Annotated in this window: 222 protein-coding genes, 1 tRNA gene and 1 pseudogene (2 of these 224 only partly in view); 92 read left to right on the top strand and 132 right to left on the bottom strand. The window is 72.2% G+C overall.

Annotated elements, in window-relative coordinates:
- A protein-coding gene (locus EDF18_RS01535) for a DUF3099 domain-containing protein (protein WP_123545784.1) crosses the window boundary here: on the bottom strand, window positions 1–286 show its 5' portion. Its footprint begins 56 nt before the window's first position; 286 of the gene's 342 nt are visible here — the first part of the coding sequence; the start codon lies at window positions 284–286; the stop codon falls past the left edge of the window.
- A 126-nt stretch (window positions 287–412) separates the two neighbouring features.
- Between EDF18_RS01535 and fabG the strand changes: the two genes are divergently transcribed.
- A complete protein-coding gene (gene fabG, locus EDF18_RS01530) occupies window positions 413–1,123 on the top strand; it encodes a 3-oxoacyl-ACP reductase FabG (RefSeq protein ID WP_123545782.1) in 711 nt (236 codons plus the stop codon).
- Between the two features lie 69 nt (window positions 1,124–1,192).
- On the opposite strand, the gene serB is transcribed toward fabG, so the two are convergent.
- Together serB and EDF18_RS01520 are read right to left on the bottom strand one after the other, a co-directional pair.
- Entirely contained in the window at window positions 1,193–1,831 is a 639-nt protein-coding gene (gene serB, locus EDF18_RS01525) for a phosphoserine phosphatase SerB (protein ID WP_123545780.1), read from the bottom strand.
- Between the two features lie 100 nt (window positions 1,832–1,931).
- Entirely contained in the window at window positions 1,932–3,173 is a 1,242-nt protein-coding gene (locus tag EDF18_RS01520) for a glucose-1-phosphate adenylyltransferase (RefSeq protein WP_123545778.1), read from the bottom strand.
- A gap of 47 nt (window positions 3,174–3,220) precedes the next feature.
- On the opposite strand from EDF18_RS01520, the gene glgA reads away from it, so the two are divergent.
- The 3 genes from glgA to EDF18_RS01505 all read left to right on the top strand — a co-directional run bounded on the left by glgA (window position 3,221) and on the right by EDF18_RS01505 (window position 5,589).
- Window positions 3,221–4,405 carry a glycogen synthase gene (glgA, locus tag EDF18_RS01515; protein WP_123547215.1) on the top strand — a complete coding sequence of 395 codons (1,185 nt, stop codon included), beginning with the start codon at window positions 3,221–3,223 and terminating at the stop codon, window positions 4,403–4,405.
- A gap of 10 nt (window positions 4,406–4,415) precedes the next feature.
- Entirely contained in the window at window positions 4,416–5,201 is a 786-nt protein-coding gene (locus tag EDF18_RS01510; RefSeq protein WP_123545776.1) for an ABC transporter ATP-binding protein, read from the top strand.
- A gap of 139 nt (window positions 5,202–5,340) precedes the next feature.
- Window positions 5,341–5,589: a type B 50S ribosomal protein L31 gene (locus EDF18_RS01505; RefSeq protein ID WP_043594989.1), complete on the top strand. Its 249-nt coding sequence runs from the start codon at window positions 5,341–5,343 to the stop codon at window positions 5,587–5,589.
- 161 nt (window positions 5,590–5,750) lie between these two features.
- On the opposite strand, the gene EDF18_RS01500 is transcribed toward EDF18_RS01505, so the two are convergent.
- On the bottom strand, window positions 5,751–6,461 hold the full coding sequence (locus EDF18_RS01500; protein ID WP_233569040.1) for a 3'-5' exonuclease: 711 nt from the start codon (window positions 6,459–6,461) through the stop codon (window positions 5,751–5,753).
- Between the two features lie 81 nt (window positions 6,462–6,542).
- The gene (gene treS / locus EDF18_RS01495; RefSeq protein ID WP_123545772.1) at window positions 6,543–8,282 is read right to left on the bottom strand and encodes a maltose alpha-D-glucosyltransferase; all 1,740 of its coding nucleotides are present in this window, start codon (window positions 8,280–8,282) and stop codon (window positions 6,543–6,545) included.
- 71 nt (window positions 8,283–8,353) lie between these two features.
- On the opposite strand from treS, the gene EDF18_RS01490 reads away from it, so the two are divergent.
- Window positions 8,354–9,259 carry an alpha/beta fold hydrolase gene (locus EDF18_RS01490; RefSeq protein WP_233568937.1) on the top strand — a complete coding sequence of 302 codons (906 nt, stop codon included), beginning with the start codon at window positions 8,354–8,356 and terminating at the stop codon, window positions 9,257–9,259.
- Window positions 9,256–10,365: a glycosyltransferase family 1 protein gene (locus EDF18_RS01485; protein ID WP_123545770.1), complete on the top strand. Its 1,110-nt coding sequence runs from the start codon at window positions 9,256–9,258 to the stop codon at window positions 10,363–10,365. Before EDF18_RS01490 ends, EDF18_RS01485 begins: the two co-directional genes overlap by 4 nt.
- Here EDF18_RS01485 and EDF18_RS01480 read toward each other — a convergent pair.
- Window positions 10,362–11,021, bottom strand: coding sequence for a histidine phosphatase family protein (locus EDF18_RS01480; RefSeq protein ID WP_123545768.1), 660 nt, complete (start codon window positions 11,019–11,021; stop codon window positions 10,362–10,364). The genes EDF18_RS01485 and EDF18_RS01480 overlap by 4 nt on opposite strands.
- Window positions 11,018–11,947, bottom strand: a complete 930-nt coding sequence (locus EDF18_RS01475; protein WP_123545766.1) for an NAD-dependent protein deacetylase — start codon at window positions 11,945–11,947, stop codon at window positions 11,018–11,020. Before EDF18_RS01475 ends, EDF18_RS01480 begins: the two co-directional genes overlap by 4 nt.
- A 171-nt stretch (window positions 11,948–12,118) precedes the next feature.
- Here EDF18_RS01475 and EDF18_RS01470 point away from each other — a divergent pair, with 171 nt between their 5' ends.
- Together EDF18_RS01470 and EDF18_RS01465 are read left to right on the top strand one after the other, a co-directional pair.
- Window positions 12,119–12,970, top strand: coding sequence for an RNA methyltransferase (locus EDF18_RS01470; RefSeq protein ID WP_123545764.1), 852 nt, complete (start codon window positions 12,119–12,121; stop codon window positions 12,968–12,970).
- The gene (locus tag EDF18_RS01465; protein ID WP_158614595.1) at window positions 12,967–14,196 is read left to right on the top strand and encodes a D-alanyl-D-alanine carboxypeptidase family protein; all 1,230 of its coding nucleotides are present in this window, start codon (window positions 12,967–12,969) and stop codon (window positions 14,194–14,196) included. Before EDF18_RS01470 ends, EDF18_RS01465 begins: the two co-directional genes overlap by 4 nt.
- A 46-nt stretch (window positions 14,197–14,242) precedes the next feature.
- On the opposite strand, the gene EDF18_RS01460 is transcribed toward EDF18_RS01465, so the two are convergent.
- A complete protein-coding gene (locus EDF18_RS01460; protein ID WP_123545760.1) occupies window positions 14,243–15,040 on the bottom strand; it encodes an SGNH/GDSL hydrolase family protein in 798 nt (265 codons plus the stop codon).
- Between the two features lie 45 nt (window positions 15,041–15,085).
- Between EDF18_RS01460 and EDF18_RS01455 the strand changes: the two genes are divergently transcribed.
- The 5 genes from EDF18_RS01455 (at window position 15,086) to EDF18_RS01435 (ending at window position 20,800) form a co-directional block, all read left to right on the top strand.
- Window positions 15,086–16,276, top strand: coding sequence for an acyl-CoA dehydrogenase family protein (locus EDF18_RS01455; protein ID WP_123545758.1), 1,191 nt, complete (start codon window positions 15,086–15,088; stop codon window positions 16,274–16,276).
- Window positions 16,277–16,342: 66 nt separating this feature from the next.
- Complete coding sequence (gene dinB / locus EDF18_RS01450) at window positions 16,343–17,653, top strand: DNA polymerase IV (protein WP_123545756.1); 1,311 nt, start codon at window positions 16,343–16,345, stop codon at window positions 17,651–17,653.
- A 95-nt stretch (window positions 17,654–17,748) separates the two neighbouring features.
- Window positions 17,749–19,542 (top strand): DEAD/DEAH box helicase, encoded by a 1,794-nt coding sequence (locus tag EDF18_RS01445; RefSeq protein ID WP_123547213.1) that lies wholly within the window; start codon window positions 17,749–17,751, stop codon window positions 19,540–19,542.
- Between the two features lie 23 nt (window positions 19,543–19,565).
- Window positions 19,566–20,450, top strand: a complete 885-nt coding sequence (locus tag EDF18_RS16440) for an MSMEG_6728 family protein (RefSeq protein ID WP_199732299.1) — start codon at window positions 19,566–19,568, stop codon at window positions 20,448–20,450.
- A gap of 95 nt (window positions 20,451–20,545) precedes the next feature.
- A complete protein-coding gene (locus tag EDF18_RS01435) occupies window positions 20,546–20,800 on the top strand; it encodes a hypothetical protein (RefSeq protein ID WP_123545754.1) in 255 nt (84 codons plus the stop codon).
- On the opposite strand, the gene EDF18_RS01430 is transcribed toward EDF18_RS01435, so the two are convergent.
- The 15 genes from EDF18_RS01430 to EDF18_RS01360 all read right to left on the bottom strand — a co-directional run bounded on the left by EDF18_RS01430 (window position 20,749) and on the right by EDF18_RS01360 (window position 41,011).
- A complete protein-coding gene (locus EDF18_RS01430; RefSeq protein WP_123545752.1) occupies window positions 20,749–21,264 on the bottom strand; it encodes a hypothetical protein in 516 nt (171 codons plus the stop codon). The genes EDF18_RS01435 and EDF18_RS01430 overlap by 52 nt on opposite strands.
- A gap of 130 nt (window positions 21,265–21,394) precedes the next feature.
- On the bottom strand, window positions 21,395–21,907 hold the full coding sequence (locus EDF18_RS01425) for an adenylyltransferase/cytidyltransferase family protein (RefSeq protein ID WP_233568936.1): 513 nt from the start codon (window positions 21,905–21,907) through the stop codon (window positions 21,395–21,397).
- Window positions 21,904–23,202 carry a hypothetical protein gene (locus tag EDF18_RS01420; RefSeq protein WP_123545750.1) on the bottom strand — a complete coding sequence of 433 codons (1,299 nt, stop codon included), beginning with the start codon at window positions 23,200–23,202 and terminating at the stop codon, window positions 21,904–21,906. Before EDF18_RS01420 ends, EDF18_RS01425 begins: the two co-directional genes overlap by 4 nt.
- A complete protein-coding gene (locus EDF18_RS01415; RefSeq protein WP_123545748.1) occupies window positions 23,199–25,034 on the bottom strand; it encodes a Wzz/FepE/Etk N-terminal domain-containing protein in 1,836 nt (611 codons plus the stop codon). Before EDF18_RS01415 ends, EDF18_RS01420 begins: the two co-directional genes overlap by 4 nt.
- Complete coding sequence (locus EDF18_RS01410) at window positions 25,031–25,840, bottom strand: CDP-alcohol phosphatidyltransferase family protein (RefSeq protein ID WP_233568935.1); 810 nt, start codon at window positions 25,838–25,840, stop codon at window positions 25,031–25,033. Before EDF18_RS01410 ends, EDF18_RS01415 begins: the two co-directional genes overlap by 4 nt.
- On the bottom strand, window positions 25,837–27,126 hold the full coding sequence (locus EDF18_RS01405) for a glycosyltransferase family 4 protein (RefSeq protein ID WP_123545746.1): 1,290 nt from the start codon (window positions 27,124–27,126) through the stop codon (window positions 25,837–25,839). Before EDF18_RS01405 ends, EDF18_RS01410 begins: the two co-directional genes overlap by 4 nt.
- A 3-nt stretch (window positions 27,127–27,129) precedes the next feature.
- Window positions 27,130–31,176: a LamG-like jellyroll fold domain-containing protein gene (locus EDF18_RS01400; protein ID WP_123545744.1), complete on the bottom strand. Its 4,047-nt coding sequence runs from the start codon at window positions 31,174–31,176 to the stop codon at window positions 27,130–27,132.
- On the bottom strand, window positions 31,173–32,603 hold the full coding sequence (locus EDF18_RS01395) for a hypothetical protein (protein ID WP_123545742.1): 1,431 nt from the start codon (window positions 32,601–32,603) through the stop codon (window positions 31,173–31,175). Before EDF18_RS01395 ends, EDF18_RS01400 begins: the two co-directional genes overlap by 4 nt.
- Complete coding sequence (locus EDF18_RS01390) at window positions 32,600–33,205, bottom strand: hypothetical protein (protein WP_123545740.1); 606 nt, start codon at window positions 33,203–33,205, stop codon at window positions 32,600–32,602. Before EDF18_RS01390 ends, EDF18_RS01395 begins: the two co-directional genes overlap by 4 nt.
- Window positions 33,205–34,884, bottom strand: coding sequence for a sugar transferase (locus tag EDF18_RS01385; RefSeq protein WP_199732297.1), 1,680 nt, complete (start codon window positions 34,882–34,884; stop codon window positions 33,205–33,207). Before EDF18_RS01385 ends, EDF18_RS01390 begins: the two co-directional genes overlap by 1 nt.
- Before the next feature lie 677 nt (window positions 34,885–35,561).
- On the bottom strand, window positions 35,562–36,587 hold the full coding sequence (locus EDF18_RS01380) for a glycine betaine ABC transporter substrate-binding protein (protein ID WP_123545738.1): 1,026 nt from the start codon (window positions 36,585–36,587) through the stop codon (window positions 35,562–35,564).
- On the bottom strand, window positions 36,584–37,351 hold the full coding sequence (locus tag EDF18_RS01375) for an ABC transporter permease (protein WP_369878208.1): 768 nt from the start codon (window positions 37,349–37,351) through the stop codon (window positions 36,584–36,586). Before EDF18_RS01375 ends, EDF18_RS01380 begins: the two co-directional genes overlap by 4 nt.
- Before the next feature lie 14 nt (window positions 37,352–37,365).
- Entirely contained in the window at window positions 37,366–38,700 is a 1,335-nt protein-coding gene (locus EDF18_RS01370) for an ABC transporter ATP-binding protein (RefSeq protein ID WP_123545734.1), read from the bottom strand.
- Complete coding sequence (locus EDF18_RS01365) at window positions 38,687–39,337, bottom strand: ABC transporter permease (RefSeq protein WP_123545732.1); 651 nt, start codon at window positions 39,335–39,337, stop codon at window positions 38,687–38,689. Before EDF18_RS01365 ends, EDF18_RS01370 begins: the two co-directional genes overlap by 14 nt.
- A 285-nt stretch (window positions 39,338–39,622) precedes the next feature.
- The gene (locus EDF18_RS01360) at window positions 39,623–41,011 is read right to left on the bottom strand and encodes an LLM class flavin-dependent oxidoreductase (RefSeq protein ID WP_123545730.1); all 1,389 of its coding nucleotides are present in this window, start codon (window positions 41,009–41,011) and stop codon (window positions 39,623–39,625) included.
- Window positions 41,012–41,090: 79 nt separating this feature from the next.
- Here EDF18_RS01360 and EDF18_RS01355 point away from each other — a divergent pair, with 79 nt between their 5' ends.
- Window positions 41,091–42,314, top strand: coding sequence for an MFS transporter (locus EDF18_RS01355; protein ID WP_233568934.1), 1,224 nt, complete (start codon window positions 41,091–41,093; stop codon window positions 42,312–42,314).
- Between the two features lie 304 nt (window positions 42,315–42,618).
- Here EDF18_RS01355 and EDF18_RS01350 read toward each other — a convergent pair whose 3' ends face one another.
- Window positions 42,619–43,005, bottom strand: a complete 387-nt coding sequence (locus EDF18_RS01350) for a hypothetical protein (protein ID WP_158614594.1) — start codon at window positions 43,003–43,005, stop codon at window positions 42,619–42,621.
- 261 nt (window positions 43,006–43,266) lie between these two features.
- On the opposite strand from EDF18_RS01350, the pseudogene EDF18_RS16535 reads away from it, so the two are divergent.
- Window positions 43,267–43,371, top strand: a pseudogene (locus EDF18_RS16535) (sigma factor-like helix-turn-helix DNA-binding protein); the annotation flags it as partial.
- A gap of 251 nt (window positions 43,372–43,622) precedes the next feature.
- Here EDF18_RS16535 and EDF18_RS01340 read toward each other — a convergent pair.
- The 3 genes from EDF18_RS01340 to EDF18_RS01330 form a co-directional block, all read right to left on the bottom strand.
- Window positions 43,623–44,132: a hypothetical protein gene (locus tag EDF18_RS01340; protein ID WP_123545726.1), complete on the bottom strand. Its 510-nt coding sequence runs from the start codon at window positions 44,130–44,132 to the stop codon at window positions 43,623–43,625.
- A 157-nt stretch (window positions 44,133–44,289) separates the two neighbouring features.
- The gene (locus tag EDF18_RS01335) at window positions 44,290–44,502 is read right to left on the bottom strand and encodes a hypothetical protein (RefSeq protein ID WP_148050025.1); all 213 of its coding nucleotides are present in this window, start codon (window positions 44,500–44,502) and stop codon (window positions 44,290–44,292) included.
- A 68-nt stretch (window positions 44,503–44,570) separates the two neighbouring features.
- The gene (locus EDF18_RS01330; RefSeq protein WP_148050024.1) at window positions 44,571–45,215 is read right to left on the bottom strand and encodes a hypothetical protein; all 645 of its coding nucleotides are present in this window, start codon (window positions 45,213–45,215) and stop codon (window positions 44,571–44,573) included.
- A gap of 263 nt (window positions 45,216–45,478) precedes the next feature.
- On the opposite strand from EDF18_RS01330, the gene EDF18_RS01325 reads away from it, so the two are divergent.
- The 5 genes from EDF18_RS01325 (at window position 45,479) to EDF18_RS01305 (ending at window position 48,530) form a co-directional block, all read left to right on the top strand.
- The gene (locus EDF18_RS01325) at window positions 45,479–46,471 is read left to right on the top strand and encodes an intradiol ring-cleavage dioxygenase (RefSeq protein ID WP_123545720.1); all 993 of its coding nucleotides are present in this window, start codon (window positions 45,479–45,481) and stop codon (window positions 46,469–46,471) included.
- 49 nt (window positions 46,472–46,520) lie between these two features.
- The gene (gene tatA / locus EDF18_RS01320; RefSeq protein WP_123545718.1) at window positions 46,521–46,721 is read left to right on the top strand and encodes a twin-arginine translocase TatA/TatE family subunit; all 201 of its coding nucleotides are present in this window, start codon (window positions 46,521–46,523) and stop codon (window positions 46,719–46,721) included.
- Window positions 46,722–46,743: 22 nt separating this feature from the next.
- Entirely contained in the window at window positions 46,744–47,532 is a 789-nt protein-coding gene (gene tatC, locus EDF18_RS01315; RefSeq protein WP_123545716.1) for a twin-arginine translocase subunit TatC, read from the top strand.
- A gap of 43 nt (window positions 47,533–47,575) precedes the next feature.
- Window positions 47,576–48,070: a twin-arginine translocase TatA/TatE family subunit gene (locus tag EDF18_RS01310; protein WP_158614593.1), complete on the top strand. Its 495-nt coding sequence runs from the start codon at window positions 47,576–47,578 to the stop codon at window positions 48,068–48,070.
- Between the two features lie 235 nt (window positions 48,071–48,305).
- A complete protein-coding gene (locus EDF18_RS01305) occupies window positions 48,306–48,530 on the top strand; it encodes a hypothetical protein (protein WP_123545712.1) in 225 nt (74 codons plus the stop codon).
- Between the two features lie 171 nt (window positions 48,531–48,701).
- Here EDF18_RS01305 and EDF18_RS01300 read toward each other — a convergent pair whose 3' ends face one another.
- From EDF18_RS01300 to EDF18_RS16100, 3 genes are all read right to left on the bottom strand, one after another.
- Window positions 48,702–49,202 (bottom strand): GNAT family N-acetyltransferase, encoded by a 501-nt coding sequence (locus EDF18_RS01300; RefSeq protein WP_123545710.1) that lies wholly within the window; start codon window positions 49,200–49,202, stop codon window positions 48,702–48,704.
- An 87-nt stretch (window positions 49,203–49,289) separates the two neighbouring features.
- Window positions 49,290–49,622 carry a hypothetical protein gene (locus EDF18_RS01295; RefSeq protein WP_123545708.1) on the bottom strand — a complete coding sequence of 111 codons (333 nt, stop codon included), beginning with the start codon at window positions 49,620–49,622 and terminating at the stop codon, window positions 49,290–49,292.
- 166 nt (window positions 49,623–49,788) lie between these two features.
- Window positions 49,789–50,115 carry a PASTA domain-containing protein gene (locus tag EDF18_RS16100; RefSeq protein ID WP_148050023.1) on the bottom strand — a complete coding sequence of 109 codons (327 nt, stop codon included), beginning with the start codon at window positions 50,113–50,115 and terminating at the stop codon, window positions 49,789–49,791.
- Between the two features lie 358 nt (window positions 50,116–50,473).
- Between EDF18_RS16100 and EDF18_RS01290 the strand changes: the two genes are divergently transcribed.
- The gene (locus tag EDF18_RS01290; RefSeq protein ID WP_123545706.1) at window positions 50,474–50,866 is read left to right on the top strand and encodes a hypothetical protein; all 393 of its coding nucleotides are present in this window, start codon (window positions 50,474–50,476) and stop codon (window positions 50,864–50,866) included.
- Between the two features lie 508 nt (window positions 50,867–51,374).
- Window positions 51,375–51,671, top strand: coding sequence for a hypothetical protein (locus EDF18_RS01285; RefSeq protein ID WP_123545704.1), 297 nt, complete (start codon window positions 51,375–51,377; stop codon window positions 51,669–51,671).
- A 21-nt stretch (window positions 51,672–51,692) separates the two neighbouring features.
- Here the strand turns inward: EDF18_RS01285 and EDF18_RS01280 are convergent, their stop codons facing one another.
- From EDF18_RS01280 to EDF18_RS01270, 4 genes are all read right to left on the bottom strand, one after another.
- The gene (locus EDF18_RS01280; RefSeq protein WP_123545702.1) at window positions 51,693–51,941 is read right to left on the bottom strand and encodes a hypothetical protein; all 249 of its coding nucleotides are present in this window, start codon (window positions 51,939–51,941) and stop codon (window positions 51,693–51,695) included.
- A gap of 431 nt (window positions 51,942–52,372) precedes the next feature.
- Window positions 52,373–52,705, bottom strand: coding sequence for a hypothetical protein (locus EDF18_RS01275; protein ID WP_123545700.1), 333 nt, complete (start codon window positions 52,703–52,705; stop codon window positions 52,373–52,375).
- Between the two features lie 119 nt (window positions 52,706–52,824).
- Window positions 52,825–53,001 carry a hypothetical protein gene (locus EDF18_RS16195; protein WP_158614592.1) on the bottom strand — a complete coding sequence of 59 codons (177 nt, stop codon included), beginning with the start codon at window positions 52,999–53,001 and terminating at the stop codon, window positions 52,825–52,827.
- A gap of 501 nt (window positions 53,002–53,502) precedes the next feature.
- Complete coding sequence (locus EDF18_RS01270) at window positions 53,503–53,790, bottom strand: hypothetical protein (RefSeq protein ID WP_123545698.1); 288 nt, start codon at window positions 53,788–53,790, stop codon at window positions 53,503–53,505.
- 331 nt (window positions 53,791–54,121) lie between these two features.
- On the opposite strand from EDF18_RS01270, the gene EDF18_RS01265 reads away from it, so the two are divergent.
- A complete protein-coding gene (locus EDF18_RS01265) occupies window positions 54,122–54,433 on the top strand; it encodes a hypothetical protein (RefSeq protein WP_148050022.1) in 312 nt (103 codons plus the stop codon).
- Between the two features lie 82 nt (window positions 54,434–54,515).
- A complete protein-coding gene (locus EDF18_RS01260) occupies window positions 54,516–54,743 on the top strand; it encodes a hypothetical protein (RefSeq protein WP_148050021.1) in 228 nt (75 codons plus the stop codon).
- A 57-nt stretch (window positions 54,744–54,800) separates the two neighbouring features.
- Here the strand turns inward: EDF18_RS01260 and EDF18_RS01255 are convergent, their stop codons facing one another.
- The 3 genes from EDF18_RS01255 to EDF18_RS01245 form a co-directional block, all read right to left on the bottom strand.
- A complete protein-coding gene (locus EDF18_RS01255; protein WP_123545692.1) occupies window positions 54,801–55,064 on the bottom strand; it encodes a hypothetical protein in 264 nt (87 codons plus the stop codon).
- 73 nt (window positions 55,065–55,137) lie between these two features.
- Window positions 55,138–55,605, bottom strand: coding sequence for a hypothetical protein (locus tag EDF18_RS01250; protein ID WP_123545690.1), 468 nt, complete (start codon window positions 55,603–55,605; stop codon window positions 55,138–55,140).
- 160 nt (window positions 55,606–55,765) lie between these two features.
- Window positions 55,766–56,035 carry a hypothetical protein gene (locus tag EDF18_RS01245; RefSeq protein ID WP_123545688.1) on the bottom strand — a complete coding sequence of 90 codons (270 nt, stop codon included), beginning with the start codon at window positions 56,033–56,035 and terminating at the stop codon, window positions 55,766–55,768.
- A 244-nt stretch (window positions 56,036–56,279) separates the two neighbouring features.
- Here EDF18_RS01245 and EDF18_RS01240 point away from each other — a divergent pair, with 244 nt between their 5' ends.
- The 5 genes from EDF18_RS01240 to EDF18_RS01225 all read left to right on the top strand — a co-directional run bounded on the left by EDF18_RS01240 (window position 56,280) and on the right by EDF18_RS01225 (window position 59,993).
- Window positions 56,280–57,014 (top strand): ABC transporter ATP-binding protein, encoded by a 735-nt coding sequence (locus tag EDF18_RS01240; protein WP_123545686.1) that lies wholly within the window; start codon window positions 56,280–56,282, stop codon window positions 57,012–57,014.
- A complete protein-coding gene (locus tag EDF18_RS01235) occupies window positions 57,014–57,838 on the top strand; it encodes a hypothetical protein (RefSeq protein WP_123545683.1) in 825 nt (274 codons plus the stop codon). The genes EDF18_RS01240 and EDF18_RS01235 overlap by 1 nt, the downstream gene beginning before the upstream one ends.
- Window positions 57,831–57,995: a hypothetical protein gene (locus tag EDF18_RS16190; protein WP_158614591.1), complete on the top strand. Its 165-nt coding sequence runs from the start codon at window positions 57,831–57,833 to the stop codon at window positions 57,993–57,995. The genes EDF18_RS01235 and EDF18_RS16190 overlap by 8 nt, the downstream gene beginning before the upstream one ends.
- A 91-nt stretch (window positions 57,996–58,086) precedes the next feature.
- Window positions 58,087–59,328 (top strand): sensor histidine kinase, encoded by a 1,242-nt coding sequence (locus tag EDF18_RS01230; RefSeq protein WP_123545681.1) that lies wholly within the window; start codon window positions 58,087–58,089, stop codon window positions 59,326–59,328.
- Window positions 59,325–59,993, top strand: a complete 669-nt coding sequence (locus EDF18_RS01225) for a response regulator transcription factor (RefSeq protein ID WP_123545679.1) — start codon at window positions 59,325–59,327, stop codon at window positions 59,991–59,993. The genes EDF18_RS01230 and EDF18_RS01225 overlap by 4 nt, the downstream gene beginning before the upstream one ends.
- Window positions 59,994–60,131: 138 nt before the next feature.
- On the opposite strand, the gene EDF18_RS01220 is transcribed toward EDF18_RS01225, so the two are convergent.
- Complete coding sequence (locus tag EDF18_RS01220) at window positions 60,132–60,476, bottom strand: MerR family transcriptional regulator (RefSeq protein ID WP_123545677.1); 345 nt, start codon at window positions 60,474–60,476, stop codon at window positions 60,132–60,134.
- Between the two features lie 56 nt (window positions 60,477–60,532).
- On the opposite strand from EDF18_RS01220, the gene EDF18_RS01215 reads away from it, so the two are divergent.
- Window positions 60,533–61,474, top strand: a complete 942-nt coding sequence (locus EDF18_RS01215; protein WP_123545675.1) for an SDR family NAD(P)-dependent oxidoreductase — start codon at window positions 60,533–60,535, stop codon at window positions 61,472–61,474.
- A gap of 95 nt (window positions 61,475–61,569) precedes the next feature.
- On the opposite strand, the gene EDF18_RS01210 is transcribed toward EDF18_RS01215, so the two are convergent.
- On the bottom strand, window positions 61,570–62,415 hold the full coding sequence (locus EDF18_RS01210) for a helix-turn-helix transcriptional regulator (RefSeq protein WP_233568933.1): 846 nt from the start codon (window positions 62,413–62,415) through the stop codon (window positions 61,570–61,572).
- Between the two features lie 100 nt (window positions 62,416–62,515).
- Here EDF18_RS01210 and EDF18_RS01205 point away from each other — a divergent pair, with 100 nt between their 5' ends.
- Entirely contained in the window at window positions 62,516–63,487 is a 972-nt protein-coding gene (locus EDF18_RS01205; RefSeq protein WP_158614590.1) for an SDR family NAD(P)-dependent oxidoreductase, read from the top strand.
- Window positions 63,488–63,679: 192 nt separating this feature from the next.
- Here the strand turns inward: EDF18_RS01205 and EDF18_RS01200 are convergent, their stop codons facing one another.
- From EDF18_RS01200 to EDF18_RS01190, 3 genes are all read right to left on the bottom strand, one after another.
- The gene (locus EDF18_RS01200) at window positions 63,680–64,855 is read right to left on the bottom strand and encodes a zinc-dependent alcohol dehydrogenase (RefSeq protein ID WP_123545673.1); all 1,176 of its coding nucleotides are present in this window, start codon (window positions 64,853–64,855) and stop codon (window positions 63,680–63,682) included.
- The gene (locus tag EDF18_RS01195) at window positions 64,852–65,286 is read right to left on the bottom strand and encodes a hypothetical protein (protein ID WP_158614589.1); all 435 of its coding nucleotides are present in this window, start codon (window positions 65,284–65,286) and stop codon (window positions 64,852–64,854) included. The genes EDF18_RS01200 and EDF18_RS01195 overlap by 4 nt, the downstream gene beginning before the upstream one ends.
- A 346-nt stretch (window positions 65,287–65,632) precedes the next feature.
- Complete coding sequence (locus tag EDF18_RS01190; protein WP_123545669.1) at window positions 65,633–66,559, bottom strand: helix-turn-helix transcriptional regulator; 927 nt, start codon at window positions 66,557–66,559, stop codon at window positions 65,633–65,635.
- 429 nt (window positions 66,560–66,988) lie between these two features.
- On the opposite strand from EDF18_RS01190, the gene EDF18_RS01185 reads away from it, so the two are divergent.
- Both EDF18_RS01185 and EDF18_RS01180 read left to right on the top strand, forming a co-directional pair.
- Window positions 66,989–67,345, top strand: coding sequence for a transporter substrate-binding domain-containing protein (locus EDF18_RS01185; protein ID WP_369878080.1), 357 nt, complete (start codon window positions 66,989–66,991; stop codon window positions 67,343–67,345).
- Window positions 67,342–68,349, top strand: coding sequence for a cation transporter (locus EDF18_RS01180; protein ID WP_123545667.1), 1,008 nt, complete (start codon window positions 67,342–67,344; stop codon window positions 68,347–68,349). The genes EDF18_RS01185 and EDF18_RS01180 overlap by 4 nt, the downstream gene beginning before the upstream one ends.
- Window positions 68,350–69,147: 798 nt before the next feature.
- Here EDF18_RS01180 and EDF18_RS01175 read toward each other — a convergent pair.
- The gene (locus tag EDF18_RS01175) at window positions 69,148–69,462 is read right to left on the bottom strand and encodes a hypothetical protein (protein WP_123545665.1); all 315 of its coding nucleotides are present in this window, start codon (window positions 69,460–69,462) and stop codon (window positions 69,148–69,150) included.
- Between the two features lie 82 nt (window positions 69,463–69,544).
- Window positions 69,545–69,709 carry a hypothetical protein gene (locus EDF18_RS16185; protein WP_158614588.1) on the bottom strand — a complete coding sequence of 55 codons (165 nt, stop codon included), beginning with the start codon at window positions 69,707–69,709 and terminating at the stop codon, window positions 69,545–69,547.
- Window positions 69,710–70,008: 299 nt separating this feature from the next.
- Here EDF18_RS16185 and EDF18_RS01170 point away from each other — a divergent pair, with 299 nt between their 5' ends.
- From EDF18_RS01170 to EDF18_RS01160, 3 genes are all read left to right on the top strand, one after another.
- Entirely contained in the window at window positions 70,009–70,422 is a 414-nt protein-coding gene (locus EDF18_RS01170; RefSeq protein WP_123545663.1) for a hypothetical protein, read from the top strand.
- A 44-nt stretch (window positions 70,423–70,466) separates the two neighbouring features.
- Entirely contained in the window at window positions 70,467–71,423 is a 957-nt protein-coding gene (locus tag EDF18_RS01165) for a helix-turn-helix domain-containing protein (protein ID WP_123545661.1), read from the top strand.
- A 142-nt stretch (window positions 71,424–71,565) separates the two neighbouring features.
- Window positions 71,566–71,970 (top strand): hypothetical protein, encoded by a 405-nt coding sequence (locus EDF18_RS01160; RefSeq protein WP_148050019.1) that lies wholly within the window; start codon window positions 71,566–71,568, stop codon window positions 71,968–71,970.
- A gap of 174 nt (window positions 71,971–72,144) precedes the next feature.
- On the opposite strand, the gene EDF18_RS01155 is transcribed toward EDF18_RS01160, so the two are convergent.
- The 7 genes from EDF18_RS01155 to EDF18_RS01125 all read right to left on the bottom strand — a co-directional run bounded on the left by EDF18_RS01155 (window position 72,145) and on the right by EDF18_RS01125 (window position 78,962).
- Complete coding sequence (locus tag EDF18_RS01155) at window positions 72,145–73,125, bottom strand: alpha/beta hydrolase (protein WP_123545657.1); 981 nt, start codon at window positions 73,123–73,125, stop codon at window positions 72,145–72,147.
- Window positions 73,118–74,641 carry an MFS transporter gene (locus EDF18_RS01150; RefSeq protein ID WP_369878079.1) on the bottom strand — a complete coding sequence of 508 codons (1,524 nt, stop codon included), beginning with the start codon at window positions 74,639–74,641 and terminating at the stop codon, window positions 73,118–73,120. Before EDF18_RS01150 ends, EDF18_RS01155 begins: the two co-directional genes overlap by 8 nt.
- Window positions 74,642–74,864: 223 nt before the next feature.
- Window positions 74,865–76,259 carry an NAD(P)/FAD-dependent oxidoreductase gene (locus tag EDF18_RS01145; protein ID WP_123545655.1) on the bottom strand — a complete coding sequence of 465 codons (1,395 nt, stop codon included), beginning with the start codon at window positions 76,257–76,259 and terminating at the stop codon, window positions 74,865–74,867.
- A gap of 179 nt (window positions 76,260–76,438) precedes the next feature.
- Entirely contained in the window at window positions 76,439–76,690 is a 252-nt protein-coding gene (locus EDF18_RS01140; RefSeq protein ID WP_123545653.1) for a hypothetical protein, read from the bottom strand.
- An 82-nt stretch (window positions 76,691–76,772) separates the two neighbouring features.
- Entirely contained in the window at window positions 76,773–77,750 is a 978-nt protein-coding gene (locus EDF18_RS01135) for an aldo/keto reductase (protein ID WP_123545651.1), read from the bottom strand.
- A 106-nt stretch (window positions 77,751–77,856) separates the two neighbouring features.
- Window positions 77,857–78,744, bottom strand: coding sequence for an alpha/beta hydrolase fold domain-containing protein (locus tag EDF18_RS01130; RefSeq protein ID WP_123545649.1), 888 nt, complete (start codon window positions 78,742–78,744; stop codon window positions 77,857–77,859).
- Between the two features lie 133 nt (window positions 78,745–78,877).
- Window positions 78,878–78,962, bottom strand: a tRNA-Leu gene (locus tag EDF18_RS01125).
- A 98-nt stretch (window positions 78,963–79,060) separates the two neighbouring features.
- Here EDF18_RS01125 and EDF18_RS01120 point away from each other — a divergent pair.
- The 7 genes from EDF18_RS01120 to EDF18_RS01090 all read left to right on the top strand — a co-directional run bounded on the left by EDF18_RS01120 (window position 79,061) and on the right by EDF18_RS01090 (window position 86,777).
- Entirely contained in the window at window positions 79,061–80,383 is a 1,323-nt protein-coding gene (locus tag EDF18_RS01120; RefSeq protein ID WP_123547203.1) for a M20/M25/M40 family metallo-hydrolase, read from the top strand.
- A 25-nt stretch (window positions 80,384–80,408) separates the two neighbouring features.
- A complete protein-coding gene (locus tag EDF18_RS01115) occupies window positions 80,409–81,251 on the top strand; it encodes an undecaprenyl-diphosphate phosphatase (protein ID WP_123545647.1) in 843 nt (280 codons plus the stop codon).
- Window positions 81,248–82,507, top strand: a complete 1,260-nt coding sequence (gene mshC, locus EDF18_RS01110) for a cysteine--1-D-myo-inosityl 2-amino-2-deoxy-alpha-D-glucopyranoside ligase (protein WP_123545646.1) — start codon at window positions 81,248–81,250, stop codon at window positions 82,505–82,507. Before EDF18_RS01115 ends, mshC begins: the two co-directional genes overlap by 4 nt.
- 86 nt (window positions 82,508–82,593) lie before the next feature.
- The gene (locus tag EDF18_RS01105; protein ID WP_123545644.1) at window positions 82,594–83,925 is read left to right on the top strand and encodes a sensor histidine kinase; all 1,332 of its coding nucleotides are present in this window, start codon (window positions 82,594–82,596) and stop codon (window positions 83,923–83,925) included.
- On the top strand, window positions 83,922–84,647 hold the full coding sequence (locus tag EDF18_RS01100; RefSeq protein ID WP_123545642.1) for a response regulator transcription factor: 726 nt from the start codon (window positions 83,922–83,924) through the stop codon (window positions 84,645–84,647). The genes EDF18_RS01105 and EDF18_RS01100 overlap by 4 nt, the downstream gene beginning before the upstream one ends.
- Before the next feature lie 118 nt (window positions 84,648–84,765).
- The gene (locus tag EDF18_RS01095; protein WP_123545640.1) at window positions 84,766–85,650 is read left to right on the top strand and encodes an ABC transporter ATP-binding protein; all 885 of its coding nucleotides are present in this window, start codon (window positions 84,766–84,768) and stop codon (window positions 85,648–85,650) included.
- The gene (locus EDF18_RS01090; RefSeq protein WP_123545638.1) at window positions 85,647–86,777 is read left to right on the top strand and encodes an ABC transporter permease; all 1,131 of its coding nucleotides are present in this window, start codon (window positions 85,647–85,649) and stop codon (window positions 86,775–86,777) included. The genes EDF18_RS01095 and EDF18_RS01090 overlap by 4 nt, the downstream gene beginning before the upstream one ends.
- Before the next feature lie 87 nt (window positions 86,778–86,864).
- On the opposite strand, the gene EDF18_RS01085 is transcribed toward EDF18_RS01090, so the two are convergent.
- Window positions 86,865–87,785 (bottom strand): proteasome assembly chaperone family protein, encoded by a 921-nt coding sequence (locus EDF18_RS01085; RefSeq protein WP_123547202.1) that lies wholly within the window; start codon window positions 87,783–87,785, stop codon window positions 86,865–86,867.
- A 146-nt stretch (window positions 87,786–87,931) separates the two neighbouring features.
- Here EDF18_RS01085 and EDF18_RS01080 point away from each other — a divergent pair, with 146 nt between their 5' ends.
- The 9 genes from EDF18_RS01080 (at window position 87,932) to lnt (ending at window position 98,354) form a co-directional block, all read left to right on the top strand.
- Complete coding sequence (locus EDF18_RS01080) at window positions 87,932–88,624, top strand: HAD family phosphatase (protein ID WP_123545636.1); 693 nt, start codon at window positions 87,932–87,934, stop codon at window positions 88,622–88,624.
- Window positions 88,625–88,698: 74 nt separating this feature from the next.
- Window positions 88,699–89,748 carry a tRNA (adenine-N1)-methyltransferase gene (locus tag EDF18_RS01075; protein ID WP_123545634.1) on the top strand — a complete coding sequence of 350 codons (1,050 nt, stop codon included), beginning with the start codon at window positions 88,699–88,701 and terminating at the stop codon, window positions 89,746–89,748.
- Between the two features lie 67 nt (window positions 89,749–89,815).
- Window positions 89,816–90,745 (top strand): FKBP-type peptidyl-prolyl cis-trans isomerase, encoded by a 930-nt coding sequence (locus EDF18_RS01070; protein ID WP_123545633.1) that lies wholly within the window; start codon window positions 89,816–89,818, stop codon window positions 90,743–90,745.
- Between the two features lie 74 nt (window positions 90,746–90,819).
- A complete protein-coding gene (locus EDF18_RS01065) occupies window positions 90,820–91,878 on the top strand; it encodes a YafY family protein (RefSeq protein WP_233568932.1) in 1,059 nt (352 codons plus the stop codon).
- A complete protein-coding gene (locus EDF18_RS01060) occupies window positions 91,875–92,849 on the top strand; it encodes a YafY family protein (RefSeq protein WP_123545631.1) in 975 nt (324 codons plus the stop codon). Before EDF18_RS01065 ends, EDF18_RS01060 begins: the two co-directional genes overlap by 4 nt.
- A gap of 113 nt (window positions 92,850–92,962) precedes the next feature.
- Window positions 92,963–93,220: a twin-arginine translocase TatA/TatE family subunit gene (gene tatA, locus EDF18_RS01055; RefSeq protein WP_123545629.1), complete on the top strand. Its 258-nt coding sequence runs from the start codon at window positions 92,963–92,965 to the stop codon at window positions 93,218–93,220.
- 3 nt (window positions 93,221–93,223) lie between these two features.
- On the top strand, window positions 93,224–94,060 hold the full coding sequence (tatC, locus tag EDF18_RS01050) for a twin-arginine translocase subunit TatC (RefSeq protein WP_347876480.1): 837 nt from the start codon (window positions 93,224–93,226) through the stop codon (window positions 94,058–94,060).
- Window positions 94,061–94,064: 4 nt separating this feature from the next.
- Window positions 94,065–96,587, top strand: a complete 2,523-nt coding sequence (locus EDF18_RS01045) for an RNA helicase (RefSeq protein WP_123545628.1) — start codon at window positions 94,065–94,067, stop codon at window positions 96,585–96,587.
- A gap of 96 nt (window positions 96,588–96,683) precedes the next feature.
- On the top strand, window positions 96,684–98,354 hold the full coding sequence (lnt, locus tag EDF18_RS01040; protein WP_233568931.1) for an apolipoprotein N-acyltransferase: 1,671 nt from the start codon (window positions 96,684–96,686) through the stop codon (window positions 98,352–98,354).
- Between the two features lie 125 nt (window positions 98,355–98,479).
- Here lnt and EDF18_RS01035 read toward each other — a convergent pair whose 3' ends face one another.
- The 4 genes from EDF18_RS01035 to EDF18_RS01020 form a co-directional block, all read right to left on the bottom strand.
- Window positions 98,480–98,845, bottom strand: a complete 366-nt coding sequence (locus tag EDF18_RS01035; protein WP_123545626.1) for an RNA polymerase-binding protein RbpA — start codon at window positions 98,843–98,845, stop codon at window positions 98,480–98,482.
- An 86-nt stretch (window positions 98,846–98,931) separates the two neighbouring features.
- Window positions 98,932–99,675 (bottom strand): glycerophosphodiester phosphodiesterase family protein, encoded by a 744-nt coding sequence (locus EDF18_RS01030; RefSeq protein ID WP_233568930.1) that lies wholly within the window; start codon window positions 99,673–99,675, stop codon window positions 98,932–98,934.
- A gap of 47 nt (window positions 99,676–99,722) precedes the next feature.
- A complete protein-coding gene (locus EDF18_RS01025) occupies window positions 99,723–100,847 on the bottom strand; it encodes an SPFH domain-containing protein (protein ID WP_233568929.1) in 1,125 nt (374 codons plus the stop codon).
- An 11-nt stretch (window positions 100,848–100,858) separates the two neighbouring features.
- Window positions 100,859–101,323 (bottom strand): NfeD family protein, encoded by a 465-nt coding sequence (locus EDF18_RS01020; protein WP_123545623.1) that lies wholly within the window; start codon window positions 101,321–101,323, stop codon window positions 100,859–100,861.
- 175 nt (window positions 101,324–101,498) lie between these two features.
- Here EDF18_RS01020 and EDF18_RS01015 point away from each other — a divergent pair, with 175 nt between their 5' ends.
- From EDF18_RS01015 to EDF18_RS00990, 6 genes are all read left to right on the top strand, one after another.
- Window positions 101,499–102,266, top strand: a complete 768-nt coding sequence (locus tag EDF18_RS01015) for an SDR family oxidoreductase (protein ID WP_123545622.1) — start codon at window positions 101,499–101,501, stop codon at window positions 102,264–102,266.
- A 13-nt stretch (window positions 102,267–102,279) separates the two neighbouring features.
- A complete protein-coding gene (locus EDF18_RS01010) occupies window positions 102,280–102,735 on the top strand; it encodes an NUDIX hydrolase (RefSeq protein ID WP_233568928.1) in 456 nt (151 codons plus the stop codon).
- A 151-nt stretch (window positions 102,736–102,886) separates the two neighbouring features.
- Complete coding sequence (locus EDF18_RS01005; RefSeq protein WP_123545621.1) at window positions 102,887–103,357, top strand: hypothetical protein; 471 nt, start codon at window positions 102,887–102,889, stop codon at window positions 103,355–103,357.
- Between the two features lie 70 nt (window positions 103,358–103,427).
- The gene (folE, locus tag EDF18_RS01000) at window positions 103,428–104,021 is read left to right on the top strand and encodes a GTP cyclohydrolase I FolE (RefSeq protein WP_123545619.1); all 594 of its coding nucleotides are present in this window, start codon (window positions 103,428–103,430) and stop codon (window positions 104,019–104,021) included.
- Window positions 104,014–104,922 carry a dihydropteroate synthase gene (folP, locus tag EDF18_RS00995; protein WP_233568927.1) on the top strand — a complete coding sequence of 303 codons (909 nt, stop codon included), beginning with the start codon at window positions 104,014–104,016 and terminating at the stop codon, window positions 104,920–104,922. The genes folE and folP overlap by 8 nt, the downstream gene beginning before the upstream one ends.
- Window positions 104,919–105,701, top strand: coding sequence for a pyrimidine reductase family protein (locus tag EDF18_RS00990; RefSeq protein ID WP_233568926.1), 783 nt, complete (start codon window positions 104,919–104,921; stop codon window positions 105,699–105,701). Before folP ends, EDF18_RS00990 begins: the two co-directional genes overlap by 4 nt.
- Before the next feature lie 68 nt (window positions 105,702–105,769).
- Here the strand turns inward: EDF18_RS00990 and dhaM are convergent, their stop codons facing one another.
- Genes dhaM through dhaK form a run of 3 tightly spaced genes read right to left on the bottom strand, consistent with a single transcriptional unit; the run spans window position 105,770 to window position 108,199 of the window.
- Window positions 105,770–106,468: a dihydroxyacetone kinase phosphoryl donor subunit DhaM gene (gene dhaM / locus EDF18_RS00985; protein WP_123545617.1), complete on the bottom strand. Its 699-nt coding sequence runs from the start codon at window positions 106,466–106,468 to the stop codon at window positions 105,770–105,772.
- A 2-nt stretch (window positions 106,469–106,470) separates the two neighbouring features.
- Window positions 106,471–107,142, bottom strand: a complete 672-nt coding sequence (gene dhaL, locus EDF18_RS00980; protein WP_123545615.1) for a dihydroxyacetone kinase subunit DhaL — start codon at window positions 107,140–107,142, stop codon at window positions 106,471–106,473.
- Window positions 107,143–107,197: 55 nt separating this feature from the next.
- Window positions 107,198–108,199: a dihydroxyacetone kinase subunit DhaK gene (dhaK, locus tag EDF18_RS00975; RefSeq protein ID WP_123545613.1), complete on the bottom strand. Its 1,002-nt coding sequence runs from the start codon at window positions 108,197–108,199 to the stop codon at window positions 107,198–107,200.
- Between the two features lie 227 nt (window positions 108,200–108,426).
- On the opposite strand from dhaK, the gene EDF18_RS00970 reads away from it, so the two are divergent.
- Window positions 108,427–109,164 (top strand): MIP/aquaporin family protein, encoded by a 738-nt coding sequence (locus tag EDF18_RS00970; RefSeq protein ID WP_255416166.1) that lies wholly within the window; start codon window positions 108,427–108,429, stop codon window positions 109,162–109,164.
- A gap of 120 nt (window positions 109,165–109,284) precedes the next feature.
- Window positions 109,285–110,802: a glycerol kinase GlpK gene (gene glpK, locus EDF18_RS00965; RefSeq protein ID WP_123545611.1), complete on the top strand. Its 1,518-nt coding sequence runs from the start codon at window positions 109,285–109,287 to the stop codon at window positions 110,800–110,802.
- A gap of 152 nt (window positions 110,803–110,954) precedes the next feature.
- Here the strand turns inward: glpK and trpD are convergent, their stop codons facing one another.
- Window positions 110,955–112,007: an anthranilate phosphoribosyltransferase gene (trpD, locus tag EDF18_RS00960; RefSeq protein WP_123545609.1), complete on the bottom strand. Its 1,053-nt coding sequence runs from the start codon at window positions 112,005–112,007 to the stop codon at window positions 110,955–110,957.
- A 109-nt stretch (window positions 112,008–112,116) separates the two neighbouring features.
- On the opposite strand from trpD, the gene EDF18_RS00955 reads away from it, so the two are divergent.
- The 4 genes from EDF18_RS00955 to EDF18_RS00940 are packed head-to-tail and all read left to right on the top strand — an operon-like array spanning window position 112,117 to window position 116,401.
- On the top strand, window positions 112,117–112,761 hold the full coding sequence (locus EDF18_RS00955; protein WP_123545607.1) for a heme-copper oxidase subunit III: 645 nt from the start codon (window positions 112,117–112,119) through the stop codon (window positions 112,759–112,761).
- A 21-nt stretch (window positions 112,762–112,782) separates the two neighbouring features.
- On the top strand, window positions 112,783–113,628 hold the full coding sequence (locus EDF18_RS00950; protein WP_123545605.1) for a c-type cytochrome: 846 nt from the start codon (window positions 112,783–112,785) through the stop codon (window positions 113,626–113,628).
- A 38-nt stretch (window positions 113,629–113,666) separates the two neighbouring features.
- Entirely contained in the window at window positions 113,667–114,734 is a 1,068-nt protein-coding gene (locus EDF18_RS00945) for a ubiquinol-cytochrome c reductase iron-sulfur subunit (protein WP_123545603.1), read from the top strand.
- Window positions 114,731–116,401, top strand: coding sequence for a cytochrome bc complex cytochrome b subunit (locus EDF18_RS00940; protein WP_369878078.1), 1,671 nt, complete (start codon window positions 114,731–114,733; stop codon window positions 116,399–116,401). The genes EDF18_RS00945 and EDF18_RS00940 overlap by 4 nt, the downstream gene beginning before the upstream one ends.
- Window positions 116,402–117,537: 1,136 nt before the next feature.
- Here EDF18_RS00940 and EDF18_RS00935 read toward each other — a convergent pair.
- From EDF18_RS00935 to EDF18_RS00915, 5 genes are all read right to left on the bottom strand, one after another.
- Window positions 117,538–117,954 (bottom strand): cytochrome c oxidase subunit 4, encoded by a 417-nt coding sequence (locus tag EDF18_RS00935; RefSeq protein WP_123545601.1) that lies wholly within the window; start codon window positions 117,952–117,954, stop codon window positions 117,538–117,540.
- 4 nt (window positions 117,955–117,958) lie between these two features.
- Window positions 117,959–119,701 carry a cytochrome c oxidase subunit I gene (gene ctaD, locus EDF18_RS00930; protein WP_123545600.1) on the bottom strand — a complete coding sequence of 581 codons (1,743 nt, stop codon included), beginning with the start codon at window positions 119,699–119,701 and terminating at the stop codon, window positions 117,959–117,961.
- 13 nt (window positions 119,702–119,714) lie between these two features.
- Window positions 119,715–120,602: a cytochrome c oxidase subunit II gene (gene coxB / locus EDF18_RS00925; protein WP_233568925.1), complete on the bottom strand. Its 888-nt coding sequence runs from the start codon at window positions 120,600–120,602 to the stop codon at window positions 119,715–119,717.
- 207 nt (window positions 120,603–120,809) lie between these two features.
- Window positions 120,810–121,190 carry an iron-sulfur cluster insertion protein ErpA gene (gene erpA / locus EDF18_RS00920; RefSeq protein ID WP_123545598.1) on the bottom strand — a complete coding sequence of 127 codons (381 nt, stop codon included), beginning with the start codon at window positions 121,188–121,190 and terminating at the stop codon, window positions 120,810–120,812.
- 131 nt (window positions 121,191–121,321) lie between these two features.
- Window positions 121,322–122,737 (bottom strand): dipeptidase, encoded by a 1,416-nt coding sequence (locus EDF18_RS00915; protein WP_123545596.1) that lies wholly within the window; start codon window positions 122,735–122,737, stop codon window positions 121,322–121,324.
- A 42-nt stretch (window positions 122,738–122,779) separates the two neighbouring features.
- On the opposite strand from EDF18_RS00915, the gene EDF18_RS00910 reads away from it, so the two are divergent.
- Window positions 122,780–123,355, top strand: a complete 576-nt coding sequence (locus EDF18_RS00910) for a DUF3043 domain-containing protein (protein WP_233568924.1) — start codon at window positions 122,780–122,782, stop codon at window positions 123,353–123,355.
- An 82-nt stretch (window positions 123,356–123,437) separates the two neighbouring features.
- Here EDF18_RS00910 and EDF18_RS00905 read toward each other — a convergent pair whose 3' ends face one another.
- From EDF18_RS00905 to hisD, 3 genes are all read right to left on the bottom strand, one after another.
- A complete protein-coding gene (locus EDF18_RS00905) occupies window positions 123,438–124,481 on the bottom strand; it encodes a quinone-dependent dihydroorotate dehydrogenase (protein WP_255416165.1) in 1,044 nt (347 codons plus the stop codon).
- Complete coding sequence (nrdR, locus tag EDF18_RS00900) at window positions 124,478–124,960, bottom strand: transcriptional regulator NrdR (protein ID WP_123545595.1); 483 nt, start codon at window positions 124,958–124,960, stop codon at window positions 124,478–124,480. Before nrdR ends, EDF18_RS00905 begins: the two co-directional genes overlap by 4 nt.
- A gap of 99 nt (window positions 124,961–125,059) precedes the next feature.
- Window positions 125,060–126,370, bottom strand: a complete 1,311-nt coding sequence (gene hisD / locus EDF18_RS00895; RefSeq protein ID WP_123545593.1) for a histidinol dehydrogenase — start codon at window positions 126,368–126,370, stop codon at window positions 125,060–125,062.
- 101 nt (window positions 126,371–126,471) lie between these two features.
- On the opposite strand from hisD, the gene EDF18_RS00890 reads away from it, so the two are divergent.
- Window positions 126,472–127,002 carry a flavin reductase family protein gene (locus EDF18_RS00890; RefSeq protein ID WP_123545591.1) on the top strand — a complete coding sequence of 177 codons (531 nt, stop codon included), beginning with the start codon at window positions 126,472–126,474 and terminating at the stop codon, window positions 127,000–127,002.
- Window positions 127,003–127,082: 80 nt separating this feature from the next.
- On the opposite strand, the gene dnaE is transcribed toward EDF18_RS00890, so the two are convergent.
- The 21 genes from dnaE to EDF18_RS00785 all read right to left on the bottom strand — a co-directional run bounded on the left by dnaE (window position 127,083) and on the right by EDF18_RS00785 (window position 151,632).
- Window positions 127,083–130,598 (bottom strand): DNA polymerase III subunit alpha, encoded by a 3,516-nt coding sequence (gene dnaE, locus EDF18_RS00885; RefSeq protein ID WP_123545589.1) that lies wholly within the window; start codon window positions 130,596–130,598, stop codon window positions 127,083–127,085.
- A gap of 84 nt (window positions 130,599–130,682) precedes the next feature.
- The gene (locus EDF18_RS00880; RefSeq protein WP_123545587.1) at window positions 130,683–131,606 is read right to left on the bottom strand and encodes an RluA family pseudouridine synthase; all 924 of its coding nucleotides are present in this window, start codon (window positions 131,604–131,606) and stop codon (window positions 130,683–130,685) included.
- Entirely contained in the window at window positions 131,603–132,238 is a 636-nt protein-coding gene (lspA, locus tag EDF18_RS00875) for a signal peptidase II (protein ID WP_233568923.1), read from the bottom strand. The genes EDF18_RS00880 and lspA overlap by 4 nt, the downstream gene beginning before the upstream one ends.
- Before the next feature lie 4 nt (window positions 132,239–132,242).
- Complete coding sequence (locus tag EDF18_RS00870; protein WP_123545585.1) at window positions 132,243–133,076, bottom strand: DivIVA domain-containing protein; 834 nt, start codon at window positions 133,074–133,076, stop codon at window positions 132,243–132,245.
- A 159-nt stretch (window positions 133,077–133,235) separates the two neighbouring features.
- Window positions 133,236–133,532 (bottom strand): YggT family protein, encoded by a 297-nt coding sequence (locus EDF18_RS00865; protein ID WP_123545583.1) that lies wholly within the window; start codon window positions 133,530–133,532, stop codon window positions 133,236–133,238.
- A gap of 74 nt (window positions 133,533–133,606) precedes the next feature.
- Window positions 133,607–134,161 (bottom strand): cell division protein SepF, encoded by a 555-nt coding sequence (locus EDF18_RS00860; RefSeq protein ID WP_123545581.1) that lies wholly within the window; start codon window positions 134,159–134,161, stop codon window positions 133,607–133,609.
- A gap of 37 nt (window positions 134,162–134,198) precedes the next feature.
- A complete protein-coding gene (locus EDF18_RS00855) occupies window positions 134,199–134,897 on the bottom strand; it encodes a YggS family pyridoxal phosphate-dependent enzyme (protein WP_123545579.1) in 699 nt (232 codons plus the stop codon).
- Between the two features lie 3 nt (window positions 134,898–134,900).
- The gene (gene ftsZ, locus EDF18_RS00850; protein ID WP_123545577.1) at window positions 134,901–136,067 is read right to left on the bottom strand and encodes a cell division protein FtsZ; all 1,167 of its coding nucleotides are present in this window, start codon (window positions 136,065–136,067) and stop codon (window positions 134,901–134,903) included.
- A gap of 140 nt (window positions 136,068–136,207) precedes the next feature.
- Window positions 136,208–137,368 carry an FtsQ-type POTRA domain-containing protein gene (locus EDF18_RS00845; protein ID WP_233568922.1) on the bottom strand — a complete coding sequence of 387 codons (1,161 nt, stop codon included), beginning with the start codon at window positions 137,366–137,368 and terminating at the stop codon, window positions 136,208–136,210.
- Between the two features lie 37 nt (window positions 137,369–137,405).
- On the bottom strand, window positions 137,406–138,836 hold the full coding sequence (murC, locus tag EDF18_RS00840) for a UDP-N-acetylmuramate--L-alanine ligase (protein WP_123545576.1): 1,431 nt from the start codon (window positions 138,834–138,836) through the stop codon (window positions 137,406–137,408).
- Entirely contained in the window at window positions 138,833–140,032 is a 1,200-nt protein-coding gene (locus EDF18_RS00835; protein WP_123545574.1) for a glycosyltransferase, read from the bottom strand. Before EDF18_RS00835 ends, murC begins: the two co-directional genes overlap by 4 nt.
- Window positions 140,029–141,318, bottom strand: coding sequence for a putative lipid II flippase FtsW (gene ftsW, locus EDF18_RS00830; protein WP_123545572.1), 1,290 nt, complete (start codon window positions 141,316–141,318; stop codon window positions 140,029–140,031). Before ftsW ends, EDF18_RS00835 begins: the two co-directional genes overlap by 4 nt.
- Window positions 141,275–142,843 carry a UDP-N-acetylmuramoyl-L-alanine--D-glutamate ligase gene (murD, locus tag EDF18_RS00825; protein ID WP_123545570.1) on the bottom strand — a complete coding sequence of 523 codons (1,569 nt, stop codon included), beginning with the start codon at window positions 142,841–142,843 and terminating at the stop codon, window positions 141,275–141,277. The genes ftsW and murD overlap by 44 nt, the downstream gene beginning before the upstream one ends.
- Entirely contained in the window at window positions 142,840–143,943 is a 1,104-nt protein-coding gene (gene mraY, locus EDF18_RS00820) for a phospho-N-acetylmuramoyl-pentapeptide-transferase (RefSeq protein ID WP_123545568.1), read from the bottom strand. The genes murD and mraY overlap by 4 nt, the downstream gene beginning before the upstream one ends.
- Entirely contained in the window at window positions 143,940–145,349 is a 1,410-nt protein-coding gene (gene murF, locus EDF18_RS00815) for a UDP-N-acetylmuramoyl-tripeptide--D-alanyl-D-alanine ligase (RefSeq protein ID WP_123547188.1), read from the bottom strand. The genes mraY and murF overlap by 4 nt, the downstream gene beginning before the upstream one ends.
- Window positions 145,346–146,896 carry a Mur ligase family protein gene (locus tag EDF18_RS00810; RefSeq protein ID WP_123545566.1) on the bottom strand — a complete coding sequence of 517 codons (1,551 nt, stop codon included), beginning with the start codon at window positions 146,894–146,896 and terminating at the stop codon, window positions 145,346–145,348. Before EDF18_RS00810 ends, murF begins: the two co-directional genes overlap by 4 nt.
- A gap of 14 nt (window positions 146,897–146,910) precedes the next feature.
- A complete protein-coding gene (locus EDF18_RS00805; RefSeq protein WP_233568921.1) occupies window positions 146,911–148,701 on the bottom strand; it encodes a penicillin-binding protein 2 in 1,791 nt (596 codons plus the stop codon).
- 75 nt (window positions 148,702–148,776) lie between these two features.
- Window positions 148,777–149,430 (bottom strand): hypothetical protein, encoded by a 654-nt coding sequence (locus EDF18_RS00800; RefSeq protein WP_123545562.1) that lies wholly within the window; start codon window positions 149,428–149,430, stop codon window positions 148,777–148,779.
- The gene (gene rsmH / locus EDF18_RS00795; protein ID WP_123545560.1) at window positions 149,427–150,377 is read right to left on the bottom strand and encodes a 16S rRNA (cytosine(1402)-N(4))-methyltransferase RsmH; all 951 of its coding nucleotides are present in this window, start codon (window positions 150,375–150,377) and stop codon (window positions 149,427–149,429) included. Before rsmH ends, EDF18_RS00800 begins: the two co-directional genes overlap by 4 nt.
- A gap of 102 nt (window positions 150,378–150,479) precedes the next feature.
- Window positions 150,480–150,911, bottom strand: coding sequence for a division/cell wall cluster transcriptional repressor MraZ (mraZ, locus tag EDF18_RS00790; RefSeq protein ID WP_123545558.1), 432 nt, complete (start codon window positions 150,909–150,911; stop codon window positions 150,480–150,482).
- Between the two features lie 307 nt (window positions 150,912–151,218).
- Entirely contained in the window at window positions 151,219–151,632 is a 414-nt protein-coding gene (locus EDF18_RS00785; protein WP_123545556.1) for a DUF3040 domain-containing protein, read from the bottom strand.
- Between the two features lie 98 nt (window positions 151,633–151,730).
- On the opposite strand from EDF18_RS00785, the gene EDF18_RS00780 reads away from it, so the two are divergent.
- Window positions 151,731–152,852: a polyprenyl synthetase family protein gene (locus tag EDF18_RS00780; RefSeq protein ID WP_123545554.1), complete on the top strand. Its 1,122-nt coding sequence runs from the start codon at window positions 151,731–151,733 to the stop codon at window positions 152,850–152,852.
- A gap of 48 nt (window positions 152,853–152,900) precedes the next feature.
- Here the strand turns inward: EDF18_RS00780 and EDF18_RS00775 are convergent, their stop codons facing one another.
- Window positions 152,901–153,257 (bottom strand): Rv2175c family DNA-binding protein, encoded by a 357-nt coding sequence (locus tag EDF18_RS00775; RefSeq protein WP_369878077.1) that lies wholly within the window; start codon window positions 153,255–153,257, stop codon window positions 152,901–152,903.
- A 235-nt stretch (window positions 153,258–153,492) separates the two neighbouring features.
- On the opposite strand from EDF18_RS00775, the gene EDF18_RS00770 reads away from it, so the two are divergent.
- Entirely contained in the window at window positions 153,493–154,872 is a 1,380-nt protein-coding gene (locus EDF18_RS00770; protein WP_233568920.1) for a LysM peptidoglycan-binding domain-containing protein, read from the top strand.
- A gap of 102 nt (window positions 154,873–154,974) precedes the next feature.
- Window positions 154,975–156,933: a Stk1 family PASTA domain-containing Ser/Thr kinase gene (pknB, locus tag EDF18_RS00765; protein ID WP_123545551.1), complete on the top strand. Its 1,959-nt coding sequence runs from the start codon at window positions 154,975–154,977 to the stop codon at window positions 156,931–156,933.
- Window positions 156,934–157,039: 106 nt separating this feature from the next.
- Here pknB and EDF18_RS00760 read toward each other — a convergent pair whose 3' ends face one another.
- From EDF18_RS00760 to EDF18_RS00750, 3 genes are all read right to left on the bottom strand, one after another.
- On the bottom strand, window positions 157,040–158,368 hold the full coding sequence (locus tag EDF18_RS00760; RefSeq protein WP_123547185.1) for a class II 3-deoxy-7-phosphoheptulonate synthase: 1,329 nt from the start codon (window positions 158,366–158,368) through the stop codon (window positions 157,040–157,042).
- 111 nt (window positions 158,369–158,479) lie between these two features.
- Window positions 158,480–159,169: a 1-acyl-sn-glycerol-3-phosphate acyltransferase gene (locus EDF18_RS00755; protein ID WP_123545549.1), complete on the bottom strand. Its 690-nt coding sequence runs from the start codon at window positions 159,167–159,169 to the stop codon at window positions 158,480–158,482.
- Window positions 159,170–159,199: 30 nt separating this feature from the next.
- Complete coding sequence (locus EDF18_RS00750; RefSeq protein ID WP_123545547.1) at window positions 159,200–160,150, bottom strand: ROK family glucokinase; 951 nt, start codon at window positions 160,148–160,150, stop codon at window positions 159,200–159,202.
- Window positions 160,151–160,271: 121 nt separating this feature from the next.
- Between EDF18_RS00750 and EDF18_RS00745 the strand changes: the two genes are divergently transcribed.
- Window positions 160,272–162,125 (top strand): long-chain fatty acid--CoA ligase, encoded by a 1,854-nt coding sequence (locus EDF18_RS00745; protein WP_123545545.1) that lies wholly within the window; start codon window positions 160,272–160,274, stop codon window positions 162,123–162,125.
- Between the two features lie 54 nt (window positions 162,126–162,179).
- Here the strand turns inward: EDF18_RS00745 and def are convergent, their stop codons facing one another.
- A complete protein-coding gene (gene def, locus EDF18_RS00740; RefSeq protein WP_123547184.1) occupies window positions 162,180–162,677 on the bottom strand; it encodes a peptide deformylase in 498 nt (165 codons plus the stop codon).
- A 131-nt stretch (window positions 162,678–162,808) separates the two neighbouring features.
- Between def and EDF18_RS00735 the strand changes: the two genes are divergently transcribed.
- Window positions 162,809–163,621 (top strand): ParA family protein, encoded by an 813-nt coding sequence (locus tag EDF18_RS00735; protein WP_123545543.1) that lies wholly within the window; start codon window positions 162,809–162,811, stop codon window positions 163,619–163,621.
- Window positions 163,622–163,839: 218 nt separating this feature from the next.
- Here the strand turns inward: EDF18_RS00735 and EDF18_RS00730 are convergent, their stop codons facing one another.
- The 3 genes from EDF18_RS00730 to EDF18_RS00720 form a co-directional block, all read right to left on the bottom strand.
- Complete coding sequence (locus EDF18_RS00730) at window positions 163,840–164,388, bottom strand: MerR family transcriptional regulator (RefSeq protein ID WP_123545541.1); 549 nt, start codon at window positions 164,386–164,388, stop codon at window positions 163,840–163,842.
- A 154-nt stretch (window positions 164,389–164,542) separates the two neighbouring features.
- Window positions 164,543–165,241, bottom strand: a complete 699-nt coding sequence (locus tag EDF18_RS00725) for a MerR family transcriptional regulator (protein WP_123545539.1) — start codon at window positions 165,239–165,241, stop codon at window positions 164,543–164,545.
- Window positions 165,241–165,777, bottom strand: coding sequence for an FHA domain-containing protein (locus tag EDF18_RS00720; RefSeq protein WP_123545537.1), 537 nt, complete (start codon window positions 165,775–165,777; stop codon window positions 165,241–165,243). Before EDF18_RS00720 ends, EDF18_RS00725 begins: the two co-directional genes overlap by 1 nt.
- A 235-nt stretch (window positions 165,778–166,012) precedes the next feature.
- Here EDF18_RS00720 and EDF18_RS00715 point away from each other — a divergent pair, with 235 nt between their 5' ends.
- Window positions 166,013–167,488 (top strand): S1C family serine protease, encoded by a 1,476-nt coding sequence (locus EDF18_RS00715; protein ID WP_123545535.1) that lies wholly within the window; start codon window positions 166,013–166,015, stop codon window positions 167,486–167,488.
- Window positions 167,489–167,543: 55 nt separating this feature from the next.
- Here EDF18_RS00715 and EDF18_RS00710 read toward each other — a convergent pair whose 3' ends face one another.
- The 4 genes from EDF18_RS00710 to EDF18_RS00695 all read right to left on the bottom strand — a co-directional run bounded on the left by EDF18_RS00710 (window position 167,544) and on the right by EDF18_RS00695 (window position 170,319).
- On the bottom strand, window positions 167,544–168,440 hold the full coding sequence (locus EDF18_RS00710; protein ID WP_123545533.1) for an NUDIX domain-containing protein: 897 nt from the start codon (window positions 168,438–168,440) through the stop codon (window positions 167,544–167,546).
- Window positions 168,437–168,724 carry a hypothetical protein gene (locus tag EDF18_RS00705; protein ID WP_123545531.1) on the bottom strand — a complete coding sequence of 96 codons (288 nt, stop codon included), beginning with the start codon at window positions 168,722–168,724 and terminating at the stop codon, window positions 168,437–168,439. The genes EDF18_RS00710 and EDF18_RS00705 overlap by 4 nt, the downstream gene beginning before the upstream one ends.
- A 171-nt stretch (window positions 168,725–168,895) precedes the next feature.
- Window positions 168,896–169,282, bottom strand: coding sequence for a VOC family protein (locus EDF18_RS00700; protein WP_123545529.1), 387 nt, complete (start codon window positions 169,280–169,282; stop codon window positions 168,896–168,898).
- 80 nt (window positions 169,283–169,362) lie between these two features.
- Window positions 169,363–170,319, bottom strand: coding sequence for a J domain-containing protein (locus tag EDF18_RS00695; RefSeq protein ID WP_123545527.1), 957 nt, complete (start codon window positions 170,317–170,319; stop codon window positions 169,363–169,365).
- A 132-nt stretch (window positions 170,320–170,451) separates the two neighbouring features.
- Here EDF18_RS00695 and EDF18_RS00690 point away from each other — a divergent pair, with 132 nt between their 5' ends.
- On the top strand, window positions 170,452–171,597 hold the full coding sequence (locus tag EDF18_RS00690; RefSeq protein WP_123545525.1) for a glycerol dehydrogenase: 1,146 nt from the start codon (window positions 170,452–170,454) through the stop codon (window positions 171,595–171,597).
- Window positions 171,598–171,668: 71 nt separating this feature from the next.
- Here the strand turns inward: EDF18_RS00690 and EDF18_RS00685 are convergent, their stop codons facing one another.
- Window positions 171,669–172,076 carry a PGPGW domain-containing protein gene (locus EDF18_RS00685; RefSeq protein WP_123545524.1) on the bottom strand — a complete coding sequence of 136 codons (408 nt, stop codon included), beginning with the start codon at window positions 172,074–172,076 and terminating at the stop codon, window positions 171,669–171,671.
- 176 nt (window positions 172,077–172,252) lie between these two features.
- Between EDF18_RS00685 and EDF18_RS00680 the strand changes: the two genes are divergently transcribed.
- Window positions 172,253–173,128 (top strand): aldo/keto reductase, encoded by an 876-nt coding sequence (locus EDF18_RS00680; RefSeq protein ID WP_123545522.1) that lies wholly within the window; start codon window positions 172,253–172,255, stop codon window positions 173,126–173,128.
- Between the two features lie 45 nt (window positions 173,129–173,173).
- Here EDF18_RS00680 and EDF18_RS00675 read toward each other — a convergent pair whose 3' ends face one another.
- On the bottom strand, window positions 173,174–173,680 hold the full coding sequence (locus EDF18_RS00675; RefSeq protein WP_123545520.1) for a hypothetical protein: 507 nt from the start codon (window positions 173,678–173,680) through the stop codon (window positions 173,174–173,176).
- Between the two features lie 153 nt (window positions 173,681–173,833).
- Between EDF18_RS00675 and EDF18_RS00670 the strand changes: the two genes are divergently transcribed.
- The 3 genes from EDF18_RS00670 to manD are packed head-to-tail and all read left to right on the top strand — an operon-like array spanning window position 173,834 to window position 176,754.
- Window positions 173,834–174,688, top strand: a complete 855-nt coding sequence (locus EDF18_RS00670; protein WP_123545518.1) for an aldo/keto reductase — start codon at window positions 173,834–173,836, stop codon at window positions 174,686–174,688.
- A gap of 1 nt (window position 174,689) precedes the next feature.
- Window positions 174,690–175,556 carry an EI24 domain-containing protein gene (locus EDF18_RS00665; protein WP_199732291.1) on the top strand — a complete coding sequence of 289 codons (867 nt, stop codon included), beginning with the start codon at window positions 174,690–174,692 and terminating at the stop codon, window positions 175,554–175,556.
- Window positions 175,516–176,754, top strand: a complete 1,239-nt coding sequence (gene manD / locus EDF18_RS00660; protein WP_123545516.1) for a D-mannonate dehydratase ManD — start codon at window positions 175,516–175,518, stop codon at window positions 176,752–176,754. Before EDF18_RS00665 ends, manD begins: the two co-directional genes overlap by 41 nt.
- Window positions 176,755–176,838: 84 nt before the next feature.
- Here the strand turns inward: manD and EDF18_RS00655 are convergent, their stop codons facing one another.
- The 7 genes from EDF18_RS00655 to EDF18_RS00625 all read right to left on the bottom strand — a co-directional run bounded on the left by EDF18_RS00655 (window position 176,839) and on the right by EDF18_RS00625 (window position 184,643).
- Window positions 176,839–177,321 carry a VOC family protein gene (locus EDF18_RS00655; protein WP_123545514.1) on the bottom strand — a complete coding sequence of 161 codons (483 nt, stop codon included), beginning with the start codon at window positions 177,319–177,321 and terminating at the stop codon, window positions 176,839–176,841.
- A gap of 85 nt (window positions 177,322–177,406) precedes the next feature.
- Window positions 177,407–178,873: an NCS2 family permease gene (locus EDF18_RS00650; protein WP_123545512.1), complete on the bottom strand. Its 1,467-nt coding sequence runs from the start codon at window positions 178,871–178,873 to the stop codon at window positions 177,407–177,409.
- A 59-nt stretch (window positions 178,874–178,932) separates the two neighbouring features.
- Window positions 178,933–180,549 carry a biotin carboxylase N-terminal domain-containing protein gene (locus tag EDF18_RS00645; RefSeq protein WP_123545510.1) on the bottom strand — a complete coding sequence of 539 codons (1,617 nt, stop codon included), beginning with the start codon at window positions 180,547–180,549 and terminating at the stop codon, window positions 178,933–178,935.
- The gene (pxpB, locus tag EDF18_RS00640) at window positions 180,546–182,321 is read right to left on the bottom strand and encodes a 5-oxoprolinase subunit PxpB (RefSeq protein WP_123545508.1); all 1,776 of its coding nucleotides are present in this window, start codon (window positions 182,319–182,321) and stop codon (window positions 180,546–180,548) included. Before pxpB ends, EDF18_RS00645 begins: the two co-directional genes overlap by 4 nt.
- Window positions 182,318–183,166, bottom strand: coding sequence for a LamB/YcsF family protein (locus tag EDF18_RS00635; protein WP_123545506.1), 849 nt, complete (start codon window positions 183,164–183,166; stop codon window positions 182,318–182,320). The genes pxpB and EDF18_RS00635 overlap by 4 nt, the downstream gene beginning before the upstream one ends.
- A gap of 154 nt (window positions 183,167–183,320) precedes the next feature.
- Complete coding sequence (locus tag EDF18_RS00630; RefSeq protein WP_123547182.1) at window positions 183,321–183,728, bottom strand: hypothetical protein; 408 nt, start codon at window positions 183,726–183,728, stop codon at window positions 183,321–183,323.
- A gap of 57 nt (window positions 183,729–183,785) precedes the next feature.
- The gene (locus EDF18_RS00625; RefSeq protein ID WP_123545504.1) at window positions 183,786–184,643 is read right to left on the bottom strand and encodes a LysR substrate-binding domain-containing protein; all 858 of its coding nucleotides are present in this window, start codon (window positions 184,641–184,643) and stop codon (window positions 183,786–183,788) included.
- Window positions 184,644–184,831: 188 nt separating this feature from the next.
- Here EDF18_RS00625 and EDF18_RS00620 point away from each other — a divergent pair, with 188 nt between their 5' ends.
- On the top strand, window positions 184,832–186,190 hold the full coding sequence (locus EDF18_RS00620) for an MFS transporter (protein ID WP_123545502.1): 1,359 nt from the start codon (window positions 184,832–184,834) through the stop codon (window positions 186,188–186,190).
- A gap of 13 nt (window positions 186,191–186,203) precedes the next feature.
- Here the strand turns inward: EDF18_RS00620 and EDF18_RS00615 are convergent, their stop codons facing one another.
- The gene (locus EDF18_RS00615) at window positions 186,204–186,605 is read right to left on the bottom strand and encodes a hypothetical protein (protein WP_123545499.1); all 402 of its coding nucleotides are present in this window, start codon (window positions 186,603–186,605) and stop codon (window positions 186,204–186,206) included.
- A 219-nt stretch (window positions 186,606–186,824) separates the two neighbouring features.
- Between EDF18_RS00615 and EDF18_RS00610 the strand changes: the two genes are divergently transcribed.
- Window positions 186,825–187,877, top strand: coding sequence for an LLM class flavin-dependent oxidoreductase (locus EDF18_RS00610; RefSeq protein ID WP_123545497.1), 1,053 nt, complete (start codon window positions 186,825–186,827; stop codon window positions 187,875–187,877).
- A 55-nt stretch (window positions 187,878–187,932) separates the two neighbouring features.
- Window positions 187,933–188,907: an acetylxylan esterase gene (locus EDF18_RS00605; protein WP_123545495.1), complete on the top strand. Its 975-nt coding sequence runs from the start codon at window positions 187,933–187,935 to the stop codon at window positions 188,905–188,907.
- A 40-nt stretch (window positions 188,908–188,947) separates the two neighbouring features.
- Here the strand turns inward: EDF18_RS00605 and EDF18_RS00600 are convergent, their stop codons facing one another.
- From EDF18_RS00600 to EDF18_RS00580, 5 genes are all read right to left on the bottom strand, one after another.
- Window positions 188,948–189,703 (bottom strand): DUF4166 domain-containing protein, encoded by a 756-nt coding sequence (locus tag EDF18_RS00600; protein WP_123545493.1) that lies wholly within the window; start codon window positions 189,701–189,703, stop codon window positions 188,948–188,950.
- Window positions 189,700–190,344 (bottom strand): SRPBCC family protein, encoded by a 645-nt coding sequence (locus tag EDF18_RS00595; protein ID WP_123545491.1) that lies wholly within the window; start codon window positions 190,342–190,344, stop codon window positions 189,700–189,702. The genes EDF18_RS00600 and EDF18_RS00595 overlap by 4 nt, the downstream gene beginning before the upstream one ends.
- A gap of 122 nt (window positions 190,345–190,466) precedes the next feature.
- Window positions 190,467–191,339, bottom strand: a complete 873-nt coding sequence (locus EDF18_RS00590) for a hypothetical protein (protein WP_123545489.1) — start codon at window positions 191,337–191,339, stop codon at window positions 190,467–190,469.
- A 91-nt stretch (window positions 191,340–191,430) separates the two neighbouring features.
- A complete protein-coding gene (locus tag EDF18_RS00585; RefSeq protein WP_123547181.1) occupies window positions 191,431–192,096 on the bottom strand; it encodes a response regulator transcription factor in 666 nt (221 codons plus the stop codon).
- Window positions 192,093–193,532 (bottom strand): sensor histidine kinase, encoded by a 1,440-nt coding sequence (locus EDF18_RS00580; RefSeq protein ID WP_123545487.1) that lies wholly within the window; start codon window positions 193,530–193,532, stop codon window positions 192,093–192,095. The genes EDF18_RS00585 and EDF18_RS00580 overlap by 4 nt, the downstream gene beginning before the upstream one ends.
- Before the next feature lie 66 nt (window positions 193,533–193,598).
- Between EDF18_RS00580 and EDF18_RS00575 the strand changes: the two genes are divergently transcribed.
- The 3 genes from EDF18_RS00575 (at window position 193,599) to EDF18_RS00565 (ending at window position 196,985) form a co-directional block, all read left to right on the top strand.
- Window positions 193,599–194,627: an NADPH:quinone reductase gene (locus tag EDF18_RS00575; protein WP_123545485.1), complete on the top strand. Its 1,029-nt coding sequence runs from the start codon at window positions 193,599–193,601 to the stop codon at window positions 194,625–194,627.
- 33 nt (window positions 194,628–194,660) lie between these two features.
- Window positions 194,661–195,731 carry an MBL fold metallo-hydrolase gene (locus EDF18_RS00570; RefSeq protein ID WP_123545483.1) on the top strand — a complete coding sequence of 357 codons (1,071 nt, stop codon included), beginning with the start codon at window positions 194,661–194,663 and terminating at the stop codon, window positions 195,729–195,731.
- A gap of 156 nt (window positions 195,732–195,887) precedes the next feature.
- Window positions 195,888–196,985, top strand: coding sequence for an ATP-dependent DNA ligase (locus tag EDF18_RS00565; RefSeq protein WP_255416164.1), 1,098 nt, complete (start codon window positions 195,888–195,890; stop codon window positions 196,983–196,985).
- A 96-nt stretch (window positions 196,986–197,081) separates the two neighbouring features.
- Here the strand turns inward: EDF18_RS00565 and ligD are convergent, their stop codons facing one another.
- Complete coding sequence (gene ligD / locus EDF18_RS00560) at window positions 197,082–198,092, bottom strand: non-homologous end-joining DNA ligase (RefSeq protein WP_123545481.1); 1,011 nt, start codon at window positions 198,090–198,092, stop codon at window positions 197,082–197,084.
- A 63-nt stretch (window positions 198,093–198,155) separates the two neighbouring features.
- On the opposite strand from ligD, the gene EDF18_RS00555 reads away from it, so the two are divergent.
- The 5 genes from EDF18_RS00555 (at window position 198,156) to EDF18_RS00535 (ending at window position 202,992) form a co-directional block, all read left to right on the top strand.
- Window positions 198,156–199,376, top strand: coding sequence for a glycosyltransferase (locus EDF18_RS00555; protein ID WP_233568919.1), 1,221 nt, complete (start codon window positions 198,156–198,158; stop codon window positions 199,374–199,376).
- Window positions 199,377–199,485: 109 nt separating this feature from the next.
- A complete protein-coding gene (locus tag EDF18_RS00550; protein WP_123545479.1) occupies window positions 199,486–199,965 on the top strand; it encodes a heme-degrading domain-containing protein in 480 nt (159 codons plus the stop codon).
- Window positions 199,966–200,037: 72 nt separating this feature from the next.
- Window positions 200,038–200,544 carry a hypothetical protein gene (locus EDF18_RS00545; RefSeq protein ID WP_123545478.1) on the top strand — a complete coding sequence of 169 codons (507 nt, stop codon included), beginning with the start codon at window positions 200,038–200,040 and terminating at the stop codon, window positions 200,542–200,544.
- 222 nt (window positions 200,545–200,766) lie between these two features.
- A complete protein-coding gene (locus EDF18_RS00540) occupies window positions 200,767–202,293 on the top strand; it encodes an APC family permease (protein ID WP_369878076.1) in 1,527 nt (508 codons plus the stop codon).
- 102 nt (window positions 202,294–202,395) lie between these two features.
- Complete coding sequence (locus EDF18_RS00535) at window positions 202,396–202,992, top strand: hypothetical protein (protein WP_123545474.1); 597 nt, start codon at window positions 202,396–202,398, stop codon at window positions 202,990–202,992.
- Between the two features lie 90 nt (window positions 202,993–203,082).
- On the opposite strand, the gene EDF18_RS00530 is transcribed toward EDF18_RS00535, so the two are convergent.
- Window positions 203,083–203,577, bottom strand: coding sequence for a DUF427 domain-containing protein (locus tag EDF18_RS00530; protein WP_123545472.1), 495 nt, complete (start codon window positions 203,575–203,577; stop codon window positions 203,083–203,085).
- A gap of 101 nt (window positions 203,578–203,678) precedes the next feature.
- On the opposite strand from EDF18_RS00530, the gene EDF18_RS00525 reads away from it, so the two are divergent.
- Window positions 203,679–204,146, top strand: coding sequence for a DIP1984 family protein (locus EDF18_RS00525; RefSeq protein WP_123545470.1), 468 nt, complete (start codon window positions 203,679–203,681; stop codon window positions 204,144–204,146).
- A gap of 412 nt (window positions 204,147–204,558) precedes the next feature.
- Here EDF18_RS00525 and EDF18_RS00520 read toward each other — a convergent pair whose 3' ends face one another.
- The 3 genes from EDF18_RS00520 to EDF18_RS00510 form a co-directional block, all read right to left on the bottom strand.
- Entirely contained in the window at window positions 204,559–206,337 is a 1,779-nt protein-coding gene (locus tag EDF18_RS00520) for a hypothetical protein (RefSeq protein ID WP_123545468.1), read from the bottom strand.
- Window positions 206,334–207,515, bottom strand: coding sequence for an OmpA family protein (locus tag EDF18_RS00515; protein WP_123545466.1), 1,182 nt, complete (start codon window positions 207,513–207,515; stop codon window positions 206,334–206,336). The genes EDF18_RS00520 and EDF18_RS00515 overlap by 4 nt, the downstream gene beginning before the upstream one ends.
- 304 nt (window positions 207,516–207,819) lie before the next feature.
- On the bottom strand, window positions 207,820–208,482 hold the full coding sequence (locus tag EDF18_RS00510; protein WP_123545465.1) for a helix-turn-helix domain-containing protein: 663 nt from the start codon (window positions 208,480–208,482) through the stop codon (window positions 207,820–207,822).
- Between the two features lie 81 nt (window positions 208,483–208,563).
- Here EDF18_RS00510 and EDF18_RS00505 point away from each other — a divergent pair, with 81 nt between their 5' ends.
- Window positions 208,564–209,721 (top strand): NAD(P)/FAD-dependent oxidoreductase, encoded by a 1,158-nt coding sequence (locus tag EDF18_RS00505; RefSeq protein WP_123545463.1) that lies wholly within the window; start codon window positions 208,564–208,566, stop codon window positions 209,719–209,721.
- Complete coding sequence (locus EDF18_RS00500) at window positions 209,718–210,437, top strand: bifunctional 2-polyprenyl-6-hydroxyphenol methylase/3-demethylubiquinol 3-O-methyltransferase UbiG (protein WP_123545461.1); 720 nt, start codon at window positions 209,718–209,720, stop codon at window positions 210,435–210,437. The genes EDF18_RS00505 and EDF18_RS00500 overlap by 4 nt, the downstream gene beginning before the upstream one ends.
- A gap of 155 nt (window positions 210,438–210,592) precedes the next feature.
- On the opposite strand, the gene EDF18_RS00495 is transcribed toward EDF18_RS00500, so the two are convergent.
- From EDF18_RS00495 to EDF18_RS00475, 5 genes are all read right to left on the bottom strand, one after another.
- Entirely contained in the window at window positions 210,593–211,042 is a 450-nt protein-coding gene (locus EDF18_RS00495) for a MauE/DoxX family redox-associated membrane protein (protein WP_123545459.1), read from the bottom strand.
- Window positions 211,043–211,153: 111 nt separating this feature from the next.
- Complete coding sequence (locus EDF18_RS00490) at window positions 211,154–214,351, bottom strand: glycoside hydrolase family 2 TIM barrel-domain containing protein (protein ID WP_123547178.1); 3,198 nt, start codon at window positions 214,349–214,351, stop codon at window positions 211,154–211,156.
- 68 nt (window positions 214,352–214,419) lie between these two features.
- A complete protein-coding gene (locus tag EDF18_RS00485) occupies window positions 214,420–215,415 on the bottom strand; it encodes a carbohydrate ABC transporter permease (protein WP_123545457.1) in 996 nt (331 codons plus the stop codon).
- Window positions 215,412–216,404, bottom strand: a complete 993-nt coding sequence (locus tag EDF18_RS00480) for a carbohydrate ABC transporter permease (protein ID WP_233568918.1) — start codon at window positions 216,402–216,404, stop codon at window positions 215,412–215,414. Before EDF18_RS00480 ends, EDF18_RS00485 begins: the two co-directional genes overlap by 4 nt.
- Window positions 216,401–217,738, bottom strand: coding sequence for an ABC transporter substrate-binding protein (locus tag EDF18_RS00475; RefSeq protein WP_123545453.1), 1,338 nt, complete (start codon window positions 217,736–217,738; stop codon window positions 216,401–216,403). The genes EDF18_RS00480 and EDF18_RS00475 overlap by 4 nt, the downstream gene beginning before the upstream one ends.
- A 120-nt stretch (window positions 217,739–217,858) precedes the next feature.
- On the opposite strand from EDF18_RS00475, the gene EDF18_RS00470 reads away from it, so the two are divergent.
- Complete coding sequence (locus EDF18_RS00470; RefSeq protein ID WP_123545451.1) at window positions 217,859–218,536, top strand: TetR/AcrR family transcriptional regulator; 678 nt, start codon at window positions 217,859–217,861, stop codon at window positions 218,534–218,536.
- A 105-nt stretch (window positions 218,537–218,641) separates the two neighbouring features.
- Here the strand turns inward: EDF18_RS00470 and EDF18_RS00465 are convergent, their stop codons facing one another.
- From EDF18_RS00465 to gabT, 6 genes are all read right to left on the bottom strand, one after another.
- On the bottom strand, window positions 218,642–220,195 hold the full coding sequence (locus EDF18_RS00465) for an APC family permease (protein ID WP_123545450.1): 1,554 nt from the start codon (window positions 220,193–220,195) through the stop codon (window positions 218,642–218,644).
- Complete coding sequence (locus EDF18_RS00460; protein ID WP_123545448.1) at window positions 220,192–221,136, bottom strand: universal stress protein; 945 nt, start codon at window positions 221,134–221,136, stop codon at window positions 220,192–220,194. Before EDF18_RS00460 ends, EDF18_RS00465 begins: the two co-directional genes overlap by 4 nt.
- Window positions 221,133–222,566 carry an NAD(P)/FAD-dependent oxidoreductase gene (locus EDF18_RS00455; protein ID WP_123545446.1) on the bottom strand — a complete coding sequence of 478 codons (1,434 nt, stop codon included), beginning with the start codon at window positions 222,564–222,566 and terminating at the stop codon, window positions 221,133–221,135. Before EDF18_RS00455 ends, EDF18_RS00460 begins: the two co-directional genes overlap by 4 nt.
- A 73-nt stretch (window positions 222,567–222,639) precedes the next feature.
- On the bottom strand, window positions 222,640–224,082 hold the full coding sequence (locus EDF18_RS00450; protein WP_123545443.1) for an aminobutyraldehyde dehydrogenase: 1,443 nt from the start codon (window positions 224,080–224,082) through the stop codon (window positions 222,640–222,642).
- A gap of 118 nt (window positions 224,083–224,200) precedes the next feature.
- A complete protein-coding gene (locus tag EDF18_RS00445; RefSeq protein WP_123545441.1) occupies window positions 224,201–225,703 on the bottom strand; it encodes an NAD-dependent succinate-semialdehyde dehydrogenase in 1,503 nt (500 codons plus the stop codon).
- On the bottom strand, window positions 225,703–226,311 hold the 3' end of the coding sequence (gene gabT, locus EDF18_RS00440) for a 4-aminobutyrate--2-oxoglutarate transaminase (protein ID WP_123545439.1). The gene runs 747 nt beyond the window's last position; the window shows 609 of its 1,356 coding nt (coding positions 748–1,356); the start codon falls outside the window, past its right edge — the gene reads right to left on this strand; it ends in the stop codon at window positions 225,703–225,705. The genes EDF18_RS00445 and gabT overlap by 1 nt, the downstream gene beginning before the upstream one ends.

Genomic DNA, 226,311 nt, shown 5'->3' with positions numbered 1-226,311 from the left:
CCGGGGGAGTCCACGGCTGCTGAGGCCCCCGGTAGACCTCGAGGCCCCCGGGCCGCTCGACGTCCTGACCGCTCTCGTGGCCCACGTTGGCGAGGACGACGGCCACGTACGGGATCACCACGGCGCCGAAGACGGGGATGAGCGTCCACCAGCTGAGGGGGATGACGAAGCAGAAGATGATGCAGACGATGCGGATGCCCGTCGCCAGCAGGTACCGGCGCATGCGGGCGTGGCGGTCGTCGGCAGGCGACGGGGGAAGCGTGGTGATCGGGGTGGATGTCTTCATGGCCTCACGGGCTCGGGACGCCGAGGGTCGGCGGTTGACTAGATCGTAATCCCGGCGTCCGACAGTAGGCTGGCACGCGGTCCACGGACCCGAGCACCCCTGACGCCCACACCGAGGAGCACCATCATGACCACCCCCCGCACCGTCCTCGTCACCGGCGGCAACCGAGGGATCGGCTTCGCGATCGCCGAGGAGTTCGTCGCCCAGGGCCACCGCGTCGCCGTCACCGCGCGCAGCGGCCAGGGCCCCGAGGGCACCCTCACGGTCGTCGCCGACGTGACCGACGCCGCGAGCGTCGATGCCGCCTTCACCGCCGTCGAGGCCGAGCTCGGCCCGGTCGAGGTCGTCGTCGCGAACGCCGGCATCACGAAGGACGGCCTCCTCATGCGCATGACCGAGGAGGACTTCACCTCGGTCGTCGACACGAACCTCGGCGGGGCCTTCCGCGTCGTCAAGCGCGCCTCGAAGGGCATGCTCAAGGCCCGGTTCGGCCGCATCGTGCTCGTCTCGAGCGTCGTCGGACTGCTCGGCGGCGCCGGCCAGGCGAACTACTCGGCGTCGAAGGCGGCCCTGGTGGGCTTCGCGCGGTCGCTGACGAGGGAGGTGGGCGCCCGGGGCATCACCGCCAACGTCGTCGCCCCGGGGTTCGTCGAGACCGACATGACGGCCGTCCTGCCCGACGAGCAGCAGGCCGACTACAAGAAGAGCATCCCCGCGGGACGCTTCGGCACGGCCTCGGAGGTCGCCAAGGCGATCGCGTGGCTCGCGAGCGACGACGCCGGGTACATCTCCGGAGCGGTCGTCCCGGTCGACGGCGGCCTCGGCATGGGCCACTAGGGCCGCAGCGGCACCGCCGAACCGCGACGTCGCCGAGCGACGCGCCACCAGGCCAGGACTGCGCCCGGCTCAGCCACGGAGGCCGAGCAGCGGCAGGACCTGCGACAGGTCGCAGTGCGTCACGACCACGTCGGCGTGGTCGCGCACCCGGGGCTTGGCGTTGAACGCCACCGAGAGCGCGGCGGCGTCCATCATCAGCAGGTCGTTCGCCCCGTCGCCGACCGCGACCGTGTGGGCAGGGGCGACTCCCGCCTCCTCGGCCCACTCGCGGAGGGCGGCGGCCTTGCCCGCGGCGTCGACGACCGGACCGTCGACCCGCCCGGTCAGGGCGCCGCCGACGACCTCGAGCCGGTTGGCGCGCCAGAAGTCGAGCCCCAAGCTCTCGGCGATCGGATCGAGGACCTCGTGGAACCCGCCCGAGACGACGCCGATCACGCTGCCGTGGGCGTGCAGGCCGGCGACCAGCTCGGGCACGCCGGCCGTGAGGCGGATCCGGGCCGCGGCGTCGGCGAACACCGTCGACGGCAGCCCCGCCAGCGTCGCGACGCGCGCGTGCAGGCTCTCGGCGAAGTCGAGCTCGCCCGCCATCGCGCGCTCGGTGATGGCGGCGACCTCGTCCCGCGCACCGGCGGCGTCGGCGAGGAGCTCGATGACCTCGTCCTCGATGAGCGTGGAGTCGACGTCGAGGACGGTCAGGAAGCGGGGCACGCGATCACCCTAGTGTCCGGCCGCCGGACGATCGGACGGCGCCGTCACCGTTCGTCACGAGGTGGACGAGGCGACGGCGCCGTGGGCGACGGGACCGGGGCTAGTGGTCGACTCGGACGCCCTTGCCGACCACCGTGATGCCCGAGGGGGTGACCGTGAAGCCCCGCGCTCGGTCAGCCTCGGCGTCGACGCCGACGGAGGCCCCCTCGGCGATGACGACGTCCTTGTCGAGGATGGCTCTGTTCACGGTCGCGTTCGGCCCGATGTGGGCCCGCTCGAAGACGATCGAGTCGACCACGCGCGAGCCGGAGTCGAGCGTGCACCACGGGCCGAGGACGCTGCGCTCGACGTGGGCGCCCGACAGGAGCGAACCGAGCGAGACGACGGAGTCGATGGTCGTGCCGAGGTTGCCCAGCCCGTCGCGGACGAACTTGGCCGGGGGAGAGTTGAGCTGCTGGCTGAAGATCGGCCAGTCGGTGTTGTAGAGGTTGAAGATCGGCAGCGCCGAGATCAGGTCGCGGTGCGCGTCGTAGAACGAGTCGATGGTGCCGACGTCCCGCCAGTAGTAGCGGTCGCGCTCGGTCGAGCCGGGAACCTCGTTGCGGTTCAGGTCGTAGACGGCAGCGTCCCCGCGGGAGACGAAGTCGGGGACGATGTCGCCGCCCATGTCGTGGTCCGAGTCGGCCTTCTCGCCGTCGCGGAGCACCGCGTCGATGAGCACGTCGGCGTCGAAGACGTAGTTGCCCATCGAGGCGAGGATCTCGTCGGGCGAGTCGGGCAGTCCCGTCGCGTCCTTCGGCTTCTCCAGGAACCGGCCGATGCGGGTCGGGTCGTCGGGGTCGACCTCGATCACGCCGAACTGGTCGGCCAGCGAGATGGGCTGACGGATGGCCGCGACGGTGACGCCGGCGCCCGAGGCGATGTGCGCCTCCACCATCTGCTCGAAGTCCATCCGGTAGACGTGGTCGGCGCCGACCACGACGACGATGTCGGGCTTCTCGTCGCGGAGCAGGTTGAGGCTCTGCAGGATCGCGTCGGCACTGCCGGCGAACCAGCGCTTGCCGAGGCGCTGCTGCGCGGGCACGGAGGCGACGTACGCGCCGAGCAGCCCCTCGATCGACCAGGTCTGCGAGACGTGGCGGTCGAGGCTGTGCGACTTGTACTGCGTCAGCACGACGATCTGACGCAGGCCCGAGTTGATGAGGTTCGAGAGCGCGAAGTCGATGAGGCGGTAGTTGCCGCCGAACGGGACGGCGGGCTTCGCCCGGTCGGCGGTCAGGGGCATGAGGCGCTTGCCCTCGCCCCCGGCCAGGACGATGCCGAAGATCTTCTTTGATGCCATGGGGCCAGAATGGCACGTTTCTCCGGCGCACGACTACGGTGATGCTCGTGCGAGTCGATGTCATCACGAAGGAATATCCGCCGAACGTCTACGGAGGCGCCGGCGTCCACGTCGTCGAGCTCGCGAAGGCGCTGAGGCAGTCGATCGAGGTGCAGGTCCGGGCCTTCGGCGACGTGGACCCCGAGCCCGACACGACCGGCTACCCGGACCTGGCCGAGCTCGCCCAGGTCAACGGTGCGCTCCGCACCCTCGGCACCGACGTCCGCATCGCCCAGGACGTCGCGGGCGCCGACATCGTGCACAGCCACACCTGGTACGCGAACGCGGCCGGCCAGCTCGCCCAGATGCTGCACGACGTGCCCCACGTCCTCACGGCGCACAGCCTCGAGCCGCTCCGCCCCTGGAAGGCCGAGCAGCTCGGCGGCGGCTACCGCGTCTCGAGCTGGATCGAGCGCCAGGCCTACGAGACGGCCGACGCCGTGATCGCCGTCAGCGAGGGGATGCGCCGCGACATCCTGCGCTCCTACCCCGGCATCGACGAGCAGAAGGTCAGCGTCGTCTACAACGGCATCGACCTCGACGCCTGGCAGCGTGTCGACGACGCCGACCTCGTGCGCGAGCTCGGGATCGACCCCGACCGCCCCTCGGTCGTCTTCGTCGGCCGCATCACCCGTCAGAAGGGCCTGCCGTACCTGCTGCGCGCGGCCAAGCTGCTGCCCGCGGACGTCCAGCTCGTGCTCTGCGCGGGCGCACCCGACACACCTGAGATCATGGCCGAGGTGAGCGGCCTGGTCCGCGAGCTGCAGGAGGAGCGGACCGGCGTCGTCTGGATCGAGAAGATCCTGCCCCGTCACCAGCTCAGCGCCGTCCTCAGCGCCGCCACGACCTTCGTCTGCCCGTCCGTCTACGAGCCGCTCGGCATCGTCAACCTCGAGGCCATGGCCTGTGGCGTGCCCGTGGTCGGGTCGGACACCGGCGGGATCCCCGAGGTGGTGGCCGACGGCCTCACCGGCCGCATCGTCCCCCTCGAGCAGGCGCAGGACGGCACGGGGACCCCGCTCGACCCCGACCAGTTCGTCGCCGACCTCGCCCGCATCCTCACCGAGGTCGTCTCCGACCCGGAACTCGCCCGGTTGATGGGGCGGGCGGGCCGGATGCGCGCCGAGAGCGAGTTCTCCTGGACGCGGATCGCTGACCGCACCCTCCAGGTCTACGGCTCCCTGCGTCGATAGGCTGTCGAGCATGCCTACCGTCCTGCAGCTGACCGATGTCTCCCTCGTCCGCGGCGGCGTCCCCGTCGTCGACTCGCTGACCTGGACCGTCGACTCGGACGAGCGGTGGATCGTGCTGGGGCCGAACGGAGCCGGGAAGTCCTCCCTGCTCCAGGTGGCGGCGGCACAGACCCACCCGAGCTCAGGCACCGCCGAGGTGCTCGGCGGCGACCTCGGCTCCGTCGACCTCTTCGACCTCCGCCCGCGCATCGGCTTCGCCTCCACGACGATCGCCCGACGCATCCCGGCGAAGGAGAAGGTCGTCGACGTCGTCCTCACCGCCGCCTACTCGGTCACCGGCCGCTGGAACGAGGAGTACGAGGGCGTCGACGTGCGCCGTGCCCACCGCGTGCTCGACGAGTGGAGCCTCGACCACCTGTCGGAGCGCACCTTCGGCGAGCTGAGCGACGGCGAGCAGAAGCGCGTCCAGATCGCGCGGGCGGTCATGACCGACCCCGAGCTCCTGCTGCTCGACGAGCCGGCCGCGAGCCTCGACCTCGGAGCCCGAGAGGAGCTGCTGCGGATGCTCTCCGGCTACGCGCAGTCCGAGGGCGCCCCGGCCATCGTCATGGTCACCCACCACGTCGAGGAGATCCCGCGCGGCTTCACGCACGCCCTCCTCCTCGACCACGGCTCCGTCGTGGCCGCGGGCCCGATCGACGAAGTCGTGACGGCCGAGACCCTCGGTGCCACCTTCGGCGTCGAGCTCGAGGTCACCTCGGAGGACGGCCGCTACACGGCTCGCGCCGCGCACTGACGGGTCCACGCCGCCGGCCGGTCCGTTCCTCGGATCCGGGCCTCGCGTCTGGTATCGTTGACAGCTGGTCCGGCGCATCCGTGTGCGCAGCGCCTCCCCGAACTTCACACCACCATCCACCGCTAGACCTAGGACTCTCATGAAGACCGACATCCACCCCGAGTACAAGCAGATCGTCTTCCGCGACCTCGCATCGGGCGCCACGTTCCTCACGCGCTCCACGACGACGAGCGACAAGACCATCGAGCTCGACGGGGAGACCTACCCGGTCATCGACGTCGAGATCTCGTCCGAGTCGCACCCGTTCTACACGGGCAAGCAGCGCATCCTCGACTCGGCCGGACGCGTCGAGAAGTTCAACTCGCGCTACAAGAACTTCGGCAAGTAGGCAGCATCTGCCAGGGTACAGCCCCCGGTCACCGTGAGAGGCGGTCCACTTCGGTGGGCCGCCTCTCGCCGTCTGCGCTGGCCGCCTCGGGAGGCGGCCAGGTCGTCTGACTGAGGACGCGGCGACCGCGCACGCCTGAGGCGGCGGGCAGGCCGTCCGGCTCAGGAGGCGGGCAGCGAGCGGTGCGGCCACTCGCCGGACGTCGTGAACGTCGGGTCCTTGCGGCGCATGTACTCCTGGAACGACGCCGCCTGGGTCGAGCACCAGCCGACCTGCAGGTCGTGCAGGTCGGTGGTCGGCACGTCGAGCTGGTCGGGGTAGCGCTTGGCCATGGCCTGGGCGACCCGACCCGCGGCCACGGCGTCCGCACCGGCGTCGTGCGCGTCGTCGAGGACCACGCCGTAGACGCCGGCGGCGGCCTCGAGGGTGCGCTTGCCCTTGCGGAAGCGGTCGACGGCCTTGTCGATGACGAGCGGGTCGACGACGCAGCCGATCTCGCCGACCTCGCCGAGGGGCTCGATGCCGTGCCGGCGCGCTTCGCGGTCGAGGAGGGTCAGATCGTAGGGCGCGTTGTAGACGACGAGGGGCACGCCGCGGGCGAAGACGGCCCTGACCGCGGCGACGATCTCGGCCACGACCTCGGCGGCGGGCCGCCCCTCGGCCCGCGCGCGCTCGGTCGAGATGCCGTGCACGGCGCTGGCCTGCTCGGGGATCTCGACGCCGGGGTCGGCCAGCCACTCGCCGTGCGCGACCGTCGCGCCCGTCGCGTCGATGAGGCCGACGTGGGCGGTGACGATGCGGGCCGTCTCGACGTCGATCCCGGTCGTCTCCAGGTCGAACACGCCGAGAGCCTTCCACCACGCCGACGGCAGGTCACCCGCCGCAGCGGGGGAGTCGAGGACGGGAGTGGACGGCACGATCTCGGCAGGGTCGGTCTGGCTCACCCTCAGAGCCTAGGAGGCGCCGCCGACAGCAGGCGCCGACGCGGCGGGGACGTCGCCGACGTGCAGCCAGAAGAACTGCTGCGTGCCGAGCGTGATCGTGACCTTGCCCTCGTCGTCGAACGACGGGAACTGCGCCCCGCCGAAGAGGTCGAAGAGCGTCCGGCCGGCCAGGTGCGGTGCCGTGACGGTGACGGCGGACGGGTTGTGCGCGAACGAGAACACGCAGAGGACGTCCTCGGCGGAGGCTCCGAACTGGGTGCCCTCGCCCTCGTACGACCGCACGAACGCGAGCACCGACTCCTGGTCCGTCTCGGCCACCTCGAGCGTGCCGAGCCCGAACACCGGGTGCGCCTTGCGGACGTGGATGACGTTCCGCACCCAGTGCAGCAGCGACCGCGACTGGGCCAGCTGGCTCTCGACGTTGACCAGGTTGTAGTTGAAGACGAGCGACTGCACGACGGGCAGGAACAGCTTGCCCGGGTCGGCCGTCGAGAAGCCGGCGTTGCGGTCGGGCGTCCACTGCATCGGCGTGCGCGACGAGTCGCGGTCGGGCAGCCAGATGTTGTCGCCCATGCCGATCTCGTCGCCGTAGTACAGGAACGGGCTGCCGGGCAGCGCGAACAGCAGGGCGTGGACGAGCTCGAGCTCCGCCCGCGAGTTGTCGAGCAGGGGAGCGAGGCGGCGGCGGATGCCGATGTTCGAGCGCATCCGCGGGTCGTAGGCGTACCAGCCGTACATCGCCTGGCGGTACTCCTCGCTCACCATCTCGAGCGTCAGCTCGTCGTGGTTGCGGAGGAAGACGGCCCACGCGGCGCCCGGCGGCACCTCGGTGGTCTCGGAGAGGATGCGCTTCAGCTCCGAGCCGTTCTGCGCCCGCAGCGAGTAGAAGATGCGGGGCATGACCGGGAAGTCGAAGGCCATGTGGCACTCGGGCTCTTCTTCGGTGCCGAAGAAGGCGGCCGTCTCGGCGGGCCACTGGTTCGCCTCGGCGATGAGCACGCGGCCGGGGAACTCGTCGTCGACCATGCGACGGAGCCGCTTGATGAACTCGTGGGTGGCGGGCTCGCCCTCGCCGTTGCCCTCCTCCGTCTCGAAGAGGTAGGGGATGGCGTCGAGCCGCAGGCCGTCGACGCCCAGGTCGAGCCAGTGCCGGACGACGTCGAAGACGGCCTCCTGCACGGCCGGGTTCTCGAAGTTGAGGTCGGGCTGGTGCGAGAAGAAACGGTGGAAGAAGAACTGTCTGCGCACCGGGTCGAAGGTCCAGTTCGACTCTTCCGTGTCGACGAAGATGACGCGGATGTTCGAGTACTCCTCGTCGGTGTCGCGCCAGACGTAGAAGTCGCCGTAGGGGCCGTCAGGGTCCTCACGGGACTGCTGGAACCACTCGTGCTGGTCCGACGTGTGGTTGAGCACCATGTCGATGACGATGCGCATGTTGCGCTCGTGCGACTTCGTCACGAGGTCGCGGAACTCGTCGAGGGTGCCGAACTCGGGCAGGATCGCCTTGTAGTCGGCGATGTCGTAGCCGCCGTCGCGGAGGGGCGACTGGAAGAACGGCGGGAGCCACAGGGCGTCGACCCCGAGCCACTGCAGGTAGTCGAGCCGCGAGAGCAGCCCCTGGAGGTCGCCGGCGCCGTCGCCGTTGCTGTCGACGAACGAGCGGACCATCACCTCGTAGAACACGGCACGTCGGTGCCATGCGGGATCGAGGGTCAGACCGGGCTGCTGGATGGGGGCAGTGAAGCTCACCCGGCCAACTCTAGGACGGCCGACGGCCGAGCGCGCGCGTTCCGCCAGGACCGCCTCCGTAGACTCGGCCCGTGATCGTCAGAGAGCCCCGTGTCCCGTCGCCGTACCGGCGCCTCCTCGAGTCCGTCGCGGTGCGCGAGGACGTCGTCCGCGTCGCCGGCAGCGACACCGCGTGGTGGACGTACGACACGCCGGGCGCCGACGACGACAGCCCGGTCGTGCTCGCGGTGCACGGCTTCCGCGGCGACCACCACGGCCTCGAGCCGGTCGTCGCGCAGCTCACGGGCGTCCGGGTGGTCATGCCCGACCTGCCCGGCTTCGGCGAGTCGACGCCGCTCGAGGGCGAGCACAGCGTCGCCGCCTACGCCGCCTGGCTGACCGCGTTCGCCGCCGCCGTCGGGCTCGACGAGTCGGTCGTGGTGCTCGGGCACTCGTTCGGGTCGATCGTCACCTCCGCCGCCCTCGCGGACGGGCTCCGCGCCTCCCGGCTCGTGCTCGTCAACCCGATCGCCGCGCCGGCGCTGTCCGGTCCGCGCGGCGTCGTGACCCGCCTCGCCGTCTTCTACTACTGGGCCGGGGCCGCGCTGCCCGAGGCCGCCGGGCTGACCGTGCTGCAGGCCGCTCCCGTGGTGCGCTTCACGAGCCTGGCCATGGTCAAGACGCGGGACCGGGGCCTGCGACGCTGGATCCACGACCAGCACGACTCCTACTTCTCGCGCTTCGCGGACCGGCGCGTCGTGCTCGACGCGTTCCGCGCCTCCGTGTCGAGCGACGTCAGCAGCTACGCGGCGCGCGTCGCCGTGCCGACGCTGCTGATCGCGGCCGACCGCGACGACATCACGGCGCTGCCCGCCCAGCACGAGCTGCGAGCGCTGTTCCCCGACGCGCGCCTCACCGTGATCGACGGCGTGGGCCACCTGATCCACTACGAGAAGCCGAAGGAGGCGGCCGCCGCGATCCGGGGGTTCGTCGCGTGAGGATCGCGGTCGACTGCCGCTACGTCCGCACCGGGCGGCACGACGGCATCAGCCGGTTCACCGCCGGGGTCGTCGGCGCCCTCGCCGAGCTCACCCGCGACGACGACGGGATCGAGCTGACGATGGTCGTCTCCGACCTGCGCCAGCTCGACAAGCTGCCCGACCTGCCGCACCTGCTCGTCAGCGACCCGACGAGCCCGCGCGAGCCCCTCGTCGCGCTGCAGGTCGCGGCGGCCCGCCCCGACGTGGTGTGGTCGCCCATGCAGACGATGGGCTCGTGGGGGCGCCGTCACCGGCTCGTGCTGACCCTGCACGACCTCATCTACTACACGAACCGGACGCCGCCGCCCGAGTTCGCCCTGCCGCTGCGCCTGCTCTGGCGGCTCTACCACCTCGCCTGGTGGCCGCAGCGGCTGCTCCTCGACCGGGCCGACGCGGTCGTCACCGTCAGCCGGACGACCCGCGACGAGATGACCCGTCACCGCCTCACGCGGCGCCCCGTCACCGTCGTCTCGAACGCGGCCGACCCGGTCGCCGACGCACGCCCCCGCACGGCCCCCGAACACCGCGACCTGGTCTACATGGGGTCGTTCATGCCGTACAAGAACGTGGCCGCGCTCGCCAGGGCGCTGCCCCTGCTCGACGGGCATCGACTGCACCTGATGAGCCGCGTGTCGGAGCGGGAGCGCGCCTCCCTGACGGCCCTCGCCCCTGCGGGCTCGCTGGTGTTCCACGACGGCGTGAGCGACGAGGAGTACCGCGAGGTGCTGCTGGGCGCCACCGCGGTGGTGACGGCGAGCCGGGCAGAGGGCTTCGGCATCCCGCTCGTCGAGGGCATGGCCCTCGGCACCCCGGCCGTCGTCAGCGACATCCCGATCTTCCGCGAGATCGGCGGCGACGCGGCCCTGTACTTCGACCCGGAGTCGCCCTCGTCGATCGCGGCGGCGGTGCGCAGGCTCGAAGGGGAGTGGGCGGCACGGTCGGCCGCGTCGGTGCGACAGGCTGCCGGCTTCAGCTGGGCGGCCTCGGCGGAGGTGCTGCTCGAGCTGTTGCGGGCGACCGGCCGTTCACCCCGCCGCCGGGGCAGGCGCAGCGTCCGCGGCTAGTCGGCGGCGGGGCGCTCGAGCGCGTTCTGCCAGTCGAAGGCGAAGGTGCCCGCGCGCTCGGACTCGACCTCGATCGGGTCGTCGAACTCACGGAGAACCAGGGCGCCGTCGAGCAGCTCGAACGAGTGGATCGAGCCGTTGCGGATGGGCGTCCCGAGGTGCAGGACGTCGTCGCCCGCGACGTGCGTCACCACGGCGCGGATGACGGCGCCGTGCGTCGCGACGACGACGCGGCCGGCAGCCCCACCGTCGTCGACGCCGCCGGCCGAGCGCGTGATCTCGACCAGGGCCGGCAGCACCCGGGCCAGGAGCTCACGACGGCCCTCGCGACCCGGGACGGGCGTGCCGGCGGGGAAGCGCAGTTCGACCTCGCTGCCGGTCAGGCCCTCGGCGTCGCCGTAGCGGCGCTCGGCGACGGCCGGGACGAGCTCCGGGGCGGGCAGCCCGAGACGGGCGGCGATGATCGAGCCGGTCTCGGCGGCGCGCGACAGGGGACTCGCGACGACCCGGTCGAACGACCGGCGGGCGAGCAGGTCTCCCGCCTCGGCGGCCTGGGCCCGGCCGAGGTCGTTCAGCGGGATGTCGGTCGCGCCCTGGATGCGGCGGGCGCGGTTCCAGTCGGTCTCGCCGTGGCGGACGAGGTAGAGCAGGGTCATCGTGCTCCTCCGGCAGGGTCTGTCGCCGCCGCGGTGCGAGCCGCCGGCACGAGGCGCTCGGCGAGGGCTGTCAGGGTCTCGGTCGTCCCGGCGTCGATCTTGACGGCAGCCCGCGAGTCGCCCTTGGTCTCGCCGCGGTTGACGATCACGACGGGGAGCCTGCGGCGCGTGGCCTGGTCGAGCAGCCGGATGCCGGAGTTGACGACGAGCGACGACCCCACGACCAGCAACGCCTCGGCGCCGACGACGAGCGACCGGGCCTCGGCGAAGCGCTCGACGGGCACGAACTCGCCGAAGAACACGACGTCCGGTTTCAGCATGCCGCCGCAGACGGTGCACGCGGGGACGACGAAGGCGTCGATGTCGTCGACCTCGACGTCGCCGTCCGGGGCGAGGCGGACGCTCTCGGGCTCGTCGATCCAGGGGTTGTCACCGGCGAGGCGGGCGGCGACGGTGTCGCGGGCGAACGACTGGCCGCAGGTGAGGCAGAGCACGCGGTCGACGGTGCCGTGCAGGTCGACCACGCGCCGAGACCCCGCGCGCTCGTGCAGCGCGTCGACGTTCTGGGTGACGACGCCGTTGACGACCCCGGCGCGCTCGAGCTCGGCGAGGGCCCGGTGCCCGCCGTTGGGCGCGGACGCCCGGAACGTCTTCCAGCCGACGTGGCTCCCCGCCCAGTAGCGCTTGCGGTAGCGCTCGCTCGAGAGGAACTGCTGGAAGGTCATGGGGTTGCGCGGGGGCGCCCCGGCACCCCGGTAGTCGGGGATGCCGGAGTCGGTGCTGATGCCGGCGCCGGTGAGCACGGCGACGCGACGGCCGGCCAGGACCTCGACGGCGGCCTCGAGGGCGTCGCCGTCGGCGGCCGAGGAGGCGCGGGCCGGCCCGGCGGGGCCGGCTGCGGCCGGCGGCGTGGCCGGGTCAGTCACGGTGGGGCCTCCTTCGGGGCGGTCGACCTCCGGGTCGGGTCGACGTCAGCCTAAACGGCGGGGCCTGGCGATTCGTTCCCCGGACGTTAGCCTGGACCTCGTCCCTGCCCCCTCGTCCTCCCGCGTCGCCTCCCGCCTCGTCGCCGACCGGACGTCCTGCCCTGGAGCGCCGTGCGCATCACCCGCATCACCGACCTCGACCGCCCCGACCTCGCGGACTACGCCCGGCTGACCGACGTGGCGCTGCGCCGCGTCTCGGAGCCCGAGGGCGGGCTCTACATCGCCGAGTCGAGCAAGGTGATCGAGCGCGCGCTCCGCGCCGGGCACGTGCCCCGCTCGGTGCTGATGACCGAGCGCTGGCTGGCCGACGTGGAGCCCCTGGTCGCGCACCTCGACGGCGAGATCTTCGTCGGCGACGCGGCCCTGCTCGAGACGCTCACCGGCTACCACCTCCACCGGGGCGCCCTGGCGGCGATGCACCGTCCCGAGCTGCCCGGCGTCGAGTCGCTCCTCGAGGGCGCGCGACGCGTGGTCGTGCTGGAGGACATCGTCGACCACACGAACGTGGGCGCCATCTTCCGGGCGGTCGCCGGGCTCGGCGCGGACGCCGTGCTCGTCACTCCCCGGTGCGCGGACCCGCTGTACCGGCGCAGCGTGCGCGTCAGCATGGGCACCGTGCTCCAGGTGCCGTGGACGCGCCTCCCGGAGTGGCCCCGGGGCGCCGACCTGCTCCGCGCCGCGGGCTTCGAGGTCGCGGCCCTCGCCCTCGCCGACGACGCCGTGCCCCTCGACGAGTACGCCGCCTCCGCCCCCGAGCGCGTCGCCCTGCTGCTCGGCACCGAGGGGGACGGCCTGAGCCGGGACGCCCTCCGCGCCGCCGACCGGGTGGTGACGATCCCGATGCTGCACGGCGTCGACAGCCTCAACGTCGCCGCCGCCTCCGCCGTGGCCCTGTGGGCGCTGCGGGTGCCGTCCGTGGCCGGCGAGGCGACGTCCGACGCCGGGGGAGCGTCGCCCTCGTGACGCGTCGCGCCGTCCTGGGACGTCGTCGGGCCGCCGTGGCCGCCGTCGTGGTGCTCGTGCTCGCCGTGGGCACGTACCTGCCCCTCACCCTGCTCGGCCCGCTGGCTCCCGCCGCGGCCGCCGCGTCAGCCTGGGAGGCGCCCGCCCAGCCGGGCGCACAGCTCGCGTTCCCGGCGTACGGGGCCACGGCCGTCGAGGCCCTCGGCTTCGACGAGAGCCTCACGACGAGCGGCGACGCGCAGCCCCGGCCCATCGCGAGCATCAGCAAGGTGGTGACCGCCCTCGTCGTCCTCGACGCGAAGCCCCTGGACGGGGGCGACGGGCCGTCGATCACCCTCTCGGCCGCCGACGCCGCCCTCTACGACACGTACCGCGCCGTCGACGGGAAGGTCGTCCCCATGACGGCCGGCTCCGTCCTCACCGAACGGCAGCTGCTCGAGGTGACCCTGATCGAGTCGGCGAACAACTACGCGACCGCGCTGGCGCGCTGGGCATTCGGGTCGGACGTCGCCTTCGTCTCGGCGGCGGCCGCGTGGCTGGCCGAGAACGACCTCGCCGCGACGACCGTCGTCGAGCCGACGGGGCTCTCGCCGCAGAACACGAGCACGGCGACCGACCTCGTGGCCCTCGGCGCGCTCGCCCTCGCCGACCCCGACGTGGCGGCCATCGTCGGCACCGACGAGACGACGATCCCCGGCGTGGGCGTCATCGACAACTCGAACGAGCTGCTCGGCCTCGACGGCGTCAAGGGGATCAAGACCGGCACGCTCGACGAGGCCGGCGCCTGCCTGCTCTTCGCGGCCGACTTCACGGTGGCCGACCGGACCGTGACGGTGGTCGGCGTCATGCTGGGCGGCGTCGACCACGACGCGCTCGACGCCGACGTGCAGCGCCTGCTGCAGAGCGTGACGGGCAAGTTCCAGACCATCACGCTGACGAGCCGGGACGACGTCTGGGCCCGCTACGACCTGCCGTGGGGTGCGTCGGCCCAGGCGGTGGCGGCCGAGGACGCCGACCTGCTCGTCTGGGGCGACAAGACGGTCACCTCCGCCCTGCAGACCGACGAGGTCGGACCGGACGCCGCCGGGGACGAGGTGGGCACCGTCCGCTTCGACGTCGGCGGCGAGGAGGTCGACGTGCCGCTGGTGCTCGACGCGACGATCCCGGAGCCCGGCGCGTGGTGGCGGCTGACGCACCCGCAGGAGGTCCTCGGCGGACGCGGCTGACGCCTCCTCGTCGGGACCACGCGCCCGGCCGCGACCGCGCCCGCCGCTACGACGGCGGCTGCTCGTCGCGGTAGATGACCGTCACCGCGTCGGGCCGCTTCGCCTGGCGGCCGTCGCCTGAGGACTGGTGCCGGAGGCGGCGGACGACCCAGGGCACCAGGTACTCACGCGCCCAGCCCATGTCCTCCGAGCGCGCCTGGCGCCACGGACGGCGCTCGAGCGGCTCGGGCCGCCAGGGCTCGAGGTCGTTCTCGACGGCGAGGGCGCCGAGCACGGCCCGGGCGATCGTGTGGTGGCCGAGCGGGCTGAAGTGCAGCCGGTCGGGCGCCCACATGCGGGAGTCGGACAGCTGGCGGAGCGCCCACATGTCGGCGACCACGGCGTCGTGCTTCAGCGCGATCGCGTGGACGTGCTCGTTGTAGATGGCGACCTTGCCGCGGAGCCGCCCGAGGACCGGGGTCAGCCCGATGTCCGGGCCGGTGAAGACGACCACCGTCGCGCCCTGGGAGCCCAGCTTCTCGACGAGTGCGTCGAAGCCGGCGGCGACCTGGTCGGGGTCGGTCCCGGGGCGGATGATGTCGTTGCCGCCGGCCGAGACGGAGATCAGGTCGGGCCGGAGCGACAGGGCGGCGTCGGCCTGCTCGTCGGCGATCTGCGCCAGGAGGCGCCCCCGCACCGCCAGGTTGGCGTAGGCGAAGTCGTCCGCCGACGAGCCGAGGACCTCGGCGACGCGGTCGGCCCAGCCGCGGTGGCCGCCGGGAGCGCGCTCCTCCGGGTCGCCGATCCCCTCCGTGAACGAGTCGCCGATCGCGACGTAGCGGGACCAGGGGTGCAGCTGAGTCATGGCCTCCACGTTACCGCCGGGTGCCGACGTGGCTACCCTCGGGGCATGACCGACGGCGCCCGACCAGCCACCGCCTCCTCGTGGTCGCCCTCGGCGCTGCTGCCGGACGACCTGCTCGCGCGGTTCCGCGCCCGTGCCGGCGGTCACGACCGGGACGGCTCGTTCCCGCACGACGACGTCGCCGAGCTCCGCGAGCGGGGCTACCTGACCGTCTTCGTGCCCGAGGACGAAGGAGGCGCGGGCCTGGGACTCGAGCAGGTCGCGGCCCTGCAGTCCCGCCTTGCGGCCGCCGCCCCCGCCACGGCCCTCGCGGTCGGGATGCACCTCGTGTGGACGGGCTGCGCCGCCGTGCTGCGCGCCCGGGGCGACCGGTCGCTCGACCTCGTGCTCGCGGACGCCGCGGCGGGGGAGGTGTTCGCCTTCGGGGTGAGCGAACCGGGGAACGACCTCGTCCTGTTCGACTCGGTCACCCGCGCCGAGCCGACGGTCGACGGCGGCTGGCGCTTCACCGGCACGAAGACGGCGACCTCGCTCTCGCCGGTCTGGACCCGGCTGGGCGTCTTCGGCCGTGACGACACGGACCCCGCGGCGCCGGTGCTCGTGCACGGGTTCGTGCACCGCGACCAGCCGGGCTGGACCTCGCTCGGCGACTGGGACACCATCGGCATGCGGGCGACCGAGAGCCACAGCACCCGACTCGACGGCGTCGAGGTGCCGGCCTCGCGCATCGTCCGGCAGCTGCCGGTCGGGCCGAGCGCCGACCCGCTCGTGTTCGGGATCTTCGCCGTCTTCGAGACCCTCGTCGCCGCCGTCTACCGCGGGATCGCCCGGCGGGCCGTAGAGCTCGCCGTCGAGTCCGCGTCCGGTCGGACCTCGCGCCGGACGGGCGAGTCGCTCGCCCTCGACCCGATCGTCCGCTGGCGGGTCGCCGACGCCCGTCTGGTGCTCGACGGCCTCGAGCCGCAGGTCGACTCGCTGGCCCGTGACGTCGACCGGCTCGTCGACCACGGCGCCGACTGGTCGCCGCTCCTCGTCGGTCTCAAGACCCGCGTGACCGAGGCGGCGCGGGCCGTCGTCGACCAGGCCGTGGCGGTCGCCGGAGGCGGGTCGTACCGGGCGTCGTCGGAGCTCGGGCGGCTGCAGCGCGACGTGCTCGCCGGGCGGTTCCACCCGTCGAGCACCGACTCGGCGCACGCGACGATCGCGGCGCGCCTGCTCGGGCCGGCGGAGGAGTAGCCGCGGCGCAGGCGCCCGCGGCCCGTGCCGGTCGGCGATGTCGGCGGTCCGTGTGAGGATCGCCGGGTGAGCAAACAGGACGGCAGCGGGCGACTCGTCACCGCGGACCCCACCGACGACGTGTCGGCGCCCATCCTGCACGTCGACATGGACGCGTTCTTCGCCTCGGTCGAGCTGCTCGACCGCCCCGACCTCGTCGGCAAGCCGGTCGTCATCGGCCACCGGTCCGACCGCTCGGTCGTCACGGCGGCGACCTACGAGGCGCGCAAGTTCGGCGTCAACTCGGCGATGCCGATGGCGATCGCGCTCCGGCGGTGCCCGCAGGCGATCGTGCTCGAGCCGCACGGCGAGAAGTACCGGCACTGGTCGTCGGTCGTGATGTCGATGTTCGACGACGTGACTCCGCTCGTCGAGCGCCTCGGCATCGACGAGGCGTTCCTCGACGTGTCCGGGGCGATCCGGCTGATGGGCCCGCCGTGGCGGATCGCGACCGAGCTGCGGCGCCGCGTGCACGCCGAGACGGGGCTGCGCTGCAGCATCGGGGCAGCGTCCACGAAGTTCGTCGCGAAGCTGGCCTCCAGCGTCTCCAAGCCCGACGGCCTGCTCGTCGTCCCGCACGACCGCACGATCGAGTTCCTCCACCCGCGGCCGATCAGCGCCCTCTGGGGCGTGGGCGGCAAGACGGAGGAGGTCCTCACGAACCTCGGGCTGCGCACGGTCGGCGACGTCGCCACGGCCTCGCTCGACACCCTCGTCCGCGCGGTCGGCCCGGCCGCGGGCGCGAAGCTGCACGACCTGGCCTGGGCACGCGACCCGCGCCGGGTGCACACGGAGACGGTCGAGAAGAGCGTCGGACATGAGATGACCTTCTCGACCGACGTCGTCGACCCCGACGTCATCCGACGCGAGCTGCTGCGGCTCAGCGACAAGGTCGGGGCACGGCTCCGCGCGGCGGGCCTCAGCGGCCGCACCGTGGTGCTCAAGCTGCGCACGACCGACTTCGTCACGATCACGCGGTCGCGCACCCTCGCGGACCCGACCGACCTCGGACGCCGCATCTACGACGAGGTGCGCTCGGTCTACGAGGCGACGGGCAAGCAGCACGAGCGCATCCGGCTCGTCGGCGTGCGCGTGGAGCAGCTGGGCACGGGCGACGACGGCGGTCTCTCGCTCGGCCTGTGGGACGACGACGCCGAGTGGCGCGAGGCCGAGTCGACGATGGACGCCCTGCGGGCCCGCTTCGGGGCGGCCGCACCGACCCCGGCGTCGCTGCTGCACGGCGGCGGCGACGACTCCCGACGACGATCGCGACACGACCGCGGCCAGCCCGGCGACGGCCAGCTCGGTCGTCACCGACCGGGCGCCGACGGCAGGTAAGATCGGTCCAAGTGAGCACAGCGAACGAGCACGACCCGGCCGGGGGCGACCAGTCCGGCCCCGGCGTACCGGTCGGCGTCGACGACCAGCTCGACCTGGGCGAGGTCGGTGCCACGGCGGGCAACTCGGCTGCCGAGCACCTCTCGCCGGCGTTCCCCGAGCGAGCCGCCTGGGGCACGGCGAGCAAGCTGCGCGCCTGGCAGGCGGAGGCCCTCGAACAGTACTTCGCGACGTCCCCCCAGGACTTCCTGGCCGCGGCCACGCCGGGCGCCGGCAAGACGACGTTCGCGCTGCGGCTCGCCACCGAGCTGCTCTCGCGCGGCGAGGTCGACAGGGTCGTGGTCGTCGCCCCCACCGAGCACCTGAAGCGACAGTGGGCGGACGCGGCCGACCGCGTGAACCTGCGGCTCGACCCGATGTTCAAGAACGCCGACGTCTCGTTCGGCCGGCATTACCACGGGGTCGCCGTCACCTACGCCCAGGTCGGCATGAACCCGAAGGTGCACGCCGACCTGACGGCTGCCGGCCGCACGCTCGTCATCCTCGACGAGGTCCACCACGGCGGTGACGCGCTCAGCTGGGGCGACGGCATCCGCGAGGCCTACGGCCGGGCCGCCCGCCGGCTCTCGCTCACGGGGACGCCATTCCGCTCGGACACGGCCCCGATCCCCTTCGTCACCTATGCCCCCGACGAGCAGGGCATCCGCACCTCCCGGTCCGACTACTCGTACGGGTACGGGCGCGCACTGGCCGACGGCGTCGTGCGTCCGGTGCTGTTCATGGCCTACGCCGGGCAGATGCGCTGGCGCACCCGCATGGGCGACGAGATGAGCGCGACCCTCGGCGAGGCGGTCACCAAGGACATCACGGCCCAGGCCTGGCGCACGGCCCTGTCGCCGCAGGGCGACTGGATCCCCGCCGTCCTGTCGGCGGCCGACACCCGCCTGACCGAGGTCCGTCGCGGGGTCCCCGACGCCGGGGGGCTCGTCATCGCCACCGACCACACGGCGGCCCGGCAGTACGCCGCCGTGCTGCAGAAGCTGACGGGGGAGCGACCGACGGTCGTCCTGTCGGACGAGAAGGCCGCCTCCGACCGGATCCAGGCCTTCTCGGACGGCGACAGCCGCTGGATGGTCGCGGTGCGGATGGTGTCCGAGGGCGTCGACGTGCCGCGCCTCGCCGTCGGCGTGTACGCCACCTCCGCCTCCACGCCCCTGTTCTTCGCGCAGGCCGTGGGGCGCTTCGTGCGCGCGAGGCGCCGGGGCGAGACCGCCTCGATCTTCCTCCCGAGCGTGCCCAGCCTGATGGCCCTCGCGGGGCAGCTCGAACTCGAGCGCGACCACGCGCTCGACCGGCCGGAGAACGCCGACGACGGCATATTCGCGCCGGAGGAGGACATGATGGCGGCCGCGAACCGCGAGGAGAAGGCGTCGAGCCTGCTCGACCAGCAGCCCTTCGAGGCGCTCGACTCGCAGGCGTCGTTCGACCGCGTCCTCTTCGACGGCGGCGAGTTCGGCACCGGCGGCGAGATCGGCAGCCTCGAGGAGCTCGACTTCATCGGCATCCCGGGTCTGCTCGAGCCCGACCAGGTGCGCGACCTGCTGCGTCAGCGCCAGGCCAAGCAGGCCACCCGGTCCCGCAAGACCGGCATGCCGACGGTGGCCGCCCCCGTCGCCGACGCGCGCCCGCTCTACCAGACGATCAAGGAACAGCGACAAGAGCTCAGCCGGCTGGTGTCGATCTGGTCGAGGGTGTCGAACGAGCCGCACGGGATCATCCACGCCGACCTGCGGCGGGTCAGCGGCGGCCCCTCCGTTGCCCAGGCGAGCACTGAGCAGATCCAGAAGCGCATCGACGTGCTGCGGGGCCGGATCGGCAACCGCACCTAGACGCCGCGCCTAGCCTGAGACAGGTGCAGACCTTCCTCCCGTACCCCGACTTCGTCGAGAGCGCCCGGGTGCTCGACCAGGCCAGGCTCGGCAAGCAGCGCGTCGAGGCCCTCCAGGTGCTCCGGGCCGTCACGCTTCCCGGCTACGGGTGGCAGTCCCACCCCGCGATCGCGATGTGGCGCGGCCACCGCACCGCGCTGACGGCCTACGCCCTCGCGATCACCGACGAGTGGATCGCCCAGGGACACGCCGACACGGTGCGGCCGCAGGTTCTCGAGTTCGCCCCCGCGCTCGACGACGCCGGGCTCGGCGACGACCCCGACCCCGACGCCGGGCACGCGTCGGCGTCGGCCCTGGTCGCCGCGGACCTGCCGAGTTGGCTCGGCGACGATGCCGTGCACCGCAGCCACCGGTCGAAGCTCGTGCAGAAGGAACCCGAGTGGTACCGCGGCAGGTTCCCGGACGTGCCGGACGACCTCGACTACGTCTGGCCGGGCGCCGATGCCGGGATGCTCCCGCCCACGGACGACGCGGCGCTCTCCGCGACCCGGCGTGCCTGGGTGGTGCGCCCCGGGGACGCACGGACCGGTGACGACTGGCGACGGGCGGGCGTCGTCACGATCTCCGAGTCGTCGCCCCGGGGCCGGACGACGGCCGCGTGGGCCGCGCAGCGCGAGGCCTTCGCCCAGCTCTCCGAGGGGGAGCTCGTGGCGGTGCCGGACGCCGAACAGGGACGGTTCTCGCTCGGCCGACTCGTCGGCGACGCCGTGTCGGCCCAGGACGACGACCGCGCGCCCGTGCTGCTCCGCCGGGTGGAGTGGGAGGACCAGGAGGTGCGGCGGCGGGACCTGCCCGACCCGGCCCTCGCGCAGGACACGCGCAGCCTGTTCCCCCTCGCACTCGCCTGACCGTCCGATCGGCCTCCAGAACTGACGGCCCGGCCGCCTGTCGGCCTGGCCACGGGGACCGGTGACCGTCGCGACGGTCCCGGTACGATCGGGACATGCTCGACCGTGCCTCCGATGACCGCTGGTTCGTCCGCCGGACGCCGGACGGCGCGGTCATGGCGGTCGTGGAGGCCTTCGGCACCGGCTGGCGGCTGCGTCGCTGGTCGTTCGTCGAGTCCGAGCAGGAGGCCCTCGGGGTCTACACGTCGGCTGAGCTCGCCGAGACCGCCTGGTGGCGCCATCTCGACCGGGGACGGGGTCAGCGCACGGCGAGCACCTCGGAGAACCGCAGGCGGCTCGGCGAGGACTGAGGGCGTGGGCACCTGTCGCGGTCGGTCGCCGTCACCGAGCGGGTGTCGGCGGGAGCCACGACGCCGTCGGACGTGCAGGTGAGGACCGCCCGGACGGCGTAGCGGCGAGCCTCGGAGAGACCGCTGAGCGCGTCTCGCCACGCCACGTCGGACGCCGAGTCGACCGCAGGCCCGGGACGCTCGAGCACGAAGACGACGGCGGAGACCCCGAACTCGCTCGCGACCTCGTCCAGGGCGTCGCCCCAGCGCTCGACCGCGAGACGGTCCGGACGCTCGGGGATGCCCTCGAGAGGCACCACCATGGGCAGCTGGACCTGGTCGGCGTCGAGGAACAGCGTCCAGAGCTGCCGACGCACGGCGACCGGCACCAGGCTCTCGACCCGGGCGAGCAGCTCGTCGTCGGTGACGACGGGCCGGTGCGGGTCGGCGGCGGGCGGGGACGGGGAGGCAGGGGTGACGGTCATGGGACCAGCGTCGTCTCCCGGCGCCCGCCTCTTGCGGTCGTCCACAGGCGGGCCCGGTGTCGCGTCCGCCGGACCGGCCTGGGGAGGGACCACCGCTGCCGCACCTGGGCGCCCTGGGGCGGGCGACGCGTCAGCGGGCCCGCTCGGCGGTCGCCGCCTCCGGTGCCGGCGCTCCGCCGGACAGGGCCCGCAGCGCACGGCGCAGCACGGTGCTGGACGTGCTCATCGTGTACGGGAAGTACACGACCTCGACCCCGACCTCGGCGAACTCGCGCTCGAGCCGGAGGCCCTTCTCGGTGCCGCGCCAGTCGTCGCCCTTGAAGAAGACGTCGAACCGCAGCTCGCGCCAGACGTCGAGCTTGTCGGGCACCGTCTCGGCGTAGGCCGTGTCGACCACGTCGATGTGGTCGACGATCTCGAGCCGCTCCGCCAGGGGCACGACGGGCGTGATGCCCTTCGTCAGGGCGAGCATCTCGTCGGACACGACCCCGGCGATCAGGTGGTCGCAGTGCTGGCGCGCGTGCCGCAGCAGGTTGAGGTGCCCGATGTGGAACAGGTCGAAGGCGCCGGCGGCGTAGCCGACCCGACCGGCGCCTCCGGGGCGGGTGGTCAGGGGATCGAGCAGGTCGGTGGACGAGGTCACGGGGTCACGCTCCAGGGACGAGGGGCCGACTCGGCGAGCACGACCAGGGTGAAGAAGGCCACGAAGGCGCTGCTGGAGTCGACCAGCCCGCTCTCGACGACGCTCCTGATGACGATGAAGACGAAGGCGGGCAACACGGCGCCGAACCCGACGACGCCGAGGCTGGCGCGGCCGGCCGTGGCGAGGCCGACGACGACCCAGATCGCGAGCAGCCCCGCACCGACGACGCCGGCCTGCGCGAGCGCCGAGATCCAGCTGCTGTCGAGGACCTGCTCGGCCCAGTACTGACCGGCGACCGGGACCTGCTTGACGGTGAGGCCGGAGCCGATCCAGCGGGCCCAGGTGCCCGGGTCGGTCTGCAGCACCGTGTTCCAGGCGATGGTGCGCGAGTTGAGGGTCGCGATGCTCGCGGAGTCGCCCCCGCGCTCGATCACCCGGGCGAGGACGTCGGTGCTCGCGAGCAGCGCGACGGCGAGGGGCACGGCGACCGCGACGACGACCGCGACCGTGGGGCGGACACGGCGAGCCGCGACGACGGCCACGGCCACGGCCACGAGGACCGCGAGGAACGCGGCCCGCGAGCCCGTCGTGACGAAGAGGCCGGTCAGGACGACCAGCAGTGCGAGCGACCCGACGGTCGCCTCCTGGACCAGGAGGCGGTGGACCACGCCGATCAGCGGCAGGCCGAGCAGCAGCGCGATCTCGTTCGGGCTCAGGGCCGGCAGGGTCCCGGCGAGGCGCCCCCCGGCCAGGTAGATCTGCAGGCCCGAGAGCGCCGAGACGGCCCCGACGATGCCGAGGGCCAGCAGCAGCGACCGCACGACGACGCGCGGCTCGCTGCGGTGGACGACGGCGACGATCGTCGCCGCGACCATCAGCACGCGGACCACGAGCACGGTCGTCGACGTCGTCAGCCCGGCCGAGACGCCCCCGACGAAGGCGATCCCGAGGTAGGCGAGCAGGAACGCCACGGCGACGGGGCCCACGCGGTTCGCGAGGTGTCGGCCGTCGCGACCGGAGGGCGCGCCCGTGAGGGCGAGCACCAGCGCCACCGCGGCGAGGAACGCCTTGGCGGCGACGACCGGGTCGAGGCCGCCCTCGTAGATGACACCCGTGCGCCAGGGGACCACGGACGCCACGAGCACCGTCATGACGACCGCCGGACGGACCAGGTGGCGCGCGGCCGGCAGGTCGTCGTGCAGCGCGGTCGCGCCTCGCCACGGCGTCGTGCGCGGCGAGGCCGCGGGCACGACGACGGGGCCGGAGGCGGTCCGCACGGGGGAGGACACGGTCACTCGCCGTCGGACGGACGCGCGTCGGAGCCGCCGGCGGCGGAGTCGCCGTCGCGGTCCACGGCGTCGTCCGGTCCACGGGCCGGTCGCGCAGGACGGCGAGGGACGATCCGGCCCTTGCCACGTGGCTTGCGCCCGGACTTCGAGGTCGGCGCCGCGGCGGGCGTCGTCGTCTCGTCGGTCGCGGCCTCTGCTTCGGCCTCGGCCTCGGCCTCGGCAGGCACAGTGGACTCGTCCGCGGGTGCGGCGGGAGCCACGACCGTCTCGGCGACCGGCGCCTCGGCGGCAGGGTCAGGCGTCGTGAACGGGTCGCGGACGAGGTCGGCGATGCTCGTCGAGCCCTCCGCCCGCGAGGGGGACCAGGCGGTCGCCTCGGACGCCTCGGACGCCTCGGACGGCGAGGCCGTCCCGGACGGCACGACCGGAGCGGACGACACGGGCGCCGACGACCGCACGTGGGCGGCCGGCGCGTGACCCGAGCCCGGGCGGTCGACCCGGCGGAAGTCCTCGTCGCGCCAGGTGGCGCGCAGCAGCACGCGGCGCCAGCGGGGCACGCCCGCCAGCACGACGCCGATCGGCTCGACGTCGAGGCTCATCAGCTCCGCGGTCAGGCTGCGGAGCGACTCCAGGCGGGTCGCCCCGGCACGGACGACGAGCACCACCTCGTCCGACTCGGCCGTCACGGTCCGCAGGGCGAAGGGGTGCGAGTCCGAGGCCGACTGCACGACGGTCACGTCGTAGGTGCCGCGCAGGTCCGCGAAGAACCGCTCGACCCCCGACCGCACGAAGGACCGGGTGGAGGCGCCGACGACGTCGGGGACCGGCACGCGGTCGTAGCCGGCGAGGTCCGCCTCCGTCAGCTCAGGGAGAGCGTCGTCGGGGACCGTCGAGGGCCGCGACACGGTGCGGGTGTCGAAGTCCGACTGCAGCAGGGCGCAGGTCGAGCCGAGCTCCACCACGGCCCGTGCGAGGCCGCCGTCGACTCCGGCTGCCTCCGACACCGTGTCGGTGCGGGCGAGCAGCAGCACGCGGGGCAGCTCGCCGCCGCGCAGGGCACGGAGGTTCTGCACGGTCTCGCGGAGCGCCGTGCGGGTGGCCGCCGAGGCGCCGCGCCCGTCGGGGTCGTCCGAGCTGCGCACGACGGCCGGCAGCTGGCCGACCACCGGCAGGCCGGTCGCGCGACGGACGTCGTCGACCGTGCTGACGCGGGGGCGTGTCCGGGCGAGGACGATCGCGAGCGCGACACCGACCCCGAGGCCGACCAGCAGGCCCAGCAGCCCGAGGACGACCGTGCTCGGGCCCGTCGACGTCGTCGGCACCGGCGCCGGCGCGGTCAGGTCCAGGGAGATCGTCTGCCCGTCGGCGCCGTCGGTGGACTCGATCTGGTCGACCGTGTCCGACAGGCGCCCCGCGACGGTGTCCGCGAGCTGGGCCGCGCCGGTGGCCGTGACGTCGGTGGCCGAGACGAGGAGCACCACCGTGTCGACGGGGTTCGTCACGGTCACGCGGTCGCCCAGGCCGGCGAGCGAGACGCCCTGGGCCTGGGCGACCGGCCCGAGCACCTGGGCGCTCGTGCCGAGCTGCGCGTACGACGAGACCTGGCGCAGGGCGAAGGCCGAGCGCTCGTCGAGGTTCGAGCCGGGTGCGTCGGCCCGGACGAAGACCGTGGCCTGGGCCGTGTAGGAGGCGGGGGCCAGCTGCGAGAGGCCGACCCCGGCGGCGAGGCCGAGGACGACGGCCACCACGACCACGACGAGGTGCTGGGCGACGTAGCGGAGGTAGTCCCCGAGGTCGAGGCGGTCGTCGACGACGACGGCGCGGGCGGTGCTGGTCATGAGGTCCTCATCGGGTCGGTGCGGAGCTCGCGGAACCACTTGGGGAGGGCGAGCAGCAGGTAGGCGGCGTTGGCCGCGAAGAGCAGGAGGTAGGCCACGGTGAACGCGCCGGGCCAGGCGAGCAGGACGAAGACGAGGCACATGAGGCCGTAGTCGGTCGGGACGACCGCCAGCGAGTACAGGGCACCGGTCTGGCGGCGGACGAGCACGGGCGAGCCCGCGGCGACGGACTCGGCCCGGCGCAGCTGCTCGGTGAGGACGATCGCGAAGAAGGCGACCGTCGCGACGACCTGGTAGGCGAGCGGGAGCGCCACGACCGCCTCCCGCCCCTCGGGTTCGCGGACCCACGACGCGAAGACCGCGAGGTGCAGCACCGCGATCTTCGTCGCGTCGATCACGTGGTCGAGCCACTCGCCGGCCGGGCTGCCGCCGCCGCGGAGACGGGCGAGCTGCCCGTCGGCCGAGTCGAGGGCGTAGCCGACGACGAGCAGCAGGGGCACGAGCACGGCGGGCAGCCAGCCGGCCGGCACCGTGGCCAGGACGGCGATGCCGGCGAAGGTGGCGAGGGCGCTGACCGCCGTCACCTGGTTCGGCGTCGCCCGCAGCACGTGCGCGGCGGCGGCGGCCCACCGGCCGAGGCGGCGGTTCACGAACCGCGAGTAGGCAGGTGCGCCGCTCGACGACTTCTGCGCCGACGCCAGCGCGGCCAGTGCTGCACGGAACTCGTGCGGCACGGGCGTGCGCGACGGGGCCGAGGAGGCGGTGGTCGCCTCGGGACGCAGCGGCGTCCCCTCGAGCCGCGTCACGAGGCCACCGCCAGGTCCTGGCCGTGCTCGCGGTGCAGCTCACGAGAGACGACCGCACCGATGCGTCGGCGCATCTTCTCGGGCGTGTAGCGCTCCTGGTAGGCCGCCTGGGCACGACGGCCCGCGGCGGCGAGGGTGTCGACGTCGAGTCCGGCGAACAGGTCGGCGAGGGCGTCGACGTCGCGACGGTCGAAGAGCCAGCCCGTCTCGCCGTCGACGACGACCTCCTCCGGGCCCCCGCTGCGGCTGGCGACGACCGGACGGCCCTCGCTGAACGCCTCGAGGGCGACGAGGCCGAAGCCCTCGAGGGTGTCGGTGGGCAGCACGATCGCGTCCGCGTCGCGGACGTAGGGGGTGGCGTCCTCGACCTGGCCGACGACCGTCACGGTCTCGGGCCGGGACACGATGGCCTGCACCAGGGCCGGGACGTCGACGCCGGCCCCGACGGCGGGCGGGCCGCCGAGGACGACGAGCTGACCGGGGCAGCCCGCCGCGTTCCAGGCGGTCAGCAGGGTGCTGTGGCCCTTGTGGGAGTTCCAGCGGCTGGCCATCAGGTAGTGGGGGAGGCGGTGCTCCGGTGCCGCGACCAGGTCGGGCGACCGCCGCGGGACGCCGTTGTGCACGACGACGGCCCGGTCGTCGCCCTCCAGGCCGGAGCTGCCGAGGACCGAGCGGGACACGGCCACGAGGGCTGTGCAGGCACGGGCCAGGGGCCGGAGGCCCTTGCGGTCCGTGTCGCCCCACGGCTCCTGCAGGTGGCCGACGACGTGCTGCACGCCGGCCAGGCGCGCGAGGGGGGCGACGACGAGGCAGGCGCTCGTCGCGCAGTAGACGAGGTCGAAGTGCCGACCGGCGAGCCGCGCCGCGGTCCGGGCGGCGTCCCGCGCGAGGCGGGCGATGCCGACCGGGCCGAGGTGCGACCGTCGGAGGATCGGCAGCGCCGTGCGCTCGACGCGGGCGCCGAGCTCACGGAGCTGCGGCCCCAACGGGCCCACGGCCACGTCGGACGGGAGCCACACGGTCACGTCGAGGTCGTCGCGGGCGGCGAGCTCGCCGACGACCTCGAGCACGATGCGGTCCGAGCCGTACAGCTCGTCGGACGAGTGCACGACGAGGACCCTGCTGCGACGACCGCCCGGGAGGCGCGGGGGCGCCTCCGGGAGGTCGGCCGCGTCGAGCAGCCACTGCTCGGCCCGCCGGGCCCCGGGTGCAGCGTCCGCGTCGGCGGGCGCTGCCCCGGGCGCCCCCGCGCCCCGGCCGGTCGTTCTGGTGGTGTCGAGGGTCATGGGTCAGTTGCCTGCCTTCGTGATGGTCAGGTCGTCCCACGAGGAGACGACGGGTGCGTTGGTGGCGGAGGCCGACAGGTAGGAGTGGAAGCCCACCCGTCCCGCGGCCTGGAGGCCCGCCGTGGAGTCGGTCGCGGTCTTGGCCCACGCCGTCGGCTCGGTGCCGCCGGCGGCCCAGACCTTCGCCCGGACGGTCGTCGGCGACGTGCCGGTGACCTCGAGGGCGACGGCGATCTTCTGTCCGGCGACGTAGGTGAGGCCGGGCACGACGCTCTCGGTGCCGAGGACCGTCTGCGTGCCGTCCGCCGCCTGGCGGAACAGCGCGACGGCGACGGCGCCGTTGGCGCGGAACGTGACCTTGGCGCGGTAGTCGCCCTGGCCCGTCACGCCCCGGCCGATGACGGACGCGTAGACGCCCGCCCCGGTCGGCACCCTGTCGAGGGCCACAGTGACGCGGGTGGCCGCGTCGGTGGCCTGCACACCGTTCAGGTAGATCTGCGGCCCCGACCCGGCGGCCGCCATCTTGATCAGCCCGGCGCCCTGCGCGGTCGAGAACGACGAGACCGCGTTGGGGGTCGACCACGCGCCTCCGGTGTCCGCCGAGCCCCAGCCGCCCGTCGTCTGGCGCTCGAAGGCGTCGGCGGCGTAGGCGGTGGTGGCGGGCGGGGTCACGACCGGGGGAGTGACGACCACGGGGGCGGTGACGGTCACCGGCACCGTGGTGCTGGCCGTCGCCCCGTCGTCGTCGGTCACCGTGAGCACGACCTGGTACGTGCCCGCAGCCGCGTAGGCGTGCTGCACGGTCGCGCCGGTGCCGACCTGGCCGTCCCCGAAGTCCCACGCCCAGGAGGCGACGGTCCCGTCGGTGTCGGACGAGGCGCTGCCGTCGAGCGAGGCGGCCAGGTCGACCGAGGTGCTCGTGGCCGACGCCGTGGGGGCGACGTTCGCCGGGGCCGGCGGCGGGGTGACGACCCCGGTGCCGGCGTCGTGGTGAGCCGCCACCTGGGCTGCGGTCAGGGCCGTCGGGTAGACCGACACCTCGTCGATCGACCCGGCCACGTAGGAGCTCGAGGAGCCCCACGTGACGTCGCCGCCGACGTGCCAGCGACCGTTGTAGCCCTGCGCGCCGGTCTGCGGGTTCGTGCCCACGGCGACGCCGTCGACGTAGAGGACCATGCCGGCGCTCGACTGCGTGGCCACGACCTGGTGCCAGGCACCGTCGTTGTAGGCGCGGTCGGTCGTGATCGTGTTCGCCTGGCCGGTCCAGGTGCCGAACACGAGGCGTCCGTCGTCCTGCAGGTAGACGTGGCGGTCGTAGTTGCCCGAGAGCCCCTGCGCGGAGTCGCCGTAGCCGATCAACTTGCCGCCGGACGTGGACGTCGTCGAGAACCAGAGCTCGGTGCTGTAGGTGCTGGGCGCCTGCGCGTCCTGCACCTGGACGACCTGGCCCTGCTGTCCGTCGAAGCCGAAGGCCGAGCCGGTGCTGCCGAGGGCGCCGGCGACGCCCTTGGTCACGCCGCCCGTGATCAGGCCGGGCGCGGGCGAGGCCGTCGTCGAACGGGCGGTGCTGCCCGAGCCGGTGTCGTCGAGGCGCCAGTACAGCGACGGCTCGTCGGTGGTCACGGCCTTGCCGTAGGCGTCGGTCGGCGCGGCAGGGACGGACGAGGTGCGACCGGACGCGACCCAGTGGCCGTCCACCTGCGCGGCGCTGAGGACGGTCGGGTAGACCGCCACGTCCGCGACGTCGCCCGTGAACCAGTCGCTGCCGGCGTTCGGCCAGCCGCCGTTCGAGTCGCCGCCCACGCGCCAGAAGCCCTTGTAGGCCTGGGCGCTGGTCACGTCGCCTCGCGAGGCGACCTTGACGCCGTCGATCGACAGGCTCATGCCCGACGAGCCGAGGCTCGCCGTGGCGAGGTGCCACGTCCCGTCGTTGAGACCGGGCGAGCTCGAGACCGTCGCCGTGCCTCCGGGGTAGACCCCGAACGTGACGCGTCCCTCGCCGTCCATGTAGACGTGCCGGTCGTAGCTCGACGAGTTGCCCGTCTGGCGGTCGCCGAAGCCGACGATCTTGCCGCCGGACGTGCTCGTGGTGCGGAACCACGACTCGACCGTGAAGGTCTGGGGTCCGTCGACCGGCGAGTTCGCCGAGGCCGTCGATCCCTGCTGCCCCTGGAACGAGGCGGCCGTCGTGCTGACCGGGCCGGTCGTGCCGCGCTGGACGGCGTCGGTCGCGGTGGCGTCGGTGAACCCGACGTGGTCGTAGACGGCCGTGCCGGAGGGCTCGCCGAACGTCCACAGGCTGGTGGCGCCGTCGGCAGCCACCGCCTTCTCGTACGGGTCGCCCGCCGACGAGGACACCGTGACGGCGTCGGAACGCGAGCCGGTGAAGGTGTTGCCCGCGGCGTCCGTCACCGACACGCGGTACGTGTGGCTGCTGCCGGGGGCGAGGCCGGCGTCGACGAAGCCGAGGGTCGGGAGGCGCCAGAAGCGCGAGTCCGCCACCTGGGTCGCGACGGGGGTCGTGCCCGAGTCACGGAACAGGCTGTAGGTCAGGCTGCCGTCGTCGTAGTCCCAGGTCGTGGGGAACGACACGCGGACGCTGCCCGACGCGAGCGAGAGGCCCGTGGGCTTCATCGGCGCGTACTGGGGAGCGACCTTGTTCGGCGCGGTGTCGCGCGTGGCGAACGTGGCGAGGCCCTGCTGTGCCTTGCCGTTCACCTGCGTGAACTCTCCGCCCATGACGAGGTACTTGGCGGTGCTCGACGAGGCGCCGAGCGACCAGCCGCCCTGGTACTGCTTCGTGTACGAGCCGGAGTTGACGAGCGGGTACCACGGCAGCTGGGTCGGGGTGGCCTGGCCGGAGTAGATGCTGCCGACGCTCGGACCTCCCTGGTCGGTGCCGGTCGCGACGGTCGTGTTGGCGGTCGCGCGCTTCCAGACGGACGGCGACTGCTCGGCGAAGGCGCCGACCGAGGTGCAGTCGTGCGAGTGCGAGACCGCGTAGGCGACCTGCCCGATGACGGCCGTGCCGTAGCTCGCGCCGTAGCAGTTGTCGAGCCAGACGAGGGCGCCGGTGTCGAAGCGAGCCGCGAAGCGCCCGTCGAACCAGTGGCCGCCCTCGCCGTTGCCCGTCGCGTAGATGACGCCGTCCACGACCGTCATGTCGGTCACCCAGGAGCGGTTGGATCCCTGCTGCGCCGAGACGGGCTTGGCCTCGAAGGGCTGGATCGCGCCGACCGAGCCGTCCACCGCGCCGATGCCGACGATCGGCTGGCCGCCGATGGTCTGGAACCGACCGCCGATGACGACGCGGCTGTCGTCGGGGGCCGCCACGACGGCCTGGGTGATGTTGTCCGTTCCGGGGTTCCACGCCGTGAGCGTGCCGGTCGCGGTCGTGAAGGCGGCCGCGTTGGCGCGGGCCTTCGAGCTCGCTGTGCCGAACGAGCCGACGACGTAGACGGTCGTGGCGGTCGGGGCGATGCCCCACACGGAGCCGGAGATGGAGGCCGAGAACGACGTCTTCAGGGCACCCGTCGAGACGGTGAAGGCCGCGATCTTGCTCTTGGCGACGCCGCCCACGGTCGAGAAGTCGCCGCCGACGTAGAGGGTCGCACCGTCGGGCGAGACCTCGACGGAACGGCCCTGCGCGCTGAGGTTCGGGTTCCAGGGCAGGATCGCGCCCGTGCGGACGTCGAACGCCATGGCGTTGTTGCGGGTGACCGAGTTCTGCCCCTCGGCGCTGCCCGAGGGCCGGGCGGCCGTGAAGGCGCCGACCGCGTAGGCCGTGGTGCCGACGACCGCCGTGCTCCAGACGACGCCGTTGATCTGCGGCGTCGGGAGGACGTCGGAGCTGACGGTGGCCGTGCTCGCGGCGGCGGCGCTGCCTGCCGGGGAGCTGCTGGTGTAGGCACCGGTGACGGTCATGCCGGGCGCGGCAGCCGTCGCCGCCGAGGCGGCCGTGGGCGCCCAGGCGAGGCCCCCGGCCACGAGGGCCGTCAGGGCGAGGACGCCGACGGCCGAGCGGGCCGTTCGACGAGGGGTGGGGGTCATGGTCGTGTCTCTCCGGTCAGGGTCTCGGGCGAGCAGTCTGCTCGTCCGCGGTCGGGTGCGGGTCGGGTCGTGAGGGCGAGGGGGCGGTCGATGGGGTCGGACGTAGGGGGAGGAGGTTCGAGGTCGTCGGGACGGGGGCGGCCCGGCACGGCGGCCGCGTCGCCGAGGCTGGTCACCACGCGCCGCACGAGCAGCCCGCCGAGCACGCTGCCGGCGCACAGCGCGAACGGCACCGCGGCCGGGGGAGCGCCGACGCCGAGGACGGCGACGGCGGCTGCGAGGGAGAAGAACGAGTCGGCGACGCGCACGGCGAGCACGCGGGCCTGACCGCCCCGGACGGCCGCGAGCGACCCGTACGGGGTGACGGCCGCGACGCTCACCGCGTACGCGGCCCACCCGGCGACCGCGAGGGTGTCGAGCGGCCGGCCCGCGACCAGCTCGCCTGCGACGGGCGCCAGCAGCACCGCGACGGCACCGACGGCGAGGGCGCCGACGAGGAGCCGCAGCACCGCCCGGTCGGCCCGACGCACGAGCGTCCGGGTCGGCACGGCGTGGGCCACGGCGAAGGTCGCGAACAGGTAGGTCGACAGGCCGCCGACGAGCAGCAGGACGGGCGCCACGAACACGCGGGCCGCTTCGAGGTCGCCCGTCGCGACCGTCCCGACGAACAGGACGACGAGGAGGCGCGTCACGGTCAGCAGGGACGGTCGCACGACGGCCTGGGCTGCGCGGAGCGACCCGTAGGCGGCGACGATCCGCACCCCGCTGTGGCCGGTCGCCCAGCTCGGCGAGGCCGTCGCCGCCCGGCGGGGGCCAGCGAGCGCGAGCGCGGTCACGAGGGCGACGGACTGCCCTGCGCCGAGCGCGGCGAGCGGCAGCAGCAGTCCCGTGGTGCCGCCGACCGCGAGCAGGCCGGCCGTGCCGAGCAGCGCGCCGAGGCCGGTGAGGTCGACGACGACGAGCCGCCAGAAGCGCAGCTGCGCCATCAGGAGGCGCCGCGCGACCTCCTCGGCGGCGAAGGCACCTGCGGCGAGGGCGAAGAGGGCGGCCTGGGCCGGCTCGAGCACGCCGGAGGCGCCGATCGCGACGCCCGCGACCGCCGGGGCGGCGAGGCACCAGACGGCAGCCCAGGCCAGGAGCCCGCGGCGGACGTCCGCGGAGCCACGGTCGAGCACGGTCAGCGAGTCGCCGACGAAGCCGCTGGCGAGGGCGGCGAAGACGACGACGACGCCGTACAGCACGGCGTACACGCCCCAGTCCGACGGCGCGAGCAGGCGCACCGCGACGATCTGCCCCGCGAGGCCGAGCAGCGCCTGCGTGCCCTGGCCGCCCAGCGCGCCGAGCACGTCCGACCGGCGGCGCGGCCGAGGCCGTGCCGCCGGGGCCGCGCCCTCCCGGCGCACCCCGTCGTGCGTCGAGACGGTCATCGGGGGAGGCTCCCCGTGAAGGTGGCCGGCGCGTGGACGCCGTCCAGGTCGAGGTAGAGCGTGGCCTGGTCGCGGCGGTCTGCCGGAACGACGAAGGCGTACCGGGCGGTGACGTCGGCGCCCGCGGCGACGACGCTGTCGAGGTCGGCCACGTCGACGTCGTCGTAGAGCGGTGCGGAGGGGACCGCGTCGCTGCCCGCGCGCAGGCTCGGGACGACCGACGTGAGGTCGACGTCCGCGTCGGTGCCGTTGTGCACCGTGACGGCGAAGACCACGTAGGGGGCCCCCGTGACCACGCCGGCGCCGGTCGCGGTCACCGTGCCCTGGTCGACCGCCTCCGTGGTGACGGTCAGGCCGTCCGGGTAGTCGACGGAGTCGGCGAACGGGACCACGTCGGCCTGCACGCGGTCGTCGGGCGCCGCGGCACCGTCGCGCTCGACGGCCGGGGCACCGGTCTCGGTCGTGACGTACGCAGGGGCGTCGATCCCTCCTCCGCTGGCCGTCGCCTCGTTCGACCCGGTCGTGACGACGACGGCCACCACGACGGCTGCGGCCAGCACGACCACGCCGGCTCCGGACAGGAGCAGGGTGCGGCGGCGCATCAGTAGGCCCCGTCGTGACGGAGGAGCACGCGGACCGTGCGCCACATGATCACGAGGTCGGCGGTGAGCGACCAGTTCTCGACGTAGTACAGGTCGAGGCGGACGCTGTCCTCCCAGCTGAGGTCGCTGCGGCCGTTGATCTGCCACATGCCGGTCAGGCCGGGCTTGATGTAGAGCCGGCGGTGCACGTGTCGCTCGTAGTCGGCGACCTCGCGGGGGAGGGGCGGCCGGGGGCCGACGACGCTCATGTCGCCGCGGACGATGTTCCAGAGCTGGGGCAGCTCGTCGAGCGACCACTTCCGCAGCAGGCGTCCGACGCGGGTCACACGGGGGTCGTGGCGCATCTTGAACAGCGGGCCCGCGCCCTCGTCCGCCGTGCCGAGCGAGCCGAGCAGCTGCTCGGCGTCGACGACCATCGACCGGAACTTCAGCATCTCGAAGGTGCGGCCGTCGCGGCCCACGCGGCGCTGTCGGAACAGCACCGGCCCGGCGCTGTCGAGCCGGACGACGAGGGCGAGGACCAGGAGGAGCGGCGCGAGCACCACGAGGGCGCCCCCGGCCAGGACGAGGTCGGACACCCGCTTCATCGCGTGGCGCGGCCCGTCGAACTCGGGCAGCTCGACGTGCATCAGGGGAAGTCCCTCGACGGGACGGAAGTGGATGCGGGGGCCCGCGACGTTGGTCAGCCGGGACGCGAGGACGAGCTCGGTGGCGCGGCCCTCGAGGGACCAGCCGAGGTCGCGGAGCCAGTCGCGGCCCCGGCCCGCGTCGCCGGCGACGATCACGCTCTCGGCGCTGAGGCGCCAGACGGCACGCGGCACGTCGTCGAGGCCAGCGACGACGGGGACGACGCGGTCGCCGACGACGACGCCGGAGCCGTCACGGTCGCCGTCGGTCAGAGCTGCCCCGACGACGTCGTAGACGGCGCCGCTCGTCGCGTCGATGCGGTCGACGACGTAGGCGACGTCCTCCCGGCTGCCGACCACGACGGCGCGGGAGAGGAAGTGGCCGGCGCCGCGCTGGGCCTCCAGCCACCGGCGCATGCCCCACCGGCCGAGCACGAGGCCCGCGCCGCCCGCGGGCAGCGCGACGAGGAAGTACTCCTGGCCGCCGACGTGCCCGGCGACCGAGAACCCGACGGCGACGACGACGAAGGCGAGGACGCTGGCGCTGCCCACGCGCTTGTACTCGAGGACGCCGCTGCCGACGACGGCGAGGTCGCGGCTGCGGTAGAGGGCCAGGGCGGCGGTCCAGACGACCGCCACGACGAGAGGGAGCCAGAGCGCCTCGAGGACGCCGGCCACGACCGCCGAGGTCGAGCCGGCGCCCTGGTCCACCAGGTCGTCGAGCACGTCGACGACCGCGGCGGCGACCACGCTGGCGGCGACGACCGCCGTGTCGAGGACCCGGAGGCGGCGGCGGTAGCGCAGCGCCCACCGGGCGCCGGTGAGCGTCTCGGCGGCGGGCTCGGCGAGGGGGGCCGACGTCCGCGCGGGATGCGCCGACCCGGCCGCAGGCTCGGTGGTGACGACGGAGGCAGGGGCGTCGGCCGAGGGCGCGAGCAGGTCGACGGGCTCGGCCGATCCGTCGAGGACGGGACGCACGGACGCGGAGGAGGAGGACCCGGCGGGGCGGCCGGAGGGCAGGAGGGTACGGAGGGACGACGGGCTGCTGGGCATGGGGGACTCGTGCTCGGGTAGGCGACGAATGACACCGTCGCCGATTCGGGCGGCGACGGGCAACGGAACAGCCGTCCGGTCGGGATTCGGGTCCGTCCGGACGACGGGGGTCGACGGCTCGTCTGCGGGCGGCCGCGGGTACGGCAGCAGGCGACGGACGTCGCTGGGCGCCGCCGACGACGGGTGATCGTCGGCAGGGCCCGTTCGGGTGGGTGGAGCGGTTCGGGTGGAGCAGTTCGGGTGTGGCTCTCCGGGGCGGTGGGTGCCGCTGCCGGTGACTCGACTCTAAGGCGGGGGACCCCCCGGGAGGGGACCCCCCGTTCGGGGGTTCCCCTGCCCCCCGCACGTGGGACACCGCGACGCGTCACCCCGGGCGAGTCGCACCCGGGTCACCGCCCGCCGGGCGACCGAGAGGCGCTCTCCCCGCCGCCCGCCGTGAGGCGCCCCGGCGTGGCGACCTCGCGTGACGACGTGCTATCGCCTGGTCAAAGGCACATTCGGACTCATTTCAGGGCCCATCGGTGCAGATGCCGATCGACGACCGAACGACGACAGCTGTCGTTCAGACCGGGTGACGCACCCCCTCGTCCCGCACACGGGGGACGGCGAACGGCAGGTGTCGCCACCTGCCGTTCACCCTGCGTCTAGCCCGTGTTAATCACCCCGCGGGCGATGTCTCACGGGCGTGTCACGAAGCCCTTCTCGACCATCCAGTCGAAGGCGACGTCGGCGGGCTCCTCGCCCTCCACGTCGACGCGGCGGTTCAGGGTGCGGAGCTCGTCGTCCGTGAGCGCCGGCGAGATCTGCTCGTAGACCGCGGCGAGCTGAGGGTAGGTCGCCAGCACGTCGTCGGTCAGCACCGGGGCGACGTTGTAGGCGGGGAAGAACCCCTGGTCGTCCTCCAGCACGGTCAGGTCGAGGGAGTCGATGCGCCCGTCGGTCGTGAAGACCTCGCCGAAGTTGCACCGGCCGCGGTCGGTGGCCTCGTAGACGGTGCCCGTGTCGAGGATGCTCACGTTGCTCGTCGGCACCCCGTCCGCTGCGCCGAGCTCGAGGCCGTAGCGCTCGAGCATGGGGGCGAAGCCGTCCGCCCGCGAGTTGAACTCCGCCTCGACGCAGAACGTCCGCTGGTCGACGGGGAGGGCCGCGATCTGCGACAGCGTGGCGACGTCGCCCAGCTCGGCCACCGCCTCCGACCGGACCGCCATCGCGTAGGTGTTGTTGAGCGGTGCGGGCTCGAGCCAGACGAGGCCGTTGGCCTCGTCGGCGTCGCGCACGGCCTCGTACTGCTCCTGCTTGTCGGGGATGCCCGCCGCCTCTCCGAGGTAGGTGAGCCAGGCGGTGCCCGTGTACTCGTAGGTCATGTCGGCGCCGCCGTCCAGCATGAGCTGGCGGACGGCGACGCTGCCCGGCACGTTGGTCATGTCGGTGACCTCGAAGCCGGCGGCCTGGGCGGCGAGCACGGCGATCTTGCCGAGGATCAGCTGCTCCGTGAAGTTCTTGGCCGTGACCGTGATCGCGGCGTCGTCCGGGAGGTCGTCGATCGCCTCGATCGATCCGGGCGCCACGGCGGGCACGAAGGCGGTCGCGGGCTGCAGCCCGCAGCCCGTCAGGAGGGCCGCGGACGAGGCGGCAACCACTCCCAGCAGGGAGGCGCGGCGCAGCGCCCGCAGGCGGGGACGTCGGTCGTCGGTGGGGGTCATCGGAGGCCCTTCGGTCGGGCGACGTGCTCGACCACGCGGCCGAGCCAGTCGATGAGCAGCGCGAGGAGGGCGACGAGCAGGGCGCCCGAGACGAGCACCTTCGGCAGGAACAGGTTGACGCCGGTCGTGATGAGCAGCCCCAGACCGCCGGCGCCGATGAACGTCGCCAGGGCCGCCGAGCCCACGAGCAGCACGAGGGCGGTGCGGATGCCGGAGAGCATGACGGGCACGGCGAGCGGCAGCTCCACGCGGAACAGGACCGAGGCGGCGGACATCCCCATGCCCCGACCGGCCTCGACGAGGCGAGCGTCGACGCTCTGCAGGCCGACCATGGTGTTGCGCAGCACGGGCAGCGCCGCGTAGAGCACGAGGGCGATCACGGCGGTCCAGAACGAGAAGCCGAGCCACAGGGCCAGCAGCACGATCAGGCCGACGGCGGGGGCCGCCTGCCCGAAGTTCGCGAGCACGAGGACCGGCCCGGCTGCGCGCCGGAACGGGCGGCGGGTGAGGAGGACACCCAGGGGCACGGCCAGGACGAGCACGATGGCGGCCGACGCGAAGGTGAGCGCCAGGTGCTCGCCCGTGTAGGTGACCAGCGCGGACGGGTTGAGGGTCGTGCGCTCGGCGGTCGTCAGGTCGGCGGTCGAGAGCCAGACGCAGAACGCGGCGAACACCACGGCGACGGCGGCCGGCTGGACGACGAGGCCGAGCCACGACGGCCGGGCGCGCCGGGGGCGGCCGGCGGAGGAGGAGGCGGCGGGCACGTCCGCGACGGCGGTCACGGACGGTCCCCGGCCGGGCCCGCACCGTCGGCGACGCGGTCGCCCTCGGCCTCGGCGCCCTCGGCAGGGTCGCCCTCGGCGGCGAGCGGCGCGTCCCGCGGCTGCCCGACGACGGGCAAGGGGCCCGTGTTCGTGCCGACCGGGGCGCCCTCGAGCGCCACGGCCGCGGCCTTGCGTGCCCGCGTGATGGCCTCCATGACGACCTCGACCGTGATGACGCCGACGAAGGCGTCACGTCGACCGGTGACGAGCGCGGCGCCGGCGCTCGAGACGAGCATCGTGTCGAGGGCGTCGTTGAGGGTGGCGCCGCTGCCGATCACGGGCAGCTGGGGATCCGTCCCGTCGGGGACGACGTCGAGGCGCGAGAGCTGCCGCAGCGACGGCCAGCGGACGGGGCGGCCGCGGTCGTCGATGACGACGGCGTGCTCGTGCCCCGCGGCCTCGACGCGGGCGGCCACCTCGCGGCCGGACTCACCGGCCTTGGCGACCACCGCCTCCGCCAGGTCGACGTCGCGCACCCGGGTGAGCGTCAGCTGCTTGAGCCCCGCACCGGAGCCGATGAAGTTCTCGACGAACTCGTTCGCCGGCTCGGCGAGGATGCGCTCCGGAGTGTCGTACTGCACGATGTGCGCGCCCTCGGAGAACACCACGATCCAGTCGCCGAGCTTGACGGCCTCGTCGAAGTCGTGCGTGACGATGACGATCGTCTTCTGCAGCTCGTGCTGGATGTTGATCAGCTCGTCCTGCAGGCGCTGGCGCGTGATGGGGTCGACGGCGCCGAACGGCTCGTCCATGAGCAGCACGGGCGGGTCGGCGGCGAGGGCCCGAGCCACGCCGACGCGCTGCTGCTGGCCGCCCGACAGCTCCCGGGGGAAGCGGTCGCGGTAGGTCGCCGGGTCGAGCGAGACGAGCTCGAGCAGCTCGTCGACACGCGCCGTGATGCGGTCCTTGGACCAGCCGAGCATCTTGGGGACGATCGCGATGTTAGCCGCCACCGTCATGTGCGGGAACAACCCACCGGCCTGGATCACGTAGCCGATGCGGCGGCGCAGCTCGTCGCCGTCGATGTCGGTGACGTCGTCGTCGCCGAGCACGACCCGGCCCTCGGTGGGCTCGATCAGGCGGTTGATCATCTTGAGGGTGGTGGTCTTGCCGCAGCCGGAGGGGCCGACCAGCATGACGATCTTGCCCGCGGGGATCTCGAGGGTGATGCCGTCGACGGCGGGGGCGGCCTGTCCCGGGTAGCGCTTCGTGACCTGGTCGAGCAGGATGCTTCGGCCCGACGCCTCCGTCACGGACGAGGAGGCGGTGGGGGAGTCAGTTCTGGACACGGATGCCTCTCGAGATGGTCAGGCGGCCGAGGCCGACGAGCAGGAGGTCGAGCACGAGGGCGAGGACGACGACGCCGACCACCCCGGTGACCACGGAGGCGAGCGCGTTCGCGCCGCCGGCTCGGGACAGGCCCGAGAAGATGAAGCCGCCGAGGCCGGGCCCCAGCGAGTAGGCGGCGACGGCGGCGATGCCCATCACCATCTGCGCGCTGACCCGCACGCCGGTGAGGATGACCGGCCAGGCCAGCGGCAGCTGGACCTGCACGAGGGTGCGGAGGCTCCCCATCCCGATGCCCCGCGCGGACTCGACCAGAGCCGGGTCGACCTGGGTCAGGCCCACCACGGCGTTCCGCAGCACGGGCAGGGTCGCGAAGAAGGTGACGACGACGACCGCGGGCACGACCCCGAAGCCGAGCGGCACGATCAGGAGGCCGACGACGGCGAAGGAGGGGAGGGTCAGGCCGATGGCCGAGACGCCGTTCGCCACCGCGGTGAGGGCGGGCACCCGGTACACGAGCGCGGCCAGGACGACGGCGATCACCACCGCGAGCACGAGGCACTGGACCACCAGGGAGAAGTGCTGCCACGAGGCGAACCAGATCTGGTCCCACCGCCCCGTCACGTAGTCCCACGCCATCTGATCCCCGTTCCTCGTCACTCGCTCATCGACCCGTCCGCACGAACGCCCGGCCTGGACCGGGCGTTCGGCGTCCACCATAACGAGGACACGCCGGGTCCTGTCCAGGCGACAGGTGTCGTTCGGGTCGCTCGGGCACGCTCGTCGTTACCTGCGCGCGGGCACGGAATCCCCGGTCAGGCGGCGGGTGGGCCCCCGATGAGCAGCGGAGTGTAACGATCGTGAGCAGAACGCAGGAGGCGCGGTGCAGGACCTGCCTGCACCGCGCCTCCTGCGGACTCCCCGTCAGGCCGAGGCCACCCTCGCGGACGCCTTGTGCCGGGCTCCGTGGTGCTCGTCCGGCAGCCGGTCGCCGCGGCCGAAGAGCTTCTGGCGGAGGGTGCCCGGCTCGTACTCGGTCGGGTACACGCCGCGAGCCTGGAGCACCGGGACGACGTGCTCGACGATGTCCTCGAAGGTGCCGGGGGTGATGGCGTAGGCGAGGTTGAACCCGTCGACGTCCGTCTCGGCGACCCACTCCTGCAGCTGGTCGGCGATCTGCTCGCCCGACCCGACGATGCGGGGGCCGAGCCCGCCGATGCCCGCCGCCTCGGCGATGTCGCGGATCGTCCACTCCGTGCCGGTGTCGCCGGCCTGCGCCTGGAAGTTGGCCAGCGCCGACTGGATCGCGTTGCTCTCCACGTCGCCCACCGGGTCGTCGAGCGAGTACGTCGACAGGTCGACGCCCATCCAGCCCGACATCAGGGTCAGCGCGCCCTCGTGCGACGCGTAGCGCTGGTACTCCGCATGCTTCGCCTCGGCGGCCTCGGGCGTCGCGTCGGTGATGATCGTCAGCAGCGTGTAGATGCGGGCGGAGTACCGGTCGCGGCCCGCCTCCTCGAGGGCGTCGCGCAGCTTCGTGACGGTCGCGGCCAGGCGCTCCTTCGTGGGGGCGGCGACGAAGATCGACTCGGCGTTGCCGGCGGCGAAGCGGATGCCGCGCGGCGAGGCCCCTGCCTGGTAGATGACCGGCGTCCGCTGTGGGCTCGGCTCGGAGACGTGGATGCCGGGCACCTTGTACCAGGTGCCCTCGTGCCCGATCTCGTGCACCTTCGTCGGGTCGGTGAAGACGCCGGTCTCGCGGTCCCGGACGACGGCGTCGTCCTCCCACGAGCCCTCCCACAGCTTGTAGAGCACCTCGAGGTACTCGTCCGCCTGGTCGTAGCGGTCGTCGTGGTCGAGCTGGTCGTCGGCGCCCATGTTGCGGGCGGCGCTGGGCAGGTAGCCGGTGACGACGTTCCAGCCCACGCGGCCGTCGGTGAGGTGGTCGAGCGTCGACATGCGCCGCGCGAACGGCACGGGGTGCTCGTAGGCGGTGCCGGCCGTGATGCCGAAGCCGAGGTGCTCGGTCGCCGCCGCCATGGCCGAGACGAGCAGGATCGGGTCGCCCACCGGCGTCTGCGTGCCGTTGCGGAGCGCGGCGTCGTGGTTGCCGCCGTACACGTCGTAGGTGCCGAGGACGTCCGCGATGAAGAGGCCGTCGAAGCGACCGGCCTCGAGGAGGCGTGCGAGGGAGGTCCAGTAGCTCAGCTTCGTGTAGTCGGGCGAGCGGTCGTCGGGGTGCCGCCAGAGACCGGGGGACTGGTGCCCCACGCAGTTCATGTCGAAGGCGTTGAACCGGATGCGTCGAGTCATCGGGCCATCGTCGTCGTGCACCGTCGCGGCCGCCACGGGCCTGCAACACGGCGTCACACGCGACGCCTAGTCTTGGTCGGTGACCCGCCCTGCCCCGACCCGCCGAGACTCGCCCCGCCCTCCTCGTGCACGGCTCGGACGGGACGTCGTCGTCCTGGGCGTCATCGCCTTCTTCGTCATGGTCGGCTTCGGGGTCGTCGTGCCCGTGCTGCCCGTCTACGCGGCGAGCTTCGGCGTCGGCTACGTCGCCGTCGGCGCGGTCCTCTCGGCCTTCGCCTTGATGCGCCTCGTGGCGAGCCCGTTCGTCGGCCGCATGATCGACGTCGCGGGCGAGCGCGTCGTCCTGTCGGCGGGCATCGGCATCGTGGCCGTGTCGAGCGGCCTCGCAGGCCTCGCGCACGACTACGTGCAGCTGCTGCTGCTCCGCGGGGTCGGCGGCATCGGCTCCGCGATGTTCACGATCTCGGCGATGACGCTGCTGCTGGCCTCGACGACCCCCGACCGCCGCGCCCGGTCGATCGGCTTCTACCAGGGCGGGTTCCTCGTCGGGGGCATGGCCGGGCCGGCGCTCGGCGGCCTCCTCGCGACCGTCTCGCTCACTGCGCCCTTCTTCTTCTACGCGGGCACGCTCGCGGTCGCGGGCATCGTCGGCATCCTGCTGCTCAGCCCCCCGCGCCGAGGCGACGCGGCGGCCGCCGCCGCGGCCGCCGAGCCCGCACGCCCTCTCGCCGACGTGCTCCGCGACGTGCGGTTCCGGGCGGCGTGCGTGGCGAGCTTCACGCAGGGCTGGTCGTCCCTCGGGGTCCGCAGCGCGCTGGTGCCGGTGCTGGTCGTCGAGGTGCTGCTCCAGCCCACCTCGTGGACGGGCGTCCTCTTCGCCGTCGCCGCCGTGGCGCAGACGCTCGCGCTCGCGCCGGCGTCCCGCTTCGTCGACACCGTGGGTCGGCGACCCGCCGTGATCGGCTCGTTCGCGGTGGCCGCTGTCTCGCTCGCTGCCGTCCCGTTCGCCCCCGGACTCGTGACCCTCGGCGCGCTGCTGGCCGTCTACGGCGTCGCGACGGCGTTCATGGGCACGGCTCCGGCAGCCCTCGTCGGCGACGCAGCGGGGGCGCGGGGCGGTCGCCCGGTGGCGATCTTCTCGATGTGCTCGGACGTCGGGGCGATCGCCGGCCCCCTCGTCGCGGGGCTGCTCGTCGACGTCGCCTCGTTCGAGGTGGCCTTCGGCACGGCGGCGGCGCTGCTCGCGGTCAGTGCGATCGTCGCGATCCGGCTGCCGCGCGGCATCCCCGTGCCGCAGCCCTAGCGGGAGCCCGCGGTAGATCAGCTGGCTGGCTCGTCAGCTCCGGCCGCCGAGCCCGAACACCGTCGACCGGCTCACCTCGGGGAGTGACCGGTGGGCAGCGAGCGCATCGCCGAGCCGTAGCTCGGCGCAGGCCACCTCGTGCCCGATCTCGCGCAGTGCGAACGGCTTGGGCTGTCCGACCCGATCTGTGTCGCGGACGCAGTCCAGAAGCGCGTTCTCGTTTCACGGTCGCCTACCGGGGCAGTCAGAAACGACCGGTTTCGGGCAACCTGGTTTGCGGTGAGCGCTGCTTCGCTGCCTCAGATCAGCGATGAGGCCGACCATCACAAGTGACCGTGGTGTCGTGGTCTCCGTCTCGCGCCTCATCGAGGAAGCTCGGCGAGGCGACAACGGCCGGCACGATCGACACCTCGACCGATGTGGCCTCCTCGATAGTCTCCTGATCTGCGCAGATTGCTACGACGTCCCATTCGGGACTCCCGAAAGCGATCTGGGTGTAGGTCGGGTCTGTCCCGACGAGCACAGACACGTCCTGAACAACGACCGTCGTGTCGGGGCGGAGTCTCGTCGTCACCGAGTCGAACGTGAGGCCGACGTAGCTGGTCAGGGGTGCGCCAGTGGGAGTTCGTGTCGGCTCTCGGCTTGCCGTAGTCGAGCAACCGCTGGTGACCGCGAGGAGCGCGATGACCAACGGTGCCAGGGTGGTTCGGAACACGTCGAGTGCTGACTTTCTGTCTGGATGATCGTGCAGTAGACGTCGTTGTCCCTCGGCTTGGAGGCCTACGAGGTCTCAATCGTCGGGTACGTCCAGCCACAATTCTGCGCCATGTGGGTAGGTCTGTGGCTGCGATCATCTGCTGCCTTCAAGGCGATGCCCACGAGCCGGTCGTTCATCGGGACACCATTTGGCTCTCGTCCTGGCTGGTGGAGGTCAAGTGGCGGCTGGCCTGCGCAGCTGCACCGCACCGGTGAGCACACCACGAGCGAGATCGCGGAGCTGTTCGGAGTGGCTCGCTCTACGGTCTATCGCGCGATCCAAAGAGCCGAGCAGGCCTAGATGGCACCGGAAAGAAGGGAGCCGCCCCGCCGAGAGCGCCTGAGGAACGGCCGCCGCCGTCCAGCACCACCGCGGACACGCGCTGAATGGCGACGGGATCGCGTCAACAATGGAGCTCCTGCCTGGTGGCCTCGACCGTCATTGTGGCTGTGGAGGTGGTTTGTCCGGCCCGTCCTGCGGTTCTGTGAGCGCGTCCTGCGCTTCGTGTTCGACGGCCTGTAGGACCCAACACCGGTCCATTAGCCCATGGCTTACCAGGGCTCAGCGAGGCCTGTTTCCAAGCAGCGCAGCGACGAACGCAGCATCTTCTGGAGCTGGCCGAGTTCCTGCGAGCTCCATCTGTTCAGCGCATCCGAGCGGCTGTCATCGGTGAGGTACGGGAACTGTCGTTCGACCAATTTGTCGTAGACGGCTTGCGCGGCTCTGGATCGCGACCGGGGGAGGTGCAGTGAGTGGCGGACATCGTCGGCCAAGTTCACGCAGGTGAGGGCTGCCTCCTCGTCGAGCGTGTTCACCTTGCGATCGAGGTAGTCCTTGACCCCACGCACGTCGACGATGCTGAGGGCCTCCGGCGGGCCGCTCGGCCAGGACTGTTGCTCCGCATGGCGACGTGCCGCGTCTTCGGTGGGAAACGTCTCGACGAGCGTGGCTTGGGTTGCGACGGCATCTCGTGTCTCGTCGTCGACGTCCTGTCCCCACCAGATGAAGCGGGGGCGAGGGACAAGATCGACCCGGACAGGCCGCCCGTCATCTATGCGCATGTCCTTGGTCTACAGGTGTTGAGGCAGCGCTGCCTAATGCTGCAGGGAGGTGTTCGCGCATCTTCGTAGAGGGAGAAGGAGCGCCTCGGCTTCCGCAGAGTGTCGTTGTCTCGATAGGGAATGAGTGAGCGGGCGCAGCCTTTTAGTCGGTCAGTCGCTACTCGTCCTCGTGTTCAGCCTGTGACTTCCCCTTGCGGCTCGTGCTGCGTTGCTGCCACTCGTACGCGTCGATCGCGAGGGCCAGCAGCGCCAGGAGCACGAAGATGTAGCCCGCAACATTCCCGGAGGCGATCCACACGACGGCGAAAACCAGAACGGCCAGGTGCACACTGACCTGCACCGCCGGGGTGCCAAGAATTCTCCGAAGCATGCTCGGAACCTACATGGCTGTTCGCTAGCTGGGTTCCGCGCTTCGGCGAGTGCCCGACGGGGGATCGGCTAGGGGGCAAGGACGGTGCGCGGGCGGTTCTGAGCGAGGAGCCCTCGAATAGTGGTTGCGAGGGCGACAGCTCGTGTGCCGCGCATGCGGGCTACTGGAAGCCACCTCGATTCGAGGAGAAGAAGGGATGTCGTACCGGCATCGGTCGTGACGCGCAGCGTCGTTGCGGGAACGCGCTCGGAGCTGCGTCCTACCGAGAGGGACGTGATGTCTCTTGCCGGCCATGTCGCCACCAGCTCGTTCTTGATGAAGCCTTGCCACACCTCGATGCGGTCGTTGGTGGCCACGATGGTGAAGGTGCGAATTGAGAACGCATGCGGCACGTTCTGGGCGTGGGCGTAGCTCGTGGCGTTCCAAATGCCGTCAGCGAGGACAGCGTTCTTGTATCGGTTCTTGAGGGCGGCCCGGCGCCGACTTCTGAGCCACCCCCAAACGATGAGCACTACGACAATGGCGGCGACCGCATACAGCAGCGATGAGAATGCCTTGAAGGCGTCAGCCACCGCCAATTGGCCCGTGAGCACCTTGAAGACAGTTGGGGCTTCTCGTAGGAGGGTCAGGGTGACGACGATCCACAGAAGCCAGTCGTCGGCCATTCCACCGGTCGGCACCGAGTCCGTGTCTCGCGGGTCTTCGATCGTCACCAGGTCAGCATGAGGTGGAGAAGTCGTAGTCCGCAACCAGGGTTTCAGATGGGTGGCTGAAGTGCCCGGTAGGGGATCGGGCACCGAGCGGCGCTCAGCCAGTGTCATTGCGACTGATGGGCACTGCCGGTCTATGAGCGGGGGTCGAAAGAGATGCGTGCAGATTGGTTCATTGAAACCTCATCGGATCAGAAAAGTAAGCGCATAGGTGACCCCTGCAGGGTGTGACGAGGGCAACAGCCCCACACCTGCGAGAGGACATCATGAGCCGCATCCCTGAACCCGAGACCACTCCTGACGGACCCGCCTACGAAGGGCGCCTCCTCGACCGGGCAGACGAGGAAGTAGTCGACCAGGGCGTCTCCTTCGACGTCCGCACGCTCCTCTCCCGCCGTACCGTGCTGAGTTTGCTCGGGATCGGTGCGGGCTCTCTGGCCCTGGCCGCCTGCACCACCGCGACCGGCGCCTCCAGTGGCACCGCCTCCGGCACGGCCACGTCGGGCACGGGTACTGCAACGACGACGGCCGGGGAGATCCCCGACGAGACCGCCGGCCCCTACCCCGGTGACGGTTCGAACGGCGTCGACGTCCTCGAGCAATCGGGCATCGTCCGCAGCGACATCCGGTCGAGCATCGGGGGAGGTACGACCGCGGAGGGCGTGCCCATGGCGCTGCAGCTGACCGTGCTCGACATGGCCAACGACGACGCGCCCTTCACCGAAGTCGCCGTCTATGTCTGGCACTGCGATGCCGCTGGCGGCTACTCGATGTACTCCGAAGGTATCGAGAACGAGACCTACCTTCGAGGCGTGCAGGTCGCTGACGCAACCGGCACAGTGAGCTTCACCTCGATCTTCCCTGCCTGCTACACCGGCCGGTGGCCGCACATCCACTTCGAGGTCTACCCCGACGTCGACTCGATCACCGACTCCACGAACGCGATCGCCACCTCGCAGATCGCGTTGCCCGAGGACGTCAGCCGCACCGTTTACGCCCTCACCGCCTATGACGGGTCGACGTCGAACCTCGACCAGGTCACCCTCGACACCGACAACGTCTTCAGCGACGACAGCGGCGCTCTGCAGCTCGCGACCGTCACCGGCGACGCGACCTCCGGTTACCAGGTGTCGCTCACCGTCCGCGTCGACACGAGCACGACTCCGTCAGCCGGGGCCGCCCCCTCCGGCGGAGGCGCTGGTGGCGGCGGGACCCCTCCCGAGGGCGGTGCCGGGGGCACGCCCCCCACCGCACCCTGACCTCGAACACGCACACGTACCGTTTCACCCACTAAGAAATGAGCGTCCCATGGGACTCCTCCACAACCTCACCGGCTGGCACGCGCTGATCATCCTGGCCGTCGTCCTGCTCCTCTTCGGCGCCGCCAAGCTCCCGGCCCTGGCGCGGAGCGTCGGTCAGTCGATGAAGATCGTCAAAGCCGAGCTCAAGGACGATCAGTCCGTCCCGGCCGAACCGCACGTCGCCCCCGCACGTGAACCGCAGCCCTAGGCAAGACGCCGCCGGGGGGTCGATGCCTGCAGCCGCGCACCTGCGCGAGCTCCGATCGCGGCTGGTCCGCGCCTCCCTGGCGGTCGTCGTCGGCGTCGTCGTCGGGTGGTTCCTGTCCGACGTGGTTCTCGACCTGGTTCGTGTCCCGATCGAGGAGCTCGCGGCCTCGCGTGAGGCGACGCTGAACTATGCCAGCGTCAGCAGCGCCTTTGACCTGAAGCTCCGCATCGCGATCTACTGCGGGGTCGCCCTCGCCGGGCCCGTCCTGCTCTGGCAGGCAGTCGCCTTCGCCGTGCCAGGGCTGAACCGCAAGGAGAGACGGTGGGCCACCGGCTTCATCGTCACCGCGGTACCTCTCTTCGCCGCGGGATGCGCCGCCGGGGTGTGGATCTTCCCTCACATGGTCGAGGTGCTCGCGGGCTTCGCACCAGTCGAGGACAGCACGGTCCTGGATGCCGCGTACTACGTCGACTTCGTCCTGAAGCTCGTCCTCGCCTCCGGGGTCGCGTTTGTGTCGCCCGTGTTCGTCGTGCTGCTCAACGTCATCGGTGTCTTGCCCGGCCGGACAATCGTGCGGAGCTGGCGGGTCGTGATCGTTGCGGTGGTGGTGTTCTGCGCCGTCGCGACCCCGGCAGCCGACGTCGCCTCGATGTTCCTGCTCGCGGTTCCCCTGTGCCTGCTCTTCGCCGGAGCAGCCGGTGTCGCCCTCCTCCACGACCGCGCCGCCGCCCGGCGACTTGCCGCCTCGACCCGGACCCCGACACCGGCCTCGACCGATGCCGACGGACCGCGCGTCCCCGTCTGCAGCTGACCTTGCCCGACCGTCGACCCCGCCCTCGTCAAGGAGTGCCCCTGTGATCGGAGTCACCGCAGACAAACTGCTGCTCATCGCCGTGCTCGTCGCCTTCCTCTTCGGCCCCGAGCGGCTGCCGCACCTCGCCGAGCGATTCGGCAGCGCGATCCGTACGTTCCGTGGTCACCTGACAAGCACGGAACAGCGGATGCGCGACGAACTCGGCGGCGACATTGACGTGAACGACTGGAAGAAGCTCGACCCTCGCCAGTACGACCCACGCACCATCATCCGGGACGCCCTCACCGCCGACACGGCTGCTGTGCCCACGACTGCGATCACCGACCAAGAAGCTATGGCCGTCCCCGACGACTTTTCCGACGACGCCGACCAAGGTGCCGCGGGCTTCCCGGAACAAGATTCTTCAGCGGATTCCGAGACTATGCCGGTGTTCCGTCGACGCTCAGACGGGCACCTGGAACTCGTATCGGCACCATCGGCACCATCGGCAACTGAAGGGGTGGGGACGGACGTCGCGACCTCGGTCGCATCCTGAGCAGCGGATTCGCACTCGAGCACAGTCCGCGCTCTCGATGGTGGGACGCGAGCTGCTCGAATTGTGCCCATGCGATGCCCGTCAGGCGATGGGTCGGCGGACTCCGATGCAGCCCTCGTCCCGGGCGGGGCCACACGCTGCCCCGTTCGGGGATCTCCACACGGAGGGGACAGCGCTCTAGCGTGGCGACGCGAAATCACCTTGGGTCAGACTCGGTATCAGCTCGATCTTCTTGATGTACGGGATCTGGACGTGCGTGCGCAAGGGTGCGGTGCCGGGAGACCCGTTGTGGGTCGTGACGATGATGCTGGCCGTGGTGTGCGTGGTCAGCCTGGCCGTGCGCATCGTGTCGATCGTTCAAGAGCGGGCCCGCCTTCGGCTTGCGCGTCAGATGCTGTCGAGCGACCCTGAGGTCGCTGAGGCCGGCCGAGAGGCCTTTCGTAACCAGGCGGGCTACTAAGACAGGTCATGCGCGGCTGCCCTTGGCAGGTGTCCGAATAGGGGATCCTTCACAGAGATCAGTTTCGGACTGGCCTGTCGAGACGGCTGGTGCCTCGTAGATGCGGGGGAGTAGCTAGCCTCCACCCGTGATCGGTGACCGAACCGTAGCCGGGATGCTAGCGACGTCGGGTCAGGTTCGTCGCTCCATGCAGATCACGTCAGGACGCGGGTCCCATGAGGCAACGGCTTGAAAGCCCCGTCTGGAGTAGAGCCGGATCGCGTCATCGCGCCACTTCCACACTGTCAGCCGGAGCGGGCGCTGCTCGTTACGTGTCAGCGCTGCGTTGAGGAGCGCGGATCCTGCGCCAGTTCCGCGAGCAGCTGGATCGACCCACGCTCTCTTCAGTTCGTCCGCGTCCTGGTAGCTGTAGACCACAGCGACGCCTACTAGGTGGCCTCGCAACTCAGCCACATACACGTCGGCAGAGGCATACGCGGAGTAGGGGTCGTCGACCTCGTGGTGGTACTTCTCAGGCAATGGCGTCGGACCGTTGGCGCCGTCTAGGTGCTCGGCCTTTTCCCGTTCGGTCTGGATGAGGTAGTCGGCGATGAGCTTTCCTACCTGCGCTGCGTCACTTCCGGTGAGATCCGCACGACGGACAGTTGGCACAAGTTGCTCGGGGTTGAACATGCCACCATCTTTTCGTGCCGCGCGGAACAAACGTGCACTGCCCGATAGCCGATGGCCTTCTGGGCGTTGGCCCAGCGTGTCAGCGTGTCAGCGTGTCAGCGTGAGCGACATGGCCACGACGAGCGCAACAACCGCCACGAAACCCGCGGTGACCAAGAGGCGGACCTTGAGCCGCGCCCAGGGCAGAGCCACGAAAGCCGCGGCCACAACGGCTGTTCCGATCCCCATGCTCTTGATGGCCTGAGCCACCCCCTCGGCAATCTGCGCCTCTGACTCACCGCCCGTCGCGGCCGTGCCGCACCACCCGATGAAGCCTGGAATCGCGGCGAAAGTGAGTGTGCCCACGGCGAGGAGGCTCATCCAGGCCCCATGCGCGACCGCGAGAGTTGCGCGGCTCGGCTGTTGCTCCTCAATCGACATGACACCCCTCGGCAACAGGTTACGAAGCTGACAGAGCTGCTGCGCTCCCCAGTGAAGGGGGAAGAGCCTTCCCCGTTAGGGAAGCGCGATGTGAACGTTCTTCGCTCGTGGCGAGGGTCGGTTCCGAAGGGCGGCGGCTCGCTTCGGATCTGTCGTTTGGGCGGTGCTACGTGTCTGTCGCGACAACGAGGATGACGATGTGCGCCGGTGGATATGACTCCTGCGTCAGCACGGATTGAGACACCACACGGGAATTTGCTGGTGGTTCGACCGTTGATTGGCTGCCGTCACCTGAGTCGAATTGAACAGGAAAGCCAGCTTCTTCGACCTGGCGTCGTGCGTCGGACAGGGGGAGGCCTCGGAGGTCGTTCTGCTCGAGAAACGATCGAACTGCGGTTCCATCGAGGTCCATCGCTTTTGGGTCGTTCGGCATCACCGCGACGGGGTCCGTCGAGGAAAGTGCCACGTAGGGGTCCGCTGAGGTGGGCGGCATGTAGAGATCGTTTACCCCGGGGGTAGTGCAGCCACTGACGGTAAGAGTCAAAGCAGCCGCCGCGAGGCCTGCGGCAGTTAGGCGGGGAATCGATGGCACGGTGGCTCCTCTAGAGGTCGTCATGTCAGCGTAAGTGCCGCGGACCCGTCTCGATAGGGGATCCATCACCGGGATCTATTCCGTACCGGCCTATCGAGACGATCCGCGCCCCGCAACCACGGGGGAGTAGCCGGCGCCCTCGAGCGTCCGGCGACCGATCGGGCACCGGACGCGCTCTCAACTCGCATCATCGAGAATGCGAGCCCATTCGGAGGGTGCTCGTGCCATGAAGTGGTCGTGCCATCGCTAGGGTCAGGACATGGACGAGGCCGACCGAGAACTGCTCCGCCGGGCCGAGGCCGAAGTGGCAGCGCTGCCCCACCGCGACCCCCTCATCGACCCGCCACCCCGTCTGGGCGGCGGTCCCGAGCCCGAGCCGGCTGGTCGGGCTCGGCTCATCGCCCCACTGACCCTCATCCTCTGCTTCGTCACGGCCTGCGCCGAGAGTTCGTGGCTGTGGTTCTCAGCCGCAGACTGGACCACCGTGTTGTGGTTTGCCGTGCCGCTCCTCCTGGTTGCGTCGATCGTGCTCGCACTCATCGCCGGAGCGCTGGGCGGCCGCGCTGGCCGGTGGGCAGGAATCTGTGGCGGCGTCGCAATCGTGCCGCCCGTGTGTTTCGTGGTGTCGCTGCCCCTCGCGCTCTTCACGTAGACCGAAGCGGCATGCGTCGTCCAACAGTTCGACAGCCGCCCGATAGGGGATCGCTCAGCGTTCGCCGTCGCGGCCCCTGGGGGCCGTAGTGTCTGGGCATGAAACGTTCGGGGAAGCGGCCCTGTGGCTTGGTTCGTTGGGGCTGATCGTGCTGGCGGTCGCTGCGCTCTTGGTTACGCACGGTGGAGAAGTAGGCGCCGACGCAGGTATGTCGGTCATCTGCGATGCAGGCGGAGGCGGCTGCTTCCATCCTGACGCAGAGATCGCGGCAATCGTGGCCGGCGCTCTTGCGCCCATGGCTTTTGCGGGCGGGCTGGTCGGTCTGCTGTGCGCGCTTTTGCTGCGCGTTCTTCTGGGTGTCGTTCTTAGCGAGACGTCGGCAGATTCAGAATCCGAATTCTCAAAGCGGGGCGCATCGCGCCCGGCACAGTCCATCGAACAGTTCAAGCCGCCACTGTCTCGATAGCCCATCGCTCTCCGGTCTTTCGGCCTACGACATGCTTGCGGGATGGAAGCTAAGGTGCCCGCCCACCGTCGGACTGTCGCCCAGGTGCTGACGGTCCTCACCGCCCTCGACCCTTTCGGTTTTGAGCCGGGGACTCCGGACGGGGCTCCTGCCAACGAGTATGACATCGAGGCCGTAGGTATTGCCCGCATCCTCCTTCGGGAGGGTGCTGTGACGGTCTACGACGTCGAAGGCGTCTGGATGCGCCATTTCTCAGAATCTCTCGTCCTCCGCATCGGCGTCACTCGCATGGCTCAGCTCGTGGACCAGCTAAACGACACGGGCAGCAGTGCCCGGTAGGGCATCGACGGCTGGGCTGCTCTAGACGCGAGGTGACCCAGAGAGCGCGTCTGTGAACGTGCCGACCAGGATCACGACAGAGATGGCCACGAAGAACATACCTACGAATAGGAGCATGGTCCGGTGGCTCGCGGAGCCGATGTGGGCGGCTAGTCGTTCGCGCTCTTTCTTGGCTCGTCTTGCAAATGGCTGGTGGAACAACACGAGGAGGAGCCCGACGACCATCGACAGCGAGGCGCCTACAAGGGCCATCACTTCTGAGGTGTTCATCGCTTCACCTGCTGCTGCAAGGGGCACCAGGCAGCTGCTGCAGCACCCTGCTCAGAAGGACGAATCGACCAAGGCATGCATGTATTGAATCGGATTCCATAGCAGGTTTGCGCCTTAACCACGCTTCAGGGTGCCTGATAGGGGATCGGTCACCGGGTCGGGACATGGTCTATCTGCGGCGAGACGTTCTCCTCGAGAAGAACGCGACGAGCCAAGCGAAAAGACAGATCGCCGCTACGGCTATGACGATGACACCGACGATGATCGCGATGTGCCATCCCGTGAGGTTTCCCAGCATCGTTCCAAGCTATCGACCTCGTGGCGAACCGCAAGCGGAGATCGCAGCCAGTTGCTTCCCTTCGGAGCGCCCGGAAGCCGATGGTCTTCTGGGCCCTGGCCCCAGCGCGTCAGCGCGTCAGCGCGTCAGCGCGTCAGCGCGTCACGATGAGCGACAAGGCCACGACGAGTGCAACAACCACGACGAAACCTGCGGTGACCAAGAGGCGGACCTTGAGCCGGGCCCAGGGCAGAGCCACGAAAGCTGCGGCCACAACGGCTGTTCCGATCCCCATGCTCTTGATGGCCTGAGCCACCCCTTCGGCAACCTGCGCCTCTGACTCACAGCCGGTCGCTGCCGTTCCGCACCACCCGATGAAGCCCGGAATCGCGGTGAAAGTGAGTGTGCCCGCGGCGAGGAGGCTCATCCAGGCCACATGCGCGAGCGCCAGAGTAGCCCGGCTCGGCTGTTGCTCCTCAATTGACATGACGCTCCCGGGCAACAGGTTACGAAGCTGCCGGGTCTGGGGCTCTCCCCAGTGAAGGGGGAAGAGTCTTGCCCGATAGGGGATCCTCGAGCGAACCAGGATGTGGTTTAGGTCGATCGTCAGCGGTTTCTGCCGGTCGTGCGTCTGGTGTTGACGTGGCTCCATTCGCGTTCGAGGACGGCGAGGACGTCGAGGGGGATGACGACGGTGACGGCCTTGCCGGACACGGTGGCGTTGATGATGCGTTCCCCGTGCTCGTGGCGGTGCGACACGACGTGGAACGTCGAGGGTTCCACGCGCACGACGGGAAGGGGCTTGGGTCCAGAAGCGGGTGCCGATCCCCAGAGGAGGAACCCGTCGTGGGTCTGCGCCACGTAGGAGGTGCCCCTCGTCGTCCACCTCGCTTGGAAAGCCACACTCCAGCGTACGTGTCCACGGTGCGCCGGGAAGGGACTCCCTGGCGGTCTCGGCCTACCTGGCGTGTCGAACCGGCGGGGTTCAGCGCGCGGAGGACACCCCGGTGCCGGGGGGTGAGGTCAAGCCCCTTGGGCCAAGCGTTTCGTGCCGTTAGGTTCTTGGACGGTTCCGACAAGCAGCAACGGGGCTGCCTGCCGGCACCGTCCCAAGTCCGGGGGAACAAAGCATTGTGTTCCTCGTGGCGTTGGAGCTTGTTTGGGCTTCGGACCGGTCCGACCAGCTGCCCACTTGGGGTGAGAAGCCGATGAGGCCGGGCTGAGGGCCTTCCGAAGGGGGAGGGCCCTCAGCAGGCCGCCGACGCGGCCGCCTTTGGTGGGGGGTCAGGGGCAGTGCGTGGCCGAGAAGTCCGAGTCGTCGTAGGCGCCGATGTCGAGTTCGAGGTGTCTAGCAGGGACCAGGCCTACGACGTCGGACACCGCTCGGGTGAGCGTGACGGGAAGGCCGGGCGAGATCAGGACGGCGGTGTGTGTGCTGTCCGCGAGAGCGATGTCGACGAACGCGCCGCCGGTGCGGACGGCTGTCTCGATGTTCGTCATGACTTGGGCGTCGTCGGTGTCGGGAGCGAGGGTGAAGTCCTCGCCGGCGATGTTGAGCAGTAGGCGGTTCATGGGTCCTTCTGGTGTCGGGGGCCAGATGCGCAACGCTAGGCGCTCGGCACAGAGGTAGGTGGCCCCTTGACAGGCTTCGCCCTGACGCGTCGCGCGGTGCTTCATCACGGTCGACGACCGCGAGGGGCAACACCCCGTCCTGATGCCCGATAGCCGATCGGTCATCGGTGATCGGTTGACCGCCAGGGAGACGCTGGCTGACGTTGGCTGGTAGTGCCCTTGGGCAGCCCGGCGCGACTGTCCGTGACAACATTCGTTCATGCGGCTCTGGCCTAAACGCTCTCCAATCACACCTCCGCGCGAGGAGGTCGATCCCAGGGTTCCAAAGCTTGTGGACTGGGATCAGCATGGCATCGTCGGCACAATTGGCTCAGGACCTGCTGCGGGAACGACCGTGGTAGCCCACAGCTACAGGACAGGGACTGGTGGCCTCGACTTCTATGAATTGGAGTTTTGGGACGGCCCCGACCAGATCTTCGATGCGGCGGGCCGGTTCGTCATGAGTGATTGGGTTACTGACAGTCGAGTGCCTGGCGAAGAGGGGGGCCTCATCGACGCGCTGACCCGTGAGGTCGATGTCACCTGGTGGACCGACCGGGAACGGATCGACGCGTTATGGTCGGTGCACTGGGACCCACGTTAGGGACTCGCCTGACCAGCTTCAGCGTGCCACTTGCCGATCGGTGTCCGGCGCAGTATCTGGTAGCAAGCTGTAGGGTCCGAGCGTGAAATACGTGAGTGTGGCAAACCGATGGTGGTTCGTCGTTGCGGTCGCCTTTGTCGTGGTCGGATTCGTGTTTCTGACGCAGCCTCTCAACTACCCCGAGTTCATGGGAGCGCCCCAATCAGGTTGGTTCATTGGCGGCATAGGGCTCAGCATCGTCGTCCTCACGGTGGTGGAGGTCTTGCGCGCACGCCATCGGGCGCACGCGGTCAAGGAACGCGGCCTCTAGCTTGAGAGTGTCTCGATAGACGATCGGTCACAGGGCGGAGTTTGTAGCCAGCTGTGTTCAGTCGATCGATCGTGACGCTCGGTGCCGACGGGACAGGTGGACGATGGCTGTGCCTGCGCAGGAAATGAAGACGAAGGCGACGATGGCGATCCACATCGGCGCTTGGAAGTGGTCGATGACGAGCCAAAAGAGGCCGCCGCCGCCGAACATCAGTGCCAGGTTGAGCAAAATCTCCCTCGCTGGCAGCCACGGCGAAGGGTGTTCGAGTACTTCACGAACTTCGACGGGCCGCGCGGCCGGCAGGACTTTCTTGTCGCTCATGAGCTGAGAATGTCACACGGTGCGGTGGCGCACTCGTTTTCGCGCCCGATAGCCGATCCTCATGCGGCCTTCGCTATTCGGTCGCCCTCGTGCGGTACGGCTCGTATCGCTTAGTTCGCCCCCACGTCGTCCAGCCGGGTAGTGGGATGAGGATCGTCAGGCAGCCGTCGTACCCGGTTTCGGAGAGGATGGTCCCGTCAGTCAACGTCACATCGACCTTGGACCTCCCAAGTGCCGTGGTCTCGGTGACGCGGCCGGCGGCAGCAGCACCGAGGAGTGCCTTGGCGAGGGCAAGGTCGTCGCTGTCGTAGCCCAGTTCCCATCGACCGCCGATTCGGCCTAGCTCAATGACGATCCATTGTTCACAAGTGATGTCCATGGGCAGGGCTGCTGCGTTATGGGGTCTGATGTAGGCGGAGCGGATGGACGGCGGCTGGTCGTGGTCCACGCTGCCGTCGGCCTCGGATGCCCAGTCGTCCTCGATCGTGATCTCTGCGGTGTCGCCGACGATGTCGTGCAGGTACGGCAGCAGCTCCTGCATCGCCCGTCCCTGTTGCGGAGTCCGGGGCGGAGTCCTCTTCCTCGAAGCTCATGCGTCACCTTCTCACGGCTACGTTGCCGGTCATGATGCGCGCGGCATTACCTCGGTGCGGAAGGCTGTGATCAGTAGTCCCAGTAGGGGATCGTTCATTGGACGCGGGCTAAAGCTGCTCGCGTTCGTTCTCTACCTTCTTGGCGGCTCCGTCTTCGCGCGTCCTTGCTCTGCGCTTTATCAGAGTGCGAACGAATCCGACGAGCATCGCAATACCCATGGCGAAGGCGGCACCGGCTATCAGCAGGTCAGCACCTCGCATGCCAGTCGCCAACACGTAGATGGGGATGGCGATCACGATGCCGGTGCAGATGACGACGTTTCCGCCGGCGGCGATGGAACCGTGGGCCTCCGCATTGAATGGCTGACGCCCCTTCATAGCGAGGCGTCCGCGGCTTCGAGAAGGTTCATAGCCCGATCCAACCATGAGGCATGAAGCCCGTGTCCCGATAGGCGATCCATCACCGGCCCACTGCCTCACGACGGGCGGTGACCAGGGTGGCCGGCCGTGAATGCCGGCCCGCCGCCTGACTCGACGTCGTCCGGCTTACTGGCCAGAAGGACGGGGAGCGCTGTGCCAGCGGCGGGGGTGCCGCGGGGCCGGTGTCGCGAGGCTGGACAGCATGAACGAACCGACCCCCCTGCCCCTCGAGGTGCGCGGACTCCGCAAGGCCCACCGCGGCCGCCCCCGCGTCTCCGACGTCTCCTTCTCCGTCCGTCCCGGCCGTGTCGTGGGCCTGCTCGGCCCGAACGGCGCCGGCAAGACCACGACCATCCGTCTTCTGCTCGGCCTCGTCTCTCGGGACGGAGGCGACGCTCTCGTCCTCGGCGCCCCCTACCGCGAGCTGGTCCACCCTGCTCAGCAGGTCGGCGTCGTCCTCGACGCAGGCGGCCTGCACCCGGCCCGGACCGGCCGACAGCACCTGGCGATCGCCGCCCTGCGGGCGGGCGTCGGCGCCGACCGCGTCGCCGCAGTCCTCGCCGAGGTCGGGATGAGCCAGGACGCCGACCGCCGTGCCGGCACGTATTCGCTCGGCATGCGCCAACGGATCGCGATCGCTGCGGCCCTGCTCGGCGAGCCGCGCCTCCTCGTCCTCGACGAGCCCGCCAACGGCCTCGATCCCGCGGGCATGCACTGGCTCCGTCAGAGGCTCCGCGCCTTCGCGGCGGACGGGGGCGCCGTGCTGGTGTCGTCGCACCTGCTGTCCGACATCCAGGAGATCGCCGACGACGTCGTCGTCATCACCGAGGGCCGTGTCGTGGCCGAGACCACCATGGCCGCAGTCCTCGCCGACCGCACCGGGACCCTCGAGGGCTACTACCTCGAGGTCACCGGCACCGAAGGGGTGGTGCGCTGATGTTCCGCGCAGAGATCCTCGGGCTCGTCACCACGACGGCAACCAAGGTCGCCGCCGCCGTCGCGCTGCTGGGCCTCGTCCTCACCCAGCTCGTGTTCGTCGTCCTCCTCCCCGCCCTCGCCACGGGCCAGGTCGGCCCAGGAGCCGAGGCCCTCGGCGGCGACCTTCCCGTCGTCGACCTGACGGCCGCGGTGACACAGCTCGACGCTCTCTCACCCCTCGGGACCACGCTCGGCGGCGGGTCGATCGGCCTGGCCCTCGTCGCGATCGTCCTGCTCGGGGTCCTCGCCGGGACGAGCGACGACCGGCACGGCGGCATCGTCGGCGCCGTCCTCGCGAGCCCTCGTCGCACCCGTGTCGTCGTGGCGAAGGCCGCCGCCGTCGGTGCCGGCGCCGCGGTTGTCGGGATCATGCTGGCGATCGTCAGTCTGCTCACCCTGGTCGGTTCCCTCGCGCTGACCGCGACGCCCTTCACGGCAGTCACCGGCGCCGTCGTCGCGACGTCGGCACGGGGGGTCCTCGCCGTCACCTGCCTCGCGGTCGTCGGCCTCGCCGTCGGCATCCTCTGCCGGTCCCAGCTCGCGGGGGTGCTCGTCATGATCGGCGCCCTCGTCGCCGAACCGATCGTCGCCGCCGTCGCCCAGCTCGTCGGCGGGGGAGCGTCTGCCTCGTGGACGCAGTTCCTGCCCGTCGCCCTCGCGCAGTCCGTCATCCACGGAGGCGGGGGCACGGTCAGCGGAGGGGTCGCGATCGCTGCGCTCCTGGCGCTCACGGCCGTGGCGCTCGTCGCGGCCTCCATCGCGCTCTCCCGCCGCGATGTCTGAGCGGGAGGGGCGACCCCGCAGCCGCACGAAGGTCGTCGTCGTCACCGCCTCGGTGTTGATCGTCGGCGCGGTCGTCTCCGGCATCTGGTCCCGTGTGTCCGGCCCGACCGGGGAGCCGGCATGGATCGGCGTGATCGAGACGATGACAGGCCTGTGATGTTCCTCGCGAGCAGGGCGCGATGACCTCCGCCGCCCGCCCTGACGCCGATCCCACCGGGGGTCGGCGTCGGTCGTGGTTGACTCGCCCCATGGATCCGCAGGCGCGTCGCACACCCGCGTCGCGCTTCCGGTCGGCGTTCCCGTCGTTGCTGGTCGCGGCCGTCGCGCTCGGGTACGTCGCACTCGACCTCGGTGGCGAGCAGATCCCCACGACGGTGCCCGGCGACGTGCCGCCCCTGGTCCACGCGGCCCTCGTGCTCGTGCAGTCGATCGCGCTGCTGGCGCGGCGGCATCGGCCCCTCGTCGTGCTCGCAGTCGTCGTCGCCGCCGATCTCGTCGTCCTCGCCACCACGGCGGGCGAGCTCGGCATCGGCGCCCTGGGTGTCATCGTCGCTGCGTACACGCTCGCCCGCCGCGTCGACCGCACCGCCCGGCTCGTCGCGCTCGTGGCCGCGGCGGCCGCGACCGCCCTGGTCGGGGCGGCGGCGATGGTCGTCGGCCCGGTGGGTTCGCCGGCCGGGGTCGTGCTCGCGACCGCGGCTGCCCGCGTCGTCGTGCTGTACCTGCTTCCGGCGGTGGTCGCCGAGCAGGTCCGTGGCCGTGAGCGCCTTCGGGAGGCGCTCGACGCCCAGGAGCGCTCGGTGGAGCGGGAGCGGCGGGAGGATGCCGACCGCGCCGTGCGGTCGGAGCGTGCCGCTCTCGCCCGCGAGCTGCACGACATCGCCGGCCACCACCTGTCCGGGATCATCGTCGGGGCGCAGGCGGCCACGGCCCTGGTCGCCAGCGACCCCGAGCGGGCGCGGGAGATGCTCCGCACCGTGCAGGACGACGCCCGCATCACGCTCGGCGACCTGCGCCGCACCGTCGGCCTGCTGCGCGACGACGAGCCCGAGGCGTCGGGGCGGCCCGTCGCGGCGCCCACCATGGCCGGCATCGAGGGGCTCGCGGAGGCGGCACGCGAGCGGGGCCAGGACGTCACGACGGTCGTCGGAGGCCAACCGAGGCCGCTCGGCCCACTGGCCGAGGCGACCGCCTACCGGATGGTGCAGGAGTCCCTCGCCAACGCCGCCCGGCACGCCCCGGGAGCGCCCTGCCGCGTCGCCGTGACCTGGACGGACGACCAGGTCGAGGTGTCGGTGCGGAACGAGGCCGCCGATCCGGCCCTGGTCGCCCCGGGCGCGAGCACGAGCACGGGCACCGGCTACGGCCTCGCCGGCATGGCCGAGCGCGCCGAACTCGTCGGCGCCCGGCTGACGACGGGCCCCGACCGGCACCACGGCGGCTGGACGAACCGACTCGTCCTCGTGGGCGACACGGGGCGCGCCTCGTGATCCGCGTCGTGGTCGCCGACGACCAGATGGTCGTCCGGGCCGGGCTATCCGTCGTGCTGGGCGCAGTCGACGACCTCGAGGTCGTCGGCCAGGCCGTCGACGGGGCCGAGGCTGTCAGCCTCGCCCGAGCTCTGCGCCCCGACGTGGTGTGCATGGACATCCGCATGCCCGGCACCGACGGCATCACCGCCACCCGGCAGATCACTGCCGACCCGACCATCGACGCAGGCGTGCTCGTGCTCACGACCTTCGACGTCGACGCCGACGTCTTCGCCGCGCTCGAGGCGGGCGCAGCCGGGTTCCTCCTCAAGGGCACGGACGAGGCCACCTTGGTGAGCGCCGTCAGGTCGGTCGCGGCCGGGGAGGGCACGCTTGACCAGAGGCTCACCCGCCGCGTGCTCCGAGAGTTCGGCGCGCGCCGCGCCGGCGCCGGGGGACGGGCGACGCGTGAGAACGCGGAGGGCGCCCGGCTCACCGCTCGTGAGCTCGACGTGCTGCAGCTTCTCGCGCAGGGGTCGTCGAACGCCGAGATCGCGCAGAGCCTGTTCGTCGAGCTGACGACCGTGAAGTACCACCTCGCCGGGCTCCTCCAGAAGACCGGTTCCCGCGACCGGCTGCAGGCAGTCCTCTGGGGCATCAGAGCCGGCCTCGTGCAGGTCGGCTGACCGACGACCCTGATCGTACGAGTTCGCACCACTACGAGTCGATGTCCTGATGATCTGGGAACCAGTGACCGTTCCGGTAAAGGATCGGCCACCGGACGACTTCTGCTTCGTTCACACGTCGCGCACGCTCACAGTAGGTCAGGCGTTGGCGGTCAGGTATGACGTGAGGGAGGCATCGATCATCTCGAAGCGAGCGGCGCGCGTCCGTACGTCGTCTCGTAGCGTGGCCACTTGGCGCAGGAGATCTGGGCACGCCGCTTCGGATCGTTCTCCGACCGTGCAGGGCAAGACGTCTCTGACCAGGGAAGAGGGCATGCCCATGTCGAGGAGGGAGCGGATCGTCTCGACCATCGCGACCGCGTTCGGGGCGTATTCGCGGTAGCCGTTCGACTGGCGCTCCGCGCTGAGGAGGCCCTGCTCCTCGTAGTACCGCAGAGCACGCGGGGTCGCCCCCGTCTTCCTGCTCAGCTCACCGATGCGCATGGTGCCCTTCCTGGTCCCTTGACCTTCACGCTGACGTCAGACTCTACGCTCCGAGCATGACCCCGCTGACGCACCCGACTCGCACCCGCCTGTCCGATCCTCTTGCCTCCGCCCCGGACCTCACCGGTCGGCGCGCAGTCGTCACAGGCGGGTCCAGTGGGCTAGGCCTGGTCACCACCCGGGCGCTCATCCGTCGCGGTGCCACAGTCGTGATCGGAGCCCGCGACACGGCACGGACCCAGCGCGCACGAGACCACCTGATCGCAGAGCTGAACCTGCCGGCTGGCCGCCTGATCGTCGCGCCTCTCGATCTCATCGACCCACACTCGATCCGTGACTTCGCGAAGGCCGTAGGCGACGCGCCTCTCGACCTGCTGGTGCTCAACGCCGGCATCAGCAGCGTCCCCCTCCGCCACGACCACGCCGGCATTGAGAGCCAGTTCGCGACGAACCACCTCGGTCACTTCGCTCTGACGGGGCATCTGCTCCCGTTCCTCGTACCTGGAGTCGACCCCCGGATCGTCACCGTGTCCTCGGCTCTCTACACCGGGGCCACGCTCGACCTCGACGACCTCTCGAGCCGCACCTCGTATTCACCCGGGCGCGCCTACAGCCGTTCCAAGCTGGCAAATGTGATCTTCGCCGTCGAGCTGCAGCGACGCCTCAGCGCACAGGGCGGTACGGTCCGGAGCTTTGCCGCACACCCCGGAATGGCGCGCACGCCCCTCCACGCGACGTACCCCTCCGCAGCCACGAGGGTCCTGACCGGCGCTGTTGCCCGAGTCATCGGCCGCGATCCAGGTCCTGCCGACATCGGAGTTCTGACCGCCGCCCTGAACCAGGAGGCCACGCCCACACTGTTCTGGGGTCCTGCGGGCTCCAAGACCATCCCCGACGCACTCGGGCAGCCCTTCGCCGCTGTGGCCTCCGACTCCGCGACAGCCGCCGCCCTCTGGTTGAAGTCAGAGCAACTATCTGGTGTCGGAATCCTGAGCTGAAAACACAGGCCGTGGCCTTCGACCACTGAGTTTCAGGCGTCCCGATAGACGATCCTTGAGCGAGAGGAAGTCCGTGAGGCGTTGCTGCCCGGGTGCTACTGCCTGATCCTCGATGTGTCCGCGGCGCCTACGGACAGCAGCACCAGCGCGCGCGCCGTCATCGAGCCGGCCTCGCAGCCGTAGACGACGAGCTGCAGGCCGGGTGATCCCTGCACGGCGAAGGTGTGGGCGTCGAACTCGAGCCGCCCGACCTCGTCGTGCTCGAACCGCTTGCCCGTGGTCGTCTTGCGCTGTACCCGCTGGGCGCTCCACCGCGCGGCGAAGTCGGGGCTCGCGTCATTCACGTCCGCGACCAGGCGAAGGAGGCGCGGATCGGCCCCGAACTCCGCGGTCGCTGCCCGCAGGCTCGCGACGGTCGAGTCCGCAGCTCGGGCCCAATCGGCGTGGAAGTGCCGCGCCGCCGGGTCGAGGAAGGTCATCCGCACGAGGTTGTCGAACCGTCCGAAAGGCGCGTACACCGCTCGGGCCAGGGCGTTCGCGGCCAGGACGTCGTGCGCCGGGTCGATCACGAACGCGGGGTGCGTGGACCACGAGTCGAGCAGCTGCCCGAGGGCGGGCGTCGCCGACGTCGCCACGCGGGGGAGTCGCGGCGGAGCCACCAGCCCCGCCAACGCGAACAGGTGGTCACGCTCGTCGCCCTCGAGCTCGAGCCCGTCAGCGATGCCCTCGAGCACAGCCGCTCCGGGGCTGACCTCCCGACCCTGCTCGAGGCGGGTGTAGTAGTCGACGCTGAGGCCTCCCAGCACCGCTACCTCCTCGCGCCGCAGCCCCGGCACCCGGCGCACGCCACCGCCGGGCAGACCGAGCGACTCTGGAGCGAGGCGCCCGCGGACGGCGCGCAGGTACGCGGCGAGGGTCAGGTCATCGGCGGGCAGGAGCACGGGACCAGGGTAGGTGGCCGGCACCGCACCTCCCTGGTCCTGGCGCACCCCGGCACGACACGGCACGGGACCGGGACCGGCGCCCCGGGAGAGTGAGGGTATGGACACCACCAGCACAGCACTCCCCGCCCACCCTTACCTCGGCCTCTGGGTGACGGCCGACGGCCGCATCCGTCATGAGCTGCGGGCCGACGGTCGCTACGTCGAGGCACGCGGCGACCGCGAGGCGGCCTACGCCGGCCGCTACGAGGTCGACGGCGACCACATCGACTACCGCGACGACACCGGCTTCACCGCAGACGGCGACTTCAGGGACGACGTCCTGCACCACGCGGGCATGGTGCTGCACCGACGGAAGGTCGTCCTCGTGACGGGCGCCTCCAGCGGCATCGGGCGCGCGACGGCGCTCCGCCTCGCCGCAGCCGGCCACCCCGTCGTGCTCGGAGCCCGGCGCACCGACCGCCTCGACGCGCTCGTCTCCGAGATCGAGGAGGCTGGCGGCATGGCGACCGCGGTTCCTCTCGACGTCACCGACCTCGCATCGGTGCAGGGGTTCGCGGCGGCGGCACTGGCACGCTTCGGCCGGATCGACGTGCTCGTCGCGAACGCCGGCGTGATGCCGCTCTCGCCCCTCGCGGCGGGCCTCGTCGACGAGTGGGACCGGATGATCGACGTCAACGTCCGTGGTCTCCTGCACAGCATCTCAGCGACGCTGCCCACCATGCTCGTCCAGGGCACCGGGCACGTCGTGACCATCGCGTCCGTCGGGGCGTACGACATCTCGCCCACGGCTGCCGTCTACTGCGGCACGAAGTTCGCGGCACGCGCGATCACCGAGGGGCTCCGCCAGGAATCGCCGCGCGGGATCCGCGTGACGACTGTCTCGCCCGGCGTCACCGAGTCCGAGCTCGCGTCCACGATCACCGACGCCTCTGCCGCCGCCGCGATGGTCGTCTACCGTGCCGAGTCGATCTCCGCAGACGCGATCGCCCGCGCCGTCTCGTACGCCGTGGCCGAGAGGCCCGACGTCGACGTCAACGAGATCGTCGTGCGCCCTGCTGCGCAACGCTGAGTCGCTTCTCGACACCGCGGCGAGGCGTCCGGCGGATGTCGGGAGAGATGGCTGCCATCACCGCTCGGGTGTCGCTGTCCCGATAGACGATCGGCGGCCGGACGGTCACTCTCGCGACTGGCGTCGAACGAGCAAGCCCTGCTCTCATGATCTCTTCCCTTCCTTCGGTGGTGGGGTGACGGAGGCGCGGTGTCAGGTGCCGGGACGGAAGACGGCGCGGACGCAGCCGTCGTCCTTGGACTTGAACATCTCGTAGCCCTCGGGCCCCTGCTCGAGCGGCAGGACGTGGGTCGCGAGGTGCTCGGTGTGGAGCTCGCCGGCCGCGATGCGGTCGAGGATCATCGGGATGTAGCGGTGGCCGTGCTGCTGGGCACCGCGCAGGGTGAGGCCCTTGTTCATGACGGCTCCGAGCGGGAACTTGTCCACGAGCCCGCCGAAGACGCCGAGGCTGAACACGCTGCCGCCCTTGCGACAGGCGTAGATCGCCTCGCGCAGCGCGGTGGGCCGGTCGGTCTGCAGCCGCAGCTGTTGTTTGACCTGGTCGTAGAGGTGTTGCGCGCCGGTGCCGTCGGCTTCCATTCCGACCGCCTCGATGCAGACGTCGGGGCCGCGACCACCGGTGCGCTCCTTCAGTTCGGCGAGGACGTCGTCCTGTGCGAAGTCGAGGATCTCGGCGCCGACGTGCTGCCGCACCTGGTCGAGCCGTTCGGGTAGCTGGTCGATGACGACGACCTGTTCCGCCCCGAGCAGCATGGCGGCGCGGGCCGCCATCTGACCGACGCCGCCGGCACCCCAGACGGCGACGGTGTCACCGGGCGTGATGCCGGCGAGGTCGGCGCCGGTCCACCCCGTGGGGGCGGCGTCCGAGGCGAACAGTGCTGCTTCGTCCGAGACGCCGTCGGGGACGGGGAAGGCACCGTGGTCGCCGTAGGGCACGCGGATGTACTCCGCGTGGCTGCCGGCGTAGCCGCCGAGCGCGTGGCTGTAGGCGAAGCATCCGCCGATGGGGGAGCCCCAGAGGGTCTCAGTGAGGGCGGGGTTGGGGTTGCCGTTGTCGCACAACGAGTACAGCTCGTGGGTGCAATACCAGCACCGGCCGCAGGCGACGAACGAGCAGACCACGACGCGCTCGCCGACCTTGCGCTCGCGGACGGCCGACCCGACCTCGACGATCTCGCCCATGAACTCGTGGCCGAGGACGTCGCCCGACCGCATGGTGGGGATGTACCCGCCGAGCAGGTGCAGGTCGGACCCGCACGTCGTGCTGAGGTGGACCTTGACGATGACGTCCTGGTCGTTGAGGATCGTCGGGTCGTCGACGGTCTCGACCGAGGTCTCGTTGACGCCGGTCCAGGTGAGGGCCCTCACAGCAGTCCCTCCTCGTCGGCACGGTCGGTGGCCTCGTCGACGACGGCGCCGGTGGGGGTGGCCTTGCGCTCGCCGTGGGGAGTGGGGTCGACCCGCAGGACCTCGCCGGCCTCGATGACCTGCTTCGCCCGTCGGAGCGCCACGCGGATCTCCTTGGCCGCCTCGTCGGCGTCGTCCTCGGACGAGGCGGGTTCGCGGAGGCGGGCGCGCAGTTCGGTGCCCTTGTCGGCGGGTGCGGGCCGCGCCTCCACCTCGACGGTGTCCCGGAGGTCCTCGAAGAACGGTGGGATGTCGTCGGCACCGAGCACGTCCTGCGGCTGGGCGAGGATCGTGACGGCCTGCCACCGGGAGCGGGACTCCTGGGGGGAGCCGGCGCCCTCGTCGGGGCGGCGGCGGTGGCGTCGTCCGACGACGGCGGCGGCTGTCGCCACGGCAGCGACGCCGGCAGCTCCGGCCAGGCGGCCGGCCATCACGCGGCCCGCCGCGACGGGGGAGCACTACCGGCTCCCTGTTGATCGATCGTTCTCATCTCGACCTCCTCGGTTCGCGCGAGTGCGCAGCTGTCCGGATGTGGAAGCGAGGCCCCGGAGCCTGATCCGTCCGTCTGGCCGCTCGCCCGACGACCAGTGTGCGCGCCGCGCCACCGCGCCCGGAAGGGGATCATTTGACCCTTGACATCCCCCCGCTGCCGCGACTTACGTGGAGAGGTTGGCGTTCAGGAGGAGAGACTGAGCGGGTCACCGACCGGATGAGGCAAGAGCGTCTTCGACGCTGATGTCACCGCTGCAGGGTCTGTCGCGGTGACTCCTCGAATTCCTCACGGTACGCATGAGCGAAGCGGCTCGAGTTGGTGAACCCCCACCGTCTCGAGACGTCGGTGACCGTCGTGGCGTCCGGGGTCGCGGCCTGCAGCTCTCTGTGTGCTTCACTGAGGCGCACCCGGCGTAGGTAGTCCAGGGGAGTCATGTCGAGGGTCTTCCGGAAGGCCATCTGCAGCCCGCGGACACTCACCCGGGCTGCTTCTGCGATCTCGTGGACCCCTATCGGTGCTGCAGGGTCGTCCTCGATGAACTGGATCCCGCGACGTACCGAGGTCGGCAGGGCGGTGTCGGCGGCAGGGAGTGTGCAGCGCTCGAGGGAGATCTCGAACACGTCGAGGGCGGACGCCAGGAGCAAGTCGACGGTCGCTCGGTGCATCAGTTCGTAGCCTCTGAGGGACGGGGCCGAGAACACCCTCGTGGCGTGGCGGGCGACGTGGGACCAATGGGCGACGCCCGCGTCCGAGAGGGCGTCGGTGCCCCCGAAGCGGAGCCGGTCGCGGCGGTTCTCTGCGCCCGCGCACGTCCTGAGGGCCTCCAGGCGCAAGTTGACCATCCTGAGACGGTGATGGGTCGACTGCGATCGTGCACGGCCGGGAGGCAGGACGAATCCCCGCAACGAACGGACTGCCTCGTCGTTGCTCGTGACCCGGTAGTCACCGCCTGAGGCAGAGCCGATGCCCACCATCCCGTCGAGATCCACCACGACCTCAGAACGGGAGTTGACGGCGAACAGGGCGATGGTGGCTGTGTCGTCGCCGAGGACGCGTTGGCGATAGGTGAACGGTGTCGAACAGTGCTCGAAGCCGCTTCCGGGGTAGACGCGCCTGATCATCTCGTCCGCCTCGGAGGGGTCCCGGGTCGTGAAGTCCGTGTCGACGAGCATCTCGTTGTCTCCCTCCGCCCGAGCCCCGGTTGGTCGGATGTCGATCGCGCCTGAGGTGACGCCAGAACAACCTACGGGTTCGACGGTTCCCGCCGCCGCCTCCTCCTCCGCAGCAGCTCCCGTCAGCAGCGATGCTCGCGAGAAGATCGGTCGAGCGTCGCCCGGGAGCGAGCGCCCACCGCCGCCTTACTCCTGGCCTTGCGTCGGCGGGACCCCTTGACTTCCGGCCGTCCTGCTGCGGGAGGATGGCGACGAGGAGCTCGCCTCTGGGCTTCATCACTCGATCGAGGTGTGGGCGTGCGGCGACAGGAGACTGTGAGGACGGCGGTGGTCTGCGGGCTGTCGATGCTCCTCCTGACTGGCTGCGGAGCGACGATCCCGACCGATCCGGACGGGACCCTCGGCAGGGCGAGCGGGGGCACGTTGAGGGTGGGGGCGACCGAGAACGGCACCTGGGTCGATGTCCGCGAAGGGGCAGACCCGGTCGGCACGGAGCCCGAGCTGGTCAGGTCGTTCGCGTCGAACCTCGGTGCGGAAGTGGAGTGGTCCACGGGCAGCGAGGAGGCACTGGTGGGCGACCTGGAGGAGGGTGACCTCGATCTGGTGATCGGCGGGCTGACGGCGGAGACGCCGTGGTCGGAGAAGGCGGGCACGACTCGGCCCTACACGACGGGCAGCGACGAGGGCGGCGCGACGGTGGAGCACGTGATGTTGGTGCCACGGGGCGAGAACCGCTTCCTGCTCGAGCTCGACGCGTTCCTGCTCGGCGCGGACGGTCCGCGATGACGAGCGCCGACCGGGCCGCGAAGTTCGGGCACACCGCGCTCCCGGACGAACAACGCGACGCCCTGAGGCGAGCCGTCCAGCTCGAGTGGGCCACCGTCGGGGTGCTGGTCGTGACCGTGACGCTGATGTTCCTGGTGCTCGGCAGCTCCCAGGCGATGCGGGCGGCCTGGGTCGAGGACATGCTGTCCTTCCTGCCCCCGATCGCGTTCCTCGTGGCCACCCGGATCATCCGTCGTCCACCAACCGAGGACCACCCGTACGGATTCCACCGAGCCACCGGCATCGCGCACCTCGTGGCCGCCGCCGCCCTGCTCGTGATGGGCGCCTACCTCATCGTCGACTCCGGATCGAAGCTCCTCACCGCCGAGCACCCGACGATCGGCGGCATCGAGCTCTTCGGCCACACGGTCTGGCTCGGCTGGCTCATGATCGCGACGCTCGCGGTGACATCGATCGCCCCGGTGCTCCTGGGCCGTGCGAAGCTGAAGCTGTCCGAGACCCTCCACGACAAGGTCCTCTACGCCGACGCCGACATGAACAAGGCCGACTGGACGACCGGCGTCGCCGCGATCGCGGGCATCGTCGGCATCGGGATCGGATGGTGGTGGGCAGACTCCGTCGCAGCGCTGTTGATCTCGCTCAGCATCGTGCGCGACGGCCGGAGGAACGTGAAGGGCGCCGTCGCAGCCTTGATCGACACCCGAGCGAGGACGTACGACGAGCACGAGGCACATCCGCTCAGCGATCGCATCGACCACCACCTGACCGGGCTGGCCTGGGTGGCTGAGGCGAGATCACGGGTCCGAGACGAGGGACACGTGTTCCATGTCGAATCGTTCGTCGTTCCCGTGGACGGGTCGATGCCGTCCCTCCAGGAACTCGAGCAGGCACGGTCGGAGTGCGTGCACCTGGACTGGAAGGTGCAGGACATCGTGATCGTGCCCACCGCCGAACTGCCGGGGGAGTTCCTGCCCGGGCTGGCCGCGTCCGGCGGGGAACGCTGATCGAGAGAAGGTCAGTGCTCCCGAGCTGGTCGCCCAGGATCAGGGGCTGCACTCACACGACGAGGGCGGACGCGACTGTCGCAATGATCGTGAGACCGAGTGCCACTGAGAAGACTCGAATCTGTAGACGCGACTCCAGGGCCGCTGCGGGCTCTAGGTCGCCTTGATCGATGAGCTGGCGAGTGTGTCGGTTTCGTCGTACCGCCATGACGAGGAACACGATGACGGTCGCCGTGGCAGCACCAAATCCAACAGTCACGACACGAGCATCCCAGGGTGTCTGGAGGTGCTGACTGCGTCCGGTAGACGATCGCTGGCCGGGCTCCACGGCTCGTGGGCCGGCTCGGTGGCATCGCGGTGCCTTTGCCGCAGGTGTTGCTGGGTCGCTGATCTTCGGGTCACAGCGACCCAGCAGAGCGAAGCGTCATCGCTTCACGGAGCCTCCATCTGGACCGCAGCTAGGGACTGCGGGTGCGGGGAGCGCGGATGGAGGCGTTCGATCAGTCAGCACCGGCAACTCCGGGCGAGCTGACTGAGGTCAGGAGATGAGGGAGGGATCCGATCCAGAGGACGTGACTGCGAGCGTCAGTTTCAGATAGCTGACGAGGTCCTCATGGGCCAGGCCCTGCAGTGCGGATGTCGAGAGCACGGGGCCTGTGGTCCTCCGGTCCGCGGCTTTTCTGGGCGTCATCGGTCGGTCAGTTGCTGAGTCGTGTGCTCAGTCGTCTTCGAGGGCGGTGTCGAAGGAGGACTCGTGGTCCGTCGTGCTCTCGGCGAGGATGCGCTCGGCGAAGGTCATCAGGACGCCATCAGCAGCTGTGCCGGCTCGGACGTGAAGAAGTCTGCGTAGGTGAATTCAGCGGCCGATGCCCGGAGTCCGACTTCGTGGCGGCTCGTGATCCGTGCCAGGCGCGACAGGGCTGCGGCCGTGTCGCGGCGGCGGCGCTTGGGGTACACGTCGATGCAAACGGCCGGGACACCGTCGAGGCCGACGTAGCCGCTCCGCGCAGAGACGGCCTCGCGGGCAGGTGCGGCAGGGGTGCCGGTCAAGCGGGTGCGGACGTGGTCGACGAGGGCGTCGTGGCTGAGGGTGCGGAGCTGGGTGCTGGTCATGCGAGTTCCTTGAGGAGTGCTGCGACGTCGAACGGTTCTGTCGGCGTCATCTCGATGTAAGGAGTGGTGGCGGAGACGGTGTTCATGCACCGATCCCGAGCGCGACAAGGAACGCGGCGATCAGGGACGCCGACGCGGCGACCGCGGCGGTGGCGATGACGGCGAGGTTCGCCTGGCGGTGGGTGTCACGGACCTCGCTGAAGGGGGAACGGGCGGTGGCGCTGTTCGGGGCGTGAACGGTGCTCATGATCTGTCTCGTCTCTTGCTGCTGCTGATTCCCGCGCTCATAAGGAGCGCCGATAGGGGAACCATGGCAGGCCCCTCGCCCGGGACCAACTGGGGTGCGCGTTTAACGAACTGGGGTACGCGGCCCTGACCGGGATGCGTACTACCGCCCGGTTTCCCGGGGCTCAGCCCTGTGAAGGCGTACATCCGTTTCGACACTGGGCGACACGTGGGGCACAGTGGAGGCCGTCCACCCGCGGGTGCAGCGGTGTCCTTGAGACACAGGCCTGCACCTCACACCGACCCGAAAGCATCGCGCTCATGACTCGTACGACCGACCAGCAGCTACAGCCGCTGCCGTTGGCTGTGCGCGGACGCAGCGACGTCGCACTCATGGACGACTGGGCGGACTTCTACGGTGCGTTGGCGGACGATCTTGTCTTCGAGTGCAGCGTCGAGGTCGACCACGACGCCCGAGGGGTCGCGGTCTACCGCGACCGGGTGGTCCTCGACCAGCCCGACAAGACCGTGCCGACCGTCGTGGAGCTCGAGCAGATCACGTCCTGGGACGTCACCACCGACGGTGACGAGGCAGTCGTGACCGTCCGCGGGGACGCCCGCCAGCGCACCCGCTTGCCTCTCGGCTACGCCGGCGCGATCAAGGTCGCCCTCCGCGAAGTCCTCGGCGACCCGTCGCAGCAGTGGCAGCCAACGCGCAATTCGGACACTTCCTAAACTATTGAGCTTTTTACGGGGGGTCTTCGTGACATAGTTCCGGGGTGCAACCAGGTGAGGACTCCTACGCGAAGTCAGAGACGGCTGGCCGTAGCCTCGACCAGGCGAGGGCCCTCTATGAGGACACGTACAACGGGGACCAGTTCCGCACCGAGCGCAGCGGGCAGGACTTCTCCTACCGGTACACCAGCACCGGCAACGACGACGTGACCCTCCGGTCCTCGACCTTCCTCGGGTCGATGCAGGGCTCCCTGGTCCCCAAGGACGAGTACATCGTCGCGTGGATCACCGCCGGCGAGGGTGTCTACGACCTCGACGACGACCAGCTCGCCCTCGAGCAGGGCCACCCCGTGGTGTTCCCGACCGGCAAGCAGTTCTCGTTCGACATGGTCGACTACCGGCAGAACCTCGTCCACTTCGATGCCGCCTACCTCGAGAAGGTCGCCGCCGAGCACGAGGGCGCCCTGCCCGGCCCTCTCGTCTTCGACATGATGACCAAGCCGGACGACGCTCGCCTGCGGCAGTGGAAGCAGACCATCGGCACCGCGGCGAGGACCGTCCTCGGAACCGAGCCCTCACCGCTCCTGCATGCCGAGATCAACCGGATGACGGCGATCGCGATGCTCGACACCTTCGCCCACACAGCCCCCCAGGTCGACCCGGTTCTCCTTGCCCCGCGGAACGCGCGCCTCCGGGAGGCCGTGGAGTACATCCACACCCACGCACGCCTCCCGATCAGCGCGACCGACATCGCCCAGGCAGTAAACCTCAGCCCCCGAGGCCTGCAGCAGGCCTTCAGTCGCCAGCTCGGGGTGACCCCGACGGAGTACCTCCGCGGGGTCCGCCTCGAGCACGTCCGGGCGGTCCTCACGAACATGCACCCCGACGCCGGCACCGTCGCCGACGTCGCCCGGGAATGGGGCTTCGTCCACCTGAGCCGGTTCGCGGCGAGCTACACGGAGAAGTTCGGGGAGTACCCCAGCGACACCCTCAAGCGATGATCCCGGCGGGACGCCCGGGTGCACCCAGGAACCCCACCATAGGCAGCGGGGTCTGGGGCGTAGCCGCAAGCTGCCGCTGCACCTAGCTGCCCGTTCACCGGCACCGTCGCCGAGATGAGTTCCGGACTGCTACAACTCACTCGTGGCGATCACGACTCCGCGTCCTGGGGTGCTCGAGTCGCTCCGCACGACCGTCGTCAGCTGCGTGGCCCTCCTGGTGCTCGTCTTCGCCGCCCGACGACGACCCCTGGCAGACCAGCTCGCGCTTCGACTCAGCTTCGCGGCTCTGACCCTGCTCCAGATCGCCGTCGGCTCGATCATCCAGATCCGGACGTACTCCGTCGTCCGGGGCCTGGACGACGAGCTCACCTCATGGTGGGGTGGATGGCTCCTCGAGGTCGGGATCAACCCCGCGGCCCATCTCACGCTGGCGGTGTCGATCTTCCTCGTCGTGACGAGCACGCTTGTCCTGCGAGCTCAGCGGCACACCGGCGCGGCCGGTCCGTCATCGAACGGGCACACCCGCTCCGTGTCCTGGAGAACGTGATCGCGGGGTGTCGTACGTACTGGCCCCGACTCGTCGACGGTCGGTCCGGTCCGGAGGCTCGTCGACGGGTGCCAGGTGACGGATCGTCCTAGGGTCTCGTGGTCGGGACCCTGGGTCGAGTCCTCCAGGGGCGGGCCCGGAGCGGGCGATCCACCTGCCCGCCCCGGGATCCCGTCAGGGTGTGGGATCGAGGAGGCGCCCGGTCCACTCGCACAGCGCGGTGACGGCCCGGCGCGACAGGGTCGCTCCCGGCATCATGCTCGCCGACCCGTGGAACGCCCCCGGCCACACGTGCAGCTCCGCCTGCACGCCGGCCGCCCAGAGTGCGCTGGCCCAGGCGACGGTCTCGTCACGGAACACCTCGGCGCTGCCGCAGTCGACGTACGCCGGCGGGAGGCCCGCGAGGTCCGTCGCGCGACCGGGAGCGGCGTAGATCGACACGTCGTCACCGCCGCGGCGGTCGCCGAGATAGGCGTCCCAGCCGAACCGGGTCATCTCTCGGTCGGCGACGCCCACGCCGTCGTACTGACGGGCGGAGAGGGTGGCGTCTCGATCGTCGAGCATGGGGCTCACGAGCACCTGCCCGACGAGGGCCGGCCCCTGTCGGTCGCGGGCGAGGAGCGCCGTGCCGGCGGCGAGTCCGGCCCCGGCGCTCTGGCCGACGACGATGACCTGCCCCGGGTCGACGCCGAGCTCGTCGGCGTGCTCGACGACCCAGACGAGGCCGGCGTAGCAGTCCTCGACCGGGTACGGGTCGGGGTGCTCCGGGGCGAGACGGTAGTCGGGGCTGACCAGGACGGCGTCGTGCACGAACAGCCAGTCGTCGTACGAGTCGAGGTTGCCGAGGTGGTGGCCGAACATCATTCCGCCGCCGTGGATCGCGTAGGCGCAGGCCGCGGTCCCGGTGCGGCCGATGCGCTGCACGACCGCGAGGGCGATCGGGTCGCCGAGGTGCCCGGGAACGGTGACGCTGCGCCTCTCGAGACCGCGGGCGCGCAGTCCTTCGTCGAGCTGCGCCTCCGTCATGTCCAGCTGTCGCATCCGCGGCAGCATCTCGGTCTCGAGCCGGAAGCGGCCGCGGGCGTCCATGGCTTCCAGGAAGGGAACGAACTCGGGGTCGAACGGCGGGCGGGGCAGGGCGGTGACGTCAGGCACGAGAGGGCTCCTGGGTGGTGGGGGCGAGAGCGGTCGAGGAGGCAGGCGCAGGGGTGCCGGGGGCCAGGTCGGCGGCTCGTGCCCGGAGCATCCCGACGACGACGAGCACGGCGGCGACGGCGGCGAGGCCGAGCCCGGCGACGGTGAGGGCGTCCTCGAAGTCCGCGAGTCGCAGGGCTGTCCACGGGGTGGTCGTGATGCTGCCGGTGACGACGGCCGCGACGATCGTGCCCGCCGCGGCCACCGCGGCTCCTCCCGCGAGCTCGCTCGAGGTGTCCACGAGGGCCGCACCGACCGAGGTGCGGTCGGCGGGGAGGCCCGTGAGCACGGAGGCTCCGGCCACGACGCCGACGACGCGCATGCCGGCGGCGACGAGAACGAGAGCGACGAGCACCCAGACGTACCCGTGACGGCTCAGGGCGCCGAAGACGGCGAGGCCGGACACGACCGCGGCCGCGCTGACCCACGCCGCCCGGCCGAGGCCGACCCGCTGCACGAACGGCCCCACGAGGCGACTCCCCGCCAGGAGCACGACGACCTGCGGCAGCGTGCCGGCGGCGGTGAGGGCCGGCGGCCAGCCCCAGGCGAACTGCAGCTGCAGCGTGACGAGGTACGACAGCCCGGCGACGGCGAGGCCCGACGCGGCCTTGAACGCGAGGCCACTCGACACCAGGGGGCGGGAGAGCAGGTGCAGGTCGACCACCGGGTGCCGCGCCGTCCGCAGGCGCACGATGAACCCGGCCCCGCACGCGACGGTCAGAACGACCGCGGCCCACCCCCACGAGGAGGCGGTAGCTGGCCCGACGAGGACGGTCGGCGTCACGAGCAGTCCCGCCACGGTCGCGGTGCCGAGCAGCGCGCCGCCCACGTCGACGGGGTCTGGCCGCAGCCCCGCGGCGTCGTCCCGAGCGACGCCGCACCGGATGCCGACGAACGCCAGCACGGCGATCGGCACGTCGGCCAGCAGCAGCACCTGCCACGGAGCGACGGCGAGCACGAACCCGCCGACGGTCGGACCGACGGCGAGGCCGACGAGCCCCGCGGTCGAGATCACCGTGAGGGCCCGGACGCGGAGGCCCTCGTCGTCGAACAGCCGGAACGCCAACGCCATCGACCCGGGGGTGGTCATCGCGGCGGCGACGCCTGTCAGCACCCGGACGGCGACGAGCTGCTCGGTCGTCGTGACCGCGACGGTCGTGAGGCTCACCACGGCCAGCAACACGAGGCCCGTGAGCATGACGCGGCGTCGCCCCACCCGGTCGGCGACGGCGCCGAAGAGCAGCATGAGCCCGCCGAAGGCGACCGCGTAGGCCCCCGACACCCACTGCAGGCCCGTCGTCGAGGAGCCCAGCTCACGGCCGATCGTCGGCAGGGCGACGTTGAGGACCGAGGTGTCGAGCATCTCGAACAGGAACACCGCGGACAACCCGGCCAGGGCGATCCACGCGTCGGACAGCCGCGGAGGCGCATCGCCGGCGCGCAGGCGACCGCGGAAGACAGAGGTACTGGGGGACACGGGGTGCACTCCTTCTGGGAAGAAGTGGCGACTCGTTCGATGCCGCGTGCGGGTGCGTCGCAGAGCGCGACGCCTTTTACCTCAGTGATCGTGAGCGTACACGAACCGACGACCCGGCCGGAGACGGTCCGGCGGCACCGTGCACGAGCGCAGACGCGGGGCGACGACGAAGGAGGCGCGCCCCGGTCACCCGGGACGCGCCTCCTTCGATCGGACGGTCGCGCTACTTCTTCGCGGCGCCGGTCTTCGTCGCGGGCTTCGCCGCGCTCTTCGACTCGGTCGCGGGGTCCGACTTGGGCTGGACGACCGGCGTCACCTTCAGGAACCCGGCACGCGGGTCCTTCAGGCCGACGAGCGGCGTCTGGTCACGGCCGCCGAAGAAGTTCGTGATCCAGCCGGTGAGGATGCGCCACTTGCGGTTCAGCGTGGGCATCGCGTACAGGTGGTACCCGCGGTGCGCGAGCCAGGCCGGCACGTTCGTGACGGACACGCCCTTGAGCACGCCCGCCCCCTTGCCGATGCCGTAGCTCGCGACCGTGCCGAGCGACTCGTGACGGTACTCGGAGGCTGGGGCGCCCGAGAGCGCCGCGATCACGTTGTCCGCGACGGTGACTGCCTGGCGGACGGCGTTCTGCGCGTTCGGCGGGTAGTAGGCAGGCTGCTTCTCGGCGAGCAGGTTCGGCACCTGCGCGACGTCGCCCAGCGCCCAGACGCCGTCGAGCTTCTCGCCCTGCTCGGTCTCGACCTGCAGGGTGGCGCTGACGTTGACGTGGCCCTTCGGGCCGAGCGGCAGGCCGAGGTCGGCGACCACCGGGTTGGGCTTGACGCCCGCCGTCCAGACGATGGTGCCGGCGGGGATCGTCTCGCCGTCGCTGAGGACGACGTCGCCGTCGACGCACGACGGCATCGTGGTGCCGAGGCGCACGTCGATGCCGCGGCCGCGCAGGTGGCCCAGGGTCCACTTCGAGAGCTCAGGGCCGACCTCGGGCGCGACGCGGTCGAGAGCCTCGACGAGGACGAACCGCAGCTCGTCGCGCGACAGGGTCGGGAACTGGTCGACGGCCGCCTTGGCGGCGTCGTCGAGCTCGGCCATCGCCTCGACGCCGGTGTAGCCGCCGCCGACGAAGACCACGGTGAGCAGCTTGCGACGCGTCGCGGCGTCGGTGACCGACGCGGCCTCGGAGATGTTCCCGAGGATGCGGTCGCGGACGTACTGCGCCTCCTCCACGCTCTTGAAGCCGACGCCGTTCTCGGCGAGGCCGGGCGTCGGGAACGTGCGCGTGACGGCGCCGAGTGCGACGACGAGCTGGTCGTAGGCCAGCACCTGGTCACGACCGTCGGCCGTGGTGACGGTGACCTTCTTCGCGGCCGAGTCGAGGCCCGTGACCCCGGCCTCGACCACGGACGTCTTGCGCAGTGCCTTCCGGAGCTGCACGGTCACGTCGCGCGGGGCGATGTGCCCGCCCGCGACCTCCGGCAGGAACGGCTGGTACGTGTAGTACGGCGACTGGTCGACCAACGTGATGCTGGCGCTCTGCGGCGGCCGGCGCTTCTGGAGCTCGAGTGCGGCGGTGAGCCCGGCGGAACCGCCGCCGAGGATGATGATTCGCTGTGTCATGGATGTGTTCCTCCCTGCGACGACCGTACTCTGCGGGCAGCGCACGGGTCGAGCCGCCGGGCCGGGCTCGGCGATGCCCGGCCGGGACCACGGCCGAGCACGACGTGGCCCGCAGGCACGACGACGCCCCGGCCTCGAGGAGGCGCGGGGCGTCGTGCGGGGGAGTGCGACCAGCTGCGTCAGCGGTCGGAGGGGACGTCCGAGTCGGTGTACGAGCCGTCGGCCTCGCCGTCGTGGGGGCCGGCGGTCGTGCCGCCGTCCTCCGGGATGTCGCTGTCGACGTACGAGCCGTCCGACTCGCTCGACGTCGTGCTGTCGTGCGAGACGTGCGTGTCGCCGTCGACGTGGCCCTCGTGGTGCTCGTGCTTCTCCGTGCTGGTGTGCTCGGTGTGCTCGTGCTGCTCGTCGGTGCCGTGGTGCTCGGTGCCCATGGGGTGCCTCCGTGTTCGTCGTGGCGGTCGGCGTCCTCGCCGCCCGTGCGGCTCACAGTAGACGGACGCCGCGCCCCGTGGGTCAGAACCCCTCGTTCTCCCGGGTCACGTAGGGCGTCTCGAGCCGGTCGAGCTCGTCGTCCGTCAGCCAGACGTCGGCGGAGGCCACGGCGTCGTCCAGGTGCTGCATCTTGGTCGCTCCGACGATCGGGGCGGAGACGACCTCCTGCTGGCGCACCCACGCGAGGGCGACCTGGGCGCGCGACACGCCCCGTTCCTCCGCCACCTCCGCCACGGCCGCGGCGACGCGACGATCGCCGTCCTCCTGCTGCTTGTAGAGGGTCTGGCCGAAGCGGTCCGTCTCGGTGCGCGCGGTCGTGGCGTCCCAGTCGCGGGTCAGCTTGCCGCGCGCGAGCGGCGACCAGGGGACCACGCCGACGCCCTGGTCGAGGCAGAGCGGGTGCATCTCCCGCTCCTCCTCGCGCTGCACCAGGCTGTACTGGTCCTGCATCGAGACGAAGCGGGTCCAGCCGCCGAGGTCGGCCGTGTGCTGCGCCTTCGCGAACTGCCACGCCCACATGCTCGACGCGCCGATGTACCGCGCCTTGCCGGAGCGCACGACGTCGTGCAGCGCCTCCATCGTCTCCTCGATCGGAGTCTCCGGGTCCCAGCGGTGGATCTGGTAGAGGTCGACGTGGTCGGTGCCGAGCCGGCGCAGGCTGTCGTCGATCGCGCTCATGACGTGAGCCCGCGACAGCCCCGCGCCGTTCGGCCCGTCGTTCATCCGGCCGTTGACCTTGCTGGCGATGACGACCTCGTCCCGTCGCGCGAAGTCGGCGAGCGCGCGGCCGACGATCTCCTCGCTCGTGCCGTCGCTGTAGACGTCGGCGGTGTCGAACGTCGTGATGCCCTGCTCCAGGGCCCGACGGATGAAGGGCCGCGAGGCCTCCTCGTCGAGGGTCCACTCGTGGGCGCCCCTGCCCGGCACGCCGAAGCTCATGCAGCCGAGGATGACGGTCGAGACCCGCAGGCCGCTCGTGCCGAGTCTGGTGTGCTCCATGGTGTTCGTCCTCTCGTCCGGCCCGCGCTCGTGCGGGCCCTCACTCGTCGCCGCCGAGACTAGGCCGATCCCGGGCCGGACGGAGGCGCGGGCCGGCACCCGGAGGTCAGGGCCGGCCGCGCAGCACGCCGGCCAGGTGCGCGGTCGCGCGCCGCGCCTCCCTCGTCCAGGGCGCGCCGACGAAGACGTGGAATGCCCCGCGGTAGACGCGCAGCTCGCCACGCCCGTCGACCCGGGCGAGTCGCCGGGCCAGCTCCTTCGCGTCGGCGACGAACAGGTCGCGGTCGCCCTGGTACGTGAAGACGGGCGGGAGCCCGGCGAGGTCGCCGAAGAGGGGACTGACGAGCGGGTCGCGTCGGTCACGGTCGCCGGCCCACCAGGCGCCGGCGACGACCAGGCCGTCCCGTCCGAGCATGGGGTCCAGCTCGGCGAGCCACGGCACCTCGGGATCGCTCAGGGTCGCGTCGAGCCAGGGCGACACCAGCAGCACCGAGGAGGCGGCGGGCCGGCCCGTGTCGCGGTGCCGCATCGCCTGCGCGAGGGCGAGCGCGCCGCCGGCCGAGTCCCCGCCGAGGTGGACGACGTCGGCCCCCTCGGCGCGGAGGCCGTCGTGCACGGCGTCGAGCAGCCGCACCGCGTCGTCGACGTCGTGCTCGGGCGCGAGCCCGTAGAGCGGCACGGTGACCGTCACGCCGGAGGCGCGGACCAGCCGGGCGAGCAGGGCCCAGTGGGTGCGGAGCGCCGGGTACACGTACGCACCGCCGCACGTCCAGATCAGGTGCGCCCCGGTCGCGCCCCGACGCGGGGTGATCCGGACGACGCGCTGCCCCTCGACGGTCGTCTCCGTCACGACGGCGACGCGGTGCAGCACCCGGGGGAACGGCGCGGCCTCCGGACCGCGCTTCGCGATCTCGCGCCGCACGCTCTGCTCGCTGCGCGTCGTGCGGGGGAACAGGTACAGCAGCGAGCGCGTGGCGGCCATGAGGAGCGACATGAGCCGACCCTACGGCTCCCGTCACTCACGGCGACAGTGACGGGACAAGGGAAAGGGCCCCGCCGAAGCGGGGCCCTTTCTTGACACTGTCTCAACCAATGTCGTGATCTCAAGGTATGGAACTTGCGATCGGTGTCCGAGGGGGGACTTGAACCCCCACGCCCTATACGGGCACTAGCACCTCAAGCTAGCGCGTCTGCCATTTCCGCCACCCGGACTGGATGGTGCCTGCCGAAGCCGACCACGAAACACTAGCACGGCCGCGGAGGCACTCCTGACCACGGGCAGGAGGCGGTCGCCGGGTACCGTGGACCGCATGACGACGAGCGCTCCACAGCCGGACCACCACGACCTCGACGAGACGGCCGTCATCGCGCGCGACCTGATCCGCTTCGACACCTCCAACTACGGCGGCGGCCGGTCCGAGGGCGAGGCCGACGCCGCCGAGTACGTCGCCGAGGCCCTCCGGGCCCTCGACCTCGAGCCGCAGCTCTTCGAGTCCGAGCCGGGCCGCGTCAGCGTCGTCGCCCGGGTCGAGGGCGCCGACCGCGCCAAGCCCGGCCTCGTCGTGCACGGCCACCTCGACGTCGTGCCCGCCGACCCGGCGAACTGGTCGGTCGACCCGTTCGCGGGCGTCGTCAAGGACGACATGCTCTGGGGCCGCGGCGCCGTCGACATGAAGAACATGGACGCGATGATGCTGACGTCGCTCGGCGACATCATCCGCTCCGGCGAGCGCCCCGCGCGCGACCTGGTCGTCGGCTTCTTCGCCGACGAGGAGGCCGGGGGAGTGCTGGGCTCGCACTTCCTGGTGAAGGAGCACCCCGAGCTCTTCGCGGGGGCCACGGAGGCCATCAGCGAGGTGGGCGGCTACTCGACCTACATCGACGGGCGTCGCTCGTACCTGCTGCAGACGGGCGAGAAGGCGCTGATCTGGATCACCCTCCGCACCCGCGGCACCGCGGGCCACGGCTCCCAGATGATCAAGGCGAACGCGGTGACGCGGCTCGCGGAGGCCGTCGCCGCGCTCGGCCGCCAGGAGTGGCCGATCGCCCTCACCGAGACGACGACGGCCCTGCTCCGCGAGGTCGCGCGCATCCTCGACGTCGACGTCACGCAGACCGCGCCGGACGAGCTCGTGCTGCACACCGGCACGGCGCAGGGCTTCATCCGCGGCTCGCTCCGCACGACGACGAACCCGACGATGCTGACGGCGGGCTACAAGCACAACGTGGTCCCCGACACGGCGGAGGCGCGGGTCGACATCCGCTGCATGCCCGGCCAGGAGGAGGCGGTCCTCGCCCAGGTGCGCGAGCTCGTCGGCGACGACGTCGAGATCGAGACCGTCCACACCGACATCGGGCTCGAGACGCCGTTCTCCGGCGACCTCGTCGAGGCGATCACGGACACCCTGCAGCGGCACGACCCGGGCGCGCCCGTGCTGCCGTACCTGCTGTCGGGCGGCACCGACAACAAGGCGCTGAGCCTGCTGGGGATCGCCGGCTACGGCTTCGCCCCGCTCCGCCTGGGGGAGGACATGGACTTCCCGGCGATGTTCCACGGGGTCGACGAGCGGGTCCCGCTCGACGCACTAGCCTTTGGCAGTCGCGTCCTCCGGGACCTCCTGGCGACCTACTGACACCCCCACCAGAAGGGCACCCCGCGTGGAGCATCTCCTCCAGGCACTCCTGCTCGGCCTCGTCCAGGGCCTGACGGAGTTCCTCCCCATCTCGTCGAGCGCGCACCTGCGCCTCGTCGGCCTCTTCTTCTCCGACCCCGACGCCGCCGCGGCCTTCGACCCGGGTGCGACGTTCACCGCCATCACGCAGCTCGGCACCGAGCTCGCCGTCGTGATCTACTTCTGGGGCGACATCACGCGGATCGTGACCCGCTGGTTCCAGGGGATCACCGGGAAGATCCCCCGCACCGACCCCGACGTCCGGATGGGCTGGCTCGTCATCATCGGCACGGTCCCGATCGTGCTGGTGGGGTACTTCGCGCAGGAGTACATCCGCACCGTCTTCCGCTCGCTCTGGATCGTCGCGATCGTGCTGATCGTCTTCGGCGTGCTGCTCGGCCTCGCCGACCGGCTCGGCAAGAAGACGGCCCGCTTCGACGAGATGACCTACGGCCACGGCATCGCCGTGGGCGTCGCCCAGGTGCTCGCGCTCTTCCCCGGCGTCTCCCGTTCGGGCGCGACGACCACCGCCGCGCTGAGTCTCGGCTACACGCGCCCCGCAGCGGCGCGGTTCTCGTTCCTCCTCGCCGTGCCCGCGGTCTTCGGCAGCGGCCTCTTCGAGCTGGTCCAGAGCTTCAGCGAGCCCGGCCCCTACTCGCTCGGCGAGACCCTGGCCGCGACGGTCGTGGCGTTCGTCGTCGGGTTCGTCGTGATCGCCTTCTTCATGAACTACATCTCGAAGCGCAGCTTCCTGCCCTTCGTCGTGTACCGCATCCTGCTCGGCGGCGTCCTGCTGGTCCTGCTCGGCACGGGCGTGGTGGCGGCATGAGGTCCTGGAACGCGCCCACGGTGCCGAGCCTGCCGGGCGACGGGCCGCTGCCCGCCCTCTGGGACACGGCCACCGCCTCCTTCGTGACGACCCGGCCGGTCGACGGCGCCGCGACCCTGTACGTCTGCGGGATCACGCCCTACGACGCCACGCACCTCGGTCACGCCAGCACCTACCTCGCCTTCGACTCGCTCGTGCGCGTCTGGCGCGACGCGGGCCTGCGGGTGACCTACGCGCAGAACACGACCGACGTCGACGACCCGCTCCTCGAGCGCGCCACGGCGACGGGCGTCGACTGGCGGGCCCTCGCCGCGTCGCAGACCGACCTCTTCCGCTCGGACATGGAGCACCTCGCCGTCGTCCCGCCGGAGCACTACGTCGCGGTGACCGACGTCGTGGGAGACGTGGCGGACGCCGTCGCGGGCCTGATCGACTCGGGCGTCGCCTACCGGGTCGAGACCCCGGGCTCCGAGGCCGGCGACGACGTCTACTTCGACGTCCGCGGCACCGAGCGCGACACCTCCTGGCACCTCGGCCTCGAGAGCCGCTACGACGCCCCGACCATGGCCCGCTTCTTCGCCGAGCGGGGGGGAGACCCCGACCGCGCCGGCAAGCGCGACCCGCTCGACCCGCTGCTCTGGCGTGCGGCCCGTGCCGACGAGCCGTCCTGGCCGTCGTCGGTGGGCCCTGGCCGGCCCGGCTGGCACATCGAGTGCACCGTCATCGCCGAGCAGCACCTCGGCGCGACGGCCACCGTGGCCGGCGGCGGCAGCGACCTCGTCTTCCCGCACCACGAGATGAGCACCGCCCACGCGACGTCGATCACCGGCGAGCCGTCGGCCCGGCAGTGGGCACACAGCGGGATGGTCGCCTACCAGGGCGAGAAGATGAGCAAGTCGCTCGGCAACCTCGTCAAGGTGAGCGAGCTCGTCTCCGCCGGCCGGGACGCCCGTGCGGTCCGCCTCGCGATCACCGCGCACCACTGGCGGTCCGACTGGGAATGGCTCGACCAGGACCTCGTCGACGCCGAGGCGCGTCTCGCGCGCTGGGCGACCTGGGCGGCCGGCGTCGGGGCGCAGGAGGCGGGGGCCGGGACGACGCCGCTGCTCGCCGCCCTGCGCACCGCCCTCGCGGACGACCTCGACACGCCCCGCGCGATCCGCGCCGTGGACGACCACGTGGCCGCCGGCCGACCGGCGACCGCTGTCGACGTCGACGCCGTGGACGCGCTGCTCGGGATCGACCTGCGGCGCTGAGCCGTGCGGACTCCGTCGCCGTCGGCGTCGTCCTCGTCGTCACTGACGGAACCTCACGACACACGGTCCCTGACATACTGAACGGGATGTCTGCCCCCGACTGCCCCGCCGACGGGGACGAGACCGTCTGGCGACGTGGTGTCCTGACCCGCCGACAGGCCAGGGGCGACGTCTGGCTCGCGGCCGGCCTGCTCGGCCTCGGCCTCGTCACCCTCTGGCTCGCCTCGCTCGCCGTCGAGGGGTCGGAGCTCGAGGCCGCCGCTCCGCCCGAGGCGATCGGCTGGCTCCTCGCCCTGTGCGCCCCGACGGCGCTCCGACGACGCGCACCGGTGGCCGTCATGGTGGTCGTGAGCGCGGTCTTCATCCTCAGCCAGCTGCGTGGGTACCCCGACTCGACGACCCCCTCGATCGTCGAGTTCCTCGTCATCTACACGGCCAACGCCTGGGCGCGGTCGCGACGGGCCGCCCTGGTCGGCAGCGCGGTCGTCACGGCCGCCATGCTCGTCTGGCTCGGCGTCGCCGTGCTCGGCCCCCTCCAGCAGGGCGGCCCGATGCTCAGCTCCACCGTCGCGGCCGTCGTCTACTCGTTCGTCCTCAACCTGCTGTTCTTCGTCGCGGCCGTCTGGTTCGGCCGGTCGTCACGGGTGTCGTCCGCCCGTCTGCACGCCCTCGAGCGCGCGGGCGTCGACCTCCGTGCCGCCCAGGAACTCGTGGCCGACCGCGCGATCGGCGAGGAGCGCGCACGCATCGCCCGCGAGCTGCACGACGTCGTCGCGCACCACGTCGCCGTGATCGCCATCCAGGCAGGTGCGGCGCGACGCACGCTCCACCAGCCCGAGATCGCGAGCGGCGCGCTCGGCGCCGTCGAGTCCACGGCGCGCACCGCGATCGACGAGCTGGAGCGGATGCTCACCGTGCTGCGCGCCCAGGACGGCACCCTGCACGACGGCCCGACCGGGCTCTCCGCCCTCCCGCAGCTCGTGGCCGACACCCGCCGACTCGGCCTGGACGTCCGGTTCAGCACCCACGGCGAGCGCTTCGACGTGCCCGACAGCGTCGGCGTCACCCTGTTCCGGGTCGTCCAGGAGGCGCTGACCAACACCCTGAAGCACGCCTCGGCCGGCGTCGCCGACGTCCGCCTGCGATACCGCGACCGCGCCGTCGAGGTCGAGGTGACCGACGACGGGGTGGGCGGAGCCGCCTCCTCGTCGACGCAGCAGCACGGCTCGGCCGGTTCGGGCCTCGGTCAGCGCGGGATGCGCGAACGGGTCGACCTGCACGGCGGCGAGCTGCACGTCGGCCCGCACGCCAAGGGCGGCTACCGGGTCCGGGCCGTGCTGCCCGCCGTCCGCACGGCGACCGTCGCCGCAGCCGAGGACCCCGCCCGGCCCCGCACTCGAGAGGCACCCGCACGATGACCGTCGACGCCCCTGCCCCCCACGCTCCCGACCCCGACGCCACGCGCCCGGTCAGGGTCCTCCTCGCCGACGACCAGGACCTCGTCCGCGCCGGCTTCCGGATCATCCTCGAGACCGCTCCCGACGTCGTCGTCGTGGGCGAGGCCAGGGACGGCCTCGAGGCCGTGGCGCTGGCCGCCTCGACGTCTCCGGACGTGATCGTGATGGACGTCGAGATGCCCGGCATCGACGGGCTGGAGGCGACGCGTCGCCTCCTCGAGGCCGCGGCGCCCGGCGGCCCGGCCGTGCTCGTCCTCACGACCTTCGGCCGCGGCGAGTACCTGTTCCGTGCGCTGCGTGCCGGGGCCAGCGGCTTCCTGCTCAAGACGTCCAGCCCGGAGGAGCTGATCGAGGCGATCGCCGTCGTGCACCGCGGCGACGCGCTCCTCGCCCCCGAGCTGACCCGCCGGGTCGTCGCGGCCGCCATCGCCGAGGCAGTCGTGCCCGTGATCGTGCCGAGCCCTCGGCTCGCCGGGCTCACCGACCGCGAGCGCGAGGTGCTCGACCGCATGGCCACGGGATGCTCGAACGCCGAGATCGCGCGTGACCTGTTCCTCGGCGAGGCGACCGTCAAGACGCACGTGTCCAACGTGCTCACGAAGCTCGGGCTGCGCGACCGCACGGCCGCCGTCGTCTTCGCCTACGAGAACGGGGTCGTCGTCCCCGGCGACGGGCCCCGCTAGGGCGCCGGCTCCGCCGCCCGTCGGACGCGCCGGGTCTGCGCCGCCTCCTACGCTGGGGGCGACGGCCGACGACGGCTGACGCCACAGGGCAGCCCGGTGCTGCCCGGAGGGAGGGCCCGTGCTCCAGCTCGACCACGTCCGACGGTCGTTCGGCGGCCGGACCGCGCTCGACGACGTCTCGTTCGACGTCGCCGACGGGCGTCTGACCGGCTTCGTCGGGGCCAACGGCGCGGGCAAGACCACGACGATGCGCATCGTCCTCGGCGTGCTCGCCGCCGACTCGGGCGAGGTCCGGTGGGACGGCTCCCCGCTCGGCGACGAGGTGCGCCGCAGCTTCGGCTACATGCCGGAGGAGCGAGGCCTGTACCCGAAGATGACCGTCGTCGACCAGCTCGTCTACCTCGCGCGGCTGCACGGCGTCGGCCGAGCCGCGGCGAAGCGCCGCTCGCTCGAGGTGCTGGACCGGCTCGGCCTGGCCGACCGGGCACGGGACAAGCTCGACAGCCTCTCGCTCGGCAACCAGCAGCGTGTCCAGATCGCGGCGGCCCTCGTCCACGAGCCACGGATGCTGGTCCTCGACGAGCCCTTCTCCGGCCTCGACCCGATCGCCGTCGACGTGGTCGTCGCGGTGCTCCGTGAACGGGCGTCGGCGGGGGTCCCCGTGCTGTTCTCGAGCCACCAGCTCGACGTCGTCGAGCGACTGTGCGACGACCTGGTCGTGATCGCGGACGGGACCGTCCGCGCCGCCGGGCCGAGGCACGAGCTGCAGGCCCGGTTCGCCCGGGCTCGCTGGCGCATCGTCGTCGACGACGACGCGGGCTGGCTGCGCGACGAGCCGGGGGTGACGGTCGTCGAGCTCGACGGCCCCGTGTCCCTCGTCGAGCTCGCCGCCGGGGTCGACGACCAGGCCGTGCTCGCGGCGGGGCTGCGGCGCGGGCCGGTGCGCTCGTTCCACCCCGTCCTGCCCCGGCTCGCCGAGATCTTCGAGGAGGTCGTCCGATGACGCCCGTCCGACCCGTCGCCGGCCCGGCCGCCGACCGCCGCGGGGCTCGGGGGCTCCTGTGGGTCGTCGCCCGACGCGAGATGGCGGTCAAGCTGCGCGATCGCGCCTTCATCGTCAGCGGCGTCGTCATGCTCGTGCTCATCGGTGCCGCGCTCGTCGTCCCGGCCCTGCTGTCGGGCGGCCCCGACCGCGTGGCGGTGCTGGACGCGCGCACCGCCGACGTCGTCGAGGCGGCCGGCGCCGAGGCCGTCGCGACCTCGTCGGACGACGCGGCCACGGCGGCGGTCCGCTCGGGCGACGTCGACGCGGCCGTGCTGCCGGATGCGGATTCGCCGACCGGGCTCCGCGTCGTGGCCCTCGAGTCCGTCTCGTCGGTGCTCGTGCTGGGCGTCAGCGAGGCGTCGCCGGTCGAGCTGCTCGAGCCCGCCGACGCCGACCCGCTGGTCGCCGTCTTCGCGCCGCTCGCCTTCGGCATCCTCTTCATGACGACGTCGTTGCTCTTCGGCCTCAGCATCGCGCAGAGCGTGGTGGAGGAGAAACAGACCCGCGTCGTCGAGATCCTCGTCGCCGCGGTCCCGGTGCGCACGCTGCTCGCGGGCAAGGTCGTCGGCGCCGCCGCCCTGGCGATCGCCCAGACGGCCGTCCTCGCCGCGGTCGCGCTCGGGGGCCTGGCGCTCTCGGGCCGGGCCGACGCGCTGCCCGCCGAGCTCCTGCCGTCCCTGGCCGCGGCCGTCGGCTGGTACGTGCCGTTCTTCGTCGCGGGCTTCCTGCTGCTCGCGGGCATGTGGGCCGTCGCCGGGGCCCTCGTGTCGCGCATCGAGGACCTGGGCTCGACGACGACGCCGGTCCAGCTCGTCGTGATGCTGCCGTTCTTCGCGACCGTGTTCGTGAACTCGCCCGGCCCGGCCTTGACCGCGCTCTCGTTCGTCCCGTTCAGCGCACCGGTCGCGATGCCGGTGCGGATGGTGCTCGAGGGCGGGGTCCCGGTCTGGCAGCCGCTCACGGCCCTCGCGCTGCTCGTCGTCGGCGCCGTCGCGGTGGTGCTGGTCGCCGCGCGCCTCTACGAGGGGTCGCTGCTCCGCACGGGCGGCACGACCTCGCTCCGCCAGGCCTGGCGTCGGCGCTAGCCGACGTCGCGCGCGGACCCCACCTGGAGCACGCCCTGATCAATGGTCGGGGGCAGTGGGCCGTCGGCCGAGGGCCGGGGGCCGGGGTCAGGGGGCAGGCGGCAGGCGCGGGTCGTCCGGGCCCTTGCCGTCGTTCCGACGCAGGTAGCGCTCGAACTCCTCCGCGATCGCCTCGCCGCTCGCCTCGGGCGAGTCGACCGTGTCGCGCGCCTGCTCGAGCTGCTCGATGTAGCCGGCCATGTCGTCGTCGTCGGAGGCGAGCGCGTCGATGCCCTGTTCCCACGCGGCGGACTCGGCCTCGAGGTCGCCCCGGGGGATGCTGACGCCCGCGACCTCGTCGAGCTTCTCGATCAGCGCGAGGGTCGCCTTGGGGGAGGGCGAGGCGTGCACGTAGTGCGGCACCTGGGCCCAGATCGACAGGGTCGGGACCCCGGCGGACTCCACCGCGTCCCCGAGCACGGAGAGGATGCCGACCGGGCCCTCGTAGGTGCTGCGCTCCAGGCTCAGCTCGCCCCGCACCTCCTCGTTGTCGCTGCTGACGAAGACCGAGATGGGACGCGTGTGAGGCACGTCGGCGAGCATCGCGCCCAGGAACACGACGGCGGAGACGTCGTGCACGTCGATCAGGTCGACCACCTCGGCGGCGAAGCCGCGCCAGCTGCGCGAGGGCTCGGCGCCGAGCAGCACGAAGACGTCCGGGGCGTCGCCCGCGGGGCCGCCGGCGGGCGTCGAGGCCACCTCCGGGGAGGCGTGCAGCTGGATCCGGGGCCACACGAGGGCGCGGACCCCGTCGTCGTCGTACCCGACCTGGGGGCGGTTGAACTGGTAGTCGATGTAGCGCTCTCCGTCGAGCTCGGCGACCGGCTCGAGCGCGAGGGTGTCGACGATGCTGCGGGCGACGCCGCTGGCCGCCTCGCCGGCGTCGTTCCAGCCCTCGAACGCCACGACCAGGAGGCGGCCCGTCGCGAACGACGGCGTGCCGCTCACCGCCGACCCCTCGGTCGTCATCTCGTCGGGCACTGCGTCTTCACCGGGCACGGGATCCTCACCGGCCGGGCACGGTCCCCGGCGTCTAGCCCTCCACGATAGCCGTCCGACACCGTCGAGGAGGCGGCAGCGCGGTGGCCCTGACCGCTCCCGTAGACTCGTGCCCCGTGACCGACTCCCTGCCTGCCGCCGTCCTCTGGGACATGGACGGAACCCTCGTCGACACCGAGCCCTACTGGTTCGACTCCCAGGTCGACCTCGTCGCCTCCTTCGGGGGCACCTGGACGAAGGCCGAGGGCGACACCCTGATCGGCTCGGGCCTCTGGCACTCGGCCGCCGTCCTGCAGCGGCACGGCGTCGACCTGCCCGCGGACGAGATCATCGACCGGCTGACCACCGACGTGCTGACGCGCTGCGCCGAGCACGTGCCGTGGCGCCCGGGAGCCCGCGAGCTCCTCGCCGAGCTGCGGGCCGCCGGCGTCCCGACCGCGCTCGTCACGATGTCGATCCGTCGGATGGCCCAGTTCATGGTCGACGCGATCGGCGACGACTCGTTCGACGCCGTCGTGGCCGGCGACGAGGTCGAGCACAGCAAGCCGCACCCCGAGGCGTACCTGCGCGGTGCCGAGCTGCTCGGCGTCGACGTCGCCGACTGCGTCGCCATCGAGGACAGCGTCCCGGGCCTCACCTCGGCGATGGCCGCGGGCGCCGTCGCGCTGGGCGTCGAGCACGCCGCGCCGCTCGCCGACGACTCCGGCTACGTCCGCCGCGACACGCTCGTCGGCGTCGGCCTGGCCGACCTGCGCGAGATGCACGCCTCGGGCCGGCGCGCCCGCGACGCGCGCACCTCCGACTCCTGACCTCCCGGCGCCGCGTGCGCCGCCCCTCCCGCACCGCGGCCCCGATCCGGGCCCGACAGAGAGCAGCACCCACCATGACCGCCACCCGTCGACAGTCCGGCCCGTTCCTCGAGGGCGACAAGGTCCAGCTCACCGGCCCCAAGGGCAAGATGAACACCGTCGTGCTGACCCCCGGCGCCGTGTTCCACACGCACCGCGGCATGATCGCTCACGACGACCTCGTCGGCCTCCCCGACGGCTCGGTCGTGGCGAGCACGACCGGCGACGAGTACCTCGCCCTCCGCCCGCTGCTGAGCGACTTCGTCATGTCCATGCCCCGCGGCGCGGCCATCGTCTACCCGAAGGACGCCGCCCAGATCGTCGCCTTCGCCGACATCTTCCCCGGCGCCACGGTCGTCGAGGCCGGCGTCGGGTCGGGCGCCCTGTCGCTCTGGCTGCTCCGCGCGATCGGTCCGGAGGGGCGCCTCGCCTCGTTCGAGCGCCGTCAGGAGTTCGCCGACGTCGCCCAGGGCAACGTCGTGAGCTTCTTCGGCGCCGAGCCGCAGAACTGGACGGTCACCGTCGGCGACCTCGTCGAGGAGCTCGCCGCAGTCGTCCCCGACGGCACCGCCGACCGGGTCGTCCTCGACATGCTGGCCCCGTGGGAGTGCGTCGACGAGACGGCCGCCGCCCTCACGCCCGGCGGGCTCGTGATCTGCTACGTCGCCACGGCGACCCAGCTCTCGCGCGTCGCCGAGGCCCTCCGCGCGTCCGGCCAGTTCACCGAGCCCGACGCCTCCGAGACGCTCGTCCGGGGCTGGCACGTCGAGGGCCTGGCAGTCCGCCCGGACCACCGCATGATCGGGCACACGGGCTTCCTCATCACCGCCCGTCGCCTCGCACCGGGCGCGGTGCTGCCCCAGCTCAAGCGCCGCCCGTCGAAGTCCGACTACTCGGACGAGGACGTCGAGCTGTGGACCCCCGGCGCGCTCGGCGAGCGGTCGGCGAGCGACAAGAAGCTGCGCAAGACCGCGCGGCAGGCTCGCTCGGCGGCCGACAGCGCCGTCGCCGCGACCGAGAGCCTCGCCGAGACCGACGACGGTGTCGAGGCTGACGGCGACGGCCGGGCCGACGCGCCGCACTAAGCTGTCCTCCGCATCACCAGCGACCCGCCAGTCGCGGCCCCCGGCCGCAGCCCAGGAAAGAGCCTCCGTGCGCAAGATCCCCGCCCTCGTCGTGACCGTCGGCCTGCTGGCCTCGCTGACCGCGTGCGCGACGACCCCCGCGCCGGGCTCCGCCGGGTGCCCGCCCACGGGCGACGCCGCCTCGGTCGTCACCGCCACCGGCGCCTTCGGCGAGAAGCCCGACGCCCAGGTGCCGAGCCCGATCGTCACGACCGAGACGCAGGTCTCGACCCTGATCGAGGGCACCGGCGACCGCATCCTCGACGGCACGCCGGTCATCATCGACTACACCCTCTACGACGGCACCACCGGCGCCGAGGTCGAGGACTCGGGCTACGACGGCAGCCTGAACGCGCCCATCACCGTCGGCGGCAGCGCCCTGGCTCCGCTCGCCTCCGCCCTCGAGTGCTCACGGGTGGGCTCGCGCGTCGCCGTCGCCATCAAGGCCTCCGAGCTGTCGGCGTCGGTCAACGGCGGCGCCGGCGCCACCGACGACGCCCCCGACGCGGCGTACGTCGCGATCGTCGACATCCGCCAGTCCTTCCTCGCCAAGGCGAACGGCCGCCCCGTGCTCGGGGCGCAGGGCATGCCCGCCGTCGTCCGCGCCCCGGACGGCGCCCCCGGCGTGACGGTCCCCGCGTCGGAGGCCCCCACGTCGCCCGAGTCGCACCTCGTCCTCGACGGCTCCGGCCGCGAGCTCGCCGCGGACGACACCGCCGTCGTGCAGTTCACCGCCGTGACGTGGGCCTCGCCCTCGACCGTCGCGACCTCGTCGTGGACCGACGGAGGGTCGGCCACGTCGCTGCCGCTCGCGGACGAGCAGATCCCCGGCCCGATCCGCGACGCGCTCGTGGGCACCGCGATCGGCTCGCAGGTGATGGTCGTCGTGCCCGCCGACGAGACGGCCGGCGCCCCTCAGCCGCTCGTCTACGTCTTCGACGTCCTGGGCGCCCTCTGACCCGCCGTCCCGTGTCGCCCCGCCGTCCCCTCCTCCGGGCCGCGGGGCTCGCGGGCGTGTCCTAGGATCGACCCGTGGCAGCCGTCCGCGCTCCGCGCATCCCCGTCGAGGAACGCCTCTTCAGCCTCGTCCTCGCCCTCCTCGCGACCGACGCGGGCCTGACGAAGACCGAGGTCCTGTCCACCGTCCAGGGCTACCGGCAGAAGTACGTCGCCGGCGGCGACAACGCGGCCCTCGAGCGGCAGTTCGAGCGTGACAAGGACGACATCCGCGAGCTCGGGGTGCCCCTCGAGACCGTCGACGACCCTGCCGCGGCCGGTGACAACCACCTCCTGCGCTACCGCATCCTCCGCGGCGACTACGAGCTCCCCGTCGACATCTCCTTCTCGCCGGAGGAGACGGCGCTGCTCACGCTCGCGGGCATGGTGTGGCGCGAGGGCACCCTCTCGGCCGAGTCCCGCCGCGCGCTGCTCAAGCTGCGGTCCCTGGGAGGCGCGGCGAGCGTCCCCGAGCTCGCCTACGCCCCGCGGGTCCGCAGTCGCGACGCCGCCTTCGAGCCGCTGCGCACCGCCCTCGATCGCGGCGTCGTCGTCCGCTTCGACTACCTCAAGCCGGGGGAGGCGGCGCCCCGTCGTCGAGAGGTGGCGCCCTTCGCGCTGGTCCAGCACCAGGGCCGGTGGATGGTGTCCGTCGTCGAGCCCGACACGTCGTCGCGCAAGAACTTCCTGCTGTCGCGCATCGTCGGCCCGGTGACCGTCACGACGAAGGCGTTCGCGCGCCCCGCGGACGCCACCGCCGACTCCGCGCTGGAGGGCCTCGACCGGCTGTGGGAGCAGAACACGGCCACCGTCCGCGCCGCCCCGCACTCGGACGCTCGCACGCGCCTCGGCGCACGACGCGGCACAGTGCAGGGCGACGACGACGTGCTGCTCGTGCACTACAGCGACCGCCAGGTCCTGGCCGAGGAGCTGACGTCGTTCGGGCCCGAGGTCGTCGTGCTCGCGCCCGACGACCTGCGCGACCTGGTGGCGTCGCGCCTCCGCGACCTCGCTGCGGACCATCCCGTCGACGCCGCCCCGGGCCGTTCCTCCGCGGGCTCCCGTGCCGCCACGAGCGGGGGAGCAGCCTCGTGACCGACCGCCGACCTGCCCTGCACGCGACCGACAAGCTCGCGTTCCTGCTCTCGCTCGTGCCCTGGCTGATCGACCACGAGCGCGTCAGCGTGGCCGAGGCCGCCGCGCACTTCGGCGTGGGCGTGACCGACATCCGCCGCGCGGTCGAGCTGATCGCCGTGTCGGGCATCCCGGGGGACACCGCCCAGTACCAGCACGCCGACCTCTTCGACATCGCATGGGACGACTTCGAGCAGAACGACGTCATCGTCCTCACGAACCTCGTGGCCATCGACGACACGCCCCGCTTCTCGGCACGGGAGGCGGCCGCGCTGATCGCGGGCCTGCAGTACCTGTCGTCGCTGCCGGAGAACGCGGACCGCGGGGCCGTCGCCTCGCTGATGTCGAAGCTCTCCCGCGGCGCCTCGGGCGAGCCGAGCCAGGTGGCCGTGGCCCAGGAGGGCACGAGCGAGGTGCTGGCCCTCGTCCGCGACGCCGTCGAGCGCGGGGTGCAGCTCGAGTTCGACTACGCCGGCGTCCGAGGGCAGGTCGAGCGGCGCCGCGTCGACCCCCTCCGGGTGGAGTCGCTCGACGCCGACTGGTACCTGCGCGGCTGGGACCACCTCAGGGAGGCGCTCCGGACGTTCCGCCTGGATCGCATCGCGTCGCCTGCCCTCACCGACGCGCGAATCACGCACCGCGCCTCCGACCTGTCGCTGCCCGACACCCTCTTCGAGGGCTCGCCGGACGACCTCGACGTCGTCGTCGAGATCGACGCGGCGGCGGCGCCGCTCCTGGACGACTACCGCCCCTCCGACGTCGAGGACGCGGGGGAGGGTCGCACCCGCCTCACCCTCCGGGTCGGCCACGTGGGCACCGTCGCCCGTCTCGTGAGCGGTCTCCCGGGCCGCGCCCGCGTCGTCGCGCCGGACGAGGCACGTCGTGCCGTCGCGAGCTGGGCCGCCGAGGCCGCCGCCCGGTACGACGCCTGAGCCGCCCGGCCGCCGAGTCACCTCGGGTCGCTCGACGTGGCCCCGACCGCCAGGTCCCGTCACAGGCGCCGGGTTACACTGGGGACTCCCCTTCCCGCTAGGAGACACCCCTCATGCTCGGAAACCTCACCGGCTGGCACCTGATCATCATCCTGGCGATCATCCTGCTGCTGTTCGGCGCCCCCAAGCTGCCCGCCCTCGCGAAGAGCATCGCCCAGTCGATGCGCATCTTCAAGAACGAGATCGGCGACGACAAGAAGTCCGGCGACGACGACGTCGCCCGCAGCTCGGCGACCGACAGCACCGTGCGCCGCGACGCCGACGTCCCGACCGTCCGCCCCACCAGCGGCGACGACCACCTGAAGAACTGACGCGTGGCCACGACGACGACTCGTGGCACCGACGAGGGCGACCAGGCACCCCGGGGCTCGCGGAAGCGCTCGGCCGACGGGCGCATGTCCCTGGGCGCGCACCTCGTCGAGCTGCGCAAGCGCCTCTTCCGATCTGCCCTCGCACTGATCCTCGCCAGCGTTGCGGGATGGTTCGTCTCCCAGTTCGTCCTCGACTTCCTGCGGCAGCCGGTCCTCGTGCTGGCGGGCGGCAACGCGAGCGAGGCCGTCCTCAACTACGGCCAGATCACGAGCAGCTTCGACCTGCGGATGCAGATCGCCGTCACCGTCGGCGTCATCCTCAGCAGCCCGGTCTGGCTCTACCAGGTCTGGGCGTTCATCGTCCCGGCCCTGGTCCGTCGAGAGAAGCTCTACGCCGTCGGCTTCATCGGCTCGGCCATCCCGCTCTTCCTGCTCGGCTGCATGAGCGGCGTCTACGTCCTGCCGAACATCGTGCGCGTGCTCACGGGCTTCGTCTCCGAGCAGGACGCCGCGATCATCGACGCGAAGCAGTACTTCGACTTCGTCCTCAAGCTCGTCCTCGCCTGCGGCATCGCGTTCGTCCTGCCGGTCTTCCTCGTGCTCCTCAACTTCGTCGGTGTCATCAGCGCCGGCGCGATCATCAAGGGCTGGCGCGTCGCCATCCTGCTGATCGCGGTCTTCACCGCCATCGCGACGCCCGCGGCCGACATCTTCTCGATGTTCCTGCTCGCGGTGCCCATGGTGTTCCTCTACTTCGTCGCCGCCGGCGTCGCCTGGATCCACGACCGCGGCGTCGCGAAGCGCGCCGCGGCACTCGACGCCGAACTCGCCGGAGGGTGACCCCATGACCAGCAGCGACCTCAGCCCGGCCGCCCGCTTCGCCGCCTCGAAGAACCGCGTCCGCACCCCGCAGCTGCAGTCGTTCCGGTCGCGCCTCGGCTTCTCGCTCGACCCGTTCCAGGAGGCGGCCTGCGCCTCCGTCGAAGAGGGCTCGAGCGTCCTCGTCGCCGCGCCCACCGGTGCCGGCAAGACCCTGGTCGCCGAGTTCGCCATCCACCTCGCGATGCAGCACCCACGCGACAAGGTCTTCTACACCGCGCCGATGAAGGCGCTGAGCAACCAGAAGTTCCAGGAGCTGGTGGCTGAGTACGGTGCGTCCGAGGTCGGCCTGCTCACCGGCGACACCAACGTCAACTCGCGCGCCCGCATCGTCGTGATGACGACCGAGGTGCTCCGCAACATGATCTACGCGGGCTCCGAGATGCTCGACGACCTCCGCTACGTCGTCCTCGACGAGGTGCACTTCCTGGCCGACCGCTTCCGCGGCGCCGTGTGGGAAGAAGTGATCATCCACCTCCCGCTCGACGTGCGCCTCATCTCGCTCAGCGCCACCGTGTCGAACGCCGAGGAGTTCGGCGACTGGCTGCAGACCGTGCGCGGCGGCACCGACGTGATCGTCTCCGAGGACCGCCCGGTGCCCCTCGACCAGCACGTCCTCGTCGGGGGCAAGTTCCTCGACCTGTTCGACTCGAGCGGGCAGGCGGCGACCAACCGCGTCAACCCCGAGCTGCTGCGGGCGACGTCCCTGTCGAGACGAGGAGGCGGCAGCCGACGCGAGCGCGGCGGTCGCGACGGCTTCTCGGGTCGCGGCCCGCGCGGCCACGTCGTGCCGCCGACGCAGCACGCCCAGGGTCGCCTCGACCGCTGGAAGATCGTCGAGATGCTCGACGACCAGAACCTGCTCCCGGCCATCTTCTTCGTCTTCAGCCGCGTCGGCTGCGACCAGGCCGTCAAGCAGGTGCTCCGGTCGGGCATCCGCCTCACCACGGCCGACCAGCGCCAGGAGATCCGCGAGATCGTCGAGGCCCGGTGCCGCACGCTCCGTGACGAAGACCTGGCGGTGCTCGGCTACTGGCAGTGGCTCGACGGCCTCGAGCGAGGCGTCGCCGCGCACCACGCCGGTCTGCTGCCCGCCTTCAAGGAGGTGGTCGAGGAGTTGTTCCAGAAGAAGCTCGTCAAGGTCGTCTTCGCCACCGAGACCCTGGCTCTCGGCATCAACATGCCCGCGCGCACGGTCGTGCTCGAGAAGCTCGAGAAGTTCAACGGCGAGGCCCGCGTGCCGATCACGCCGGGGGAGTACACCCAGCTGACCGGCCGCGCCGGCCGACGGGGCATCGACGTCGAGGGCCACTCCCTCATCCAGTGGCAGCAGGGCCTCGACCCGCAGGCCGTCGCGAGCCTCGCCTCCCGACGCACCTACCCGATGAACTCCAGCTTCCGCCCGACCTACAACATGGCGGTCAACCTGATCGAGCAGTTCGGCCGGTCGCGCACCCGTGAGGTGCTCGAGACGTCGTTCGCGCAGTTCCAGGCCGACCGCGCCGTCGTCGACCTCGCCCGCAAGGTCCGCACGCAGCAGGAGAGCCTCGACGGCTACGCCCGCAGCATGCAGTGCCACCTCGGCGACTTCGGCGAGTACACCACGATCCGTCGCGAGCTCGGCGACCTCGAGAAGCAGGGCGCGGCACGAGCCGACGCGCAGTCACGGGCCGAGCACGACAAGCGCCAGCGGCACCTCGCCGACCTGCGCCGTCGCCTCCGCCAGCACCCCTGCCACGCCTGCCCCGAGCGCGAGCAGCACGCCCGCTGGTCCGAGCGCTGGTGGAAGCTCAAGAAGCAGACCGACCAGCTGTCCGCCCAGATCCGGGGGCGCACCGGCGCCGTCGCCAAGGTCTTCGACCGGGTCACCGACGTGCTGCTCGACCGTGGCTACCTCGAGCCCGCGTCGCCGCGCTCGTCGACGTCCGGCGCCGCCGCGCCCGGCTCGTCGAGGCGCGGGGGCGACCGCACGGCCGAGGTCGCGGTCACGTCGACCGGCCGCACCCTCCGCCGCATCTACGGCGACCGCGACCTGCTCGTCGCCGAGAGCCTCCGGCTCGGGCTCTGGGACGCGCTCGACGTGCCCTCGATGGCCGCGATGGCCGCCACCCTCGTCTACGAGCCCCGCCGCGACGAGGGCCAGCTGAGCGAGCGGTTCCTGCCGCGCGGCGCGTACCGCGAAGCCCTCGACGAGACGCAGAAGCTCTGGGCCGAGCTCGACGACCTCGAGCAGGAACACCGTCTGCCCGGCAGCAACCCGCCGGCTCCTGGCTTGGCGCTGGCCATGCACCGGTGGGCCAGGGGAGCGGACCTCGACTCCGTCCTCGAGGACGCCGAGCTCGCCGCGGGCGACTTCGTCCGGTGGACGAAGCAGACCATCGACCTGCTCGACCAGCTGTCCGTCGTGGCTGACCTGCCGGTGGGGCCGATCGCCCGCCGGGCGCTCGACGCCGTCCGGCGCGGCATCGTCTCCTACTCGGCGGTCTGAGGCGGGGCCCGGCGGTCCGGGCCGGCTCCGCAGGGTCGCTCTGGACCTGCAGGCGGCGCGCCCCGCCTCCCAGCCTCGCCCCCGTAGGATCGCACGGTGCCCCTCCGCGTGACCGACTTCCGCCTGCCGCTCTGGGTGGCCGTCCTCGTGGCGGCCGGGGCCGGGGTCGTCCTCGACGCGGGCTTCCCCGACGGTGACGTCTGGCCCCTCGCCTTCGTCGGGATCGCCCTCGTGCTGGTGTCGCTGCGCGGCCGCCGGGCCGGGGGAGCGTTCCTCGTGGGCCTCGTCGCCGGGCTCTCGTTCTACCTCGTCCACATCTTCTGGGCGACCCTCTACCTGGGTCTGCTGCCGTGGGCCGCGCTCTCGACCCTCGAGGCACTCTTCTTCGGCGCCGGGGCCGTGCTCATCGCCCTCGCCTACCGCTGGGTGCCGCGCATCTGGCCCGGCCTCGTCGGCCAGGCAGTCGTCGTCCCGGTCGTCGTGGCCGGCCTCTGGACGCTCCGCGAGTTCGTCGCGGGCAACTGGCCGTACGGCGGGTTCGCGTGGGGCCGCATGGCGCTCAGCCAGTCGCAGAGCCCGTTCGCGGGGCTCGTGGCGTGGGTCGGCATCTCGGGGCTGAGCTTCCTCATGGTCGCCCTCGTCGCGGCGCTGATCCAGCTCGCCCTCATGGTCACGCTGCCCCGCGCGACCCGGCTGCTGGCCGGCGCGATCGCCGTCGTCGCGGTGCTCGCGGTCCCCGCCTGGCCCACGTCGTCGAGCGGCACCGCCCGCATCGCCGGGGTGCAGGGCAACGGTCCGGCCGGCTACTTCGACGAGAGGGAGCAGGGCGACCTGCTCAACTCGCAGGTGCTCGCGATGAGCGGCCTCCAGCCCGGCGACGACCTCGACCTCGTCGTCTGGCCCGAGGGCGGCAGCGACCGCGACCCCACCCGCGACGCCTACGGCCGCTACGTCTTCGACGCCATCACGACGGGCTACGACGCGCCCCTCCTGTCGGGCGTCATCACGCAGAGCGACGACGGCGAGACCGTCTGGAACTCCTCGATCCTCTGGGACGACGGCGAGGTGCAGGGGCAGTACGACAAGAAGCACCCGATCCCGTTCGGCGAGTACGTGCCCGATCGTTCCTTCTGGCGGCCGTTCGCACCCGACCTGATCGACCTCATCGCCCGCGACTACACGCCCGGCACGCGACCCGAGGCGATGACGATCGGCGACTTCACGGCCGGCATCTCGATCTGCTTCGACATCGTCGACGACCAGCTCGTCACGAACATGATGCGCGACGGCGCCCAGGTGATCATCGCGCAGACCAACAACGCCGACTTCGGCGACACCGACGAGAACGCCCAGCAGCTGGCGATCGCCCGGCTGCGGGCCATCGAGACGGCCCGCCCAGTCGTCAACGTCTCGACCATCGCCTCCAGCCGGGTCATCGACGCGCAGGGAGACATCGTCGCCGGCGTCCGGGACTTCACGGCCGGCACCATGGTGCACACGGTCGACCTCGGCACCGGGACGACGCCCGCGGTCGTCGACAGCCGGGCGATCGAGCTCTTCGTCTCGTTCCTCGGGCTCGCCCTGCTGGTCCTCTCGCGGGTGCTGATCGGCGGAGAGCGGAGTCGGCGCCGCCGCCTCCTCGCCTCGGCTCCGTGGGCCGAGCTCACCACGCCGCGGCTGGCCGCCGAGAGGCCCGTGGCCCTCGAGGACGAGCTCGACGACCCCGGCCAGTTCGACTCGGTGCGGCGCGGACGACGACGCCGCTGACGTCAGTCCGGGACCCTGCGGCACGGGTCGCGGACGCCCCGCACGCGGACGCACATCGGCCCCGGCGTCGTGACGACGACCGGGGCCGATGGTGGGGGAGCGGGCCAGGAACCTGGAGGCGAGCCTCAGGCTCCTATGGCCTGCTTGCCGCGACGCGCGCGGAGGAACGTCAGGCGCTCCTCGAGGAGCTCCTCGAGCTCCTCACGGCTGCGTCGCTCCAGCAGCATGTCCCAGTGGCTCCTGGGCACCTTGACGTCTCCGGCCTCGATCTCGACGGGCTTGCCGTCCGCGGCGAGCAGACGACCCTCCTGGCCGCTCTTGGGCGACTGCCAGATGTCGGGGATCTCCGCGTCGGCCGCGAAGACCATGTCGAACTCCGTGCCGTCCGCCGTCTGGTAGACGGCACGCTTCCGGGGTGAGAACTCCACGCCCTCTTCGCTCTGCAGGCTCTGACTGCCGAGCCGCATGCCACGCAAACTGCGATCTGCCATTGTGTGGTCTCCTCTCGCGTTGCAATCTCCCGTTGTAACGTCAGGTCGGGTCCGCCTGTTTCATCCGAGACGGATTCACAGTCCGCTCACAGTGCCCTGGCAGTGGCGGCCCGCACCTCCGCTAGGGCGAGATCGGCCCTGTCGGACACGAGTCCGTGCACGCCGAGGGCGAGCAGACGGCGCATGGCGACGGGGTCGTTGACGGTCCACACGTGGGTCTCGACGCCGATCGCCTCGAGATCGCGGACGCGGCGACGGGTGACGACGCGGACCGGGCCCTGGCGCTCGGGCACCTGCACGGCCCCGCAGCCGCGGAGCGCACGGGCCGTCAGCCGTCGCCGGACCGCCGTGACGGGCACGGCGCCGAGGGCGACGACGGCGACGACTCCCCAAGACGACGCCGAGGTGGCGACGCCGGGGAGGCCCGCCAGCACGCGTCGTCGGATGCGCTGGTCGAACGACGTGAGCAGCACGCGGTGCTCGGCGCGGGCACGCCTCACCGCCTCGATCGTCGGGTCGACGGCCTCGGCGACCTTGACGTCGATGTTGAAGCGCGTCTCGGGGAACGCGTCCAGCGCCTCCTCCAGGGTCGGCATCTCGTAGCCGTCCTCGAGTCGGACCAGCCGGACCTCGGCCAGGGTCAGGTCGCGTACCGACACGTCACGGCCAGCGACCCGCGAGAGGTCAGGATCGTGGCTCACGACGGCGACGCCGTCGCTGGTCGAGTGGACGTCGGTCTCGACGTAGAGCGCGCCGGCCGCGATGGCCTGCAGGAACGACGCCGTCGTGTTCTCGGGCACGTCGAGTGCCAGGCCTCGATGCGCCAGCACCCGCGGTGTCGGACCCTCGAACCAGACGGAGGCGCGGGCCGGCTCCACTAGGGAGCGGCCGGGGGAGCCGTGGGCGGCACGTCCGTGCTGCCGTCCGAGGCACCCGTCGTGTCCGAGGCGCCCGTCGCCCCGTCGGATCCCGGCAGGTCGCCCGAGCCGGGGCGGGTGACGGTCGGGAAGCCCAGGTCGGGCTCGCTGCCGAGGTCGACGGTGGTCGCGAGGTCGGGCGTCTGCTCGGTCTCGGACACCTTCGTCGTGCCGCGGTCGACCCAGCCGGGCGCCGACGGGTCCTTCGGGGCGAAGAAGCCCGAGCCGATGCCCTTGAGCGCCTCGGTCAGCTCGCTCGGGATGATCCAGAGCTTGTTCGCCGAGCCCTCGGCGAGCTTCGGCAGCGTCTGGAGGTACTGGTAGGCGAGCAGCTTCGGGTCGGGGTCGCCGAGGTGGATGGCGTTGAAGACGGTGTCGATGGCCTCGGCCTCGCCCTGCGCCCGCAGCACCTGTGCCCGGGCCTCGCCCTCGGCGCGGAGGATGGCGGACTGGCGCGAGCCCTCGGCCTCGAGGATCTGCGACTGCTTCGTGCCCTCGGCGGTGAGGATGGCAGCGCGGCGGTTGCGCTCGGCGCGCATCTGCTGCTCCATCGAGTCCTGGATGGACAGGGGCGGGTCGATCGCCTTGAGCTCGACGCGTCCGACGCGGATTCCCCACTTGCCGGTGGCCTCGTCGAGGACGATGCGGAGCTGGCCGTTGATGTTGTCGCGGCTCGTGAGGGCCTCTTCGAGGTTGAGCCCGCCGACGACGTTGCGGAGGGTCGTCGTGGTCAGCTGCTCGACCGCCCCGAGGTAGTTGGCGATCTCGTAGGTCGCCGCCCGGGCGTCCGTCACCTGGAAGTAGACGACGGTGTCGATGGAGACGACCAGGTTGTCCTCCGTGATGACCGGCTGCGGCGGGAACGAGACGACCTGCTCGCGCATGTCGATCAGCGGCCGGACCCGGTCGATGAACGGGACGAGCAGGTTCAGCCCCGGCATGAGGGTCTTGTGGTACTTGCCGAGTCGCTCGACGACGCCCGCGCTGGCCTGCGGGATGATCCGCACGGCTCGGAACAGCACGACGAGCACGAAGACGACGACGATCGCGACGACGGCGACGGTCACGATGGTGGTGGGGTCCATGGTCAGTCCCTTCAGGCGGGGACGACCAGGGCGGTCGACCCCTCGATGGCGGTGACGACGACCGGCGCGCCGGTGTCGAGGACGATCCCGGCCGACGCCGGGGGAGAGGGGAGGAGGCGGGCGGTCCACGTCTCGCCGTTCGCGAGCTTCACCTGGCCGCCGTCGACGCCGATCGGCACGACGACCGTGCCGCGGATGCCCATCAGGGCCGCGAGGTTGCTGGGCGTCGGGTCGCCGCCCTTGCCGAGCGCCCGCAGCAGGGGAGGCCGGACGGTGAAGAGGAGCAGGACGGCGATCAGCCCGGCGACGAGGACCTGCAGCCACCACGGAGCGCCGAAGAGGCCGGCCAGCAGGCCGCCCGCGCTGCCGATGGCCAGCATGAGGAACGTGAGCTCGAGGGTCGTGACCTCGACCACGACGAAGACGAGGAGCAGCCCGATCCAGATCAGCCACGCCCATTGGGTGACGACGTCCACGTCGGCCTCCTTCGTCTCGCGTGCGGTCGACCCACTACGTGGTCGGTGCACGGTGTCGTCGACGCACTGTGCCCATGAACGTACCAGGGGCGGCCGGCAGCCGGACGGGGACCGATAGTCTCGAGGCGGTCCGTCGCGACCCGCCGCACGCCCCCACGACAGTCTGGAGCCCATCGTGTCCAACCCCCTCGCCGCAGGATCCCTCACCGGCAAGCGCGCCCTCGTCACCGGCTCGTCCCGGGGCATCGGTGCCGACACGGTCGGCTACCTCGCCGAGGCCGGCGCCCGCGTGGTCGTCAACTACCGCAACAAGGAGAAGCGTGCGCTCCAGCTGGTCGGCAAGATCGAGGCCGCGGGCGGCGAGGCGATCGCCGTCGGCGCAGACCTGACCGACGCCGAGAGCCTGGACGCCATGTTCGCGCGGGTGCGAGACGCGTTCGGCGGCCTCGACGTGCTCGTCATGAACGCTTCCGGGGGCATGGAGACCGGCATGGCCGAGGACTACGCGCTGAAGCTCAACCGCGACGCGCAGGTCGCCCTCCTCACGGCGGCTCTGCCGTTGATGGCGCCCGGCTCCCGCGTCGTGTTCGTCACGAGCCACCAGGCGCACTTCATCCGCACGACCGAGACGATGCCCGAGTACCTGCCCGTCGCCCTCAGCAAGCGCGCGGGCGAGGACGCCCTGCGCGAGATGCTGCCGCAGCTCGAGGCCGCCGGCGTCGAGTTCGTCGTCGTCTCGGGCGACATGATCGAGGGCACGATCACCGCGACGCTGCTCGAGCGCTCGAACCCGGGCGCGATCTCGTCGCGCAAGGAGAGCGCCGGCAAGCTGTACAACGTCGCCGAGTTCGCCGCCGAGGTGGCCTCGGCCGCGGTCGACCCGATCCCCGCCGACCACACGCGCTACGTGGGCGACACGAGCGACTTCGCCCCGCTGGTCTGAGACGGGGCACCTCGTGACCGAGCGCGTCGTCCGACCGACCTCCCGCCTCCTCGTCCTCGACGAGGACGACCGCCTGCTGCTGATGCGGACGAAGGCGCCTGACACGAGCGGGTCCTCCCGGTGGATCACGCCCGGCGGGGGAGTCGACCCGGGTGAGGACCACCCGCAGGCCGCGGTGCGGGAGCTGCTCGAGGAGACCGGCCAGGTCGTCGCCGACGTCGGGCCCGTCGTGCGGGTCGACGACTTCGAGGTGCCGTGGGACGACGCGGACCACACGCACGGCCACGCCGAGTTCTTCGTCGTGCGGCTGCCGCACTTCGAGGTCGTCGACTCGGGCTGGACCGACGACGAGCGCGTCGACATCCTCGAGTCTCGCTGGTGGTCGCTCGACGAGCTCGAGTCGACCGCCGAGCCGGTCGAGCCGACCGACCTGACGTCGCTGTTGCGCGACGTGCTCTCACGAGGCTGACGAGCACCCCCCTCGGCCCTCTCGGTGCGCGCTGATAATGCACATTATGTCAGCTTGCCTGTCCGGACCGCTCCCCGTCCGGCCCGCCCCGTCGCCGATCCGTACCCCCTCCTCCCTGCTGCCCGACAGCCTCCCGGTGTTCAGTCGCCCCATGCCCGACGACGAGACCCCCGACGCCGCCCACCTCCGACCCGACGGCGTCGACGACGCGACGATCGCCGCCCTCGGCAAGCTCTCCGAGGCGCTCGAGGTCGTGGAGCACGCCCGGGGCCTGCTCTACGGCTTCCACCGGCTCACGGGCAAGGCCGACCTGGCTCTCGGGGAGGCGGTCGACCTGCTCCGCGAGGCCGGCCACGACGAGCACGCCGACGCTCTCGAGCGCGACCTGGTCGGGCGCAACGTCGTCGAGGGCCGCTGGACGTTCCAGATCGTCGAGGACTACGACGACACGTACTGGTCGGAGTTCCGGCGCAGCGAGAAGACCGTGCGCGACGCCCTCGCGGGCGGCAGACGGCACGTCTTCGAGTCCGAGATGAAGGAGGAGCGGCGCAGCCCCGGTCGGCGACACCACGAGGCGCGCCCCGCCGAGCAGCACGGCTCCCCCGGCGACGACTCCCGCTGACTCCCCCAGGCCTCCTGAGAACTGCCTCCGGTGCGCAGGTCCCGAGCTGGCCACCTGGCAAGATGGCGAGATGACCCCGCCTCCCGTCGACCGTCCCCGCATCGAGGCGGCCGTCACCGAGATCCTCGCGGCCATCGGCGAGGACAGCACCCGTGAGGGGCTCCTCTCGACGCCCCGACGAGTCGCCGAGGCGTACGCCGAGTTCTTCGCCGGCCTCGAGGTCGACGCCGCCGAGCTCGTCCGCTCGTCGGCCGTCGCCTCCGATCCCGAGAAGCTCGGCGAGCTCGTGGTCGTCCGCGGCATCGCGCTCCGGTCCGTCTGCGAGCACCACCTCCTGCCCTTCGTGGGCCAGGCGCACGTGGCCTACGTGCCGGGCGACCGGATCGTCGGCCTCGGCACCGTGCCCCGCGTCGTCGATGCCCTGGCCTCGCGGCCCCAGCTGCAGGAGCGCCTCGGCGAGGAGATCGCCGACGCCTTCGTCGAGGGCCTCTCCCCCGACGGGGTCCTCGTCGTCCTCGACGCCGTGCACGGCTGCGTGACGACGCGCGGCCCGCGGCAGGTCGGCAGCTCTACGGTCACCGTCGCGAGCCGCGGAGCCCTCGCCGAGCCCGCGGCCCGTGCCGAGGCGATCGCGCTCATCACCGCGGGCGGCGACCGTGCCTGAGACCTCACTCCCGGTCTTCATCGCTCCCCCGCTGCGCCTCCCGGTGCGCACGATCGGACGCCGCACCTTCGACTTCTCCCGACAGGTGGCCGTGATGGCCGTCGTCAACCGCACCCCCGACTCCTTCTTCGACCAGGGCCGCACGTTCGCGCTCGACTCGGCCGTGCAGGCGGCCGTCGACGCGGCCGAGGCGGGGGCCGACTGGGTCGACATCGGGGGCGTCCCCTTCGCGCCGGGCCCCGAGCTGTCGGCTGCCGACGAGCTCGACCGGGTGCTGCCGGTCGTCCAGGCCCTCGCCGCTGTGTCCGACGTCGTCATCTCGGTCGACACGTTCCGGCCGGAGGTCGCCGCCGCGGTGATCGAGGCCGGGGCAGGGGTCGTCAACGACACCACCGGGCTGCACGACCCGCGCCTCGCCGACGTCGTCGCCCACAGCGGTGCGACCCTGGTCGTCACGCACAGCCTCGCCGCCCCGCGGCGACCGCACCCGCGGCCGCACTACGACGACGTCGCCCACGAGGTGGCCGACCTCCTCGCCCGACGCGTCGACGTCGCCCTCGCCCACGGCGTCCGGGAGGACCAGATCATCGTCGACCCCGGCCACGACCTCAACAAGACGACCGTCCACACCCTCGAGCTGACCCGCCGTCTCGGCGAGGTCGCCGGGCTCGGGCACCCCGTGCTCGCGGCGGTCTCGAACAAGGACTTCGTCGGCGAGTCCCTCGATCGAGCCAAGCCCGACCGCCTCGCCGGCTCGCTGGCGGCCGCCGTCGCCAGCGTGTTCCTCGGCGCCCGCATCGTGCGGATGCACGACGCCCGAGCGGCCGTCGACGCCGCCCGCATGGTCGAGGCGATCCTCGGCTGGCGACGACCGGTGCACGCCGTGCACAACGTCTCGTGACCGGCTCGCGGGTCATCCGCGTGGTCCCCGGCGGCCACGAGGAGGCGCCCCTCACCGACGCGGACCTGCTGGCGACGCTCTCCCCCCGCGACCGCAGCCGCCCGTGCCTCCGCGTCAACTTCGTGACGACCCTCGACGGCGCGTCCACCTCGGACGGCGTCTCGGGCTCGCTGGGCGGGCCGGCCGACGGCCGGGTCTTCGATCTCCTGAGGCGCGTCACCGACGTCGTGGTCGTCGGCGCCGGCACCGTGCGCGACGAGGGCTACGGCGCGATGCGGCTGAGCGAGGACGCGGCGACCTGGCGCGAGCAGGCCGGCCTCGCTCCGCAGCCCGTCTTCGCCCTCGTCTCGGGCTCGCTCCGGCTCGACCCCGAGTCGACCGTCTTCACGGAGGCGCCGGTGCGGCCGCTCGTCCTGACCACCGACCGGGCCGACCCCGGAGCACGTCGGGCGCTCGAGCGAGTCGCGGACGTCGTGGCCTGCGGCGAGGAGCGGGTCGACCCGCACCTCCTGCGCGACGCCCTGGTCGAGCGCGGACTGCCCCAGATGCACTGCGAGGGCGGCCCTCGTCTCTTCGGCGACTTGGTGCGGGCCGACGCCGTCGACGAGCTGTTCCTCACCCTCGCGCCGATGCTCGAGGGCGGCCACGGCCTGCGAGTCAGCCAGGGTGCCGACAGCGACGACTCGAGCCCGCTGCGGCGCATGCGGCTCGCCCACGTGCTCCGGGACGGCGACGAGCTGCTCACCTGGTACGTGCGCGACCGGGCGCAGACCGCCTGACACGAGCAGGGGAACGGCACCGAGATCGGCACCGCTCCCCCTCCCGACGTGCGTCGTGCCTCCTCGCGTCAGCCCTGTGGGGCCTCCACGCCCTCGCCGAACCCGCCCTCGATCAGCTCGACGAGGTCGTCGACCGCCTGCTGCGCGTCCGGCCCGGTGGCCATGAGCGACACGGTCGACCCGATGCCGAGACCCAGGCCCATGATGCGGAGCAGGCTCTTCGCGTCGACGCCGTTGACCGTGACGTCCGCCTGGAACCGGGAGGCGTGGGTCACCAGCTCCGCGGCCGGTCGAGCGTGCAGGCCCGAAGCGTTCACGAGCACGGCGGAGCGCTCGACCGCGTCGCCGCCGCGCAGCTCGCGCTCGTCGGCGTGGGGGTCCGCGACGCCCGTCGCGCTGCGGGCCGCCTCCGCGACCTGCGCTAGCGAACCGCCGGTCTCGGCTGCGACGGCCGCGGCCACCGCCCCCTCCACGATCGGCGCGTCCACGATGACGACGCGCTGGCGATCCGCGTCGTCGAGGAAGTCGACGGCCGTCTCCGAGGTGAGCACCGCGGAGCCGAGGTCGCAGAGCACGACGACTCCCCCGCCGCCGTCGGCGGTGCCGAGAGCGGCGGAGACGGTGTCGAAGCTCGTGCCGATGCCGCCCTCGTCGGTGCCGCCCGCGGCGACGAGGGTCGTGGTGGGCGCCATCTGTCGGGCGAGCTCGACCGTGCCCTCGGCGATCTTCGAGCTGTGGGAGACGACGACGATGCCGACGGAGGCCATGGTCACGCCTCCCCGGAGGTCGTCGTCGCGGCGGCCGCGACGTCGTCGGCGGCGTCCGCGGCGGCGGCCAGGATGAGCGCGGACGACTGCGCGCCCGGGTCCCGGTGGCCGACCGCGCGTTCGCCGAGGTAGCTCGCTCGTCCCTTGCGGGCGACGAGCGGCTCGGTCGACTCGGCACCCGCCGCTGCGGCGTCGGCCGCCGCGCGCAGCACGGCGGCGGGCTCGCTGCCCCCGTCGGCGGCCGCCTTGGCCGCGTCCGTCGCGGGGGTCCAGGCGTCGACCATGGTCTTGTCGCCGACCTCGGCCTTGCCGCGGAGCACGGCGCCGTCCCGGGCCGCGGCCACGAAGGCCGCGACGCCGGCGGAGCCGATCTCGGTCGCGTCGCCGAGAGCACCTGCGCCCTTGAGGAAGGCGGTGCCGAGCAGGGGCCCGGAGGCGCCTCCCACGGTCGAGATGAGGGTCGTCGCGACCATCTTGAGCAGGGCGCCGGGCGTGGCGTCGTCCGGCTGCGCGGCGAGCTTCGCGCGGACGGCCGAGAAGCCCCGCTCGAGGTTCTCTCCGTGGTCGCCGTCGCCGATCTCGCGGTCGAGCTCGACGAGCGCCGACCGGTTTTCGCTGACGGTGTCGGCCGCGCGCTCGACGAAGCGGCGGGCCCAGGTGGAGTCCAGTGTCATGTCGTCCTTCTCTCGGGTGTCTGGTCTGCTCGGGTGTGCGGTGGCGGCGGGAGGGTCAGCGGCCGCGGCGCAGGGCCGCGGTCTCGACGGGTGCGTCCCACAGCTCGGTCAGCTCGTCGTCCAGCCTGGTCAGGGTGATCGACATGCCCTGCATCTCGAGCGACGTGACGTAGTTGCCGACGAGGGTCCGCGTGACCTCCACGCCCTTCTCGGCCAGCACCTCCGCGGCACGCCGGAACGCGACGTACAGCTCGACGAGCGGCGTCCCGCCCATCCCGTTGACGAACAGCAGGACGCGATCGCCGGAGGCGGTGCCCAGGTCGTCGAGGACCGCGTCCAGCAGGCGGTCCACGATCCGGTCCACCGGCTCGAGCGGCACGCGCTCGCGACCGGGCTCGCCGTGGATGCCGATGCCGATCTCGACCTCGTCGTCGGCCAGCGTGAAGCTCGGTTCGCCCGCGTGCGGGACGACGCCGGCGGCGAGGGCGACGCCCATCGTCCTGGTCGCGGCGTTCGTCCGACGGGCCACGTCGGCCACCTGCTCGAGCGAGTCGCCGCGCTCGGCCGCGGCACCTGCCGTCTTCTCGACGACGACCGTGCCGGCGACGCCGCGTCGGCCGGCCGTGTAGAGGGAGTCCTTGACCGCGACGTCGTCGTCGACGAGCACCGAGGCCACGGTGATGCCCTCCGCCTCCGCCAGGTCGGCCGCGGTCTCGAAATTGAGGACGTCGCCGGTGTAGTTCTTGACGATGTAGAGGACGCCCGCTCCCCCGTCGACGGCCTGCGTGGCGGCGACGATCGGGTCGGGAGTGGGCGAGGTGAAGACGGGGCCCGGCACGGCGGCGCTGAGCATGCCGTGGCCGACGAAGCCGGCGTGAAGGGGCTCGTGGCCGCTGCCGCCGCCGCTGACGATCGCGACCTTGCCCGTCACGGGAGCGTCGGCGCGGCGCACGAACGTCGGGTCGTGCGAGACGACCAACAGGTCGGGGTGAGCGGCGCCGATGCCGGCCACCGCCTCCTCGACGACGTCCTTCGGATCGTTGATGAGCTTCTTCATCGAAGTCCTTCCCTGGAACGGGCGCGGTGCACGGGCGGCACCGTCGCGCCTCGAAGCTACTCCGGCCAGGGCCGGTGCAGGCAGGGCGCGCGACGCCTCCCGTGCACATATGTGCATCCGTGGTGATTCGGGTGGCGGACGGGGCCGCACGCGGGTCTATGGTGATGCCACACGCTCACCGCGGAGGTGCACAGTGGCACCCCGCCCGACGACTAAGGAAGGTCGACGTGGACCTGGGAACGATTTTTCTCTCTGAACTGGTGGGCACCGCCATGCTCCTCACCCTCGGTGGCGGCGTGGTCGCCAACGTGGCCCTCACGAAGTCGAAGGGCTTCAACGGCGGCACCCTGATGGTGAACTTCGGCTGGGGCCTCGCGGTCTTCGCCGGCATCGCCGTCTCGTACAAGTCGGGGGCGCACCTCAACCCCGCTGTCAGCATCGCGCAGCTGATCCTCGGCAACATCGACTTCCCGCAGTTCCTCGTCTACGTCGCGGCGCAGATGGTCGGAGCGATCATCGGTGCCGTCATCGTCTGGCTGGCCTACAAGAACCACTTCGACGAGGAGCCCGACCCGGCCTCGAAGCTCGGCGTCTTCTCGACCGGCCCGGCCATCCGCAACTACGGCTGGAACCTCGTCACCGAGATCATCGGCACCTTCGTGCTCGTGTTCGTCATCATCGCCTTCACGAACGGCAGCGCGGCCCCGGTCGACCTCGGCGGTCTCGGCGGCCTGGCCGTCGGTCTCCTGGTGGTCGGCATCGGCGCCTCCCTCGGCGGCCCGACCGGCTACGCCATCAACCCGGCCCGTGACCTCGGACCGCGCATCGCGCACGCCATCCTGCCCATCAAGGGCAAGGGCTCGAGCGACTGGTCCTACGCCTGGGTGCCCGTGGTGGGACCCCTGGTCGGCGGTTCGCTCGCGGCGCTGCTGTCGTACCCGCTCCTCCCCCTCATCAACGGCTAGCAGACCGGCCACACCCGTTCCACGACTGCACCGCGGGGACACCCGGGACACGTTCCGGCCACGGCCGGGGCGTGTCCTCCCTGCCCGGTGCACACCATCAACGACGAAGGAGAACCACCCGTGAGCGACGACTACATCCTGGCGATCGACCAGGGCACCACCAGCACCCGCGCCATCATCTTCGACCACTCCGGCTCGATCGTCTCGACCGGCCAGAAGGAGCACGAGCAGATCTTCCCGCGCGCCGGCTGGGTCGAGCACGACCCTGCCGAGATCTGGGAGAACACCCGCGAGGTCATCGGCCAGGCCCTGTCCCGCGCCGACATCACGCGCCACAACATCAAGGCCGTCGGCATCACCAACCAGCGCGAGACCGCCGTCGTCTGGGACAAGACCACCGGCAAGGCCGTCTACAACGCCATCGTCTGGCAGGACACCCGCACCCAGTCGATCGTCGACCGCCTCGCGGCCGACGGCGGCGTCGAGCGCTTCAAGCCCGTCGTGGGCCTGCCGCTCGCCACCTACTTCTCGGGCACGAAGGTCGTCTGGATCCTCGAGAACGTCGAGGGCGCTCGCGAGAAGGCCGAGGCCGGCGACCTGCTCTTCGGCACGACCGACACCTGGGTCCTCTGGAACCTCACCGGCGGCACCGACGGCGGCGTGCACGTCACCGACGTCACCAACGCCTCGCGCACCCTCTTCATGGACCTCGAGACGCTCGAGTGGCGCGACGACATCCTCGAGGCCTTCGACGTGCCCCGCTCGATGCTCCCCGAGATCAAGAGCTCGTCCGAGGTCTACGGCACGGTCGAGGCCTCCAGCCTCCTCCGCGAGGTCCCGATCGCCGGCATCCTGGGCGACCAGCAGGCCGCGACCTTCGGCCAGGCCGCGTTCGACCAGGGCGAGTCGAAGAACACCTACGGCACCGGCAACTTCCTGATCTTCAACACGGGCGAGGAGATCGTCCACTCGAAGAACGGCCTCCTCACGACGCTGGGCTACAAGCTCGGCGACGCGGCGCCGCACTACGCGCTCGAGGGCTCGATCGCCGTCACCGGCTCGCTGATCCAGTGGCTGCGCGACAACCTCGGCATCATCGGCTCCGCGCCCGAGGTCGAGGAGCTCGCCAAGAGCGTCGAGGACAACGGCGGGGTCTACTTCGTGCCCGCGTTCTCCGGCCTGTTCGCGCCCTACTGGCGCTCGGACGCCCGGGGCGCCCTGGTCGGCCTCACGCGCTACGTCAACAAGGGACACATCGCCCGTGCCGCCCTCGAGGCGACGGCGTTCCAGACGCGCGAGGTGCTCGACGCGGTCAACGCCGACTCCGGCGTCGACCTGACCGAGCTCAAGGTCGACGGCGGCATGACCGGCAACGACGCGCTGATGCAGTTCCAGGCCGACATCCTGAACGTGCCCGTGGTGCGTCCGGTCGTCGCCGAGACCACCGCGCTGGGCGCCGCCTACGCGGCAGGCCTCGCGGTCGGCTTCTGGGAGACGCTCGACGACCTGCGCTCGAACTGGCAGGAGGACAAGCGCTGGACGCCGAACATCGAGGCCGACGAGCGCGACCGCACCCTCCGCCTCTGGAAGAAGGCCGTCACGAAGACCTTCGACTGGGTCGACGAGGACGTCAACTGACGCCAGCCTCCTCTGAGGTGACACGCTGACGCCGACCTCCCTGAGGTGACAGCACGAGGGCCCGTTCCGTCAGGAACGGGCCCTCCGTCGTGTGCGGGAGGACCGCCTCCTCGTCTCGGCCCGGGCGGGACGCAGGAGGCGGTCGGCACGACTCAGCGCCGCGTGGCGGCCACCCAGTCGGCCAGCTTGCGGGAGGCGGCACCCGAGTCGATCGCCTCGGCGGCGACCAGGAGCTGCTCGCGGAACCGGGTGAGGATCGGCCGGTCGCGCTGGGCCGGGTCCTGGGCGAGGCGGTACGAGACGAGCCCGGCGGCGGCGTTGAGCAGGACGATGTCGCGGACGGGGCCGGTCTCCCCGTCGAGGACACGACGAGCCACACCGGCGTTGTGCTCGGCGTCGCCGCCCACCAGGTCGGCGATGGCCGCCCGCGGGATGCCCAGCTCGAGGGGATCCAGGTCGTGCTCGGTCACCGAGCCCGCCGACACCTCCCAGATGTGGCTGTGACCCGTCGTCGTCAGCTCGTCGAGGCCGTCGTCGCCGCGGAACACCAGGGCGGTCGCGCCTCGGGTCTGGAAGACGCCGACGATGAGCGCCACCTTCTCGGGCGACGCGACGCCGACCGCGCTGGCCTCCGGCCGTGCCGGGTTGACGAGCGGGCCGAGGAAGTTGAACACCGTGGGCACGCCGATCTCGCGCCGGACGGCGGCGGCGTGGCCGAAGCCCGGGTGGAACGCCGCGGCGAAGGCGAACGTGAGCCCCACCTCGCCGAGCACCTGGGCGACCCGGTCGGCGCCGAGCCCCAGGTCGATGCCGAGGGCCGCCAACACGTCCGAGGACCCGGACGACGAGCTGGCGGCGCGGTTGCCGTGCTTGATGACGGGGACGCCGGTCGACGCGACGACCACGGACGCCATCGTCGACACGTTCACGGTGCCGAAGCGGTCGCCTCCCGTGCCCACGATGTCGACGGCCATGGAGTCGACGGGCAGCGGCACCGCGTGGGCCAGCACGGCGTCGCGGAAGCCGACGATCTCGTCGACGGTCTCGCCCTTGGCACGGAGGGCCACGAGGAACGCGCCGAGCTGGGCCGGGGTCGCCTCCCCCACCATGACGCGCTCCATCGCCCAGGTCGCCTCGCTGATCGAGAGGTCGTGCCCGGAGAGCAGCTGGTCGATGAGGAAGGGCCAGGTCAGGTCGTGGATCATGCCGCCAAGGCTATCGGCGCACAGGGTGGCCCATCACATAGCTCGTCGTCAACGCAAAATCCACCACCCGGGGTTTCCTGCGCAAACCCTGGGCCGGTTACCAGGCATAATGGTCCTCGTGACAAGTACCTCTCTCTCGAGACCTTCTGCAGGACCGGTCGTGAACCGGCCGAGCACGGTTGCCGTGGGCACCATCGTGTGGCTCGGCAGCGAGGTCATGTTCTTCGCCGGCCTCTTCGCGATCTACTTCACGCTGCGCAGCACCTCCCCGGGGCTGTGGGCTGCCGAGACCGCCAAGCTCGACGTGCCGTTCGCCCTGACGAACACGATCATGCTCGTGCTCTCGTCGGTCACCTGCCAGTTCGGCGTCTTCGCCGCCGAGCGCATGCAGGCACGACGCACCGGCAAGCTGTTCCAGGTCGGCTCGTGGGGCATGGTCGAGTGGTTCTTCCTCACCTACTCCATGGGCGCCGCGTTCATCTGCCTCCAGGTGTTCGAGTACGCGCACCTCATCTCCGAGCACGTCACGCTCAGCTCGAGCGCCTACGGCTCGGCCTTCTACATGACGACCGGCTTCCACGGGGCCCACGTCATCGGCGGGCTCATCGCGTTCCTGCTCACGATCGGCCGCGCCTTCGCCGTCAAGAACTTCGGTCACAAGGAGGCGACGACCGCCATCGTCGTCTCGTACTACTGGCACTTCGTCGACGTGGTGTGGATCGGCCTCTTCATGGTCGTCTACGTCCTCAAATAGGCATTGGATCCCTCGCACAGCATGTTCCTCAAAAGCTCAGCAGCCACGTCCTCTCCCGAGGGCCGCACGCCCAAGCGCCGCCCGGCCAAGACCGGTCGCCGCAGCCCCCTGGCCACGGCCTCGCTCCTCCTGGTCGGCCTGCTGACCACCGGCGGTGCCTACGCCCTCTTCTCGTCAACGGCCACGGCCGACGAGAGCACCACCTCCGCCGCCTCACAGCAGAGCATCGACGAGGGCCAGAAGCTCTTCGCCTCCAACTGCGCCACCTGCCACGGCCTCGCCGCCGACGGCACGGGCGAGGGCCCCAGCCTCATCGGCGTCGGCGCTGCCTCGGTCGACTTCCAGGTAGGCACCGGCCGCATGCCCATGGCGGCCAACGGCCCCCAGGCAGAAGAGAAGCCCACGCAGTTCACCGACGACCAGGTCTACGACCTCGCCGCCTACGTCGCGTCGCTGGCCCCCGGGCCCGCGATCCCCGACGACGAATATCTGCAGGCCGACGGCGACACGACCAACGGCGCCGAGCTGTTCCGCATCAACTGCGCGATGTGCCACAACGTCGCCGGTGCAGGAGGCGCCCTCACCGAGGGCAAGTACGCCCCCGCACTCGACGGCGTCAGCGGCGCGCACATCTACGAGGCCATGCTCACCGGCCCGCAGAACATGCCCGTCTTCAACGACCTCAACCTGTCCCCTCAGGACAAGGCCGACGTCATCACCTACCTCAAGTACCTGGAGAACAACCCGTCGCCCGGCGGGTTCGAGCTCGGGAGCCTCGGCCCCGTCGCCGAGGGCCTCTTCATCTGGATCTTCGGCCTCGGCGCGATCGTCGCCGTGACCATCTGGCTCACCGCCCGGTCCAACTGACCCGCGACTCTCCCGCACTCCACGAAAGGCAAGAAATCATGGCACAGCACGACGACGAGGCCCCCACCGCGGGCTCGGCTGTCGAGAAGCATGAGCCTCGACAGGTGTCGGCCGGAACGGCCGTCGTCACGACGGACGTCTTCGAGAACCCGGGTGAGCCGCCCCACCGCGACCGCGTCACGGACATCGACCCCAGGGCCGAGAAGAAGGCCGAGCGCCAGGTCAGCATCTGGTTCTTCCTCTCGATCGTCGGCAGCATCGGTGCCATCGGCGCCTACGTGGCGTTCCCGATCACGTCGGGCGACTCGGGTTCCGTACGCCTGAACAACCTCTTCCTCGGCCTCGGCATCGCGCTCGGCCTGCTGTCCGTCGGCATCGGTGCGGTGCACTGGTCGAAGACGCTCATGCCCGCTCGCGAGATCACCGAGATGCGACACAGCACCCGCGGCACCGACGAGACCCGCGAGAAGGCCGTCGAGGTTTTCGCCCTGGGCAACCAGGAGTCGGGCTTCGGCCGCCGTGCGCTCATCCGCAACAGCCTCATCGGCGCACTCGTCGCCACTCCCCTGCCGGCCGTCGTGATCTTCCGCGACCTGGCCCCGGCAGAAGACCCCAACGAGGTCCTCCGTCACACCCTCTGGGAAGACGGCATGCACCTCACCCGCGACCCTGACGGCTCGCGCATCAGAGCGTCCGACGTGACCCTGGGCTCGGTGTTCCACGTGATCCCCGAGAACCTGAACGAGTCGGAGCACCTCCTCGAGGAGAAGGCGAAGGCAGCTGTGCTGCTCATGCGCCTGAAGCCCGAGGACCTCAACATCCCTGAAGGCCGCGAGGGATGGCAGTACGACGGCATCGTCGCGTACTCCAAGATCTGCACGCACGTCGGGTGCCCCGTGGCGCTCTACGAGCAGCAGACACACCACCTGCTCTGCCCCTGCCACCAGTCGACCTTCGACGTGACGAACAACTGCGAAGTGATCTTCGGACCGGCCAAGCGGCCCCTCCCGCAGCTGCCCATCGCCGTGGACTCCGACGGGTACCTCGTCGCGCAGAGCGACTTCCACGAACCTGTGGGCCCTAGCTTCTGGGAGCGCGAAAAGTGATCACCACAACTCCGGCACCGAGCACCGACACGACTCCGTCGTCCGAGGGCTCGAACACCACCACCACGGCACCGGCCTTCGCGCCGACCAAGACGAACAAGATCTTCGGTGCCGCGGCGAACTACGTCGACGAGCGCACGAGCATGTCGGGCCTCGTCCGCGAGGTGGGTCGCAAGATCTTCCCCGACCACTGGTCGTTCATGCTCGGCGAGGTCGCGCTGTACTCGTTCGTCGTGATCCTGCTCTCGGGCACGTTCCTGACGTTCTTCTTCCAGCCGTCCATGGCCGAGGTCAACTACAACGGCTCGTACGTGCCGCTCAAGGGTCTCAACATGTCGGCCGCCATGGCGTCGACGCTCGACATCTCGTTCGACATCCGCGGCGGCCTGCTGTTCCGCCAGATCCACCACTGGGCTGCCCTGCTCTTCGTGGCGTCGATCATGCTGCACATGCTGCGCGTCTACTTCACGGGTGCGTTCCGCAAGCCCCGCGAGATCAACTGGGTCGTCGGCTTCACCCTCTGGGTGCTCGCCATGGCCGAGGGGTTCACGGGCTACTCGCTCCCCGACGACCTGCTCTCGGGCAACGGTGCGCGGATCATCGACGGCATGGTCAAGGGCATCCCCGTGATCGGCGTCTGGATCTCGTACCTGCTGTTCGGCGGCGAGTTCCCCGGCACGGACATGGTGGGTCGCTTCTACTCGCTGCACATCATGCTGTTGCCGGCGCTCCTGATCGCCCTCCTCGGCGTCCACCTGCTGCTGCTGATCATCAACAAGCACACGCAGTGGGCTGGCCCTGGCAAGACCAACGAGAACGTCGTCGGCGTCCCCGTCATGCCGGTCTTCGCCGCCAAGGCCGGTGGGTTCTTCTTCATCGTCTTCGGCGTCCTGGTGCTGATCGCGTCGCTCTTTACGATCAACCCGATCTGGAACTACGGTCCCTACGACCCGTCGCCGGTGTCGGCGGGAACGCAGCCTGACTGGTACATCGGCTTCGCCGACGGTGCTCTGCGACTCGTCCCGCCGGGCTGGGAGTTCCTCTTCTTCGGCTACACGGTCTCGATGAACATCCTGGCGCCGATCGCCGTCCTGGTGATCTTCATCCTCGCGGTGCTGCTATACCCGTTCCTCGAGGCGTGGGTGACCGGCGACAAGCGCGAGCACCACATCCTCGACCGTCCGCGCAACGCCCCGACCCGCACGGCCATCGGTGCCGCCGGCATCGTCGTCTACGCGGCTCTCTGGGCTGCGGCGAGCTCGGACATCATGGCGACGCACTTCAGGCTCTCGCTGAACTTCGTGATCCACTCGGTCCAGGCCGTGCTGATCATCGGGCCGTTCCTCGCCTTCTGGATCACCAAGCGCGTCTGCCTGGCCCTCCAGAAGAAGGACCGCGAGATCGCGCTGCACGGCTACGAGTCGGGTCGAATCGTCCGCCTCCCCGGTGGCGAGTACGTCGAGGTCCACGAGCAGCTCGACGAGTACGAGCGCTGGCGTCTGCTGAACTTCAACGAGTACGAGCCGCTCATGATCCGTCCGAACGCGAACGGGCAGATCACTCCCCTGCAGCGCGTCAGGGCGTCGGTGTCGACCTTCTTCTTCGAGGACCGCATCGCGCCGGTCAAGCGTTCGGAGATCGAGGCTTCGCACCACGACGAGCACTGACCCACCTGCACCATCCGGAGGGCCCGACCGCACCAGCGGTCGGGCCCTCCGCCGTCCGCCCCTCTTCCCCCGCAAGCAGGCGCCTCTTCGCCTGCTGCTGACCTCTGTTGACCGTGCCACCCTGCAGACAGCGCCTCTCGACGGTTTCCCGAGCTGGCAGCGCGTCCGGGCTGGGCCGCGGCGAGCCTTCCCGCCCGCGCATCCGCCCCCGCGCCGCCGCCCTCTTGAGGGCCCTGACGACAGCATCACGACCTGCCTGCACGCTTCGGCGGGTTTCCGTGCTTCGCGGCGGGTTTCCGTACTTCGCGGCGGGTTTCCGTGGTTCCCGGCGGGTTCCCGTGGTTCCCGGCGGGTATGCGCTGACCCGCCGGGAAGTACGGCAGCCCGCCAGCTCCTTCGCCAGGCCGGCACAGAGGGCTTCAACCCGGTCACGCGGGCACACGCCTCCGCAGGTTCGCACTCGCGCATGGGCGGGGTTCCTGGTCCTCGATGAGTCCGCAGTGATCCGTCCGGGGCGACGGCGACCCGCCACGCCTTTCCCGGTCTGCCGTGCTCGCGAAGCCCGCCGTGCGAGCACGGGCCCCTGGCCCGACGCATCGGCATCTCCTGGCCCTCCCGTGGGGTCCTGAGGCCCTACGGTGGGGTCCCGTTCCCCTCGGTGGGTTCTCGTGCCCTCCCTTGACTCGATGCGGACCTGTCAGCAACGGCGGCGATGCACCCAGCCCGCTACCGCGGTGAACTCCGGTCTCCTGTGGCCTGATCAACTCAGGGCCACGGCTGAGCTGGCGCGCTCTCGAGCTTCGGCCGGTCACCGTCGTCCTCGGCGGGTCAGCGCCGACCCGCCTCGAGCGACACCGACCCGCCGACATCACGGGCTCAGGACTCGGCGGGATGACGAAGTCGCCGCGGGGAGAGCTTGAGCCGCGAGCCGCGAGCCGCGAGGCTTGTGCGGCGACGGGGTCACGTGGCCTGCACCCTGGCACACTGAGCGCGCAGGGGGCATCGCAGCGTCCCCTCCGACTCTGGGGGCGCGTGGGTGCGCGCCAGGGGTCGGGCACCGCGCACGAACACCCAGGCCCGCAACGACAGATGCCGCCCACCCGTGAGGGTGAGCGGCATCTGAACGGACCGAGAGGTCAGTGGGCGAAGTTGCCCCGGTAGTACTCGTAGACCCAGCCGACGAGAGCGACGGCCACGAGGGCGCCACCGATGTAGATGATCCACATGCCGACAGCGAGGGCGAGGAAGATCAGGCCGCACGAGAAGGCGAGCAGGATGGGCCACCACGACCAGGGGCTGAAGTGCCCGAGCTCGGGGTCGCCGTCGTCGATGTTCGCGTCGGGACGATCCTCGGCGAGCTCGCCCCCCTGGGCCGCATGCGAGCGCCCCATGTAGAAGGCGAGGAACACACCCAGCGCGCCGGCAAGACCGATGCCCATGGTGCCGGCCCACTCGACCTTGCCGACGTCGATGAGGCTCCAGATGACGTACACGGCGTCCATGAGGAAGAAGAAGATCGCGAGGATCCAGAACAGGGTCGCGTTGGTTCTCATCGGACTACTTCACCTCGTTGCTGGATGCGTCGTACGTGGGGGCCTCGGGTGCGTCCTTGACCGGGCCGATGCCGACGGGGATGCCTGCCTCGGGGTGGTTGAGGTCGAACGCCGGCGACTCCGAGCGGATGCGCGGGATCGACGTGAAGTTGTGGCGGGGCGGCGGGCACGACGTGGCCCACTCGAGCGAGCGGGAGTAGCCCCAGGGGTCGTTGACCTCGACCTTGGGCGCCCGACGCGCGGTGATGTACACGTTGTAGAGGAACGGCAGGATCGAGACGCCGAGGAGCATGGCGCCGATCGTCGACAGCTGGTTCATCCACGTGAAGTGGTCCTCGGCCTGGTACGTGGCGTAGCGGCGGGGCATGCCCATGACGCCGAGCCAGTGCTGGATGAGGAACGTCGTGTGGAAGCCGATGAACAGCATCCAGAAGTGGATCTTGCCGAGACGCTCGTTGAGCATCTTGCCCGTCCACTTCGGCCACCAGAAGTAGAAGCCGGAGAACATCGCGAAGACGACCGTTCCGAACACGACGTAGTGGAAGTGAGCCACGACGAAGTACGTGTCGGAGACGTGGAAGTCGAGCGGCGGCGACGCCAGGATGACGCCGGTGAGCCCACCAAAGGTGAAGGTCACCAGGAAGCCGATCGCCCAGAGCATCGGGGTCTCGAACGTGACCGAGCCGCGCCACATCGTGCCGATCCAGTTGAAGATCTTCACGCCGGTGGGGACCGCGATGAGCATCGTCATCAGCGAGAAGAACGGCAGGAGGACCGAGCCCGTGACGTACATGTGGTGCGCCCACACCGTGACCGAGAGGGCCGCGATCGAGATCGTCGCGTAGACGAGCGTCTTGTACCCGAAGATCGGCTTGCGGCTGAAGACCGGGAAGACCTCGGAGACGATGCCGAAGAACGGCAGCGCGATGATGTACACCTCGGGGTGACCGAAGAACCAGAAGAGGTGCTGCCAGAGGATGGCGCCTCCGTTGGCGGGGTTGAAGACCTGCGCGTCGAACACCCGGTCGAACCCGAGCCCGAACAGGGCGGCGGCGAGGACGGGGAACGCCATGATCACGAGGATCGAGGTGATCAGCGTGTTCCAGGTGAAGATCGGCATGCGCCACATCGTCATGCCGGGGGCACGCATCGTCACGATGGTGGTGATGAAGTTGACCGAGCCGAGGATCGTGCTGAAGCCGGTCATCCCGAGCCCGAAGACCCACAAATTGCCGCCGAGCCCTGGTGAGAACGTCGTGTCCGACAGCGGCGCGTAGGCGAACCAGCCGAAGGAGGCGGCGCCCTGGGGGGTGAGGAAGCCGGCGACCGCGATGAGCGAGCCGAAGAGGTAGAGCCAGAAGGCGAAGCCGTTCAGCCGCGGGAAGGCGACGTCGGGCGCACCGATCTGCAGGGGCATGAGCGCGTTGGCGAAGCCGGAGAACAGCGGCGTCGCGAACATGAGCAGCATGATCGTGCCGTGCATGGTGAAGAGCTGGTTGTACTGCTCTTTCGTCTGCACGATCTCGAGCCCGGGGGCGAAGAGCTGCGCGCGGATCAACAGCGCCATCACGCCGCCGAGGCAGAAGAAGAGGAACGACGCGATCAGGTACATGTACCCGATGGTCTTGTGGTCGGTCGACGTCAGCCAGGTGACGACGACGTTGCCCTTGCGCCCCACCTTGGAGGCGCCGAAGTTCTGACCTGAGGACGTACCGCCCGTGGAGGGGCGAGTGGCGGTGGCTGTCATCGAACCCGTGCCTTTACTTCTCGTCCGAACCGGCGGCGACGGGCGCCTCGTTGTTCGGCTGGTTGGTGTTGGTGTTGTACTGGTCGCCCAGGAGGCCGGTGTTGCCCTCGTCGGCGAGCGTGTCGAGGTAGTCCTCGTACTCGCCCTCGGAGACGACCTTGACGTTGAACAGCATCAGGGAGTGGTACTCGCCGCAGAGCTCGGCGCACTTGCCCGTGAACGTGCCCTCTTTCTCGGGCGTGAAGTACATGTAGTTGGTCTTGCCGGGGATCGTGTCCTTCTTGTAGAGGAAGTCGACGATCCAGAAGGAGTGGGCGACGTCGCGCGACTTGAGGTCGATCTGCACGGTCTTGCCCACGGGGAGGTACAGCACGGGGAGCTGGTCCTGGTCGACCTCGCCGCTCGGCAGCTCCTGGGCCTGGATGCCCTGGTAGTAGACGCTGTCGTCTTCCTGCTGCTGGTCGATGTAGTTGAAGTCCCAGGCCCAGCGCTTCGCGTAGACGTCGATCTTCACGTCGGGGTTCGCGGTCGGCTCCTCGATGGCGGCCTGGTCACGGGCGGTGAAGGCGAAGAAGCCCAGCACGAGGATGAGCGGCACGACCGTGTAGAAGATCTCGATCGGCATGTTGTAGCGCAGCTGCACGGGGAGACCGGTCTGGCCCTTACGACGCCGGTAGGCGATGCAGGTCCAGATGATGAGGCCCCAGACGATGAGGCCGACGATCAGCAGGACGATCCACGACGTGACCCACAGGCCGATGATGCTGTCGACGTGGTTGGTGGTGCCCGCGGTGGTGGGGAGCCAGCCCTGGAGCTGCTCGGGCGTACATCCCGCGAGGACGAGGGCCATGACGGCGGCCACGGGGATGGCGGCCCAACGAAGACGGCGGTTAGAACGCACTGTTACCTCTCGGATGACACGACAGCTTGGGGTCTTCCCAGTCTAGGACGGGACTTCCCTAGCCTACTCGCAGGTTGACCGGGCCTCTGCACGCGGCCCCGCCGAGTCGTTCGAGCACGAGCCACCTGGACGCACGAGAGGGACCGCCTCTCGGCGGTCCCTCTCGTGTGGTGACCGTTCAGGAGCGCCCGGGAGGCGCCTCCTGCGTCAGTGGAAGCTGTCGCCGCAGGCGCAGCTGCCCTGGGCGTTCGGGTTGTCGATGGTGAAGCCCTGCTTCTGGATCGTGTCCTCGAAGTCGATGGCAGCGCCGTCGAGGTAGGGGACGCTCATCTTGTCGACGACGACCTCGACGCCGTCGAAGTCGACCGTGGCGTCGTTCTCGAGGAGGCGCTCGTCGAAGTAGAGCTGGTAGATGAGGCCGGAGCAGCCACCGGGCTGGACGGCCACGCGGAGGCGGAGGTCGTCACGTCCCTCCTGCGTCAGGAGGCTCTTCACCTTGTCGGCGGCGGTCGCGGTGATCGTGACGCCGTGGGCGGTCGTCGTGTCGCCGGCGGCCGTCTCGACGGCGGGGGTCGCGGTGTCGGTCATGGAGCCTCCTCGGGTCGGTGCGCAGGGGCACTCGTCGTTGACCAGTGTAAGCAGCCCGTGCCGGGATTTGTTCCCGGCGACCAGGGCCGACGAGGCCGACGGTGCACGGGCACCGTCGACACCGTCGTGCCTCAGCTCCGTGCGTCGAGGCGGGCGATCAGCACGGCCTCGCTGAGCACGGCACGGTGCAGCACGCCGAGGTGCTGGGACTCGTTCGGGCTGTGCGCGCGCGTGTCGGGGTCCTCCACGCCCGTGACGAGGATCTGGGCCTCAGGGAACGTCCGGACGAGGTCCGCGATGAACGGGATCGAGCCGCCGATGCCGATCTGCAGGGGCGCCTCCCCCCAGGCCTCCGTCATGGCCGCCGTGGCCTCGGCGAGGGCCCAGCCGCTGGTGTCGACGAGGAACGGGTCGCCCTGGTCGACGTCGTCGATCTCGACGTGCGCGCCGAAGGGGGCGTGCTCGCGGAGGTGCGCCTCGATGGCCGCGTAGGCCTCGGAGGCAGCCTGCCCGGGAGCGATGCGCGCGCTGATCCGGACGGACACCTCGGGCGACAGCGTGTTCGACGCGTTCGCGACGCTCGGCGCGTCGATGCCCGTCACCGTGATCGACGGCTGCGACCACACGCGGCTGAGCAACGGACCGGTGCCGATCGGCGTCACGCCCTCGAGCAGCCCGGCCTCCTCGCGCAGCTGCTGCTCGCTCTGCTCGGGGTGCTCGGCCTCGCGGCTGTGCAGCCCGGCGACGGCGACGCTCCCCGCGTCGTCGTGCAGCGTGGCGAGCAGCTTCACCATCGCGAGCATCGCGTCCGGGACCGCGCCGCCGACCATCCCCGAGTGGGACGCGTGCGCCAGGGTGCGGACGGTCAGCCGGAACGTCACGTTGCCGCGGAGCCCCACGGTGATGGCGGGGACGGTCGTGCTCCAGTTGCCCGAGTCGGCGACGACGATGACGTCGGCCGCGAGGTCGTCCCGGTGCTGGCGCAGGAAGTCGGCGAACGAGCGGGAGCCGAACTCCTCCTCCCCCTCGATGAACACCGCGACGCCGACGCCCAGGTCGTCGCCGAGCACCTCGCGGACGGCCCGCAGCGCCGCCACGTGGGTCATCACGCCGGCCTTGTCGTCGGAGGCGCCCCGCCCGTAGAGGCGATCGCCCTTGACGGTGGGCTCGAACGGAGGCGAGTCCCAGTCGGCGTCGTCGCCCTGGGGCTGCACGTCGTGGTGGGCGTAGAGGAGGACCGTCGGCTTGCCGTCGCGCGCGGGGCGCCGGGCGAGCACGGCCGGCTGGCCGAGGGTGCCGGTGTCGCCGATCGGCGCACGGCTCACCTGCACGGTCTCGAAGAGGCCCGTGCCCCGCACGAGCTCGGCGACGGCCTCGGCGCTGGCGGCCACGTGCGCGGGGTCGAAGGCGTCCCACGAGACGGACGGGATGCGGACCAGGCCGCCGAGGTCGGCGACTGCGGCGGGGAAGCCGCCCTGCACCGCCTCCGCGAGTTCGCTGACAGTACGAGGATCGGTCGGGGTCACGGGGTGCTGCGAGTCGGTCATGCAGGTAATCTTAGGAACTCGTTCAACCCCCGAGGACTCTCCGTGGCCAAGGCACCTGACAAGACCATCACGACGACCGTCGACGAGACCGAGTCGCCGACGACCGGCAAGGGACGGCCGACGCCGACCCGTCGCGAACGCGAGGCCGCCAACCAGCGCCCTCTCGTGGCCACCGGCAAGGAGGCGCAGAAGGCCCAGCGCGCCCGTCTCGCCGAGCAGCGCGAGCGCCAGCGCGTCGGGCTCGCGAACGGCGAGGAGAAGTTCCTCCCCGAGCGCGACAAGGGCGTGCAGCGCAAGTTCATCCGCGACTACGTCGACGCTCGCTACAGCGTCGGCGAAGCGATGATCCCGGTCATGGTGCTCGTCATCGTCATGAGCATCGTCCAGAACGTCGCGGTCCAGACGACGACGCTGTTCGTCCTGTGGGGCTTCTTCATCCTCGCCGTCGCCGACTGCCTGCTCGCCGGCCAGCGCGTCTCGTCGCAGCTGCGCGCGAAGTTCGGCGACGACGGCCTCCAGAAGGGCAACCGCTGGTACACCGCGATGCGCGCCATGCAGATGAAGCCGATGCGGCTGCCGAAGCCGCAGGTCAAGCGCCGCGATTTCCCCACGCTGTAGCCAGGCCGCACGGAGGAGCCCCCGACCACATGGTCGGGGGCTACTTCGTGTGGGGCGCGTCTCTCGGGGCTGCCGAGACCGGTCACGCCGCTCGGCGGAGTGCGCGCAGCCCCCGGTTGACCTTCCGGGCCCAGAGCGGCCCCTCGTAGAGGAAGGCCGTGTAGCCCTGCACGAGCGTCGCCCCGGCCTCGAGGCGCGACTGCACGTCGGCCGCGCTCGTCACGCCCCCGACGGACACGACGCATGTCTCGTCGGGCAGCACGGAGCGCAGCACCCGGAGCACCTCGAGCGACCGGGCCGCGAGCGGGGCGCCGGAGAGACCACCGGCCCCCGCGGACTCCACGACCGCGGGCGACGTCTGCAGCCCCGAACGGGACAGGGTCGTGTTCGTCGCGATCACTCCCCCGAGGCCGATCTCGGTGACGAGCTCGGCGATGTGGCGGATGCCGTCGTCGTCGAGGTCGGGGGCGATCTTGACGAGCACGGGGGTGTCGCCTGCGGCCGCGTGGACCGCGCGGAGCAGCGGCGACAGCTTGTCGAGCTCCTGCAGGCCACGGAGACCGGGCGTGTTGGGCGAGCTGACGTTGACGGCCAGGTAGTCGGCCAGCGGGGCGAGCAGGCGCGTGCTCACGAGGTAGTCGTCGACCGCGTCGTCGACCTCGACCACACGGCTCTTGCCGATGTTGACCCCGATCACCGGCCGGACGGAGGCCCGCCGTGCGCGGGTGAGCTCGCCGGCTGCCTGCGCCGCGCCTCCGTTGTTGAAGCCCATGCGGTTGACGACCGCCAGGTCGGGCACCAGACGGAACAGCCTCGGTCGCTCGTTGCCCGGCTGGGCCCTGGCCGTGACGGTGCCGACCTCGACGTGGCCGAAGCCGAGGGCCCCGAGACCGGCGATGCCTGTCGCGTCCTTGTCGAAGCCCGCGGCGACGCCGAACGGCGAGTCGAAACGGAGGCCCAGCGCCTCGACGGCGAGAGACGGGTGCGGGGCAGTGAGTCGGCGCACCAGCGGCGCCAGGCCGACCCGCGGGACGCCACGGATGACCCGGGACGCGAGGTGGTGCGCGTCTTCGGGGTCCATCTTCGACAGCACCAGGTCGAACACGACCCGGTAGGCGGTCCTCACTCGCCGACCGATCGAGGCGTGCGCACGCGGTCACGGTGCTCGTGACGGAGCTGCGTGATCGACGACTCGAAGTCCTCGAGGGAGTCGAAGGCCTGGTAGACGCTCGCGAAGCGCAGGTAGGCGACCTCGTCGAGCTCGCGCAGGGGCGGCAGGATCGCGAGGCCGATGTCGTTCGCCTCGATCTGCGACGTGCCCGACGCACGCACCGCCTCCTCGACCTTCTGCGCCAGGACGGCCAGGTCGCCGTCGGTGACGGGACGGCCCTGGCAGGCCTTGCGGACGCCGGAGATGATCTTCTCCCGGCTGAAGGACTCGAGCACGCCGTTGCGCTTGACGACGTTCAGGCTGGCCGTCTCGGTCGTGCTGAAGCGACGACCGCAGTTCGGGCACTGGCGCCGCCGACGGATCGAGGTGCCGTCGTCGCTCGTGCGGGAGTCGACGACGCGGGAATCGGGGTGGCGACAGAAAGGACAGAACATGGTGCCCTCAGCGTACTGGGGCCCCGCACCCCGCCCCCTCGACGCCCCGGGCGGGACACGCTCGGCCGCGCCCCGCACGGACGCCGCCGGGACGACCGGTCAGGGCTTGTGGAGACGCGCCGCGACGGCCTCGCCGTGGGCGGGCAGCAGCTCCGCGCGCGACAGGGCGACCAACCTGTCGGCGACCTCGGCCAGGGCGTCGTGGTCGTAGCGCACGATCTGCTGCGGCCGGAGGAACGTGTACGCGCCGAGTCCCGACGAGAACCGCGACTGGCCGCCCGTGGGCAGGACGTGGTTCGAGCCGGCGAGGTAGTCGCCCAGACTCACGGGGGTGCTCGGGCCCACGAAGACCGCACCGGCGCTCGTGACGCCCGCGAGGACCCCCTCGTCGTCGCGCGTCTGGATCTCGAGGTGCTCGGGCCCGTAGGCGTTGCTGAAGTCGACGGCGGCCGCCAGGTCGTCGACGAGCACGAGGGCCGACTGGCGGCCGTCGAGGGCGGTCTGCACGCGGGTCGCGCTCAGCGTCTGCGGGACGAGCCGCACGAGCTCGTCTCGGACCCGGTCGGCGAGCTCCGCCGAGGTGGTCACGAGGACGGCGGCGGCCTCCTCGTCGTGCTCGGCCTGGCTGATCAGGTCGACGGCGACGAGCGTGGGGTCGGCCGAGTCGTCGGCGATGACGAGGATCTCGGTGGCGCCCGCCACGGCGTCGATGCCGACGCGTCCGCGGACGAGCTGCTTCGCGGCGGCCACGTAGTTGTTGCCGGGGCCGGTGATGACCTGGACCGGCTCGAGCCCGATCTCGGGCACTCCGTAGGCGAGGGCCGCGATGGCGCCCGCCCCGCCCATGACGTAGACCTCGTCGACGCCGAGGAGCCCCGCCGCGCCGAGGATGACGGGGTGGACGGCGCCGCCGAAGTCGCGCTGCCCGGGTGAGACGAGCGCGACCGAGCCGACCCCGGCGACGAGGGCCGGCACGACGTTCATGACGACGCTCGACGGGTACACGGCCTTGCCGCCGGGGACGTACACGCCCGCCCGGGCGACCGGCTGCCAGCGCTGCTCGATGAGCGCCCCGGGGGCCGGGACGGTCACGGAGCCCTCGGGCACCTGGGCCCTGCTGGCCTCGGTGACGCGGGCGATCGACTCGACCAGCGCCTCCTTCACCAGGGGGTCGAGCTCGTCGACGGCTCGGGCGATGGCCGCCGCCTCGACGCGGAACACGTCCGTGCGGACGCCGTCGAAGCGCTCTGCCTGGTCGCGCAGGGCGTCCGCGCCGCGCTCGCGCACGGCCTGGACGATCTGGGCCGCGGCGCCTGAGGCGGCGGCGACGTCGACGTGCGACCGGGGCACGAGGCCCAGCAGGTCGGCGTGGGTAGGCTTGAGGCCCCGGAGGTCTGTGGTCTGGATCATGGCCCGTCGAGCCTAGCCCGAGCGGGCCCTGCGCGAGCCGTCACGGTGCGGACGCGCCCGCCACTCCCCCGGCAGCAGAGCACAGGAGGCGCCCACCCGTCATGCCCGACACCACCGCACCAGCAGCCGCGGCTGCCCAGCCCGACCCCGCCGACCTCGCCGCGTTCAAGGCCGGCTTCCGCCGCCACGCCGCGGGCGTCGCCATCGTCACCGCCCGGGACTCGGGCGGCCGACCCGTCGGCTTCACCGCGACCTCGCTGGCCTCGCTCGCCGCCGTCCCGCCGCTCGCCACCTTCAACATGGCGCGCACCGCCAGCTCGTGGCGGGCCATCGAGGAGACCGAACACGTGGTGATCCACCTGCTCGGCCTCCGCAACCAGGGCCTCGCGCGCCGCATGGCCGGCCCGGCCGCCGAGCGGTTCGAGGGCGACCACTGGAGCGAGGGGCCGCACGGCCTCCCCTTGCTGCACGACGTCACCGCCTGGATGACCGGCCGCATCGTGGAGCGCGTGCACGTGCACGGCAACGCCGTCGTCGTCGTGCAGGTCGAGGACGGCGGCACGGGAGCCGACGACGACGCGTTGCTGTACCACGACCGCCGCTGGCTCCGGCCCGTGCACCTCGAGGCGTAGACGGAGCAGACGTCCACATGCCGAGGGCCCCGTGGACTCGAGTCCGCGGGGCCCTCGTGCGTCACCGGGACGCTCGGACGTCAGACGAGGCAGCCGGGCCCGAGGAGGCTCTTGAGCTCGCCGTACAGGTCGGCGGTCACGTCGACCGGCATCGGGATCTCGAACGAGCGGGCGACGTCCCCCTTGACGAGCCGGAGCCGCACCTCGGTGCCGCCGGTGTGCCGGCCGAGCACCGCGGCCAACTCGGTGACGGTGTCGGTCGTGGCGCGGTGCTCGGGGATCTGCAGCACCAACGGGCCCTGCGACGCACCGACGCCGAGGTCGGGCATGAACATGCTCGCGGCGTGCATGTTCATGCCGTCGTCGCGGACGCTGACGCGCCCCTTCAGCACGATGATCGAGTCGCCGACGAGCGACGGCCCGAACTCCTGGTAGGTCTTGCCCAGGAACATCGCCGAGATCTCGCCGCCGAAGTCCTCGACCGTCACGATGCCGTACGGGTTGCCCGAGTTGCGGGCTACCCGGTGCTGGACGCTCGTGATGAGGCCGGCGATCGTGACCGTCTCGCCGTCGATCGCGGTGGGCTCGCTCGACAGGATGTCGGTCACCGTCGTGCTCGCGTGCTTCGCGAGCGGCAACTCGAGCCCGGCCAGCGGGTGGTCGCTGACGTAGAGGCCCAGCATGTCGCGCTCGAACGCCAGCTTGTCCCGCTTCGACCACTCGGGTCGCTCGGGCACGTGCTGGACGTCCTGGGGCTCGTCCCAGAGGGAGTCGAAGTCGAAGCCGACCTGTCCGTTGGCCTCGGCGCGCTTCTCGTTGACGGCGGCCTCGACCGCGGACTCGTGGATCTCGACCAGGGCCCGGCGGGTCGAGCCCAGGCTGTCGAACGCCCCGGCCTTCACCAGCGACTCGACCGTGCGCTTGTTGGCGACGGGGAGCGGGACCTTGCGCAGGAAGTCGTGGAAGGAGGCGAAGGCCCCCTCTTTCTGGCGGGCGGCGATCACGTGGTCGACGACGTTGAACCCCACGTTCCGGACCGCGCCCATGCCGAAGCGGATGTCGTCGCCGACGGCCGCGAAGAAGCCGATCGACTCGTTCACGTCCGGCGGGAGGACCGTGATGCCCATGCGCCGGCACTCGTTGAGGTAGAGCCCGAGCTTGTCCCGCGAGTCGCCGGTGCTCGTGAGCAACGCGGCCATGTACTCGGCCGGGTAGTGAGCCTTGAGGTAGGCGGTCCAGTAGGACACGACGCCATAGGCGGCGGAGTGCGCCTTGTTGAACGCGTAGTCGGAGAAGGGCAGCAGGATGTCCCAGAGCATCTTGACGGCGTCCGGTGAGAAGCCGTTGTCGAACATGCCCTGCTCGAAGCCCGCGTACTGCTTGTCGAGCTCGGACTTCTTCTTCTTGCCCATGGCACGACGAAGGATGTCGGCCTGGCCGAGCGAGAACCCGGCGACCTTCTGCGCGATCGCCATCACCTGCTCCTGGTAGATGATCAGGCCGTAGCTGGTCGACAGGATCTCCTTCAGGGGCTCCTCGAGCTCGGGGTGGATCGGCGTGATCTCCTGGATGCCGTTCTTCCGCAGCGCGTAGTTCGTGTGGGAGTTCGCGCCCATGGGCCCGGGGCGGTACAGCGCGATGACGGCCGAGATGTCCTCGAAGTTGTCGGGCTTCATCAACCGCAGGAGCCCGCGCATGGGCCCGCCGTCGAGCTGGAAGACGCCGAGCGTGTCACCGCGGCCGAGCAGCTCGTAGGCGGCCCGGTCGTCGAGCTCGAGGTCTTCGAGGACGAGGTCGAAGCCGCGGTTGGTGCGGATGTTGTCGAGGGCGTCGTTGATGATCGTCAGGTTGCGGAGACCCAGGAAGTCCATCTTGATCAGCCCGAGCGACTCGCAGGCCGGGTAGTCGAACTGCGTGACGATCTGGCCGTCCTGCTCGCGCTTCATGATCGGGATGATGTCGATCAGGGGGTCGCTCGACATGATGACGCCGGCCGCGTGCACGCCCCACTGGCGCTTGAGGCCCTCCAGGCCGAGGGCCGTGTCGAAGACCGTCCTCGCCTCGGGATCGGTCTCGACGACCGTCCGGATGTCGCCCGCCTCCTTGTAGCGCTCGTGGGCCTTGTCGAAGATGCCCGTGAGCGGGATGTCCTTGCCCATGACCGCGGGCGGCATGGCCTTCGTGAGCTTCTCGCCCATCCCGAAGGGGAAGCCGAGCACACGCGAGCTGTCCTTCAGGGCCTGCTTGGCCTTGATGGTGCCGTAGGTGACGATCTGGGCGACGCGCTCGTCGCCGTACTTCTCGGTCACGTACTGGATGACCTCGCCGCGGCGACGGTCGTCGAAGTCGACGTCGAAGTCGGGCATCGAGACACGGTCGGGGTTGAGGAAGCGCTCGAAGATGAGGCCGTGGCGGAGCGGGTCGAGGTCGGTGATGCGCATCGCGTAGGCGGCCATGGACCCGGCGCCCGAGCCGCGTCCCGGACCGACGCGGATGCCGTTCTCCTTCGACCAGTTGATGAAGTCGGCGACGACGAGGAAGTAGCCGGGGAAGCCCATGCCGGTGATGACGCCGATCTCGTACTCGGCCTGCTTGCGGACGTCGGAGGGGATGCCGTCCGGGTACCGGTAGACCAGGCCCTTCTCCACCTCCTTGATGAACCAGGTCTCTTCCGTCTCGCCCTCGGGCACGGGGTAGCGCGGCATGTAGTTGGCCGAGGTGTTGAACTGGACGTCGCAGCGCTCGGCGATGAGCAGGGTGTTGTCGCAGGCCTCGGGGTGGTCGCGGAAGAGGTGCCGCATCTGCTGGGCGGACTTCAGGTAGAACTCGTCGGCGTCGAACTTGAACCGGTTCGGGTCGTTGAGGGTCGAGCCCGACTGGACGCAGAGCAGCGCCGCGTGGCTCGTGGCGTCGTGCTCGTGCGTGTAGTGCAGGTCGTTGGTGGCGACGAGGGGCAGACCGAGGTCTTTCGCGAGGCGGAGGAGGTCGCCCATGATCTGGCGCTCGATGCCGAGGCCGTGGTCCATGATCTCGGCGAAGTAGTTCTCGGCGCCGAAGATGTCGCGGAAGTCCGCCGCGGCCTTGACCGCCTCGTCGTACTGGCCCAGTCGGAGGCGCGTCTGCACCTCGCCGGACGGGCAGCCCGTCGTGGCGATGAGGCCGTCGGAGTACTGCGACAGCAGCTCGCGGTCCATGCGCGGCTTGAAGTAGTAGCCCTCGAGGGACGCGCGCGACGACAGCCGGAAGAGGTTGTGCATGCCCGCCGTGCTCTGCGAGAGCAAAGTCATGTGCGTGTACGCACCGGCGCCGGAGACGTCGTCGCGGCCGCCGTCGCCCCAGCGGATGCGGGTCTTGTCGCCCCGGTGCGTGCCCGGCGTGATGTAGGCCTCGGTGCCGATGATGGGCTTGACCCCGGCGTCGGTCGCCGTCTTCCAGAAATCGTAGGCGCCGAACACGTTGCCGTGGTCGGTGACCGCGACGGCGGGCATGCCCTGGGCGGCGGCCTCCGCGATCAGCGGCTTGACCCGGGCCGCACCGTCGAGCATCGAGTACTCGCTGTGGACGTGCAGGTGGACGAAGGAATCTTTCGAGGCCACGCGGCTCCTCGTCTGTGGTTCGACGGTTCTGTGGTGGATCTGCAGTTCTGTGGTGGTGCGCCGGTTCAGCGGCAGGTGGACAGCCTAAGCCGCACGGAGGACATCGAGCGCGTGCTGCAGGTCGTCCGGGTAGGTCGACCGGTAGACGACCGGCTCGCCCGTCCCCGGGTGGCGGAAGCCGAGCTGGACGGCGTGCAGCCACTGCCGGCCGAGGCCGAGGGCCGCGGACAGGGTCGGGTCGGCCCCGTAGGTCGCGTCGCCCACGCAGGGGTGGCGCTGGGCGGCCATGTGGACGCGGATCTGGTGCGTGCGACCGGTCTCGAGGTGGATCTCGAGCAGCGAGGCCGAGCGGAACGCCTCGACGGTCTCGTAGTGCGTCACCGAGGGCTTGCCGTCCACGACCACGGCGAACTTCCAGTCCGACGACGGGTGACGGCCGATCGGGGCGTCGATCGTGCCGGTGAGCGGGTCGGGGTGGCCCTGCACGACCGCGTTGTAGATCTTCTCGACCGTCCGCTCGCGGAAGGCGTCCTTGAGCTGTGCGTAGGCACGCTCGGACTTCGCCACGACCATGAGGCCGCTGGTGCCGACGTCGAGGCGGTGCACGATGCCCGCGCGCTCGGCCGCCCCCGACGTGGCGACCTGGAACCCGGCCGCCGCGAGGCCGCCGAGCACCGTGGGCCCGGTCCAGCCGACCGAGGGGTGGGCGGCGACACCGACGGGCTTGTCGACGACGACGATCTCGTCGTCGTCGTGCACGATGCCCAGGCCGGGGACGTCGAGCGGCACGACGGTCGGGGCTTCGCGCGGCGCCCAGGTGACCTCGAGCCAGGCGCCGGCCTCGAGTCGGTCGGACTTGCCCACGGGGCGACCGTCGACGGCCACTCCCCCGGAGGTCGCCACCTCGGCGGCGAAGGTGCGGCTGAAGCCGAGCAGCTTGGCCAACGCGGCGTCGACCCGCTCGCCGGCGAGTCCGTCGGGCACGGGCAGCTGGCGGGACTCGGTCACGGGCGCTCCGACGGTCGGGCCGCAGGAGGTGCGGCGTCGGCGTCCGTCACGGACCCCGCAGCGGTCGTCTCGTCGGCGGCCTGGTCGGTCGCCGCTTCCCGCGCCGCGCTCGCCTTCGTGGTCCGGGTGCCGTCGAGGTTGACGCCGAGCAGGGTCAGCAGCAGCAAGAGCCCCATGCTCGACACGATGAAGATGTCGGCCACGTTGAAGATCGCCGGCAGCAGCGAGGGGAAGTAGAGGAAGTCCACGACGTGCCCCTGCCCGAAGGAGGGCTCACGGGTGAGACGGTCGGTCAGGTTCCCGAGCGTGCCGCCCAGGAGCATGCCCAGCATGACCGCCCAGGCCCGGGACCGGATGCGCCGGGCGAAGACGACGATGGCGACCACGACGGCCGAGGCGGCGATCGAGAAGACCCAGGTCGTGCCGCTGGCCAGGGAGAAGGCCGCACCGGGGTTCCGCACGAAGTGCAGCTGGAAGAACTCGCCCACGACGTCGACGCTCTCGCCCTCGACCAGACGGGTGGTCACGAGGTGCTTCGACACCTGGTCGAGCACATAGGCCGTGACAGCGACGAAGGCCAGCGCCGCGATGATGCGGACGCTGACCTTCGTCGGAGGAGTGCTCTGCGTCAAGACCTTAGTTGGAGCCGAAGCCCTGGGCGCTGGCGGGAGCGAAGCCGCTGGCGGGCTGCTGCTCACCGGACTCGGCCTCGAGGTCGCGGAGCTGGCCCTCGATGTAGCCCTTGAGCTTCTGGCGGTAGTCGCGCTCGAACGTGCGCAGGTCGTCGATGCGACGCTCCAGGCCGGTGCGCTCGGTCGCGAGCTGCTCGAGCACCTCGCGGCGCTTGGTCTCGGCCTCGGCCACGACCTCGCGGGAGCGAGCCTCGGCCTCGGTGACGACGTCGCGCTGCTTGGCCTCGGCCTCGGCCACGAGACGAGCCGACGTCGACTGCCCCTCGGCGATCAGGGCATCGCGCTTCTCGACGCCCTCGCGGACGTGCTCCTCGTGCAGGCGACGAGCGAGCTGCAGGAGGCTGTTGGTGCTCTCCGTGTCGTCCTGGCTGGGCCCGGCGTAGGCCGGCACCGGGGCGACCGCCGCGGCGGCGACCGGCTCGGGTGCTGCCTCGGGCTCGGGCGCGACCTCGACGGGAGCCGGGACCGACACGGGCGCCGGCTCGGAGACCGGGGCGGGCTCGGACTCGGGTGCCGGGGCGGACGCCGGGGCCTGCGCCGAGGCAGGAGCCTGGGCCGATGCCGGGGCGCTGGCGGCGACCGGGGCGGGGACGGCGGAGCCGCCCGCCGACTCGGCGGAGGACAGCCGCTGACGCAGCTCGTCGTTCTCCTGGCCGAGTCGTCGCAGCTCTGCGACGACCTCGTCGAGGAAGTCGTCGACCTCGTCCTGGTCGTAGCCCTCGCGGAACTTCGTCGGCTGGAACCGCTTGTTGACTACGTCTTCAGGCGTCAAAGCCATTGCCGTCACCTCGTGCATCTGTGGGATCACGTGATCGTGATCGTGGTCTGTGTCGTTCGACTACACCGTAGCGAACACTGGCCCCGGAGGGCAGCGGGGGCGCGGTTGCCCTCGTAGCAGCCTACCCTCTCGCCGTGCGGAGAGAGGCCAGGCCGGACGTCATGCGAAGCGGAGCCCGCTGGCGACGCCCATGAGGATGACGACGGCGAGCATGATGATGCTCCACCCGAAGTCGAGGGCCACCGACCCCAGCCGCACGGGCGGGAGGACGCGCCGGATGGCCTTGATGGGCGGGTCGGTCACCGTGTAGGCGATCTCGGCCAGCACCAGGACGGGGCCCCGGGGACGCCACCCCCTGCTGAAGGACTGCGCCAGGTCGAGGACGAAGCGCCCCCACATCAGCAGGAAGAACAGGAGGAGCGCGTAGTACGCGATCGAGGCGATCAGGAACGTCATCGGGGTGTCATCAGCTCACACTGGTCGGCGTGGTCGAGCCACGGAGAGGAGTCGGGGCGTCGGGACGCCGCGGCTCAGGACTGCGCGAAGAAGGACGCCTCGATGTCGGACTCTACCTCGGCCTGCTCGCCGCTCACCGCGATGTGGGCCGGGGACAGGAGGAAGACCTTGTTCGTGACGCGCTCGATCTTGCCGAAGAGGCCCTGCGACAGGCCGCTGGCGAAGTCGACGAGGCGACGGGCGTCGGCCTCCGTCATCTGCGACAGGTTGATGATGACGGGGATGCCGTCCCGGAAGCTCTCGGCGATCGCCTGGGCGTCCTTGTACTCGCGGGGGTGGACGGTGAGGATCTCGTTCATGTCGTGGGGCACCGTGTTCTTCGAGGTGGAGGAGGTCGAGCTGCGACGCAGGGGCGTCACGGGGGCGCGTGTCGCGACGGGGGCAGGTGCCGGCGCGGGGACGGGGGCGACCGGGGAGGCGTGTGCCGCCGCGGAGGACTGACGAGCGGCCGGCTGAGCGGCCGGGGCAGGCTGCTGGCGCTGTTCCTGCCGCTGCTCCTGCTCGTCGTACTCGAGTTCTTCGTCGGCGAGGCCCAGGTAGACCATCGTCTTTCGCAGGGGGTTGGCCATGGGGTGTCCTCCGGGTCGTGGGGCGTTGTGTCCGAGGTTAACGAGCTTCGGGCCTCGAACCCGTGATTGCGGTGCCGATGCGGAGGTGTGTCGCTCCCTCGGCGATCGCGTCGGCGAAGTCGTGCGACATGCCGGCGGAGATCGCGTCGGCGCCGGGAGCCGTCCGACGGACCTCCTCGGAGACCCGGCGGAGGCGCGCGAACGCCGGCCGGGCCGGCTCGCCCAGCGGCGCCACGGCCATCACTCCCCTGAGGCGGACGCCGGGCAGGTGCAGCAGCCGCTCGACCAGGCGCTCGACCTCGGACGCGGGGACGCCGCCCCGCCCCTCCTGGCCGCCGAGGGACACCTGCACGAAGCCGTCGACGACGTGGCCGTCGTCGACCCCGAGGGCGTCCACGACGCTGTCCCGGTCGAGCGAGTGCACGGCCGAGACGTAGCGCCGCGCCTGCCGTGCCTTCTTCGACTGGAGCTGGCCCACGAAGTGCCACCGGAGGCCCTCGAGGTCGGCGGTGTCGGCCGACTTGGCCTGCGCCTCCTGGTGTCGGTTCTCCGCGACGTCGCGCACGCCCAGGGCGTGCAGCTCACGGACCAGCGACGCCGGGTGGAACTTCGTGACGACGATGGTCGTCACCTCGTCGGCCTGGCGTCCGGCGGCCCTGACCGCGTCGTCGACGCCGGAGGCGACCCGGGCGAGACGCTCGCCGAGGTCGCCTCCGAGGTCGAGACCGTCGGTCACGCGCTACTTGAGGAAGTCGGGCACGTCGAGGTCGTCGTCGCCGCCGTCGAAGGCAGGGTCGACGGCCTGCGTGGCCGCGTGGTCGTCGGGCCGGCGCCACGACGGGGTGTCGTGCGACGCACCGCTGTCGGCGATGGCCGAGACGCCCGGCGTCGACGCCGCGGCCGGGGCCGCGTCGGACTCGACGAAGCTCGAGCGCCGGTCCTTGGTCTTGGCCGTGGGCTCGCCGCCGTCGAAGCCGGCGGCGATGACGGTCACCCGCACCTCGTCGCCGAGGGTGTCGTCGATCACCGCGCCGAAGATGATGTTGGCCTCGGAGTGGACGGCCTCCTGCACCAGGCGCGCGGCGTCGTTGATCTCGAAGATGCCGAGGTTCGAGCCGCCCTGGATGGAGAGGAGGACGCCGTGGGCGCCGTCGATGCTCGCCTCGAGCAGCGGCGACGCGACGGCGAGCTCCGCGGCCTTGATGGCCCGGTCGGCGCCTCGCGACGAGCCGATCCCCATCAGGGCCGAGCCCGCGCCCTGCATGACCGACTTGACGTCGGCGAAGTCGAGGTTGATGAGGCCGGGGGTCGTGATCAGGTCGGTGATGCCCTGGACGCCGGCGAGGAGCACCTGGTCGGCGGTGCCGAAGGCCTCGACCATCGAGATGCCGCGCTCGGAGATCTCGAGGAGGCGGTCGTTGGGGACCACGATGAGGGTGTCGACCTCGTCCTTGAGCTGGGCCACGCCCGCCTCTGCCTGGGCCTGGCGGCGCTTGCCCTCGAAGCCGAAGGGCTTCGTGACGACGCCGATGGTGAGCGCGCCGATCGACTTCGCGATGCGGGCCACCACCGGCGCCCCGCCCGTGCCCGTGCCGCCGCCCTCGCCGGCGGTGACGAAGACCATGTCGGCGCCGGCCAGCGCCTCCTCGATCTCCTCCGCGTGGTCCTCGGCGGCGCGGCGGCCGACCTCGGGGTCGGCTCCGGCGCCGAGGCCGCGCGTCAGCTCGCGGCCGACGTCGAGCTTGACGTCGGCGTCGCTGAGGAGCAGTGCCTGAGCGTCGGTGTTGATGGCGATGAACTCGACTCCGCGGAGACCGAGCTCGATCATGCGGTTGACGGCGTTGACGCCACCGCCGCCGACACCGACGACCTTGATCACGGCTAGGTAGTTATGGTTCGTTGTCACGTCCGGGCCTCCGCTGAAACCTTAACTCGGAAGTTGAAGGTTAAGGTTGTACATGGTATGTAAGTGCTGCAGTCACAAGGTAGGTGCCGCCGCGAGACGCACGGTCCAGCCGGGCAGGCGTGTCGCGAACGAACGGCGTGTCACCGGGTCCGGATGATGCCGTTGTCCGGTGCGGACACGTCGAACTCGACGGACGCGGCCGGGTCCCGCCTCGCCTGGTCGGCGACGAGCCCCGAGAGCACCTGTGCCTTCTCGGCCGAGTGGTCGGCGCTGCCCCAGACGACGCGCTCGCCCGTGGTGAGCGACAGCGTGACGTCGTCCGCGGTCGAGGCGGTCGCGGAGTCCACGGTCGCCCGGAGCGCCTGAGGGAGCGCGAGCAGGACCTCGGCGGTCGACCGGAAGGCCGTGTCGTCCAACGAGGCGCCGCCCACGTCGACGAGCGGGACGCCCTCCTGGCGAGCGTCGAGGTGCTGCACGACGATGCCGGCGGGGTCGACGAGGTCGAAGCCGTCGCCGGAGGGCACCGTCGCGATCGGCTGACGCTCGGTCACCCGGATCACGAGGGTGTGCGGCGGAGCCGTCTCGGTGACGTAGCTCGCGATGAGGGGGAACTGCTCGAGCTCGGTCGTGATCCGCGAGAAGTCGATCCGGGCGAGGGGGGTGCCGAGCTGGCCCGAGACGGCGGCCTGCACCGACGCGGCGTCGACCCGGTCCGTCCCCTCGACCTCGATCTGCTCGAGCGAGAGGAGCGGTGAGAAGACGGCGATCCCCACCGAGGCCGCGAGCGAGAGGGCGACGGCCGCGGCGGTCACCCACGCGGCTCGGCGGTGGCGTGACCGCCTCGTGAACCGCCGGACCTCGGTCCGCTCAGTGCGCCGCCGCTCCCCCGACGCACGCCGTGCGGCACGGCGCGCCTCGGCGGCACGCCGACGAGCCTCGTCCGCGCCCCCCTCGGGCTCGATGCGCAGGGTCACGGCGCGCGGCGCCTCCTCGGCGTCCGGCGCGGACACGGCCCCCTCGGGCTGACCGGTCGACGACGCTCGCCGACGGGACACGACGTCCGACAGGCCCGACGCGAGGCGGGAGGCGACGCCGGACACGGGGCCCGGTCCCGTCGGCAGGGCCACCGGTCCCGTGGACGTGTCGTCCGGGGTCTCGGCCGCTCCGTCGGGCTCGGAGCGAGTCCGACGAGGCCGTGCCGCGGACAGCCGGTCGCGCAGAGACGACGGGCGTGCCGCCTCCTCGGGCTCGGACGCGCCGTCGGAGCCCTCGGACGGGTCGAAGCCCTCGGGCCGCCTCACGGGCGCCGCCCGCGGGCCGACGCGGGTCGACGCGTGGTCACTCTCCGGACTCCTCCGCGGTCGACGCGTCCGGCGCCGACGCGACGTCGAGAGAGCCGAGCAGCTGGGGGACGATGCGGTAGACGTCACCGCAGCCGAGGGTGATCACGAAGTCGCCGTCGCGGGCGAGGGCCGCCGTGCGGTCGGCGGCGGCCTGCCAGTCCGCGACGAAGTCGACGCGCGACGCGTCGGCGAAGCGCTCGGACACGAGAGCACCGGTGACCCCGGGCTCCGGGTCCTCGCGGGCGCCGTAGACGTCGAGCACGATGGTGTGGTCGGCGAGGCGCTCGTAGGTCTCGGCGAACTCCCCCGCCATCATCCGGGTCCGGCTGTAGAGGTGGGGCTGGTGCACCGCGATGAGGCGTCCGTCGCCGACGACGGACCGTGCGGCCTGCAGGGCGGCCGCGACCTCGGTGGGGTGGTGGGCGTAGTCGTCGTAGACGCTCACGCCGCGGACCGTGCCGTGCAGCTCGAACCGGCGCTCCGTCCCACCGAAGGTCTCGAGGCCGGCGATCGCCGCCTCGGGCTCCACGCCGAGGCCGACGAGCACGGCGAAGGCGCCCGCGGCGTTGACGGCGTTGTGGTGCCCGGGCACGCGGAGCTGGACGGCCCAGCTCGAGCCCTCGTGGTGCAGGGTGAACGACACGGGGCCCGAGGAGGCGACGTCGGTCAGGCGGACGTCCGCGGACTCGTCCTCTCCGAACGTCACCACGAACGGGTGCGTGAGCGCCTCCGTGACCCGGCGCGCGCCGGCGTCGTCGGACGACACCACGACGAGCTCGCGGGCCGCGGAGGCGAACTCGACGAAGGCGGCGTCGAAGGCCTCGTGCGAGCCGTAGTGGTCGAGGTGGTCGGCGTCGACGTTCGTGATGAGCGCGACCGACGTGTCGTAGAGCAGGAACGAGCCGTCCGACTCGTCCGCCTCGACGACGAACAGGTCGTCGGAGCCGCCCTGCGCGCTCACGCCGAGCGACTGGATGACGCCGCCGTTGACGAAGCTCGGGTCGTGGCCCGCCGCGAGCAGCGCGGTCACCAACATGCCTGTCGAGGTCGTCTTGCCGTGGGCGCCGGCGACCGAGACGAGGCGGTGCTGCCCGATCAGCCAGGCCAGCGCCTGCGACCGGTGCAGCACGGGGAGGCCCCGCTCGAGGGCGAGCCGGTACTCGGGGTTGTCCTGCCAGAGGGCGCCCGTGACGACGAGCGTGTCGGCGTCGCCGACGTTCGCCGCGTCGTGGCCGATGGCGATCTCGGCGCCGAGCTCCCGGAGGGCGGCCACCCCGGCCGTCTCGCGGATGTCGGAGCCCGACACGATGTGGCCCGCGGCGAGGAACACGCGGGCGATGCCGCTCATCCCGGAGCCGCCGATGCCGACGAAGTGGACCCGGCCGAGCTCGGCGGGGATCTGCTGCTGGAGGTCGGGCTTGATCATGGGCGCTCGGGGCTCGCCTTCTCGGTCTGGGCGTCGGTGCGGTCGGTGCGGCGGTCGCTGACGGTCCGGGACGAGGCATGCCGCTGCGTGCGGGGCGGAACGTCGCGGTCGGCACGGGCGGGCGCCTCGCGGACGGCCTCCCGGACCAGCTCGACCGTGCGGTCGGTCCCGTCCAGCACGCCGACGGTGCCGGCCCGGACGGCCATCTCGGCGATGGCCGCGCGGTCCTGCAGGAGGCCCACGAGCGTGGAGCGCACCCAGTCCGGCGTGAAGTCGGCGTCCGCGACGAGCAACGCTCCGCCGGCGGCCACGACGTCGGTGGCGTTGTGCCGCTGCTCGCCGTTGCCGACGGGGTAGGGCACGAGCACGGAGGGCAGGCCGAGGGCCGTCAGCTCGCTGACCGTCGCCGAGCCGGCGCGGGAGACGACGAGGTCGGCCGCGGAGAGCGCCAGGTCCATCCGGTCGCAGTAGGGCAGGAGGTGGTGGTCGGCGAGGTCGGTCGAGCGCAGCTCGGACTTCTGCCCCGTCACGTGCAGGATCTGCCAGCCGGCGCCGAGCACGCTCGTCGCGGACCGGGCGATGGTCTCGTTCAGGCGCCGGGCGCCCGACGAGCCCCCGGTGACCAGCAACGTCGGCTTGCGGGGGTCGAGGCCGAACTCGACCAGCGCCTCCTGCCGGCTCTCGCGGCGGTCGAGCTGCTCGATCTCGCGGCGGAGGGGCATGCCGACCTGACGGCCGTGCCGGAGCCGTGTCGACCGGTGGACCACGCCGACGTGCCGCGTGAACCACGAGCCCAGCACGTTAGCGATGCCGGGCTTGGCGTTCGCCTCGTGGACGACCAGCGGGACGTGCGAGCGCCAGGCCGCCACGTAGGCGGGCGCCGACGCGTAGCCGCCGAAGCCCACGACGACGTCGACGTCGTGCCGGGCGAGCAGCTCGCGGACGCCGGCGACGGCTCCGCGGAGTGCCGAGGGGAACCGGAGCGCGGCGCGGGAGGGGCGGCGCGGGAACGGCAGGCGGGGCACGGTGAGCAGCTCGTAGCCGCGCAGCGGGACGAGCCGGGCCTCGAGGCCCTCGGCCGTGCCGAGGACCAGGACGGTCGCGTCGGGCTCGGTCTCGCGGATCCGGTCGGCCACCGCGAGCAGGGGGTTCACGTGCCCGGCGGTGCCGCCGCCGGCGAGGAGGTACGTCGTCACCGGAGAGACCCTACCCGCTGGCGCGGCGCACCTCGGCCGCCCAGGGGCTCCTCCGGCTGACGGGCGAACGAGAGCACGACGCCGATCGCCACGAGGGTCACGATGAGAGCCGAGCCGCCCGCGGAGATCAGCGGCAGGGGCACCCCGAGCACGGGGAGCAGCCCGAGGACGACGGCGACGTTGATCAGCGCTTGACCGATGATCCAGGCGGTGACGGCACCGGTGACGACCCGGACGAACGGGTCGTTCGTGCGTCGGATGATCTTGACGAAGCCGACGGCGAGCACGACGAAGAGCGCCAGCACGACGATCGCGCCGATCAGCCCCAGCTCCTCGCCGATGATCGCGAAGATGAAGTCGTTGTCGGCCTCGGGCAGCCAGGACCACTTCGACTTGGAGTTGCCGAGGCCGACCCCGAAGAGGCCGCCGGAGGCGAGCGCCCAGGTGCCGTGCAGCGTCTGCCAGCAGGCGGCCTGGTAGTCGCTCGAGTCGGTGCAGCCCGACATCCACGCCGCGATGCGCTCGTTGCGCGAGGCCGAGCCGGACGCGATCAGCGGGATGGCCGCGGCCAGGAAGAGGACGGGGACCGCGAGGTAGCGGAGGCGGACGCCCGCGAACCAGACAGCCGCGAAGACGAGGAGGAGCATCACCATCGTGGTGCCCAGGTCGCCGCCCAGCACGACGAGGCCCACGGCGACGCCGACGACGGGGACGAGCGGGATGGCGAGGTGCTTCCAGTCGTCGAGCAGGTCGCGCTTGACGCTGAGGATCATGCCCAGCCAGATCGCCAGGGCGAGCTTCACCGCCTCGGAGGGCTGCGCGGTGAAGGACCCGAGGTCGATCCAGTTGCGGTTGCCGCCGATCTCGTAGCCGAGGGGGGTGAACACCAGGAGCTGGAGCACGACCGTGACGAGCAGGATCTGCCAGGCCCAGCGCTTCCAGAACGAGACGGGCACGCGGGAGGCGATCAGCATCAACGGGACCCCGATGGCCGCGTAGACGCCCTGTCGCACGAAGGCGCCGAAGAAGGACGTGTGCCGCGAGGCGATGTACTGCTCGACGGACGACGACGACAGGACCATCACGAGCCCCAGCACGACCATGAACAGCGTCGTGCCGAGGATCAGGAAGAACGAGCCTGTCTCGGCGGCGAAGAGCTTCTTGACCGCCACCACGGCCGCGGCCTGCCTGCCGTCGTGCGGCGTGGCACGGGTGCCGTCGTCGTCCCGCGGGCGGGTCGACTCAGTCGGCCGGCGACGCGGGAGGCTGGTGGGCTTCGTGGCCATCAGCGTCACCTCCCAGGTGGTGTGCGACCGCGCCGGCGAATGCCCTGCCGCGCGCGGTGTAGTCGGTGAACTGGTCGAAGGACGCCGCCGCGGGGGCGAGGAGGACGGTGTCGCCCGGCCTCGCCGCGGCCGCCGCCAGGCGGACTGCCGTCGGCATCACCCGCTCAGTGTCGGTCTCGTCGACCTCGAAGACGGGCAGCTCGGGGGCGTGTCGCCGGAAGGCCTCCCGCAGGCCCTCCCGGTCGACGCCGATCAGCACGGCGGCGGCGAGGCCCTCGGCCGCGTCGCGGACGAGGGGCTCGGGGTCGACGCCCTTGAACGTGCCGCCCACGATCCACACGACGGAGGGGAACGAGCCGAGCGACGCGTGTGCCGCGTGGGGGTTCGTGGCCTTCGAGTCGTCGACCCAGACGACGCCGCCTGACTCGGCCACCACCTCCGTTCGGTGGTGGTCGACCCGGAACGCGAGGAGGGCCTCACGGACCGCGGCCGGTTCGACGTCGACGGCCCGGACCAGCGCGGCGGCGGCCAGCACGTCCTCGACGAGGTGGTCGGCCGCGAGGCCGGCCGTCTCGAGCTCGGCCGTCGTCGCCAGCTCGAGGGCACGGTGGCGCCGCTCGGCGAGGAAGGCCCGGTCGACGAGCACGCCGCCGTCCTCGCCGCTCACGACCCCGAAGTCGCTCGGGCCGGGCGCGGAGAGCCCGAAGCCGACGGCACGGCAGCCCTCGGCCACGTCGGCCTGCTCGACCATGTGGAGGGTGGCCGCGTCGGCCTTGTTGTACACGCACGCGGTGACGGTGTTCTCGTACACGCGGGCCTTGGCGTCGCGGTAGGCCTCGACCGAGCCGTGCCACTCGAGGTGGTCGGACTGCAGGTTGAGGCAGACGGATGCCCGGGGCCGGAGGGCGCCGGGGCCCTCGACGGGCAGCCAGTGCAGCTGGTGGCTGGAGAGCTCGACCACGAGCACGTCCAGCCCCTCGGGATCGCGGACGGCGTCGAGGACCGGCACGCCGATGTTGCCGACGGCCGCGGCACGCCGACCGCCGGCCAGGGCCATGGCCGTCGCGAGCTGCGTCGTCGTCGTCTTGCCGTTCGTGCCGGTGACGAGCAGCCACTCGGCGACCGTCGCCGTCTTGTCGCGGAGGCGCCAGGCCAGCTCGACGTCCCCCCAGACGGCGGCGGTCGACTCGACCGCGTGCACGGCGAGGGGGTGGTGGGGCGCGAAGCCCGGCGACAGGACGACGAGCTCGGGATCGAACTCGACGACGCTCGGCGGGAGGTCGGCCATCGCGGGGTCGAGGACGAGCTCGGCGCCGATCAGGCCCAGCAGCTCGGCCCGGTCGTCGTCGACGCTCGGGGCGAGCACGACGACCCGGGCGCCCAGCTCGGTCAGGGTGTCGGCGACGGAGAACCCCGTGACGCCGAGGCCGAGGACCAGCACGCGGAGGCCCGACCAGTCGGCGTGCCAGCTCGTGAGGCCGTCGAGCCGCGCCGCGAGGACGGGGTCGGAGGCGGAGTACGTCATGAGGTGCGCGAGATCCACTCGAGGTAGAACACGCCGACGCCCGCGGCCACGAAGAGCCCCGCGATGATCCAGAACCGGACGACGACCGTCACCTCGGCCCAGCCCTTGAGCTCGAAGTGGTGGTGCAGTGGGCTCATCAGGAAGATCCGCTTGCCGTGGGTGATCTTGAAGTACGCCCGTTGCAGGATGACCGAGCCGGTGACGACGATGAACAGGCCGCCGATGAGGACGAGGAGCAGCTCGGTGCGGCTGAGGATCGCGAGTGCCGCTAGTGCGCCGCCGAGGCCGAGCGAGCCCGTGTCGCCGAGGAAGATCTGCGCCGGCGAGGTGTTCCACCAGAGGAACCCGATCAGGCCGCCGCAGATGGCCGCGGCCACCACGGCCAGGTCGAGCGGGTTGGCGACCGTGTAGCAGGCAGCCCGGGTCGACTCGTCGAGCCGCGTGCTGAAGCAGGACTGGTTGAACTGCCAGAACCCGATGAAGATGTAGGAGGCGATGGCCAGGATCGACGCCCCGGTCGCGAGGCCGTCCAGTCCGTCTGCCACGTTCACGCCGTTCGACGTGCTGACCGTGATGAGGACGACCCAGATCAGGAAGAGCCCGCCGCCCGCGATCGTGCCGAAGAACATGAAGTCGAGCCACGAGATGTCGCGCACGCCGCTGATCATGGTCGAGGCGGGCGTGAGGCCGTTCTCGTTGGGGAACGACAGCGCGAGGACGGCGAACACCGCGCCGACCACCACCTGCCCCGCGATCTTGGCCCAGCCGCCGAGCCCGAGGCTCCGCTGGTTGCGCACCTTGAGGAAGTCGTCGAGGAACCCGACGGCGCCGAGCCCGACCATCATGAAGAGGACGAGCAGGCCGCTGTTGGTGATCGCGTCGGGAGCGACGATGTGGCCGACGAAGTAGCCGAGCACCGTGCCGATGATCAGGACGATGCCGCCCATGGTCGCGGTGCCCCGCTTGGTGTGGTGCGACTGCGGCCCGTCGTCGCGGATGAACTGCCCCCAGCCGAGGCGGTGGAACAGCCGGATGAAGAGCGGCGTCATCAGGAGCGTGAAGACGAGCGAGACGGCGCCCGCGATGAGGAGCGCGATCACGAGGACACCCCCGCGAGGCGGTCGCCGAGGTGGCGGAGACCGGCCGACTTCGACGACTTCACGAGCACGACGTCGCCGTCGCGCAGCGTCCGACGGAGCAGGTCGTAGGCCTCGTCGACGGTGTCGACGAGGACGGACTCGCCGTCCCACGAGCCCTCGAGCCCGGCGGCGACGTGGATGTGCCGGGCCTCGTGGCCGACGACCACCAGCTGGCCGACGTTGAGCCGGACGACGAGGCGTCCGACGCGGTCGTGCTCCTCGCGGGCGAGGTCGCCGAGCTCGGCCATCTCGCCGAGGACGGCGATCGACCGACCACCGGGGGGCACGATCTGCGCCAGGGTCTTCAGGGCCGCGGCGACGGAGTCGGGGCTCGCGTTGTACGCGTCGTTGACGACGGTGACGCCGTCGCCTCCGTCGAGCACCTCCATGCGCCAGCGCTCGGCGCGGGCGACGCCCTCGAGCACGGTGACGGCGCGGTCGAGGTCGAGGCCCCACTCCCCCGCCACCGTCAGGGCGGCGAGGGCGTTCATCACGTGGTGCTCGCCCAGGATGCGCAGCCGGACGGGCCGTGAGACGCCGTCGTGCTCGAGCACGAAGGAGGTGCCCTCACGGGTGACCTCGAGGTCGGACGCCCGGTAGGCGGCCGAGCCGGTCAGGCCGAAGCCGACGACGCGGGCGGCCGTGTCGGCCGCCATGCCGGCGACGCGGTCGTCGTCGACGTTGAGCACGGCGGTCGCCGTCGGGGGCAGGTCGGTCACCATCTCGGCCTTGGCCGCGCGGGTGCCCTCGATGCCGCCGAACCCGCCGGCGTGCGCGAGGCCCACCTTGAGGACGACGCCGGTGTCGGGTCGGGCGATCGCGACCAGGCGGGCGATCTCGCCCGGGCCGGAGGCGCCCATCTCGACGACGAGGAACTCGGTGTCGAGGTCGACGCGCAGCATCGAGATCGGTGCCCCGACGTGGTTGTTGAACGAGCCCTCGGGCGCGACGGTCGGCCCGACGTCGGACAGCACGGCCCGGAGCATGTTCTTCGTGCTCGTCTTGCCGTTCGAGCCGGTCACGCCGACGACGCGCAGCCGCCCGCCGCGACGGACGCGCTCGACGACCCCCGCCGCGAGGCGGGACAGGGCGGCCACGCCGTCGTCGACGACGACCACGGGGACGGCGAGGTCGAGAGGACGCTCGGCGACGACGACCGCGGCACCGGAGGCGACGGCCGCGTCGGCGAAGAGGTGCCCGTCGGTCTCGTCGCCGCGGAGGGCGAAGAAGACGGAGCCGGGTGTCACGAGCCGGGAGTCGGTCTCGACCGACCCGTCGACGACCTGGTCGACGTCGGGACCGGCCTCGGGGAGGTGCAGGGCACCTCCGGCGATCTCGGCCAGCTCGGCCAGCGTGAGGGCGATCACTCCGCCCACCCGGCCTCTCGCAGCGCGGCACGCGCCTCGTCACGAGCGGAGTAAGGGGTCCGCTCGCCGCGGATGTCGCGGTAGTCCTGGTGGCCGGGGCCGGCCCAGAGGATGGAGTCGCCCTCGCCGGCCAGGCCGACGGCGGTGCGGATGGCCGCCTCTGGTGGGCTGACCTCGTGGATCTCGTGCTCCGGGTACGCCTCGCGGGCCGCGCCGACGAGGGTCGCGCGGATCTCGGCAGGGTCCTCGAAGCGGGGGTGGTGGTCGGTGACGACGAGGATGTCGGAGCCCTCGGCGGCCACGCGGGCCATGTCGCCGCGCTTGGTCTTGTCGCGGTCGCCGTCGGCGCCGAACAACATGATGACCTTGCCGGGGGTGAAGCGCCGGACGGCCGCGAGGGTCGTGAGGAAGGCGTCCGGGCTGTGCCCGAAGTCGACGTAGACGCTCGGGCCGCGGTCGCCCGAGACGCGCTCGGTGCGGCCCGGCAGGTAGGCGACGATGCCGCCCTCGGCCTCGAGGGCCTGCGAGATCGCGCCGAGCTCGAAGCCGGCCTCGACCAGCATCACGATCGCCAGGGCGGCGTTCGCGACCATGTGCCACCCGATGAGCGGCACCCGGGTGACGAGCTCGCGGTTCTCCGGGCCGGTGAGCCGGAACTCGGTCCAGGCAGCCTGCTCGTCGAGGATCTCGACGCGCCAGTCGGCCTCGACGTCGGGGAGGATCGTGATCGTCGTCAGGGGCACGCGGGCGTTGTCGACGACGCGGTGCCCGTACGGCGAGTCGAGCGAGATGACCGCGCGCTTCGCCCGGTCGGGCTGGAACAGCGGCAGCTTCGCCTGGAAGTACTCTTCCATGTCGGCGTAGTCGTCGAGGTGGTCGTGGCTGAGGTTGGTGAACGCCGCGACGTCGAAGACGAGGCCGTCGACGCGGTTGCGGCTGAGCGCCTGTGCGCTGACCTCGACGGCCACCGCTCGCACCTCGCTCTCGCGCATGCGGGCCAGCAGGGCGTGCATCTCGCTCGCCTCGGGCGTGGTCAGGCGGCTGACGACGGTGAGGTCGCCGATGTGGCGCTCGGCCGTGCTGCTGAGGCCGGTCACGAGCCCGAGCTGGCGGAGGACGCCCTCGAGCAGGTAGGAGGTGCTGGTCTTGCCGTTCGTGCCGGTGACGGCGAACAGGAGGGGCGAGTCGTCGCCGCCGGTGCGGTAGATCCACGCCGAGACGTCGCCGAGGGCCGCGCGGGGCGAGTCGACGAGCACCACGGGCAGCCCGCTCTCGCGGGCGATCTCGAGGCCCGCGGCGTCGGTGAGCAGCGCGACGGCGCCGCCCTCCCGTGCCTGCGCGGCGAACTCGGCACCGTGCCGGTGCTCGCCGGGGACGCCGACGTACAGGTCGCCGGGGTGGAGGTCCGCCGTGCTCAGCGTGACTCCGGTGACCTCGACGCCGTCGAGGGAACCCTCGTGCTCGAGACCGAACTCGCTGACCAGCTGGGCGAGTGACCTCGCCGACGGATGTTCCGGTCGAAGGACCGGGGGGATCCGGGCGCTCAATGAATCCTCTTCTCTCACCAGGTCTGGGGGATGGCCGGTGCGGGCTCCGTCGACGGAGGGACGCGGTACATCTCGAGGACCTGGGACATGATCTTGTTGAAGGTCGGCGCCGCGGCGGCCGACGTCTTCATGGTACTGGGCTTGGTGAAGCTCACGACGACGACGTACTTCGGGTCCTCGGCCGGGGCGATGCCCGCGACGGACACCACGCGGTCGGAACCGTAGCCGGTGCCGTCGGCGCGGGCCATCTCGGCGGTGCCGGTCTTGGCGGCGACGCGGTAGCCCGGGATGGTCAGCGCGTCCTTCTGCTCGCCGGCCGAGACGACGCTCTCGAGCATGTTCACCGTGGTGTCGGCGGCCCACGGCGACACCACGGTCGTGCCCTCGACGGCGGGGGCCGGCGTGACCGTCCCGTCGGCGGCCGTGCAGCCCTCGACGAGCTGGGACGGGAGCCTGACGCCGTGGTTGCCGAGGGTCTGGAAGATGCTCGCCACGTGCAGCGCCGTCGTCGAGACGCCCTGGCCGAACATCGTGTTGATGCTCGTCTGCTGGTCCCACGAGCTCGCGGCCCGGACGCCCTGCGTCGGCTCGCCGAGGAACCCGACGGCCGTGGGCTCGTTCAGGCCGAACTTGACCATGTAGTCGTACCGCGCCTGCGCGCTGAGGTTCTGGCCCAGCAGCGAGATGCCGACGTTGGAGGAGTCGCGCAGGATGCCGGTCAGCGTGAGCCGCTCGGTCGGGTGGAAGCTCGCGTCGTGGATCTCGCCGCCCCAGGGGAACGAGCGGGAGTACGGAACGGTCGCCTGGCTCGTCGGCGTGGCCTTGCCGGAGTCGAGCAGCATGGCCGCGGTCATCGCCTTGAAGGTCGAGCCCGGCTCGTAGGAGGCGGTGAAGGCCTTCGAGCCGAGGTCGCCGACGTCCTTCGTCAGGTTCACGTCGTTGGGGTCGACGGTGGGCCAGTCGGCCACGGCGAGCAGCTTGCCGGTCGCCACCTCCTGGACCACGGCGGTGGCCGACTCGGCCCCGATGGCCTGGCCCTGCTCGGCGATCGCCTGCTGCGTCATGTACTGCAGGTCCTTGTCGACGGTGAGCTGCAGGGTGCCGCCGGCCACCGCCTCCTTCGTGGTCACGGTGCTGCCCGGGAGCTGCACGCCGTCGGCGCCGCGCTCGTAGGTCTCGCTGCCGTTCGTGCCGGCGAGGCAGGAGTCGGCCGTGCGCTCGAGCCCCGCCTGAGGCCCGTCCGTGCCGACGAAGCCCGTGAGGTTGCCGGCCACCGAGCCGTTCGGGTAGGTGCGGGCGGACTGGCGCTCGAAGTAGAGCCAGGACACTCCGCTGTTCTTGAGGTCGCGGACGGCGCGGAAGGCGTCGACGTCGACGCCCTTGACGAGGAACGCGAAGTTGGCCTCGGGGTCGCGGGTGAGCGCCTCCTGCATGGTCTCCGCCGACCCGCCGGTGATCTCAGCCACCTCGGCCAGCACCTGGTCGACCGACATCGCGACCTTGGTCTTCTCGCCGTCTGCGTCCGTCCCCGTCACGGTGACGTCGGCGGCGAAGGCCGGTGCGGCGGTGATGTTGTACCGCGTGACGCTGCCGGCGAGGACCGTGCCGTCGTTCGCGGTGATGTCACCCCGGTCGCCGTACGTCACCTGCTGGATCTCGCGCTTGTTCTGCGACTGCGCGTTGAGCTCCGCGGCCTGGACGAGCTGGATGTCGGCCAGGCGGACGACGAACACGCCGACCAGCGCGATCACCACGGCCATGGCCAGCGTCGCCCGGAGCCGGCGGCTGCGAGGGGCTGTGTTCACGAAGGTGTCCTCACCGCGGCAGGTCGTGTGGCACCGGCCGCTGTCGTCGTCAGGTGCGCCACGGAGGGCGCACCGCTAGCGGGTCTGGGGAGCCGCGAGCTGGTCAGGGTCAGACGCTACCGACGGGGTGCCGGATCCCGCGGTCGCCGCGCCCGTCGTGGCGGAGTCGGTCGGAGGCGTGCCCTGCGCGGCCGTGTCGCTCGACGCCGCCGCCTGGTCCGCCGTGTCGGTGGTCGCCGTGTCGGTGGTCGCCGTGTCGGGTGCGACCGTCGCGAGGGGGACGCCGTCGAGCAGCGTGTTCGGGATCAGGTTGTCCGTGCCGTCCGCCGTGCCGTCGGCGGGAGCCGGGTCGCCGTGCACCGCACCGGTCGTCGGGTCGAGGTAGACCGGGTTCGAGTTGCGGACCATGCCTAGCTGCTCGGCGTTGTTGGCCAGGTTCTGCGGCGACGAGAGGACGTCGAGCTGCTCGGAGTACTTCTGCTGGTCGCGCGTCAGCTCGGTTTTCTCGGCCTGCAGGTCGGAAATCGTGTAGGCCCCGTCGCTGAGGGCGATGCTGATCGCCAGCTGGGTCAGGAGCAGGACGAACAAGGAGGCGGTGGCCACGAGCGCGTACGCGATCCGGGGCCGCGCGCGACGCTGCGCCCGGCTCGTGACGATCTCGACCGGTGCCCGGCGAGGCTCGTGCGAGGGGCGGCGCTGCGGGATCGGGTCGATCGCGGCGTTGCTCATGCTGTTCTCCGGATTCGTTCGGCTGCGCGCAGTCGCACGGGCTTGGCACGGGGGTTCAGGTCGATCTCGTCGGGGGTGGCGAGCTCGGCGCCGCGGACGAGGAGGCGGTAGCCGGGCCGGTGCTCGGGCAGCTCGACAGGGAGGCCCTGGGGCGCCGTCGAGGTGGTCCGGGCCGCGAGCTCGCGCTTGACGAAGCGGTCCTCGAGCGACTGGTACGCGAGCACGACGACGCGACCCTCGACGGCGATGCGGTCGAGGGCGGCCGGGACGGCCGCCTCGAGCGAGGCCAGCTCGCCGTTCACCTCGATGCGCAGCGCCTGGAAGACGCGCTTGGCAGGGTGGCCCGCCCGCTGCAGGGCCATCGGCGTGGCGGCGATGAGCAGGTCGACGAGCTCGCCGCTGCGGCGGAGCGGCGCCTCGGCACGGTGCTCCACGATGCGGCGGGCGTACCGGGGGCTGAGCTTCTCCTCGCCGTACTGGTAGAAGATGCGCCGCAGCTCGGACTCGGGGTACTCGGCGAGGATCGTCTCGGCCGTGACCGGGGAGGTCGGGTCCATCCGCATGTCGAGCGGTGCGTCCTTGGAGTAGGAGAACCCCCGCTCGACCCGGTCGAGCTGGAGGGACGAGACGCCGAGGTCGAAGAGCACGCCCTGCACCTCGTCGATGCCCAGCTCGTCGAGGGCGTCGGCCACGCCGTCGTAGCGCGTGTGCACCAGTCGGGCACGCTCGCCGAACGGTCGTAGACGCTCGCCGGCGATCGCGAGCGCCTCGGTGTCGCGGTCGAGGCCGACCACGGTGAGGTCGGGGAAGCGCTCGAGCATCGCGGCCGCGTGGCCGCCCATGCCGAGCGTGGCATCGACCGCGACGGCGCCGGGGCGCGAGATCGCCGGGGCGAGGAGCTCGAGCGTGCGCTCGAGGAGGACGGGGGTGTGGATCTGATCTGCCATGGCTGACCTGGGCCTGGATCCCGGGCCCTGATCCCCATCCATCTCGACCTGGCACCGGGGAAGGTGCGCCAGGGCGGACGGCTGGGAGTCAGGGCCGAGGAGCTAGAAGAGCCCGGGGATCACCTCCTCCGTGGTGTTCGCGAACGCGGCCTCCTGGGCCTCGTAGTAGGTGTTCCACGCGTCCGTGGCCCAGATCTCGGCACGGTTGCCCGCGCCGATGACCGTGAGGTCGCGACCCAGGCCCGCGTAGTCCCGCAGCTGGGACGGGATCGTGACGCGGTTCTGCTTGTCGGGGACGTCGTCGCTGGCGCCGGAGAGGAACAGGCGCATGTAGTCGCGCCCCTCCTTGCTCGTGATCGGCGCCTGCCGGATGCGCGTGTGCATGTCCTCGAACTCGGCCTGGCTGAACACGTAGACGCAGCGCTCTTGACCGCGGGTCATGACGAGGCCGGAGGCCAGCTCGTCACGGAACTTCGCGGGGAGGATGATCCGGCCCTTCTCGTCGAGCTTGGGCGAGTAGGTGCCGAGGAACATGCGCCTCGCCCCCCTTCGCCCCGCACCCCGTCCGTGGCACGTGCCTCCACTTTACTCCACAATCCCCCACCCGGATAGGCGAGATGGGGTCGAAGTCGTGCTGGCCCCTCCCGGATCCGCTCCAGTTCGGGGGTCACGGCGGTGGAGGAGAAGGGAGTGACGAGGCGAAGACAGACCATGAGCCGGGCCGAGGACGCGTGCGGGCACCGGCAAGGAACCCCGGATGGAGGCGCGAGGAGGCCCCGGGCGCACGAGAAAGGGGCCGGCCCGGAGGCCGACCCCTGAGGTCGTGGTGCGAAGTGGAGGACTAGGAGCGGTCGCCGTCCTGGCGGCGCTCCCAGCGGTCGTTGAGGCGGTCCATCATGCTGCCGCTGCGCGCGGGGCGTGAGGTCGACGGACGAGCGGAGCCGGGAGCGGCTGACGCGGCGGAGGGACGAGCCTGCGAGCCACGACGAGGCGGCGCCATCGCGAAGACGGCACCGGCCACGAGGAGCACGAAGCCAGCCACGCCGACGAGGGGACCCACCGGAGGAGTCCGGATGATGACGCCGGTGACGATGACCGCGATGCCGACGAGAGCCGCGAGCACGCCGATGACGACCATCGTGTAGTTCGGGCGCCCACGGCGCCCGCCGACGGTCGCCACGAAGTCGGAGTCGTTGCTGTAGAGGCTCCGCTCCATCTCTTCGAGGAGTCGTTGCTCCTGTTCGGAAAGTGGCATCTCTTTGTTCCCTTCGAGCACAGGCCCCGCGGCCTCGGGATCACCGCGTGTGGATACGGGCGAGTGTATGCCCGGGCGCTGTGGCTAGGCTAGGCAGCGTGGCTGAGAGTACGCGGTTAGTGGACGTCGTTCAAGAGCGCATCGATCGGTTCCTCGACGACCGCCGACCGGCCCTCCGGGGCATCGCCGACGACCTCTCCCCCTTCGCCGGTTTCTCCAGCGACCTGCTCCGCGGCGGCAAGCGCTTCCGGGCCCTGTTCTGCTACTGGGGCTGGCAGTCCGTCGCCGGCCGTGACGCCGGGTTCGACCCGCTCGGGACGACCGTCGACCAGCGGTCCCTCGACGCCGTGATGACCGCCTCCGTCGGGCTCGAGTTCTTCCACGCGGCCGCGCTCGTGCACGACGACATCATGGACAACTCCGACACCCGTCGCGGGCGTCCCGCCGCGCACCGCCGGTTCGAGGCCCTGCACCGCGAGGGCGGGTGGCTCGGCTCCGCGTCCGGCTTCGGCACGTCGGCGGCCTTGCTCATGGGCGACCTCCTCCTCGCGTGGAGCGACGAGCAGATCAGCGAGGCCCTCGACGCCCTCGAGTCCCGGGGCGCCGCCCTCGCGGCTCGGCGCGAGTTCAACCGCATGCGCACCGAGGTCACCGTGGGCCAGTACCTCGACATCCTCGAGGAGAACGCCTGGCGCAGCGTGCCCGACGTCGACCTGCTGCCCCGGGCCCAGAGGGTCATCGTCTACAAGTCCGCGAAGTACAGCGTCGAGGCACCGCTCACCATCGGGGCGGCCATGGCCGGCGGCTCCGAGTCCGAGCTCGAGTCGCTGCGGCGCTTCGGGCTCCCCCTCGGCATCGCCTACCAGCTCCGCGACGACCTGCTGGGCGTCTTCGGCGTCCCCGAGGTGACCGGCAAGCCCGCCGGCGACGACCTCCGCGAGGGCAAGCGCACCGTCCTCGTGGCGACGGCCCGCCGGGCGCTGCCGCCGAGCTCCGTCCGCCTGCTCGACGAGCTGCTGGGCGATCCCGACCTCGACGACGACCAGATCGGCGTGCTGCAGGCGACGCTGAGGGAGTCGGGGGCCGTGGAGGCGGTCGAGCAGTCGATCACCGACCAGGTCGAGCGCGCCGTGACCGCCCTCGACGGGGCGGATCTCGCACCCTCGGCCCGGGCCCAGCTCACGCGGCTCGCCGACACGGTGACGAAGCGCACCTACTAGCCCCGGGGCCACCGTCCTCCGGCTGCCCCCGAACTGACGGGAGTCGGCTCAGAGGAGGCTCTGCGCCACCCGACGGACCTCGGCCTTGCGCCCCGCGCGCAGAGCCTCGACCGGGGAGACGCCGAGGCTGTCGTCGACCGAGAGCATCCAGTCGAGCGCCTCGTCGTCCGTGAACCCGTTGTCCGAGAGGACGGTGGCGGTGCCCCGGAGCTCGTGCATGGGCTCGCCGTCGACCAGGAACACCGCCGGGGTGACGACGACGCCGTCCACCCGCGTGGAGATCAGGACGTGGTCCTCGAAGAGCCGGTGGACACGGCTGACGCTGAGGCCGAGCATCTCGACGAGGTCGGGCACCGCCAACCACTCGGTGTCGTCGAACCAGGGCTGCTGAGAGAGATCGGTCACGGGTCCACCTTGCCACGGCCGAACGCCGGTCCGTGTCCTGCCTCGTTGCCCGCGTCACTCTCGTCACACGAGCCACAAGAGCCCCGCGTGTCACAGCAGCCACATGGACCTCATTCGTAGCACTGGCCACTGTGATTGACACGGGTCTCCACCTGTGCCAACTTGGCACCACGAGACACGCCGTCGCGGATCAGGTTGTCGACGTGTCGGACGCCACGACCCGAGGATCACCTCCATGAACGACAGCAGCTCGGACCGCGCCCTCGATCTCGACGGGACCCCCGACGCACCCCGCGCCACACGGCTGCCCGGTGCCGCCTTCGGCCGCGGGGCCCTCGACGCCGACGGACGGGGGGCTCGTTCACGGGCCGCTCGTTCCATGCTCCAGACGGTGCCCATCATGCTCGTCGGCTCGATGGCGCTCAGCCTCGGCATGACCGGCCCCGTCGCGTCGGTCGCCCACGACCAGCAGCCCACGAAGAAGCCGCACGCCGCCCCGCGCCCGATCGCGCTGCCGCCGACGGCAGCCGCTCCGGCCCCGGAGTCGACTGCCGCGACGGTCGACGTCGCCGCAGCGTCGAGCACGGTCCTGGCCCCGTCGACCTACACCGTCGCCTCGGGCGACACGGTCGCCAGCATCGCCGCGTCATTCGGGCTCAGCACCGCCTCCGTGCTCGCGCTCAACGGGCTCAGCTGGAAGTCGACCATCTTCCCCGGCCAGACGCTCAGCCTCGTCGCGTCCTCGCCCGCTCCCGCCGCGCCGACCAGCGCGCCCCGGGCCGCCGCGGCCGGCAGCTACACCATCGCGCGCGGCGACACGCTCAGCTCGATCGCCGGCGCGCACGGGGTGAGCACCGCCTCCCTGCTCGGGGCGAACGGCCTCAGCTGGTCGAGCATCATCTACCCGGGCCAGGTGCTCTCCCTGCCCGGCGGGGCATCCCAGGCCGCGGCGCCGGCCTCGCAGAGGGCCGCCGCGCCGACCCCCGCGGCGACCGCCGGCCACGTCATCAGGAGCGGCGAGACCATCGCCTCCATCGCGAGGCAGACCGGCACGACGGTCCAGGCGCTCCTCGCGGCCAACGGGCTGAGCATGACGAGCACGATCTACGCGGGGCGCACCCTCGTCGTCCCCGGCGCCTCGTCGCCTGCCGCCGCGCCCACGACGGTCGCGGCCACCACCTCCGTGGCCCCGCTGACGACGGGCACCACGCTCACCGCCGAGCAGCAGGAGAACGCTCGCGTGATCATCCGCGTCGGGCGCGAGCTGGGCGTGGGAGACCAGGCCATCGTCGTGGCCCTGGCCGCGGCGGCACAGGAGTCGAGCCTGAGGAACATCCACCACGGCGACCGCGACTCGCTCGGCCTGTTCCAGCAGCGCCCGAGCACGGGCTGGGGCACCCCCGCGCAGCTCACGGACGCCGCGCACGCGACGAAGCTCTTCTTCGGCGGACGGACGAACCCGAACGTCGGCAAGACCCGCGGCCTGCTCGACGTCCGGGGCTGGTCCTCGATGTCGCTGACGGACGCCGCCCAGGCGGTCCAGCTCTCGGCCCACCCCACGGCCTACGCCAAGTGGGAGGCACCGGCACGCACGTGGCTCAGCACCCTGGGCTGAGCCGTCCGTGCCACCACCGCGGCGACGTCGGCGGCACCCTCGTTCGACACTCGCCGGTGAGCCGCGTCGGCCACCGGCGCGCCGACTCGTAAGATCGCCTCGATGAGCGCGAACCAGACTGACCCGATGATCGGCCGGCTCATCGACGACCGGTACCAGGTCCGCTCGCGCATCGCCCGGGGCGGCATGGCCACCGTGTACCTGGCCACCGACCTCCGGCTCGAACGCCGGGTCGCGATCAAGATCATGCACGGCCACCTGGCGGACGACGCCTCCTTCAAGGAGCGCTTCATCCAGGAGGCGCGCTCGGCAGCGAGGCTCGCCCACCCCAACGTCGTCAACGTCTTCGACCAGGGCCAGGACGACGACAGCGCCTACCTCGTCATGGAGTACCTGCCCGGCATCACGCTGCGCGAGCTGCTGCAGGACCACAAGGTCCTCACGAGCGAGCAGGCCATGGACATCCTGGAGGCGGTGCTCGCCGGCCTCGCCGCCGCCCACCGCGCCGGCATCGTCCACCGCGACCTCAAGCCCGAGAACGTCCTGCTCGCCGACGACGGCCGGATCAAGATCGGCGACTTCGGCCTCGCCCGCGCCGCGACCGCGAACACGGCGACCGGCGCTGCCCTGCTCGGCACGATCGCCTACCTCTCCCCCGAGCTCGTCACCCGTGGCGTGGCCGACACCCGCAGCGACATCTACGCGCTCGGCATCATGCTCTACGAGATGCTCACCGGCGAGCAGCCCTACAAGGGCGAGCAGCCGATGCAGATCGCGTACCAGCACGCGAACGACACGGTCCCCGCGCCCAGCTCGGCGAACCCGTCGGTCCCCGCCGAGCTCGACGAGCTCGTCCTGTGGGCCACGGCACGCGACCCGGAGCACCGCCCCCGCGACGCCCGGGCGATGCTCGACCAGCTCATCGACGTCCAGCGCGTCCTCGCCGACCCGTCCGGCGCTCCCCTCGGCCGCACCATGGTCCTCCCCCCGGCCTCCGCGACGATGGTCCTCCCGCGAGGCGGCACCGGCGAGACGCAGGCGCTCCCCAAGGCACGCCACCGGACCGGACCGGTAGGACCGGCGGCCGTCGACACGGTCGCCGAGCTCAGCGACGTGGCCCGGAGACGACGGCGACGGGGCTTCGTGTGGATCGCTCTCGTCCTCGTGCTCGCCGTGGTCGGCGGCGGCGCGGGCTGGTGGTTCGGCGCGGGCCCGGGCAGCCAGGTGGCCGTCCCCGACGTGGCCGGCCAAGACCCCGCCGCCGCCTCGTCCGTCCTCGAGGCGGCCGAGTTCGTCGTCGCCGAGCAGAACGCAGCCGACTTCTCGGTCGAGGTGCCCACCGGACAGGTGATCGGGACGGACCCCGGTCCGTCCTCACGCCTCCAGAAGGGCTCGACCGTCACGCTGGTCGTCTCGCAGGGTCCGCAGCCGCTCGACCTGCCCGCCGTCGTGGGACAGACCGAGGACTCGGCCCGCGCCTCCTTGTCGTCCTTCGCCGTCCAGGACAGCACGACGCAGTTCGACGCCGCCGACCCCGGCACCGTGCTCGCCGTCTCGGGGGTCGACTCCGCGGGCACGGCCGTCGACCTGGCCGGCGCGGCCCAGTACGGCGAGCAGCAGCCCGTCACGCTGACCGTCTCCCTCGGCCCCGTCCCGGACGTCGTCGGCCAGTCGGTCGAGGACGCCCAGGCGACGCTCCAGGACGTCGGCCTCACCGGCATCGAGGCCGGAACGGAGTTCAGCGACGACGTCGACGAGGGCGCCGTGATCCGTGCCGACCAGCAGCAGGACGGCCCGATCCGGCCCGGCGCCTCCCTCGACCTCGTCGTCTCGGGGGGGCCTCCCCCCGTCACCGTCCCGGACGTCACCGGCAAGACCATCGACCAGGCCACGTCCCAGCTCCAGGCCCTCGGCCTGCGGGTCAGCTACGACCGGTGCACGAACTTCACCTGCGCCTTCTTCGACTGGGAGGCGAGCCTCACCGTCGTCTCGACGGACCCCGTCCCGGGAGCCACCGCGTCCCGGGGATCGACGGTCAGGCTCTCCTACCGCGTCGAGTGACCACCGCGCGCCCGCCCTGGGCCGCGCCCCGTCACGACGACGGGCCCGCCTCCTGTGGGAGGCGGGCCCGTCGACGTGGCCGTTCGGCGAGCCGAGGAGGCGCGGCCTAGTTCGCCGCCAGTTCCTCCGCGACGAGGAACGCGAGCTCGAGCGACTGCATGTGGTTCAGCCGCGGGTCGCAGAGCGACTCGTACCGCGTCGCGAGCGTGGCCTCGTCGATGTGCTCGGAGCCGCCCAGGCACTCGGTCACGTCGTCGCCGGTCAGCTCGATGTGGATGCCGCCGGGGTGGGTGCCCGCGGCGCGGTGCGCCTCGAAGAAGCCCTTGACCTCGTCCATGATCTCCTCGAAGCGGCGGGTCTTGTAGCCCGTCGGCGTCGTGAGGCCGTTGCCGTGCATCGGGTCGCTGACCCAGAGCGGAGTCGCGTCGGCGCCCTTGATCGCCTCGAGCAGCGGCGGCAACGACTCGCGGATCTTGCCGGCGCCCATGCGCGTGATGAACGTCAGGCGGCCGGGCTCGCGGTCGGGGTCGAGCACGTCGATGAGGCGGAGCATGTCGTCCGGCGTGGTCGACGGGCCGAGCTTGACGCCGATGGGGTTGCGGACCCGCGAGAGGAAGTCGACGTGGGCGCCGTCGAGGTCACGGGTGCGCTCGCCGATCCAGACGAAGTGCGACGACAGGACGTAGGGGTCGCCCGTGCGCGAGTCGATCCGCGTCATCGGCCGCTCGTAGTCCATCAGCAGGCCCTCGTGGCTGGTGTAGAACTCGACGCGCTTGAGCTCGTCGAAGTCCGCACCGGCCGCCTCCATGAAGCGGATGGCCTTGTCGATCTCCTTCGCGAGGTGCTCGTAGGCGGCGTTGGCCGGGTTCGACGCGAAGCCGCGGTTCCAGCTGTGCACCTGGCGGAGGTCGGCGAAGCCGCCCTGCGTGAACGCGCGGATCAGGTTGATCGTCGACGCGGAGGTGTGGTACCCCTTCACGAGCCGGGCAGGGTCGGCCCGTCGGGACTCGGGCGTGAAGTCGTAGCCGTTGACGATGTCGCCCCGGTAGGCGGGGAGGGTCACGCCGTCACGGGTCTCGGAGTCGCTCGAGCGGGGCTTGGCGAACTGGCCCGCCATGCGGCCCATCTTGATGACCGGCACGGAGGCGCCGTACGTGAGCACCACGGCCATCTGCAGGATGGTCTTGACGCGGTCGCGGATCTGGTCGGCGGTGGCGCCGGCGAACGTCTCGGCACAGTCGCCGCCCTGCAGCAGGAACGCGTCGCCGCGGGCCGCCGCGGCCAGCCGCTCGCGGAGGGTGTCGACCTCGCCCGCGAAGACGAGGGGCGGCAGCGCGGCGATCTCGGCCGACGCGGCCTGGACCGCGGAGGGATCGGGCCACGCGGGCTGCTGCTTGATCGGGAGCGTGCGCCAGTAGTCGAGTCCGTCGATCACGTCGGTGGTGGAGGCGTCGGTGACGACGCCCGCGGACGGTTCGGCGATGGGGACCACGGTCTTCCTTGCAGCTAGGACGGGCCAGGGACCGATCGATCCCGGCGGTCGAGCCTACCGCGCGGAGGCGACGCGCTTCTCCTTGACCGACGAGGCGTAGACGTCGGCGTACTCCTGGCCGCTCAGGGCGCCGAGCTCGTACATGATCTCGTCGGTGATGGACCGGAGGATGAACCGGTCGCCCTCCATCCCCTCGAACCGGCTGAAGTCGAGGGGCTCGCCGAAGACGATGCCGACCCGGCGGATCTTCGGGATCTTCGTGCCGGTCTTCATGACCTTCTCGGTGTCGATCATGGCGACCGGCACGACGGGGACGTGCCCCTCGAGGATCATGCGCGCGACGCCCGTGCGGCCGCGGTAGAGCTTGCCGTCGGGGCTGCGGGTGCCCTCGGGGTAGATGCCGAGCTGCTCACCGCGGCCCAGGACCGACAGGCCCGTCGCGAGCGACGCCTCCGAGGCCTTGCCGCCCGATCGGTCGATGGACAGCTGACCGGTGGCGGTGAAGAAGAGGCGCATGGCCCAGCCCTTGAGGCCCGACCCCGTGAAGTAGTCGCTCTTGGCCAGGAACGAGATGCGGCGCTCGAGCGCGAGCGGCAGGAAGATCGAGTCGACGAACGACAGGTGGTTGCTGGCGAAGATGACGGCCCCGGACGCCGGGACGTTCTCGAGCCCGCGGACCCACGGACGGAACACCGTGAGCATGAGGGGGCTCGCCACCATCGTCTTCAAGAACCAGTAGAGCATCGGGGCCCCTCCCTCGTCGGCGATCGGAGTCTAGCGAGTGGACGCGTGCAGCCGGGCGAGGTCGGCGGCGCCGACGACGCCGGCGTCGTTGACCAGCTCGGCGATGACGAAGTCGGGCTCCGGGTGGAACCCGCGGGCCGGCAGGTGCTCGTGGAACGCCTTGCGGACGGGGGCGAGGAGGAGCTCGCCCGACTGCGCGACTCCCCCGCCGAAGACGAAGACCTGCGGGTCGAGGATGGCGGCGAGCGAGGCCGCGGCCTGGCCGAGCCAGGTGCCCAGCTGACGGAGCGCCTCGAGGGCACCGGCGTCGCCCGCCTGCATCAGCGCGGCCACGTCGTGTCCCGTGAGCTCGCCCTTCTCGGCACGCACCGCCGCCAGCGCCGACCCGACGCCGCCGAGGTCGGCCACCTCGCCCGCCATGCGCAGCAGGGCACGTCCCGAGCCGTACTGCTCGATGCAGCCGCGGGCACCGCAGCCACAGGGAAGGCCGTCGGGGACTATGCGCATGTGGCCGAGCTCGCCGCCGGTGCCGAAGCCGCCGCGGAGCAGGCGGTCCTGGGCGACGACGGCGCCGCCGACGCCCGTGCCGATGGTGAGCATGGTCATGTCGCTCGCGAGGCGGCCGGCGCCGAACCGGAACTCGGCCCAGCCCGCGGCGTTCGCGTCGTTGTCGATCGTGATGTGCAGGTCGAGCTGCTCGGACAGCCGTGCCCTGAGCGGCTCGTTCCGCCACGGGATGTTCGGCGTGTAGTACACGACCGACTGCGAGGCGTCGATGAAGCCGGGGGCCGCGACCCCTGCCGCCACGACGTCGGGATGCCGCGCCTGGAGGCCCTTCACCATCGCGACGACGGCGTCGACGATCGCGCCGGCGTCGCCGGCGGGGGTCGGGACTCGCTCTTCGGCGACGATCTCGCCCAGCTCGGTGACGACCCCGCCTGCGATCTTCGTCCCGCCGATGTCAATGCCTATTGCCTGCACGAGCGACGAGTCTATCCTCGGGCCGTCTCCTGTCGTTCCACGACGCCCTCAGGTCGTCCCGGGACGGACGCAGGGGCCCCCGCTAAGCTCGTCGGACCCTGCCGGTGCCGAAGGAGCTGCCGTGAACGAACACACCGTCCCCCTCGTGGTCCCTGCCGACCCGACCGCCAACGCGACAGACCTGCTCGTGGAGCGGGCGGCGACGACGCCGAACGAGCCGTTGTTCTCCGTGCCCGACGGCACGGGAGGCTGGACCGACGTCACCGCCGCCGAGTTCGCCGCCCGGGTGCGCGAGGTCGCCAAGGGCCTCATCGCCGCCGGCATCCAGCCCGGCGACGTGGTGGGCCTGATGAGCCGCACACGCTACGAGTGGACGCTCGTCGACTTCGCGGTCTGGTTCGCCGGCGCGCTGCTCGTGCCCGTCTACGAGACGTCGTCGCCGAGCCAGGTGCACTGGAACCTCAGCGACTCAGGCGCCGTGGCCGTGATCGTCGAGACGCCGGACCACTTCGCCCGGTTCGACGAGGTGCACCCCGAGCTGCCGGACGTCGCCCACGTCTGGCAGATCGACCTCGGCGACCTCGAGAAGCTGGCGCGCTCCGGGCGGGGCGTGTCGGACGACGAGCTCGAGCGCCGCCGCACGCTGGCGAACGGGGACGACCTCGCCACCATCATCTACACGTCGGGCACCACGGGCCGCCCCAAGGGCTGCATGCTGACGCACGCCAACTTCGTCGAGACCAGCCGCAACGCCGCGGTGGCCATGGGCGACGTCGTGGCGCCGGGCTCGTCGACCCTGCTGTTCATCACGACGGCCCACGTCTTCGCCCGCTTCATCGCGGTGATGTCGGTGCACGCCGGGGTCAAGGTGGGCCACCAGGCCGACACCAAGCAGCTCCTGCCATCGCTCGCCTCCTTCCGCCCCTCGTTCCTGCTTGCGGTGCCGCGGGTGTTCGAGAAGGTCTACAACTCCGCTGAGCAGAAGGCCGAGGCCTCGGGCAAGGGCGGCATCTTCCGCCAGGCCGTCGCGGTGGCCATCGCGCACTCCAAGGCCCTCGACGAGGGGACGGTGCCCGTCGGCCTGCGCCTGCGCTTCGCCCTCTTCGACCGGCTCGTGTACCGCAAGCTGAAGAAGGCGATGGGCGGGAACATCCGCTACGCCGTCTCGGGCTCGGCCCCGCTCGGCACCCGCCTCGGCCATTTCTTCCGCAGCCTCGACATCCGCATCCTCGAGGGCTACGGCCTGACCGAGACCACGGCGCCGGCCTCGGTGAACCTCGTGTCGCGGTTCAAGATCGGCACCGTCGGGCCGGCGCTCCCGGGCGTCTCGCTGCGGATCGACGACGACGGCGAGGTGCTGGTCAAGGGCGAGAACGTCTTCGCGGGCTACTGGAGGAACGAGGAGGAGACGGCCGCGGTCATGCAGGACGGCTGGTTCCGCACCGGCGACCTCGGCAGCCTCGACTCCGACGGCTACCTCACCATCACGGGTCGGAAGAAGGAGATCATCGTCACCGCCGGGGGCAAGAACGTCGCCCCCGCCGTGCTCGAGGACCCGATCCGCGCGAACCCCCTCGTCGCCCAGGTCGTCGTGGTGGGCGACCAGCGTCCGTTCATCTCGGCGCTCGTCACCCTCGACACCGAGATGCTGCCGGTCTGGCTCAACAACGCGGGCGAGGCCGCGGACATGCCGCTCGCGGAGGCTGCCGAGCACCCCGCCGTGCTGGCCGAGGTGCAGAGGGCGGTCGACCTCGCGAACGAGGCGGTCTCCCGGGCGGAGTCGATCCGCAAGTTCGTCGTGCTGCCGATCGAGCTGACCGAGGCCAGCGGGCACCTGACGCCGAAGATGAGCGTCAAGCGCGCCGTCGTCGTCGAGGACTTCGCCGGACAGATCGCCGACCTCTACTCCGTCTACCCCAACACGGAGTCGGTCAGGACCGTCTCGTCCGCGGACAAGCCGGGGCCGACCGCCTGACCGTGCCCGGCCCCGGTACCGGCGGCGCCCAGGGCGCCGCCGGTCGAGGTCCGGTCAGGCCCGCCACCAGTCGCTGGCCCGGATCTGCCGCAGGGCGTCGCGGCGGGTCTCGGTCTCGAGGGTCATGACGTAGAGGGTGCCGGCGAGGTGGTCCGTCTCGTGCTGGAGCGCCTGCGCCATGAGCCCGTCCCCCTCGAGCACGACCGGCTCGCCGTCGAGGTCGATGCCCTCGACGCGGGCCCGGGACCAGCGTGGGGTCGGGAACCAGAAGCCCGGCACGGAGAGGCAGCCCTCCTCCACCAGCTCCTTCTCGCCCGTGAGCTCGGTGATCTCGGGGTTCAGAACGTAGCCGACCTCGCCGTCGACGTTGTAGCTGAAGGCCCTCAGGCCGACACCGATCTGGGGAGCGGCCACGCCAGCGCGACCGGGCTCGCGCACGGTGTCGAGGAGGTCGTCGACGAGCGAGGCCAGTCGGGCGTCGCCCACGCGGACGGGGTCGGAGGGCGACCGGAGCACCGGGTCGCCGAAGAGTCGGATGGGGCGGACGCTCACGACGAGCACCTCCTGGGGAAGGAACGGGGACGGGGCTCGGAGCCACCGGAGACGAGGGAGCCTGCCGGGATCGCCCGTCGGGCGACGTGGCGTGCAGGTGCTTCAAGAATAGTGACGGTATCGTCGTCGTCGTGCATGTACTCAGCGTCAGTTCTCTCAAAGGCGGCGTCGGCAAGACGACCGTGACGCTCGGACTCACGTCGGCGGCCTTCGCCAAGGGCCTCAGGACCCTGGTGGTCGACCTCGACCCGCAGTCCGACGTCTCGACCGGCCTCGACATCACCGTCGCGGGGCACCTCAACGTCGCCGACGTCCTGGCGTCGCCGAAGGAGAAGACGGTCCGGGCCGCGATCGCCCCCAGCGGCTGGACCAAGGGCCGCACGGGAAAGATCGACGTCATGATCGGCAGCCCCTCGGCCATCAACTTCGACGGCCCGCACCCGTCGATCCGCGACATCTGGAAGCTCGAGGAGGCGCTCGCCAACGTCGAGGCCGACTACGACCTCGTCCTCATCGACTGCGCCCCGTCCCTGAACGCCCTGACGCGCACCGCCTGGGCCGCCTCCGACCGCGTCACCGTGGTCACCGAGCCCGGTCTCTTCAGCGTCGCCGCGGCGGACCGAGCCCTGCGGGCGATCGAGGAGATCCGCCGCGGCCTCTCCCCTCGGCTGCAGCCGCTGGGCATCATCGTCAACCGTGCCCGCGTCCAGTCGATCGAGCACCAGTTCCGCATCAAGGAGCTCCGGGACATGTTCGGGCCCCTCGTGCTGAGCCCGCAGCTGCCCGAGCGCACGTCGCTGCAGCAGGCGCAGGGCGCCGCGAAGCCCCTGCACGTGTGGCCGGGCGAGAGCGCACAGGAGATGGCGCGCAACTTCGACCAGCTGCTCGAGCGCATCATGCGCACCGCGAAGATCGGCGACTACGCCGAACCTGCCGCGCGCTGAGGTCAGTCCCCCCTCCACACGCCAGCTGACGCACGCCCGCTGGCGTGCGCTCCTGACGCGTGTCTGCCGGTCCCGTAGCCACGTGCACCGCTGCCGCGGTCAGGATGGGCCCGCAGGCGGATCACAGGATGCGGGTGCCCTCGGGCGCTGTGTCGTTCACGCGGGGGTGCCTCCCGAGTCGCGCGGACCGCGCTCCCGTGGAGGCTGACCGTGGCGGGTCAGCTGGCGCGGTCGCCTCGGCGGGCCGCCAGCTCGTCGGAGGGATCGGCCGCAGGGGTGCTGTCGAGCTCGACGAGGCTCGTCTCGACCTCGCGGAGGACCTTGCCGACGGCGATGCCGAAGACGCCCTGACCGCGGCTCACGAGGTCGATGACCTCGTCGTCGGACGTGCAGAGGTAGACGCTGGCGCCGTCGCTCATGAGCGTGGTCTGTGCCAGGTCGCTGACCCCCGCCTCCCTCAGCTGGTTCACGGCCGTGCGGATCTGCTGGAGGGAGATGCCGGTGTCGAGCAGCCGCTTCACGAGCTTGAGCACGAGGATGTCGCGGAAGCCGTAGAGCCGCTGCGAGCCCGAGCCGGCGGCGCTGCGGATGGTGGGCTCGACGAGGCCGGTCCGGGCCCAGTAGTCGAGCTGGCGGTAGCTGATGCCAGCGGCGCGGGCGGCGACGGTGCCTCGGTAGCCGCTGTCGGCGTCGAGCTCGGGCATGCCGTCCGTGAAGAGCAGGCCCCGCTCGTAGCGGGATCCCTCAGGGGAACCTGACTCGTTCATTCAGTTGCCTTCCACGTCGCGATCTGACCCGAAACATTCAACACCGGGTTGATGGTTCGACCTGGTCCCACGGTACCCACATCGAGGTCTCGTCGAGGCGACATCCGCGTCGAGGAGTCGGCGTGTCGAGGATATTCGTCGCCGGCCCCGCCGTCTACGTGTCGAGGCGGTCGAGGGCCGAGCGGATGAGCGAGGTGCGGACGACCTCGAGCTGCCCGGCCAGCTCTCGCGAGAGCTCGGCGACCCGTGCCCGACCGGCCGGGTCACGACGACGCGCGACCGAGGCGAGCGCGCTCTCGATGAGGCTGAGCTCGCGCTCGGCGGCCGCTCGGAAGCTGCGCAGGTGACGGGGCTCGATGCCCGAGCGGCCGAGCTCGACCAGGGCGGCCAGCACGGCCAGGGGCTCGTCGCCGTAGGTGTCGGACGGCGAGATCAGCGACGACGCGATCGCGTCGTCGAGCAGGGCCGAGGAGGCGCCCGTCTCGCGGAGCAGGTCGGCACGGGAGAACCGGCGCACGGTCGAGAGCATCGACACCGGAGCCGAACCGGTCGGGAGGGTGGACGGCCGTCCGGCGTCGAGGTCGTCGAGGTGCTGACGGATGACCTTGAGGGGCAGGTAGTGATCGCGCTGAAGGCCGAGGATGAAGCGCAGGCGCTCGACGTCGGCGGACGAGAACTTCCGGTAGCCCGACGCGGTGCGCACGGGCGTGACCAGCTGACGTTCTTCGAGGAAGCGCAGCTTGCTGTTGCTCAGGTCGGGGAACTCGGGCTTGAGACGCGCCAGGACCTGCCCGATCGTCAACAGGTCGGCCGACCCGGTCGGCGACGACCGGGCGGCGGCGGAGCCGGGCACTACTGGAGGGCCAGGGTGGCCAGGTCGACGCGCGACGCGTAGAAGGTGAGGCGGAACTTGCCGACCTGCACCTCAGCGCCGTCGCTGAGCAGGGCCTCGTCGATGCGGACGCCGTCGAAGTACGTGCCGTTGAGCGACCCGAGGTCGTTGACCGTGAAGGTCGTGCCTGACCGCCGGAACTCGGCGTGCTTGCGGCTGACCGTGACGTCGTCGAGGAAGATGCCCGCGTCGGGGTGCCGGCCGGCCACCGTGACGTCGGAGTCGAGGAGGAACCGGGCGCCGATGTTCGGGCCCCGTCGGACGACGAGGAGGGCGGAGCCGGACGGGAGCGCGGCGACCGCCTCGCCTTCGTCGGACGTGGCACCGCCCTGGAGCGCAGCGAGCTGGGCCTGGTACTCCTCGTTGAAGCTGAGGGTGGTGTCGACCTCGCGAGAGGACCCGGGGACGCCCTGCGCGGGGGTGTGCGCCGTGTGTGCGCCGGGGCTGCCCTGGTCGGGGCGGTGCTCGTCGGGCACGTGGTGAACGGGCTCTGCCATCGTGGACCTCCTTCGGGTGACCAGCGTATCGGATCGGCGGCACCGGACGGCAACGCTTTTCGGGGCGGGCCGCCCGGGGACGGACGGTCGTCCGCCGAAGGGAGGACACGGCCCGCGGCTGTCGGCGGTCCCTCCGAGAACTCACGACCACCTCCTCGGCGGTTCATAGGGAATTGATCGGCGGACCTCGTTCCATGGTCCTCATCACCTCGACCACCGCCTCAGGAGGCACCCCATGAACGACCGCGAGAGCGACGCCGACCGCACCGCTGACCAGCCGACGCCCGCGACGACGCCGACGCCGACGCCCAGCCCGACCCCGAGCGCGACGCCGACCCCGAGCTCGACGGACCGGGATCCGGCAGAGGCCCGCACGCTCCCCCACGTGACGGGCTCCTCGGACGCACGCTTCGTGTCCGCCGCCGCGGAGGACCCGGCCGCGACGCAGGGCGGCACGGCCGCGTCCGCCCCTTCCCTCCCCTCGGCCTTCGGTCCCCGCCCCCCTCGTCGTCGCCGCCCCGCCCGCTGGGCCCTCGTGACCGGCGCCGCCGCCGTCCTCGTGCTCGGCGTCGGCGGGGCGAGCGTGGGCGCCTGGTCGCTCGGCCACTCCGTCGGCCTCGCCGCCGCGGAGGCACGCCAGCAGACCTACCAGCTCTCGCCCCAGCAGCTGCCCTCGCAGGGCTCGCCGTTCGGCAGCTCGGACGGGTCGTCCTCGGGGGGCCAGCTGCTCCCCGGCCAGGCGCAGGGCGGCACGGGCAGCACCGGCGGCACGGGCGCCTCCGAGTCGTCCGCCACGGCAGCGACCGCGGACGAGACGAAGGGCGTCGTGACGATCGTCAGCACCCTGGACTACGACTCGTCGCACGAGTCGGCCGGCACCGGGATGGTCATGACGGCGGACGGGCTGGTGCTCACGAACAACCACGTGGTGCAGGGCGCGACGAGCATCGAGGTCACCGACGAGACGACCGGGCAGGCCTACACCGCGAAGGTCGTCGGCACCGACGCCACGAACGACGTCGCCGTGCTGCAGCTCGAGGACGCGAGCGGGCTGACGCCCGTGGACTTCGACGCCTCGGGCGACGTGGCCACCGGCGACGCAGTGCACTCGACGGGCAACGCCGGCGGCACCGGGGACCTGGTGACGGCCGAGGGCACGGTGCTCGCGACCGACCAGGCGATCTCCGTCGCCAGCGAGACGGGCAGCGGCACGGAGTCGCTGTCGGGCCTGATCGAGCTGCAGTCGGACGTCGTCTCGGGCGACTCCGGCGGGCCGCTGCGCGACGCCGACGGCGAGGTCGTCGGGATCGTGACCGCCGCCTCCTCGGGCGCCGCTCCGATCACCGGCTACGCCATCCCGATCTCGCACGCGCTGTCGATCGCGAAGCAGATCGTCGCGGGTCAGGGCAGCTCGACGATCCAGATCGGGCTCCCCGCGTTCCTCGGTGCCCAGATCTCGAGCACGGCGACCGGCACCGGGGCAGGCGTCGCGATCGCCGGCACCGTCGAGGGCAGCGCCGCGGAGTCGGCCGGCCTCGTCGCGGGCGACACCGTCACCGCGCTCGACGGCACCGCCGTGGCGGACGCCTCGGCCCTGACCGCGGCCGTCCAGGCGCACGACGCCGGCGACCAGGTGCAGCTGACCTGGACCGACGCGACCGGCACGAGCCACACCGCGACGGTGACCCTCGGCGAGGGCCCCGCGGCCTGACCCCCACGCGTGCGAAGGCCCTTCCTCCCGGTCCGGAGGAAGGGCCTCCGTGCCGTCAGCCGAGCAGGTCGAGGAGGCGCCGGGGACCGACGACGGCGCCGCCCGCGGCCCGCACACGGTCGGCAAGGCCACGATCGGCCGTCACCACGACGACCCGGGGCGTCGCGCCCGCGCCGACGGCAGCGGCCACGCGCTGCTCGACCTCGACGACGATCGCGTCGTCGCCCTCGCCCGGGGCGCGTCGCACCGTGAGCCCGTCGACGTCGGGGGCTCGCCGGGCCTCGCCCTCGAGCACGACCGTCGTCGTCGGCCACCAGGACGTCGCGGCGCCGGGTCCCTCGGGCGGGGCGTCCGACAGGAGCCGGGCGGGGAGGCCGACCGCGAGCGCGTCGGCCAGGGACCCGAGGAGGCGGGCGGCGCCTCCTGCGCGGTCCCGCCACCAGCCGTCGGGCCGCGACCCGACCACGTTCGCCGCGTCGACGACCAGGTGCACGTCGTCGTCCAGCTGGGCGCGGAGGCCGGGCCACGACGCCGCCAGCCCCGGGTGCAGCGGCAGGACGTCGAGCTCGGCCCTCGGCACCCAGCGGAGCTCGAGGCTCTCGGCGTCGGAGATGACCGGCTCGAAGGCGCGCGTGACGGCCGCGACGACGGTCGTGTACGACCAGAAGCCGAGGTCGAGGACCGACTCGGAGCGCAGACGGAGCGCGCCGGCGGGGACGGCGGCCTCCTCGCCTGCCTCGCGGAGAGCTCCCGCCACGGCCGTCTCGTCGAAGTCGCGGGCACCGCCCGGCAGGCCCCAGGTGCCGCCGAAGTGGCTCCACTCGACGCGGTGCTGCAGCAGCACGCGGTCGTCGGCGTCGACCGCCAGCAGGCCCGCGGCGCCCGCGCGGCCCCAGAAGCGACGCCCGTCCGGGCCCTCGACCCAGCCGTCGGCGGGTCCGTGGACGGTCACGACTGCTGCGACAGGACGACGAGCCCCGCCACGGTGCCGAGCACGGCCAGGGCGCCGAGCACGAGGCCGACGATCGCGAGGACGAGCCCCGAGCGCAGCGGGCCGCGAGAGCGCAGCGCACGACTGCGTCGGAGGCCGAGCACGCCGTAGACGAGGGCGCCGAGGGAGAAGACCACGTTGAGGGCCGGGACGGGCACCGCGAAGGCCAGGACGCCCGCCGCGACGGACAGGAACGCCGCGATCGGGCGGTCGGAGGCGGGGCGGGGTTCGGCGTCGCGCGTCATCGCTGGTGCTCCTCGGGTCGGTGCGCCCAGGTTACCGGCCGCCGCTCCGAGGACGACGTGACACCCAACCGGCAGGCCGGGGACTCCGAACGAGGACAGGGGGCTGGCCCGGAACCCGATGTCGGGCCAGCCCTCCGCTCGTGCTGCTGCCGCCTCGGCCCGCGCCTGCCGTCACTGCTGCTGGACGGAGAAGACGTTCCCTGCGGGGTCGTGGAACCAGGCGATGTCGGGGCCGTGGCCCGAGGCGCGCCCGCGGACGACCCGGTCCTCGCCCGCCCAGGGCCCGCCCGGGTCGGGCCTGAGCCCGCGCTCGGCGAGACCGGCCAGGGCGACGTCGAGGTCGTCGACGACGAGGTTGAGGACGGTGAAGCCTGCGGGCCGGTGGTCGTCCTTGCCGTAGACGAGGACCCTCGCGGCGCTGCCGGGCAGCTCGACCTGCAGCATCGTGCCGTCCATGAGGGGCGTGACGGCCAGTCCGAGCACCTCGCCCCAGAACTCGGCCGCCGCCGGGACGTCGTCGACGCTGAAGCCGCTGTAGGCGCTGACGGGCTCGAACACGGGGACCTCCTCGATCGGGACACCAGTGTGCGCCTCGGGACGTGCCCCGGGGAAGGGCGCGCCCCGAGGCGGTTCCCGGTTCACACGAAGCGGACGGCCTGCTGGAGGCGTTCCCGGATCTCGAAGACGTCGGAGAGCGCCGTCCGGTCGCCCAGCTCGGGACCGTGGCGGAGCACCTGGGCGAGGAGCGAGCGACGGAGGACCCACGTGCTGCCCCGTCGCCCGCGCCCGACCTGCTCGAGCGCCGTGGGCAGGTCGTCGTCGGGCACGACGATCAGCTGGTGGGTGAACGACACCCGGGTCTCGCGGCGGACGGCGCGGGCCTGCCTCGTCACGTCGCGGACTGGCTGCTCGTCGAGGGGGATGCCCGGGCCGACGAGGTCGCCCTTGGACACGGTGACCTCGCTCCCCCAGTCGGACGACTGCACGGCGAACAGGCCGGAGGGGCCGAGCACGATGTGGTCCAGCTTGCCGTCGGGGCCGGCGTCGACGTCGCTCCAGATGGTGAAGCCGATGCCGAGCCCGGTGACGATCGCGACCGTCGCCTCCTCGGCCAGGGCGTCGGCGAGCACGTGCCGGATCTCCGGGGGCGCGCTCCGCACGAGGGCCTCGTCGTAGGGGTCGTCGAGGGGGACGCCGCGGCCGACCCACTCGCGCATCAGCGACAGGTAGCGCTCACGGTTGGCACCGCCGGGATGGCCGTGCACCCGGGCCCTCGGCCGGGAGTCGGTGCGCTGGGGATCACGGGGCGGCGGGGCCCAGCCGGGCGTCGGGGCACCGGAGGGAGACGACGCGGAGCCCGAGCGGCCGGACGCCGACGACGACGGGCGTCGACGGTCGTACGCGGCTCGCGCCTCCGGCGTCCCGACCGCCTCCCACGCCAGCTGCAGGTCGCGGAAGGCCGAGGCGCTGCCGCCGAGGTCGGGGTGCGTCTCGCGGGCGAGGCGGCGGTAGGCACGTCGCAGGTCGTCGTCGGAGGCCGTGGAGGGGACGCCGAGCACCTCGTAGGCGGTCGCAGAGGCAGGACTGGGCGTCACCCCGCAACGATATCGGGCCGCGGCTGGGCAGGGCGTCGGCGTCGGTGTCGGCGTCGGCGTCGGCGTCCACCGGACACCGAGCCGCCCCGCCTACCGTGCACGGCACACGTCCCCCACGAGAGGAAGCACCGCATGCCCGTTCCCGTCCGCACCGTCATGAGCCCCGCCCGCTACGTCCAGGGCAAGGACGCGATCACCCGCCTCGGCGAGTTCGTCGCGCCGATCGGGAGCCGCCCCCTCGTCGTCTCGGACGACGTCGTCTGGGGCCTCGTCGAGGAGGCGGTGGGCACGAGCTTCGCCGCCGAGTCGCTGCGGGTCGAGCGCGTCCCGTTCGGCAGGTTCGCGACGCCGGCCGCGATCGACGAGCTGGCCGAGTCGATCCGGTCGTCGGATGCCGACGTCGTCGTCGCGATCGGCGGCGGCAGCGCCATCGACGCGGCCAAGGCCGCCGGCCACGCCACCGGCATCCGCTGGGTGAGCGTGCCGACCGTCGCCTCGACCGACGCGCCCACCTCGGCCCTGGCCGTCGTCTACACGGACGAGGGCGAGTTCATCGAGTACCGGTTCTTCCCGCGGAACCCCGACCTCGTGCTGATCGACACGCAGCTCGTCGCGAATGCCCCCGTGCAGTTCCTGGTGGCGGGGATCGGCGACGCGCTCGCCACCTGGATCGAGGCCCGCGCGTCGGCGAAGGCCGCCGCGACCACGATGGCCGGCGGACTCGCGACCCAGGCGGGCACCGCCCTGGCCGAGCTGTCGTGGCGCATCATCCACGAGAACGCCTTCTCCGCCCTGGACGCGGTGCGCGACGGGATCGTCACGCCGGCGCTCGAGTCGCTCGTCGAGGCGAACACGCTGCTCTCCGGCCTCGGCTTCGAGTCGGGCGGCCTCGCCGCCGCGCACGCGATCCACAACGGCCTGACCGCCGCCCCGCAGACGCACGGCCTGACCCACGGCCAGAAGGTCAACATCGGCTCGCTGACCCAGCTCGTGCTCGAGGGGGCGCTCCGTGCCGAGATCGAGGACTTCGTCGAGTTCACGACCCGGGTGGGCCTGCCGAACACGCTCACCGAGATCGGCCTGAGCACGGACGACACCGAGGAGCTCGAGGCGGTGGCCGCGGCCGCCACCGTCGAGTCGGAGACCATCCACTCGATGCCGTTCCCGGTGACCGCCGCCGACGTGGTCGCGGCCCTCACCTCGATCGAGCGCCTCTCGCGGTCGATCCGGGCCGACAAGGGCCTGCCCGAGCCGGTGAAGTACGAGGCCGCGCACTAGCAGCACCTCCGGCACCGACACCGCAGAGGGCCCGTCCACGATCGTGGACGGGCCCTCTGCGGTGTCGGTGGTCAGGCGCGCGCGGCGGCCCGGTTCGCTCTCCAAGCGCGCCAGCGCAGCCGGAGGCGGTGGGCGAGCCGTCGGACGGCCTGCGTGACGCGGTGTGCCGCCGGGAACTCCGTGCCGAGGACGGCGACCCCGACGAAGACGATCAACCAGCCGGGACCGGGCAGCGGGACGAGCACCAGGCCGACGGCGATCACGACCACGCCCGCCAGCGCCACGCCCACCTTGTAGGCCACGCGGAGACGGGGGTAGCCGTCGAGCTTCGCTCGCCCGGCACGCCAGCGAGCTCGCGCCCGGGCGGTCCGGCCGAGACCCTCCTCGGGGGCGCCCGGAGTCGTCGCACCGTGGGGAGCGCCGTCGTCGTGCGGGCCGGCGGCGGGCCGGGACGGGGCCACGGCGGTCTCGGAGGTCATGCGGAGAACCTAGGCGGCTCCCCTGGCAGACCGCGCCGTGGCGCCTGCCAGGCACCTGGGCGCCGGTCGTTCCTGGGAGCGGGGAGGCCGGGCGGGCGTACCCAGGACGCAGGGCCCCCGCCTGCGGGGACCGTCACGATCATGAGCGCCGCACCGCTGCGGCACGAGGAGGACCCATGAAGACGAGGACCATCGGAGACGTCACCGTGAGCGCGATCGGCCTGGGCGGCATGCCCTTGTCGATCGAGGGACGGCCGGACGAGAAGCAGGCGATCGCCACGATCCACGCCGCTCTCGAGCAGGGCATCACCCTGATCGACACCGCCGACGCGTACCACCAGCCCGGCACCCACGAGATCGGGCACAACGAGTCGTTGATCGCCCGGGCGCTCGAGAGCTTCCACGGCGACACCTCGGACGTGCTCGTCGCGACGAAGGGCGGCCACCTCCGACCGGAGGCCGGAGCCTGGGCACAGAACGGCGACCCGGCCTACCTGAAGGAGGCGGCGCGCGCGTCCGCGCAGCGCCTCGGCGTCGAGACCATCGGCCTCTACCAGTTCCACCGCCCCGACCCGGCCGTGCCGTACGCCGACTCGGTGGGCGCCCTGGCGGAGTTGCTGGACGAGGGAGTCATCAGGATGGCCGGCATCTCGAACGCCACCGTCGACCAGATCCGCGAGGCGAACGACGTCCTCGACGGGCGCCTGGTCTCCGTGCAGAACCAGTACTCCCCCGCGTTCCGCTCGAGCACCGAGGAGCTCGTGCTGTGCGACGAGATGGGCATCGCCTTCCTGCCGTGGAGCCCGCTGGGCGGCATCACGAACGCCGCCGACCTCGGCACGAAGCACGCCGTCTTCGCCGAGATCGCCAACGCGCGCCGGATCTCGCCCCAGGTGCTGACCCTTGCGTGGGAGCTGCACGCGTCCGAGCTGGTCATCCCCATCCCCGGGTCGACTCGTCCGCAGACGATCATGAACTCGGCCACCGCCGCGACGATCAAGCTGTCCGCCGACGAGGTGCAGCGGCTCGACGCAGCCGCCGACGCCGCGTGACTTGACGGGCGCCTCCGGGCGACGGCACGGGCGGACGGGCGACGGTCAGTGGTACGGATTCCGCATCGGGATCAGCTGCGGGCCCTCGCCCGGCACGTCGAACCCCTCGGGAAGGTCGGTCGCCGTGACCTGTCCCGGCAGCCGCGGGGCCGGATCGAACCCGCCCGGCGTGCGGCGCACCTGGCCGCGGAGGCTCAGCGGGCCGCGTCGGAGCCTCTCGTCGAGGCCCCGCGACCAGGTGGCCACGGCCAGGTCGTCGAGGGGCGTCTCGCCCTCGCGCTGCCACACGAGCACGACCGAGCGGGCCCGCACGTCGCTCGCCTGGTCGCGGACGACGCGCTCGAGGGAGGCGACGTCGCGGCCGTAGGGCAGCCGGGGCAGCCCCCTCAACCGGATCAGGTTCGCGCAGGGGTACTCGCCGCGGTCGAAGAACGCGACGTAGACGAGGTCCTCGTCGCAGGGCTCGTCGCAGACGACGCTCGCCCACTGCGCGAGGGCGGACTCGGAGGAGCTGGCGGGCAGGGGCGGGACGGTGCGCTCTGAGGTGGTCATGGGGACCACCGTGCCGGAGCGGGCGTCCCGGCTCGACCCGCGCCTCCTCGACTGTGGACGGTGCCAAGCCCCCTCGGCGCTGGGGAGGGATCACGCCCCCTGCGGCTTGGGGAGGACGGGCCGTGAGCACGGTCACCCGGGCACACTGGGGCGATGGCTGCTCACGAGAACCAGACCGTCACGTTCCCCGACGGACGCACCGCCCCCGCCCTGGGGCTCGGCACCTGGGAGCTCGGCGACGATCCCCGTCGACGCGACGCCGAGCTGGCGGCCCTCCGCGAGGGGCTCGACCTCGGCATGACCCTCGTCGACACGGCGGAGATGTACGGGCGCGGCGCCTCCGAGCGACTCGTCGCCCAGGCGATAGCGGGTCGGCGTGACGAGGTGTTCCTCGTGAGCAAGGTGCTTCCCTCGAACGCGAGCCGTCGGGGAACGATCGAGGCGTGCCACGCCAGCCTCGCCCGCCTCGGCACCGACCGGCTCGACCTCTACCTGCTGCACTGGCGCGGCGGCCACCCGCTCGAGGACACGGTGGAGGCGATGGAGGCGCTGGTCGCCGAGGGCGCGATCGGCGGCTGGGGCGTCAGCAACTTCGACGTCGACGACCTGGACGACCTCGCCCGGGCCACCGGCGGCTCGTACTCGCCCCAGACCGACCAGGTGCTCTACAACCTCGCGCGCCGGGGGCCTGAGCACGACCTGCTGCCGCGCCTGCGCGAGTCGGGGACGCCGCTGATGGCGTACTCGCCCGTCGACCACGGCGAGCTCCTCGACCACCCGGTCGTCGCCTCCGTCGCTGCCGACCTCGGCGTGACGCCGGCCCAGCTCGCGATCGCCTGGGTGCTGCGGCTCGCGCCCGACGTGCTGCTCGCCGTGAAGGCCGGCAGCGTCGAGCACGTGCGCGAGGACGCCGCAGCCCTCGCCGTCGACATGGACGACCAGGCGTTCGTGCAGCTCGAGCGCGCGTTCCCGGCCCCGACCGGGCCCGTGCCGCTCGAGGTGCGCTGAGGTGTCGGCACTCCGCGAGTTCGGGTCGGGCGTCGCGGTCCTCGGCCGGGGGCTCCGCCTCTGGGGCACGTCGCCGCGGCTGATGCTGCTCGGGGCCGTGCCCGCCCTGATCGTCGGCGCCGTCTTCGTCGCCCTGCTCGTGCTGGTGAACGGGCAGGCGGACGACCTGGCCGTCCTGGCGACCCCGTTCGCCGACCGGTGGCCGGAGTGGGGCCGCGTGCTCGTCCGCGTCGGCGTCGGCGTCGCGGTCGCCCTGCTTGCCGTGCTGCTCACCGTGGTGACCTTCACCGCCGTGACGTTGCTCGTCGGCGATCCCTTCTACGAGCGCATCTGGCGGCACGTCGAGCAGCGCGAGGGCGACGCACCGGCCGACGTCGACCACGGCTTCTGGCGCGGGGTGCTGCGGAGCGTCGGCGACTCCGTCCGCCTGCTGCTCGCCACCGCGGCGGTCGGCGTCTGCCTGTTCGTCGGCGGCTTCGTCCCGGTCGTCGGGCAGACCCTCGTGCCCGTGCTCGGCGCGCTGACCGGCGGCTGGTTCCTGGCCGTCGAGCTGACCGGGTTCGCCCTCGACGCCCGCGGGCGGTCGCTGCGGCAACGGCGGGCGGCCCTGGCGGCGAACCGCTGGCGGACCCTCGGCTTCGGCACGGCCACCTGGCTGTCGTTCTTCGTCCCCCTCGGGGCCGTCGTCGTGATGCCCGCCGCGGTCGCCGGCGCGACCCTGCTGGCGCGCGACGCCGCGGGCGCGCAGGACGCCCTGGCGCGTGACGCCCAGGTGCGACAGGGTGGTGAGGAGGCGCTGCCGCCACCATCCAGTCGAAGGAGACCGAATGAAGATCGACAAGGCCGAGGTCATCGTCACCAGCCCTGACCGCAACTTCGTCACGCTGAAGCTGACCACCGACGAGGGGGTCACCGGGCTCGGCGACGCCACCCTGAACGGTCGCGAGCTCGCGGTCGTCGCCTACCTCAGCGAGCACGTCGTGCCGCTCCTGATCGGCCGGGACCCCGGTCGCGTCGAGGACACCTGGCAGTTCCTCTACCGCAGCGCCTACTGGCGCCGCGGCCCCGTCACGATGGCCGCCATCGCCGCCGTCGACGTCGCCCTGTGGGACATCAAGGCGAAGGTCGCCGGCATGCCGCTCTACCAGCTGCTCGGCGGTGCCTCCCGCACCGGCCTGCTCACCTACGGCCACGCCTCCGGCAAGGACCTGGACGAGCTCTTCGACAGCGTGCGCGACCACCAGGAGCAGGGCTACAAGGCGATCCGCGTGCAGACCGGCGTGCCCGGGCTGAAGTCGATCTACGGCATCGCCTCGAACGCCACCTTCGACGCCAACACCGGCGTGCGCTACGACCACGAGCCCGCCCAGCGCGGCGCCCTGCCGAACGAGGAGGACTGGGACACCCGCTCGTACCTGCGGCACGTGCCGACCGTCTTCGAGGCCGTGCGGAACGAGTTCGGGCCCGAGATCCCGCTGCTGCACGACGGCCACCACCGCATGACGCCGATCCAGGCGGCCTCGCTCGGCAAGAGCCTCGAGCCCTACGACCTGTTCTGGCTCGAGGACGTCACCCCGGCCGAGAACCCCGAGGCTCTGCGGCTCGTCCGTCAGCACACGACGACGCCCCTGGCGATCGGCGAGATCTTCAACACGGTCTGGGACTACCAGCAGATCATCCGCGAGCAGCTGATCGACTACGTGCGGAGCGCCGTCACCCACACCGGCGGGATCACGCACCTGCGCAAGGTGCTCGACTACGCGGCGCAGTACCAGATCAAGTCGGGCATGCACGGGCCGACCGACATCTCGCCCGTCGGCATGGCGGCCGCGATGCACCTCGGCCTCGCGATCCACAACTTCGGCATCCAGGAGTACATGAAGCACGGCGAGAAGACCGACTCGGTCTTCGAGCAGAGCTTCACCTTCACGGACGGCATGCTGCACCCCGGCGAGGAGCCGGGCATCGGGGTCGAGCTGAACGTCGACGAGGCCGGGAAGTACCCGTACGAGCAGGCCTACCTGCCCTACAACCGGCTCGCGGACGGGACCGTGCACGACTGGTGAGCTGAGGAGGCGCTCGAGAGGCCCCGGATCGACCTCGCGCCACGGCTGCGGGTCGATCTGGGGCCTCTCGTCGCGGCGGGCAGGTCAGTCGCCGCGGTAGGCGGCCTCGAGGTCGGCGACGACCAGGCGACTCATGCCCATCATCGCCTCCATCGCGCGGGAGGCGCCGGCCGGGTCGGACCCGCCGACGGTCCGCTGCACGGCGCTCGGCACGACCTGCCACCAGAAGCCCCAGCGGTCGCGGACCCAGCCGCACCGCCCCTCCTGGCCGCCGTCGGAGGCGAGGGCGTCCCAGATCCGGTCGAGCTCCTCCTGGTCGTCGACCGGCACCGAGAGCGAGACGGCCTCGTTGGGGACGAACCCTGGGCCGCCGTTGAGGCCCTGGAAGCCCTGGCCGTCGAGGTCGAACTCGACGACGAGCGCCTGGCCGGCCAGGGCCGGGTCGGGGAAGTCGTCCGGGTACCGGGACACGTGCGAGATGTGGGAGACGGGGAACAGCGAGACGTAGAACGTCGCGGCCGCCTCGGCCTCGCCGTCGAACCACAGGACTGGGGTGATGCGGGGCACGGGGCGCCTCCTCGGCTCGGTCGCGCCGACGACGGTGTCGGCGCGTTCGGCAGACGCTACCGCGCCCAGCCCCCGGCCGCGAGGGTCAGCCGATCAGGGTCTCGATCGGGCCGCGGACGAAGTAGACGAGGAACCCGACCGCGACGATCCACAGCAGGGGGCTGATCTCGCGTGCCTTGCCCGAGAACGCGCGGACGATCACCCACGTGACGAAGCCGACGCCGATGCCGTTGGCGATCGAGTAGGTCAGCGGCATGACGATGATCGTGAGGAACACGGGCAGGGCGACGCTGAAGTCGGTCCAGTCGATGTCCTTGATCTGCGAGACCATCAGCGCGCCGACGATGACGAGCGCCGCGGCGGCGACCTCGAGCGGCACGACCTGGGTCAGCGGCGTGAAGAACATGGCGAGGATGAAGAGCAGCCCGGTGACGACCGAGGCGAAGCCGGTGCGGGCGCCCTCGCCGATGCCGGAGGCCGACTCGACGAAGACGGTGTTCGACGACGAGCTCGTCGCGCCGCCGGCGACCGCGCCGATGCCCTCGACGACGAGCGCCGACTTCAGGCGGGGGAACGTGCCGTCGGGTGCAGCGACGTCGGCGGCCTTCGCGAGTCCGGTCATCGTGCCCATGGCGTCGAAGAAGTTCGTGAAGACGAGGGTGAAGACGAGCATCACGGCCGACAGCCAGCCGATGCGCGCGAAGGCGCCGAGGCTGACGTCGCCGATCAGCGACAGGTCGGGCAGCGCGACGATCTGCGTCGGCAGCACCGGCGCGTTGAGGTTCCAGTCGTCGAGGTTCTGGCCGTTCGAGGTGGGCACCTGGAAGATCGCCTGCAGGACGATCGCGATGACCGTCGAGGCGACGATCCCGATGAAGATCGCACCGCGGACGCGACGGGCCATGAGCACGCCGATGACGACGAGGCCGATGACGAAGGTGATGGTCGGCAGGGTGCTGATCGACCCGCCGTCGCCGAGCTGCACCGGGGGCGACGCGGCGCCGCTCGTGCGGACGAAGCCCGAGTCGACGAGGCCGATGAACGCGATGAAGAGGCCGATGCCGACCGTGATCGCGGTCTTGAGCGCCGCGGGCACCGCGCTGAAGATCATGCTGCGGAGACCCGTGACGGCGAGGATCGTGATGACGAGGCCGTTGATGACGACGAGGCCCATCGCCTCGGGCCAGGTCACGTCCTGCACGACCGTGACCGCCAGGAACGAGTTGATGCCGAGGCCCGCCGCGAAGGCGAACGGGAGGCGCGCGACGGTGCCGAAGAGGATGGTCATGACACCGGCGGTGAGAGCCGTGACCGCGCCGACCTGGCTGTTCTGCAGCCAGCCGCCGAGGACGTCCTTCGCGGCCTGGTCCTCGCTGAAGCCGCCGAGGATCAGCGGGTTGAGGATCACGATGTAGGCCATCGTCACGAAGGTGACGACGCCGCCTCGGATCTCGCGGGCCCAGCTCGAGCCGCGGCCGGTGATCTCGAAGTAGCGGTCGAGGGCACCGGCCACGCCGGGGCGGCGAGAGTCGGTGGACACGGGGGTGGTCATGGTGGCTCCCGAGGAGTAGGGCGGCGAGGAGGGCGCGCGACTCTGGGCGCACTCTCAGCTTACGACGCCGAAGAGCCCCGCCCGGCCTGCCCGGGCACATCGACCTCGATCGTCGCGGCGGCGATGCCGGCGACGAGGGCGTCGGCCCCGAGCGCGCCGTCGGACGAGCCGACGACGTCGGCGAGCGGCAGCACGAGGGGCACGCGACGCCCGTCGACGACGACCCACGTGCGGAGGGACCCCGGGCCGGCCGCCGCCTCCGGCGTCGCGGTCGCCAGCTCGTCGAGCCACTCGCACTCGGTCTCGATCCAGCGGGTGTGCACGGACGGCTCGGCGCCGTCCGCTCCCCCGCCGTCCGTCCCCGTCTCGGTGTCGGCGACGACGCCCGTGAAGGCCGGGTCGTCGACGAGGAGGCGGTGGAAGCGCGCGGTCGTCGCGGGCCCCTCGACGACGAGGCCGTCCAGGGCGCGGCGTGCGCGGCTCAGGGCCGCCGCACGGTCCCGGCCCGTCACGACGACCGTGAGGAGGAGCGGGTCGCGGCCCGCCGGGACGACCGAGCCCACGACGACGCCCGAGTCGACCCGCACGCCCGGTCCGCCCGGCAGCTCGAGGCGGGCCACCGGGGCCGGTGCCGGCAGGAACCCGCGACCGGCGTCCTCCGCCGTGACGCGGAACGAGATCGTGTGGCCACGGCTCTCGGGCACGTCGGCGAGGTCGAGCCCGAGCCCGCCCGCCACCAGCAGCTGCTGCCGCACCAGGTCGACGCCCGTGGCCTGCTCGGTGGCGACGTGCTCGAGCGGCAGGGCGGTGCCCACCTCGAGGAACGAGACCTGGCCTGCACGCGACACGAGGAACTCGACGGTGCCGGCGCCGCGGTACGAGACCGCCGAGCCCAGGGCGACGGACGTGGAGGTGACGACTTCGAGCTGCTCGTCGGTCAGGTACGGAGCCGGTGCCTCGCCGACGAGCTTCTGGTGCCGGCGCTGCACCGAGCACTCGCGGGTGCCGACCACCACGACCCGTCCCTCCCCGTCGCCCAGCAGCTGGGCCTCGACGTGGCGCGGCCGGTCGAGGTACTGCTCGACGAAGACCTCTCCGCGGCCGAAGACGGCGGCCGACTCGCGCACGGCGGAGTCGAGCAGGTCGGCGACCTCGTCGAGCCGGCGAGCGATCCGCAGCCCCAGCCCGCCGCCTCCGTGGGCCGCCTTGAGCGCGATCGGCAGCCCGTGCCGCTGGGCGAACGCGACCGCCTCGTCCGCCGAGGCGATCGGCTCGGAGGTGCCGACGACGAGGGGCGCGCCGACGGAGTCCGCGAGGGCCCGCGCCGAGACCTTGTCGCCGAGCAGCTCCATCGTCTCGGGGTCGGGTCCGACCCAGGTGAGGCCTGCGGCGAGCACCCGACGCGCGAACTCGGCGTTCTCGCTGAGCGGGCCGCAGCCGGGGTGCACCGCGTCGGCGCCGCTCCGATAGGCGACGTCGAGCAGCGCCTGCATGTCGCGGTACGCGTCGGTGCCCGGCAGCTCGTCGAGGGCCCAGGCCTCATCGGCGGCACGCACGTGCAGGGCGTCGACGTCGTCGGCGGCGAACACCGCGACGGAGGGCAGGTCGAGGTCGGCGGCGGCCCTCGCGACGCGCACCGCCACGAGCCCCCGCTCGGCGATCAGGAGCTTCCTCACTGCTCGACGCCCCGTTCGTCTGCGGCACGCTCGTCGACCCGTGCGTCGCGCCGGCCGCCGCGTCGACCCGCGCCGAGGTCGGGCCCGGGGACGACGCGGAACCGCACGCTCGCCCCGACGGGCACCTGCGCGGCACGGTCGAGCTGGTCTCCGACGACGCACGCGACGACCGGGTAGCCGCCCGTGACGGGGTGGTCGGCCATGAAGAGCACGGGCTGGCCGTCGGGCGGGACCTGCAGGGCACCCGAGACGGTCGCCTCGCTCGGCAGCTCGTGCTCGACCGCACGCTCGAGGGGGTGCTCGCCCGCCAGGCGGAGCCCGATCCGGTTCGACTGCGCCGTGACCGTGAACCGTTGGCCCGTGAGGCGCTCGAGCGCCTCGGGGGTGAACCAGTCGTCGCGCGGTCCGAGCACGACGTCGAGCAGGGTGACCTCGTCCGGGGCGGAGACCGAGCGCTGGGCGTCGTGGGCCGAGGCCGCGACGCTCTCGGACCAGGCACGTCCGACGCCGAGCTCGTCGCCGGCGGCCAGCCGGCCGGGGCCGATGCGCGCCAGGACGTCGCCCGACGCGCTGTCGAGCACGCTCTCGGCCTCCCAGCCGCCGCGGACGGCGAGGTACGAGTAGACGCCCCGAGGAGGCGCCCCCACGACGAGCACCTCGCCGTCGTCGAGCGCGAACGCGGCCCCGGGGACCGCGTGGCGGACGCCGCTCGCGCCGTGCACCGTCAACGGGACGGGCGCGCCCGCCACGGCGAGCACGAGGTCTCCGCGCGCCGTCGCCTCCAGCCCGCCGTAGGCCAGCTCGAGCGCGGCCGAGCCCGTCGCCGCGCCGACCAGGCGGTTGGCCTCGCGGAGCGCACGGTGGTCCATGGCGCCCGAGCGCGAGACGCCGAGGCCCGAACGGCCGGGCCGCCCCAGGTCCTCGAGGATGCTGAAGGGGCCAGGCGCCGAGACGACGAGCGCACGGTCGGGGTGCGGGCGGTCGACGGGCGGCGGCGCCACGGGCACGGGGTCGGCGGACACCGGCTCGGCGGGCGAGGGCGAGGGCGCGGGTCGGGACGACGCGGGCGCGGGCTCCCCGAACTCCGGAGTCGCCGCCTCCTCGACTGCGGGGGGACCCTCCGTGACGTCGACGAAGCGGACGCGCATCCCCGGCTGCAGCAGCGCCGGGACGCGCTCGGCGAGGTCCCAGAGGGCGACGTCGGTGTGCCCGAGCAGCTGCCACCCGCCGGGGCTCTCGCGCGGGTAGACCCCGGTGAACTCCCCCGCCATGGCGACCGCCCCGGCGGGCACCGAGGTGCGGGGCGTCGCGCGCCGAGGGACGGCGAGGGACGGGTCGCCGCCCGTGAGGTACGCGAAGCCCGGCGCGAAGCCCGTGAAGGCGACGGTGTAGGTGGCACCGGCGTGCCGGTCGACGACCTCGTCGATGCTGAGCCCGCTCAGCCGGGCGACCTCGGCCAGGTCCTCGCCGTCGTACTCGACGGGGATCTCCACGAGCCGGCCCTGCGTCGCCGCGTCGCGCGACGTCGGCAGCGACCGGAGCACGCTCATCAGGGAGGCGATGGGCAGCAGCGTGGGCAGGAACCGCACCGCGACGCTCCGTGCGGCCGGCACGACGTCGAGGATGCCCGCCACGGGCTGGGCGAGCAGGGCGCCGAAGAGGGCGAGCGACTCGTCGAGTCCGTCGGTCTCGATCAGCACGCCGTCCGTGCCGAGCGGCAGCACCCGGAGGTGCCGGAGCGCGGCCCCGAGATCGACCTCGTGGCCGGTCACCGGGTGGTCGTCCCGGGGTCGAGCGGCGTCGACGAGGACGAGGGCGTCGCGGGGGTGCCGGCCGCCTGCGGGACCGTCACGAACGGGCGGAGGACGACCCCTGCCTCCTCGAGGGCGCTGCGCACCCCGACGGCGATCGCGACGGCGTCCGGGCTGTCGCCGTGCACGCAGACCGTGTCGGCCCGCAGCTCGACGACGGTGCCGTCGACGGCGCGCACCGTGCCGGTCTCGACAAGCTGGAGGACGCGGTCGCGGACCTCGCCGGCGTCGTGCATCACGGCCCCGGGGCGGCTGCGGGGCACGAGCGCGCCGGTCGCGTCGTAGGCGCGGTCGGCGAAGGCCTCGGCGACGACGTGGAGGCCCTCCTGCCCGGCACGGCGGAGGAACGCGGAGCCGGCGAGCCCGACGACGGGCAGGGCCGGGTCGATCCGCAGGATGCCCTCGAGCACGGCGCCGGCGTGGACGGCGCCCCGGCCGTCGGCGTCCGCGACGACCGAGTAGAGCGCGCCGTGCGGTTTGACGTAGCGGACGGCCCCGCCGACAGCCCGGGAGAGGCCCGTCAGCGCGCCGATCTGCCAGACGACGTCCGCGACGAGCTCGTCGTGCGACGCCTCGACGTAGCGGCGGCCGAAACCGACGAGGTCGCGGTACGAGACGTGCGCCCCGACGACGACCCCGCGACGGTGGGCCGCGTCGACGACGCGCAGCAGGCCGGCCGGGTCGCCCGCGTGGAACCCGCAGGCGACGTTCGCGCTCGTCACGACGTCGAGCAGGGCGTCGTCGTCGCCGAGCGTCCAGCGGCCGAAGCCCTCGCCGAGGTCGGCGTTGAGGTCGATCGTGGTCATGCGGCGCCTCCCCTCGGCGGTCGTCGTGCGGCTGTCGTGCGGTGGTCGGCTCGTGGGCCGATCGTCCACGGTACCGGGCCGGCGCGGGGAGGACGCCGGGCGGGAGGCGCAGCGGCGGCCCCGAGGACGTGCGGCCGCCGTGCGGGCGGGTCTGCTAGGAGGCGCGGCGCACGGCGAGCGCGCTCGCCACGAGCGGCACCTGCAGCGGCAGGCGGACGACGGTGACGACCCGTCGGGCCGTCCCGGCGCGGCTGCTCCGGAGCGCCCGCAGGGCCATCGACACGTTCGCCGGGAACACGGCGACGAAGAGCGCCGCCGCGAGGGCGCCGCCCGCCCGTCGCGTCGTCGTCGAGAGCAGGGCGCCGGCGACGACGACCTCGGCGACGCCGGAGCTCGTCGTCCACAGGCGGGCCGGGCCGGGCATGCTGCGCGGCACGACGGCGTCGTAGGCGCTCGGGCGCAGGAGGTGCAGGAGGCCGGAGACGCCGCAGGCGGCAGCGAGGAGGAGCGCCGTGCGGCGGACGGAGGCGGTGCGGGCGTGGCGGGTGCGTCGGGTGCTCATGTGGTCCATCCTGCTCGCCCGCGCCTCCTCGGCGGGTCCGACCCGGCCGAGGGGAGGTCAGACGGCGCGGCGGACGCCCCGGCTCATGATCGCGGAGGTGAGCGCCTCGACCGGCTCGCGCGGTGCGGCGGGGTTCGCCACGAGCACGTAGTCGACGTCGCCGAGGGCGGGCAGCGAGAAGCGGTCGCTGACCTTGACGAGGTCGGTGGGGATGAGCGAGAAGGGGAACACGGCGACGCCCATGCCCGCCCGCACCGCCGCGAGCACCCCGTTCACGTCGCGCGTGTTGCAGGTGATGCGCCAGGTGCGCCCGCTCGCCTCGAGGGCACCGATCGCGAGCTGACGACTGAGGCTCGGCGCCTGGTAGGCGATCAGGGGCACTGGCCTACCCGCCTCGACCTGCAGCTTCTCCTGCCCGATCCAGACCATCGTGTCGCCGGCGACCCGGCGACCCTCGTCGGACTCGCCCGCCGTCTGCTTCACGAAGATCAGGTCGAGGTGGCCGGAGGCGAGCCGGCGTCGCAGGGGACCGCTCTGGTTCACCGTCAGCTCGAGGTCGACGTCGGGGTGCAGCTGCCGGAAGTGCCGGAGGATGCGCGGCAGCTGCGTGATGGCGAGGTCGTCCGCGGCGCCGAAGCGCAGGCGGCCGCGCATGGCCGAGCCGCTGAACCAGCTCTCGGCCGCGGAGTGCGCCGCGAGGATCGTGCGGGCGAAGCCGGCCATCGCGTCGCCGTTGTCGGTGAGGCGCACGTCACGGGTGTCCCGCACCACGAGGGTGCGGCCCGCCGCCTTCTCGAGCCGGCCGACGTGCTGGCTGACCGTCGGCTGGCTGATGCCGAGACGGAGGCCCGCGGCCGTGAAGCTGCGCGTCTCCGCGACGGCGAGGAACGTCGTGAGCAGGGCAGGGTCGAACACGATGGGGCCTCCTCCCGTCGGGTCATTCGATGATCGCATGACAGTGATTCACACCATAGGGGGTCCGAATGATGCCGACGGCCTTACCGTCGAGGGACGAGGAGGCGCGGCTCACCACCGCGAGGCCCCTCGCCCCCTCCCCCGGCGGCCGCGACCGCCCCGGGCCGCCCACCAGCGCAGGAACGCCGATGTCCTCACCGTCCACCGCCAGCACTCCCGTCGTCGACCCCGCCGCCTCCTTCCCCGCCACCGCCCCGCTGCCCGTCGCGACGCAGCGCCCGCCGTGGCGACACACCTTCATCGCGCTGAGCGTGCCGAACTTCCGGCTCTGGACGGTCGGCAACTTCGTGGCCATGACCGCCGGCTGGATGCAGCGCATCGCCCAGGACTGGCTCGTTCTCGAGCTGACCGGCAGCGCGACGGCCGTCGGCGTCACGGTGGCGATGCAGTTCGCGCCGATGCTCTTCTTCGGCCTGCTCGGCGGCGTGCTCGTCGACCGGTTCTCGAAGCGGGCGCTGATGGTCGTCACCCAGAGCGTCTTCGCGGTGCTGAGCATCGGGCTCGCCGTGCTGACCCTGACCGGCGTCGTCGAGGCCTGGCACGTGTTCGCCATCGCCTTCGCGACCGGCCTGGTGACCGTGGTCGACAACCCGGCCCGCCAGGTGATCGTGAGCGAGCTCGTCGGCCAGCGCCACCTCCGCAACGCCATCAGCGTCAACTCGAGCGTGTTCCAGCTCGGCGGCATGATCGGCCCCGCCGTCAGCGGCGTGCTGCTGCTCGCGGTCGGAGCCGGGTGGGCCTTCGCCGTGAACGGCGTCGCCTGCCTGCTCGTGGTCGGCATGCTCGGCCTGCTCCGCACCTCCCAGATGACCCGCACCGCACCGGCTCCCCGGTCGCGCGGCCAGCTGCGCGAGGGCCTCGCGTACGCCCGGGCGAAACCGACCATCCTCGTGCCGGTCGTGCTCGTCGCCTCCTACGCCGTGTTCGGCCTGACGATGCCCGTGCTGCTCGCGTCGTACGCCGACGAGGTCTTCGACGTGGGCGCCGGCGGCTACGGGCTCTTCAACTCGATGATCGCGGTGGGAGCCCTGACGGGGGCTCTGCTCTCGACCCGGCGTGCCACGATCCGGTTGCGCACGCTCGTCGTGGGCCTGCTCGTCACCGGCCTGCTGCAGGCGGGCGCCGGGGTCGTCGGAGGTGCCGCCGGCGTCGTGCCGTTCGCCCTCGTGCTCGTCTCGGTCGGGTTGGCGTCGCTGCTGTTCCTCACATCGGCGAACCAGCTGGTGCAGCTGTCGAGCAACATCGGCATCCGAGGCCGGGTGATGTCGCTCTACGTGCTCGTGCTGCTCGGCGGCCAGGCCGTCGGCGGCCCGCTGATGGGCGGGATCGTCGAGCTGCTCGGCACGCCGACGGCCATGGTGATCTCCGGCGGCGTGCCGGCGGTCGTCGCCGGCGTCACGGCCCTCGTGCTCGCGCGGCGGGGACAGCTCACGCTGCAGATGCGCGTGCGGCGGCACCTGCCCGTGGTCGAGATCGCGGCGCGCTAGGCGCAGTCGCGGCTCAGACGGCCGCGCTGCGACCGGGCGAGCCGAACCGGATCGACACGTCCACCCGCCACGCCTTGGGCTCCCCCGCCACGTGGGTGGTGCCCACGAAGCGCAGCCGTTCCCCCGCCGCGAGGCTGAGCTGGCCGTGCACGTCGAGCGACTCGCCGAGCCAGAACGAGATGTCGTGCTCGTCGAGAAGGTCGTCGTCGACCGTGACGCCGAAGCTGGCTCCGTCGAACTTGAGGGGCACGTCGCGGAACTCGAGCCGCGGGGCGTCGTCCGACCAGTCGGCCACCTCGGGCACCCGGGCCGCGACGATGGTCGCGTCGACCACCCCGTCCGAGCCCATGGTCACCGAGGAGGCGCGCAGGTCGATCCCGAGGTCGTCGCCGTCGATCCGGAAGCGGTTCTCCACGGGACCCACGCTAGCGGCGCCTCCTCGTCCCGTCACCTGCGATCTCTGCGGCAGCGGCTGCTGCGGCTGCGGCTGCGGCTGCGGCTGCGTTCGGTCGAGGGCGGGTGATCCGGGTCGAGGGCGGGTCCGCGGCGACCCGCCCTCGACCCGGAATGCCCGCCCTCGGCGATCTGGAGTGCGGCCGGAATGCGGGAGGCGGTGCATGCGTTGGCATCGAACATGACGAAGCGCATCGGGTTCCTCTCGTTCGGCCACTACCAGGACGTGCCGGGCTCCCGGACGCCCACCGCCCGGGAGGCGCTGGTCCAGTCGATCGAGCTGGCGGTCGCCGCCGAGGAGATCGGCATCGACAGCGCCTCCGTGCGCGTGCACCACTTCGCGAAGCAGCTGGCCAGCCCGTTCCCGCTGCTGGCCGCCATGGCCGCGCGCACGAGCCGCATCGAGCTCGGCACCGGCATCATCGACATGCGCTACGAGAACCCGCTCTCGATGGCCGAGCAGGCCGCGGCCGCCGACCTGATCAGCGCCGGGCGGCTGCAGCTCGGCGTGAGCCGGGGATCACCCGAGACCTCGCTGCGCGGCTGGGAGGCGTTCGGCCACGTGCCCGAGGACGGCGAGACCGACGCCGACATGGCCCGGCGCCACACCGACCTCTTCCGCCGCGCGATCGACGGCGATGCCGTCGCGCAGAGCGACCCGCGCATGACCGGCTGGTCGAGCCCGCTGGCGATCGAACCGCGGTCGCCGGGGCTCGGCGAGCGCATCTGGTGGGGCTCCGGCACCCGGGCGACCGCGCAGTGGACGGGCGAGCAGGGCATGAACCTGATGAGCAGCACCCTGCTCACCGAGGACACCGGCGTGCCGTTCGACGAGCTGCAGGCGGAGCAGATCGCAGTGTTCCGGGCGGCGTGGGCTGCCGCCGGGCACGCCCGCGAGCCGCGCGTCGCCGTCAGCCGCAGCGTCATCCCGATCACGACCGACGAGGACGTCCGGTACTTCGGCGTCCGGGCGCAGGCCGACTCGCAGGACCAGGTCGGCATGCTCGACGGCGTCCAGTCGCGCTTCGGCAAGAGCTACGTCGGCGAGCCCGACGTCATCGCCCGCCAGCTGGCCGACGACGCGGCCGTGCAGGCGGCCGACACCGTGCACCTCACCGTGCCGAACCAGCTCGGCGTCGACTACAACGCGCGCCTGCTGCGCACCGTGGCCGAGCACGTCGCCCCGGCGATCGGGTGGGTGCCGGCGTTCGGTCGGGCGACCAGCGCCTCCTGAGGCGAGCCGCGCCTCCTCGTGCCGTCGCCGCCTCGCGGCCTGTAGACATGTCTGCATGAACACGGACCTCGACGAGGCGGCCCTCCGCGCGTACCGCAGCACCCAGACCGAGCCCGACGACTTCGACGACTTCTGGCGCCGGACCCTCGCCGAGGCACGCGAGCACGACCTCGACGTCCAGGCGGAGCCGGTCGACACCGGTCTCGCGACGGTCGACGTGCTCGACGTGTCGTTCCGCGGGGCCGACGGTCAGCGCGTGCGCGCCTGGCTGCGGGTGCCTGCCGGCGCCGCCGCCTCCGGCGAGCTCTTGCCCACCGTCGTCGAGTTCGTCGGCTACGGGGGCGGCCGAGGCCACGCCCAGCAGAACCTGTTCTGGGCCTCCGCCGGCTTCGCGCACCTGCAGATGGACACGCGCGGCCAGGGCTCGCTCTGGAGCACGGGCGACACGGCCGACTCCGGGGGCTCGGGCCCCGCCGCCGACGGCGTGATGACCCGCGGGATCGACAGCGCCGAGAGCTACTACTACCGCCGCGTGTACACGGACGGGGTGCGCGCCGTCGAGGCCGCTCGGTCGCTCGACGTCGTCGACGCCGACCGCGTCGCCGTGCTCGGCACCAGCCAGGGAGGCGGCATCACGCTGGCCGTCGCCGGTCTCGTCGAGGGGCTGGTCGCCGCGGTGCCGCGGGTGCCGTTCCTCTGCGACTTCCGCCGCGCCTCCGTCATCACCGACAGCGACCCCTACAAGCAGATCGGGCGCTACCTGGCGGTGCACCGCCACCGCGCCGAGCAGGTGCACGAGGTGCTGTCGTACTTCGACGGGGTCAACTTCGCCAAGCGGGCCACGGCGCCCGCGCTGTTCTCGACGGCGCTGATGGACGCGACCTGCCCGCCGTCGACGGTGTTCGGCGCGTTCCACGCGTACGGCGGCGAGGCGGATATCACCGTCTGGCCGTACAACGGGCACGAGGGCGGCGGGGTCGAGGACGACCTCGAGGCGCTCGCGATGCTGCGTGGGGCGTTCGGGCTCTAGCTGCACCGCGCCGCGTCCGGGGGTGCGGATCGCACCGGGCCTAGAGGCGTTCCTCGTGGCGCAGGGGCCTCACGTGGTCGGGAGCATCGGACGCGGGCGGGTACTCGGCGGTGAACCAGCCCTCGTAGCCGAACAGGAAACCGAACAGCCGGTTGTGCACCTCGAGCGAGATGCGGAACACGTCGGCGTCGTCGTCCCACCGCTCGCGGAGCGACGCCGTGCCCGAGGCGAGCATCGGGAACCGGAACGCCGCCCGCCCCTCGTAGAAGCGCTGCGCGTGCGAGGTGAGGTGCAGCGAGCCGTCGTCCTCGACGCGGAGGTCGAGGTCGACCGCGAGGTGCTGGTGCGTGCCGAGGTAGTCGACGACGGTGCCGCGCCCCGGGTCGAGCACCATGGTCGCGTCGAAACGGCTCACCGCCCGGCGCCTCGGCGCGCGATATTCGCGCACGAAAGTCACCGTCTCGCGTCCGAACGGGTCGACGTACGGCCAGTTCTCGATGCGGAACGGCACGTCGCGGCCGACGTCGGCGATGAGGATGTTCCGCAGGCGGCCGATCTGCAGGAAGGGCACCGTCCACCAGGGGCCGCGCCGCACCTCCGTCATGACGCCCGTGCCCACGCAGCCGCGGCCGTCCGCGACGGAGACCCCGAAGCGCTCCTGGAGGCGCGGGTGCAGCCGGTCGAAGTGGTCGCCGAGCGCGGCACGGAAGACCGAGCCGGTCGTCGGCCCGCCGGTGCGAGAGAGCGGCGTCCGACGCGGGCGCGGGCGCGGGGAGCGGGCGAACGGGGCGGTCACGGTGCCTCCAGGGTCGAGAGGGTCGTCGGGGCGTCGGCCAGGGCTCCCCGGCGCGGGGCGGTCGTGCCGCAGCGGGACGCCCGCGGACGGTCCGCGCGCCAGAACGCCAGCACCGACGCGAGCGGCCACGCCTCGGGCGGCGTGCCCGTCTCGGCCCAGATCCGCAGCCGGTCGAACGACCACGCCGTCATCCACAGCACGACGGGCCGCAGGAGGCGGTCGGCGGCTCGCCCGAGACCGGGCTCGTAGTCGTAGCCGGTGACGAACCGCACGCCGCCGCCGACCGGGACGTAGCGCCAGTAGCCGCGGCCCCCACGGAGCGGCGACAGGCGGTCGGCGGTGTCGAACCGCAGGGCGGAGGTGCGGGTGCCGTCCGGTCGCTCTCGCTCGCCGAGCGAGGTGCCGGTCCCGGTGATCACGTGGCCGGGCATCGACCGCTCGTAGCGGAAGCGCCAGCCGCCGCCCGGCAGGTCGGCCACGCGCACGATGCGGCTGAAGCGGAGGTCCCAGCGGACGTGCTCCTCCGGGGTCTGCGTGAGCTCCCAGACGCGCTCCAGGGGGGCGCGGATCGTCGTCTCGACCCAGAGGGGCGCACCGGCCCGGCCGCGGGGCGGCCGCGCGGGCCGGTCTCGTCTGCTCACGGCCCGAGTCTGGCGCGGACGACGGCGACGGACCAGCCCCCGAGGAGGGCTGGCCCGCAGTGACGCGCACGGGAGCCGAGCAGCACGCGGCTGCTCGGCTCCCGAGGTGCGACGGACCCGGCTCAGCCGATCGGCGTCGGGTCGGTCGGCAGCGGCGGCACCGGCAGCGAGCCGCGGATCTGGTTCTGCGCCTGGCACTGGCTCGTGCAGTTCGTGGCGCCGGCGCTCAGCTCGATCGCGTCCTCGCCGAGCACTCCCCCGAGGCGGCCGCCCGACTGGACGACCCACTTCGTGACGGTGCCGGTCTGCAGGGTCTTCGTCGCGACCTGGGGGCTGTCCTTGCCGAGCAGCATCTGGTGCGCTCCGGCACCCGAGGTGACGGGGTCGACGCCGTCGCCGAAATTGACCTTGCCCGTGTACTGGTTGGCGAAGTAGAACAGGCCGGCGCCGAGGGTGTGCGTGAACTCGACGGGTGCGCCGAACTCGGACTCCATCTGGAAGATGCCGCCCTGGGCGCCGTCCTTCGCCTGGATCTTGAAGGTCCCGCCCGCGGAGCTGAAGAGCACGACGAGGGTGTCGTCCTTGACCTCGAGCCTCGTGATCGTCGCCCCGGCGAGCTGAGCCGCCGTGAGGGTCGGCACCTTCGAGGCGAACACGACGGTCGGCTTGGTGACCATGCGCTGCGTGTCCGGCGCGCCGGTCAGCGTGTAGTCGTAGACGCCCAGGGTCGCGACGTCGATGTCGAAGCCGTTGTTGACGCCCCGCACCGCGATGCGGCCGGAGGGGACGATCCCGCTGACCTTGACGCTCTTGCCGGGCGCCGGGTCGTAGGTCGTGCTGCCGATCGTGACGCGGTAGTCGCCGCCCGCGCTGGTCTTGCCGGAGGCGCTGGCCGGGCTGGCCGAGAGGGCCAGCGACCCGGCGACGACAGCCGCGACGAGGACCGCCGAGCGGAGCTGACGGGCCGTGCGGCCGAGAGATGTGGTGGTGGTCATGGCGGGCTCCTCGTGGAGGGTGGACGGCCCGTCCCCCGGGCCTGCGACCACTTTCGCCGCGGGCGTCCCGGCACACCATCGGACCTTGGTACTAGTACCCGTGGTCGCGCGCCCAGAGCGCGGCGCTCGTCCGGTCGGCGACGCCGATCCGGCGGAAGACGCTGCCGACGTGCGCCTTGACCGTGCGCTCGCTGATGCCGAGCTCGGTCCCGATCTGCTTGTTCGCGAGGCCGCGGGCGACGAGGCGCAGCACCTCGGCTTCGCGACCGGAGACGAGCGGGGCCGGATCGGGATCGGGGGCCGGTGTGGACGTCGCCGGCGTGCGCGTCGGGCCGTCCGGCGTCGACCTGTCCGGCAGCAGCGCCCTGGCCGCGCGCGGGTCGAGGGGCGCGCCGCCCGCCGCCGCCGCCCGGACGCCGGCCACGACGCTCGCGGGCTCGGCGTCCTTGAGCAGGTAGCCGACGGCCCCGGCGGCCAGCGCCTCCCGGACCGAGGAGGCGTCGGGCACGGACGTCAGGACCACGACGTGCACGCTCGGGTCGGCCGCCACGACGCGGCGGGTCGCCTCCACGCCGCCGATGCCGGGCATGGAGAGGTCCATGAGCACGACGTCCGGCCGGTGCAGGGCGGCCGCGGCGACTCCTCGCTCGCCGTCCGCCGCCTCCTCGACCACCACGATCCCCTCGGCCTGGTCGACGAGCGACCGGAGCCCCTGTCGGACCAGCGGGTGGTCGTCGACCACGAGGACGCGGATCACGACCGGCTCCCGGGGACGCCCGCGGCGGCCGCGCTCGCCACGGCGGACGCCGGCAGGGTGAGGCGCCACCGCGAGCCCCGGCCGGGCGCGGTCCGCAGGTCGAGGCCCGCGCCTCCTGCGCTCGCGACGTCGGCGAGCACCCGCAGGCCGAAGTGGTCGGGCTCGGGGCGGGTCAGCAGCTCGGGGTCGAACCCCGCGCCGTCGTCGGCGATCGTGACGACGACGCCGCCCTCGTCAGGCTGCGCTGCAGTGACCGACACGACGGAAGCGCGGGCGTGGGCCACGACGTTGGCCAGGCACTCCTGCACCACCCGGAACACCAGCCGCTGGCCCTCGTCGTCCAGCGCCGAGGCCGCGTCGGCCTCGAGCACGACGGCGACCCCGCGCGACCGCACGCCCGCCGCGAGGTCGTCGAGCGCCGGGCCGATGCCCGCTCTCGCGAGGTTCGGCGGGTAGATGTCGACGAGCAGCGAGCGCAGGCCCCCGACGCTGCCGCGCAGCGCGCCGGCCACCCGGTCGAGCCCGTCGGCCGTGGTGACGTCGCCGCGCGCCCGGGCCGAGCCGGACTCGGCCGAGACCGCGAGCGAGGCGCCCACGAGGTCCTGCACCACGCCGTCGTGCAGCGCCCCCGCGATGCGGCGTCGCTCGGCGGCGCTCGCGTCGAGCGCGCGCTCGAGCAACGCCTCGCGCTGGACCCTGGCCCGGTCGAGTGCCCGCAGCAGCTGCCGCAGCACGGGCAGCAGGAGCAGCACGACGAGCACGATGCTGCCGATCGTGATTCCCGCGAACCCGGCGAACAGCTGGCCGCTGCGCTGCAGCACCTCGTCGTAGCGGAAGTACACCTCGAACAGCAGCGTCTGCCCGCCCGGCGTCTCGACGGCCCGGTAGGCCTCGAGCAGCTTGCCGCGGTCGCGCTCGTACTCGTTCTCGGGGGCGGTGAGGTCGCTGACCTCGGCCTCGACGCCCGCCGCCCCTCCGGCGAGCGCCTCGAGGTCGTCCTCGTCGAGGGTGAACCGGCGGTCGTTCAGCGCGGGCTCGTCGGACCAGACGACGCGGCCGGTGTCGTCCCAGATCTTGACGCGGACGATGCTCGAGCTGAGCACGTGGTCGCGGACCTCGTCGTCCATGGCGCGACGCGCCTCCTCGTCCCCGTCGACCAGCGCGTCGGTGAGGGCAGGCTCGACGATCGCGTCGGCGATGCGGTCCGCCCGGTCCGCGGCGTCGCGGACCGACTCGGCCTCAGCGAGGCCGCGGGCGGCGAAGAGGGCGGCGACCGCGACCGCGACGATGACGAGCACCGAGACGACGGCGACCCAGGCGACGACCCCGGAGGGGCGGGGGTCCGCGGCGGAGGCGGGCGTGCGGTCGACGGGCCGGGCGACGGTCGTCCAGTGCGGGACGGCACCGCTGCCGCCCTCCCCCCGAGGTGTGCTCATGTGCACATCCTCGCCGATGTCGGCCCCGACGGAACACGCACGGAGCCCGCGTCGTTGACTGGGGGCATGAAGTCGATCACCTACACCGAGACCGGTCCGTCGTCCGTCCTGCACCTCGTCGAGCGCGAGGTGCCCGAGCCGGGGGCCGGCGAGGTGCGCGTGCGCGTCGTCGCGTCGGGCGTGAACCCGACCGACTGGAAGTCGCGCACGGGCGAGACGAGCGGGGGCGACGTGCCGTTCCCCGTGATCGTGCCGAACCAGGACGGCTCGGGCGTCGTGGACGCCGTCGGCGAGGGCGTGGACGACCTCGCGGTCGGCGACCGGGTCTGGTCGTTCATCTCGGCGAACGGGCACGCGACCGGCACCGCCCAGGAGTACACGGTGCTGCCGCGGTCGCGCGTCGTCCCGCTGCCCGAGGGCGCCTCGTTCGACCTGGGCGCGAGCCTCGGCGTGCCGGCCATGACCGCGCACCGAGCCCTCACCGTGCACGAGGACGGGCCGTCGCGGCTGTCGCCCGGCGCGCTCGACGGCGTGACCGTGCTCGTCTCGGGCGGGGCCGGGGCCGTCGGCCACGCCGCGATCCAGCTCGCCGCCTGGGCGGGTGCCACCGTCGTCACGACGATCTCGAGCGACGAGAAGGCCGCGCTCGCCCGGGCGGCCGGTGCGCACCACGTCGTGAACTACAAGGAGCAGGACGCCGCCGCCGAGATCCGCCGCATCGCGCCCGACGGCGTGCAGATCGTCGTCGAGGTGTCGATCCGGCAGAACGCGGAGCTGGTCGCGGCGGTCGTCTCGACCCGCGCCTCCGTCGCGATCTACGCCAACGACGGCGGCGACACGGTCGAGCTGCCGCTCCGCGCGAACATGGGCACCAACACGCGCTACCAGTTCGTGCTGCTCTACACGGTGGGCGAGGAAGCGCTGCAGGCGGCTGCCGAGGACGTCACCGCGGCCGTCCGCGACGGCGCCCTGCCGGTCGGCGAGGAGGCAGGACTGCCGCTGCACCGCTACTCGCTCGAGCAGACGGCCGCGGCCCACGACGCCGTCGAGGGCGGGGTCACCGGCAAGGTGCTGATCGACGTCGCCCAGGGCTGAGGTCGGGCGGAGGGGGCGGGCTAGGCTCGGCGGATGCCTGCCCCTGCTCCGCTCAGCCCCGTGCAGGCCGAGGCCCTGCGTACGGGCACGGTCCCTCCGCTCGAGGAGGTGCGGCACGGCGTCTGGTCGCTGACCTCGCCGGCCACCTCCTCCGTCGCCGACTTCTCGTACGGCTACCTCGTCGAGGGCTCCGACGGGCGGCTGACGCTGATCGACCCGGGCTGGCCCTCCCCCGACGCCGTCGACCGGCTCGACGCCGCCCTGCACGAGATCGACCACCGGCTGGACGACGTCGACCTGATCGTGGCCACCCACCTGCACGTCGACCACCTCGGGGCGGCCGACGCCGTCCGACGCGCCACGGGCGCCCGCCTCGCGATGCACCCCGCCGAGCAGCGCGCGCTCGCCAGCCGGGCCGATGACGCGGTCGCGGCCGACGCGGACCTCGTGCGCTGGCAGGTGCCGGCCGAGGCGCAGGAGGCGCTGGTCGCCTCGTGGGGCTCAGGCCGCCTCCTCGTCGACGTCGTCCCCGACCTGCTGCTCGACGACGGCGACGAGCTGCCGGTCGCGGGGCGTCGTCTTCGCGCGGTGCACACGCCCGGCCACACGTCGGGGCACCTCTGCCTGGTCGAGCCCGAGCAGCGGCTGATCTTCACGGGCGACCACGTGCTGCCGACGATCAACCCGGGGATCGGCCTCGGCGGCCGCACCGCCGCCGACCCGCTCGACGACGTGCTCGCCTCGCTTGCTCGCGTCGTCGAGCTCGACCGGCCGGGCGCCGACGCACTCGAGGTCTGCCCCGGCCACGAGTACCGGTTCGTCGGGCTCACGGAGCGGGCGGAGACGCTCGTCGCGCACCGCGAGGAGCGCACCCGAGACGCCCTGGGCGCCCTCGACGGGCTGCTCGGCGGTGCCGACGGCGCCGACGGCCACGCAGCCCGCCGCGGCTCGAGCGCGGCACCGTCGGTCTGGCAGGTCGCCGAGGCCATGACGGGCTGGCGCGGCGGGCTCCGGTCGATGAGCGGCCTGCCGCTCGCGTCGGCCCTGGCGCAGACCGAGTGGCACCTGCGCGCGGCGGGCCGCGCCGGCGACCTCGCGAGCTGACCGCCGCCGCGCGGCCCGGCGGCGGCGCGATCCGGCCGCCGTGCCACCCTGCACGACATCGCACCGGGTTCCGTACACTGCACCGCGTCTAGACCCGGTGCAGTGTACGGAACCCGGTGCAGTGCGCAGCCTCGCGCCTGCGAGCAGACTCGAGCGATGACGCCGTCCTCCGACACGAGCCCGTCCGCCGCTGCAGGCGTCCCCACCGCCGCCGACCCGGTCGCGCCGATGCTCGCTAAGGCGGTCACGAGCGTGCCCGACGCCGACAGCGTCGGGGGCGGCCTGTCGTACGAGCCGAAGTGGGACGGCTTCCGCGGCCTCGTCTACTGGGACGGCGAGCAGCTCGAGATCGGCAGCCGCGGCTCGAAGCCGCTGACGCGGTACTTCCCCGAGCTCGTCGAGGCCCTCGGCGAGCGCCTGCCCGGGCCCTGCGTGCTCGACGGCGAGATCGTCCTGCGCCGCGGCGACCACGGCGGCGAACGCCTCGACTGGGACGCCCTGTCGCAGCGGATCCACCCGGCGGCCTCGCGTGTGGCCAAGCTCTCGGTCGAGACCCCCGCCTCCTTCGTGGCCTTCGACCTGCTCGCGGAGGGCGAGGAGAGCCTGCTCGACCGGCCCTTCGGCGAGCGCCGTGCCGCGCTCGAGCGCTTGCTCGACGGGGCGGCCGCTCCCCTGCACCTCAGCCGGACGACGACCGACGCCGACGTCGCCCGTCGGTGGCTCGTCGAGTTCGAGGGGGCAGGGCTCGACGGCGTCGTGGCCAAGCCGCTCGCCGCCTCCTACCTGCCCGGGAAGCGGACGATGCTCAAGGTCAAGCACCACCGCACGGCCGACTGCGTGGTGCTCGGCTACCGGGTGCACAAGAGCGGTCGGGGCGTGGGGTCGCTGCTGCTGGGGCTGCACGACTCCGCGGGCGAGCTGCGGAACGTGGGAGGCGCCTCCGCGTTCTCGGACGCCCGCCGCCTCGAGCTCGTCGACGAGCTCGCCGACCTGGTGCGGCGCGACGACGACGGAGGCGTCGCGCACGCCGAGACGGACCGCAGCCGCTTCTCGTCGGGGAAGGACGTCTCGTACGTGCCGCTGAGACCCGAGCGCGTCGTGGAGGTGCGCTACGACCAGATGGAGGGCGCGAGGTTCCGGCACACGGTGCAGGTCGAGCGCTGGCGCGACGACCGCGAGGCCGCGTCGTGCGGCTTCGACCAGCTCGAGGTGCCGGCGGCGTACGACCTCGGCGAGGTGCTCGTCCGGCCCTGACCACGCCGAGGGCGGGTCGCCTGCGTCGAGGGCGGGTCGCAGCGGACCCGCCCTCGACGACGACCCGCCCTCGAGGTGCCAGCCTCGCGGCGCCTCCTATGGCTGCTTCCTGGCCCTGCTGGGCTGCACGCGGGGCGGCTCCCCCGGCATCTTCGGGAAGTCGGGCGGGAACGGCAGCTCGCCGAGTCCCGCCTCGACGTCGCGCTCCCACCACGAGAGCAGCTCGTCCACGGTGCCGGGCTCGTCGTGCATCCGCTCCCACGGGTCGCCGGTCGCGGCGAGGCGGTCCGGCACGGTGAGGACGGTGAACGCCGACGGGTCGACGCCGTCGAGCTCGCTCCAGTCGAGGGGCGTGGACACGGAGGCGGCGGCCAGCGCCCGGGGAGACCAGGCGCCCGCCATGGTGCGGTCGCGGTTCGCCTGGTTGTAGTCGACGAAGATCCGCTGCCCGCGCTCCTCCTTCCACCAGTTCGTGGTGACCGTCTCGGGGAGGCGTCGTTCGAGCTCGCGCGCGGCCGCGATGACGGCGTGCCGCACGTCGAGGAACTCGCGGGTCGGCTCGATCGGGGCGAAGACGTGCAGGCCGCGGTTGCCGCTCGTCTTGACGAACGCGGCGAGGCCCGCGTCGGCGAGCACCCGGCGGAGCTCGTGCGCGACTGGCACCGCGTCGTCGACGTCGGTGCCCGGCTGGGGGTCGAGGTCGATGCGGAGCTGGTCGGGCAGGTCGCTGGCGTCGGCCCGGGACGCCCAGGGGTGGAACACCACCGTGTTCATCTGCGCGGCCCAGACCGCGGCGGCGGGCTCGTCGATCACGAGCTGGGGGTGCGAGCGGCCGCTGGGGTAGGTCACCTCGACGCTGCGGACGAACTCGGGGGCTCCCTTCGGCGGGTTCTTCGAGAAGTAGTCGTCTCCGTCGACCCCGGCGGGGAACCGCTGCAGCGACACGGGTCGGCCGCCGTTCGCCCGGACGAACGCGTCGCCCACGGTCGCGAGGTACCGGGCGAGGTCGAGCTTCGTGATCCCCAGGTCGGGCCAGAGCACCCGCCCCGGGCTCGAGATCCGGACCTCGCGGTCGTCCACCTGCAGCATCGTCGCCTCGCTCGCCATGCCTCACCGTATGCCCGGGGGCGGCGGACGGGCCGTGCCGGCCACGGCGAGTACGCTCGGGCAGTGACCTCACCCCTCCGCATCGCGCTCGTCTCGCTCCACACCTCGCCGGGGGCCGAGCCGGGATCGGGCGACGTCGGGGGCATGAACGTCGTCGTCCGCAACCAGGCGGAGGCGCTCGGCGCGGCGGGCCACGAGGTCGAGATCCTGACGCGACGGTCCTCCCCCGACGAACCCGAGGCCGTCGAGCTGGCGCCGGGCGTCGTGCTCCGGTTCCTCACCGCAGGGCCGGTCGAGGCCGTGCCGAAGGGCCGGCACGAGGAGTTCGTCGACGAGTTCCGCGAGCGTCTGGCCGAGCTCGGCCCCTGGGACGCGATCCACTCCCACCACTGGTTCAGCGGCGTCGCCGCGCTGCCGATCGCACGGCAGCGCGGGATCCCCCACGTGCAGAGCTTCCACTCGATCGCGGCGGCGGACAGCACTCCCCTCTCGCACGGCGAGCGCGCCGAGTCGCCCGGCCGGCTCGCCGGCGAGGCGATGCTCGCCCGGGAGTCCGACGCCGTGGTGGCCATCAGCCACGCCGAGGCCGAGACCGTCACGAGCCGACTCGGCGGCGACCCGGCCCGGGTCGCGATCGTGCTGCCGGGCGTGGACGCCGAGCTGTTCCGCCCTCTCGCCGCGGGCGAGACGGCCTCGCACCCCACCGTCGTCGTCGCCGGTCGGCTGGAGCCGCTCAAGGGCCCTGACCTCGCCATCGAGGCCGTGGCCGCGGTGCCTGCCGAGCTGCGACCCGAGCTCGTGATCGCAGGAGGCGCCTCCACGGAGTTCGCCGGCTACGAGCGCGACCTGGCCGCGCTCGCCGACCAGTCGGGGCTCGACGTCCGGTTCCTCGGCCCGCAGACCCGCCCCGGCCTCGCGAGCCTGCTCCGCGAGGCCCGCCTCGTGCTCGTGCCGTCGCACTCCGAGACGTACGGGCTGATCGCCCTCGAGGCGGCGGCCAGCGGGGTCCCCGTGGTCGCCGCCTCCTCGGGGGGCCTCCGCGAGTCCGTCGTCGACGGCGTGACCGGCGTGGTGCTCGACTCGCGCGACCCCGCCGTCTGGGGCGAGACGGTGACCCGGCTGCTCGGGGACGGCGAGCTGTGGGGGCGACTGGCACGCGCCTCCCGCGAGCGCGCTCTCGAGCACCCGTGGTCGCTGTCGGCAGCCGAGCTGTCCGACGTGTACTGCCGGCTCGTCGGCAGCGACCCCTGCCGCGCGCTCGCCGCCGCGGGCGGGCGTCGCTGACCCTCGGGAACGAGACGGGCCGGCGGCCGCGCCGATCTCGTCCCCAGCGCCCGCGTCTAGGCTCGGCCGGGGCGACGACGCCCGCTCGACCTGACACACCGGAGGCACCATGACCGACGACACGCTGCTGCGCACCCTCGCCGAGCAGGAGGAGCGCCTCACCTTCCGCAGGTTCACCACGGACACGGCACTCGACCTCGGCGCCCACGTGCTCGCCGGTGCTCGCCGTCGCGGCCTGCCCGTCACGATCGCGGTCCTCAAGGGCCGTCAGCGGGTGTTCCACGCGGCGCTGCCCGGCACCTCCCTCGACAACGACGAGTGGCTCGACCGCAAGGCCCGCGTCGTCGAGCGCTACGGGAAGAGCTCCTGGCGGGTCGGCGAGCAGTTCCGCGTCGACGGCTCGACGTTCGACGAGAAGTCCCGGCTCGAGACCGCGCTCTACGCGGCGCACGGCGGGGTGTTCCCCGTGATCGTCCGCGGCGTCGGCATGGTCGGCTCCGTCGGCGTCTCGGGCCTGCCCCAGGCCGACGACCACGCGCTCGTCGTCGAGCTCGTCGAGGACTTCCTCGACCACGGCTACGACAGCTGACCCGCCGGGCCGCCCCGCGACCCACAGCACCCCCCGACACAGCACCACCCGACACACCCCCGAGGAGGCGCGGTGACCGACGACGAGGCCGTCACGGCTGCCGACTCCCTCGCGCGCCTCCTCCGCGAGACCGCCGCCGAGCTCGACGCCCGGCACGCCCGCGACGAGGCGCTGGCCGCCGTGAAGGCCTCGCGGAAGCTGCTGCTCGTGCACACCTCGGCGTCGATGCAGCCCGCCGGGCGGGCCTGGCGGCTCGGGGTCCTGCTGCTCGGCCGCGACGGCGAGGTCTGGGCCACCGGTCGGATCACCCGCGCCACCGAGCCGAAGAAGGAGCAGGGCCTCTCGGCCTCGGTCGAGGAGCGCCGCGACGCCCGCCGGGCGGCCTCCAAGAAGTTCACCGAGGGCGAGGTCGTCAACTTCGAACACGTCCGGCTGCCGCTCGACGCCGAGTCGCTGCGGAGCGGGGCGTCCGACCCGCTCCTGCTCCGCGACGGGGTCGTGCACGTGCGCTGGGGCCGCGGCCCCGACGAGGTGCGCGAGCTGCGGGCCTACCTGGCCGACCGGTCCGAGTTCGTCTAGGCCGCCTCCTCGGAGGTCCCCTCAGAGAAGTGACGCGTCGAGGGTGTCCTGCACCCGTCGATGCCCCCGGCGCGTCACATGGTCGATCGGACTCCGCGAGCGCGTGGGCGAACGGTGCACGCTCTGCAAAGTCGGTCGCAGCACGTGACCCGGGCCGCGGGGCGGAGCAGGATGGGCCGTCAACCGGACCCGTGCAACACCGATGCGCCCCAGGAGGCCCTCGTGTCGACGACCACCACCCCTCCCGACCAGCCGACCGCCGCCTCCGCCTCCGGGGCAGCCCCTGACGGGGAGGAGAGGACCGAGCTGAAGCGGGTCATCGGGCCGAAGCTGCTGCTGCTCTTCATCGTCGGCGACATCCTCGGCACGGGCGTCTACGCGCTGACCGGCCAGGTCGCCGCCGAGGTCGGCGGGGCCGCCTGGCTGCCGTTCCTCATCGCCTTCGGGGTCGCGCTCGTGACGGCCTTCTCGTACCTCGAGCTGGTGACGAAGTACCCGCAGACCGCCGGCGCGGCCCTCTACGTGCACAAGGCGTTCGGCGTGCACTTCGTGACGTTCCTCGTCTGCTTCGTGGTGATGTGCTCGGGGATCACCAGCGCCTCCACCGCCTCCCGGGCGTTCGCGGCTAACCTCGCGGTCGGCGTCGGGCTCGAGCTGCCGGACATCGCCGTGATGGGCATCGCGATGGGCTTCATGCTGCTGGTGATGCTCGTGAACTTCCGCGGCGTCAGCGAGAGCGTCAAGGCGAACGTCGTGCTGACCCTGGTCGAGCTGTCCGGCCTCGTGATGGTCATCATGATCGGCTTCTGGGCCATCGCGGGCGGGAACGCCGACCTGTCGCGCGTCACGATCTTCGAGACCCCCGGCGACAAGTCGTTGCTGCTGAGCGTGAGCACGGCGACCTCGCTCGCCTTCTTCGCGATGGTCGGCTTCGAGGACAGCGTCAACATGGCCGAGGAGACCAAGGACCCGAGCCGGATCTTCCCGCGCACGATGCTCACCGGCCTCGGCATCACCGCCGTCGTCTACGTGCTCGTCTCGATCTGCGCCGTCGCCGTCGTGCCGATCGGCGAGCTCGCCGACAACGAGACGCCGCTCGTCACGGTCGTGAACACGGCCGCCCCCGGGTTCCCGATCGGGCAGCTGCTGCCGTTCATCTCGATGTTCGCCGTCGCCAACAGCGCGCTGATCAACATGATGATGGCGAGCCGCCTGCTCTACGGCATGAGCAAGCAGGGCGTGCTGCCCGGGTTCCTGTCGAGGGTGCACCGCACCCGCCAGACGCCCTGGGCGTCGATCGTCTTCACCACCGCGCTCTCGCTGCTGCTGATCGGCTACGTGTCGCTCAGCCCGGAGTCGCCCGTCGTCGCCGTGCTCGGCGGCACGACGTCGCTGCTGCTGCTCGTCGTCTTCGCGATCGTCAACGTGACGGTGCTCGTGCTGCGTCGGGACGACGTCGGCAGGCACCACTTCAGGGCCGGGCGCGTGCTGCCCGTCGTCGGCGTCGTGGCCTGCCTCTGGCTGGTGCTGCCGTTCTCGTCGGGCCGCGGAGTCGAGCAGTACCAGATCGCCGGCATCCTGCTGGCGATCGGGGTCGTGCTCTGTGGCGTCACGATGATCTCGCGTCGCGGACGCGACGGCGGAGGAGGCGTCGACCGGGGAGCCGGCGGCCGCGCCCGAGCCGAGGAGGCGCGGGTCGCGTCGACCGGCGACGCGGGTGACCCCGAGGCGGTGCCGCCCGCCCGCTGACCGAGGTGACGCGCAGGGTGCCTGTCGGGATCGCCCAGGACAGGGCCCTATATTCGGTCGGGTCCACCCCGTCCGCCCTCGTCACCGCCCCGGGAGCCCGCCGTGCGCCGTCTCGTGATCGCCGCCTCCGTCGTGTTCTGCGGCGGGGTCGTCGCCCTCGTCGTGGCGCTCGTGATGGTCGTGGCGTCGCTGGCCGGCACGCCGGACGAGCCGTCCGAGCCGGCCGCCGTGGGCGTCACCTGCCCCGACGTCGAGCCCGTCGTGGTCGGCACTATCAGCGTGCCCGCCGGGCCGATCGCGGGCTACTGCCAGGACCGGCTGGTCAACGCCGCCTGGATCATGGAGGCGGCGAAGGCCCAGGGCATCGGCACCCACACCCAGGCGATCGGGGTGATGACCGCGATGGGCGAGTCGAGCCTCCGCAACATCGACCACGGCGACGAGGTCGGGCCCGACAGCCGCGGGCTCTTCCAGCAGCGCGACAACGGCCAGTGGGGCACCTACGAGCAGCGCATGGACCCGTACACGGCCGCGACGAGCTTCTTCACGAAGCTGGTGCGGATGCCCGGCTGGAAGGAGCTGACGCCGACCCAGGCCGCGCACGCGGTGCAGGTGAACGCCGACCCCGACCACTACACGAAGTGGTTCGACGACGCCGAGACGGTCGTGGCGGCCCTGACGGCCAGCCCCGCGCCGTAGCTCGCCGGGATCGGTCGGGCGGGTCAGCGTGCCTCGCGGCGGGTCGACGCCGACCCGCCGGGGACGACGACGACCCGCCGCACCTGGACCTCACCAGCCGAGGGTGCCGGGGGCTCCCTTGAACGGACCGACGACGCGCGACGTGATCCAGCCGCCGTAGAAGTCGCCGTCCTGTGCCTCGACGACCTCGCCGTCGACCTCGCACGAGTCGAACCGGCTCGGGTACAGCGCGACGTGGTCGGCGAGCATCTCGTAGCCGGGCCAGGGGCTCGGGTAGGTCCAGCCGGCCGAGGAGGCGGTGGTCCCGCCGCCCCGGACGTCCAGGTAGCGGGCCGTCCCCTTGAACTCGCACATGCTGCGACCCTGGCCCGCCGACAGGGCGCCGTCGACGAACGCCTCGCGGGGCAGGTACCAGACCGGCGGGTGGCTCGTCTCGAGCACGCGGTAGGCGTTCGTGGTGTCGGCGACGACCTCTCCGCCGAGCCGGACGACGACGCGCTCGGGGCGCGCCTCGACGCGGGGCGGCCTCGGGTAGTCCCAGACGGATTCCTGGCCGGGCCCGGGCTCGATGCGCTTCGCTCTCATGGCGCCATCCTGCTCCCGGCGGCTGGGCGACCGGCCGTGCCGCCGCCTCCGGCGCGACCTGCGGCGGTGCCTGCGACGGTGGTGCCTGGCAGGATGGCGGCATGAAGCTCGCCGAGGCCCTCATGACCCGTGCCGACCTGCAGCGACGGATCGCGCAGGCACAGGAGCGGATCCGCCAGAACGCCCGCTACCAGGAGGGCGAGGAGCCCGCCGAGGACGCGGCGGCCCTCGTCGACGAGGTGTCGCGGTCGCTCGACCGCCTCGAGGAGCTGGTCGTCGCGGTCAACCTGACGAACGCCTCCGTGCTGCTCGCCGACGGTCGCACCATGACCGCCGCCCTGGCCCGCCGCGAGACGCTGCGGGCGCGGCACAGCCTGCTGTCGAGCGCGGCCGACGCGGCCCAGGGCGGAGGCGGCGGCGGGTTCCGTCAGCTGCGCAGCGAGCTGCGACAGTTCGCGGCGCTGCCCGTCGCCGAGCTGCGCCGTCAGGCGGACGACACGGCCCGCGAGCTGCGCGAGCTCGACGTCGAGATCCAGCGCACCAACTGGGAGGCGGACCTCACGACCTGAGACGAGGCACCACCGCGCGCGGAGAGTCGGTAGACGCCTCCCGGAGCGAGCACGAGCCGCGGCCGGCGGTCATCCCGGCCCCTGTCGGCGCGAGGGCAGCGCCATCCCCGCATGATGCAGCCCTGCACGCCGCACAGGTGACGTCTCACCGACGACGTCTCATCACCGTGTGCTGGCCGGGCGACGTCGAGGGCGGGATCGGGGACCTCTCCGCGCGGCGTCATCCGTGTGCGGTCAGGCGTCTCCTCGCGGGGGCGCCGCCGCACTACGACAGCGTCGTGCACGGAATGGGACGTCGTGTGGCGGGGCCCCCGTCTGCAACGTCCCTTTCCCGTCCTCACCTGCGTCGGACGCCGCCTCGCGGGCGCGGGCGCGGGCGCGGGCAGGCGCGGGCGGGCGGGTCGGGCGCGGGTCAATCGGCGAGGTCGGTGACGCGCGGCGCCCGGATCTGGCCGAGGGCCTCGTCGAGGCCGCCCCGGGCCGGGCGGACGACCGGCAGGGCCGCCCCGACGTGCACCGTGCCGGCGAGCGACCGCGTGTACCGCAGGGTGCGGGTACTCGGGCCGCGGTTCGCCCGGCGGTCGCCGGTCTGCTCTATCCGGGCGGCGGCGCGCTCCGCACGGGCCGAGACGACCGCGACGCGTCGCTCGAGCCGGTCGAGCTCGAGGTGCAGCTTCCGGTCGCGCCGGTGGGCCTTCCGCAGGTGCCGCCCGAGGTGCAGGAGGCGGTCGGTCGCGCTCGTGCCGTCGCGCAGCTCCGTGCGGTAGATCAGGTGCCCGATGCCGGCCATGACCACGCCGATCGCGACGCCCAGCAGCAACGCCAGGGGCAGGGGCGCTCCGGAGACCAGGGCGTCGTCGACGATCCGCACGCCGATCAGCACGCCGGGCAGCACCGTCAGGACGTGCACGTAGACGAGCTGCAGCCGGAGCTGCACCGCGCCGTCGGGCACGACCACCTCGCCGGAGTCGTCCTTGTGCACCCGGTGCGCGTGCCCGAAGTGGTGCAGCGCGTAGGCGACGCCGAGGGTGAAGAGCAGCGCGAACACGATCGACGTCGTGAAGGCGATCGGGTCGGTCGCCGGCATGAACACGTCGACGTTGAGCACGCGGGACATGAAGTAGGCGAACAGCGCGAAGTCGGCGAGCACGAAGAACAGCAGGAGGCGCTTGCGGGCCCGCGACTCGGTGCGGTGCTTCTCCGAGCCCGAGTCGAGCGACGCCTCGATCGCCACGGACAGCCGGTCGGCGGTCGCCCGGGCCTCGTCCCGGGTCACGGTGCGGCCCGTCGTGTCGACGAGGGGCTCGTCGCCCGAGCGGTCGAGGCGTCGGAGCACCTCGCGGTGCCGCGAGCTGAGCGCGGTGAGGCGGCGCGCCGCCGGGTCGAGCACCTGCCGCGTGCGACGGGCCAGCCACCTCTCGGCCGCGACCTCGGTGCGGAGCCGGAGCGCCGCCTCCAGCGGAGTGTGGTCGTCCACGCCCTCGGGCAGGTCGGCGCGCAGGCGCTCGTCGTGCAGGCGCGGGGCCGTGGCGACGTGCCGTGCCGGGATCGGACCGACGCCGACGAGCGAGAGGACGAGGTCGCCGGCGGGGATCGCCTCGACGGCGCGGGCCCGCGGGAGCGTGCCGGCCGGGCGGGGCGCCGGGAGCGGGGTGGGCGCCGTCGCCGCGGGTGAGCTCGGGACGGCAGAGCTCGGGGCGACGGCGGTCGGGACGGAGGCTGGCGGCGCGGCAGCGGTCGGGACTTCAGCAGTCGGGGCGACGGCGGTCGGGACGGAGGCTGGCGGCGCGGCAGCGGCCGGGACGGCAGCGGCCGGGACGGCAGCGGCCGCCTCGGGCGCCGTCGGCGCAGCGGAGGTCGCCGGGACGGCTCGTGTCGGCGTGGCGCTCCGCCCGGTCGGGTCGTGGTCGGGCCGACCGGTGAGGCGGTCCCGCACGCGGGCCTCCCGCCAGGCGTCCAGCCGGTCCGTCGGCCGGGATGCCGTCCGGCCGGGCAGGGGCTCGGTGACCTGCCCGTCGGGCCAGCCGTCGAGTCGTTCGGTGACGTGCGCGTCGGGCCGGCCGTCGAGGCGCTCAGTCACCTGAGCATCGGGCCAGCCGTGGAGGCGCTCCGTGGCCTGCGCGTCCGGCCAGCTGTCGAGGCGCGCGGTCACCTGGTCGTCGGGACGGGACTCGGGGCGGATGTCGGTCATGACGCGGTGTCCTCACTGCGGAAGGTGATCTCGACGCGGCGGTTCTGCGCCGCGAGCTGGTCGTCGAAGACGCCGCCGGGCAGGTCGTCGACCACGGGGTCGGCGTCGCCACGGCCGACGACGTCGCCGAGCGTGCCGGCAGGGGCGCCGAGGCGCACGAGGGCGTCGTGGACGGCCTGCGCCCGGTCGAGGCTGAGCTGCTCGCCGTCGACGACCCCGGCGCGGGTGTCGGCCGCGTGGCCGACGACGTCGGCGGCGACACCGGACGGGCAACGACCGAGCTCGTCGGCGACGCCCTGCAGGGCCGTGTCGGCGGTCGATCCGAGGGCCGCGGAGTCGCCGCCGAAGAGGACGGCGGCCGAGAGCACGAGCGGAGCGGTGCACGGCGTCGCGTCGCTCGTCACGGGCACGACGGGCACCGCCGAGGAGGCGACGGGCGCCTCCTGGGACGCGCCCGCTCCCCCGTCGGTGCAGCTCGTCGCCCCGGAGGCGTCGCAGATCGCGAGCCAGAGCTCGGACAGGCGGCTCGTCGACGAGATCGACGGGGCGGGCTGCGACCCCGCCGTGCGGCCGAGCCCGACGAACGTGACGGCGTGGCCGCCCAGGTCGGGCAGCGCCCCCTGGTCGGCGAGGGTCGAGGCGACCGCGCCCGGGTCGAACGACCAGCCGAGCTGGCGCAGGTCGAGGGGGTCGGCGGTCTGCACCCCGCTCGACACGACGACGATCGACCCGCCGTCGTGCAGGGCCGCCGCGGAGGCGAGCACCGAGAGCAGGTCGAGGCCCTCGTCGCCGGCGGTGAGGCCGGCCACGTCCGAGCCGAGCGCGTCCAGGGCGTCGGCGACCGCCGCCTCCCTCTTGTCAGGGACCTGCTGCACGCGGTCGGCGGTCAGCATCGGGGTCAGGTCGTGGGCCGACGCGGACGACGTGCCCTGCACGACGACGTCGACGCCGCCCTCGGCGGGCTGGTGCGCCGCGAGGGCGTGGGCGGAGACGGCGTCGGCGGCTCCCGAGCCGAGCGAGGGGAGCGGCTCGGCGGAGGTGGCCGTGAAGCCGAGGACGAGCGGCTCGGGCGACTCGAGGGTGCAGCCGGCGAGGGCCGTGAGCGCGAGGGCTGCGGCGGCCGTGGCGGCGACGGCGCGCAGGGCGGGCCGCGGGGACGCGGAGGGTCGTGGGGTCATGGCAGGTCCTCTGGATCGCGCGGGGCAGGCCCGCTCGGGGACGACGAGCGTCCGGACCTCGAGCGTAGGAACGGGTCGCGCTCCGCCGCAGCCTGCCCAGGGATGACCGGGCCCCTCCTCCGGGATGAACCGCGCTCCTCCTCAGGTCGCGACGGCCGGCGCCGTCGAGGTGCCCCGAACGGCTGCCCGCAGGGCCGCCGACCGACCATCGGGGGCAAGTCGTCGCGAGCCTGCCGTCTCGGCGACGGGACGCGACGGGACGCGACGGGACGGTGGGCGGAGGTCGGAGGGGCGGCGGGACGGGTCAGGCGCCGAGACGGCCGGGCGGCGCCGCCCGCACGTGCATGCGCTCGCCCTGGCGGCCGAACAGGCTGAGGAACTCGACGGCTCCGGGCCCGACCCGGCCGAACCAGTGCGGGGTGCGCGTGTCGAACTCCGCCGCCTCCCCCGCGGGCAGCACCAGGTCGTGCTCGCCGAGCACCAGCCGCAGGCGTCCGCGCAGCACGTACAGCCACTCGTAGCCCTCGTGCACGCGGGGATCCGGCTCGCCCGGAGGCACGTCGGCCTCGATGAGGTGCTTGAACGCCTGCAGCCCTCCCCCGCCGCGGGACAGCGGGACGATCGTCTGGCCGTGCATCGTCACGGGCCGGAGGTGGATGCGCGGATCGCCGGTCTCGGGCGCGCCGACGAGCTCGTCGAGCGGCACGCCGTGGGCGCGGGCGAGCGGCAGCAGCAGCTCGAGCGCCGGACGCCGCTGGCCCGACTCGAGCCGAGACAGGGTGCTGACCGAGATCCCGGTCGTCTCGGCGAGTTGCGCGAGCGTGCGACCGCTCGTCGCCCGCAGCGCACGCAGCCGGGGGCCGACCGCCGCGAGCACGTCGTCGGTCGAGGCCTCGGCACCAGCGTCGGCACCGGTGCCGGAGGACGCCGCCGAAGGGCCGTGAGGACGGGAACGATCGTGTGCCATGCCGCGATCTTGCCACATCGGCAACAGAGCTTGCAGGACGAGGAGGTGCGGGTCGAGCATGATCTGAGGAGGTCACCCACCATGACGAACACCCCGCAGTCCCCGCTCGACGCACCCGCCGCCGCTCTCGCCACCACGACCGCGACCACCTACGACGTGGTCGTCGTCGGCGGCGGCGCCGCCGGCCTCAGCGCCGGCCTCACCCTCGCCCGTGCCCGTCGTCGCGTGCTCGTCGTCGACGCCGGCGAGCCGCGCAACGCCCCCGCCGAGGGCGTGCACGGCTTCCTCACCCGAGACGGCATCGCCCCGCGCGAGCTCACCCGGCTCGGCCGCGCCGAGGTGGAGCAGGTCGGCGGCGAGGTCGTCGACGGGACCGTGACGCGGCTGGAGCGCAGCGGTGGCGAGCCCGGCGACGCCTCCGTCGCCGAGGTGTCGGCCACGGGGGCGGTCGCAGGAGGCGCCTCCTCGTTCACCGTCTCGCTCACGACGCAGGACGGCGACGAGCGCGTCGTCCGGGCCCGACGCGTCGTCGTGACGACCGGCCTCACCGACGAGCTGCCGGACGTGGACGGGCTCGCCGAGCGCTGGGGTCGCGACGTCGTGCACTGCCCGTACTGCCACGGCTGGGAGATCCGCGACCAGGTGATCGGCGTGCTCGGCACGACCCCGTTCGCCGTGCACCAGGCGATGATGTTCCGGCAGTGGAGCGACCGCGTGACGCTCTTCGTGCACCAGGCGCCCGAGCCGTCCGACGACGAGTGGGAGCGGCTCGCCGCCCGCGGCGTCCAGGTCGTGACGGGCCGCGTCCGGTCGCTGCGGATCGAGGGCGACGCGCTGACCGGCGTCGTCGTCGACGAGGCACCGGTCGTGCCCGTCGACGCGCTCGCCGTCGCCGCGGCGGTGCGCCCGAACGGCGACCTGCTCGAGCCGCTCGGCCTGGTGCACGAGCCGCACCCGATGGGGCTGGGGACCGTGATCGCGTCCGACCCGCTGACCGGGGCCACGACCGTGCCCGGGTTGTACCTGGCCGGCAACGTCGCCGACGCGCGGATGCAGGTGATCACGGCCGCCGCCTCCGGCGTGGGGGTCGCGGTCTCGGTCAACATGGACCTCATCACCGAGGACACCGACCTCGCCGTGGCGGAGCGACGCCGGCCGTTCAGCGTCCGCGCCGAGGTGGAGAACACGACCAGGGTGCTCGGCGACCGCCTGCACGGACTCGAGGGAGCACGACGATGACGCAGACGACCGGGCAGCACCCGCACGACGAGGACCAGCCGGAGCACGGCCACGGGCACGGAGGGGACCAGCACGGGCAGCACGCCTCGGAGGAGTGGGGCCGCGACTACTGGGAGGACCGCTACTCGGCCCCCGGCCTGCAGTGGAGCGGGCGCCCGAACCCCGTCCTCGTCGACGAGGCGAGCGGGCTCGAGCCGGGTCGCGTGCTCGACGTCGGCAGCGGCGAGGGCGGCGACGCGATCTGGCTCGCGGGCCGCGGCTGGCAGGTGACCGCGATCGACATCGCGCAGGCCGCGCTGGACAAGGCGGCGGCCCGGGCGGCCGAGGTCGACGAGGAGGCGGCTGGCCGGATCACCTGGGAGCAGCACGACCTCGCGGAGTGGGCTCCCGCACCGGGGTCGGTCGACCTCGTGTCGTCGCAGTTCATGCACCTCGCCGACCCGGTGCGCGCCGCGCTGTTCCGGTCGCTGGCGGAGGCGGTGGCCCCCGGCGGGACCCTGCTCGTCGTCGGCCACGACCTGTCCGACCTGGCCGCGGGGGCCGGTCGGCACGGCAAGGAAGAGCTGATGTTCACGATCGACGACGTGCTCGCGGCCGTCCCCGACGGCGGCTGGACCGTCGAGGTGGCCGAGTTGCGCGCGCGGCAGGTCCCCGCGACGGACGGCGGGACCACCACAGTGCGCGACGTGGTCGTCAAGGCGACCCGCGCCTCCTAGTCCGCTCGCTCCGGCCCTGCTGGGCCGCACATGCCGACCGGAAGCCCGCTCCGGGCTCCACAACACCCGGATCTCCCACTATCGCGGGTCTCGAGGTCGGCATGTGCGGGACAGGAGCGGCAGAGGGGCGGCGGAGGGACGGGAGACGCCCGAGGTCAGCGGCGGCGGCGCAGGCGGTCGAGCACGATGCGGCGGTCGCGCCAGGCACCCGTCGACCACAGCGCGACGAACACGAGCAGCGGCTGGAACGGGAGGCGCAGCCAGCGCTTGGCGTCGGTGTCGAGGCCGAAGGCGCTCGTCTTGGTGACGAGCTGCGAGATGTTGCCCGGGAAGATCGCGACGAAGAACGCCGCCGCCACGAGTCCGACGGCCACGCGCCACCGGCCGAGCGCGATCAGCGAGCTGCCGAGCGCGATCTCGACGACGCCCGACGCGAGCACGACCGCGTCGTCGTCGATCGGGAGCCACTCGGGCACCTGCGCCTGGAAGTCGTCCCGCGCGAAGCTGAGGTGGCTGGCACCCGCGAACACGAGGACGGCCCCGAGCAGGAGGCGGGCGACGGTCCTCGGGACGGACGTGGGACGGGCTGTGGTGCGCTTCGACATCGGGCCAGTCTGCTCCTGCCGGGGACGCCGAGTGGTCCGTTCCGGTCGTTCCGTGCTGCACGGATGACCAGAACTGACCACTCGGCGGGCCCGGGCCGAAGCCCAGGCCCGCTAGCCGAGCGCGGTCAGCCGCAGCCGCATCGACCGAGCCGACGGCCGCAGCACGTGCGGCGCCGACACGTCGGGCCCGCAGGCCCGCGAGCCGAGCCCGTTCTGCGCCGCGTCGAGCCACAGGTAGGTGTGGTCGGGCTCGGGCAGCTCGTGCGGGTGGCGGGCGGCGTCGACCTGCTGCGCGGTGTGCCGGCGCAGCGTGAAGCCGGGCAGGCGGCCGAGCTCGTCGCCGACGGCGTCGACCCGCAGCCAGTCGCGGCCGTCGGCGCCGCTCAGGTCGAGGCTCCGCAGGTCGCTGCGGTGTCCGCTCTCCTGCGGGCGGGCGTAGTCGACGACGAGGTCGTCGACCGACGACGTGTACCGGCCGACGACCGCGGCGTTCCTGCTGTCCGGGTACGACTCGTGCGGCCCCGTGCCGAACCACGACGCGGTGGCGACGTCGGTCGGCAGGTCGAGGCGCACGCCGACGCGCGGCCAGGAGGTGTCCCAGCCGGCAGTCGGCACCAGGTCGAGCGCCAGCCAGAGCTCGCCGCCCTCGAGCGACCAGCGCTCGTCGACGGTCACGGCCTGGCGGGCGTCGGCCGCGGCCCAGCGTGTGCGGACGTGCACCTGCGAGGCCGTCGCCGTGACCTGCTCGACGCGGGGCGTCATCCGGTCGAGCCCGAGCCGCAGCCAGGTCGTCTCGGCGCTCGGCAGCTCCGCCAGCAGGTACTGGTCGGCGCGGTGCCGGTCGCGCATCACGTCGACGTCGCGGTCGCGCGGCACCCAGCCGCGCCCCTGGTCGTTGTCGGTCGGCGCACGCCAGAGCTCGAGCCGCGGCCCGTCGACGGGTCGGCCGGCCAGCGAGATGAGACGGCCGTCGACGAACGACGCCGGACCGAGGTCGAGCCGGCCCGAGGAGGCGCCCGCCAGCCGGTCGCCGGCCGAGCCGGGCACGCCGGGTCGCAGCGTCGACGGCGCACGCCGGACCGCCGCGGCAGGCGTGAGGTCGAGCTGCGCGGTCGCGACCACGTGTCCGGCGGGCGCCCACTCGGCGTCGGCGGCGGTCACGACCCGCACCGTCGCCCAGGTCTCGCCCGAGGACGAGACCGGCAGGCCGGGGACGGCCAGGACGACCGTCTCCCCCGCGGCGAGGGCGTCGTCGCCGACGCCGGCCACGGGGAGGTCGGCGACCAGCGCCTCCTCGCCGTCGTGCTCGACCGTGAGCCGGACCACGACGTCGGAGGCGTCGGCCGAGTGCCGCAGGTTCGCCACGGTCACCAGCGCCTCGGCACCCTCGGCGTCGGTCTCGGTGTCGGTGTCGGTCCGGCCGAGGTCCTCGCCCACGGCCAGCGACACGCGGATCGGCGCGACGACCTGCGCCCACTCGTACAGGCCGGGCGACGGGGTGTCGTCGCTGAGGACCATCCCGTCCATCACGAAGTTGGAGTCGTGCACGACCTCGCCGAAGTCGCCGCCGTAGGCGAAGAACTCGGTGCCGTCGGCGGTGCGGTGCCGCAGGCCGTGGTCGCGCCACTCCCAGACGAAGCCGCCGTGCAGCCGCGGGAACTCGTCGACCAGCGCCTCGTACTCGTCGATCGCGCCCGGGCCGTTGCCCATGGCGTGCACGTACTCGCAGAGCAGGAACGGCTTCGACCGCTGGCGCGCCGCCTCGGCGGGCGTGCAGCCGAGCAGCTGCACCGACTCGTCGCCGCTGCCGATCGCGCGCGTCTCGTCGACGAACGAGTACATCCGCGAGTAGACGTCGGTGTAGGCGCCGGTGTAGTCGCCCTCGTAGTGCACGGGGCGACCGGTGTCGCGGGCGTGCGTCCACGCGGCCATGGCCGCGAGGTTGCGGCCCGTCCCGGCCTCGTTGCCGAGCGACCACATCACGATCGACGGGTGGTTCTTGTCACGCTCGACGGTGCGCACCATCCGGTCGACGTAGGCGTCGTGCCAGGCGGCGTCGTCGCTGGGGTTCTCGGTCCAGGCGTCGCGCTCGAAGCCGTGCGTCTCGAGGTCGCACTCGAGCACGACCCAGAAGCCGAGCTCGTCCGCGAGGTCGAGGAGGCGCGGGTGCGGCGGGTAGTGCGACGTGCGGATCGCGTTCACGTTGAACCGCTTCATCTGCAGCAGGTCGCGGCGAGCCCACTCCTCGTCGAAGACGCGGCCGCGGTCGGGGTGGGTCTCGTGCCGGTTGACCCCGTGGAACACGACGCGGCGGCCGTTGACGGTGAACAGGTCGCCGTCGATCCGCACGGTGCGGAAGCCGAGCCGGAGGCTGACGACCTCGGCGCCGAGCGCGCTCGACACGGTGGCGTCGTAGAGGCGGGGCGTCTCGGCCGACCAGGGCTCGACGCCCTCGGGCAGCTCGACGGGCGCCACGTCGGCGGCCGTGGCCCAGGTCACGTCGACGCCGAGCTCGGGCACCGCGAGGGTGACCGGGAACGCGTCGGGGCCGGCCGTGACCTCGGGGACGATCGTCGCGCCTCCTGCGGTCTCGCCCGCCGTGCCGTGCCAGGAGGTGCGCAGCCAGACGTCGTCGAGGCCGCCGACCGGGCGGGCCTGCAGCGTCACGCTGCGGAAGATGCCGGGCAGCCACCACTGGTCCTGGTCCTCGACGTAGCTCGAGGCCGACCACTGGTGCACACGCACGGCGATGACGTTCTCGCCGGGGCGCACGGCGTCGGTGACGTCGAGCTCCTGCGCGAGGCGGCTGCCGACGCCGACGCCGACGTGCACGCCGTTGACCCAGACCACGTAGCGCGACTCGACGCCGTCGAACCGGAGCAGCACGCGCTCGGCGCCGTCGAACGAGGCCGGCAGGTCGAATCGTCGGCGGTGGTCGCCGGTCGGGTTCGCGTCGGGCACGAAGGGCGGCTCGGTCGGGAACGGGAACTGCACGTTCGTGTAGATCGGCGCGCCCCGCTCGCCGTCGCCGGTCAGCACCCAGTGCGACGGCACGGCGATCGACTGCCACGACGAGTCGTCGAGGTCGGGGTCGCCCACGCCGTCGACGGCCTCGCCCTCGGGCAGCACGCCGCGGCCCCCGGGGGTGCCGGGCGCGCCGGGCAGCAGACGGAACGCCCACTCTCCGTCGAGCGACAGGGTCGGCGCGTCGGTGTGCAGCCACGACCGGGCGGGGCTGCGACGGCCCGTGCCGGGACCGGTGTCGGCGAGGTAGTCGACGGGCGCCGGTGCCGCCGGGCTCGGGGACACGGAGGTCTCCGAGCTGGGGGCCGAGGAGCCGAGGGTCGAGGAGGCGGCGGACGAGGAGGCGGGGGTCGTCACTTGACGGATCCTTCCGTGAGGCCGCCGCGCCAGAAGCGCTGGAGGACGACCATGGCGATGACCAGCGGGATGATCGACAGCAGCACGCCGCCGGTCGTCAGCTGGTAGAACTCGGGCAGCCGGTCGGTCTGGCTGAGCCAGTTGTTGAGGCCGAGCGTGACGGGGAACTTGTCGACGTCGCTCAGCATCACGAGGGGCAGGAAGTAGTTGTTCCAGATGCCGACGAGCTGGAACAGGAACACCGTCACCAGCGCAGGCGTGAGGATGCGCAGCCCGAGGGTGTGGAAGATGCGCAGCTCGCTCGCGCCGTCGAGGCGGGCGGCCTCCATCAGCGACGTGTCGACGGTGGCCTGCGCGTAGATCCGGCAGAGGAAGAGGCCGAACGGCGACACCAGCGACGGCAGCAGGACGCTCCAGTAGGTGTTGGCGAGGCCCATCTGGCTGAACAGCAGGAACAGCGGCAGCGCCGTCGCGGTGCCGGGCACCAGAACGCCGCCGAGGATCGTGCCGAAGACGGCGTTGCGCCCGCGGAACTCGTACTTGGCGAGGGCGTAGCCGCCGGCCGCGGCGAAGTAGGTCGCGATCAGGGCGCCGACCCCGGCGTAGAGCACCGAGTTGCCGAGCCAGCGCAGGAAGATCCCGTCGCCGTAGGTGAGCACCTGGCCGAGGTTGTCCCAGAGCGCGAAGGTCGGGGCGAACCAGAAGCCGAAGGTGCCGAAGAGGTCGCCCGTGGTCTTCGTCGCGGCGACCACGACCCAGTAGACCGGGATGAGGAAGTACAGCGCGACGACGACCAGCACAGCCGTGACGATGATGGTGGAGGCGCGGCTGCGGCCCGCGGACCTGTCCGGCCCGCTGTTCGCCGAGCGGCGGGCGGCGGCACGGCCCTCGCCGCGCCTCCTGCCCTGGCCGGCCGTGACGATGGACTCGGTGTCGGTGGCGTGCTCCGCGCTCGGGGCGCTCGTCGCAGCACCCGAGGTGCGGGGGCTCATGCGGACTTCCTGTTCGTGATGGTGAGGAACACGATCGACAGCGTGAACGCGACGAGCGCGATCAGCACGGACTGAGCCGCGGCGACGTTGTAGTCGTTGTAGGCGAACGCCGTCGTGTACGCGCTGAGGTTCGGCGTGTACTGGCTGTCGATGGCCGGTGCGACGCGCTGCAGCACCTGTGCCTCGGCGAAGAGCTGCAGGGTGCCGATGATCGAGAACACGGCGGTGAGCAGCAGGGCCGGGCGGATCAGCGGCAGCTGGATGCTCGTCGCGACCCGGAGAGCCGACGCCCCGTCGACCTTGGCGGCCTCGTACAGCTCGACCGGGATCGACTTCAGCTGGGCGATGATGATCAGCATGTTGTAGCCGGTGTAGCTCCACGTGACGATGTTGGCGATCGACCAGAGCACGGTGTTCGCGCCGAGGAAGTCGGGCGAGACGCTGAAGACCTCGGCCACGTCGATGATCGGGCTGAGGCCCGGCACGTAGAGGAACGACCAGAGGATGGTCGCGATGACGCCGGGCACGCCGTACGGCAGGAAGTACGCGGCGCGGAAGACGCCCGGCCACTTGGCCGAGGCCGACTCGAGCAGCAGCGCGAGCACCGTGCAGAGGATCAGCATGACCGGCACCTGGACGATGCCGAACAGGAACATCCGGCCGATCGAGGCGACGAAGTTCGGGTCGCCGATCACCTGGGCGTAGTTGTCGAAGCCGGCGAACTGGGTGACGACGCCGGCCTCGCCGAAGAGGCCGCCGCGCGTCACCTTCGTGAAGCTCGACACGAGCGCCATGAAGATCGGGACGATGAAGGTCAGCAGGAACAGGGCGAGGAACGGGAAGAGCAGCACCCACGGGGCGCGCTTGACGGCGCCGGACGACGCGCCCTTCCTGCGGGTGGCGTCGCCGCCTCCGTCGCGACCCCGGCCGGGCGCCGTGGCGTCCGTCGCCGCTGCCGTCTCGGGCCGCGTCTCCATCCCGGCGCTCACGCGTTCGCCTTGCGGATCGAGAGGCCCTTGGCCTGCATCACCGAGATGATGTCCTTCTCGGCCTGCGCGACGGCGTCGACGAGCGTGCCGCCCGAGGCCTTGCCGCGGAAGCCGTCGCTGAGGATGTTGAAGGACTGCTGCGTGACGGGCCACCAGCTCCAGTCCTGGTTCTGGCTGGACTCCTTCGTGGCGGGCACGAACACCTCCTGGTTGTAGTTCTGGCCGCTGAAGAAGGCGCTCGGCTTCTCGCGGAGCGTGCCGACCACGTCCACGGCCGGCGACCAGCCGATGCCGCAGAACTCGATCAGGGCGTTGACGCCCTCGGGGGTGGTGGTCATCCAGACGGCGAACTCGAGCGCCTCCTGCGGGTGCTGGCTGTTCGCGAGGATCGCGGCGGTCGAGCCGCCGAGGAAGCTCGAGGCGTAGCCCGAGTCCCAGGTCGGCAAGGGCGCGACCTTCCACTTGCCCTCGGCGCCGCTGACGCCCTCGATCAGGGCGTCGCCCCACGAGCCGGTCGCGACGGAGGCGATCTTCCCGTCCGCCGCGGCCGAGAACCAGGCCGGCGTGTAGGCGCCGTAGGCGGTGGTGACGATGCCGTCGTCGATCGCCTTGTCGAAGAAGGCAGCGACCTCGAGGGTCGCCTCGTCGGTCATGTCGATGACCCAGCCGTCCTCCTCCGCGGTGAACCAGGAGGCGCCGGCCTGCGTGGCGTAGGCCGCGAACGGCGAGGCGTCGGCGAGCGGGAACGAGTCCATCAGCACGCCCGCGCCCTTGAGCTCGGCACCGACGGCCGCCCACTCGTCCCAGGTGGCGGGCACGGCCGCGCCGACCTGGTCGAAGACGGCGGGCTGGTAGAACATGCCCATCGGGCCGCTGTCCTGCGGCACGGCGTAGATGCCGCCCGTGTAGCTGACCTGGTTCCAGAGCGTGGGGTCGTAGAGCTCCTCGTACTTCTCGGCGCCGTAGCGCTTGAGGTCGACGACGCCGTTGGCGAGCAGGAACTCGGGCAGCGAGCGCAGCTCGACCTGGGCGATGTCGGGCCCGGCCCCCGCGGCGAGCGCGGAGTAGAGCTTCTGGTATCCGCCCGCGTTGCCGCCGGGGATGAAGACGGTCTCGACCTGGACGCGGTCCTGGCTCTTGTTGTAGAGGTCGGTCACCTGGTCGAGGCCCTTGAGCCAGGCCCAGTACTCGAGCCGGACCTTGCCGGCGGCCGGCGGGATGGTCGGCAGGGTGTTGACCGAGGTCGTGCCGGGCGTGGCGCAGCCGGCGAGGACGGCGGCGGCGGACGCGCCGAGGCCGAGGCTCAGCAGCTGCCGACGACTCAGAGGACTCATCAGGACTCACTTCGTTGTGGACGGGACGAGAGCGACCGTAACACGGCTTTTCGAGTGGTCGCTCGAAATTGACACCCAGGTCGACACCGTGGAGGCGCGGGGCGTCGTAGGCTCCCGGTCATGACCGAAGGCGCTCCCGTGACGACCCGTGGCCGCGGTGCCCGCGGCGGCCGTGGCGGCCCTCGCGGCCCCTACGCCAAGTCCGCCGAGCGCCGCTCCGCGATCGTCGAGGCGGCGTTCGAGGTCTTCACCGCCCACGGGTACCAGGGCGGGTCGCTGCAGCGCGTCGCCGACGTGGTGGGCATGAGCCAGACGAGCCTGCTGCACTACTTCCCGTCGAAGAGCGACCTGCTGCTCGAGGTGCTGCGGCGTCGCGACCAGATGTCGAGCGGCGAGTTCGTGCGCGGCGCCGGCGTGCAGCTCGCCGGCGACGTCGAGCGGCAGGCACGGTACAACGAGGGCGTGCCCGGGCTCATCGGGCTCTACACGGTCCTGTCGGGCGAGGCGGTGACCGAGGGCAACCCCGGGCGCGCCTACGTCACGGAGCGGCTCGCCGTCCTGCGACGGGACTACGCCGCGGACTTCCGCGCGCTGGCCGAGGTCGGCCGGCTGCGCGAGGGCGTGGACCCCGACCGCGCGGCCGCCGGGCTCGTCGGGCTGTGGGACGGGGTGCAGCTGCAGTGGCTGCTCGCCCCGGACGAGGTCGACGTGCCGCGGCTGCTGCGCGACTACCTCGACCTCGTGATCCTGCCTGCCGCGACCGGCGACGGGGCCGAGCCCGCGCCTCCTTCGGCCTGACCGACCCCCGAGGGCGGGTCGATGCGGTCGAGGGCGGGTCGTGAAGCTCCCGCCGTCGACCCAGTTGACCCGCCCTCGAGGTCTGAGCAGGCGGGGGCCGCGCGGTCACTCGGGCAGAACGGCCTGCCCCTCGCGCTCGTCGCCGGCGACGCCGGCCCGGAGCCCCTCGCCGCGGAAGAACGCGGGCCGCAGCCGGGCGTTGACCAGCATCACCACGACGCCGCCCACGAGGATCGTGACGCCGAGCAGGAACACCAGGCCGACCCCGCCGATCTGTGAGCCGCTGCCGTAGTCGGGGTCCATGCTGTCGACCAGCGTGGTGACGAAGAGCACGGCGAGGATGAGCCCGCCGACGCCCGGAGCGACGATCTGGAAGAACAGGTTGCGTGCCCCGGTGCGCCACTGGTGCCGGAAGTACCAGACGCAGGCGAACGCCGTGAGCCCGTAGTAGAAGCAGATCATCATGCCGAGGGTCGTGATCGTGTCCCAGAGCACGTCCTCGCTGATGAAGCGCATCACCGCGTAGAAGACGCTCGCGACGACGGCGGAGGCGAGGGTCGCGTACCCGGGGGTGAAGAACCGCGGCGAGACGCGGGCGAACTTCGGCGACAGCGCGCCGTAGTGCCCCATGGCGAGCAGGGTGCGCGCCGGCGACACGAAGGTCGACTGGAGGGAGGCGGCGGAGCTGCTCAGCACCGCCAGCGACATGAGGATCGCGAGCGGCCCGAGCACCGGCCCGGCGAGCGCCGAGAACGCGTTGCCCTGGATGTCGGGGTTGCCGAGCCCGACCCCCTCGTCGCCGAGGCCGGCGAACGTCATGGAGGCGAGCGAGACGAGCAGGTAGACCAGCACGATGATGACGACGGTGAGGGTGGCGGCGCGGCCGGGGGTCGTCCGCGAGCCGCTCGTCTCCTCGGACATCGTCAGCGTGACGTCCCAGCCCCAGAAGATGAAGATCGACAGCGAGAGCCCGGCAGCGAACGCCGAGAAGGTCGGCACCGTCAACGGGTTGAACCAGTCGAGCGAGATCGCGGTGGCGTCGAACGCCGATCCGCCGCCGACCCGGACGAACGCCACGATCGCGAAGCCGACCAACACGAGCAGCTGGAACCCGACGAGCCAGTACTGCACCTTCTGGGTGGTCTGCATGTCGCGGTACGAGATGACGGTCGCCCCGGCCATGAAGGCCAGACAGGTGACGACGTTGATCAGCGGGTTCGCCGCCAGGTCGGCGATCGACGGATCCGAGAAGACCTGCCCGAGCAGCAGGTAGAAGAAGTCGACGGCGATGCCCGCCAAGTTGCTCAGGACGACGATGGTCGCGACCACGAGCCCCCAGCCGGCCATCCAGCCGACCCACGGGCCGAAGGCGCGGACGCCCCAGGTGAACGAGGTGCCGCTGTCGGGCATCGCGCTGTTCAGCTCGCGATAGCCGAACGCGACGAGGAGCATCGGGATGAACCCGACCAGGAAGATCGCGGGCAGGTGCGTGCCGACCTGCGCGATGGTCGGGCCGAGGGCGCCGGTCAGCGTGTAGGCGGGCGCGATGCACGAGATGCCGATGACGACGGCGCCGATCAGGCCGACGCTGCCGGCGCTCAGCCCCTTCGACGACAGGGTCCGGTCGGCGGCGACGCCGGACTTCTTGAGGATGCTCACGGGTTGGTCCCTTCGGGGTGGGCGCCGCCCGGGGCGACGCCGGTCCAGGTCGTGCGGGCATCGTGGTCACGAGGAACCACCACGAGGGGGACGGGGACGCCGCGCACGATCTTCGCGGCGACGCTCCCGAGGAACAGCCGACGGGGCTGGGCCAGACGACTCGAACCGACGAGGGCGAGCTCGTCGTCGCTCCAGGTGAGGGCGTCGATCGCGTCGGCGATCCTCGGGCCCGGGGCGATCTCGACCGTGACGTCGAGGTCGGCGGGGACGCCGTCCAGGGCGATGTCGCGCATCCGCTCCGCGTGCTCGCGCGCCTCGTCGTGCAGGGCGCGCTCGCGCTCGTCGCGGTCGCGGCGCTCGCCGTCGCCGACGGAGTCGAGCGTCACCAGCGAGACGAGCCGCAGCGGGACGCGCGCCGCGGCGGCCGTGGCGACCGCCGTGTCGACGACCGCCCGGGCGCCGGCCCTGGTGCCGACCGCCGCCGTCACGCTGCCGAAGCTGCGGACGCCGCGCTCGGCGAAGCCGGCGGGAGCGATCGCGACGGGCACCGGCGCGGAGTGCACGAGGACTCCCCCGACGCTGCCGAGGTGCAGCCGGCCGAGGGTCCCCTCCTTGCCGGCACCGATCACGATCGCGTCGGCCTCGAGGTCGGCGGCGGCCGCGACCAGGCCCTCCGCGAACGTCTCGGCCCGGACGAGGTGCGTCGTGGACGTGACGCCGGCTGGGACCTCGGCCGCCGCCTCCTGCAGCCAGCCCTCGGCGAGGTCGTCGAGGTGCCGCTCGTAGCTGGGCGCGGTGGGGACGAGGGAGGCACGGCCCTGGTCGTGCAGGACCATCACGAGGTCGAGGCGCACGCCGAGCGTGTGCGCGAGGGCCGTGCCGAGGGCCAGGGCGTCGTGCCCCGCGGGGGTGTCCAGGTACCCGACGACCACGCTCCTCACGAGACGGCCGCTCCGGCGTCGGCGTGCTCGGGCTGGCCTGCGGACGCGGGCTGCGCGGATGCGTCAGCGTGTGCGTCCCGCTCGGCGAGGATCTCGGCCGCGACGTCGTGCCCGACGCGGATCGCGCCGTCGACGTGCTGGAACCCCTCCGCCGCGATGTCGCTCGACGAGAAGTGGATCGGCCCGACGGGCACCCGCTGGTCGTGGCCCCAGCGCGAGAGGCCGCCGAGGTCGAAGCTCGTCGCGTACGCGCCGCCCGTCCACTCGTCGCTCGCCCAGTCGCTCTCGAAGTAGACGACCGGCTCGGTCGCCTGCTCGCCGTAGTACGACGCCAGCGACGCGAGGATCGCCGCGCGTCGCTCGTCGGCGGGCAGGGCGAGGAGGCGGTCGGCCTTCTCGTCGCTGACGAAGCCGACCAGGGTGCCCCGCGGGTCGTCGTGGTTCGAGTTGTCGTACGCCTCGTGCACCACCTGGTAGGGGCTGAACGCCGTGCCCGAGAGACCGGCGTCGCGCCAGAACGGCGTCTCGTAGACGGCGTGCACCTTGATCACGAGGCCGAGCGAGACGTGCTGGTGCCACTGCTGGCGCAGGGCGGGCAGAGCGGGCAGGTACTCGATGCGCGAGTAGAGGTTGGGCGGCACGGCGACGACGGCCCAGCGGGCCGCCACGCGCAGCTCGGGCGTCGACGCGACGACCCCGTCGGCCGACCAGTCGAGCGTCTCGACCGGCTGGCCGAGGCGCACGGCGTCGCCGAGCTTCTCCGCGAGCGTCAGCGGGACCCGCTGCAGGCCGCCCACGACGCGCTTGTCGAGGATGAAGTCCGCGTCGACGAGGTTGCTGAAGCTGCCGGCGCTCGACGCCATCTGCAGTGCCTGGAGCAGCGAGAACGAGTGGGCCGGCTTCGTGAGCATCGCGTCGGCGATGAAGAGCGCGATGTTGGCCCGCGCCTCCGCGTCGTCGCTCTGCTGCTCGAGCCAGGCCGAGAACGACACGTGGTCGAGCTCGGCGGCCCGCGGGTGCTCCCAGGGGGCCGCGACGTCCGTCTCGGCGACGAGCTCGTCCATCACGACGATGAGCCGCTCGATCTCGGCCTGCGTGTGCTCGGAGGCAGGGAAGATGTCGCCCGTGAAGCGCGACGCCGTGCCGTCGGCGGAGACGTAGACGCTCTCGCCCTCGCGCCACCGGGAGTACGTCTCGAGGCCGAGCTCGCCGAGCGTGGCGATCAGGGCCGTCTGGTCGGGCGACACCCACTGGCCGCCGAGCTCGAGCATCGCCCCGTCGATCGTCTCGGTGCGCAGCCGGCCGCCGACGCGGTCACGTGCCTCGAGCACGACCACGTCGAGGCCCGCCGCTCGCAGGTCGGCGGCCGCGGTCAGGCCGCTGGCCCCCGCGCCGATGACGACGACGTCGCAGGTGGTGGTGTCGGTCATGGGGTGGTCTCCGTCGCTGGTGCGGGCACCGGGTGGTGCCGAGTGAGTGTGGGGGTCGGCTCGGCCGGGGCGGTCAGGACGAGGCGCGCGGCGAGGCGTGCGCGCTCATCACGTGCTTGACCCGGGTGTAGTCCTCGAGGCCGTAGGCGCTGAGGTCCTTGCCGTAGCCGGAGCGCTTGAACCCGCCGTGCGGCATCTCGGCCGCGAGCGGGATGTGCGTGTTGATCCAGACGCAGCCGAAGTCGAGGTCGCGGGCGAAGCGCTCGGCCGTGGTGTGGCTGTCGGTCCAGACGCTCGAGGCCAGGGCGTAGGGCACGCCGTTGGCCAGCGCGAGCGCCTCGTCGGCCGTGCCGAACGACTGCACGGTGAGCACCGGGCCGAACACCTCGGCCTGCACGACGTCGTCGTCCTGCCGCACGCCCGTCACGATCGTCGGCGCGAAGTGGAACCCCGTCCCGCCGACGCGGTGCCCGCCCGTCACCACGGTCGCGTGCGCGGGCAGCGAGTCGACGACGGCCTGGACCGCGGCGAAGTGCCGCGCGTTGTTGAGGGGCCCGTAGGAGGCGCCCTCCCCGGCGTCGGGACCGGCCGTCGTCGCCTCCGCGGCGCGCACCAGGGCGGCGACCAGGTCGTCGTGGACCGACTCGTGCACGATGACGCGGGTCACCGCGGTGCAGTCCTGGCCAGCGTTGAAGAAGGCCGCCTCCGCGATCTGGGGGGCGACCACGTCGACGTCGACGTCGGGGAACACGACGGCGGGCGCCTTGCCGCCGAGCTCGAGGTGCACCCGGGCCACGCGGTCGGCGGCGGAGGTCGCGACGGCCACGCCGGCGCGCACCGAGCCCGTGATGGCGACCAGCCCGGGCACGGGGTGCTCGACGAGGGCCTGGCCCGTGCTCGCGTCGCCGAGGACGACGTTGAAGACGCCGTCGGGCAGGACGCCCTTCGTCAGGGAGGCGAGCACGAGGGTCGACTCCGGCGTCGTGTCGCTCGGCTTCAGCACGATCGTGTTGCCCGCGGCGAGCGCCGGGGCGATCTTCCAGATCGCCATCATCAGGGGGTAGTTCCAGGGCGTGACCTGGGCGACGACGCCGATGGGCTCGCGGCGCACCGACGAGGTGAGCCCGTCGAGGTACTCCCCCGAGGCGATGCCGTCGAGCCGGCGGGCGGCCCCGGCGAAGAAGCGCACCTGGTCGGCGCCGACGGCGACCTCCTCGGCAGCGATGATCGCCTTCGGCTGCCCCGTGTCCCGGTGCTGCGCCTCGACGAGCTCGTCGCTGTGCGCGTCGAGGGCGTCGGCGAGCGCGAGCAGCGCGGCCTGGCGCACCGACGGAGTGCTGCGGCTCCAGCCGGGGAACGCCCGGGCCGCGGCCTGCACCGCCGCGTCGACGTCGGCCGCGTCGCTCACGGGCGAGACCGCCACGACCTGCTCGGTGATCGGCGAGACCACGTCGATCGTCGCGGTGCCGTGGGCGTCGACGTACCGGCCGTCGACGAAGTTCTGCAGGGTCGCCATGGTGTCCTCTCGGTGGTGCTGGTGCCGTGGTGCTCGGGGCCGTGGTGCTCGGGGCCGTGCTGGTCGGGGCCGTGCTGGTCGGTTCGGTTCGGTCGGGTCGGTGCTCGTCGGCTCGGGATCAGCCGTCGGGCTGCAGTGCGTAGGTCGTGTCGAGGTACTCGTGGATTCCCTCGCTGCCGCCCTCACGCCCCAGGCCCGAGTGCCCGACCCCGCCGAACGGGGCCGCGGCGTTCGAGACCAGGCCGGTGTTGACGCCCAGCATGCCGGTGCGGAGCCGACCGAGCATCCGTCGTCCACAGGCCAGGTCGGTCGTGAAGAGGTAGGCGACGAGGCCGTAGGGAGTGTCGTTGGCGAGCCGGACGGCGTCGTCCTCGTCGCGGAACGTCGTGACGGCGGCGACCGGGCCGAAGATCTCCTGGTGCATCAGGTCGGCGTCGCGGGGCACGTCGGCGAGCACGGTCGGCGCGAAGAACGAGCCGGGGCCGCCCGGCGCCGAGCCGCCCGTGACGACGCGGGCGCCCCGGGCCACGGCGTCGGCGACGAGCCGCTCGCAGGTCGCGACGGCGCGGTCGTCGATCAGCGGGCCGAGGGTCGTCCCGTCGGCCGTGCCGGGCCCGACGACGATCGCCTCGACGCGCTCGGCGAGGCGGCGCGTGAACTCGTCGGCGACCCGCTCGTGCACGAGCAGGCGGTTCGCGGCCGTGCAGGCCTGCCCGCCGTTGCGGAACTTCGCGAGCATCGCGCCGTCGACGGCGGCGTCGAGGTCGGCGTCGGCCATCACGACGAAGGGGGCGTTGCCGCCGAGCTCCATCGAGGTGCGGACCACGTTCTCGGCCGCCTGCGCGATCAGCACCCGGCCGACCGCGGTCGAGCCGGTGAACGAGAGCTTCCGGAGGCGCGGGTCGGCGAGCAGGGGCCCGGTCACCCCGGCCGCGTCCGTCGTGGTCAGCACGGTGACGACGCCGTCGGGGACGCCGGCCTCGCGCAGCAGCTCGGCGAACGCGATGGTCGTGAGCGGCGTGAGCTCGGCCGGCTTGACGACGACCGTGCAGCCGGCCGCCAGGGCAGGCGCGATCTTGCGGGTCGCCATGGCGAGCGGGAAGTTCCACGGGGTGACGAGGTAGCCCGGCCCGACCGGCCGGTGGGTGACGATCATGGTGCCGGTGCCCTCGGGGACGGGACCGTACCGGCCCTGGACGCGCACCGCCTCCTCGGAGAACCAGCGGAGGAACTCGCCGCCGTAGGCGACCTCGCCCCGCGCCTCGGCGAGGGGCTTGCCCATCTCGAGCGACATCAACAGGGCGAACGACTCCCGACGCTCGACGAGGAGGTCGAAGGCCCGGCGCAGGGTCTCGCCGCGGACGCGCGGCGGCGTGGCGGCCCACTCGTCGGCGGCCGCCACCGCCCGGTCGAGGGCGCGGATCGCGTCCGCGGGGCGCTGGTCGGCGACGAGCGCGAGGACCTCGCCGGTCGCCGGGTCGTGAACGGGGAAGGTCGGGACGCCGTCGAGGGCCGGGGCGGCGGCGCCCTCGCTCACGAGCGTCACCACGTGAGGGGGGAACCCGGGCAGCGCTGCGGCGTCGGGCCGCGTCGTCCGTGCGACCGTCGACACGTCGGTCATCAGGCCGACCCGAGCGCCGCGGCGACGACGTCGAGGCCGTCGTGCAGCAGCGCGTCGTCGATGGCGAGCGGCGGCAGGAACCGGATGACGTTGCCGAAGGTGCCGCAGGTGAGGACGATGACGCCCTCGGCGTGGCAGGCGGCGGCGACCCGGCCGGTGAGGGCGGCGTCGGGCTCGCCGGTGAGCGGGTCCACGAGCTCGATCGCGATCATCGCACCGCGGCCCCGGACGTCGCCGATGCGCGGGTCGCCCTGCTGCAGGTCGTGCAGGCGGCCGAGCAGCAGGTCGCCGATGGCGGTCGCGCGCTCGAGCAGGCCGTCGTGCTCGAACGACTCGATGGCCGCGAGGGCCGCGGCGCACGCGATCGGGTTGCCGCCGTAGGTGCCGCCGAGGCCGCCGACGTGCGGCGCGTCCATGATCGCGGCCCGTCCGGTGACGGCCGAGAGCGGCAGCCCGCCCGCGATGCCCTTCGCCGTGACGACCAGGTCGGGCACGATGCCCTCGTGCTCGCTGGCGAACATGCGACCGGTTCGGGCGAAGCCGGTCTGCACCTCGTCGGCGATGAACACGACGTCGTTCTCGCGGCACCAGGCGACGATCGCGGGGAG

This window comes from Frigoribacterium sp. PhB107, assembly GCF_003751515.1.
In the GTDB taxonomy this organism is placed as follows: domain Bacteria; phylum Actinomycetota; class Actinomycetes; order Actinomycetales; family Microbacteriaceae; genus Frigoribacterium.
This window is presented reverse-complemented; position numbering and strand designations above follow the sequence as displayed.

Bases quoted from the DNA above. Each gene is read 5' to 3' on its own strand.
- fabG (WP_123545782.1), top strand. From the start codon at position 413: ATGACCACCCCCCGCACCGTCCTCGTCACCGGCGGCAACCGAGGGATC.
- EDF18_RS01520 (WP_123545778.1), bottom strand. From the start codon at position 3,173: ATGGCATCAAAGAAGATCTTCGGCATCGTCCTGGCCGGGGGCGAGGGC.
- EDF18_RS01510 (WP_123545776.1), top strand. From the start codon at position 4,416: ATGCCTACCGTCCTGCAGCTGACCGATGTCTCCCTCGTCCGCGGCGGC.
- EDF18_RS01505 (WP_043594989.1), top strand. From the start codon at position 5,341: ATGAAGACCGACATCCACCCCGAGTACAAGCAGATCGTCTTCCGCGAC.
- EDF18_RS01480 (WP_123545768.1), bottom strand. From the start codon at position 11,021: ATGACCCTGCTCTACCTCGTCCGCCACGGCGAGACCGACTGGAACCGC.
- EDF18_RS01460 (WP_123545760.1), bottom strand. From the start codon at position 15,040: ATGACTCAGCTGCACCCCTGGTCCCGCTACGTCGCGATCGGCGACTCG.
- EDF18_RS01455 (WP_123545758.1), top strand. From the start codon at position 15,086: ATGACCGACGGCGCCCGACCAGCCACCGCCTCCTCGTGGTCGCCCTCG.
- EDF18_RS01435 (WP_123545754.1), top strand. From the start codon at position 20,546: ATGCTCGACCGTGCCTCCGATGACCGCTGGTTCGTCCGCCGGACGCCG.
- EDF18_RS01430 (WP_123545752.1), bottom strand. From the start codon at position 21,264: ATGACCGTCACCCCTGCCTCCCCGTCCCCGCCCGCCGCCGACCCGCAC.
- EDF18_RS01415 (WP_123545748.1), bottom strand. From the start codon at position 25,034: ATGACCAGCACCGCCCGCGCCGTCGTCGTCGACGACCGCCTCGACCTC.
- EDF18_RS01405 (WP_123545746.1), bottom strand. From the start codon at position 27,126: ATGACCCTCGACACCACCAGAACGACCGGCCGGGGCGCGGGGGCGCCC.
- EDF18_RS01400 (WP_123545744.1), bottom strand. From the start codon at position 31,176: ATGACCCCCACCCCTCGTCGAACGGCCCGCTCGGCCGTCGGCGTCCTC.
- EDF18_RS01395 (WP_123545742.1), bottom strand. From the start codon at position 32,603: ATGACCGTCTCGACGCACGACGGGGTGCGCCGGGAGGGCGCGGCCCCG.
- EDF18_RS01390 (WP_123545740.1), bottom strand. From the start codon at position 33,205: ATGCGCCGCCGCACCCTGCTCCTGTCCGGAGCCGGCGTGGTCGTGCTG.
- EDF18_RS01385 (WP_199732297.1), bottom strand. From the start codon at position 34,884: ATGCCCAGCAGCCCGTCGTCCCTCCGTACCCTCCTGCCCTCCGGCCGC.
- EDF18_RS01380 (WP_123545738.1), bottom strand. From the start codon at position 36,587: ATGACCCCCACCGACGACCGACGTCCCCGCCTGCGGGCGCTGCGCCGC.
- EDF18_RS01365 (WP_123545732.1), bottom strand. From the start codon at position 39,337: ATGGCGTGGGACTACGTGACGGGGCGGTGGGACCAGATCTGGTTCGCC.
- EDF18_RS01360 (WP_123545730.1), bottom strand. From the start codon at position 41,011: ATGACTCGACGCATCCGGTTCAACGCCTTCGACATGAACTGCGTGGGG.
- EDF18_RS01340 (WP_123545726.1), bottom strand. From the start codon at position 44,132: ATGCGCATAGATGACGGGCGGCCTGTCCGGGTCGATCTTGTCCCTCGC.
- EDF18_RS01335 (WP_148050025.1), bottom strand. From the start codon at position 44,502: ATGCTTCGGAGAATTCTTGGCACCCCGGCGGTGCAGGTCAGTGTGCAC.
- EDF18_RS01325 (WP_123545720.1), top strand. From the start codon at position 45,479: ATGAGCCGCATCCCTGAACCCGAGACCACTCCTGACGGACCCGCCTAC.
- tatA (WP_123545718.1), top strand. From the start codon at position 46,521: ATGGGACTCCTCCACAACCTCACCGGCTGGCACGCGCTGATCATCCTG.
- tatC (WP_123545716.1), top strand. From the start codon at position 46,744: ATGCCTGCAGCCGCGCACCTGCGCGAGCTCCGATCGCGGCTGGTCCGC.
- EDF18_RS01305 (WP_123545712.1), top strand. From the start codon at position 48,306: ATGTACGGGATCTGGACGTGCGTGCGCAAGGGTGCGGTGCCGGGAGAC.
- EDF18_RS01300 (WP_123545710.1), bottom strand. From the start codon at position 49,202: ATGTTCAACCCCGAGCAACTTGTGCCAACTGTCCGTCGTGCGGATCTC.
- EDF18_RS01295 (WP_123545708.1), bottom strand. From the start codon at position 49,622: ATGTCGATTGAGGAGCAACAGCCGAGCCGCGCAACTCTCGCGGTCGCG.
- EDF18_RS16100 (WP_148050023.1), bottom strand. From the start codon at position 50,115: ATGCCGCCCACCTCAGCGGACCCCTACGTGGCACTTTCCTCGACGGAC.
- EDF18_RS01290 (WP_123545706.1), top strand. From the start codon at position 50,474: ATGGACGAGGCCGACCGAGAACTGCTCCGCCGGGCCGAGGCCGAAGTG.
- EDF18_RS01285 (WP_123545704.1), top strand. From the start codon at position 51,375: ATGGAAGCTAAGGTGCCCGCCCACCGTCGGACTGTCGCCCAGGTGCTG.
- EDF18_RS01280 (WP_123545702.1), bottom strand. From the start codon at position 51,941: ATGAACACCTCAGAAGTGATGGCCCTTGTAGGCGCCTCGCTGTCGATG.
- EDF18_RS01275 (WP_123545700.1), bottom strand. From the start codon at position 52,705: ATGTCAATTGAGGAGCAACAGCCGAGCCGGGCTACTCTGGCGCTCGCG.
- EDF18_RS01270 (WP_123545698.1), bottom strand. From the start codon at position 53,790: ATGAACCGCCTACTGCTCAACATCGCCGGCGAGGACTTCACCCTCGCT.
- EDF18_RS01255 (WP_123545692.1), bottom strand. From the start codon at position 55,064: ATGAGCGACAAGAAAGTCCTGCCGGCCGCGCGGCCCGTCGAAGTTCGT.
- EDF18_RS01250 (WP_123545690.1), bottom strand. From the start codon at position 55,605: ATGCAGGAGCTGCTGCCGTACCTGCACGACATCGTCGGCGACACCGCA.
- EDF18_RS01245 (WP_123545688.1), bottom strand. From the start codon at position 56,035: ATGAAGGGGCGTCAGCCATTCAATGCGGAGGCCCACGGTTCCATCGCC.
- EDF18_RS01240 (WP_123545686.1), top strand. From the start codon at position 56,280: ATGAACGAACCGACCCCCCTGCCCCTCGAGGTGCGCGGACTCCGCAAG.
- EDF18_RS01235 (WP_123545683.1), top strand. From the start codon at position 57,014: ATGTTCCGCGCAGAGATCCTCGGGCTCGTCACCACGACGGCAACCAAG.
- EDF18_RS16190 (WP_158614591.1), top strand. From the start codon at position 57,831: ATGTCTGAGCGGGAGGGGCGACCCCGCAGCCGCACGAAGGTCGTCGTC.
- EDF18_RS01230 (WP_123545681.1), top strand. From the start codon at position 58,087: ATGGATCCGCAGGCGCGTCGCACACCCGCGTCGCGCTTCCGGTCGGCG.
- EDF18_RS01220 (WP_123545677.1), bottom strand. From the start codon at position 60,476: ATGCGCATCGGTGAGCTGAGCAGGAAGACGGGGGCGACCCCGCGTGCT.
- EDF18_RS01215 (WP_123545675.1), top strand. From the start codon at position 60,533: ATGACCCCGCTGACGCACCCGACTCGCACCCGCCTGTCCGATCCTCTT.
- EDF18_RS01205 (WP_158614590.1), top strand. From the start codon at position 62,516: ATGGACACCACCAGCACAGCACTCCCCGCCCACCCTTACCTCGGCCTC.
- EDF18_RS01190 (WP_123545669.1), bottom strand. From the start codon at position 66,559: ATGCTCGTCGACACGGACTTCACGACCCGGGACCCCTCCGAGGCGGAC.
- EDF18_RS01180 (WP_123545667.1), top strand. From the start codon at position 67,342: ATGACGAGCGCCGACCGGGCCGCGAAGTTCGGGCACACCGCGCTCCCG.
- EDF18_RS01175 (WP_123545665.1), bottom strand. From the start codon at position 69,462: ATGACCAGCACCCAGCTCCGCACCCTCAGCCACGACGCCCTCGTCGAC.
- EDF18_RS16185 (WP_158614588.1), bottom strand. From the start codon at position 69,709: ATGAGCACCGTTCACGCCCCGAACAGCGCCACCGCCCGTTCCCCCTTC.
- EDF18_RS01170 (WP_123545663.1), top strand. From the start codon at position 70,009: ATGACTCGTACGACCGACCAGCAGCTACAGCCGCTGCCGTTGGCTGTG.
- EDF18_RS01145 (WP_123545655.1), bottom strand. From the start codon at position 76,259: ATGACACAGCGAATCATCATCCTCGGCGGCGGTTCCGCCGGGCTCACC.
- EDF18_RS01140 (WP_123545653.1), bottom strand. From the start codon at position 76,690: ATGGGCACCGAGCACCACGGCACCGACGAGCAGCACGAGCACACCGAG.
- EDF18_RS01135 (WP_123545651.1), bottom strand. From the start codon at position 77,750: ATGGAGCACACCAGACTCGGCACGAGCGGCCTGCGGGTCTCGACCGTC.
- EDF18_RS01130 (WP_123545649.1), bottom strand. From the start codon at position 78,744: ATGTCGCTCCTCATGGCCGCCACGCGCTCGCTGCTGTACCTGTTCCCC.
- EDF18_RS01120 (WP_123547203.1), top strand. From the start codon at position 79,061: ATGACGACGAGCGCTCCACAGCCGGACCACCACGACCTCGACGAGACG.
- mshC (WP_123545646.1), top strand. From the start codon at position 81,248: ATGAGGTCCTGGAACGCGCCCACGGTGCCGAGCCTGCCGGGCGACGGG.
- EDF18_RS01105 (WP_123545644.1), top strand. From the start codon at position 82,594: ATGTCTGCCCCCGACTGCCCCGCCGACGGGGACGAGACCGTCTGGCGA.
- EDF18_RS01100 (WP_123545642.1), top strand. From the start codon at position 83,922: ATGACCGTCGACGCCCCTGCCCCCCACGCTCCCGACCCCGACGCCACG.
- EDF18_RS01090 (WP_123545638.1), top strand. From the start codon at position 85,647: ATGACGCCCGTCCGACCCGTCGCCGGCCCGGCCGCCGACCGCCGCGGG.
- EDF18_RS01085 (WP_123547202.1), bottom strand. From the start codon at position 87,785: ATGACGACCGAGGGGTCGGCGGTGAGCGGCACGCCGTCGTTCGCGACG.
- EDF18_RS01075 (WP_123545634.1), top strand. From the start codon at position 88,699: ATGACCGCCACCCGTCGACAGTCCGGCCCGTTCCTCGAGGGCGACAAG.
- tatA (WP_123545629.1), top strand. From the start codon at position 92,963: ATGCTCGGAAACCTCACCGGCTGGCACCTGATCATCATCCTGGCGATC.
- EDF18_RS01045 (WP_123545628.1), top strand. From the start codon at position 94,065: ATGACCAGCAGCGACCTCAGCCCGGCCGCCCGCTTCGCCGCCTCGAAG.
- EDF18_RS01035 (WP_123545626.1), bottom strand. From the start codon at position 98,845: ATGGCAGATCGCAGTTTGCGTGGCATGCGGCTCGGCAGTCAGAGCCTG.
- EDF18_RS01025 (WP_233568929.1), bottom strand. From the start codon at position 100,847: ATGGACCCCACCACCATCGTGACCGTCGCCGTCGTCGCGATCGTCGTC.
- EDF18_RS01005 (WP_123545621.1), top strand. From the start codon at position 102,887: ATGCCCGACGACGAGACCCCCGACGCCGCCCACCTCCGACCCGACGGC.
- folE (WP_123545619.1), top strand. From the start codon at position 103,428: ATGACCCCGCCTCCCGTCGACCGTCCCCGCATCGAGGCGGCCGTCACC.
- dhaM (WP_123545617.1), bottom strand. From the start codon at position 106,468: ATGGCCTCCGTCGGCATCGTCGTCGTCTCCCACAGCTCGAAGATCGCC.
- dhaL (WP_123545615.1), bottom strand. From the start codon at position 107,142: ATGACACTGGACTCCACCTGGGCCCGCCGCTTCGTCGAGCGCGCGGCC.
- dhaK (WP_123545613.1), bottom strand. From the start codon at position 108,199: ATGAAGAAGCTCATCAACGATCCGAAGGACGTCGTCGAGGAGGCGGTG.
- trpD (WP_123545609.1), bottom strand. From the start codon at position 112,007: ATGATCCACGACCTGACCTGGCCCTTCCTCATCGACCAGCTGCTCTCC.
- EDF18_RS00955 (WP_123545607.1), top strand. From the start codon at position 112,117: ATGGTCCTCGTGACAAGTACCTCTCTCTCGAGACCTTCTGCAGGACCG.
- EDF18_RS00950 (WP_123545605.1), top strand. From the start codon at position 112,783: ATGTTCCTCAAAAGCTCAGCAGCCACGTCCTCTCCCGAGGGCCGCACG.
- EDF18_RS00945 (WP_123545603.1), top strand. From the start codon at position 113,667: ATGGCACAGCACGACGACGAGGCCCCCACCGCGGGCTCGGCTGTCGAG.
- EDF18_RS00935 (WP_123545601.1), bottom strand. From the start codon at position 117,954: ATGAGAACCAACGCGACCCTGTTCTGGATCCTCGCGATCTTCTTCTTC.
- ctaD (WP_123545600.1), bottom strand. From the start codon at position 119,701: ATGACAGCCACCGCCACTCGCCCCTCCACGGGCGGTACGTCCTCAGGT.
- erpA (WP_123545598.1), bottom strand. From the start codon at position 121,190: ATGACCGACACCGCGACCCCCGCCGTCGAGACGGCCGCCGGCGACACG.
- EDF18_RS00915 (WP_123545596.1), bottom strand. From the start codon at position 122,737: ATGACCGACTCGCAGCACCCCGTGACCCCGACCGATCCTCGTACTGTC.
- nrdR (WP_123545595.1), bottom strand. From the start codon at position 124,960: ATGTTCTGTCCTTTCTGTCGCCACCCCGATTCCCGCGTCGTCGACTCC.
- hisD (WP_123545593.1), bottom strand. From the start codon at position 126,370: ATGATCCAGACCACAGACCTCCGGGGCCTCAAGCCTACCCACGCCGAC.
- EDF18_RS00890 (WP_123545591.1), top strand. From the start codon at position 126,472: ATGCCCGACACCACCGCACCAGCAGCCGCGGCTGCCCAGCCCGACCCC.
- EDF18_RS00870 (WP_123545585.1), bottom strand. From the start codon at position 133,076: ATGGCTTTGACGCCTGAAGACGTAGTCAACAAGCGGTTCCAGCCGACG.
- EDF18_RS00865 (WP_123545583.1), bottom strand. From the start codon at position 133,532: ATGACGTTCCTGATCGCCTCGATCGCGTACTACGCGCTCCTCCTGTTC.
- EDF18_RS00860 (WP_123545581.1), bottom strand. From the start codon at position 134,161: ATGGCCAACCCCCTGCGAAAGACGATGGTCTACCTGGGCCTCGCCGAC.
- murC (WP_123545576.1), bottom strand. From the start codon at position 138,836: ATGATCAAGCCCGACCTCCAGCAGCAGATCCCCGCCGAGCTCGGCCGG.
- ftsW (WP_123545572.1), bottom strand. From the start codon at position 141,318: ATGGCCACGAAGCCCACCAGCCTCCCGCGTCGCCGGCCGACTGAGTCG.
- murD (WP_123545570.1), bottom strand. From the start codon at position 142,843: ATGACGTACTCCGCCTCCGACCCCGTCCTCGCGGCGCGGCTCGACGGC.
- EDF18_RS00800 (WP_123545562.1), bottom strand. From the start codon at position 149,430: ATGAGCAACGCCGCGATCGACCCGATCCCGCAGCGCCGCCCCTCGCAC.
- rsmH (WP_123545560.1), bottom strand. From the start codon at position 150,377: ATGGCAGATCAGATCCACACCCCCGTCCTCCTCGAGCGCACGCTCGAG.
- mraZ (WP_123545558.1), bottom strand. From the start codon at position 150,911: ATGTTCCTCGGCACCTACTCGCCCAAGCTCGACGAGAAGGGCCGGATC.
- EDF18_RS00785 (WP_123545556.1), bottom strand. From the start codon at position 151,632: ATGCCACTTTCCGAACAGGAGCAACGACTCCTCGAAGAGATGGAGCGG.
- EDF18_RS00770 (WP_233568920.1), top strand. From the start codon at position 153,493: ATGAACGACAGCAGCTCGGACCGCGCCCTCGATCTCGACGGGACCCCC.
- pknB (WP_123545551.1), top strand. From the start codon at position 154,975: ATGAGCGCGAACCAGACTGACCCGATGATCGGCCGGCTCATCGACGAC.
- EDF18_RS00755 (WP_123545549.1), bottom strand. From the start codon at position 159,169: ATGCTCTACTGGTTCTTGAAGACGATGGTGGCGAGCCCCCTCATGCTC.
- EDF18_RS00730 (WP_123545541.1), bottom strand. From the start codon at position 164,388: ATGAACGAGTCAGGTTCCCCTGAGGGATCCCGCTACGAGCGGGGCCTG.
- EDF18_RS00720 (WP_123545537.1), bottom strand. From the start codon at position 165,777: ATGGCAGAGCCCGTTCACCACGTGCCCGACGAGCACCGCCCCGACCAG.
- EDF18_RS00715 (WP_123545535.1), top strand. From the start codon at position 166,013: ATGAACGACCGCGAGAGCGACGCCGACCGCACCGCTGACCAGCCGACG.
- EDF18_RS00705 (WP_123545531.1), bottom strand. From the start codon at position 168,724: ATGACGCGCGACGCCGAACCCCGCCCCGCCTCCGACCGCCCGATCGCG.
- EDF18_RS00690 (WP_123545525.1), top strand. From the start codon at position 170,452: ATGCCCGTTCCCGTCCGCACCGTCATGAGCCCCGCCCGCTACGTCCAG.
- EDF18_RS00685 (WP_123545524.1), bottom strand. From the start codon at position 172,076: ATGACCTCCGAGACCGCCGTGGCCCCGTCCCGGCCCGCCGCCGGCCCG.
- EDF18_RS00680 (WP_123545522.1), top strand. From the start codon at position 172,253: ATGAAGACGAGGACCATCGGAGACGTCACCGTGAGCGCGATCGGCCTG.
- EDF18_RS00675 (WP_123545520.1), bottom strand. From the start codon at position 173,680: ATGACCACCTCAGAGCGCACCGTCCCGCCCCTGCCCGCCAGCTCCTCC.
- EDF18_RS00670 (WP_123545518.1), top strand. From the start codon at position 173,834: ATGGCTGCTCACGAGAACCAGACCGTCACGTTCCCCGACGGACGCACC.
- manD (WP_123545516.1), top strand. From the start codon at position 175,516: ATGAAGATCGACAAGGCCGAGGTCATCGTCACCAGCCCTGACCGCAAC.
- EDF18_RS00650 (WP_123545512.1), bottom strand. From the start codon at position 178,873: ATGACCACCCCCGTGTCCACCGACTCTCGCCGCCCCGGCGTGGCCGGT.
- EDF18_RS00635 (WP_123545506.1), bottom strand. From the start codon at position 183,166: ATGACCACGATCGACCTCAACGCCGACCTCGGCGAGGGCTTCGGCCGC.
- EDF18_RS00630 (WP_123547182.1), bottom strand. From the start codon at position 183,728: ATGAGCACCCGACGCACCCGCCACGCCCGCACCGCCTCCGTCCGCCGC.
- EDF18_RS00620 (WP_123545502.1), top strand. From the start codon at position 184,832: ATGTCCTCACCGTCCACCGCCAGCACTCCCGTCGTCGACCCCGCCGCC.
- EDF18_RS00610 (WP_123545497.1), top strand. From the start codon at position 186,825: ATGACGAAGCGCATCGGGTTCCTCTCGTTCGGCCACTACCAGGACGTG.
- EDF18_RS00605 (WP_123545495.1), top strand. From the start codon at position 187,933: ATGAACACGGACCTCGACGAGGCGGCCCTCCGCGCGTACCGCAGCACC.
- EDF18_RS00590 (WP_123545489.1), bottom strand. From the start codon at position 191,339: ATGACCACCACCACATCTCTCGGCCGCACGGCCCGTCAGCTCCGCTCG.
- EDF18_RS00580 (WP_123545487.1), bottom strand. From the start codon at position 193,532: ATGAGCACACCTCGGGGGGAGGGCGGCAGCGGTGCCGTCCCGCACTGG.
- EDF18_RS00575 (WP_123545485.1), top strand. From the start codon at position 193,599: ATGAAGTCGATCACCTACACCGAGACCGGTCCGTCGTCCGTCCTGCAC.
- EDF18_RS00570 (WP_123545483.1), top strand. From the start codon at position 194,661: ATGCCTGCCCCTGCTCCGCTCAGCCCCGTGCAGGCCGAGGCCCTGCGT.
- EDF18_RS00565 (WP_255416164.1), top strand. From the start codon at position 195,888: ATGACGCCGTCCTCCGACACGAGCCCGTCCGCCGCTGCAGGCGTCCCC.
- ligD (WP_123545481.1), bottom strand. From the start codon at position 198,092: ATGGCGAGCGAGGCGACGATGCTGCAGGTGGACGACCGCGAGGTCCGG.
- EDF18_RS00550 (WP_123545479.1), top strand. From the start codon at position 199,486: ATGACCGACGACACGCTGCTGCGCACCCTCGCCGAGCAGGAGGAGCGC.
- EDF18_RS00530 (WP_123545472.1), bottom strand. From the start codon at position 203,577: ATGAGAGCGAAGCGCATCGAGCCCGGGCCCGGCCAGGAATCCGTCTGG.
- EDF18_RS00525 (WP_123545470.1), top strand. From the start codon at position 203,679: ATGAAGCTCGCCGAGGCCCTCATGACCCGTGCCGACCTGCAGCGACGG.
- EDF18_RS00520 (WP_123545468.1), bottom strand. From the start codon at position 206,337: ATGACCGACATCCGCCCCGAGTCCCGTCCCGACGACCAGGTGACCGCG.
- EDF18_RS00515 (WP_123545466.1), bottom strand. From the start codon at position 207,515: ATGACCCCACGACCCTCCGCGTCCCCGCGGCCCGCCCTGCGCGCCGTC.
- EDF18_RS00510 (WP_123545465.1), bottom strand. From the start codon at position 208,482: ATGGCACACGATCGTTCCCGTCCTCACGGCCCTTCGGCGGCGTCCTCC.
- EDF18_RS00505 (WP_123545463.1), top strand. From the start codon at position 208,564: ATGACGAACACCCCGCAGTCCCCGCTCGACGCACCCGCCGCCGCTCTC.
- EDF18_RS00500 (WP_123545461.1), top strand. From the start codon at position 209,718: ATGACGCAGACGACCGGGCAGCACCCGCACGACGAGGACCAGCCGGAG.
- EDF18_RS00495 (WP_123545459.1), bottom strand. From the start codon at position 211,042: ATGTCGAAGCGCACCACAGCCCGTCCCACGTCCGTCCCGAGGACCGTC.
- EDF18_RS00485 (WP_123545457.1), bottom strand. From the start codon at position 215,415: ATGAGCCCCCGCACCTCGGGTGCTGCGACGAGCGCCCCGAGCGCGGAG.
- EDF18_RS00475 (WP_123545453.1), bottom strand. From the start codon at position 217,738: ATGAGTCCTCTGAGTCGTCGGCAGCTGCTGAGCCTCGGCCTCGGCGCG.
- EDF18_RS00470 (WP_123545451.1), top strand. From the start codon at position 217,859: ATGACCGAAGGCGCTCCCGTGACGACCCGTGGCCGCGGTGCCCGCGGC.
- EDF18_RS00455 (WP_123545446.1), bottom strand. From the start codon at position 222,566: ATGACCGACACCACCACCTGCGACGTCGTCGTCATCGGCGCGGGGGCC.
- EDF18_RS00450 (WP_123545443.1), bottom strand. From the start codon at position 224,082: ATGGCGACCCTGCAGAACTTCGTCGACGGCCGGTACGTCGACGCCCAC.
- EDF18_RS00445 (WP_123545441.1), bottom strand. From the start codon at position 225,703: ATGACCGACGTGTCGACGGTCGCACGGACGACGCGGCCCGACGCCGCA.